Origin of the sequence: Sneathiella sp. (assembly GCF_002694385.1) — a bacterium.
Lineage (GTDB): Bacteria > Pseudomonadota > Alphaproteobacteria > Sneathiellales > Sneathiellaceae > Sneathiella.
This window is the reverse complement of sequence record NZ_NZMB01000012.1, coordinates 172,663-403,348: the sequence shown is the minus strand read 5'-3', so window position 1 is coordinate 403,348 and position 230,686 is coordinate 172,663. Positions and strand designations below refer to the sequence as shown.

The 230,686-nt window shown below is 55.6% G+C and carries 197 protein-coding genes, 4 tRNA genes and 8 pseudogenes (2 of these 209 running past the window's edge); 100 read left to right on the top strand and 109 right to left on the bottom strand.

Annotation, left to right across the window (positions count from 1 at the left end; translation table 11 throughout):
* From CMN55_RS08570 to CMN55_RS08505, 14 genes are all read left to right on the top strand, one after another.
* Positions 1–447, top strand: partial view of a sensor histidine kinase gene (locus CMN55_RS08570; protein ID WP_293949371.1) — the final stretch only. The gene continues 1,233 nt to the left of window position 1, outside the view; the window shows 447 of its 1,680 coding nt (coding positions 1,234–1,680); its start codon lies off the left edge, out of view; it ends in the stop codon at positions 445–447.
* 23 nt (positions 448–470) lie between these two features.
* A complete protein-coding gene (locus CMN55_RS08565) occupies positions 471–902 on the top strand; it encodes an HPr kinase/phosphorylase (protein WP_293949370.1) in 432 nt (143 codons plus the stop codon).
* 1 nt (position 903) lies between these two features.
* Positions 904–1,782: an RNase adapter RapZ gene (gene rapZ / locus CMN55_RS08560; RefSeq protein WP_293949369.1), complete on the top strand. Its 879-nt coding sequence runs from the start codon at positions 904–906 to the stop codon at positions 1,780–1,782.
* 49 nt (positions 1,783–1,831) lie between these two features.
* Complete coding sequence (locus CMN55_RS08555; RefSeq protein ID WP_293949368.1) at positions 1,832–2,236, top strand: PTS sugar transporter subunit IIA; 405 nt, start codon at positions 1,832–1,834, stop codon at positions 2,234–2,236.
* Positions 2,237–2,243: 7 nt separating this feature from the next.
* Positions 2,244–2,540, top strand: a complete 297-nt coding sequence (locus CMN55_RS08550; protein WP_293949367.1) for an HPr family phosphocarrier protein — start codon at positions 2,244–2,246, stop codon at positions 2,538–2,540.
* A 161-nt stretch (positions 2,541–2,701) separates the two neighbouring features.
* Complete coding sequence (ahcY, locus tag CMN55_RS08545; RefSeq protein WP_293949366.1) at positions 2,702–3,997, top strand: adenosylhomocysteinase; 1,296 nt, start codon at positions 2,702–2,704, stop codon at positions 3,995–3,997.
* A 179-nt stretch (positions 3,998–4,176) separates the two neighbouring features.
* The gene (locus tag CMN55_RS08540; protein WP_293949365.1) at positions 4,177–6,276 is read left to right on the top strand and encodes an ATP-binding protein; all 2,100 of its coding nucleotides are present in this window, start codon (positions 4,177–4,179) and stop codon (positions 6,274–6,276) included.
* Positions 6,277–6,284: 8 nt separating this feature from the next.
* Positions 6,285–6,770 (top strand): tRNA (adenosine(37)-N6)-threonylcarbamoyltransferase complex ATPase subunit type 1 TsaE, encoded by a 486-nt coding sequence (gene tsaE / locus CMN55_RS08535; RefSeq protein WP_293949364.1) that lies wholly within the window; start codon positions 6,285–6,287, stop codon positions 6,768–6,770.
* Complete coding sequence (locus tag CMN55_RS08530; RefSeq protein ID WP_293949363.1) at positions 6,763–7,725, top strand: aminoglycoside phosphotransferase family protein; 963 nt, start codon at positions 6,763–6,765, stop codon at positions 7,723–7,725. Before tsaE ends, CMN55_RS08530 begins: the two co-directional genes overlap by 8 nt.
* Positions 7,722–8,450, top strand: a complete 729-nt coding sequence (locus CMN55_RS08525; RefSeq protein ID WP_293949362.1) for a nucleotidyltransferase family protein — start codon at positions 7,722–7,724, stop codon at positions 8,448–8,450. Before CMN55_RS08530 ends, CMN55_RS08525 begins: the two co-directional genes overlap by 4 nt.
* Positions 8,450–11,440, top strand: coding sequence for a double-strand break repair protein AddB (addB, locus tag CMN55_RS08520; protein ID WP_293949361.1), 2,991 nt, complete (start codon positions 8,450–8,452; stop codon positions 11,438–11,440). The genes CMN55_RS08525 and addB overlap by 1 nt, the downstream gene beginning before the upstream one ends.
* On the top strand, positions 11,437–14,826 hold the full coding sequence (gene addA, locus CMN55_RS17170) for a double-strand break repair helicase AddA (protein ID WP_366931996.1): 3,390 nt from the start codon (positions 11,437–11,439) through the stop codon (positions 14,824–14,826). The genes addB and addA overlap by 4 nt, the downstream gene beginning before the upstream one ends.
* A gap of 103 nt (positions 14,827–14,929) precedes the next feature.
* Complete coding sequence (gene trxA / locus CMN55_RS08510; RefSeq protein ID WP_293949359.1) at positions 14,930–15,250, top strand: thioredoxin TrxA; 321 nt, start codon at positions 14,930–14,932, stop codon at positions 15,248–15,250.
* 74 nt (positions 15,251–15,324) lie between these two features.
* Positions 15,325–16,218, top strand: a complete 894-nt coding sequence (locus CMN55_RS08505) for an alpha/beta fold hydrolase (RefSeq protein WP_293949358.1) — start codon at positions 15,325–15,327, stop codon at positions 16,216–16,218.
* A gap of 11 nt (positions 16,219–16,229) precedes the next feature.
* Here the strand turns inward: CMN55_RS08505 and CMN55_RS17165 are convergent, their stop codons facing one another.
* Entirely contained in the window at positions 16,230–17,723 is a 1,494-nt protein-coding gene (locus CMN55_RS17165) for an AMP nucleosidase (protein ID WP_366931995.1), read from the bottom strand.
* Between the two features lie 112 nt (positions 17,724–17,835).
* Between CMN55_RS17165 and CMN55_RS08500 the strand changes: the two genes are divergently transcribed.
* Positions 17,836–18,810 (top strand): tRNA dihydrouridine synthase, encoded by a 975-nt coding sequence (locus tag CMN55_RS08500; RefSeq protein WP_293949357.1) that lies wholly within the window; start codon positions 17,836–17,838, stop codon positions 18,808–18,810.
* A 32-nt stretch (positions 18,811–18,842) separates the two neighbouring features.
* Here CMN55_RS08500 and CMN55_RS08495 read toward each other — a convergent pair whose 3' ends face one another.
* Entirely contained in the window at positions 18,843–19,238 is a 396-nt protein-coding gene (locus CMN55_RS08495; protein WP_293949356.1) for a VanZ family protein, read from the bottom strand.
* A 180-nt stretch (positions 19,239–19,418) separates the two neighbouring features.
* Between CMN55_RS08495 and CMN55_RS08490 the strand changes: the two genes are divergently transcribed.
* From CMN55_RS08490 to CMN55_RS08450, 9 genes are all read left to right on the top strand, one after another.
* Positions 19,419–20,891, top strand: coding sequence for an undecaprenyl-phosphate glucose phosphotransferase (locus tag CMN55_RS08490; protein ID WP_293949355.1), 1,473 nt, complete (start codon positions 19,419–19,421; stop codon positions 20,889–20,891).
* A 299-nt stretch (positions 20,892–21,190) separates the two neighbouring features.
* A complete protein-coding gene (locus CMN55_RS08485; protein WP_293949354.1) occupies positions 21,191–22,828 on the top strand; it encodes an XrtA system polysaccharide chain length determinant in 1,638 nt (545 codons plus the stop codon).
* Between the two features lie 11 nt (positions 22,829–22,839).
* Positions 22,840–23,655, top strand: coding sequence for a CpsD/CapB family tyrosine-protein kinase (locus tag CMN55_RS08480; protein ID WP_293949353.1), 816 nt, complete (start codon positions 22,840–22,842; stop codon positions 23,653–23,655).
* A gap of 70 nt (positions 23,656–23,725) precedes the next feature.
* Entirely contained in the window at positions 23,726–25,267 is a 1,542-nt protein-coding gene (gene xrtD / locus CMN55_RS08475; RefSeq protein WP_293949352.1) for a VPLPA-CTERM-specific exosortase XrtD, read from the top strand.
* Between the two features lie 31 nt (positions 25,268–25,298).
* Positions 25,299–26,615 carry a polysaccharide pyruvyl transferase family protein gene (locus tag CMN55_RS08470; RefSeq protein WP_366931994.1) on the top strand — a complete coding sequence of 439 codons (1,317 nt, stop codon included), beginning with the start codon at positions 25,299–25,301 and terminating at the stop codon, positions 26,613–26,615.
* Positions 26,616–26,637: 22 nt separating this feature from the next.
* The gene (locus CMN55_RS08465; protein ID WP_293949351.1) at positions 26,638–28,083 is read left to right on the top strand and encodes an oligosaccharide flippase family protein; all 1,446 of its coding nucleotides are present in this window, start codon (positions 26,638–26,640) and stop codon (positions 28,081–28,083) included.
* A gap of 314 nt (positions 28,084–28,397) precedes the next feature.
* On the top strand, positions 28,398–29,573 hold the full coding sequence (locus tag CMN55_RS08460) for a Coenzyme F420 hydrogenase/dehydrogenase, beta subunit C-terminal domain (RefSeq protein WP_293949350.1): 1,176 nt from the start codon (positions 28,398–28,400) through the stop codon (positions 29,571–29,573).
* Between the two features lie 98 nt (positions 29,574–29,671).
* On the top strand, positions 29,672–31,294 hold the full coding sequence (locus tag CMN55_RS08455; protein WP_293949349.1) for a hypothetical protein: 1,623 nt from the start codon (positions 29,672–29,674) through the stop codon (positions 31,292–31,294).
* A gap of 14 nt (positions 31,295–31,308) precedes the next feature.
* Positions 31,309–32,256, top strand: coding sequence for a glycosyltransferase family 2 protein (locus tag CMN55_RS08450; protein ID WP_293949348.1), 948 nt, complete (start codon positions 31,309–31,311; stop codon positions 32,254–32,256).
* A gap of 114 nt (positions 32,257–32,370) precedes the next feature.
* Here the strand turns inward: CMN55_RS08450 and CMN55_RS08445 are convergent, their stop codons facing one another.
* Positions 32,371–35,583 carry a VCBS domain-containing protein gene (locus CMN55_RS08445; RefSeq protein WP_293949347.1) on the bottom strand — a complete coding sequence of 1,071 codons (3,213 nt, stop codon included), beginning with the start codon at positions 35,581–35,583 and terminating at the stop codon, positions 32,371–32,373.
* A gap of 714 nt (positions 35,584–36,297) precedes the next feature.
* Positions 36,298–37,206 carry a glycosyltransferase family 2 protein gene (locus CMN55_RS08440; protein WP_293949346.1) on the bottom strand — a complete coding sequence of 303 codons (909 nt, stop codon included), beginning with the start codon at positions 37,204–37,206 and terminating at the stop codon, positions 36,298–36,300.
* Between the two features lie 2,509 nt (positions 37,207–39,715).
* Here CMN55_RS08440 and CMN55_RS08430 point away from each other — a divergent pair.
* From CMN55_RS08430 to CMN55_RS08420, 3 genes are all read left to right on the top strand, one after another.
* Positions 39,716–40,225, top strand: coding sequence for a glycosyltransferase (locus CMN55_RS08430; protein ID WP_293949344.1), 510 nt, complete (start codon positions 39,716–39,718; stop codon positions 40,223–40,225).
* 225 nt (positions 40,226–40,450) lie between these two features.
* Complete coding sequence (locus CMN55_RS08425; RefSeq protein ID WP_293949343.1) at positions 40,451–42,886, top strand: tetratricopeptide repeat protein; 2,436 nt, start codon at positions 40,451–40,453, stop codon at positions 42,884–42,886.
* Positions 42,887–42,949: 63 nt separating this feature from the next.
* The gene (locus tag CMN55_RS08420; RefSeq protein ID WP_293949342.1) at positions 42,950–43,906 is read left to right on the top strand and encodes an ExeA family protein; all 957 of its coding nucleotides are present in this window, start codon (positions 42,950–42,952) and stop codon (positions 43,904–43,906) included.
* A gap of 65 nt (positions 43,907–43,971) precedes the next feature.
* Here CMN55_RS08420 and CMN55_RS08415 read toward each other — a convergent pair whose 3' ends face one another.
* Positions 43,972–45,348, bottom strand: a complete 1,377-nt coding sequence (locus CMN55_RS08415) for a TIGR03016 family PEP-CTERM system-associated outer membrane protein (protein ID WP_293949341.1) — start codon at positions 45,346–45,348, stop codon at positions 43,972–43,974.
* Between the two features lie 153 nt (positions 45,349–45,501).
* Positions 45,502–46,134, bottom strand: a complete 633-nt coding sequence (locus tag CMN55_RS08410; protein ID WP_293949340.1) for an XrtA/PEP-CTERM system exopolysaccharide export protein — start codon at positions 46,132–46,134, stop codon at positions 45,502–45,504.
* A 340-nt stretch (positions 46,135–46,474) separates the two neighbouring features.
* Here CMN55_RS08410 and CMN55_RS08405 point away from each other — a divergent pair, with 340 nt between their 5' ends.
* The 11 genes from CMN55_RS08405 to CMN55_RS08355 all read left to right on the top strand — a co-directional run bounded on the left by CMN55_RS08405 (position 46,475) and on the right by CMN55_RS08355 (position 63,537).
* The gene (locus CMN55_RS08405; RefSeq protein WP_293949339.1) at positions 46,475–48,550 is read left to right on the top strand and encodes a type I secretion system permease/ATPase; all 2,076 of its coding nucleotides are present in this window, start codon (positions 46,475–46,477) and stop codon (positions 48,548–48,550) included.
* On the top strand, positions 48,547–49,830 hold the full coding sequence (locus CMN55_RS08400; RefSeq protein ID WP_293949338.1) for an HlyD family type I secretion periplasmic adaptor subunit: 1,284 nt from the start codon (positions 48,547–48,549) through the stop codon (positions 49,828–49,830). The genes CMN55_RS08405 and CMN55_RS08400 overlap by 4 nt, the downstream gene beginning before the upstream one ends.
* 381 nt (positions 49,831–50,211) lie before the next feature.
* Positions 50,212–51,324 carry a glycosyltransferase family 4 protein gene (locus CMN55_RS08395; protein ID WP_293949337.1) on the top strand — a complete coding sequence of 371 codons (1,113 nt, stop codon included), beginning with the start codon at positions 50,212–50,214 and terminating at the stop codon, positions 51,322–51,324.
* A gap of 32 nt (positions 51,325–51,356) precedes the next feature.
* Entirely contained in the window at positions 51,357–52,325 is a 969-nt protein-coding gene (locus CMN55_RS08390; RefSeq protein ID WP_293949335.1) for a glycosyltransferase family 2 protein, read from the top strand.
* A gap of 2 nt (positions 52,326–52,327) precedes the next feature.
* Positions 52,328–53,311 (top strand): glycosyltransferase family 2 protein, encoded by a 984-nt coding sequence (locus CMN55_RS08385; RefSeq protein WP_293949333.1) that lies wholly within the window; start codon positions 52,328–52,330, stop codon positions 53,309–53,311.
* Positions 53,312–53,665: 354 nt separating this feature from the next.
* Positions 53,666–53,995 (top strand): hypothetical protein, encoded by a 330-nt coding sequence (locus CMN55_RS08380; RefSeq protein WP_293949332.1) that lies wholly within the window; start codon positions 53,666–53,668, stop codon positions 53,993–53,995.
* Positions 53,996–54,293: 298 nt separating this feature from the next.
* Entirely contained in the window at positions 54,294–55,055 is a 762-nt protein-coding gene (locus CMN55_RS08375) for a metallophosphoesterase family protein (protein ID WP_293949330.1), read from the top strand.
* Positions 55,052–56,263, top strand: coding sequence for a hypothetical protein (locus CMN55_RS08370; protein ID WP_293949328.1), 1,212 nt, complete (start codon positions 55,052–55,054; stop codon positions 56,261–56,263). The genes CMN55_RS08375 and CMN55_RS08370 overlap by 4 nt, the downstream gene beginning before the upstream one ends.
* A 373-nt stretch (positions 56,264–56,636) precedes the next feature.
* Positions 56,637–61,472, top strand: a complete 4,836-nt coding sequence (locus CMN55_RS08365) for an NAD-glutamate dehydrogenase (RefSeq protein ID WP_293949326.1) — start codon at positions 56,637–56,639, stop codon at positions 61,470–61,472.
* 11 nt (positions 61,473–61,483) lie between these two features.
* Positions 61,484–62,092, top strand: a complete 609-nt coding sequence (locus CMN55_RS08360) for a DJ-1/PfpI family protein (protein WP_293949324.1) — start codon at positions 61,484–61,486, stop codon at positions 62,090–62,092.
* 83 nt (positions 62,093–62,175) lie between these two features.
* The gene (locus CMN55_RS08355) at positions 62,176–63,537 is read left to right on the top strand and encodes an MFS transporter (protein ID WP_293949322.1); all 1,362 of its coding nucleotides are present in this window, start codon (positions 62,176–62,178) and stop codon (positions 63,535–63,537) included.
* Positions 63,538–63,540: 3 nt separating this feature from the next.
* Here the strand turns inward: CMN55_RS08355 and CMN55_RS17160 are convergent.
* Both CMN55_RS17160 and purH read right to left on the bottom strand, forming a co-directional pair.
* A pseudogene (locus CMN55_RS17160) lies at positions 63,541–63,855 on the bottom strand (YbjQ family protein).
* A gap of 26 nt (positions 63,856–63,881) precedes the next feature.
* Positions 63,882–65,481 (bottom strand): annotated as a pseudogene (purH, locus tag CMN55_RS17155) (bifunctional phosphoribosylaminoimidazolecarboxamide formyltransferase/IMP cyclohydrolase).
* Between the two features lie 157 nt (positions 65,482–65,638).
* Between purH and CMN55_RS08340 the strand changes: the two are divergent.
* Positions 65,639–66,949, top strand: a complete 1,311-nt coding sequence (locus tag CMN55_RS08340) for a nucleotide sugar dehydrogenase (protein WP_293949319.1) — start codon at positions 65,639–65,641, stop codon at positions 66,947–66,949.
* Between the two features lie 19 nt (positions 66,950–66,968).
* On the opposite strand, the gene CMN55_RS08335 is transcribed toward CMN55_RS08340, so the two are convergent.
* The 3 genes from CMN55_RS08335 to rsmB form a co-directional block, all read right to left on the bottom strand.
* Entirely contained in the window at positions 66,969–68,621 is a 1,653-nt protein-coding gene (locus CMN55_RS08335; protein ID WP_293949317.1) for a heparinase II/III family protein, read from the bottom strand.
* A complete protein-coding gene (rpe, locus tag CMN55_RS08330; RefSeq protein ID WP_293949315.1) occupies positions 68,618–69,283 on the bottom strand; it encodes a ribulose-phosphate 3-epimerase in 666 nt (221 codons plus the stop codon). Before rpe ends, CMN55_RS08335 begins: the two co-directional genes overlap by 4 nt.
* A gap of 87 nt (positions 69,284–69,370) precedes the next feature.
* Positions 69,371–70,648, bottom strand: a complete 1,278-nt coding sequence (gene rsmB / locus CMN55_RS08325; protein ID WP_293949313.1) for a 16S rRNA (cytosine(967)-C(5))-methyltransferase RsmB — start codon at positions 70,646–70,648, stop codon at positions 69,371–69,373.
* A 106-nt stretch (positions 70,649–70,754) separates the two neighbouring features.
* On the opposite strand from rsmB, the gene CMN55_RS08320 reads away from it, so the two are divergent.
* Entirely contained in the window at positions 70,755–70,913 is a 159-nt protein-coding gene (locus CMN55_RS08320) for a DUF1674 domain-containing protein (protein WP_293949312.1), read from the top strand.
* Positions 70,914–70,923: 10 nt separating this feature from the next.
* Here the strand turns inward: CMN55_RS08320 and CMN55_RS08315 are convergent, their stop codons facing one another.
* The 7 genes from CMN55_RS08315 to tsaD form a co-directional block, all read right to left on the bottom strand.
* A complete protein-coding gene (locus CMN55_RS08315) occupies positions 70,924–71,841 on the bottom strand; it encodes a DMT family transporter (RefSeq protein ID WP_293949310.1) in 918 nt (305 codons plus the stop codon).
* A gap of 122 nt (positions 71,842–71,963) precedes the next feature.
* On the bottom strand, positions 71,964–72,377 hold the full coding sequence (locus CMN55_RS08310) for an EVE domain-containing protein (RefSeq protein ID WP_293949308.1): 414 nt from the start codon (positions 72,375–72,377) through the stop codon (positions 71,964–71,966).
* Entirely contained in the window at positions 72,377–73,549 is a 1,173-nt protein-coding gene (locus CMN55_RS08305) for an acyl-CoA dehydrogenase family protein (RefSeq protein ID WP_293949306.1), read from the bottom strand. Before CMN55_RS08305 ends, CMN55_RS08310 begins: the two co-directional genes overlap by 1 nt.
* A gap of 82 nt (positions 73,550–73,631) precedes the next feature.
* Positions 73,632–73,919 (bottom strand): YciI family protein, encoded by a 288-nt coding sequence (locus CMN55_RS08300; RefSeq protein ID WP_293949304.1) that lies wholly within the window; start codon positions 73,917–73,919, stop codon positions 73,632–73,634.
* 24 nt (positions 73,920–73,943) lie between these two features.
* Complete coding sequence (locus CMN55_RS08295) at positions 73,944–74,945, bottom strand: NAD(P)H-dependent glycerol-3-phosphate dehydrogenase (RefSeq protein ID WP_293949302.1); 1,002 nt, start codon at positions 74,943–74,945, stop codon at positions 73,944–73,946.
* A gap of 104 nt (positions 74,946–75,049) precedes the next feature.
* Positions 75,050–75,727 carry a ribose-5-phosphate isomerase RpiA gene (rpiA, locus tag CMN55_RS08290; protein ID WP_293949300.1) on the bottom strand — a complete coding sequence of 226 codons (678 nt, stop codon included), beginning with the start codon at positions 75,725–75,727 and terminating at the stop codon, positions 75,050–75,052.
* A gap of 17 nt (positions 75,728–75,744) precedes the next feature.
* Positions 75,745–76,815 (bottom strand): tRNA (adenosine(37)-N6)-threonylcarbamoyltransferase complex transferase subunit TsaD, encoded by a 1,071-nt coding sequence (gene tsaD / locus CMN55_RS08285; protein ID WP_293949298.1) that lies wholly within the window; start codon positions 76,813–76,815, stop codon positions 75,745–75,747.
* A 68-nt stretch (positions 76,816–76,883) separates the two neighbouring features.
* Between tsaD and hemC the strand changes: the two genes are divergently transcribed.
* From hemC to CMN55_RS08265, 4 genes are all read left to right on the top strand, one after another.
* The gene (gene hemC / locus CMN55_RS08280) at positions 76,884–77,825 is read left to right on the top strand and encodes a hydroxymethylbilane synthase (protein ID WP_293949296.1); all 942 of its coding nucleotides are present in this window, start codon (positions 76,884–76,886) and stop codon (positions 77,823–77,825) included.
* Positions 77,826–77,836: 11 nt separating this feature from the next.
* A complete protein-coding gene (locus CMN55_RS08275; protein ID WP_293949295.1) occupies positions 77,837–79,984 on the top strand; it encodes a uroporphyrinogen-III synthase in 2,148 nt (715 codons plus the stop codon).
* A gap of 10 nt (positions 79,985–79,994) precedes the next feature.
* Complete coding sequence (locus CMN55_RS08270; protein ID WP_293949293.1) at positions 79,995–81,350, top strand: heme biosynthesis protein HemY; 1,356 nt, start codon at positions 79,995–79,997, stop codon at positions 81,348–81,350.
* Between the two features lie 505 nt (positions 81,351–81,855).
* Positions 81,856–81,931, top strand: a tRNA-Thr gene (locus CMN55_RS08265).
* 67 nt (positions 81,932–81,998) lie between these two features.
* Here the strand turns inward: CMN55_RS08265 and atzF are convergent.
* From atzF to CMN55_RS08240, 5 genes are read right to left on the bottom strand one after another with little or no spacing between them, the layout of a single operon-like run.
* Entirely contained in the window at positions 81,999–83,774 is a 1,776-nt protein-coding gene (gene atzF, locus CMN55_RS08260; protein ID WP_293949291.1) for an allophanate hydrolase, read from the bottom strand.
* Between the two features lie 34 nt (positions 83,775–83,808).
* Positions 83,809–85,437 carry a dipeptide ABC transporter ATP-binding protein gene (locus CMN55_RS08255; RefSeq protein WP_293949289.1) on the bottom strand — a complete coding sequence of 543 codons (1,629 nt, stop codon included), beginning with the start codon at positions 85,435–85,437 and terminating at the stop codon, positions 83,809–83,811.
* A gap of 3 nt (positions 85,438–85,440) precedes the next feature.
* Entirely contained in the window at positions 85,441–86,328 is an 888-nt protein-coding gene (locus CMN55_RS08250) for an ABC transporter permease (RefSeq protein WP_293949287.1), read from the bottom strand.
* The gene (locus tag CMN55_RS08245; protein WP_293949286.1) at positions 86,325–87,350 is read right to left on the bottom strand and encodes an ABC transporter permease; all 1,026 of its coding nucleotides are present in this window, start codon (positions 87,348–87,350) and stop codon (positions 86,325–86,327) included. The genes CMN55_RS08250 and CMN55_RS08245 overlap by 4 nt, the downstream gene beginning before the upstream one ends.
* A 3-nt stretch (positions 87,351–87,353) precedes the next feature.
* Positions 87,354–88,955 (bottom strand): ABC transporter substrate-binding protein, encoded by a 1,602-nt coding sequence (locus CMN55_RS08240; protein ID WP_293949284.1) that lies wholly within the window; start codon positions 88,953–88,955, stop codon positions 87,354–87,356.
* A 131-nt stretch (positions 88,956–89,086) separates the two neighbouring features.
* Here CMN55_RS08240 and CMN55_RS08235 point away from each other — a divergent pair, with 131 nt between their 5' ends.
* Positions 89,087–89,992, top strand: a complete 906-nt coding sequence (locus CMN55_RS08235) for a LysR family transcriptional regulator (RefSeq protein ID WP_293949282.1) — start codon at positions 89,087–89,089, stop codon at positions 89,990–89,992.
* A 30-nt stretch (positions 89,993–90,022) separates the two neighbouring features.
* Here the strand turns inward: CMN55_RS08235 and CMN55_RS08230 are convergent, their stop codons facing one another.
* From CMN55_RS08230 to CMN55_RS08215, 4 genes are all read right to left on the bottom strand, one after another.
* Positions 90,023–90,868 carry a hypothetical protein gene (locus tag CMN55_RS08230; protein WP_293949280.1) on the bottom strand — a complete coding sequence of 282 codons (846 nt, stop codon included), beginning with the start codon at positions 90,866–90,868 and terminating at the stop codon, positions 90,023–90,025.
* A 96-nt stretch (positions 90,869–90,964) separates the two neighbouring features.
* Complete coding sequence (gene purU, locus CMN55_RS08225; protein ID WP_293949278.1) at positions 90,965–91,849, bottom strand: formyltetrahydrofolate deformylase; 885 nt, start codon at positions 91,847–91,849, stop codon at positions 90,965–90,967.
* A gap of 281 nt (positions 91,850–92,130) precedes the next feature.
* Complete coding sequence (locus tag CMN55_RS08220) at positions 92,131–93,858, bottom strand: N-acyl-D-amino-acid deacylase family protein (protein ID WP_293949276.1); 1,728 nt, start codon at positions 93,856–93,858, stop codon at positions 92,131–92,133.
* Positions 93,859–93,893: 35 nt separating this feature from the next.
* Entirely contained in the window at positions 93,894–95,069 is a 1,176-nt protein-coding gene (locus CMN55_RS08215) for a thiolase C-terminal domain-containing protein (protein ID WP_293949274.1), read from the bottom strand.
* Between the two features lie 209 nt (positions 95,070–95,278).
* Here CMN55_RS08215 and dctP point away from each other — a divergent pair, with 209 nt between their 5' ends.
* The 4 genes from dctP (at position 95,279) to CMN55_RS08195 (ending at position 98,729) form a co-directional block, all read left to right on the top strand.
* Positions 95,279–96,382, top strand: coding sequence for a TRAP transporter substrate-binding protein DctP (dctP, locus tag CMN55_RS08210; RefSeq protein WP_293949272.1), 1,104 nt, complete (start codon positions 95,279–95,281; stop codon positions 96,380–96,382).
* 74 nt (positions 96,383–96,456) lie between these two features.
* Positions 96,457–96,978 carry a TRAP transporter small permease subunit gene (locus CMN55_RS08205; RefSeq protein WP_293949270.1) on the top strand — a complete coding sequence of 174 codons (522 nt, stop codon included), beginning with the start codon at positions 96,457–96,459 and terminating at the stop codon, positions 96,976–96,978.
* Positions 96,979–98,283, top strand: coding sequence for a TRAP transporter large permease (locus CMN55_RS08200; protein WP_293949268.1), 1,305 nt, complete (start codon positions 96,979–96,981; stop codon positions 98,281–98,283).
* A 26-nt stretch (positions 98,284–98,309) separates the two neighbouring features.
* Positions 98,310–98,729 (top strand): Zn-ribbon domain-containing OB-fold protein, encoded by a 420-nt coding sequence (locus CMN55_RS08195; RefSeq protein WP_293949267.1) that lies wholly within the window; start codon positions 98,310–98,312, stop codon positions 98,727–98,729.
* A 27-nt stretch (positions 98,730–98,756) separates the two neighbouring features.
* On the opposite strand, the gene CMN55_RS08190 is transcribed toward CMN55_RS08195, so the two are convergent.
* A complete protein-coding gene (locus CMN55_RS08190) occupies positions 98,757–99,551 on the bottom strand; it encodes an IclR family transcriptional regulator domain-containing protein (RefSeq protein WP_293949265.1) in 795 nt (264 codons plus the stop codon).
* A gap of 378 nt (positions 99,552–99,929) precedes the next feature.
* Here CMN55_RS08190 and CMN55_RS08185 point away from each other — a divergent pair, with 378 nt between their 5' ends.
* The 6 genes from CMN55_RS08185 to CMN55_RS08160 are packed head-to-tail and all read left to right on the top strand — an operon-like array spanning position 99,930 to position 106,783.
* A complete protein-coding gene (locus CMN55_RS08185; RefSeq protein WP_293949263.1) occupies positions 99,930–101,099 on the top strand; it encodes a thiolase C-terminal domain-containing protein in 1,170 nt (389 codons plus the stop codon).
* Positions 101,099–101,518 carry a Zn-ribbon domain-containing OB-fold protein gene (locus tag CMN55_RS08180; protein ID WP_293949261.1) on the top strand — a complete coding sequence of 140 codons (420 nt, stop codon included), beginning with the start codon at positions 101,099–101,101 and terminating at the stop codon, positions 101,516–101,518. Before CMN55_RS08185 ends, CMN55_RS08180 begins: the two co-directional genes overlap by 1 nt.
* Positions 101,519–101,521: 3 nt before the next feature.
* Complete coding sequence (locus CMN55_RS08175; RefSeq protein ID WP_293949259.1) at positions 101,522–103,168, top strand: AMP-binding protein; 1,647 nt, start codon at positions 101,522–101,524, stop codon at positions 103,166–103,168.
* A 31-nt stretch (positions 103,169–103,199) separates the two neighbouring features.
* Complete coding sequence (locus CMN55_RS08170; protein ID WP_293949258.1) at positions 103,200–104,843, top strand: AMP-binding protein; 1,644 nt, start codon at positions 103,200–103,202, stop codon at positions 104,841–104,843.
* Positions 104,844–104,894: 51 nt separating this feature from the next.
* Complete coding sequence (locus CMN55_RS08165) at positions 104,895–105,644, top strand: enoyl-CoA hydratase/isomerase family protein (RefSeq protein WP_293949256.1); 750 nt, start codon at positions 104,895–104,897, stop codon at positions 105,642–105,644.
* Between the two features lie 35 nt (positions 105,645–105,679).
* Positions 105,680–106,783 (top strand): NAD-dependent epimerase/dehydratase family protein, encoded by a 1,104-nt coding sequence (locus CMN55_RS08160; protein WP_293949255.1) that lies wholly within the window; start codon positions 105,680–105,682, stop codon positions 106,781–106,783.
* Positions 106,784–106,830: 47 nt separating this feature from the next.
* Here the strand turns inward: CMN55_RS08160 and CMN55_RS08155 are convergent, their stop codons facing one another.
* Positions 106,831–107,004: a hypothetical protein gene (locus CMN55_RS08155; protein ID WP_293949253.1), complete on the bottom strand. Its 174-nt coding sequence runs from the start codon at positions 107,002–107,004 to the stop codon at positions 106,831–106,833.
* On the opposite strand from CMN55_RS08155, the gene CMN55_RS08150 reads away from it, so the two are divergent.
* Entirely contained in the window at positions 107,003–108,184 is a 1,182-nt protein-coding gene (locus CMN55_RS08150; protein ID WP_293949251.1) for an MFS transporter, read from the top strand. The genes CMN55_RS08155 and CMN55_RS08150 overlap by 2 nt on opposite strands.
* Before the next feature lie 41 nt (positions 108,185–108,225).
* Here the strand turns inward: CMN55_RS08150 and CMN55_RS08145 are convergent, their stop codons facing one another.
* Positions 108,226–108,969 (bottom strand): cation transporter, encoded by a 744-nt coding sequence (locus CMN55_RS08145; protein WP_293949249.1) that lies wholly within the window; start codon positions 108,967–108,969, stop codon positions 108,226–108,228.
* A 64-nt stretch (positions 108,970–109,033) separates the two neighbouring features.
* On the opposite strand from CMN55_RS08145, the gene CMN55_RS08140 reads away from it, so the two are divergent.
* From CMN55_RS08140 to CMN55_RS08120, 5 genes are all read left to right on the top strand, one after another.
* On the top strand, positions 109,034–109,453 hold the full coding sequence (locus tag CMN55_RS08140; RefSeq protein ID WP_293949247.1) for a MerR family transcriptional regulator: 420 nt from the start codon (positions 109,034–109,036) through the stop codon (positions 109,451–109,453).
* 240 nt (positions 109,454–109,693) lie between these two features.
* Entirely contained in the window at positions 109,694–111,055 is a 1,362-nt protein-coding gene (locus CMN55_RS08135) for a site-specific integrase (RefSeq protein WP_293949245.1), read from the top strand.
* A gap of 10 nt (positions 111,056–111,065) precedes the next feature.
* Positions 111,066–111,647 carry a hypothetical protein gene (locus CMN55_RS08130; RefSeq protein ID WP_293949243.1) on the top strand — a complete coding sequence of 194 codons (582 nt, stop codon included), beginning with the start codon at positions 111,066–111,068 and terminating at the stop codon, positions 111,645–111,647.
* 78 nt (positions 111,648–111,725) lie between these two features.
* Positions 111,726–111,944, top strand: a complete 219-nt coding sequence (locus CMN55_RS08125; protein ID WP_293949242.1) for a helix-turn-helix transcriptional regulator — start codon at positions 111,726–111,728, stop codon at positions 111,942–111,944.
* A gap of 3 nt (positions 111,945–111,947) precedes the next feature.
* Positions 111,948–112,127 (top strand): helix-turn-helix transcriptional regulator, encoded by a 180-nt coding sequence (locus CMN55_RS08120; RefSeq protein ID WP_293949240.1) that lies wholly within the window; start codon positions 111,948–111,950, stop codon positions 112,125–112,127.
* Positions 112,128–112,828: 701 nt separating this feature from the next.
* Here CMN55_RS08120 and CMN55_RS08115 read toward each other — a convergent pair.
* Genes CMN55_RS08115 through CMN55_RS08105 form a run of 3 tightly spaced genes read right to left on the bottom strand, consistent with a single transcriptional unit; the run spans position 112,829 to position 116,139 of the window.
* The gene (locus CMN55_RS08115; RefSeq protein WP_293949238.1) at positions 112,829–113,524 is read right to left on the bottom strand and encodes an HhH-GPD family protein; all 696 of its coding nucleotides are present in this window, start codon (positions 113,522–113,524) and stop codon (positions 112,829–112,831) included.
* A complete protein-coding gene (locus CMN55_RS08110) occupies positions 113,511–114,710 on the bottom strand; it encodes an MvaI/BcnI family restriction endonuclease (protein ID WP_293949236.1) in 1,200 nt (399 codons plus the stop codon). The genes CMN55_RS08115 and CMN55_RS08110 overlap by 14 nt, the downstream gene beginning before the upstream one ends.
* Position 114,711: 1 nt before the next feature.
* Positions 114,712–116,139 (bottom strand): DNA cytosine methyltransferase, encoded by a 1,428-nt coding sequence (locus tag CMN55_RS08105; protein ID WP_293949235.1) that lies wholly within the window; start codon positions 116,137–116,139, stop codon positions 114,712–114,714.
* A gap of 115 nt (positions 116,140–116,254) precedes the next feature.
* Here CMN55_RS08105 and CMN55_RS17150 point away from each other — a divergent pair.
* Positions 116,255–116,526 (top strand): annotated as a pseudogene (locus tag CMN55_RS17150) (antibiotic biosynthesis monooxygenase family protein); the annotation flags it as partial.
* A 217-nt stretch (positions 116,527–116,743) separates the two neighbouring features.
* Entirely contained in the window at positions 116,744–117,361 is a 618-nt protein-coding gene (locus CMN55_RS08100; RefSeq protein ID WP_293949233.1) for a hypothetical protein, read from the top strand.
* Positions 117,362–118,117: 756 nt separating this feature from the next.
* Here CMN55_RS08100 and CMN55_RS08095 read toward each other — a convergent pair.
* Positions 118,118–118,432: a hypothetical protein gene (locus CMN55_RS08095; RefSeq protein ID WP_293949231.1), complete on the bottom strand. Its 315-nt coding sequence runs from the start codon at positions 118,430–118,432 to the stop codon at positions 118,118–118,120.
* An 82-nt stretch (positions 118,433–118,514) separates the two neighbouring features.
* On the opposite strand from CMN55_RS08095, the gene CMN55_RS08090 reads away from it, so the two are divergent.
* Both CMN55_RS08090 and CMN55_RS08085 read left to right on the top strand, forming a co-directional pair.
* The gene (locus tag CMN55_RS08090; protein WP_293949230.1) at positions 118,515–119,681 is read left to right on the top strand and encodes a Y-family DNA polymerase; all 1,167 of its coding nucleotides are present in this window, start codon (positions 118,515–118,517) and stop codon (positions 119,679–119,681) included.
* A gap of 168 nt (positions 119,682–119,849) precedes the next feature.
* On the top strand, positions 119,850–120,467 hold the full coding sequence (locus CMN55_RS08085) for a hypothetical protein (protein ID WP_293949228.1): 618 nt from the start codon (positions 119,850–119,852) through the stop codon (positions 120,465–120,467).
* Positions 120,468–120,529: 62 nt separating this feature from the next.
* Here the strand turns inward: CMN55_RS08085 and CMN55_RS08080 are convergent, their stop codons facing one another.
* The 6 genes from CMN55_RS08080 to CMN55_RS08055 form a co-directional block, all read right to left on the bottom strand.
* A complete protein-coding gene (locus CMN55_RS08080; protein WP_293949226.1) occupies positions 120,530–122,146 on the bottom strand; it encodes a cysteine peptidase family C39 domain-containing protein in 1,617 nt (538 codons plus the stop codon).
* Positions 122,147–122,222: 76 nt separating this feature from the next.
* Complete coding sequence (locus CMN55_RS08075) at positions 122,223–122,411, bottom strand: hypothetical protein (RefSeq protein WP_293949224.1); 189 nt, start codon at positions 122,409–122,411, stop codon at positions 122,223–122,225.
* Positions 122,412–122,800: 389 nt separating this feature from the next.
* Positions 122,801–122,877, bottom strand: a tRNA-Arg gene (locus tag CMN55_RS08070).
* An 82-nt stretch (positions 122,878–122,959) separates the two neighbouring features.
* Positions 122,960–123,151, bottom strand: coding sequence for a hypothetical protein (locus tag CMN55_RS08065; protein ID WP_293949222.1), 192 nt, complete (start codon positions 123,149–123,151; stop codon positions 122,960–122,962).
* A gap of 106 nt (positions 123,152–123,257) precedes the next feature.
* Entirely contained in the window at positions 123,258–124,448 is a 1,191-nt protein-coding gene (locus CMN55_RS08060; protein WP_293949220.1) for a metal-dependent hydrolase family protein, read from the bottom strand.
* A 75-nt stretch (positions 124,449–124,523) separates the two neighbouring features.
* Positions 124,524–125,474: an ABC transporter ATP-binding protein gene (locus tag CMN55_RS08055; RefSeq protein ID WP_293949218.1), complete on the bottom strand. Its 951-nt coding sequence runs from the start codon at positions 125,472–125,474 to the stop codon at positions 124,524–124,526.
* Positions 125,475–125,831: 357 nt separating this feature from the next.
* Between CMN55_RS08055 and CMN55_RS08050 the strand changes: the two genes are divergently transcribed.
* The 3 genes from CMN55_RS08050 (at position 125,832) to CMN55_RS08040 (ending at position 129,624) form a co-directional block, all read left to right on the top strand.
* A complete protein-coding gene (locus CMN55_RS08050; protein WP_293949216.1) occupies positions 125,832–126,011 on the top strand; it encodes a zinc-finger domain-containing protein in 180 nt (59 codons plus the stop codon).
* A 37-nt stretch (positions 126,012–126,048) separates the two neighbouring features.
* Positions 126,049–128,907, top strand: a complete 2,859-nt coding sequence (gene polA / locus CMN55_RS08045) for a DNA polymerase I (protein ID WP_293949214.1) — start codon at positions 126,049–126,051, stop codon at positions 128,905–128,907.
* Positions 128,908–128,994: 87 nt separating this feature from the next.
* Complete coding sequence (locus tag CMN55_RS08040; protein ID WP_293949212.1) at positions 128,995–129,624, top strand: MarC family protein; 630 nt, start codon at positions 128,995–128,997, stop codon at positions 129,622–129,624.
* A gap of 1,003 nt (positions 129,625–130,627) precedes the next feature.
* Here CMN55_RS08040 and CMN55_RS17145 read toward each other — a convergent pair.
* Together CMN55_RS17145 and CMN55_RS08035 are read right to left on the bottom strand one after the other, a co-directional pair.
* Positions 130,628–131,260, bottom strand: a complete 633-nt coding sequence (locus CMN55_RS17145) for a trimeric intracellular cation channel family protein (RefSeq protein WP_366931992.1) — start codon at positions 131,258–131,260, stop codon at positions 130,628–130,630.
* Positions 131,261–131,325: 65 nt separating this feature from the next.
* A pseudogene (locus CMN55_RS08035) lies at positions 131,326–132,309 on the bottom strand (2-hydroxyacid dehydrogenase); the annotation flags it as partial.
* Positions 132,310–132,483: 174 nt separating this feature from the next.
* Between CMN55_RS08035 and CMN55_RS08030 the strand changes: the two are divergent.
* Positions 132,484–132,984: an SH3 domain-containing protein gene (locus CMN55_RS08030; protein ID WP_293949208.1), complete on the top strand. Its 501-nt coding sequence runs from the start codon at positions 132,484–132,486 to the stop codon at positions 132,982–132,984.
* 5 nt (positions 132,985–132,989) lie between these two features.
* Here CMN55_RS08030 and CMN55_RS17140 read toward each other — a convergent pair whose 3' ends face one another.
* The 27 genes and pseudogenes from CMN55_RS17140 to tsaB all read right to left on the bottom strand — a co-directional run bounded on the left by CMN55_RS17140 (position 132,990) and on the right by tsaB (position 158,493).
* Positions 132,990–133,592: a DUF3501 family protein gene (locus CMN55_RS17140; protein WP_366931991.1), complete on the bottom strand. Its 603-nt coding sequence runs from the start codon at positions 133,590–133,592 to the stop codon at positions 132,990–132,992.
* Between the two features lie 13 nt (positions 133,593–133,605).
* The gene (locus CMN55_RS17455; RefSeq protein ID WP_459253655.1) at positions 133,606–134,466 is read right to left on the bottom strand and encodes a heterodisulfide reductase-related iron-sulfur binding cluster; all 861 of its coding nucleotides are present in this window, start codon (positions 134,464–134,466) and stop codon (positions 133,606–133,608) included.
* Positions 134,467–135,026: 560 nt separating this feature from the next.
* Positions 135,027–135,446, bottom strand: coding sequence for a rubrerythrin family protein (locus CMN55_RS08020; RefSeq protein WP_293949205.1), 420 nt, complete (start codon positions 135,444–135,446; stop codon positions 135,027–135,029).
* 140 nt (positions 135,447–135,586) lie between these two features.
* A complete protein-coding gene (irrA, locus tag CMN55_RS08015; protein WP_293949203.1) occupies positions 135,587–136,027 on the bottom strand; it encodes an iron response transcriptional regulator IrrA in 441 nt (146 codons plus the stop codon).
* 89 nt (positions 136,028–136,116) lie between these two features.
* The gene (locus CMN55_RS08010; RefSeq protein ID WP_459253654.1) at positions 136,117–137,493 is read right to left on the bottom strand and encodes an NAD(P)H-dependent flavin oxidoreductase; all 1,377 of its coding nucleotides are present in this window, start codon (positions 137,491–137,493) and stop codon (positions 136,117–136,119) included.
* 172 nt (positions 137,494–137,665) lie between these two features.
* On the bottom strand, positions 137,666–139,771 hold the full coding sequence (gene pnp, locus CMN55_RS08005; protein ID WP_293949200.1) for a polyribonucleotide nucleotidyltransferase: 2,106 nt from the start codon (positions 139,769–139,771) through the stop codon (positions 137,666–137,668).
* 210 nt (positions 139,772–139,981) lie between these two features.
* The gene (gene rpsO / locus CMN55_RS08000) at positions 139,982–140,251 is read right to left on the bottom strand and encodes a 30S ribosomal protein S15 (protein WP_293949199.1); all 270 of its coding nucleotides are present in this window, start codon (positions 140,249–140,251) and stop codon (positions 139,982–139,984) included.
* Between the two features lie 14 nt (positions 140,252–140,265).
* The gene (truB, locus tag CMN55_RS07995; protein WP_293949197.1) at positions 140,266–141,162 is read right to left on the bottom strand and encodes a tRNA pseudouridine(55) synthase TruB; all 897 of its coding nucleotides are present in this window, start codon (positions 141,160–141,162) and stop codon (positions 140,266–140,268) included.
* Between the two features lie 6 nt (positions 141,163–141,168).
* Entirely contained in the window at positions 141,169–141,558 is a 390-nt protein-coding gene (rbfA, locus tag CMN55_RS07990) for a 30S ribosome-binding factor RbfA (RefSeq protein WP_293949195.1), read from the bottom strand.
* Positions 141,559–141,607: 49 nt separating this feature from the next.
* A pseudogene (infB, locus tag CMN55_RS07985) lies at positions 141,608–143,407 on the bottom strand (translation initiation factor IF-2); the annotation flags it as partial.
* A gap of 750 nt (positions 143,408–144,157) precedes the next feature.
* Positions 144,158–144,304, bottom strand: a pseudogene (locus CMN55_RS17450) (translation initiation factor IF-2 associated domain-containing protein); the annotation flags it as partial.
* Between the two features lie 2 nt (positions 144,305–144,306).
* A complete protein-coding gene (locus CMN55_RS07980; protein WP_293949191.1) occupies positions 144,307–144,975 on the bottom strand; it encodes an RNA-binding protein in 669 nt (222 codons plus the stop codon).
* Positions 144,923–146,488: a transcription termination factor NusA gene (gene nusA / locus CMN55_RS07975; RefSeq protein WP_293949189.1), complete on the bottom strand. Its 1,566-nt coding sequence runs from the start codon at positions 146,486–146,488 to the stop codon at positions 144,923–144,925. The genes CMN55_RS07980 and nusA overlap by 53 nt, the downstream gene beginning before the upstream one ends.
* Positions 146,489–146,525: 37 nt before the next feature.
* Positions 146,526–146,993, bottom strand: a complete 468-nt coding sequence (gene rimP, locus CMN55_RS07970; RefSeq protein ID WP_366932011.1) for a ribosome maturation factor RimP — start codon at positions 146,991–146,993, stop codon at positions 146,526–146,528.
* Positions 146,994–147,164: 171 nt separating this feature from the next.
* On the bottom strand, positions 147,165–147,866 hold the full coding sequence (gene trmB / locus CMN55_RS07965) for a tRNA (guanine(46)-N(7))-methyltransferase TrmB (protein ID WP_293949187.1): 702 nt from the start codon (positions 147,864–147,866) through the stop codon (positions 147,165–147,167).
* Between the two features lie 10 nt (positions 147,867–147,876).
* Positions 147,877–149,046, bottom strand: coding sequence for a methionine adenosyltransferase (metK, locus tag CMN55_RS07960; RefSeq protein WP_293949186.1), 1,170 nt, complete (start codon positions 149,044–149,046; stop codon positions 147,877–147,879).
* 141 nt (positions 149,047–149,187) lie between these two features.
* Positions 149,188–149,613, bottom strand: a complete 426-nt coding sequence (locus tag CMN55_RS07955) for a helix-turn-helix domain-containing protein (protein WP_293949184.1) — start codon at positions 149,611–149,613, stop codon at positions 149,188–149,190.
* A gap of 119 nt (positions 149,614–149,732) precedes the next feature.
* Entirely contained in the window at positions 149,733–151,310 is a 1,578-nt protein-coding gene (lnt, locus tag CMN55_RS07950) for an apolipoprotein N-acyltransferase (protein WP_293949182.1), read from the bottom strand.
* Positions 151,307–152,227 carry a hemolysin family protein gene (locus CMN55_RS07945; protein ID WP_293949181.1) on the bottom strand — a complete coding sequence of 307 codons (921 nt, stop codon included), beginning with the start codon at positions 152,225–152,227 and terminating at the stop codon, positions 151,307–151,309. The genes lnt and CMN55_RS07945 overlap by 4 nt, the downstream gene beginning before the upstream one ends.
* Positions 152,224–152,802 carry an rRNA maturation RNase YbeY gene (gene ybeY, locus CMN55_RS07940; protein WP_293949179.1) on the bottom strand — a complete coding sequence of 193 codons (579 nt, stop codon included), beginning with the start codon at positions 152,800–152,802 and terminating at the stop codon, positions 152,224–152,226. The genes CMN55_RS07945 and ybeY overlap by 4 nt, the downstream gene beginning before the upstream one ends.
* Positions 152,803–152,809: 7 nt before the next feature.
* Complete coding sequence (locus CMN55_RS07935) at positions 152,810–153,850, bottom strand: PhoH family protein (RefSeq protein ID WP_293949177.1); 1,041 nt, start codon at positions 153,848–153,850, stop codon at positions 152,810–152,812.
* 8 nt (positions 153,851–153,858) lie between these two features.
* Positions 153,859–155,220: a tRNA (N6-isopentenyl adenosine(37)-C2)-methylthiotransferase MiaB gene (gene miaB, locus CMN55_RS07930; protein ID WP_293949175.1), complete on the bottom strand. Its 1,362-nt coding sequence runs from the start codon at positions 155,218–155,220 to the stop codon at positions 153,859–153,861.
* A gap of 125 nt (positions 155,221–155,345) precedes the next feature.
* The gene (locus CMN55_RS07925; RefSeq protein ID WP_293949173.1) at positions 155,346–156,155 is read right to left on the bottom strand and encodes a lysophospholipid acyltransferase family protein; all 810 of its coding nucleotides are present in this window, start codon (positions 156,153–156,155) and stop codon (positions 155,346–155,348) included.
* Between the two features lie 23 nt (positions 156,156–156,178).
* Positions 156,179–156,664: a Fur family transcriptional regulator gene (locus tag CMN55_RS07920; protein ID WP_293949171.1), complete on the bottom strand. Its 486-nt coding sequence runs from the start codon at positions 156,662–156,664 to the stop codon at positions 156,179–156,181.
* 90 nt (positions 156,665–156,754) lie between these two features.
* Positions 156,755–157,171 (bottom strand): Ros/MucR family transcriptional regulator, encoded by a 417-nt coding sequence (locus CMN55_RS07915; protein WP_293949169.1) that lies wholly within the window; start codon positions 157,169–157,171, stop codon positions 156,755–156,757.
* 144 nt (positions 157,172–157,315) lie between these two features.
* Positions 157,316–157,777 (bottom strand): annotated as a pseudogene (locus tag CMN55_RS17135) (GNAT family N-acetyltransferase).
* 2 nt (positions 157,778–157,779) lie between these two features.
* A pseudogene (gene tsaB, locus CMN55_RS17130) lies at positions 157,780–158,493 on the bottom strand (tRNA (adenosine(37)-N6)-threonylcarbamoyltransferase complex dimerization subunit type 1 TsaB).
* Positions 158,494–158,600: 107 nt separating this feature from the next.
* Between tsaB and ddpX the strand changes: the two are divergent.
* From ddpX to CMN55_RS07900, 3 genes are read left to right on the top strand one after another with little or no spacing between them, the layout of a single operon-like run.
* Positions 158,601–159,164 (top strand): D-alanyl-D-alanine dipeptidase, encoded by a 564-nt coding sequence (gene ddpX / locus CMN55_RS07910; protein WP_366932010.1) that lies wholly within the window; start codon positions 158,601–158,603, stop codon positions 159,162–159,164.
* Positions 159,165–159,205: 41 nt separating this feature from the next.
* Positions 159,206–160,222 carry a polysaccharide deacetylase family protein gene (locus CMN55_RS07905; protein WP_293949165.1) on the top strand — a complete coding sequence of 339 codons (1,017 nt, stop codon included), beginning with the start codon at positions 159,206–159,208 and terminating at the stop codon, positions 160,220–160,222.
* A gap of 27 nt (positions 160,223–160,249) precedes the next feature.
* A complete protein-coding gene (locus tag CMN55_RS07900) occupies positions 160,250–161,020 on the top strand; it encodes an HpcH/HpaI aldolase family protein (RefSeq protein WP_293949164.1) in 771 nt (256 codons plus the stop codon).
* Between the two features lie 60 nt (positions 161,021–161,080).
* Here the strand turns inward: CMN55_RS07900 and CMN55_RS07895 are convergent, their stop codons facing one another.
* The 8 genes from CMN55_RS07895 to CMN55_RS07860 all read right to left on the bottom strand — a co-directional run bounded on the left by CMN55_RS07895 (position 161,081) and on the right by CMN55_RS07860 (position 171,395).
* Positions 161,081–162,124 (bottom strand): malate/lactate/ureidoglycolate dehydrogenase, encoded by a 1,044-nt coding sequence (locus tag CMN55_RS07895; protein WP_293949163.1) that lies wholly within the window; start codon positions 162,122–162,124, stop codon positions 161,081–161,083.
* 25 nt (positions 162,125–162,149) lie between these two features.
* Entirely contained in the window at positions 162,150–162,920 is a 771-nt protein-coding gene (locus CMN55_RS07890; RefSeq protein WP_293949161.1) for a glucose 1-dehydrogenase, read from the bottom strand.
* A 136-nt stretch (positions 162,921–163,056) separates the two neighbouring features.
* On the bottom strand, positions 163,057–163,983 hold the full coding sequence (locus CMN55_RS07885) for a glucosaminidase domain-containing protein (RefSeq protein WP_293949159.1): 927 nt from the start codon (positions 163,981–163,983) through the stop codon (positions 163,057–163,059).
* Between the two features lie 277 nt (positions 163,984–164,260).
* A complete protein-coding gene (locus CMN55_RS07880; RefSeq protein WP_293949157.1) occupies positions 164,261–164,746 on the bottom strand; it encodes a universal stress protein in 486 nt (161 codons plus the stop codon).
* 52 nt (positions 164,747–164,798) lie between these two features.
* The gene (locus CMN55_RS07875; RefSeq protein WP_293949155.1) at positions 164,799–165,788 is read right to left on the bottom strand and encodes a DUF2333 family protein; all 990 of its coding nucleotides are present in this window, start codon (positions 165,786–165,788) and stop codon (positions 164,799–164,801) included.
* Between the two features lie 88 nt (positions 165,789–165,876).
* A complete protein-coding gene (gene trpS / locus CMN55_RS07870; protein ID WP_293949153.1) occupies positions 165,877–166,875 on the bottom strand; it encodes a tryptophan--tRNA ligase in 999 nt (332 codons plus the stop codon).
* Between the two features lie 134 nt (positions 166,876–167,009).
* Positions 167,010–168,566, bottom strand: a complete 1,557-nt coding sequence (gene murJ / locus CMN55_RS07865) for a murein biosynthesis integral membrane protein MurJ (protein ID WP_293949151.1) — start codon at positions 168,564–168,566, stop codon at positions 167,010–167,012.
* Positions 168,567–168,602: 36 nt separating this feature from the next.
* Complete coding sequence (locus CMN55_RS07860) at positions 168,603–171,395, bottom strand: [protein-PII] uridylyltransferase (protein WP_293949149.1); 2,793 nt, start codon at positions 171,393–171,395, stop codon at positions 168,603–168,605.
* Positions 171,396–171,542: 147 nt separating this feature from the next.
* Between CMN55_RS07860 and CMN55_RS07855 the strand changes: the two genes are divergently transcribed.
* The gene (locus CMN55_RS07855) at positions 171,543–171,965 is read left to right on the top strand and encodes a DUF1801 domain-containing protein (protein WP_293949147.1); all 423 of its coding nucleotides are present in this window, start codon (positions 171,543–171,545) and stop codon (positions 171,963–171,965) included.
* A 15-nt stretch (positions 171,966–171,980) separates the two neighbouring features.
* Here the strand turns inward: CMN55_RS07855 and CMN55_RS07850 are convergent, their stop codons facing one another.
* Both CMN55_RS07850 and mutS read right to left on the bottom strand, forming a co-directional pair.
* Positions 171,981–172,751 (bottom strand): SDR family NAD(P)-dependent oxidoreductase, encoded by a 771-nt coding sequence (locus CMN55_RS07850; RefSeq protein ID WP_293949145.1) that lies wholly within the window; start codon positions 172,749–172,751, stop codon positions 171,981–171,983.
* A 78-nt stretch (positions 172,752–172,829) separates the two neighbouring features.
* The gene (gene mutS, locus CMN55_RS07845) at positions 172,830–175,457 is read right to left on the bottom strand and encodes a DNA mismatch repair protein MutS (protein WP_293949144.1); all 2,628 of its coding nucleotides are present in this window, start codon (positions 175,455–175,457) and stop codon (positions 172,830–172,832) included.
* A 149-nt stretch (positions 175,458–175,606) separates the two neighbouring features.
* Between mutS and CMN55_RS07840 the strand changes: the two genes are divergently transcribed.
* On the top strand, positions 175,607–177,874 hold the full coding sequence (locus CMN55_RS07840; protein WP_293949143.1) for an NADP-dependent malic enzyme: 2,268 nt from the start codon (positions 175,607–175,609) through the stop codon (positions 177,872–177,874).
* A 19-nt stretch (positions 177,875–177,893) separates the two neighbouring features.
* On the opposite strand, the gene CMN55_RS07835 is transcribed toward CMN55_RS07840, so the two are convergent.
* From CMN55_RS07835 to CMN55_RS07830, 3 genes are all read right to left on the bottom strand, one after another.
* Entirely contained in the window at positions 177,894–178,664 is a 771-nt protein-coding gene (locus CMN55_RS07835) for an ABC transporter permease (RefSeq protein WP_293949141.1), read from the bottom strand.
* Between the two features lie 10 nt (positions 178,665–178,674).
* Positions 178,675–179,577, bottom strand: coding sequence for an ABC transporter ATP-binding protein (locus CMN55_RS17125; protein WP_366931989.1), 903 nt, complete (start codon positions 179,575–179,577; stop codon positions 178,675–178,677).
* 1,197 nt (positions 179,578–180,774) lie between these two features.
* The gene (locus CMN55_RS07830; RefSeq protein ID WP_293949139.1) at positions 180,775–182,286 is read right to left on the bottom strand and encodes a 3-hydroxyacyl-CoA dehydrogenase; all 1,512 of its coding nucleotides are present in this window, start codon (positions 182,284–182,286) and stop codon (positions 180,775–180,777) included.
* 188 nt (positions 182,287–182,474) lie between these two features.
* Between CMN55_RS07830 and CMN55_RS07825 the strand changes: the two genes are divergently transcribed.
* The gene (locus CMN55_RS07825) at positions 182,475–182,933 is read left to right on the top strand and encodes an Hsp20 family protein (protein ID WP_293949137.1); all 459 of its coding nucleotides are present in this window, start codon (positions 182,475–182,477) and stop codon (positions 182,931–182,933) included.
* A gap of 101 nt (positions 182,934–183,034) precedes the next feature.
* On the top strand, positions 183,035–183,184 hold the full coding sequence (locus CMN55_RS07820) for a hypothetical protein (protein WP_293949135.1): 150 nt from the start codon (positions 183,035–183,037) through the stop codon (positions 183,182–183,184).
* A gap of 15 nt (positions 183,185–183,199) precedes the next feature.
* Here the strand turns inward: CMN55_RS07820 and ptsN are convergent, their stop codons facing one another.
* From ptsN to CMN55_RS07775, 9 genes are all read right to left on the bottom strand, one after another.
* Positions 183,200–183,676, bottom strand: coding sequence for a PTS IIA-like nitrogen regulatory protein PtsN (gene ptsN, locus CMN55_RS07815; RefSeq protein ID WP_293949133.1), 477 nt, complete (start codon positions 183,674–183,676; stop codon positions 183,200–183,202).
* Between the two features lie 45 nt (positions 183,677–183,721).
* Positions 183,722–184,324 carry a ribosome hibernation-promoting factor, HPF/YfiA family gene (gene hpf, locus CMN55_RS07810; protein WP_293949640.1) on the bottom strand — a complete coding sequence of 201 codons (603 nt, stop codon included), beginning with the start codon at positions 184,322–184,324 and terminating at the stop codon, positions 183,722–183,724.
* Positions 184,325–184,478: 154 nt separating this feature from the next.
* On the bottom strand, positions 184,479–186,023 hold the full coding sequence (gene rpoN, locus CMN55_RS07805) for an RNA polymerase factor sigma-54 (RefSeq protein ID WP_293949131.1): 1,545 nt from the start codon (positions 186,021–186,023) through the stop codon (positions 184,479–184,481).
* A 30-nt stretch (positions 186,024–186,053) separates the two neighbouring features.
* Positions 186,054–186,827: an LPS export ABC transporter ATP-binding protein gene (gene lptB / locus CMN55_RS07800; RefSeq protein WP_293949129.1), complete on the bottom strand. Its 774-nt coding sequence runs from the start codon at positions 186,825–186,827 to the stop codon at positions 186,054–186,056.
* A gap of 14 nt (positions 186,828–186,841) precedes the next feature.
* Positions 186,842–187,396, bottom strand: a complete 555-nt coding sequence (gene lptA / locus CMN55_RS07795) for a lipopolysaccharide transport periplasmic protein LptA (protein WP_293949127.1) — start codon at positions 187,394–187,396, stop codon at positions 186,842–186,844.
* Positions 187,397–187,417: 21 nt separating this feature from the next.
* Positions 187,418–188,095 carry an LPS export ABC transporter periplasmic protein LptC gene (gene lptC / locus CMN55_RS07790; protein WP_293949125.1) on the bottom strand — a complete coding sequence of 226 codons (678 nt, stop codon included), beginning with the start codon at positions 188,093–188,095 and terminating at the stop codon, positions 187,418–187,420.
* Positions 188,096–188,098: 3 nt separating this feature from the next.
* Entirely contained in the window at positions 188,099–189,100 is a 1,002-nt protein-coding gene (locus CMN55_RS07785) for a KpsF/GutQ family sugar-phosphate isomerase (RefSeq protein WP_293949123.1), read from the bottom strand.
* Positions 189,101–189,229: 129 nt separating this feature from the next.
* Positions 189,230–189,844: a ribonuclease D gene (locus tag CMN55_RS07780; RefSeq protein WP_293949122.1), complete on the bottom strand. Its 615-nt coding sequence runs from the start codon at positions 189,842–189,844 to the stop codon at positions 189,230–189,232.
* 67 nt (positions 189,845–189,911) lie between these two features.
* Positions 189,912–189,998, bottom strand: a tRNA-Leu gene (locus CMN55_RS07775).
* Positions 189,999–190,175: 177 nt separating this feature from the next.
* On the opposite strand from CMN55_RS07775, the gene CMN55_RS07770 reads away from it, so the two are divergent.
* From CMN55_RS07770 to CMN55_RS07740, 7 genes are all read left to right on the top strand, one after another.
* Positions 190,176–191,126, top strand: coding sequence for a complex I NDUFA9 subunit family protein (locus tag CMN55_RS07770; RefSeq protein WP_293949121.1), 951 nt, complete (start codon positions 190,176–190,178; stop codon positions 191,124–191,126).
* A 304-nt stretch (positions 191,127–191,430) separates the two neighbouring features.
* On the top strand, positions 191,431–192,873 hold the full coding sequence (locus CMN55_RS07765) for an NAD(P)-dependent oxidoreductase (RefSeq protein WP_293949119.1): 1,443 nt from the start codon (positions 191,431–191,433) through the stop codon (positions 192,871–192,873).
* An 18-nt stretch (positions 192,874–192,891) separates the two neighbouring features.
* Positions 192,892–197,454, top strand: coding sequence for a glutamate synthase large subunit (gene gltB / locus CMN55_RS07760; RefSeq protein WP_293949117.1), 4,563 nt, complete (start codon positions 192,892–192,894; stop codon positions 197,452–197,454).
* A gap of 196 nt (positions 197,455–197,650) precedes the next feature.
* Entirely contained in the window at positions 197,651–197,923 is a 273-nt protein-coding gene (locus tag CMN55_RS07755; protein WP_293949115.1) for a hypothetical protein, read from the top strand.
* A gap of 85 nt (positions 197,924–198,008) precedes the next feature.
* Positions 198,009–198,677 carry an FtsZ-binding protein FzlA gene (gene fzlA / locus CMN55_RS07750; RefSeq protein ID WP_293949113.1) on the top strand — a complete coding sequence of 223 codons (669 nt, stop codon included), beginning with the start codon at positions 198,009–198,011 and terminating at the stop codon, positions 198,675–198,677.
* Positions 198,658–199,815, top strand: a complete 1,158-nt coding sequence (queG, locus tag CMN55_RS07745) for a tRNA epoxyqueuosine(34) reductase QueG (protein WP_293949111.1) — start codon at positions 198,658–198,660, stop codon at positions 199,813–199,815. Before fzlA ends, queG begins: the two co-directional genes overlap by 20 nt.
* Positions 199,812–200,300, top strand: coding sequence for a class I SAM-dependent methyltransferase (locus CMN55_RS07740; RefSeq protein ID WP_293949109.1), 489 nt, complete (start codon positions 199,812–199,814; stop codon positions 200,298–200,300). Before queG ends, CMN55_RS07740 begins: the two co-directional genes overlap by 4 nt.
* A 5-nt stretch (positions 200,301–200,305) precedes the next feature.
* Here CMN55_RS07740 and CMN55_RS07735 read toward each other — a convergent pair whose 3' ends face one another.
* The 11 genes from CMN55_RS07735 to CMN55_RS07685 all read right to left on the bottom strand — a co-directional run bounded on the left by CMN55_RS07735 (position 200,306) and on the right by CMN55_RS07685 (position 212,525).
* Entirely contained in the window at positions 200,306–201,103 is a 798-nt protein-coding gene (locus CMN55_RS07735) for an SDR family NAD(P)-dependent oxidoreductase (protein ID WP_293949107.1), read from the bottom strand.
* A gap of 61 nt (positions 201,104–201,164) precedes the next feature.
* Entirely contained in the window at positions 201,165–202,367 is a 1,203-nt protein-coding gene (locus CMN55_RS07730) for an adenylate/guanylate cyclase domain-containing protein (protein WP_293949105.1), read from the bottom strand.
* A 52-nt stretch (positions 202,368–202,419) separates the two neighbouring features.
* Positions 202,420–203,223, bottom strand: coding sequence for an exodeoxyribonuclease III (xth, locus tag CMN55_RS07725; RefSeq protein ID WP_293949103.1), 804 nt, complete (start codon positions 203,221–203,223; stop codon positions 202,420–202,422).
* Positions 203,224–203,318: 95 nt separating this feature from the next.
* Positions 203,319–204,140, bottom strand: coding sequence for a phytanoyl-CoA dioxygenase family protein (locus CMN55_RS07720; RefSeq protein WP_293949101.1), 822 nt, complete (start codon positions 204,138–204,140; stop codon positions 203,319–203,321).
* A gap of 20 nt (positions 204,141–204,160) precedes the next feature.
* On the bottom strand, positions 204,161–204,754 hold the full coding sequence (locus CMN55_RS07715; RefSeq protein WP_293949099.1) for a hypothetical protein: 594 nt from the start codon (positions 204,752–204,754) through the stop codon (positions 204,161–204,163).
* 64 nt (positions 204,755–204,818) lie between these two features.
* Positions 204,819–205,427: a LolA family protein gene (locus CMN55_RS07710; RefSeq protein ID WP_293949097.1), complete on the bottom strand. Its 609-nt coding sequence runs from the start codon at positions 205,425–205,427 to the stop codon at positions 204,819–204,821.
* 87 nt (positions 205,428–205,514) lie between these two features.
* Positions 205,515–207,887 (bottom strand): DNA translocase FtsK, encoded by a 2,373-nt coding sequence (locus CMN55_RS07705; RefSeq protein ID WP_459253653.1) that lies wholly within the window; start codon positions 207,885–207,887, stop codon positions 205,515–205,517.
* A gap of 12 nt (positions 207,888–207,899) precedes the next feature.
* Complete coding sequence (locus CMN55_RS07700; protein ID WP_293949095.1) at positions 207,900–209,093, bottom strand: aminotransferase class I/II-fold pyridoxal phosphate-dependent enzyme; 1,194 nt, start codon at positions 209,091–209,093, stop codon at positions 207,900–207,902.
* Between the two features lie 189 nt (positions 209,094–209,282).
* Positions 209,283–210,608 (bottom strand): ammonium transporter family protein, encoded by a 1,326-nt coding sequence (locus tag CMN55_RS07695; RefSeq protein ID WP_293949093.1) that lies wholly within the window; start codon positions 210,606–210,608, stop codon positions 209,283–209,285.
* A 10-nt stretch (positions 210,609–210,618) separates the two neighbouring features.
* Entirely contained in the window at positions 210,619–210,957 is a 339-nt protein-coding gene (locus CMN55_RS07690; RefSeq protein WP_293949091.1) for a P-II family nitrogen regulator, read from the bottom strand.
* A 200-nt stretch (positions 210,958–211,157) separates the two neighbouring features.
* Complete coding sequence (locus CMN55_RS07685) at positions 211,158–212,525, bottom strand: amidase (protein ID WP_293949089.1); 1,368 nt, start codon at positions 212,523–212,525, stop codon at positions 211,158–211,160.
* A 71-nt stretch (positions 212,526–212,596) separates the two neighbouring features.
* On the opposite strand from CMN55_RS07685, the gene CMN55_RS07680 reads away from it, so the two are divergent.
* Positions 212,597–213,814, top strand: a complete 1,218-nt coding sequence (locus CMN55_RS07680) for a UbiH/UbiF/VisC/COQ6 family ubiquinone biosynthesis hydroxylase (protein ID WP_293949087.1) — start codon at positions 212,597–212,599, stop codon at positions 213,812–213,814.
* Positions 213,815–213,829: 15 nt separating this feature from the next.
* Here CMN55_RS07680 and CMN55_RS07675 read toward each other — a convergent pair whose 3' ends face one another.
* From CMN55_RS07675 to CMN55_RS07655, 5 genes are all read right to left on the bottom strand, one after another.
* Positions 213,830–214,213 carry a gamma-butyrobetaine hydroxylase family protein gene (locus tag CMN55_RS07675; protein ID WP_293949086.1) on the bottom strand — a complete coding sequence of 128 codons (384 nt, stop codon included), beginning with the start codon at positions 214,211–214,213 and terminating at the stop codon, positions 213,830–213,832.
* The gene (locus tag CMN55_RS07670) at positions 214,210–214,413 is read right to left on the bottom strand and encodes a Trm112 family protein (protein WP_293949084.1); all 204 of its coding nucleotides are present in this window, start codon (positions 214,411–214,413) and stop codon (positions 214,210–214,212) included. Before CMN55_RS07670 ends, CMN55_RS07675 begins: the two co-directional genes overlap by 4 nt.
* A gap of 22 nt (positions 214,414–214,435) precedes the next feature.
* Positions 214,436–215,095: an LON peptidase substrate-binding domain-containing protein gene (locus CMN55_RS07665; protein WP_293949082.1), complete on the bottom strand. Its 660-nt coding sequence runs from the start codon at positions 215,093–215,095 to the stop codon at positions 214,436–214,438.
* Positions 215,092–215,997 carry a thioredoxin gene (trxA, locus tag CMN55_RS07660; RefSeq protein WP_293949081.1) on the bottom strand — a complete coding sequence of 302 codons (906 nt, stop codon included), beginning with the start codon at positions 215,995–215,997 and terminating at the stop codon, positions 215,092–215,094. Before trxA (CMN55_RS07660) ends, CMN55_RS07665 begins: the two co-directional genes overlap by 4 nt.
* A gap of 155 nt (positions 215,998–216,152) precedes the next feature.
* Entirely contained in the window at positions 216,153–216,653 is a 501-nt protein-coding gene (locus CMN55_RS07655; RefSeq protein WP_293949080.1) for a prolyl-tRNA synthetase associated domain-containing protein, read from the bottom strand.
* A 159-nt stretch (positions 216,654–216,812) separates the two neighbouring features.
* Here CMN55_RS07655 and CMN55_RS07650 point away from each other — a divergent pair.
* Positions 216,813–216,887, top strand: a tRNA-Gly gene (locus CMN55_RS07650).
* A 44-nt stretch (positions 216,888–216,931) separates the two neighbouring features.
* Here CMN55_RS07650 and CMN55_RS07645 read toward each other — a convergent pair.
* Positions 216,932–217,354 carry a PaaI family thioesterase gene (locus CMN55_RS07645; protein WP_293949078.1) on the bottom strand — a complete coding sequence of 141 codons (423 nt, stop codon included), beginning with the start codon at positions 217,352–217,354 and terminating at the stop codon, positions 216,932–216,934.
* Positions 217,355–217,545: 191 nt separating this feature from the next.
* Between CMN55_RS07645 and CMN55_RS07640 the strand changes: the two genes are divergently transcribed.
* Both CMN55_RS07640 and arfB read left to right on the top strand, forming a co-directional pair.
* Positions 217,546–217,779 (top strand): YdcH family protein, encoded by a 234-nt coding sequence (locus CMN55_RS07640; RefSeq protein ID WP_293949076.1) that lies wholly within the window; start codon positions 217,546–217,548, stop codon positions 217,777–217,779.
* Positions 217,780–217,849: 70 nt separating this feature from the next.
* On the top strand, positions 217,850–218,269 hold the full coding sequence (gene arfB / locus CMN55_RS07635; protein WP_293949074.1) for an alternative ribosome rescue aminoacyl-tRNA hydrolase ArfB: 420 nt from the start codon (positions 217,850–217,852) through the stop codon (positions 218,267–218,269).
* A 30-nt stretch (positions 218,270–218,299) separates the two neighbouring features.
* Here the strand turns inward: arfB and CMN55_RS07630 are convergent, their stop codons facing one another.
* Positions 218,300–219,052 (bottom strand): hypothetical protein, encoded by a 753-nt coding sequence (locus CMN55_RS07630; RefSeq protein WP_293949072.1) that lies wholly within the window; start codon positions 219,050–219,052, stop codon positions 218,300–218,302.
* Between the two features lie 612 nt (positions 219,053–219,664).
* On the opposite strand from CMN55_RS07630, the gene urtA reads away from it, so the two are divergent.
* The 13 genes from urtA to CMN55_RS07565 form a co-directional block, all read left to right on the top strand.
* Complete coding sequence (urtA, locus tag CMN55_RS07625) at positions 219,665–220,906, top strand: urea ABC transporter substrate-binding protein (protein ID WP_293949070.1); 1,242 nt, start codon at positions 219,665–219,667, stop codon at positions 220,904–220,906.
* 78 nt (positions 220,907–220,984) lie between these two features.
* The gene (gene urtB / locus CMN55_RS07620; protein WP_293949068.1) at positions 220,985–222,622 is read left to right on the top strand and encodes an urea ABC transporter permease subunit UrtB; all 1,638 of its coding nucleotides are present in this window, start codon (positions 220,985–220,987) and stop codon (positions 222,620–222,622) included.
* Between the two features lie 51 nt (positions 222,623–222,673).
* Positions 222,674–223,804, top strand: coding sequence for an urea ABC transporter permease subunit UrtC (urtC, locus tag CMN55_RS07615; protein WP_366932008.1), 1,131 nt, complete (start codon positions 222,674–222,676; stop codon positions 223,802–223,804).
* 11 nt (positions 223,805–223,815) lie between these two features.
* Entirely contained in the window at positions 223,816–224,577 is a 762-nt protein-coding gene (gene urtD, locus CMN55_RS07610; RefSeq protein WP_459253652.1) for an urea ABC transporter ATP-binding protein UrtD, read from the top strand.
* A gap of 2 nt (positions 224,578–224,579) precedes the next feature.
* Complete coding sequence (urtE, locus tag CMN55_RS07605; RefSeq protein ID WP_293949062.1) at positions 224,580–225,275, top strand: urea ABC transporter ATP-binding subunit UrtE; 696 nt, start codon at positions 224,580–224,582, stop codon at positions 225,273–225,275.
* A complete protein-coding gene (locus CMN55_RS07600) occupies positions 225,247–226,149 on the top strand; it encodes an urease accessory protein UreD (RefSeq protein WP_293949060.1) in 903 nt (300 codons plus the stop codon). Before urtE ends, CMN55_RS07600 begins: the two co-directional genes overlap by 29 nt.
* Before the next feature lie 12 nt (positions 226,150–226,161).
* Entirely contained in the window at positions 226,162–226,464 is a 303-nt protein-coding gene (locus CMN55_RS07595; protein ID WP_293949639.1) for an urease subunit gamma, read from the top strand.
* A 10-nt stretch (positions 226,465–226,474) separates the two neighbouring features.
* Positions 226,475–226,792, top strand: a complete 318-nt coding sequence (locus CMN55_RS07590; protein WP_293949059.1) for an urease subunit beta — start codon at positions 226,475–226,477, stop codon at positions 226,790–226,792.
* A gap of 1 nt (position 226,793) precedes the next feature.
* Positions 226,794–228,506, top strand: a complete 1,713-nt coding sequence (ureC, locus tag CMN55_RS07585) for an urease subunit alpha (RefSeq protein ID WP_293949058.1) — start codon at positions 226,794–226,796, stop codon at positions 228,504–228,506.
* Between the two features lie 7 nt (positions 228,507–228,513).
* On the top strand, positions 228,514–229,041 hold the full coding sequence (gene ureE, locus CMN55_RS07580; RefSeq protein WP_293949057.1) for an urease accessory protein UreE: 528 nt from the start codon (positions 228,514–228,516) through the stop codon (positions 229,039–229,041).
* Positions 229,010–229,717: an urease accessory protein UreF gene (locus tag CMN55_RS07575; protein WP_293949055.1), complete on the top strand. Its 708-nt coding sequence runs from the start codon at positions 229,010–229,012 to the stop codon at positions 229,715–229,717. Before ureE ends, CMN55_RS07575 begins: the two co-directional genes overlap by 32 nt.
* Positions 229,714–230,355: an urease accessory protein UreG gene (gene ureG / locus CMN55_RS07570; RefSeq protein WP_293949053.1), complete on the top strand. Its 642-nt coding sequence runs from the start codon at positions 229,714–229,716 to the stop codon at positions 230,353–230,355. The genes CMN55_RS07575 and ureG overlap by 4 nt, the downstream gene beginning before the upstream one ends.
* A gap of 86 nt (positions 230,356–230,441) precedes the next feature.
* Positions 230,442–230,686, top strand: partial view of a type II toxin-antitoxin system MqsA family antitoxin gene (locus CMN55_RS07565; RefSeq protein ID WP_293949051.1) — the 5' portion only. The gene runs 151 nt beyond the window's last position; the window shows 245 of its 396 coding nt (coding positions 1–245); the start codon lies at positions 230,442–230,444; its stop codon lies beyond the right edge, outside the window.

Here is a 230,686-nt window from a genome sequence, read left to right as displayed (position 1 = left end):
CTGATTGAAGGGGTGCTGGACAGCTACCGGACGACGCAGATGTTCTCATCGCTGTCATTCGATTTTGACCGTCCGGCGGATCCGATTGTGATCAATGGGTTGCCGGGCCGCATCGGACAGGTGATGCGGAATCTGGTTGATAACGCCATTTCCTTCTCGCCGGAGAATGGACATGTCGTGATCCGCCTTGTTTCACGTGAAACAGGGGTGGAGCTGACGGTGGAGGATGACGGTCCGGGCATACCGGAGAACAAGCTCGACGCCATTTTCAGCCGGTTTTATACCGAACGTCCGAAATCGGAGGGATTCGGCCGTCATTCCGGCCTCGGTCTCAGCATTTCCCGGCTGATTATCGAGGCGCATGGCGGCAGCATTACCGCGCGCAACCGATGTGATGAAAAGGGCGTGATCAAGGGCGCCACCTTCCTAATAAAGTTGCCAAAATAGGGTGGCTGACGTACCTTCGGCGCATGATCAGATGTCATGCGAGTTCCGTTGAAATCGACGGCAGGGGTGTTCTGTTGCGGGGGCCGTCGGGAGCCGGAAAGTCCGACCTTGCCCTTCGTCTTGTGGACGGTGGCGGACGGCTGATCTCCGATGATTATACAGACATTCATGTCGCAGACGGCAAGGCGCTGCTGACAGCACCCGCCGAGATTTGCGGCCGAATCGAGGTGCGCGGTTTTGGTCTGATGTCTCTTGAGGCCATCTCCGACATTCCCCTGGCGCTGGTTGTTGATCTGATGTCTCATGACAGGATTGACCGGATGCCCGAGCCGGACACCGTGGCTTTTGAAGATGTCATGGTGCCGCGCCGGGCAATTGACCCGTTCATGGCATCGGCCCCGGCGATCATTCGTCTTGCCCTTCGGCAGGACCCGTTGCTGACAGGATATGAGTGACATGAATACGGCGCATCCGGTGCCAAATCAGGTGGTTATTGTCTCGGGGCTGTCAGGCGCCGGGAAAAGCACGGCCCTGCACCAGTTTGAAGATATGGGATGGGAAGTTGCGGACAATATTCCCTTGTTTCTGCTGACCAAGATGGTGGAGGAAGCGGGCCGGGGCGGCGGCGTCAATCTGGCCATCGGTGTCGATCTGCGGACACGGGGCTTTTCAACCGAGCAGGTGCTGGAGGTGATCGGGGAGCTGCGCGCCGCCGGGAACAGCCCCGTGCGGCTGCTGTTTCTTGATTGCGATGAGGCCGTTCTGCAGCGGCGCTTTACGGAAACGCGGCGCAAACATCCGCTGGCGTCCGACCGCCCTGTTGGCGACGGTATCCGCCAGGAAATTCAGCGGCTTGCCGGGCTCAAAAGCGCGGCCGATGTGCGTATCGACAGCACCAACCTGTCCTTACCGGAGTTGAAACGCATCCTGACCGGGTTTTTCAGCCTGCAACGCATGGCGCGCCTTAATGTTACGGTCATGTCCTTTTCGTTCGTAAACGGCATCCCAAGAGAGTCGGATCTGATGTTTGATGTTCGTTTCCTGCAAAACCCGCATTACATAGCCAATCTTCGCCCCCTGACGGGGCGGGATCGGGAGGTGGTGGCGTATGTTTCGGCCGATCCCGCCTATGATGAGTTCATGGCGCAGGTTGAAAGGTTGATCCTGTTTCTGCTGCCGCGCTATGTGGAAGAAGGGAAGTCCTATCTGACCATTGCCTTTGGCTGCACGGGCGGGCGGCATCGTTCTGTGTGCGTTGCAGAAAAAATCCATGACCAAGTTGCAAAATCCGGCTATTTTGCAAATCTTGCGCATCGGGATCTGCCCGAGGCATAAGACATAACGCGATATAACATAGACCATTTCAATAAATAACGGGGGCGATATGATCGGAATGGTGCTGGTGACCCACGGGCGGCTGGCGGAAGAGTTCGTCAATGCGACGGAACATGTGGTCGGACCACAAACCCAGGTGCGCGCCATATCCATCGGACCGGATGACGATATGGAGCAGCGCCGCCAGGATATCCTGAGCGCGGTTGCAGAGGTTGAAAGCGGCGCCGGTGTTATCATTCTGACCGACATGTTTGGCGGCACGCCGTCCAATCTGGCCATCTCGGTGATGGACAAGGCGAATGTCGAGGTGATTGCGGGCATCAACCTGCCGATGCTGATCAAGCTGGCCAGTGTGCGCGGGGATGACAATATGCCGAATGCTGTTGCCGCCGCTCAGGAATCAGGCCGCAAATATATCAATGTCGCGTCGCATTTGCTGGCCAGCAAATCCTGAAATGTCCATGCCCCATACCCCCATAAAAGGGCCTGTGACCGTGAAGCGTGAGCTTGTTATCTGTAATGCCCGCGGGCTACATGCCCGGGCGGCGGCGAAATTCGTCAAATGCGCCGAGCAGTTTGATGCGGATATTCTCGTGACCAGGGGAGAGAATGAAGTCTCCGGCATTTCCATCATGGGGCTGATGATGCTCGCGGCCGCCAATGGATCGACCATCTCCGTCTCCGCTTCCGGCCCTGACGCCGAAAAGGCGCTTAGCGCCATTTCCGGGCTCGTCTCTGACAAATTCGGGGAAGAGTGAGGCGCTCTCGACATCAGCACCGAGAAATTCTTATAATGATATAAGTATTTCTTTATATCGCTATTGATAATGTAAGGCGGGGTTGCTATACAGTCAGCCAATAGGCCAGCCCCGCGGGGCGGGCGCTCCGCTATGTTCAGAAAGAAGGCGAAAGATTTAACATGACGAAATTTGATGACTTCAAGGTTGCGGATATGTCGCTGGCCGACTGGGGGCGCAAGGAAATTGCCATTGCCGAGACTGAAATGCCCGGCCTGATGGCGCTGCGCGAGGAATTTGGAAACAGCAAGCCGCTGAAAGGCGCGCGCATTGCGGGCTGTCTGCATATGACGATCCAGACGGCGGTGCTGATCGAGACGCTGACGGCCCTCGGCGCGGAAGTGCGCTGGTCCTCCTGCAATATCTTTTCGACGCAGGATCAGGCCGCCGCGGCCATTGCCGCCGCGGAAATTCCGGTATTTGCCTGGAAGGGCATGACCGAAGAAGCCTTCAACTGGTGCATTGTTCAGACAATCGAAGGGCCGAACGGCTGGCGTCCCAATCTCATCCTCGATGACGGGGGTGACCTGACCCATATGATGCATGCGGATTACCCGGAACTGCTCGCCGATGTCCGCGGACTGTCGGAGGAAACCACCACCGGCGTGCACCGGCTTTATGAAATGGCGAAGGCCGGGACCCTGAAAGTTCCGGCAATCAATGTCAATGACTCCGTCACCAAGTCGAAATTCGACAATCTGTATGGCTGCCGCGAAAGCCTCGTCGATGGCATCAAGCGCGCAACGGATGTGATGATTGCGGGCAAGGTTGCCGTAGTCTGCGGCTATGGCGATGTGGGCAAGGGATCCGCCGCGTCACTGCGCAGCCAGGGCGCCCGGGTGCTGATCACCGAAATTGACCCGATTTGTGCGCTGCAGGCGGCAATGGAAGGCTATGAGGTGGTGCATCTTGATGATGTCACGAAACATGGCGACATTTTCGTCACCACCACCGGCAATATCGACGTGATCACCCTCGATCACATGCGGGATATGAAAGACCGGGCGATTGTCTGCAATATTGGTCATTTCGACAGCGAAATCCAGATCGGGGCGCTGCGCAACTACACCTGGCACAATGTCAAGCCGCAGGTGGATGAAGTCGAATTCCCCGATGGCAAGCGGCTGATCGTTCTGGCGGAAGGGCGTCTGGTCAACCTCGGTTGCGCGACCGGCCATCCGAGCTTTGTGATGAGCGCGTCTTTCACCAATCAGGTGCTGGCACAGATCGAACTGTGGGAACGGCACGAAAAATACAAGAATGAAGTCTATGTGCTGCCCAAGCATCTTGATGAGAAGGTCGCGCGTCTGCACCTTGGCAAACTTGGCGCAAAATTGACCGAACTCAGCGCGGCGCAGGCGAAATATATCAGCGTTCCGCAGGCCGGTCCGTTCAAGCCGGACCATTACCGTTACTAGGCCTCTGGCAGTCTGAAACGGCGACATTGAGAGAAATGGCTGGCGGGGCTATCCCTCCGGCCATTTTTTTTCTATTCTTTGACGCATCTACACACCAAGAGGGTGGCGGAGATATCACAATCGGCGCCATAATGGTGGGGATGCAAGGGGGATACAGATAAGGCCATGTACCGACAGGTATGATAGAAGAATTCACTACAACGCAGCTCATGCTTTTCTGGGTGCTGTCGCTGGCGGTTGTCGGCTTGTTGATGGCGGTCTATGTGATGCGGAAAAAGGCACTGTCGCTGCTTGCGCAGAGTGACGGCGATAGCGAGAAGCTGCGCGCGTCCGGGCGGACGATTGATGCCCTGAAAGCGGAACGTGAGCAGCTTGGCTCCGATATCATCTCGCTTAAATCCGCCCTTGCTACGGCCCGCGAGGAGCGGGACAGCTTTATCGAGCTGCTCGATGCGGCGCCGATTCCGATCTGGCGGCGAGACCAGAATTCGAAAATCATCTGGCAGAACCGCAAATATAAAGATGTTGTCGAGCTGGAAGAGGGCACGGAACAGGTTCCGGAGCTTGCCTCGAGCCGTGATCCGGATCAGGCGCGCAAACTGGCGACAAAGGCGCGGGTCACCGGACTGACACAGAGCGAGACACGCCGATATATCGTGGATGGAGACAGGGTGAGTTTCCGGATTGTTGAGACGCCGCTTGAATTTGATAACGAACTGGCGGGGTATGCCCTGGATACGACGGCAGAGGCGGAGCTGGCGGCGGAATTGAAACGGCATGTGGACGGCCATGCCGATGTTCTGGAAAATATAGGGACGGCCATTGCCATCTATGGGCCGGATCAGCATCTTGAGTTTTTCAATCAGGCCTATGCCAAGCTTTGGCGTCTGGGCAATGATTTCCTCTATGCCAAGCCGACATTCAGCGAAATTCTCGACAAGCAGCGCGAATTGCGCCGTCTTCCGGAACAGGCGGACTTTGCCTCCTACAAGGAAAAACGCCGGGCTCTTTTTACCAATGTGATCGAAACCCGTGAAGAGCTGGTGCAGCTTCCTGACGAGACAGTTCTCAGAACGATCATCACGCCGCATCCTTTTGGCGGGCTTTTGTTCCTGTTTGAGGATGTGACGGACAAGGTGGCGCTGGAGCGGGCGCGCAACACCCAGATTGCCGTGCAGCGGGCGACGCTTGATAATCTCTATGAAGGGGTGGCGGTGTTCGGTTCCGATGCGCGACTCAAGCTGTTTAATGCGGCCTACTGCGCCATCTGGGAACTGGATGATGAGTTCCTGCGCGGTGAGGTTCATATCTCGCAGCTTATCGATAGGCATATCGAGAAAACGGGAGAAAGCTGGCCTGCGGAGCTGCGCGAAAAATATATTGCAAATGTCACCCGGCGCGATGCGGCGAGCGGACGGCTGGAGCAGCCGGGCGGCACCATCATTGATTTCAACCGGGTGCCGTTGCCGGATGGCAATGTCCTCTTCACCTATGTCGATGTGACCCATGAACTCCGCGCGCAGCGGGCGCTTCGGGAGCGGAATGAGGCGCTGGAAGCGGCGGACAGGATGAAAACCGAATTCGTGGCAAGCGTCAGCCATGAACTCCGAACGCCGCTCAATACCATTATCGGCTTTGCCGAAATTCTGGTGAAGGAATTTTTCGGTCCTCTCAATGACAAGCAGGCGGAATATGGCAAGGGGATTCTCGACAGCTCCGGCCATCTTCTGTTGCTGATCAATGATATTCTCGACATGGCGAATATTCAGGCCGGGCGGATGGAACTCGAAAAAGCGCCCGTCGATCTGCAGACGGCGCTTCAGAATGTGGTTGCCATGGTGCAGGAGCGGGCGGCAAGGCGGCATCTGGAAATCCGCACCGAGATTGATCCCGATATCGGCCTTGTCGAGGTGGATGAACGGCGCATTAAGCAGGTGATTTTCAACCTGTTCAGCAATGCCATCAAATTTACGCCCTCCCGGGGGGAAATTATTCTTGCCGCGCACAAAACGGCGGACAGCTTTGTGATATCCGTGTGTGACAATGGCAAGGGGATTGCTGAAGATCAGGTCGCGCATATCTTTGAACGTTTCACAAAAGGCGATACGACCAAGCAAAACGCCGGTGCCGGCCTTGGCCTGTCGCTGGTCAAAAGTTTTGTCGAGCTGCATGGCGGATATGTGGAGCTGACCTCCCGCGAAAATGTCGGCACAACAGTTTTCTGCCATCTGCCGCTTTCCGTTGCCGTCGCTGAAAAGGCGCTGGCGAATAATTCCTGACGGTGGGCATGACAGACTCAGTTATCTTCCGCTTTCCCGCGGCCTCCCTATCGGAAACCTCCCGCCTGGCCACCGCTTTGGCCGGGGTCTTGCGGCCCGGAGATGTTATTGCTCTCGGCGGTACGCTGGGCGCAGGGAAGACGGCTTTTGTCCGGGCGTTGGTGCGGGCCCTCGCTGGGCAGGAAATTGACGTGCCAAGCCCGACATTCAACCTGCTGCTGACCTATGATTTTCCCGACTATTGCCTTTATCACTATGATCTTTATCGGCTTGAAAGTCCGGAAGAGGCGTTGGAGCTGGACATTGACGAAGCGTTCGATTACGGGGTTTCCCTGATTGAATGGCCGGACCGGCTCGGCCGGTATCTTCCCGCGGGTCATCTTCGGATCGACATTACGGTGATGGAAGACAGCGGGTCGCGCCTGTTCGAATTGACGGGGGATGAAAGCTGGCGTTCACGCTTTATGACACTCGAGGAGATTCTTGGTGCGTGACAACCTGATCGTCCCCTTCCTCAAATCGGCAGGATATGCGGGGGCGGAATTGAGACCGATTGCCGGGGATGCCTCCTCCCGCAGCTATGCCCGGTTCTGGACGGATGCGGGCAGCCTGATCCTGATGGATGCGCCACCGCCCGAAAATGTTGGTATATTTGCCGATATGGCGACCGCGCTGCGCCTGCGTGGCTATAGCGCCCCCGAAGTCATGGCCGAGGATCGGGAAAACGGCCTGTTGCTGCTGGAAGATCTGGGCGATGATATTATCGCCCGGCTGATTGAAAAGGGCGCTCCGGAGGAGGCGCTTTACCGCCTTGCCGTCGATTTTCTGGTTGATCTTGCCACCTTGCCGCCGCCCGAATTTCTGCCTGACTTTTCAGACGATTATGTCATGGCGCAAAATGAGATGTTCCTCGATTACTATGTTCCGGAAAAGCTTGGCACGCCCCTGTCCGCCACGGCGCGGGAGTTTTACAGCGATATCTGGCGCAATCTTCTTCCGCGCCTGCATGTCGGACCGAAAGTGATGCTGCTTCGGGATTTTCATTCGGAAAACCTGCTGTATCTGAAAGATCGCGAGGGCGTGAAAGCGCTTGGTCTGCTTGACTTTCAGGATGCCCTGAAAGGGCCGCCCGCCTACGATCTCGTCTCGTTGTTGCAGGATGCCCGCCGTGACGTGAATTACACACTGGCCGAGGAAATGATATATCGCTATCTCGACCGGACCGGGCTGGAGGCGGACGCCTTTCGTTTGTCTTATGCGGCTCTCGGGGCGCATCGGGCATTGCGCATCATGGGAATTTTCATCCGCCTTGCGAAAGAAAAGGGTAAGCCGCGATATCTGGAAATGATCCCCCGGATGCGCGGGTATCTTGCCGCCAATACCGCGCATCCGGGGTTGTCAGCCTTGCAAAACTGGCTGTTGCTGACGGTCGGGGAGGGGAGAGCATGAAGCCATTACCGGAAATTGACAATATGCGGGCCATGATATTGGCGGCGGGGCTAGGCACGCGGCTTCGTCCCATTACGGATGTCACCCCGAAACCGCTGGTCAGGGTGGCGGGCCGGGCGCTCATTGACTACTGCTTTGATCTTCTGCGAATGGCGGGCATCCGGCAGGTGGTGGTCAACAAACATCACCTCGGTGACCAGATTTCCGACTATCTCTCGCATGTGACCGGCTTTGATTTTGCAATCTCGGATGAAACAGAGGCCCTTCTTGAAACCGGTGGCGGTGTTAAAAAGGCGCTCCCCTTTCTGGGCGCGGATCCGTTTTTCGTGCTTAACTCGGACGTGATCGTTCGTGACCGGGCGGACAGTTCCCTCCAAGTGATGCATGATCGCTGGGACGACCGTGAAATGGACGCGCTTCTGTTGCTGCATCCGGTGGAAACGGCGGTTGGCTATGCGGGAAGCGGAGACTTTCACCTGGAGGAAAGCGGGCGGATCAGGCGGCGGCGCGAAGGGGAAACGGCGCCGTTTCTTTTCACCGGCGTGCAGCTTCTTGATCCGGGGCTGTTTGCCGGGACGACGATGGATGCCTTTTCCCTTAACGTGATCTATGACAGAGCGCTGGCGGCCGGACGGCTTTACGGGCTTGTCCATGACGGGGAATGGCTGCATGTGGGAACGCCCGATGCGGTGAGTGAGGCAAGCCGGAGGATTGGCGGGAACTAATGCCGGACAGGAAACGCAAGCCGCAGGTTTTCAACATTCCGCCGGAATACAGTTTTGTCGATGTGCTGGCGCGGGAACTGCTGCGGCGCCATGGCGCCAGGTCTGCGGATTTGAGCGATGTGACCATTCTTACCACAACGCGTCGCGCCGCCCGGGCCTTGCAGGAAGCGTTTCTGAGAGAGACGGCGGGAAAACCGCTGATCCTGCCGCGGATGCGCCCGATCGGCGATGTGGAGGAGGATGAGCTTCTGCTGGAAAGTGAGCTGGGCGTTGAAGGTGTGGGGGAAACCCTGCTCTCCCTGCCGCCGGCCATTGACCCGATGCGCCGCCAGCTTTTACTTGGCCGTCTGGTTCAGGCCCGGACGGACGGGGGGATGGGAATTGCCGAGGCAGCAGGCCTTGCGGCGGCGCTGGCCCGGCTTCTTGATCAGGTTCAGACGGAAGGGCTGGATTTGAAGGACCTTGAAAATCTGGTGCCATCGGAATATGCCGAGCACTGGCAGGTCACCCTTCGCTTTCTGGAAATACTGAGTGTCAACTGGCCTGCCATCCTGTCCGCAGAAGGCGCCATTGATCCGGCGCTTCGCCGGGATTTGCTGTTGCGGGCGCAGGTGCGCCATTGGCAGGAAAGGCCGCCAAAGGGCCCTGTCTATGCGGCTGGCTCCACCGGATCAATCCCGGCGACGGCACTGCTCCTGCAGACAGTGGCGGAGCTTGAAAACGGGGCAATCATCCTGCCGGGTCTTGATCGACATCTCGATGATAAAAGCTGGCAGGCGGTGCAACAGGATGCGACCCACGCCCAGCACGGCCTGTCTTTATTGCTCGAACGGATCGGTGTAACCCGGGATGATGTGATCGACCTTGGGGATGAAAACGCGCTTTCATCCTCACCCACGCGGATGCAGTTTCTGGCGGAAGCCCTGCGCCCTGCCGCCACCAGCGACCAGTGGCAGGCGGCAAGCAAACCGGACATGTCGGCGCTTGCAGGGGTACGCCTGCTGGATTGCGAGAATGCCCAGAGCGAGGCGCAATTCATCGCCCTGCTGATGCGCGAAGCCTTGGAAACGCCTGAGAAAACGGCGGTTCTCATCACGCCGGATCGCGATCTGTCTCGCCGTGTTGGGGCGGAGTTGCGTCGCTGGAATGTAGAGGTGGATGACAGCGCCGGGATCAGCCTTGCCCAGTCGCCACCGGGTGTGTTTCTGCGGCTTGCGGCGCGGATGATTGAAAGCGAGGCGGAGCCTGTTGCCCTGCTTTCCACCTTGAAGCATCCTCTCGCCACATTTGGCGGAACGCCTGACGTCTTCCGCCGTTATGTGCGTGATCTGGAGATGACCGTTTTGCGGGGACCCCGGCCCGCGCCGGGCTTTGATGGCATTGCCCGCGCTCTTGACCATAGTGAGGCGATTGAGGAAATGAAAGGCTGGTTTGGTGGCCTTTGTGATCTTGCGGCCCCGATCGAGCGATTGTCCCGCGAGAAAAGCGTTGATTTCAAAGAATTTCTGACCGTTTTTATCCGTTTTGCCGAACAGCTTTCCACAGTGGAAGAAGAGAAGAACTCTGCCCTCTGGCACGGCAGTTTCGGAGAGGCGGCGGCAAACTTTCTCTCCGAATTGCTCCGGGCGGCGGATGTGCTGGATGATTTTAGCCCGGCGGCCTGGCCGGAGCTTCTCGATAATCTCATGCTTGGGCGGATGGTCCGCCCGCAATATGGCCTGCATCCCCGGCTTCGCATCTGGGGCCCGATTGAAGGGCGGCTTGGCCGCGCCGGTCTTGTGATCCTTGGCGGCCTCAATGAAGGAAGCTGGCCGCCGGATGCGGGCAGTGATCCGTGGATGAGCCGCCCGATGCGCCAGAAATTCGGCCTGCCCCTCCCGGAACAGAAAATCGGCCTGTCCGCCCATGATTTCCAGCAGGCGTTTGGCGCGGCGGAGGTGGTGATGACCCGCGCCGCCAAGGTGGATGGCACACCGGCTGTCCCTTCGCGCTGGCTCTTGCGGCTGGAAACATTGCTCGCCAAGTTTGATCTCTCCCTTGATAAATCAGAGGCGTCGCGCATTCTGGGCTGGCAACGGCAGCTCGACCAGCCGCAGGACTACGCGCCCGTCCTCGCCCCGCGCCCGACGCCGCCGGTTGCCGCCCGCCCGCGCCGTTTGTCCGTGACTAGAATAGAGAAATGGATCAAGGATCCTTATTCAATCTTTGCCGAACAGATCCTGAAGCTCGCCCCACTCGACGATATCTCCATGGATCCGTCCGTTGCTGACCGGGGCACCTTCATTCATGCGGCGCTTGAGAATTTTATCAAAGCATATCCGGACCGGATGCCAACGGACGCACGCGAAAAACTGATCGACTTCGGCCGCGAGGCTTTTGGGGATGCGCTCAGCTATCCGGCGGTCTGGGCCTTCTGGTGGCCAAAATTTGAGCGGGTCGCCGACTGGTTCGTCCGCTTCGAGACGGAGCGGCGCAAAAAATATAAACCCTTCAGGACCGAAGCAAAGGGGGTTGTTGCACTAGCGGCGCCTGAGGCGGAGTTTATTCTAAGCGGCACGGCGGACCGGATTGACAGGACGCTCGCCGGAGATAGCTATTCGATCCTTGATTACAAGACCGGCGCGCCGCCGTCGGTGACGGAGGTGACAACCGGTGTCGCGCCGCAGCTTGCCCTTGAGGCCGCGATGCTTGCGCGTGGCGCATTTCCGGATATTCCACCGGCTCCGGTCACGGAACTTGCCTATGTGCAGTTGAATGGACTAGACCCGGCCGGAAAATTCACCAATGCGGGCGGCGCAAAATCCCCTCCGGCGGAGGAGCTGGCCGAGGCGGCCTATGAGGGCCTGCAACGGCTGATTGCGCAGTTTGACCGGCAGGCCACGCCTTACCTGAGCCTGCCGCGCCCGGATCTGCCCTATCGGTTCAATGAGTATGAGCATCTGGCCCGTGTCAAGGAATGGTCGAGCGGTGAAGAGGGGGATGGGGAATGAGCCATAATGCGCTTGTCGAAGACGGGATTGCGCGCCAGAAGCGGGCGGCCGACCCGGCCAGCTCCGTCTGGGTGTCCGCCTCCGCCGGATCGGGCAAAACGCGGGTGCTAGTGGAACGCTGCCTTCGTCTGATGCTCGCCGGGACGCCGCCTGAAAAAATTCTCTGCATCACTTTTACCAAGGCCGCGGCGGCGGAGATGTCGAACCGGCTGAACGGCATACTCGGCGGCTGGTCTGTTATGGATGAGGAGGCCCTGGATAAAAGTCTTGTCGATCTTCTGGGCCGCGTGCCAAAAGACCGGGAGCGGGTGTGGGCGCGCCGTCTGTTTGCGAGCGTCCTGGACGCGCCGGGCGGGCTCAAAATCCAGACCATCCATTCCTTCTGTGAATCCGTCCTTGGCCGGTTTCCGCTGGAAGCCCGGCTTACGCCCAATTTTGAAGTGATGGATGAGCGGACGGCCGATGAAATCATGCAGATTGCCCGCGATGATACTTTGTTTGCCTGCCAGCGCCCTGAGAATGTCGCGCTGGGGGAGGCGCTGGGCCTGATCAGCGAAAAGGTAAATGAACAGGATTTCGCAAAGCTGCTGAAGATCGTCAGCGGAAAGCGCAGCCGCTTTCTCGGCCTGCACCGGCGCTTTGGGGGCATGAATGCGGTGATCCTTGCGCTGGCAGACAAGATCGGCATTGATGCGGAGGAAACGGAAGCGCATCTCATCGNCCGCGNCNGTAACGAGACGNTNTTNAATGGNGCTGCGCTGCGCNGGGCTGTGGATTACCTGNTGATGGGAACGGANACNGACGTNAAAAGGGCGGAAAAGATGGCGTCCTGGCTCCGTCAGCCGGACCAGCGGGCGGAATTGATGGAGGATTATTTTTCGGCATTCCTCACTCANAAGGAAGAAATCCCAAANCGTCTGGCNACCAANANTGTCGCCGAAGCCTGGCCGCCGATCCTTGATGTGCTGCAGGAAGAGGCGGANCGGCTTGTTGTGCTTCTGGAACGNATTAAAAAGGCGCGGGTGCTGGCCTCNACATCGGCGCTGCTGCGGCTCGGCTTTGCCNTGATTGATCGGTATGAAGCGGAAAAGGCGCGGCGNGGGCGCCTTGACTATGANGATCTGATCCTGAAAACCCGCGATCTGCTGACCGGTGAGGATGTGACACCCTGGGTCATGTACAAGCTCGATGGCGGGATCGANCATATCCTTGTNGATGAGGCGCAGGATACAAGCCCGGAGCAATGGCAGGTGATCGCCGCCCTGGCGGAGGAGTTTTTCTCNGGNNTNGGCGCNGTGGANNTGGANCGCACGCTTTTTGTCGTGGGCGATGAAAANCAGTCCATCTANTCCTTTCAGGGGGCGGACCCGGCGACATTCGATGTGATGCGNAAACGATTTNANGAAAAGGCNGGTGCNGCCGCACGGGAATGGCGCAACGTCCCCCTCGACCTTTCTTTCNGNTCNACGGAGCGGGTGCTCGATCTNGTGGACCGGGTTTTTGAGCCGGTCGAGACCCGCCGAGGCCTCACCTCGGCGGGGGANGAGGTCCGGCATCTTGTCCGCCGTATGGGNGCCGCGGGGCTGGTCGAAATCTGGCCNACGGTCAAACCGCCGGAAGTAACTCATCCCGATCCNTGGGANATGCCNGCGGCGCAGTCTCCNGACGGCAANCCNGCGGCGGAACTCGCCCGTCTNATCGCGAGCCAGATCAGCCACTGGCTGAAGAGCGGTGAGNTNCTAAGCGCCACCGGNCGCGCCATCGCGCCGCGNGACATCATGATATTGGTGCAGAAACGCAACGCCTTTTTCTCGGCCATGGTGCGGGCACTGAAGCTNGCGGATATTCCGGTNGCGGGCACNGACCGGATGGTNCTGACGGATCAGCTTGCNGTGATGGATCTGATGGCGGTCGCAAAATTTGTCTTGCTGCCGGAGGATGATCTCAACCTGGCCGTTGTGCTGAAAAGNCCCTTTGTCGGATGTGATGATAACCAGCTTTTCGAGCTTGCCTATGGCCGNAANGGNAGCCTNTGGCGNGCCCTTNGGGAAAACAAAACCGGNNTTTCNCTGTTTGAGACCGCGCGGGGCTTTCTGTCCGATCTCCTNGCCCNTGCCGATTTTGTGCCCGTCTATGAATTTTTNGCNGATATTCTGGGGCGGCTCGGNGGGCGGCGNAAGCTGCTGCGTCGTCTGGGNCAGGAGGCGGCGGAACCGNTNGANGAATTTCTCTCCCTCGCNCTTGCCTATCANCGGACGGAAGCAAGCTCGCTNCAGGGGTTTTTGCACTGGATCGAGGCCGGNGCNGCCGAAATCAAGCGTGATATGGAGCAGGGACGGGANGAGGTCCGCGTCTTGACGGTTCATGGCTCAAAGGGNCTGCAGGCGCCGATTGTTTTCCTGCCCGATACCTGCCAGGGGTCACGCATGGATCAGGCGGTATTCTGGACGGAAGAGGAGACGGCNTTCCCCNTATGGCCCGTGAAGTCGATAAANGATGATCCGCTGACCGCCAGAATGCGGGAAANTGCAAAAGAACGCCAGCTTGATGAGAAGAAANGNNTGCTTTATGTGGCCCTCACCCGGGCGGAAGACCGGCTTTATATCTGNGGNTGGGAGGGNNNNAANAAGCGNCCCGCGGATTGCTGGTACGANCTGATTGATCCGGCCTTCGGNGANGGNGTTGAGGAGGTGGCGCTTCCCTGGGGANAGGTGGCGCGACGCTGGTCAAGCGGGGNAATTGGCGAGATNGTACCNGAAAAGACGGAAAATAANACCATAATGGTGCCNCTTCCAGCATGGNTCNCCGAGAAAGCNCCAGATGAGCCGGTCCCGCCCCGACCCTTGACCCCGTCGCGTGATGANGATGAAACGGCGAGCAGNTCTCCCCTNGGNGANGATGGGGGCGGGCGCTTTCATCGCGGCTTGCTGATCCANCGNCTNCTNGANATATTGCCCTCCATTGAGCCGGAAAAACGGGAGCANGCAGCGCGGCTATGGCTGGCGCGGCCGCTGCATGCGCTGGATGNGGCGCGGCAGACAGAAATTCTGAAAGAGACGCTGNCTGTNATNAANGATCCCGAATTTGCNGCCATATTCGGCCCGGGCAGCCTTGCCGAGGTGCCGGTCAGCGGNGTNTTNGATGGACGNGTCATGTCNGGCCAGATAGACAGGNTGCTGATTGGCGAGANGGAAATACTGATNATTGATTACAAGACAAACCGCCCGTCNCCGCGNGACATCAAGGAAGTTCCCGCCTTATATATAAGNCAGATGGCNCATTACCGGCGGGCGATGCAGGACATGCATCCCGGNAGAGATGTCAAATGCGCATTGCTGTGGACAGAGGGCCNGCATCTGATGGTCCTGCCGCCGGAATTTATGTGACCTTGTTCACTTGACGTTACGATATGTGATACGTACATTCTTGAGTAAGGAGTTTCCGTTGGGGAGCAGGAGGCTCAGAAATTTTGCCTGAAAGAGGATAATTATGAGCACTACAAAAGTCACCGACACTTCCTTCAAGGAAGATGTCCTGGAAAGTTCTGGCCTTGTTCTGGTCGATTTCTGGGCGGAATGGTGCGGTCCCTGCAAACAGATCGCCCCGGCGCTTGACCAGATTGCCGAGGAAATGAATGGCAGCCTGAAGGTTGCGAAAATCAATATTGATGAAAATCCGCAAACGCCGACGAAATATGGCGTCCGCGGTATTCCGACGCTGATGCTGTTCAAGGATGGACAGATTGCGGCGACGAAAGTCGGCGCCTCGCCGAAAAGCGCAATTGAGGAATGGATCAAATCCGCCGGTTGACGGGGGGATGATCTCCGGGAAAAATGAAAGCGGGCCTTCGGGCCCGCTTTTTTATTCGCTGAAGGACCTGATAGATGACGAAGCTGATCTGCAACGGTATTTCCCTTGAATATGAGATGTTTGGGGAGACCGGCAATCCGGCGGTTATCCTGATTGCGGGTCTCGGCTTTCAGCTGATCGACTGGCCCACCGCCTTTTGTAAGGCCATTGCGGAAAAAGGTTTCCGTGTTATCCGGTTTGATAACCGGGACATCGGCCTGTCCCAGAAAATGGAGCAGACGGGCCTNCCCGANATGNCGNGNATCCTGCAACAGTTGCAGATGACGCAGGCGCCNANNGTTCCCTATCATTTAAGCGACATGGCGGCGGATGTCGCNGGGCTGATGGANGCCTTGCATATTGAACGNGCGCATATCGCCGGNATGTCCATGGGNGGGATGATTGCGCAGCTTATGNCGATTTTTTATCCGGAAAAACTNTNNTCTCTCACCTCTATCATGTCATCCAGCGGCAANCGTCATCTGCCGCCGCCNACNCCNGCNGCNACATCNGTNCTGATGTCCGCCCCGGCCAGCCAGAATGAGGATGATGTGGTNGCCTTCGGCCTGCAGGTGAATGATGTGATCGGCAGCCCGGGNTTTCGCTGGGACCGGAAGGCGCTGGAGNCGCATATCCGCGCCTGTTTCCGGCGCAGCTATAGCCCGAGCGGTTATATGCGGCAATATGCGGCGGTGCTGGCCTCNAANCCGCGGGTNTCGGANCTTCCCCATGTCACNGCNCCGACGCTGGTTATNCATGGAAAGGATGATCCGCTGGTNCCTTNTGCGGCGGGGGAAGATACGGCGCGGCTTATCCCNGGCGCGCGGCTGGAGNTGGTGGACGGAATGGGACATGATCTGTCGCCTGCGCTGTGCGATCATCTTGCGGGCATTNTTATCCCNCATCTTGTNGCCAACCGGACCGGCTGATNGGATCGCNCCTANCGGAAGGCGGGNTCGTCAAAACTNCTNAGTTTGCGGGAATGCAGGCTTTCCACNCCCTGATGGCGGAGATGTTGCAGTGTATCAATGCCGATATGCAGATGCTTGGCCGTCCGGTCCTGATAGAATTTGTTGGCCATGCCGGGCANTTTNATTTCCCCATGGACCGGNTTGTCNGAAACGCAGAGAAGNGTGCCNTAGGGNACNCGGAAGCGGAAGCCGTTGGCGGCAATGGTCGCNCTTTCCATATCNACGGCGATGGCGCGGCTCTGGTTGAANCGGATGGCGAGTTCCCGGTGTCGTAACTCCCAATCCCGGTCNTCNGTCGTATAAACCGTNCCGGTGCGGAAATATTCCTTNATNNCNGCGCCTTTTGNCGGGNTNNCCTCCGNCCGNGCNACGGCTTCNGTCAATGCCACCTGGATTTCCGCAATGGCGGGCAGCGGNACAGAGGGGTGAATATCTTCATCCAAGACATGATCTTCACGCACATAGGCATGGGCAAGNACGAAATCACCAAGCCGCTGGCTGTGNCGNAGGCCNCCNCAATGNCCCACCATNAGCCAGCAATGCGGCCGGAGAACGGCGATATGGTCNGTGATTGTCTTGGCGTTGGACGGNCCGACNCCGATGTTGACCAGTGTGATGCCCATATGTTTGTCCGCCACCAGATGATAGGCCGGCATCTGCGGCAGATGGGCGGGNGCCTGGCCGGTGGGCGGGGNATCGGTGAGGCGGGGGTTGGGNGTCACGACATTGCCCGGCTCCACAAAGGCNCTGTATGCCGTTCCTTCCGTCACCTGCTTCTTGCCATAGTCGATGAATTCATCCACATAGCGCTGATAGTTGGTGAACAGNACAAACCGCTGNAAATGNTTCGGGATGGTGCCGGTGTAATGGAACAGCCTGGCAAGGGAATAATCCACTCTCTCNGCNGTGAAAAGCGCCAGCGGNCGNGGNAGNCCGTCAACGGGAACATAGGTGCCGTTGGCNATGCTGTCATTGATATTGCCCAGTTCCGGCATGGTGAAAATGGATTGCAGGGCGGGCATGTCATCGGCGGANACNCNGGCGGAGGCNGCTTCGATCACAAAAGGCAGCGGCATCGCNCGATCGCTNAANCCGACATAGACGGGACGTTGATGATTGCCGATNATCAGNCGAATCTGCTCCTTCAGATAGCTTTCAAACAGTTCCGGNTGCGTCANNGTNGTNCCGAANGTGCCCGCNGCATCAATNTTGCCATANGCGCGCTTGCCGGANCNACGGATATCNGTNTTTTCCACNGTCAGNCCGAGATAGGGATAGAAACCGGCCTCGGCGGGGCTTGTCTTGTCTCCGGCCTCAAATTCNGAGAAACGCCGTTTTACTTTTTTGGCGTTTTCCGCGTATAGAGTTCTGATGCGCTCATATGCCGCNGTTTCATCGGTGAATTCCTGAAGGTCCGTGACATTTCCATGAGGGCCGGTNAGGCCATTCAGCAAATCACTCATTTTCTGCTTTCCTTTGCGTTGAACTGCCCCTATGACAGCTCGTATCTTTCACTCTCTGGAGAGNCCTGATTCTAGCATTAAACGCAAGCAGGGAAAACAAGGGAAACAACCGGTGGCGACCCTGACGCTGGCCCCGATGGAAGGGGTTGTCGATGTCTATATGCGGGATATGCTGACACGGATCGGCGGATTCGACCTGTGCGTGAGCGAGTTTGTGCGGGTTAGTCAGCAGCGTTATCCGGCCTCCGTTTTTTATCATCTTTGTCCGGAACTCAAAAATGGCGGCAGGACGCCCGCAGGTGTGCCCGTGCATGTACAGATCATGGGCGGGGAAGCCGGGGTGATGGCGGACAATGCCGCTTTTGCTGCGGAACTCGGCGCTCCGGGCATTGATATCAATTTCGGCTGCCCGGCGAAAACGGTTAATCGGCATGACGCCGGGGCAACATTGTTGCAATGGCCGGATAGGCTCTATGAGATTGTCTCGAAGGTGCGCCGTGCCGTGCCGGAATGCGTCCCGGTCAGCGCCAAAATGCGGCTTGGTTTTGCGGATAAGTCGCTGGCTCTTGAAAATGCTCTTGCGGTGGAGGCGGCGGGTGCCGGAAAACTCACCATTCATGCCCGTACAAAAATGGAAGGATATCGCCCGCCCGCCCATTGGGAATATCTGCGCCCGATCCGGGAGCGGCTATGTATTCCGGTTGTCGCCAATGGAGAAATCTGGACAGTGGCCGATTATGAAAAATGCCGGGAGATAAGCGGCTGTGATGATGTGATGGTTGGGCGCGGGGTGATTGCCCGCCCCGGGCTAGGCGGCGAGATCATGGCATCCCGGAAGGGATCAATTCACAGTCCGGCCTTCGGGTGGCCGGAAATTGTCACCCTGATCGGGGAGTATCGACAATTAATTACCGGAATGGGGAATCCGCCGCGTGAGGCCGGGCGTCTCAAGCAATGGACTAAACTGCTGGGCCGGACCTATCCGGCGGCGACGGATCTGTTTATGGCAATCCGCCGTTTTGACGACCCCCGTGATATCATGGCTGTCGTCAAAAAAATGGAACAAAGGGCGATGGCGGCGGCATAATGGGCGAAAAATGGATTCTCTGCGGCTGAAACTCAGTTTCGCGGAGACAGTCGCCGCCGCAATCTGCGGCGCAGCAGAAATGTCATCATGCCCATACCGGCGAGGATTCCGGACATATTTGCCACAATATCCAAAACTTCAAAATCACGGCCCGTTAAAGGCTGGAGAAATTCAATGGTAATGCTTAACATGAGGCTGATCAGGCATAATATGAAACGTTCCGGCCAGTTTCGCCCGGCATGACATGCGATGAGGGCGAGAATGGCATAAGCCGTGAAGTGGCGTATTTTGTCATTAACAAGACCTGCAAGGGAAGGCTCATTCCCTGGGGGGAGCAAGGATAGTATTGTCAGGGCGATCATGCCGATGACCCATAAATAAAAGGCAATATGGGACGTGGTGCGAAGTTTATTTTTTATAACGAACATTTGAATTTACGATTACCGCGCAATTTTAGGAAAAATTAACGATAACATTGTACCTTACCAACAAGTCATTTTTGGTTTGTAGTATTTTTTTCAGGTACCAGTCCAGACCGGGTTTCGCCGATAAATTCCCGAGCGAGAATTGAGGTTCCATGACTGAATACCTGATTTTGGAGAATTTCGGTGAACAAGATATCTGAAAGCGGATTGAAAGATAAACATATCACCGTGAAAGAGATATCCCATCAAGGCAATGGATATCCGCTCTCGTCACGTGTTTTATCCCGTATTTTCAGTGTTCTTGATGTTTTCTGGCTGCTTGTTGCAGGGATTGTAACCCATTACATTGTCATCGGCAGCAACCTGTTCATGAATGAGAAATATCTGTATGCGGTCGTGCTTGCGGCAGTTTTTCTTCATTTCATCGGTCGTTATGCCCGGATCTATTCCTTTTCCACATTGCTGGCGCCGCTGACAAACCTGCCCAATCTGGCAATTGTCTGCCTGACGACCTTCATGCTTCTGCTGGCGGTCGGCTTTTCGCTCAAAGTTTCCGATGATTACTCACGCATCTGGATGTACAGCTTTGGTTTATCATGCTTCATGGTGATTGTGAGTTACCGGCTTGTCGCTTTCTTTATTATAAATTATCTGGCAGAGCGCGGTGTTTGCACCCGTAAAATCGTGGTTCTGGGGGGCGGCAAGCAGACGGAGCAGCTCCTCCGTCAACTTGATCGTGAGAAGCCATCCGTGAATAAGGTTGTCGGAATATTTGATGATCGTATCGGTCGTGTTGGACCAACGGTTGGCGGATATCCGCTGCTTGGCAATCTTGAAGCGCTGATTCGCTTTGTGCGGAAACATCATGTAGACGACATCATTGTCGCGCTTCCCTGGAATGCGGATGAACGACAGCTCGAAATTGTGAGCCGCCTTCGCGAACTGCCGGCGCATGTGCATCTTGTCTCCGATCTGGTGGGGTTTCGTTTCCCCCATCGGCCTTCGCCGAACCATTTCGGCGGCCTGCCGATGATCGAAGTCGTCAATTCGCCGCTTTCCGGCTTTAAGATTGTTATCAAAGCGTTGGAGGATCGTATCCTTGGCGGGCTTGCGTTGCTCTTATTTTCTCCAATCCTTATTCTGGTGGCACTTGCCATCAGGCTGGAAAGCAAGGGGCCAGTTTTATTCAAGCAGAAGCGCTACGGTTATAACAACCAGATTTTCGAAATCTATAAATTTCGCTCCATGTATCACAATGGAGAGATTTCGAAGAAAACCGTCCAGGCATCAAAACATGATCCGCGAATAACCCGCGTCGGCAAATTTATCCGCCGCACCAGCCTGGACGAACTGCCACAGCTTTTCAATGTGGTGAATGGCACCATGTCGCTGGTTGGTCCAAGACCTCATGCCATTGACCATAATGAAGAATATTCGGCTCTGATTGATGGGTATTTCGCCCGGCACAAGGTTAAGCCCGGAATTACAGGCTGGGCGCAGGTCAAAGGCTATCGCGGGGAAACAGATACCCTTGAAAAGATGGAAGCCCGCGTTAACTACGACACTTACTATGTTGAAAACTGGTCACTGTTTTTTGATCTTCAGATACTGGTAATGACTGTATTTGTTGGTTTTGTGAATAAAAACGCCTATTGATCCTAAAATGGTCCGATAGAAAGTTCTGGGCCTGTGATAAATGAGAGTTATTTTATAGATTTTTTCTTGTGTCTACCCGGTTTTGGGCGCCAATGGCGGATTGGAAAAATAAAATTTTAGGCAATGTTGCCAATTTATATCGGTTTCCAACCTTTCCTTAACCCTTTGGGCATAAGAAGGACATAATGATCTTTGTTAATCAATGTCGATGGATGTAAAATATTAACCATAATCATGCGCGATCGCGCGGGAAAATATTTTATGAATGCTGATTGATTTGAACGATTTGAGCGGTGAATATGAGTCAGGAATTTAGCTTAAACCAAGAAGAAGCCTCGCCGATTAATTTCGAGCGAATACTTTCCGCAGCCAAAAGGCGGTTTCTGTTTTTTCTGATTCCGTTTATTCTGGTCTTGGCGGGGAGTGTTGCGCTGGCAATGCTTCTTCCAGCGAAATATTCTTCTTGGGGTACGGTCCTTGTTGAAACCCAGCAGATTTCTCCGGATCTGGTTGAATCGACCATTACAACTGATCCGGATCAGCGCATCCGAATGATCCAGCAGCGGGTGATGACGCGCGAAAACCTGCTAAAAGTTATTGATAAATATAATGTCTATGGCGAAGATCGGAAAGTTCTGACGGTTTCGGATCTTGTCGGCAAAATGCAAGACGAGATCGGGATCGAAGTGATTACATCTTCTTTCAGCGGAAACCGCAGAGAAGAAACGACCATTGCTTTTACTGTTGGATTCAATCATCAAAACCCGCAAATCGCAACCGATGTGGCCAATGAGCTGGTTACGCTTTTCTTAAGCGAGAATGTTCGCACCCGCACTGAACGCGCCACTGAGGCAACCGCATTTCTTGCCGAGGAAGCCAACAAAGTTCGGCGTCAGCTGGCCCAGGTCGAAAATGAACTTGTTGTCTACAAACAGAAGTATGGGAATGCACTTCCGGAGCACCTCGGATTGCGTCAGGACATGCTGGATCGATCAGAAACTGAAATTCGGGATCTCCGCCGTGACCTTCGGACGCTTGAAGAAGAAAAGCGTTATCTGGAGATTGAGCTGACCTCCGCGCGATCCGGGCTGACCGCCAGCACAGGAGGACAGTCGGAGCTGGCTAGAAATCTATCCAGTCTTAAAGATCAGCTGCTGGAGGCCTCGACGCGGTTGACGGATAATCATCCGACGATAATTGCTCTTAAAAAACGGATTTCTGCTCTGGAACAGCAGGTCGAAGAGGAAACCCGGCAGGCCATGGCAAGTGCTGCGCAAGGGTCCTCGGCAGGTAATGCTTATAATCCTGTCGTTGAGAGATTGCAGATCCGTATTGCGGGAACGGATGACCGGATCCAGGCAATCCGTAATCAAATTGCCGCGACGTCCAAAAAAGTCGCAGAACTGGAAGCCATAATTATTGAGATTCCTCAGGTTGAGCGGGGGCTGGCGGGTCTAAACCGGACTTATGAAGACTTGCTGAATAAGTTGAATGATCTTGAATCCAGACAGGCTCAGGCTCAGCTATCCCAGAATCTTGAAGAAGGGAAAAAGGCAGAACGCTTCGTCTTGCTGGAGCCGCCAATCGTTCCGACAGATCCCTATTCACCAAATCGCAAAAAAATCCTTGGTGTGGGGGCAATGTTCGGAATTGCGCTGGGAATTGCCTGTGTATTTCTGATTGAACTTCTGGACCGCCGCATTCACAGCGCGTCTGAACTGGAGGCCGTGCTCAAACACCCGCCAATCGTTTCCATTCCATATATTCAGACAAAAATGGAAACCTCACGCCAGAGAATGAAAATTATTCTCTATCTATTGTCGGTTGTTGTCTTGTTTGCTGTACTGCTTGTTCTGGTTCATTTCTTCTATCGGCCCCTGGATGAGATTTTCTACCAGCTTTGGGTCTCCTTTGACAGACTCTTGTTGCAATTCTAAAGGGGGTAACCTTGGAACGTATTAAAGAAGCCATCGCGAAGGCACGGGAAAAACAGGACGGTGCTTTCTCCGGTCGTGAAAATACGACCAGAAAGGCCCTGAAAAGTGCCGAGGTGGTCGAGGGTCCGATCGTCTATAAGGAAACGCGTGTTGTCGATCTGGATCCGGCGCATCTCGAAGATCACCGGATTATTACAATGGATACGGAAGATCCGAATTCCATCAGCTTCGATATTTTGAGAACGCAAATTCTGGCGAAGATGGAGGCGAATGGCTGGAAAACACTGGCGATAACGTCGCCGACCCCGGCCTGTGGCAAGACAGTTGTTGCGATCAACCTGGCTCTCAGTATCGCCAAGCAGACGGATTATACGGCGCTTCTGGTTGATTTCGATTTACGCCGCCCGCAGGTGGCGTCCTATCTGGGATTGCCCAGAGAATACGATCTGGCCGACTATCTGGACGGTAAAATTGAACTGAATGATGCATTGGTCAATCCGGGTGTTCCGCGGTTTGTTGTGCTGCCAAACCGCCGTCCGGTAAAGAATTCCACAGAAATATTGACGTCCCGCAAGGTAAAGGCCCTGGTGGCGGAACTGCGCGACAGATATGAAAAGCGCATCTGCATTTTCGATCTGCCACCCCTCAAATCGACCGATGATGCCATTGCCTTCCTGCCTCAGGCGGATTGCGTATTGATGGTGGTTGCCAGCGGCGAAACCAAGCCGGGCGAGGTCAAGGATTGCCGCCGTCAGCTTCAATCGAGCAACCTTTTAGGGGTCGTTCTGAACAAGTCTACCGAAGTGGCAAAGACATATTATTATTGAGCCCCGGGGATGTGTGACCCGGTTGAGGTCCGCCTCGAAGGAGTGCAGGCAAGACGGGGTGAGAGGGCGAATGGAACTGGCTTTGCAACGGATTGAGCGGACGCGGCTTTTGCTGCCAGTTCTTCTCTGTCTGCTTTTCCTGCTGTATATCCCCGATGGCGCGCTTTTATGGGGCGCCTGGGTGAATGTCGAGGAATTCAGTCACGGTCCGCTGATGCTCGCGGTGGCGCTGTATCTTCTTTGGGCCCGGCGTTCATTGCTCGACTCTTTTGATACAAGGGGAAACTGGGTCGGGCTTGTCTTTTGCGGTATTGCTGGGGCGGTCTATGCCCTTGCTATCAAGGCGGGGATTGAAAATCTCAGGCACCTCAGCCTGTTCCTCATGATTCTCGGGCTTTTTGTTATATTTGGCGGCATAACCTATGGCCGTTATGTTTTGCCCTCCCTCGTTCTCCTGCCATTTGTTGTGCCTCCACCGGCGTTTCTGAATGCCAATCTGACCTATGGTTTGCAGCTTCTGTCGACAGATATGAGCGTCGGTATGCTGCGCTTTGCCGGTCTTTCGGTGTTTCAGGATGGAAATATCATCGACATGGGAAATATCAAGCTCGCCGTAGTCGAGGCCTGCGCCGGGCTTCGCTATCTTTATCCGATGATTGGTCTCGGTGTTCTGCTGGCGATGATTTTTGATATTCCGCTCTGGAAAAGGGCGCTGTTCGTTGTGTTGGCCGCCATTGTGTCCGTGATTATGAACAGTGTGCGGATTTTTTTGACCGGCGCCTTTGCCGAATGGACGGATACCGCCATTTCAGATGGTTTTTTTCATTTATTCGAAGGATGGGTTTTCTTTCTTTTCTCATTCATTGTAATGCTGGGGGTCTGCTATCTGACGCTGAACCGCAAAGAAAAGGCAACGATTGGCGGTGGGGTGTTGAAGGTTTCCGCCCCAAGGGAATTGCAACCGGAAAAGCCGACAAGATGGGCGCCGATCATTGGCGCCATGATATTTTTTGCACTTCTGGTGCCGGGGGTTCTGATGATCCGGAATATCGAGCCGGAGATTCCCGAGCGCCGCGCCTTCAACAGCTTTCCATTGAAAATTGATAATATGATTGCGGAAGAGGATGTCCTGCCCGGTGTTGAGCAGACAATCCTCAATATGAGTGATTATTTTCTTGGTCACTACCGCGAGGCAAATGCGGCCCCTGTCACCCTGTTTGTCGCGTATTATGATCAGCAGTCGGCGGGCAGTACACCGCATTCGCCGCGGGTCTGTATTCCATCGGGTGGCTGGGAAATAGAAGAGCTTTCCGAAATCACGCTGATGAATGGCCAGACAACAGTGCCAGCCAATCGTGTCATGGTCACGCATGGCGAAAACAGGCTGCTTGTTTATTACTGGTTCAAGCAGCGCGGAAAGTATATAGCCAACGAATATGCGGCAAAGTTCAACCTTTTGTGGGGGAGCCTGTCGTCGGAACGAACCGATGGGGCGTTGATCCGCCTTACGATGCCGGTGGATGCCTCGACATCAGCCGCGGCGGCGGATGCGAAGCTTACAGAGTTCGCTCGGGAATTGTTTACCGTGCTTCCGGCATATGTGCCGGACTAGAGTTGATTGGTTGAAGAGTGGATAACGTGTAATGTCGGATATGAAGTCTGTGATCAGAATCGGCCTGTTCGGAGCGGCTCCCGATACGTCGAATATGGGGGTTTCCGCATTATTTGCGTCAACCGTTGAGGGAATAACCCGCTTTCTTCCCAATGCGCGCTTTTCCGTTTTTGACAATGAGCTCGGAAAACGAACGAAGACTCATCATTTTTCAGAAGGTAACCATATCGAGGTTGAGCATATCGGTCTGCGGGGCGGGCATCGGTATTATCTGCAGGAAAATCTTACGACTATTTCCTTGTTCTCTCACTTCGGTGGATTGGGGGCGATGTTCAATTCGGTTATTCGGGACATTGATCATTTCGATGTGATGCTGGATATTTCCGGGGGGGACAGCTTCAGTGACATATATGGCGTAAAACGGTTTATGAGCGTTGTTCGCCCGAAACTGATTGCCCTGAAACGACAGGTCCCGCTCATTCTGCTGCCACAGACATATGGTCCCTATAACGATCCGAAACTCGGAGAATTGGCAAACCAGGCCGTGCGGGGGGCGGATATGGCCTGGGCCCGTGATCCGAACAGTTTTGAAATTCTGAAAACCATGCTGGGTGAGAATTTTGATCCCGAAAAACATAAAAGCGGTGTCGATTTCGCCTTTTCTCTTGGTGCAAGAAGTGCGGAAGATCTGATTGATGCGCCGCTTGCCCGGCTGATCTCCGAAAGGGATGCGAATACACCTGTTGTCGGCCTTAATGTCAGCGGCCTTATTTACAACGATCCGCAGGCGGCCACGTCGCAATATGGTTTCAAGGCGGACTACAAGGAAATCATTCATGGCTTCAGTAACTGGCTCTTGACCGAAACCGGAGCGAAACTGGTCCTGATCCCTCATGTCATGAGTCATCCCCTGTATACGGAATCCGACTTTGCCGCCTGCGAGAAGGTTGCGGCCAGCCTCCCGGATGAATATCAGGAGCGTGTATTTGTATCGCCCAATTCACTGGACCAGAATCAGGTCAAATGGCTGATCTCGAAAATGGACTGGTTCTGTGGCACAAGGATGCATTCCACCATCGCAGCGCTTTCCCGCGGCGTGCCAACAGCAGCCATTGCCTATAGCGACAAGACAAAGGGCGTGTTCGAAACATGCGGGCAGGGGAGCGAGGTCTACGATCCACGAGTATTGGAAACACAGGCGTTAGTAGAGGGGCTGATCGGTTCATTCTCACATCGCGGAAAAGTTGAAGCGGGTTTGACTGCAGCTCTTCCCAAAATTATTGGCCGTGCAGACGATCAACTGCACATGATTGCAGACAAGATCAAACTCCTTTCTTCTGAGCAATGACATTAAAATCGGAAGCATTTAAATGCAGCTAAACCAGTTCATCAAAGGCGGCATGTTGCTTTCGTTGGGAAGCGCTATTGGGGCGCTTTGTACATTTGGCCGCAATATTGTGATAACCCGCCTCATTAGCGTTGAAGATTATGGTATTGCAGCAACCTTTGGGATAACCATGGCATTGATTCAGATGTCAACGGGGCTGGGGGTTGACAGGCTGATTGTTCAAGCAACTGATGGAAACGAGCCCCGTCTCCAGGCAACGGCGCAAGCCTTTAATATATTGCGTGGTGTAATTCTGGCGCTGGTTCTTTATGCGGTTGCCAGCCCTGTGGCCCACCTGTTCAATCTGCCAGAGGTCGTTTGGGCTTTTCAGTGGCTTGCAGTTTTGCCACTGATAACGGGCTTTGTCCATATGGATTCAGCGCGGTTCCAGCGGACGATGCGCTTCGCCCCTCTTGTGGTCATTGAAAGCGTTCCGCAGGTCATTGCCCTTATCGTTTCTGTGCCTTTGGCTCTTTATTTTAAAGATTACCGGGTAATGCTCTGGATTATTACGATCCAAGCAGTGACGACGGTTATTCTCTCATTCGTTTTTGCCGAACGCCGCTTTTCGATAAGACTGAATAAAGTCTATTTGAATAGAATATTCTCGTTTGGATGGCCTTTAATGCTGAATGGGCTGCTCATGTTCGGCATTTTTCAGGCAGACCGCGGCATTGTTGGCATTGCCTATAGTATGGAGGACCTTGGTTGGTTTAGTGCGGCATTTACTCTCACTTTGTTTCCTACGATAATTTTTATGAGAACCGCACAGAATCTGATGACGCCGATGATTTCCAGACATCAGAACGATACGGCTCAACTTGAACTGAGTGCGGTTGCCTCGATCAAGGCATTTTTGATATTGGGAATGTTGATCTGTGTCGGCCTAGGCCTTGGAGGCCCTTCTCTTTCGGTCGTTCTCTTCGGTGAAAAGTATCTGGCAGGAGCCTATATCATTCCCTGGTTGGCGTTGATGCAGGGTATAAGAATGATTAAGGCAGGACCAACGACTGTGGCGATCGCTTGCGGAATGACCAAATTACCGCTTTATTCGAATATGGTTCGCAGCCTTGCTATCCCTCTTGCTTTGTTCTCGGTTTGGAAAGGGTGGGGTGTTTTCGGGATAGTCATGAGTGGTATAGCGGGGGAGGTTCTCTCTTTTATGTGTTTTATGTATTTGCTTCGCCGTATAACTAAAGTCGACTTTTCACGCCTCTATTTATTCTATTTTATCATTGCATTGCTTATAGCCGTCGCCCTGTTGGTCTCTATGGAATTTGTAACGGCCTTGAATCCGGTTCTGGAAATATTGGGAGCATGCCTTTTCTCTCTTTTCGCTCTGTTTCTATCCTTGGTTTTTGCGAGAGATCTTATCAACTGGGTAAGAACATCAGATCGAAACCATGACGCCGATTCTGCTACAAGCTAATCTTGTAAAATCTTCTCGCAAAATGTTGGGTTGGCCATTGTTTTGGCTATTTTATCTTTACTTTAACAAAGCTGTCGTAGCTTTAATCTTCTCGGACGAAGTGTATTGCTATGGCAATGGCGTTTATCGGGACGATGCGCAGGTATATATATTACCGATAAATATGGGTTGTCTTATAAAGACTGAAATGCTCGATGATGACATGCAGGGATTAAATTGTGAGTAAGCGTATAACCCAAATAACAGATGTGACCCAAAATCAGCTTTGTACAGGATGCGGTGTCTGCGCATATCTTGAACCAGACAGATTTCAGATGGGCGATGCCCTGGAACTGGGACGCCGACCCTTTGTCCGTGAACGGACTGTAGATGAAACAGGAAAGGCCTTAAATGCGTGCCCGGGCGCCAGCTTGATGCATGATTTTGATGTCGAGGATCCCGCCATAAACAAGGAACTGGTAGATGGCTGGGGGCCGGTCCTTGATGTCTGGGAAGGGTATTCGACAGACGGAGAAATCCGTAACGGCGGCTCGAGTGGCGGCGCGGCCACAACTCTCGCCTTGTTCGGATTGGAGCAGAAGGGCTATGCCGGAATTCTGCATATCGCGGCCCGTGAAGACCATGCTTATCTTAATGAAACAGTGATGAGTAAGAGCCGGGCTGAAGCAACAGCAAGAACAGGTTCACGCTACGCCCCGGCAAGTCCCTGTGACGGTCTTGATATGATTGTGCAGGAAGAGGCGCCGTCCGCGTTTATTGGGAAGCCTTGCGATGTGGCGGCAGTTCAAAAGGCCCGCAAAAGTGACCCTGAATTGGATAGTAAAATCGGGATTACCATAGCATTTTTCTGTGCTGGCGCTCCTTCTTTAAAAGGCAATCTTGAATTGCTTAAAAAGATGGGTGTCAAAGACCCGGAAAAGCTCAAATCCTTGCGGTACCGCGGTAATGGCTGGCCGGGAATGTGGACGGCAACCTATCTGGATGAGACAGGCCAGGAAAAGTCCGCTCAAATGACCTATGCGGAATCATGGGGGTTTTTGCAAAAATATCGTCAGTGGCGCTGTTATATCTGTCCTGATCACACAGGTGAGTTTGCAGATATTTCTGTAGGGGATCCATGGTACCGTCCGATTGAAGAAGGGGAGCCTGGGAAATCCCTGATTGTTGCCAGAACAGAAAAGGGGCGCCAATATATTCTGGAAGCGGCAGAGGCGGGTTATATATTACTTGAAAATCATGACGCGTCGCTGTTTCCAAGGTCGCAACCAAACCTTCTTGGCACGCGAGGAAGCGTCTGGGCACGTTTGCTTATGCTTCGTTTGTTTGGTGCGGCAATTCCAAAGTATACTGGCTTCAAGATGGCAAAATTCTGGTGGAGCTATCTTGGTTTGAATGAAAAGCGAAGCTCGATAACCGGAACAGTCCGCCGAATATTCAGAAAGCGCCTTAACAGGCGGATTAAAGTTGAGAGATGGACCCCGCCAATGTGAAATTAAGTAAATGCGGATGATAGAAACTATAACCTAATATGACGGGAAATTCCCCAACAGGAAAGGATGACATGGGTCGACCCCCGATAGCAGACAGCATGATAAAAAGAATGTGTTCTGGACGCTTCATCGGACTGATGATGTATATCATGGCGTGCAGCATATATTTGACTGCTGAAATCGCAAGGGCGGAGCCGACAGGTCGGGATGCGCAGGTAATTGCGCACTGGAATGTTGTGCCTTTTCAGGCAATTGATGCCCCCTTCAATGTTGGAGTTGTTGCATTTCATATTAATGGCATTGATCGGGTAGAGTTTCAGATCAATGGAGGAGAAATCCGTAATATAACGGAGATGTCTCATAATCCACGTACGGGAACCAATGAGTATTGGACGACTGTTGACCCAACGGATGTTGGCGAAATTGACCCTAAACAGCCATTGATCGAAATCCGTGCGACCGCTTTTCCAAAGAATGCGGGTATTGAGCGTGAACTCCCTCCTATGGCACTGAACGTGAAAGCCACTGACGGTCGCCAGGATGCGATAGTCTGGGTATCTGGAGATGGTGATGATGTTCGGGGCGATGGTTCGGAGAGCAAGCCTTTTCGTCAGCCGGCCCGTGCACTGCGGTTGTTGAAAGAGGTTGAAAATCGCCGCAATGATGCTGTCTTCGGGACGATTTATCTGAAAAAAGGTAACTATGTCTGGGGGTCTGCGGGGGAGCCCTCTCCAATGGCCGATACGCGATGGGTAAATATATCCGCAGCACCCGATGTTAAACCGGATGATGTGATGTTTATGAGCACCGAGGGAGGGCGCTTCCAGCCATTATTGCTTAAAATTACGGGCGCCAGTTTTGAATCAATCTCTATCACCCCATCGAAAAACAAAGTCAGCCAATTATGGCTCGATAAATCCAATATATATGGCTCTGGACCATGGGAGGGAGAGGCTTTTTACCATGGATCGAACTGGAATGGCCTCTATTTTACTAATGTTTTCATCTCCGATTTTGTCAACGGCGCGACTCACCTCACGCTTGCACGTAATGTCACCGTGTCCAATATTGGCTCGGACGCTTTCAGCGGCACCCGCCTGGTTGTTAACAGCGATGTAAACGGTATTGATCGCGGAGAAACGCAATTTCATCCGGACGTTTACCAGATTTACTGCGGGCGCAAGTCATTGGAGAACTTTATTGTCTATGGCCTTGTTGCGCGGGATGCAGAGGCACAGGGGATTTTCTCCGGGGGATGTTCTTCTCTCGACAATGTTGCCGTGGTCAATGCTCTTCTTATCCGGCCGCTTTTATCAAATCAGCCACTACTGTCACAATGGAATGTTAAATCGAACCATCTTATTTTTTCCGGTATCACGATGCCGAATTCGACCTTTCTCTGGCGTAATAACGATGTTCGCAATGTTTTGATTGAAGGATCTGTTTTCTACAGATTGAGTACGACTTTCAAAGGCTATGGTTTTGAAGAAGGCGCCATTAGTTTACGGCATAATCATATAATTGACACGCGAGGCACCGGAATGCGTGTTGATGGGATCGATATTACAACGGGAGATGCCGGGTTTGCTGACGATGACAGGGGGGATTTTCGGCCGGTGCCGGGATCGCCGTTACGTAACCGCAATAGTAATCCTTTCAGTAAAGTGGATGCGCTGGCCCAGCCGAGAAAAGTACCGTCATCCATTGGAGCTCTTGAGTAGCGAAAGAGAGAATAGTGACAAATCCAGAAGTTTCCATAATTATCATTAGCTATAATACACGAGATTTGACACTCGACTGTATAAGGTCGGTTTTCGAGCAGACACGGGCCGTTTCTTTTGAGCTGATTGTGCTTGATAATGCGTCCAATGACGGTTCCGCGGCTGCTATTGCCGACGAGTTCCCGGATATTCATCTTATCGCTTCCCAGGATAATGTCGGCTTTGCCAATGGTAATAATCTGGCAATCGAACAGGCGATGGGGGATTTTGTTCTATTGCTAAACCCTGACACGGTGGTACTCGATCATGCAATCGAGAGGATTGTAGAATTTGCAAAATCCAACCCGGATGCTGGTGTCTGGGGCGGCCGGACATTATTTGGAGACCGCAGTTTGAATCCGACCTCCTGCTGGCATCGGATGACGGTTTGGTCTCTCTTCTGTTATGTTACGGGGTTGAGCGGTATTTTCCCGTCCAGCGCCCTGTTCAACACCGAAGGGTACGGCGGCTGGCCGCGGAATACAGAACGTGAGGTAGATATTGTAACCGGTTGCTTTCTGCTAATTAAAAGAGACTTATGGAATGATCTCGGTGGTTTTGACCGCCGGTTTTTCATGTATGGGGAGGATGCAGATCTTTGTCTGCGGGCAAAAAATAAGGGAGCCCGGCCAATAATGACGCCGACGGCGACGATTGTTCACTACGGTGGACAGTCGGAAAAAGTCGTTGCAGATAAGATGATACGGCTTTTGACAGCGAAGGTAACCTTGATGCAGCAGCATTGGTCTCCTGTTGCAAAGATTTTTGGCTATATTCTGTTTTACAGTTTACCCTTGAGCAAGATCCTGACGCATTGGCTTTACTCAACTCTGCTACGTCGGAAAGACCGGAAAACCAATGCCGATACTTGGAAGGAAATTTGGTCTCGGCGAAAGATATGGCTGGCTGGTTTTGAGTCTTAGCGCCGACAGCATTATCTAATTACGCAACAAAAAGCCCCTTATGATTTTTCATAAGGGGCTTTTTTAGCATCCGTAATTAATCAAGCTCACCGAATGGGTGAGCTTGATTATCATTTAGACGAGGAAATCGCTATTATCCAGCTCGTTTACCCCTAGAAGCTGTACTTCCATATCAATCACAAAGTCGCCATCCAGATCTACAGATAGCACTTTAGAGTTATTGTCGAAAGAATAGTCGAAGTTATCGGTCGCCAGTCCTTCGAATGAGAGAATGTCGCCCTCAGCTGAATTAAAGTCAGTAATGACATCTCTGTTCCCGGCACCGATGCCCGAGTCATCTAGGTCAGAGAAGACAAACGTGTCAGCGGCTTTGCCACCCGTTAGCTTATCAGCTCCATTACCACCGACTAAAATGTCGTCGCCGTCAAATCCGAACAGCTCATCGTTACCGTCAAATCCGAAGATTGCATCTACTGCCGATGTTCCTTCGATATAGTCATTGCCGCCTGTAGCGATGTCCCAGAGGTCATCGATAGAGTTTGTCGACAGATCGGCAAATGCTGTTGAAAAAAGGTCTGTAATGCTATTTGCGGCAGAAAGCAGATTGATATCTACACCCACGTTAAAGCGGGAACCCGTCTCGAAATCATCAGCATCAACGGATCGGATCGTTAGATTGCTGTTAAACAGCTCACTGTATGAATAGGCGGGGTTGCTACCCACATTCCATGGCGGTGAATCAATGTAAGCAACAATATTGCCGTTGTCCGAGACGCTGCTATTCTCGATATAGTATGAGTTGGATATGTTGTTCTCGATAACACCGTTGGTTACGCCATTAACCTGAATCCAGACAATATATCCAGACGCGCTATCGGGTGGTGAAACGACAGTGTTTTCTGAGATTTCAAGGCCGTCAGTGATTCCAACCGTAATGCCATGCCAACCGGACTGATAAATAATGTTGTTGGTAATGGCAACATTCTCCATTGGCAGAGCGGCGGTGGATGTCATGAAGATGGCTTGTGCATCGTAGCCATTACCTTGAACCATAAGGTTGTTGCTGATGGTAATGTCCGTATTCGCCTGGAGCCCTGTTGTTGCATAGAACTGAACATAATCAGAATGGTCTCCCTCCACGTGATAGAAATCTTTAAAGGAGTTTCCATCGATCATGACATTTTGGACGCCGGTGAAGGTAGCACCATCCGTCCGCAGATCATGGAATTCATTACCGGTGACCGTCAATCCATTTGAATCACGGAAATGTGCGCCTGTGTGTAGGTTCTTGAACTCGTTATCTTCAACAGTGACGTCTTCCGATGCGGTTACCCTGATGCCGTAGAAACCGTTATACATTGCACCGTCAACATCGTTTCCAAATGTGTTGTTAGAAACAACAATGTCGGAACTGTTGTTGATTGAGAACATATTTTCTCCCCATGCGGCGGAGGCCGCATCGTAGGAGCTGATCTCAAGATTATCGAAAACCATATTCGAAGAATTGTTGACGGTGATCGATTCAAAATGTGCAGGGTTGTTCGGGTTAGCCGATGTAATGGTAACGGGTGACGAGAAGTTATAACCGTTCAGGTTGATCGTGTTGTACTCGCCCGGCGCGAGAACAATCGTGTAGCCTGCAACATCACCGGAAAGTGCCTGAAGAAGCTCTGCTGTTGTGCTGACCTGGATTTGCCCGGCCGACGGAGATCCGCCGCCATTGCCGCCGCCGTTATTGTTTGAGCCGCCCGTATTGCTTCCCGGTTCGTCCCGCCCGTTAACATTTACAACCACTTCTGCGGTCGTCCCGTCGATAGTTTTAACGGTAAAGGTCTCAGTTACCGTGTCGCCAGTGTCGAGCCAGTCCAGATCATCTGATTCGGTCAGCGTATAAGTCCAATTGCCCTTTTCATCAATGACAAACTCACCATAATCTCCATCCATGGTCGCTTCCTGGAAGCCGCCTTCCCCAGGATCCGGATCGGTTGCCGTCAGTTTGCCGCTGCTTGTCAGATCAACATCTTCAGTTACTTCACCAGTGTGGACCCCCGAAATGGTTGCTTCACTATTTCCGCCATCGGAGTTATCCGGATCAGTTGTATTTCCATTGTCCGGCTCTGGGTCGGTGGGAGTTTTGGAGCCTGTTTCATTACCCTGCTCCTGAACGGATTGCATGCGTTCGGCAATACTGTCATTGGAATCGATCGAAACGGCTTTGTCCAAGATGGTAACGTCAGCGATTTGTCCATCGAGAGCACTCCCCCAGGGCGTTCCGCCGGTCGTGACATCCCAGTACTTGGCATTTTCAATCATAATGCCTTCGCTGGAACCTGTATAAATCTCGTTCCCGTCGAAATAGACTTTCAACGTCCCATTGTCCGCATCGACAATGACCTGAACATCATGCCAGCCAGTCTCGGTAACGACATCCTTGAATGTTAGTTTCGAAAATTGGCCGCTTTCCGTATTGAGCTGGACGATCAGATCATCATTCTGCATATAAAGCGCATATTGCATATGATTGTTTACAAGATACTGACGTCCGCCAGACAAATCGTTCAAGCTGAACGTGACCCCGATGGTCATGTTCGTCATTGAAAAATATTCTGCGCTCCGACCGAGGTTTTGATAACTACTGCCGAATTGAGAGGCGGCAGACTCCAGAATTTCGACGTCAGGCTTATTCGTGTCTGTTGGAGGGGTGACATCCGGCTGATCGATATCTTCTTCTGGAGTTTCATCCGGTGTATCGGTTGAATCATCCGGAACCGACACATAAGCATCGTTCTTGATATTTTCCATGCGTTCAACAAGGCTGTCATCAGGATCAATCGTCACGGCATGATCCAGAACGGTGACATTTGCAATTTGACCGTTCAGCTCGCTCCCCCATGGCGTTCCTCCAGCGGTTACATCCCAATAAGAGGCGTTTCCAACCACATAATCGGCGCCGGAACCAGAATAGACTTCTTTGCCATCAAGCCATACTTCCAGGGTTTCTGCCTCATCGTCCAGGATAACCTGAACATCATGCCAGCCGGCGTCAGTGATGACATCCTTGAGAGTAATCTGCGGGAAAGAACCATTTTCTGTATTGAGCCGAACAACGAGATCGTCATTATGGACATAGAGAGCGGTTTGAAGGTGATTGTTATATATGTACTGTCGGCCGCCGGTAAGATCATTCAAACTGAATGTGGCGCTGAGAGTCATGCTCGTCATCGAAAAATATTTATCACCCCGACCGAGGTTCTGGGTGCCGGAACCGAACGCGCTTGCTTCAGTCTCCAAGTTTTCGAGGTCGGATTGTGTTAGTTCAATTGCCATTTTTTATGTGCTCCAAGCATCACATAGTGATATCGTTTAAATCATATAAACGGAAATAATTTAAGATCGGGTTACAAATTGCCGATAATTTTATTCTATTTTTTTTCGCTGGATATTTGCTGAAATTTTTTACCTCAGCAGCTATCAATCGAAAGACATATGTAAAAAAATTAATAGCCAATAGAAATAAAATGTTAACCTTAAATTTATTTTCCATATTTTCTGTTAAATAATGCATTTTCAAAAAGTATTTAGTTACCATTTTTCTAACAAAGAAAGTTTTATTTAAAAAAAATTAATGAAATTTTAATAAAAGCTTTCATGTGAGGCATCTGTATGTCGATTCCTCAACAGGCTGTCATACTCTTTTTCAAATTGGGCAACAATAAGGCCACAATTGATTGTTTTTTTGAAAAAATCAGTTTTTTTTTCGATTTGGTATAAATTTTGAAATTAGATTTTCCAATTTATATAAAAAGAACGACAAAAAACTGACAAATATATAGATAATGGTAAATATATAATTAAATTATACTACATATGGTTAAAAATTTGTAAACAAAAAATAAATAATATGGGATTATATCACTATATAGTTTTTTAATATTCGTAAATATGTAGAATATTTTATTATATATTGACTTATTTTCGGGTCGGAGATTGCTGTTGTCGAGCCGATTGTTGAAAGTGATTGCCTTATACTTTATTTTTTTATTAGCTATTTTTCCAATACTTGTTCGGATCAATATGGCTTTGGCCACTAAAATAGAAGCCCGCCATTATTCTTGCGCGGAACCACCGGCACCAGAACAAAATTGATATCGATTTCAGCTTATCAGAGAAATGTGATAGTTTGTCCGTTCGCAAGGCCTTGATGCTGTGCGGAATTGCAGACATTGCGGTTGCAAAGCAAAGAAGCGGCCATTTGACGGAAAAAAAGCCGCTCTTTTTTTGAGCATTGAATGTCATCGCGGATTGGCGTTTCCACTTTGCTTTCAGCTCTTCAAATGTCGAACGAGCAGGATGCTCGACAATGCAATTATCGCCAAAGCGGAATTCAGCCCCAATTGCATAGGCGCGTTGACACCAGTCCGTGTCCTCTGCCAAATCTGCAACGAATGGGCCCACTTCGTTAAAAAGAGTCCGGCTTGTCCAGAGATTGCCCGTTGCGGCATCCCCTTTCAACGCATGAGATTTTTGATCCATAGCGAAGACGATATCGAAAGCTTCGATACTGTTTGGGCGTTCATCTTTCGGGCGATAGACAATCTTCCCTGCGAGCACGCCTCGTTCACCCATATCCCGCATTTGGCTCAGCCCTTCTTCCACGAAATCAGGGTGGGTTTTGCAGTCGCTATCTGTGAAGGCGATAAATTGTCCGCGGGCGATGGCGACGCCTGCATTGCGTGCGGGTCCGGCGCCTCGCTTCTTTTCAACCACCAGCCGGAGGTTTAGGGCATATTGTTCCAAACCTTGAGGCGGTATGTCCGAGTTGTTATCGCAAATTATGACTTCAAACCTGCTTTTGTCATATGTCTGTCTTTCAAGCGACGCGAGGCAGGCGGCAAGACCCGATGGATCATTAAAGTGCGGTATAACAATGCTGAGTTCAAAGTCGTTCATTGAGGCTTTCCTGCGCAGTTCCTCAAATTAACGAAACTCGCATTCATAGGACTTGATGATCAGGGTCGCAAAAACTCATGAATTTTTCATAAACGCTTTGCTTGTCTTCACCTTTGGTTTCTTGGGTGAAGCGGCGGTTCCGAATTGAAGGCCGGTGCAGATTTCATTGCAGCAGGCTGGGCATTTTGAACCTCTTTCANGAGGCGGCTGCGGCGTGTTTGTATTGCGGTTACCGCAAGAGAGACGCAGGCGCCGAGAAACAGGAAATATGCNCCTTCGGTCTGNCCAAAATAGGACACNGCAAAAAATCCNGCGACGTTAATAAAGACNAATGTGCCCGATGCCCACAAGACAATAAGCTCTGCCTTTGAATTTGCATGGCGCATCGCTTTTCCAAGAATCCAGAATATTGAACCAAGTAANAGNACGTATAATATTAACCCCAGGATGCCACCTCTCACCCCTTCCAATACATACTGNTTGGTNACATCGAANAGGCCCCANCCCCAATGTGCCGTTGACTGGACNCCGACAAGCCACCATTCCCAGAAATTTGATATNGCNTTATCCATNAGNTGNTAACGATGCCANCCGGTTGACCCGCCAACGATATTCATNCGGGCGATCAAATGCCAGACCGGCGCATTCATCACCAAATGGAGTGANATGACAAGCGCGACNAGGCCCCAGCGAAANTAACTCATATAACGGCGGAAATAGAAGAAGCTAAGCCCAATGATTGTNAATATTATCGACATCACNGGGGTACTTGATGCCGTGTTGAAAATAATACCAAAGATACAAACCGTATAAAAAATGAGNTCCGCTCTCGAAACNCCGCGAGTNAACCACATGGCAGCCACCCANGGNAGTGTGTTCGCCCAAAATATTCCNGCCATGATNGGGTGGGAAAATGGCCCCTGNCAACGCAGTCGNCCNTGGCGTATTTTGGTAAACTCGGGAACNCCGCCAAACTGAGCAAACAGNTTGCGTCCNCTAANTCTCTCCATCATGAAGACNGCAAACATGGGAATGGATGCAATTCCNANNACAACCACCAAGCGGCGCAAATCAAACATATTAACAAGATAAATNCGGCCCAGAAAATAGCAGCCGACAGCTTCAAGCATATAGCCGGAACGGGTTACAAANCCTGAGAATCCATTTATGAGAATGGTATAGGAAATAATTCCCCAGATCATCCAAAGTAAAATTATCTTATCTGGNAGCTGNAACGTAAACCCAANATANTCTTTTCTGATCAGAACGCGTAAAAANCCNGCCAATACTGTCANNCGAATGAAATTGAAATCGAGACCGGCAAGCACAAATCTCTGGGCGCTTGGTATNGCCATCATCAAAATGACAAGTGGAATTATCGCCCATTTTCNTGGAAGAATNAAAGTCGCGATGATNCAGCANGCAAGAATTNCNATGCCTGCCGGNTGTGCTGTTGTTACGCCATACCAGCTATCCATNCTTATGCTCNNNCCNGGGCATATCGATGGCCAANACCGTCCATGCCAATATAATTTGTGGGTTCGTCAAANTTATTTCACCTGAATTTCGGATTGTTAATCAGNCCANATNGTCCTGATGGTTGCAATCGTCAATCACTGTAGNCCGNAACGTTAAAAAATATATTAACCTAAAATCANAATTCATTGCGTATTACATCAAACNATGCCACTTGAAAAGTTTTAAGCTNGAAATANGATCTTGTGCGNCATGTTGCATGNGNGTCTCCCATGANTATACGCCANNTNTTCTGCATATGCGGCNATGTTGGCTTTNCTNCATTTGNGNNATATGATCAGNGGTTCCNGANCATTGATATTTNCGGCTNCCAACAGGCTTNTTATATATAAAGTNTCAGANANTTTATTAAGTANATGGTAACACAACATTATTATTTTAATAAAATACAGACTGAAAATTATTNCCTAANATTCTAGGNATCCNAACCANTGTGTATCNTTGATACCGGGCNGGATCTTCTACGGAGCGACTAAGGCTAAGTAATGGCGAAAAATCCAAAANTTCTGGCAATTTCCTCGGCCGGGGGGCATTGGGTGCAGCTTCAGCGCTTGCGTGTGGCGTGGGATGGCTGTGATGNGGCCTATGTCACGACCAAGGAAGGNTANCGGGATGATCTGATTGCGGATGCNGCTCATCGCGGTCAANCCGCGCCGCGGTTTTACCGGGTGGTGGATGCCAACCGCTGGCAGAAGCTTCGCCTCTTGCGACAGCTTTTCGGCATCGTGATTATCCTGCTGCGNGAGCGGCCNGACGTGATTATCTCGACNGGTGCGGCGGCAGGTTTTTTTGCNCTNCGCCTCGGTAAGCTGATGGGGGCCCGNACCATCTGGGTGGACAGCATCGCCAATGCNGAAACGATGTCCCTTTCCGGGAAGAAAGCGGCNGGCTGCGCCGANCTCTGGTTGACGCAATGGGAGCATCTGGCCGGAAGCGAAGGGGATAAAGGCCCGCAGTATAGAGGATCGGTNGTATGATTTTTGTAACCGTCGGGCACGAACTCCGCTTTGATCGTTTGATGCGCGCCCTGGATGAGTGGGCGGGGACAACCGGATACAAGGATATTTTTGCCCAGGTTGCCGATTTGGGGGACGATGGCTATGCGCCGCAGAATTTCCAATGGCAACGCTTTCTCGATCCGGACGCCTTCAAGACGAATTTCGATCAGGCGGACCTGATTGTTGCCCATGCGGGCATGGGAACCATCATTACGGCGCTGACCATGAAGAAGCCGCTGCTGATCCTGCCGCGCAAGGAGCGGCTGATGGAAACCCGCAACGATCACCAGCTTGCCACCGCTGAACAGTTCGCCCGGCGGGAAGGCATTTATGTGGCCAGAGATGAAACGGAACTGGGGGCGGAGCTTGATAAGCTGATCAAAAACCCGCCCCCGGCCATGAGTACCGCGGCAAGTCCCTTTGCCGATCCAAAACTGGTTGAGGCCATTCGCGGATTTATTCTTGATGGTCGCCCCTCCCCCTGACGGATCTGTGAATTTGTCATACGGCAAATTAAGCATATTTTGAGAAATCGGCTCTAGACTGACAGCCACGGAATGCGGTCAATTGTATTCTGTGTTTTTTGCATGGGGCAGCGTTTGATGTTATGCCTGCAAGGGGTCGGATTTTGCAGGAAAGATGGCCGCGGTCGTTATATATATGTATGCGTTCGGCCCTGCTGACGTAATGGGCAACAGAAAGTTTGATCGATGAGCCTTGGAAATTTTAATGCGTTTGTGAAATCGGGTTTTGCGGGCGCCGTGGCGCTTGTGATCATCCTTCTGACGCTCTCTGCCTGTGATACACCAGAGGAAAAGGCTCAGGCTCATTTTGAGGCGGGGATGGCTTTTGTTGAAGAAGGAAACTTCGTCAAGGCGGGCATTGAATTTCGCAATGCGCTTCAGCTCAACGAAAATTTTGCGGATGGCTGGTATGGTCTGGCGCTTGTCGAGGAGCATGAGGGCAATTTCCGAAAATATGCCGGTGATATTCTGAAGGTGATTGAAATTAACCCCCGTCACCTGCCGGCGCAGGTCCGCTATGGTAAAATCATGCTGCTTTCCGGTGAATTGGAGAAAGCACTGGAAGTCAGCGATCTTGTCAGTGAACTGGCGCCTGGCAGCGCGGAGGCGCTGGCGCTTAAATCGGCAGTCATGTTCCGGCTTGGCGACAAGAGCGGAGCGGTGGCCGCGGCGAAAGCCGCGCTTGCGGCGGATCCGTCAAATATCGATGCCGTTCTTGTTCTGGCGGCTGAGGAAATTTCCACCGGAACGGCGGAAGCGGCAGTCAAGATTATTGATGAGGGGCTTGTCCATAACAAGGGCAATGCGCAGCTTCAGATCGTCAAGATCCGCGCCCTTGAGGAATTGGGGCGCAATGAGGATGTCGTCCGGGTTTTTCAGGAGCTTATCCAAAGCAACCCCGAAGATATCACCTATCGTAAGAGCCTTGTTCATTTCTATCTGCAGCATGGCAGAAAGGAAGAGGCGGAAAAAGAGATCCGGAATATTGCAAAGGAGAATCCAGCGGATGCCAATGCCAATCTGGATGTGATCCGCTTTGTCAGAACCGTAAAAGGGGATGAGGCGGCCGCTGCCGAACTTGAGAGTCTGATAGAAGAGCATCCGGATGTTTTGGATTATCGGTTTGCTCTGGCGACGCTCGCCGAACTGACAGGGGATGATGAACGGGCCATGGTTATCCTGGGCTCCATCATTGATAAAGAGATCCCTATTGAAGACATGATGGCAGCGTACAACAAGCTGGCGCAGCTATATTTTTCAAATGGTGATTTTGAGGAGGCGCGCTACCTCGCCTACGATGTTCTGGAAATGGATTCGTCCAATACCGATGCCCTTATCCTGATTGGCGCCATCGAGATTGATGAGGGCAAGATTGATTCTGCTATTTCCAATCTGCGCTCCTCCATGCGCCAGCAGCCGCAGTCCGTCCGCGCCTCGCTTCTTCTTGGCAAGGCGCATGAAATCAACGGCAGCCTGGAACTGGCGGAAGACCGTTATGCCGCCGCCTATCGGTTCAGCAAGGAAGAGCCGAAAGTAGGCATTATTTATGCCCAGTTTTTTCTTCGCCATGGAGAATTGCAACGGGCGGAACGAATCCTTGAAAAGCTCTCCGAGAGACATCCCGAGAATGCGGATGTTTTGAAGCTGCTGGCAGAAATTATGCTGAAGAAGAATGACTGGATTGCGGCAGATGACCTGGCCGGCAAACTGCGCGCTCTCGATGCAACGGATTCGGATGCCTATCAGATCAGCGGCGCCGCGCTGGCAGGTCTTCAAAATCCGGAGGATAGCCGTCTCGCCTATGAAAAGGCTTATGAAATCACGCCGGATGCCGGAACGGCCATAAAGGCGCTTGTCGAATCCTATCTTTTGAATGGCGAGATAGAAAAGGCGAGAAGTTTTCTGAGCAGTGTCATGGAGAAAAGCCCGAATAATTATCTGGCGAAAACGCTGCTGGCGCGGATTGAGTTTCAGAACAACCGGACAGAGGCGGGCGAAAAACTGATCCGTGAGGCAATTGCGGGCGCGCCTACAGAGCCGTCGGGCTATGCCATGCTTGCCCGTCATTATCTGGAAAAGGGGCAGGTGAACAAGGCGGAGGCGATCCTGAAAGAAGGCCTGGAGGTGACGCCGGACGGGTTTCTCCTCAATATCACACAGGCCGGACTTCTGGAGAGTGAAGGCAAGATACCCGAGGCCATCGCAATCTATGAGCGGCTGATTGAAGAGCGGCCAAACTCTGAAATTGTGGCAAATAATCTTGCCAGCCTGATTGCCGAGACGTCCAATAATGAAGAAGATCTGCGACGGGCCTACACTCTTGCAAAAAGATTCCGCAACTCCAAGGTTCCGAATTTCCTGGATACGCTCGGGTGGATTCATTACCGCCTTGGGGAATATGAAATGGCAACGCCACTCCTGCGGCGGGCCGTGGAGCGTGACCCGAATATGGCATTGCTGCGCTATCATTTTGGGATGTCCTTAAAGGCCGAAAACAACCAGGACCGGGCGATTAGGGAGCTTGAGCAAGCCCTCGCACTCGGAGCATCGCAGAAGTTCACCAGAACGGCCGAGGTGGAGAAAGCGCTTGAGGAGCTGAAAGCCGGACAAAAAACGAATTAGTTGAAATCATTATATTATTTATTATTTGAAAGTAATCCGGATTAACGGGCGAAGGCAGACATAATGTACAGAGAATTTTACGGACTTACCCAAAAGCCATTTTCGATTCTGCCGGATCCGCATTATCTCTACTGGGGACACAGCCATTCTCTCGCCTATTCCATGCTTGAATACGGGGTGATGAATCGTGCCGGATTTACGGTCGTCACCGGCGAGATCGGCTGCGGCAAGACGACACTTATTCGCCATCTGCTCGATCGGCTGGATGAAGATTTCACGGTTGGTCTTGTTTCCAATATTCAGGACGGTGACCTGCTGCAATGGGTTTTGATGGCTTTCGGTCAGCCTTATGAGGGAAAATCTCACGTCGCGCTGCATGATGAATTGCAGCAATTTCTGATTCGTGAATATGCAGACGGGCGTCGTACCATCCTGATCGTTGACGAGGCACAGAATCTCGGTCCGAAACTGCTGGAGCAACTTCGCCTTCTCTCCAATATCAATGCGGACAATGACCAGCTTCTTCAGCTTATCCTCGTCGGTCAGCCACAGCTTAAAGAACTGTTACAGGCGCCGGAGCTGGTTCAGTTCGCACAGCGTATCGCCTCCGACTTTCATCTCTCGCCGCTCTCGGTCGAAGATATTGATGCCTATATCAAGCACCGGCTTCATATCGCGGGACGAGATCTGCCGCTGTTCACAATGGATGCCTGCCAGAAACTCTATGAAGCCAGCCGCGGCATTCCCCGCATTATCAATATTCTTGCCGATACCTGTCTGGTCTATGGTTTTGCCCGGATGGCGCCAGAGATTGACGGGAAGATTGTCGGCGAAGTTATTCGCGACAAACAGACACATGGAATTTTCGGGGTATCAACTCCAAAAGGCGTTGAGGAAACCAGGGCCAGCCGTCTTCCGGTTCAGACAAAAGAAGAGGCCGGAGAAGAGAAATCCGAACTTGTCATTCATGACAAAGAACTGGCAAAGCGGATTTTCAAGAAGCTCCGCTCAAACGGGTAGTCAAGAAAACGCCCGGATTTCCGGGCCGATAAAAACCGGCTGAAATCAGGGCGTTGGATTGAGGTTCAGAATTCTTTTCTGACCGAAATCGAAACCGTGTTTTCCCGAAGGCTGTCGACGTTGTTCTCACTGTCGCGATTATAGTGGCCATAGGCAAGACTGCCGATAAAAGTCGGCGTGAATTGATAGCTGAGGCCGGTCTGGCCATAAAAGGCTTTTTCTTTCCCGCCAGCAGACTGCGCATCAATTATTTCCGAATATCCACCGCCGAGATCCCAGCCCAATCGACGGGAAAGCTGGCGGGTAAAACTGCCATCAAAGGAAGCGACCGACTCATCCGCACTGTACGAAAGGAATTTGCGCGTAATGTAACTCGCCGTAGCGGAATAGCTGTTCCGGCCTTTTTCTCCGCTTAATCCCATGGAAAAGGTTTTTGTCTTGGCAATAGAATCCGAGTAGCCGCCAGCAAAAGTGTTCGGGTTCACCAGATCACCATTCTGATCGAGGATACGCGCATTGGCAAAAGATGAGCCGGAACCCGCCACATCAACATGATACCCGGCAATGAATCGCGCTTCGCTGGAAATAAGATAGGTGAAGTCCGCATCAACAACGCCGCCGCCGAAACGGTGCCCGACCTGCAGGCTGAGATCGGTGCGCGGCCCGGGCGTCAGACGGACGCCGGCGCCATAGAACGCCCCGCTGATTTTGTCATTATTAATATTGTCGCCATCAAATTCATCCCAACCGCCAGAGGCCAGCAGCGCCACATACCGATTGATCGGCACCTGTCCGTCCGCTTTCATGGTGCTGCGTTTCAGATCGTCGCCGTTGTCGACCTGATTGTCGAAGGCAAATGCTTCCACCGCCCATTTGGTGCGAGAAAATTCACGGCCGCTCTGCAGGGTGAGATCAATCCGGTTGGTATCCGAATCATTCGGCTCCGAACCGGAGATGCGGGAATTTGTATTGGTAAAACTGACCATGCTGTGGGTGTAGCGGATAATACCCGTCGCATAGCCGCCAAAATCATGCTGGTAGTAAGGGCTGATGCGGGTATTTAGAACCCGCGTATTGTCGCCGGTGCCGGAACGGTCGGAATAGGCGGTTGTTCCGTCACTGGAGTAACGTTCTTCCGTCAGGGCGACGTCGGTTTCAAGAAACAGGTTGTCAGAAATGAGCTCCGCATTCCCCGATGCCAGCAGGTTATGGTCGAAACCGTTCAGTTCCGAAAACCGGGCATAGACATTATACCCGACATCATAAGCGGCCCTCAGTTGCAGGCGGCGACCGATCCCTTCAACTTCAAAGCCGGCACGGAGGGTTGTGATGGCGTCGTCTTGCTCGTCACTTGCCGTACCATAAGCGTTGTCCGTATAAGTTTCACTCATGCCGATATATGGATTGAAAATCCATTCTGCGGCCTGAAGATTTCCGGCCATGATCAGGACCCCGCTGGCGACGGCACATCCGAGCGCCAGCGAAGAGCATGAATTTTTTCCGAAAACTAGCTGGTTTGCATTTAACACAATGCGACTACCTTCTATCTGTTTCCACCCTCAATACATACGGCAATCGAGATTGCCGCCACGCTACTAGAACCAGCTTTGCGGAATAATCAGAATATCCCCCGGCAGGAGCGGTACATTGGCGCTTACATCGCCGCCGACGATCAGGTCATCAAGACGGACGTTATAGGACATCTGCTCTCCGCCTTCCTTGCGGACGATGACAGCCCGGTTGCCGGCTGCAAACTCCGTCATGCCGCCAACGGCAATGATCGCGTCCAGAACCGTCATATCGTTGCGATAGGGGATGGCTTTTGGCTCGGCGGCCTGTCCAACGATACGGATCTGCTGGTCATAGGGACCATTGAAAGTCTGAACCGTAACGGTGACGAGCGGATCCTTGACATATTTGGCCAGCTGCTTCTCGATATCGCGGGCGAGTTGCTGCGATGTTTTCGAAGCGGCCATCATGTCATCAACCAGCGGGGTCGAGATCCGGCCATCCGGGCGGACCGGGACAGTGACGGAAAGATCCGGGTTCTGCCAGACGAAGACATTGAGTTCGTCCTGCGGGCCAATCACATACTGGGGTGCCTCGGCAAGTGAGCTCGGAGCGACCGAGGATGCCTGGTTCTGGGCGGCACATGCAGAAACGAACAGCGCCAGTGAAATCAAGGCGGTCCGGGCGGCAACGGACTTTATCTTCAGAAGTGTAAACACGTTAAGTGCCTCCCCCTATTTCTCATAATATTCTGATATAGGTATCAGAAATGGTTAATTCCGACAATATGACTTTGTAACACAGCTATAACGGCTTATCTAAGGGTAACGCCATATTTTATTCCACTATTCCCCTAAAAATGGCCATAATGCAACAATAGTATATGGCCATGTTCGGGTGATAGCATCACATTTTCAATTGCCAGAACGTTTTATCACTAAAAATCTTAAAAAATTTTCAAAGTTTTTTTGTATCATTAGCGCCTATCGAGCATTGGCAAAGGCGCTGACAATCAATATGATCCGGCACATTGCTGGTTATGGTTAATTAGAGGGAAGCGTGAGCATACAAAAAAACCCGCTTCTGAAGGAAACTTTAGATAAATGTTCCCGGGTCTTCATCATTTTGGCAGTGTTCGGGCTTGCCATAAATCTGCTGATGCTGACGGCGCCGCTTTTCATGATGCAAGTGTTCGACCGGGTTATCACCAGCCGTAATACGGATACCCTTGTTCTTTTGATGCTGATCGCGGCGCTTGCGTTGCTCACCATGGCGTTACTGGAGGGGGTGCGAACCTTTATACTTGTCCGCATGAGCCGCTGGATGGATAGCCAGGTGGGTGGGTCGGCGCTGACGGCCAGCATTCTTTCCACCCTGACAACAGGCCGGGAAGCCAGCATTCAGGCGTTGCGCGATCTTGGGACATTTCGCTCCTTCCTGACCGGGCCGGGCATTTTTCCCATACTGGATGCGCCTTTTGCCCCCATTTTCCTGGGGGTGATGTTTCTACTGCATCCGATCCTTGGCTGGATCGCCCTGATCGGTGCGGCCATCCTGCTCGGCCTTGGTATTGTCAACGAGAAGGTAACCCGTAATCTGCTGTCGGAATCAAGCGGACAGCAGATGGTCGCGATGAAACAGGCGGAAACGGCGTCGCGTAATGCGGATGTGATCGAAGCCATGGGCATGATGCCGCAGCTTATCAAACGCTGGAATGCCCGGAATGCAGACTCGCTCGCCCTGCAGGCGCAGGCAAGTGATCGGGGCGGGATTATTTCGGCGGCCTCAAAATTCGTGCGGGTGATGTTGCAGATCGGCGTGACGGGCGCCGGTGCGTGGCTTGTCATCCAGGCCGAGATGAGTCCCGGCGCCATGATTGCGGGCTCGATTATCATGGGTCGGGCGCTGGCGCCGGTCGAACAGGCGATTGGTTCATGGAAAGGATTTCTTTCCGCGCGCGCGGCTTACAGCCGCCTGAAAGCACAGCTTGAAGCCAGCCCGCCTGTGGGAACGGATCTGATGCCGCTCCCCCGCCCCAAAGGCGCCGTCTCGGTCGAGGGGCTTAGCTATACCCATATAAATTCGAATGAACCAATCCTTCGCAATATCAATTTCCGTCTGGCGCCGGGCGAAATACTCGGCATTATCGGACCGACGGCCGCAGGCAAGACGACGCTTGTCCGGCTGCTGGTCGGTAATCTGAAGCCGCGCTTCGGTCATGCCCGGCTGGATGAGATGGATGTCGCCGAATGGAGTGCCGATGATCGCGGTCAGTATATCGGCTATCTCCCGCAGGATATCGAACTTTTCTCCGGCACGATCCGTGAAAATATTGCCCGTATGGGGGATGGCGATCCGGCAGAGGTGATCGCCGCCGCCAAAAAGGCGGGCATTCACGATATGGTCCTGCGCATGGAGAAGGGCTATGAGACCGAGATCGGGGAAGGCGGCGCCGCTCTCTCCGGGGGGCAGCGGCAGCGAATTGCACTCGCCCGTTCGCTTTATGGCAACCCGAGCCTGCTGGTTCTGGATGAGCCGAACGCCAATCTCGACAGTGTCGGGGAATCAGCACTAATGCATGCCATGGATAATCTTCGTGCGGAAGGCATGACGATTATTGTGATTGCGCACCGGCCTAATATCCTTCGTCATGTAGATAAGATTCTGGTGTTGAAAGACGGCATCATGCAGGAATTCGGGCCGCGTGATGAAGTGATGATGAAACTGCAGGGGGCGCAGAAGGCGCTGCCGGGGCCCAATCAGGCAATTCAGGTGCGAAAAGAAAATGGGGCAGCCACCCGGTCGCAAACAATAGTTCGGCCCATGGCATCGGATGACGTGACCAATATAAGGGACGTGTCACGCAAGGCGTCTTCTCCGGGCCCGGTGACAATCACTCCCGTTGCAACCAAAAAGGCCAATGGTCATCACGTAAACGGCGGCCTGAATGGAAACGGCAAGGTCAAAAGACGACCGGCCGTGCTCACCATGGGACCAAGCGAGAAAATCAAGGCGAAAATCCAATCTCTCACTCCCCAACCCTTGAGCGATGCGGATATTTCAAAAATCTACGCCCTTTTTGTACAGGGTGATCAGGCAGGTGCGCTCAAATATATTGAGGAAATGAAGAAATGATGAATGTACGCATACCCGTCATTTTTGGCCTTGTCGTCATTTTCCTGTTTTTTGGCGCCTTTGTTGGCTGGGCGGCATTTGCCCCGCTCGGCAGTGCAGCGATTGCGCAGGGCGTGGTCAGCGTTGAGGGCAATCGCAAGTCTGTCCAGCATCTGGAAGGCGGCATTGTTTCCGAGATCCGCGTAAAAGACGGCCAAACCGTCAAGCAGGGCGATGTGCTGATTGTGCTTGATGAAATACAGTCAAGGGCCTCGACGGAAATCGTCCGTAGCCGTTACGCCATTGCCCTTGCGCAACAAGCCCGGCTGCTTGCGGAACGGGACGGGCGCACCGAAATCGAATATCCGGAATGGCTTGTTGAGCGCAAAGACGATCCGAACGCAAAACAGGCCATGCTGGGACAGCAGAATATTTTTGATTCCCGCCAGACATCACGGGAAGGCCAGATCACGATATTGAAACAGAAGGCGGTTCAGCTTGGAGAAGAGATCAATGGTCTTGAAGGTCAGGTGGAATCGGGCAAGCGCCAGATAGCCCTGATCGGCGATGAAATCCGGGACGTCGCCTCGTTGGTGGATAAAAAGCTGGCGCCGGTGTCACGGCTGCGCGCTTTGCAGCGCAATCTTGCAGAGCTCAATGGAAACCAGAGTCAAAGTATCTCAAGAATAGCGCAGACCCGCCAGGCGATTGGCGAGGTTGAGCTGCAGATCGGCGAAATGTCGAACCAGCTTATGGACGAGGTGGTCTCCGAGCTGAAAGAGGTGCAATCACAGATATTTGATCTTGAAGAACAGATGCGCGCCTCCGAGGATGTATTGTCGCGTACGGAAATCCGCGCGCCGACCGATGGCTTTGTCGTCAATCTTCAGGTGCATACCACAGGGGGCGTGATCAAACCGGGAGAGACGGTAATGGATATCGTCCCGGATAATGTCCAGCTTATCGTCGAGGCGCAGGTCAACACCAAGGATATTGACTCTGTCTATATCGGGGCGCCGGCGCAAATCCGGTTCCCGGCGTTCAGCCAGCGGTTCTCCCTGCCAGCCAAGGGGGAAGTTTTGAGCGTCTCCGCAGACAGTCTGGAAGACGAGCGAACCGGAAATTTTTATTACCTTGCCCGTATTCAGATTGAAAATCTTGACGAGGCAAATATCGAGGTGACGCAGCTTCGGCCGGGTATGCAGGCGGATGTGATGATCTCGACGGGAGAGCGGACGGCGCTCGACTACTTTGTCAATCCGATCATTCTGAGTTTCAACCGGGCGCTCCGGGAAGATTAATTATCATATAGAGCGGTCTGGCTTCCTCGCCGACGGGCGGGGAAGCTGTGGGCGGGCTGATACTTGCCCTGTCATCGGGCTTTGCTATAAAATATCCGGAAAACAGAATTTGCGTCATATAGATTGATACAGACCATATGGCCATGCCAGCTTGTCAGATGGCTGAAGCGGCGTCATTGGCTTCTTGTAAAAATGTCCGATATCAGAATTGTATCCGCACAAACTGCACATATATCGCTTTTTACGTTTTTTAAACCAAACATCTGTAATTTCTGACTACACGGCCCCTGGAGTGGAAAGCGCATCTTAATGAAAATTGCGATAGTATCTCGTCATGACCCGACCAATGTTTCCGCATGGTCAGGAACGCCCTATTTCATTATGCGTGAAGTCAAGAAGCTGTCTGGCGATGTTGTCGCGGTGAGGGCGAAAAAGCTTACCTGGCTGTTGCTTCTGACACGGGCTCTGCAACGGGTTATCAGAATATTTGGGATTAGTGTCGACCTCTCCACGACACATGCTTACAGTCGGGCGGTCGGCCGGGTCATCCAGAGGGAGCTTGAGGCGATCAATCCCGATGTGATTGTCGGTATCGCGGCGTCCCCCGAGCTTGCGAATATCCACACGAAGGTGCCGATCCTGCATATTTCTGATGCGACCTACACGATCATGACGGACTATTACCCCGAGGTCAGCCGTGTTCCGCGCTGGCTCTGGGAGCAAGCAAATGCCATCGAGAAGCAGGTGATCGATAAGGCGCGCTATTCGATTTTCCCCTCGCAATGGGCGATGACGTCCGCCCGCGATGATTATGGCGCCGCCTCAGAAAAGCTGCGGCTCATCCGCTTGGGCGGGAATGTGGGCCTGCTGCCGACCCTGGATGAGGCTTATTTTGATAACAAATTCTCCGGGCGGTGCAATATTCTTTTCATGGGGAAAGACTGGTCTAGAAAAGGCGGCGAGATTATTCTTTCCGCCTTCCAGGACCTTCAGGGACGCGGGCTTGACGCCCATCTTTATATTGTCGGATGCGATCCGTTCAAGGGCAACCCGCCGTCCGGGGTGACGGTTTACACGCATATTCGCAAAAGCGATCCGGCTGAGTTCGATCTCTATAATCGCCTGTTTTCCGACGCCGCCCTTTTTGTGCTGCCGACGCGGGCGGAGGCTTACGGTCTCGTTTTTGCCGAGGCGGCGGCCTTTGCCACCCCTGTCATTGCGCCGGATACGGGGGGTATTCCGTCCGTCGTCGATGATGGCAGGACGGGCGTTCTGCTTCCCCATTCAGCCGGTGGCAGGGAATATGCCGATGCGATCGCCGCCCTCTGGGAGGATAAGGGCCGCCTTCGGGAGATGGCCGGTCATGGCCGTGAAAAATATGCGACGGATCTGAATTGGGATCGCTGGCGGAGTGATTTTGACGGGCTGCTTCAGTCTTTGCAGGACAACAAAATGACAGATCAGGCGGAACCCCGCGTGCGTAGCGCCAAGTGACATCTTCCGTTCCGGCATCCCTGGAGATGAATGTGACGCAAAATTCCGATAGTCGTCTTTCCGTTGTCATCCCAAGCTATAATTGCGAGGCGACGATATGCGTCACGCTGGATTCGCTCGCCGCTCAGCGCCGCCCTGCGGATGAGATCATCATTGTCGATGATCATAGCGACATTCCGGTCCGGGATATTGTGCAGGACCGCTATCCGGGCATCCGTATCCTCCGTCATGATGTCAATCGGGGCGTTCAGAATGCACGCAATACCGGCTTTCGCGAAGTGACAGGCGATTATGTCCTGTTTCTTGATGCGGATGATATTCTGTGCCCCGAATTTCTTGATACGGCCTATCTGGCGCTCACGGCGCATCCGGCAGCCGGCGCCTGCTTCGCCGGGTTTTATAAATGTTTTGATGGCGAGGCCGCCCCGATACTGGCGGCCCATATGGAAAAGACGGTTGATCCCAGAGTGCTGCCAAAGGGAGAGGGGTTGACCTTCTATCTCAACAATACCGGCGCTTTTATTCCGTCGTTCAGCATTCTGCGCAAAACCGCCCTTGATGATCTTGTCAGTCATGACGAGCTTTATTCAACGCATCTGGCGGCGAATGAGGATTTTCACCTGTTTTCCCGGATGCTCGCCAAAAATGAGGCGCTGCATATGGAAGCCCCCATGGGGGTTTATTTTCTGCGCCCCGACAGCCTGTCACGCAATCAGCTTAAAATGTGGCTGTCCCGTGAGGCGGCCGTTTCCTCCTTGTTGGGAATGGCGGATCAGCTCTCTCTATCAGCCTATCACCGGGCCTTTCTTGAAAAGATGCGCGCGTCGGCAGTCCGGCAGTATGCGCGGCTTCTCGATAATAACGGCGAACGCGGCCGGTCGGCAAAATGCCTGTGGGGGGAATTAAGACGGGCTCCCTCCGTGAAAACATTTGCGCTTCTTGCACTGACTTTATGTGGGTTGCAAAAGAAAAAGATAAAATATGGTGGTCTGGAATATTAGTCATGACAAAAGACAAAGAAACAATTTCAGTAATTATTCCGGCCTATAAGTCGGCAAATACGATCTGTGAAACAGTTGATTCCGTGCTGAACCAGACCCGTGTGCCAGACGAAATAATTGTCGTTGATGATTGCAGTCCCGATGATACGGTTGCGGCGCTTGGGCCGCGGATGGATCGCGTTATTTACATTCGGCATGAACGAAACCAGGGGGTTGGCTCTGCCCGCAACACCGGCTTTACCGCCTCGACAGGCAGTCTGGTGTCTTTTCTTGATGGGGACGATATCTTCTTTCCCGAATTTATGGAGCGGGCGAGCGGCATTCTGGCGGAAAAACAGGACGCCGCGCTTTGTTTCGCCAATTTTCACCGTGCGTTCGAAGAGCAGTTTGCCGAGATTGCGGATCGGTCCATCCCCGCGCCCCCGACTGTTCGCATTTATCAGCCGGAAGAAATCCTGAAGCCTTATCTTTATGATTCATCCACGCCGCTGATCAATTTCGGCCTGGTTCGTCGCAGCGCCATCGAGCATATCCTGAAAGACGGGCTGGCGTTTGATCCGCGGGTCAAGCTGACAGCGGACTTCAATTATATGTTGGAGCTTCTTCTCAATTTCAGCATGGCTTATATCGAGGACCGGTGCGGCATCTGGCGTCTGCGGGCGAACAGTATGTCGGGGGATCGCGTTGCGCTCTGGCAGAGCCGGGCGGAAAGTATTCAGTTTCTGCGCGAAGCTCCGGCGATGGCATCGGTCTCGGAAAAGAGCTGGAAAATGCTGATCGAGGCGGAGCATTCGGCCATCAGATACTGCGCGAAGATCCTGTCGACATCGGGTGAGCGGGGAGCGGCGATCAAGATGCTTATTCAGGAGTTTTTCTCCCACCCCAGCCTCAAAACGGCGGGCCTCCTCGGCGCGATAGGCCTCGGCCTGTCCTACCGGCAGGAGAAAAAATCAGACCGCGACTGGCGGGGCAGCACGATCAAGTAAGTTCATACTCTAAAGTAAAAGATGTATCGACCAAAGCTTTTGCATGATGGTGATATTTGAATGGTTTTACGGTTAGATAAACAGCTTTTTGAGTATGACGTAGCGGATTGGGCGACAAGATAACTTTTATAGAAGCCACCACCAGCGAAAAAGTCAGGCATAAGTTCCGGGCTATCCCGACGGCATTTTGGGCGTTGTTTCGTCAAATTTTAAAATAATGCAATTTTTTTTGACCTATCACTCATATGAGGGATGCGGGAAAGGGCGCATGGTCATATTTCTGTATTCAATCAGGAATATCTGGTTGTCGTGCTTGGCGATAGAAGCCGCAACCATTCGGGAGAAAGATACGGGATGTTTCGGAAATATGTCACGACAGCTCTGGCGGCTTATCTGGTCATCGGGTCCATTTCAGGGATCCCCCTTGCCGTTGGCGCGGAAACCCAAATCTCCCCGGTCACGGCCGAGGGGGTCGCGGATAGCGGCGTATCCGTGGCGCATCAGACATCCGGCTTTGTCCTGCTGAATGAAAAGAATACCGGCAATAGCATAACAGGCGGCGCGTCCGCCGGCTTGGCCGGGTTTGAGGCATTGTCACCGGCGCTTCTGCTGTTTGGCGGTGCAATCGGGGCCATATTCTGGCTTGGTCGTCAGCGTAATCCGGATAATTCAAACTGGGAATAAATGAATTTTGAGTGTCAGAAAATTTCATACAGTAATTTTTTAGTCGAAGCCATGCCCGTTCCGGCCAGCTTCAGAGTATCATTATAGTACCCATCTAGAAGTGGTGGTCATATGACCGCCACTTTTTTTATCTAATGAATGTTCACGGGCTTGTTGATAGAATATGAAGGTTGATGTCAGTAACATGCGTACGTTCCCGATTTTAACCGATAACGGATTACGACAACAACAGAACCGGAAGATATTCTCGATGCCCCTGGCTCGACTGAGCAGACTGATATCAAGGCGCGCGGCTGACGTGGGTGAAAAAGACGGTGAAACCACCGCCCGTCAGCAGATTTCCATGAACGGAGCCGCAATGCCGGACGGGCATCGCGCCTATGTCATTGGCGATATTCATGGCCGGAAAGATCTGCTGCTGCCCCTGCTGGATCGCATCGACGCGGACAGGGCGCGCCACAGGGATGCCAAAAATCATCTGATTTTCCTGGGTGACTATATTGATCGCGGGCCGATGAGCGCCGGGGTCATCGACAAGATGCTGGAGCTGATGGAGGCGGAAAACAGCATCATCACCCTCAAAGGCAATCATGAGGCGGCGATGATGACCTTTCTGCAGGATCCGGTTAAGGGGAAGCGCTGGCTGCATTACGGGGGGGACGCCACGCTCAAAAGCTATGGCGTCGATGTCGATCTGGCAAAGCTGGACGAAAAATCAATTCACAGGATTACCCGAAGCTTCAAGAAAAGCCTGCCGGATTCGCATCTGCAATTCATCGGGATGCTGAACAGCAGCCATACGCTTGGCGATTATTTCTTCGTTCATGCCGGCATTGATCCCACTAACCCTATCGACGGGCAGCGGGAGCATGATCTGCTCTGGATCAGGGATAGCTTTCTCTCGCACGAAGGGCTGTATGAAAAGGTGGTCGTGCATGGCCACAGCATTATTCCGGAGCCGGAATTCCGCGAAAACCGCATCGGAATTGATACGGGCGCCTTTTATTCCAATGTGCTGACATGCCTTGTGCTTGAGGGAGATCGCAAGGAAATCCTATGAGATTTCGGCTTTTTTTCCGCCTTGTTCCGGCTTTGTTATGCCTGTTCTTCTTTTTGCCTTCCATATCGGCTGCGACGCAACAGCGGTCAGCTTCACCGGCGGCGTTTCTGAGCAGGCCGGACGTCTTTCCGGTCGGTATCTGGTTACAGGACCCGGTAAACGCGGCCGCCTTCAAGTCGATTGGCGTCAATTTTTATGCGGGGCTGTGGAAAGGTCCGACGGAACGGCAGCTCCGGCAGCTTCAGAAGGCGGAAATGGCTGTCTTTTCTCCGCAGAATGAAGAAGGGCTCAAAGCAACCTATAACGACATCATCGCGGGCTGGATCATGCCCGATGAGCCGGATAATGCGCAAATGCAGGAAGGCGGCGGATTTGGTCCGCCCGTCCCCCCGGAGCAGGTCATCAGGCTGTATGAACAGATGAAGGCGCGCGACTCGTCGCGGCCCATCCTCCTTAATCTTGGTCAGGGAGTTGCGTGGGATGGCTGGTATGGCCGGGGAACGCGCAGTAATCACCCGGAAGATTATGAGACATATGTAAAGGCCGGAGATATTCTTTCCTTCGATATCTATCCGGTGACGCATCGGGACAGCGGGGTGCGCGGACGGCTTGATTATGTAGCGCGCGGTGTGGACCGCCTGTTGAAATGGTCGGGCGGAACGAAACCTGTCTGGAGCGTGATCGAGGCGAGCCGTGTCTCGAATGCCGAGCGGATGCCCGATGGCGAGGATGTCCGCCGCCTTGTCTGGCTCAGCATCATTCATGGTGCGCGCGGGATTATCTATTTCGTACATCAGTTCAGCCCGCGTTTTGTCGAGGCATCATTGCTGGAGAATGACCGCTTGCGCCAGGACATCACGCGGATTAACACCCGGTTGCAGTCCCTTGCCACGGTTTTGAACAGTGACGCCCTGCCGGAACTGGTGACGGTTGAACCGGACGCTATGACGCTCCCCGGCAGCATCGTCGCCATTTCCCGCCGGGATGAGTGTGATTTATATATCTTTGCCGGGTCCATCAGCCGGTTTCCAACCGCCGCCCGGTTCCGCCTGTCGGAGCCTGTGCCTGCGGATAGGGCCGACGTGCTGGACGAGGGGCGGGACGTGCGGTTGGAAAAAGGGCAGTTTAAAGATGAGTTTGGTCCCTACGCGGTGCATCTTTACAAAATTCCGCACGGCGGCGCGAATTGCCCGCAGACGGGCAAATAGCCGTGTGGAAAAACCCTCGCGCCCGATCCATGGCGTGCAAGTGATGATCCGGCGTTCCGGGGGTCACACAGAATATTAAGCAAACGTTTGTTATATTTGTAAAACAATTCTCTTATATAGACCCTGCGCGCCAATCCGGGACAGTCTGATAATCTGGTAAAATCGGACCGTAATTCTTTGGCGATGCCGCTTCACTTCTTTACATATTTCCCGGTCCTTTATATGCTTTCCGTGATGGTTAAGTAACACATTGAAAAATCATGGTTTTTATTTATTGTTTTATTTTGGGACAAGTCTCTAAGGAATGTCTTAATTTTACATGTCTATAGTGGTTTGAAGTTGATCAGCAATCTGAAGGGGTAGGATTCGGACGATGGCCGTAAAAGCACAGGATTTGAAATCGGAACAGATTGATAATGTTCTCTCTATAGTTGAAAGCAGGCTTGACAAGAAAACGGCGTCCGATGCCGGGAAATTTGTCCGTCAGTTTTACGAAAGACCATCCCCTGAAGATGTAACGAGCGTCTTGCCGGAATATCTTTATGGCGCCGCCCTGTCGCTTTACAAATTTGCCGCAACGCGCCTTCCGGGGACGACAAAACTGCGGGTTTTCACGCCGGATCTGGAAGAACACGGCTGGAAAACCACCCATTCGGTCATTGAAATCGTCAATGATGACATGCCGTTTCTGGTGGACAGCGTGACGGCGGCCCTCAACAGCCGGGGCCTCACCGTGCATCAGGTCATTCATCCGGTTGTCTATGTGGAACGGGATAAGGAGGGCAACCGTATCCGCACGCTGGATGCCGAACCGTCCGGAAAATCGTCTGCGCTTCGGGAAAGCATGATGCATGTGGAAATCGACGAGCAATCCGATCCGGCCATCCTGCTGGATATCGAAAAGAACCTGAACAGCGTGCTCGCGGATGTCCGCATCGCTGTTGCGGACTGGAAACCGATCCTGTCGAAGGTGGACGCGATCAGGGACGGGCTGAAGAAAAACCCGCCGCCGCTCGATCAGGGAGAAATTGACGAGGCGCAGGCCCTGCTTCAATGGATGTCGGACAATCATTTCACCTTTCTTGGCTATCGTGAATTTGAATTTGCCTCCGATGGCAAGGGAAAGTCTGATCGCTGGGGTCTGGTGGAAGGATCGGGTCTTGGAATTCTGCGTGACCCGTCCCGCCGGATTATGAGCGGCAGTATGGAAATGTCGCCGGAAGTGAAGGATTTTCTGCGGCGGCGTGAATTGGTTATCGTCACCAAGGCAAATGTCCGTTCAACGGTGCACCGGGCGGTGCATCTGGATTATGTCGGTGTGAAGAAATTCAACAAGAAGGGGGAGGTGATCGGCGAATGCCGCTTTACCGGCCTGTTCACCTCTGCCGCCTATAACCGTATTCCCCGTGATATCCCCTATCTCCGGCGCAAGGTCAGCCAGACGCTGGAAATGACGGGGTTTGCCAAACACAGTCACGACGAAAAAGCCTTCACCCATATCCTGGAAAGCTACCCCCGGGATGAGTTGTTTCAGATATCCGTTGAGGATCTTCTGATCAATGCGGGGAAAATCCTGTCGCTTCAGGAACGTCCCCGGATCGGTGTCCTGCTGCGCCGGGATCGGTTCGAACGGTTTGTCTCGGCCATTGTCTATATTCCGCGGGAGAAGTTCAACACGGACCTGCGCCGGAAGTTCGGCGATGTGCTGGCCGAGGCGCATAATGGCAGCCTGTCTTCCCATTACGCGCTGGTTGGCGATGATCTGCTGGCGCGCATCCATTACATCATTGCCCTCAAATCCAAGCACAAGCCCGTGGTGGATGAAACGGATCTGGAGCGGCGGCTGGTCGCGGCCTCCCGTAGCTGGGCGGATGATCTTGACGATGCGCTTCTGGAAAGATGGGGGGAGGAGAAGGGCCTGCGCCTGCGCGCCCGCTATGGTCACGCTTTTCCGGCCGCCTATCGCGAACGCTTCAATGCCGATCTTGCTCTCTATGACATTGAAAAGATCGAAGCGACCTTAAAAACCGGCGCCCTTACCCTCAATCTTTATCGCTGGGTGGAAGATGCCGACAGCACGGTCCGCTTCAAGGTCTACAGCCATAACACGCCACTCACCCTGTCCGATTGCCTGCCGATGCTTGAGAATATGGGGCTCAAGGTATTGGCGGAAAACCCTTATCTCATTACGTCGGAGGAATTGTCTGGCAAGGTCTGGATTCATGATTTCGAGCTGATCGAGCCGGGCGGCTATGCCCTCGACCTGCATGAATTAAAGGCGAATTTCGAAGAAACCTTCCGGCGCGTCTGGACCGGTGACATGGAGAATGACGGCTTCAACCGGCTGGTTCTCCGGGCCGGTCTGGACTGGGTGAATATCACGATCCTCAGGGCTTATGCAAAGTTCCTGCGTCAGGCCGGAATCACTTATAGCCAGACATATATGATGAATGCCCTGGCCGGAAACCCCGAGATTGTCCGGCGGCTTGTCGAGCTTTTCCACCTCCGCTTTGATCCGGCGGGGGAGACAGATCGTGATGAAAAGTCGGCAATTGTTGTGGAAGGAATTTGGCCCTTACTGGACGAGGTGAGCAGCCTTGATGAAGACCGGATCCTGCGCCGGTTCGTCAATCTTGTGCTCAATACGCTGCGCACCAACCTGTTCCAGAACCGCCTGGATGAGCAGGGCAAGCCGTATTTTTCCTTCAAGCTGGACAGTCAGAAGATTGAGGAATTGCCGCTGCCGCGTCCGTTTGTTGAAATTTTTGTCTACAGCCCGCGGGTCGAAGGTGTGCATTTACGCGGTGGCAAAGTGGCGCGCGGCGGTTTGCGCTGGTCCGACCGCCGGGAGGACTATCGCACCGAAGTGCTGGGTCTGATGAAGGCGCAGATGGTAAAAAATACCGTCATTGTGCCGGTCGGCTCCAAGGGAGGGTTTTACCCCAAGAATTTGCCAAATCCGGCAGACAGGGATGCGTTTCTCGCCGAAGGGGTGAATTGCTACAAGATTTTCATCTCCGGCCTTCTCGATATCACGGATAATTATGTCGGCAGCGATGTCGTGCCGCCCAAGGATGTGGTCCGGCATGACATGGATGATCCCTATCTCGTCGTGGCGGCGGACAAGGGAACGGCGACCTTCTCCGATATTGCCAATGCGGTGGCCATTTCCTATGGCTTCTGGCTTGGGGATGCTTTTGCCTCCGGTGGGGCGGCGGGATATGATCACAAGAAAATGGGCATTACCGCCCGCGGCGCCTGGGAATCGGTGAAGCGTCATTTCCGGGAAATCGGGGTTGACACCCAGACACAGGAATTCACGGTTGCCGGTATTGGCGATATGTCGGGGGATGTGTTCGGCAACGGGATGCTGCTTTCCGAAAAGATCCGCCTGGTGGCGGCTTTCGATCATCGCAATGTTTTTATTGATCCCACGCCTGACGTGGCGAAAAGTTACAAGGAACGCAAGCGGATGTTCGCATTGCCCCGTTCCTCATGGGAGGATTACGATCAGAAGCTGATCTCCAAGGGCGGCGGCGTTTTTGACCGCAAGGCGAAGTCCGTCCGCCTGTCCCCCGAGATCAAGGCGCTGCTGGATATATCGGCGGATCAGGTGACGCCGAACGAGTTGATCTCCGCCATTCTGAAGAGCCGGGTTGACCTGCTGTGGTTTGGCGGCATCGGCACCTATATCAAGGCAAGCCATCAGAGTAACGGCGATGTCGGGGACCGAGCAAATGATGGGATCCGTATCAACGGCAAAGAGGTCCGCGCAAAAGTCATTGGCGAAGGCGGTAACCTCGGCGTGACGCAGCTTGGCCGGATTGAATATGCGCTGGTTGGTGGACGGCTCAATACGGATGCCATCGATAATTCTGCCGGGGTAGACTGCTCTGACCATGAAGTGAATATCAAAATTCTGCTGCGGGCCGTTCTTGATGACGGGGAGATGACGGAAAAGCAGCGCGACCGGCTGCTTGAAGATATGACGGATGATGTGGCCGCCCATGTTCTGGTGGATAATTATCTGCAAACGCAGGCGCTCAGTACCGCGGAACGGCAGGGCATCGACAATTTTTCTGAAAATGTGCTGTTCATGCGCGCCCTGGAAAAACAGGGGCGGCTGGACCGGGCTGTTGAAAACCTCCCCGATGATGAGGAGATTATCCGCAGGCAGGCCGCCGGGCTTGGCTTTACGCGGCCGGAAATGTCGGTATTGATGGCCTATGCCAAAATGACGCTTTATCTCGATATTCTGGAAACCCGGCTGCCCGATGATCCCTATTATGATCTATGGCTGGCGGATTATTTCCCGCCGCAACTGCGCAAGAAATATGCGGCCTATATTGCCGGTCATCGGCTCCGGCGCGAAATTGTCACCACCATTATCGTCAATCAGCTTGTCAACAGGGCCGGCCCGACCTTTGTCATGGGGATGATGGAGGAACAGGGCTGCGGGCCCGAGGATGTTGCCCGCGCCTTTGCGCTTGTCACGGCGGTCTTCGATCTGGGACAGATTGCCGCCGGGATCGAGGCGCTGGATAATCAGGTGGACACCGACGTTCAGGGCAGAATGATCGACGTCACGCAACGCCTTGCGCGGCGGGCGACGCTCTGGTGCCTGCGCCATCTCAGCCGCTTTGGCGACATCAGCGGCGAGATAAAACTGCTGACTGCCGATGTTCGTAAATTTGAAGAAGGGCTGGACGGATTGNTAAGTGCGGAAGGCAAAAACCGNTANACCATGCGNGCGGATCTGCTTGTCGCGGAGGGCGTGCCGGAGACGCTGGCGCGNCGNGTGGCGGCGCTGGGTCCGCTGCGTTCCGCNCTTGATGTGGTGCAGGCCGGAAAAACATCCGGAAAGCCGATCACGGAGGTGGGNGAGGTNTACTTCATTGTCGGGGCGGACCTCAATCTCGACTGGCTGCGCACCGCCGCGGANGGGATTGAACCNGATAATGANTGGGATCGCCTTGCCGTNACNGCGCTGATTGATGACCTGTATGGNCAGCAGCGGGCNATNACAACNGCCGCCCTTGCCGCCGCGAACGGNCATACNGGACGNGCGGCATTTGATTTCTGGGCAAGCAACAATCACCGGATGATNGCNCGNCTNGNNGATCTTGTGAAGGANTTGAAATCTGNCGGATCGCTNGATATTCCAAAGCTGGTTTTCGCAAATCAGCAGTTCCGGTCACTCGTCGGCTGAAAGGGCATCTATTGAAAAAGATCGGNGCGCTCGNNTTTCCGGGNTTTGAGCTTCTGGANCTGTTTGGNCCGCTGGAAATGTTCGGTATGGCAAANGANTTTTTCCAGATCGACATCATTGCGGAAGCCCNTGGGCCGGTNGCCAGCAATGCCGGTCCTGTCGTTATGGCGGACNCCGGNTTTGACTCACCTGCCGGATATGATCTGCTGCTTGTNCCGGGTGGNATGGGNACNCGGGTTGAAATTGCTAACGACCGGTTGCTGGAGTGGCTGAAAAAATCNGAAGNCGCGGCGGATATCGTCATGAGTGTCTGTACGGGGAGTGCCTTGCTGGCAAAGGCGGGATTGCTGGCCGGACGNCGGGCGACCAGCAACAAGATGGCATTTGACTGGGTCTGTTCGGTNGGNCCCGGNGTTGACTGGGTGGCGGAAGCGCGCTGGGTCGANGATGGNAAGATCTTCACCTCATCCGGCGTCTCGGCGGGCATGGATATGTCACTTGCCGTGATTGCCCGNTTGCATGGNGTCGAGNTTGCCCGCAAAATTGCCATTGCCGCCGAATATGAGTGGCAGGAAGAAGCAGNTCGCGACCCGTTTGCCCGGCTGCACGGACTTGTCTGAAAAAANTCATGGAGNAGCTGATTGTCTATCCTCTCGCTTTGGCGTAGCGTGACATTCCGGCTNGTGATGTGCAGGGGGTGATNATGACGGNGGAGAACGGCCATCCGGCCACGGANGCAAGCAGGCTCGGNAAATTTTCCTGGGCGNTNTTTGACTGGGCGAACCAGCCCTATTTTACAGTCGTCACCACCTTTATCTTTGCCCCCTATTTCACCACTTTTGTNGCCGCCACCCCGGCGGAGGGGCAGGCCTACTGGGGCTATACCCAGGCNATTGCCGGNATATTGATTGCCATNCTCAGCCCGGTTCTGGGCTCCATCGCNGATGCGGGCGGNGCGCGGAAACCCTGGATNNTNTNNTTCACCCTGCTGTGCGCCNTTGGCGCNTTCTCNCTCTGGTGGGCNNTGCCCGGNCAGGAAAGCGGTATCCTCTGGATCCTCANCGGGATCATCATCGGCACGNTCGGCGTNGAATTTGCCATTGTNTTCAANAANGCCATGCTGCCAAGNCTTGTNCCGCAGGCCCGCATGGGGCGGCTCAGNGGTTTTGGCTGGGGNCTNGGCTATATCGGCGGCCTGATNGTNCTTTTTNTCGTGCTGCTCTGCTTTTCCCTGCCGGAGACGGCGATGTTCGGTCTGAATAAGGAAATGCATGAACAGGACCGCATTACNGGCCCCATTNCCGCCNTCTGGTTCCTTGTCTTCATCATTCCCATGATGCTGTTCACGCCGGACCGGGCNCGGACGGGNATTGCAAAAGGCGCNGCCGTNCGTCAGGGAATATCAACGCTGGTTGACACGTTGAAGTCGCTCAAGGATTACCGNAATATTGTCTATTTCCTGATTGCGCGCATGTTCTATAACGACGGCATTCTCGCGCTCATCGGGTTTTCNGGCATCTATGCGGCGGGGCTTTTCGGATGGGGTACGACAGAGCTCGGTATCTTCGGCATCCTGATCAATTTCTTTGCCATCGGCGGNTCCTTCGCGGGGGGATATCTCGATGACCGGCTGGGATCGAAACCCACCATTGTGATATCCGTGCTGGGGCTTGCCTTTGCCTCCGTCGGGGTNCTCTCCATCAGCAANGGTCAGGTGCTGTTNGGCCTGCCNGCNGCCATGCCNGTGGAGGGCGGCGCGCTGTTCGCCAGCCCGGCNGAGATTGTTTTCATGATCTTTGCCTTCNTCATGGGGCTTTTCTTCGGCCCCGCGCAGGCCGCNAGCCGGACNCTCATTGCCCGCATGTCCCCGCCGGAAAAAGCNGGNGAGTTNTTCGGGCTTTTCGCGCTGTCAGGCAAGGCAACGGCTTTTGTCGCGCCNNTGCTNATCGGGATCGTGACNTCCGCAACCGGGCAGCAGCGCCCGGCGATGATCGTGATTTTTGCGCTTCTGATGATCGGCGCGGCACTGATGAGCTTTGTGCGGGAGCCNGNGCGNTCCCGCTGAGGCTCAGGCGAGNTTGACGGCGGTGCCCGAAACAGTGACCATCAGCATGCTGTCGCCGANNACNTCGACATCCANNGCAATGCCGATCACNGCATCNGCGCCCANTTCNGCGGCCTCATCCTTCATATCCTGAAGGGCGTGGGCGCGGGCATTGCGGATTTCCTTCTGGTAGGAGCCGGAGCGTCCGCCCAACGTGTCCCGNACGCGGGCGAAGAANTCCCGCACNAAGTTNGANCCCATGACGGCNTCNCCGCCGACGATGCCGATNTAGGAGGCAANATNNCNGCCTTCAATNGACCCNGTTGTCGTGATAATCATGNCGGNNCATTCCCCCTNNNANAAGATCAATGACGGAAATGTCGCATACCGGTGAAGACCATGGCAAGCCCGGCGTCATCGGCGGCGGCGATGACTTCATTATCGCGCATGGAGCCNCCGGGCTGGATCACCGCNGTTGCCCCTGCTTCGGCGGCGGCNAGCAAGCCATCCGCGAAGGGGAANAANGCGTCGGAGGCAACAACGGAGCCTTTGGCCCAGGCGGTTGTCTCGCCGGCATTCTGCGCNGCCTCCAGCGATTTGGCGGCGGCAATTTTNGANGAATCNACGCGGCTCATCTGGCCNGCGCCGACGCCGACCGTNGCGCCGNCCCGGACATAGACAATGGCGTTCGATTTCACATGCTTGGCNACNGTAAAGGCGAAGCGGAGGTCTTTCATCTCCTGTTCGCTCGGTGCGCGTTTGGTGACCACCTGCAATTCCGGCTGGGCNGTCAGGGCATTGTCACGATCCTGGATGAGATANCCGCTCGCGAGGGACTTGATGACGCGNCCGGCGGCTTTGGGATCGGGCAGACCGCCNGTCAGCAGCANGCGCAGGTTCTTCTTGGCGGCAATGATTTCNCGCGCGGCCTCATCCGCCTCGGGGGCGATGATCACTTCGGTGAAAATNTTGACGATTTCCTCTGCCGTCGCCGCATCNAGNGTCTGGTTGAGGGCAATGATCCCGCCAAAGGCCGAAGTGGTATCGCAGGCAAAGGCGCGGCGNTAGGCNTCNGCCAGCGTCGGCGCCNTGGCAACGCCGCANGGGTTGGCNTGCTTGATAATGGCGCAGGCCGGGCCGCTCACNTTCGGGNGCAAATTCGGCAACCAGNTCAAANGCNGCGTCGGTGTCNTTGAAATTGTTATAGGAGAGTTCTTTCCCCTGAAGCTGGCGCGCGCTGGCNACGCCGATGCGTTTCTCATCATTGGCNTANAAAGCGGCCGTCTGATGCGGNTTTTCNCCATAGCGCAGGATCTGCTGGCGGGTGCCCGCCAGAACCAGCCGGTCCGGATAGGTTTCGCCGAGCTGTGCGGCATACCAGCTNGAAATGGCNGCNTCATAGGCNCCGGTGCGGGCATAGGCCTTGGCGGCCATTTTCTTGCGCAGCTCAAGGGATGTCTTGCCGCCGGTCTCCNNCANCTCGTCAATCACGCTCTGNTAATCGCTGCTGTCCACNANAACCGTGACGAAGCCGTAATTCTTGGCGGCGGAGCGGATCATCGCCGGGCCGCCGATGTCGATATTTTCGATGCAGCTATGGAAATCCGCGCCCTTGGCGACCGTCTCTTCAAAGGGGTAGAGATTGACGACGACAAGGTCGATCCCGCCGATTTGGTGATCCGCCATCGCCTTGGCATGATCGGGATTGTCCCTGAGCGCGAGGATGCCGCCATGGACCGTAGGATGCAGGGTCTTGACGCGCCCGTCCATCATCTCGGGAAAGCCCGTGTGATCGGCGACTTCGGTCACCTTGACGCCCGCCTCCATCAGCATTTTGGCGCTGCCGCCGGTGGACAGGATTTCAACATTGAGCGCGGCGAGTGCCTTGCCGAGCTCAACCAGGCCGGATTTGTCGGAAACGGAAATGAGGGCGCGGGAAACGGGTTGCAAATCGGTGCGGGACATCGACGGATTTCATCCTCTGTGAGGTGATTTAAGGGAGTATGCGCCCTATAGCACGCAGGGCGGATTTGCGGAACCTTTTAACGAAAAAAAAACTTGGACAAACTAATATCGCGGCGTTACCAAACTACGGACATATTTATACAGGACATTCTATCCTATGGTACATACAGCTCCCGCAGCACTTAAAGGCGGCAACAAGGTCAGCGTCAAGACGAAGATCTCCATTGTGGGGCTCGGCTATGTCGGGCTGCCTCTTGCCGTCGCCCTCGCGAGAAGTTTTGACGTCATCGGCTATGACGTAAACGCGAATCGCGTGAAGGAGCTGCGGCAGGGCCATGACCGCACCATGGAAATTGATACGCCTTCCTTGCGCGCCAGCAGTGTGCGCTTCACGACCGATATCAACGATACGCGCGATGCGGATATCCATATTGTCACCGTGCCGACACCGGTCGATGAGGATGACAAGCCGGATCTCAATCCGCTCAAAGGCGCATGTGAGGCGGTTGGCCCGGTTCTGAAGAAGGGCGCTATTGTTGTTGTGGAAAGCACGGTTTATCCGGGCGTTACCGAAGATGTCTGCGGCCCTATTCTTGAGGAAACATCGGGCATGACATCGGGCGCCGATTTCTACCTCGGCTACTCGCCGGAGCGGATCAATCCGGGCGACAAGGTGCATACGGTGGACAAGATCATCAAGGTGGTTTCCGGCCAGACGGAGGAAGTGACCGATATTCTGGCCGATGTCTATGGGGCGGCGACCACCGGGGGGACCTATCGCGCTCGCAATATCAAGACGGCCGAAGCGGCGAAAGTGATCGAAAACGCCCAGCGCGACATCAATATCGCCTTCGTCAATGAAGCGACGATGATTTTCCAGAAGCTTGGCATTTCGGCCTATGACGTTCTGGAGACGGCGGGCACCAAATGGAATTTTCTCAATTTCACGCCCGGCCTCGTGGGTGGGCACTGCATTGGCGTTGATCCTTTCTATCTCGCCCATCGGGCCAATGAAGTCGGCCATTTCGCCGATCTCATCCTCACGGGTCGGCGGATTAATGAGAATATGGGCCGGTTTATCGCCGAAAGTGTGCATTCCAACCTGTCGGGCAAGAGCAAGATCCTTGTCCTTGGCGTGACCTTTAAGGAAAACGTCCCGGACCTTCGCAATACCAAGGTGGTTGATATCATCCAGGTGCTGCGCGAACTCGGTCATGAGGTGGATGTGCATGATCCGCTGGCGGACAAGGATGAGGCGAGCCAGTTCCTCGATATTGACCTGATTGAAAACCTCTCCGACCTCAAAGGCTATGATGCGATTGTGGGTGCCGTGGCGCATTCCGTTTATCGCGATCTGTCTCCGGCAGCGCTGGAGGAAATGGTCGGCGGCAACGGGCTGCTTGCCGATGTCAAGGGGATCTGGCGCAATACAGAATTTTCCCCGGCCATCAAACGCTGGCAGCTTTAAGGCAGTCAGCCAAAAGCCGTCAATCCGACAGGCGGGTCAGCGCCCATTTGATGAGGATCGGCTCCTGGTCAATCAGCTGCCCGCCGATGACGATTTGCTGATTATGCCGCCGTTCGCCGGGCTCGCTGCAATAGACGCTTTCTTCCAGTGACAGCCGCGCCGCGCCGGTCAGGAATTTCCAGCCCATTCCGCTTGCCGTGCGGATCAGGATATTCTTGCCGCTGGCGCTGCGGGAAATGCTGAGATCCGGATGCAGGTGAAAGCGCAGGCTGAAATGCGAGCGTCCGTCCTCGGGCATGCGTTCGGGGATGATCTGATCCTCGCCCCGGAGGGCAAGGCCGGTGGCATCCAGATAGAGCCGCCGCCGGTGCAGAATGCCGACGCTTTCCCGATAGCCGTGGCTTTCAAGATCAAGCCAGATATTTCCTTCATCTTCGTTGCGGACGACATTGGCCCGCGTCTCATCGCCGGAATTGCGCGGGGCATAGGCCGCGTTGATATTATCGAAGCCGAGCGTTGAATGTGCGGCCGTTGCCGCCAGCGCCCGCGCCCAGGCGGAGGAGGGGTCGCGGACACCGCCGCAATTAACGATCAGCCGCTCCCGCCCATAGCTGAATTCAAAGCTCATCAGCCCGGCATGGCGTTGCTCGCCCTTGTTCCGTCCGCCTTCGCCGCTTTCAAGGATCAGCAGGGCGCGGCCCGCTTTCAGCCGTTCGAAGCCGCCTTGCGGAAACCGGTGCGGCGCACGGCCCGTCGCATCGGACAGGCTGAGGATATTGTCGCAATAGCCCTCCGGCAGCGCCAGCCCGCCATTGAACAGGGCCAGCCGACCGTCGCCATGCTGGAAAAAGCGAATAGCGGGCGCCAGCCGGTCAATGGCGTTATTGATGGCCACGGGTACCATCTCATTGGCCGCCATCAATGTATTGCGAATGCCGACAAGATCGCCGAGGAGGGTGAGGTGGCGTTCGGGGTTGCGGCTGATATGACATCCGTCCGCGAGCACGATACGGCCGAGCTCCGTCTCCATCTGGGAAAGGTGTTTGGACGCGCTTTTCGCCATATCGGGAAAGGCGAGAGATCCATAGAGCAGGGCCTGCCATGTGGCGATGCGATCCTCCCCCCGCGATTTTGCCCGCGCCAGCCGGCCAAGGTGGATATACTGGCGGCGCAGCGAGCGCAGGAAGGGATAATTGAAATCACCCTCGGTTTGCTCCAACAGGAAATTATTGTGGCAGAACCAGGCGATCAGGCGGCGGGCGAGAACCTCCTCGTCCCAGAAGTAGGGATGATAGGCGTCAAACTCTTCAATCCAGGCAAGGATGAGGGCGCGGGCGTGGCGTTTCGCCGCGTCGCTGCCATGAGTGGCGAAATCGCGCAGCCAGGCAAATTCGTGCAATTCCCTGTACCAGGCAAGCGGCATCCCCTCAATCCGCCAGGGATTCTGATCATCCTGTTCATGGATGGTTCCGGCAAATTCGAATTGTCCCTGAAAGATATGGTCGGCCCGCTCTGCATTGCCGGGAAAGATATCGGTTGGCGCCAGATTAAGACGCTTCGGCACCCGGCTTTTCAAAAGCGCCTGATAGGCCCGGCTCGCATAGATGACATCGGAAACAAGTCGCCGCGACGGGAAGCCTTCTTTCGCAGGCATGATCGCGGCTTTGTTCATTTCCGCCCCAGCACCGCGTTGATGTTGGCGGCATATTGCTCGGCACCGCCTTTGAAGACGGCGCTTCCCGCCACCAGCATGTCCGCGCCCGCCTCAATCACCAGCGGGGCCGTTTCCGCATTGATGCCGCCATCCACCTCAAGATCGATATCGCGGCCCGATGCGTCGATCATCTGACGCAGGGTGCGGATTTTCTCAATCTGCGAAGGGATGAATTTCTGCCCGCCGAAACCTGGATTGACGCTCATCACCAGCACAAGATCGACGATATCCATGACATGTTCAAGGGTCGCGGCCGGGGTGGAGGGGTTCAGCGAAACCCCCGCCTTCACACCATGAGATTTGATGAGCTGCAATGTGCGGTGCAGATGCGGCCCCGCTTCCTGATGCACGGTGATGATATCCGCGCCGCCCTCAACAAACTCGGCAATATAGGGATCGACGGGGGAGATCATCAGATGAACGTCAAACGGCAAGTCGGAATAGCCGCGAACAGACTTCATCACGGCGGGGCCGAAGCTGATATTGGGCACAAAATGGCCGTCCATCACGTCAATATGGATGAAATCGGCGCCGGCGCGGGTGACATCCCGGACTTCCTCGCCGAGTTTTGCAAAATCGGCCGCGAGAATGGAAGGGGATATTCTGACCGGTTTCTGCATGATGTTCCTTAAATCGAAAGATGACAGATGTAACGCTTCAGGTTAGGAAATTCTTTAGCATGACAGCCGGGGGCGCTCAAGCAACCCTTATGATATTTTCCGCAGACGCGCGGCGAAAAACCCATCCATTCCACCAAGATGAAAGGGCAGGCAGCGCAGATCCCCTTGAGGATTGATCAGCTCCGCCACATCGCCGACCTCCCCCGCCGTGACGGGCAACCGTTCGAAATCGCTATGCCGCGCGAGGAAGGCGCTGATCTGTTCTTCGCCTTCTGAGGCCTGGAGGGAGCAGACGCTATAGACCAGCATCCCGCCGGGTTTCAGCATATCCGCCGCATGATCCAGCAGCCGGGATTGCAGGGCGGCGAGCTTCGTCACATCCTCCGGTGATTTGAGATAGGCTACATCCGGGTGACGGCGCAGGGTACCGGTGCTGGAACAGGGGGCATCGAGAAGAATGCCGTCGGGCGCCGTTGCCGGGGTGTATTTTTCCGCCTCCGCGACGATGACCTCCACCTCCAGTTTCAGCCGGTCCATATTCTGCTGCAAACGCTTGAGCCGCCCTTTGGAGCGATCGAGCGCAATCACATGGGCGCCGCCGCTTGCGAGCTGTGCCGTCTTGCCGCCGGGCGCGGCGCAGATATCGAGGATATTTTTGCCCCGGACATCGCCAAACAGGCGGGCGGGCAGGGCGGCGGCGGCATCCTGTATCCACCATTCTCCTTCCTCAAAACCGGGAAGCTGCGGAATATCGCCGCCGCTTTTACGGCGCAGGGTGCCGGTTGGCAGAATATCGGCCGCCAGCAAGGGCGCCCATTTTTCCGGATTATCCCGGACGCTGATGTCCAGCGTGGCTTCCATCTGATGCGCGGTGGCAATCCGGCGCGTGACATCTTCGCCATAATGGTCCTGCCACGCCTGCCACAGCCAGTCCGGCGTGTTGAGTTTTTCGGCATCCAGAGTGGACAGCAGCTTGGCGCCCTGCCNGTCCGTGCGCCGCAGCAGGGCATTGACCAGCCCCTTGTATTTGCTGCGTTCGGGGATGAGCGCCACGGTGTCATGAACGGCGGCGTGGGGCGGGATGTCCAGAAACAGGATCTGCGCAATACCGATCCGCAAGGCATGGCGGATATCGACAATCTTTTCGGGCAGCGGCCGTTCCAGCATCCGGTCGATCAGCGCATCAATCACGCCGAGGTGCCGGAGCGTTGTCGAAACGATGGCGCGGGCCAGCGCCCTGTCGCGGCCGTCCAGGCCTTTCAGGGTCTCATCCAGCACATCTTCGAGCGCCTGATGCTTTTGCAGCACCCGGGAAAGGATCTGAATGGCGGCGGCGCGGGAGCTGTTGACGGATTTGGATTGCATGATCGGCTTCTAGCGGAATTTTGCCTTGCGGTCCAGATAGGCATCGGAAATACTGTCGACGGCAGCCGAAGCTGCCTTTTCCCGTCCAGTCAGGAAATATGATGTGATGACCGATAAGAAAGCCGAAAAGAACGCAACACAGGACGACGCGCAGAAAAAAACGCCGGAGAAGAAAACGACCCTAAAGGAAATCGGCGGTCCCAGCGGGCTTGAACCAACACGATATGGCGATTGGGAACGCAAGGGCATTGTCAGCGATTTCTGATCCGTCCGCCTCAGCTTGCCGGTTTTCCGCGCTCTGACAGCCAGATGCCGAACAGGACAAGGGCCAGCGCGACGCCGTGGAACATCTCGAACGGCTCCCCGAGATAGGCAACGGCGAAGATGGAGGCGAAAATCGGCACCAGGTTGACGAAGACACCGGCCCGGCCCGGCCCGATCAGGCTGACCCCCGTCATGAAGGCGATTTGCGAGATGATGGAGGCGAAAAGCGCCGCCAGCAGGGCAACGATCCAGCCCGTGACCGTCGGCATGATAAAATTCCCCATGCTGATCTCAATCGCGACAAACGGCACCGATGTGATCATCGCCGCAATGGACATGACCGTAAAGAAGGAGAAGGCCGAAATGTTGGGGCGAAAGCGCAGGGCAACCGTATAACCGGCATACAGCGCACAAGCGAGCAGCATCATTGCATCCCCTTCATTGATCTGGAAACTGGCCAGCCGTTCGAACGATCCGGCGGCGGCGACGATAATGACGCCAATGATCGTGGTGGCGACACCGACATATTGCAGCAGCGTGACCCTTGTTTTGAAAACCAGAAAGGCGCCGATCAGGACGAACACCGGAATGGCGCCCTGAAGAATGCCGATGTTGATTGCCGTTGTTGAATGCGCCGCAACGTAAAACACGATATTGAATGTCGTGAAGCCAAACCCGCCCATGATCAGGATATAGAGGAAATGCTTTTTCAGGACGTGCCGGTCCCGCCACAAATAGCGGTGCGCAAACCCACTCAGGATTAAAACGACCAGCATCCAGCGCAGGAACACCAATGTCATCGGTGAAATTTCCCCCACCGCGACACGGCCCAGAATCGCATTCATTCCCCAGCATGCAGTTGTCAGGGTGAGAAGCAGATAGGCCCGGAGATTGCTTGCCTGATTGGGCGTGGGATTGGATGAAGACATGGCACTTTTTCAAATCGTCGCGGATTGGACGGAAACCTTATGCCATAAGTCCGCAATCGCCAACCGCTTTGATAACGGGGCTGGCCTGAGTGACACACATAGCTCGCCCGTGAAGGGGAGGGTCAGAGACCGCCCATCTTGTTGATCAGCGCCCACGCCTTGTCATCCACCGGAACCACTGACAGGCGGCTCTGGCGGACAAGGCCGAAATCCTCAAGCCGCGGATCGGCTTTTATGTCCGCCAGTGTCACCGGGCTCGGCAATGCCTTGACCGCCTTGACATCCACCATGCCAAAGCGGCCCTTTGCATCGCTCGGGTCGGGATAATATTCCTTGATGACCTCCACAATACCGACAATCTGCTTTTCGGAAACCGAGTGATAGAAAAAGCAAAGATCGCCGATCTTCATCTCTTTCAGATTGTTCGATGCCTGATAGTTGCGCACCCCGTCCCAATGGGTGCCCTTCTCTCCGGCATCAAGCTGATCCTGCCAGGACCAGGTGCCCGGTTCCGATTTCACAAGCCAGTATTTCATCAGGTCTCCTGTTTTTTCCGTTTTCCGGGGAAAATACCCATCTGCTTGGCAATGATTTCCAGCATGATCTCATTGGCGCCGCCGCCGACCGATGACAGGCGAAGATCGCGATAGCCGCGGGAAATCCAGGTTTCGTTCATGAAACCCTGCCCGCCCCAATATTGCAGGCACTCGTTCGGGATCTTGTTGCACAAGGTGCCGATAAAGTACTTCGCCATGGAGGCCAGCTTGGTCACGTCATTGCCGTTCTTATACTCTTCCGCCGCATGGTAGAGCAGGGCGCGCCCGGCTTCAACAAGGCTCTGCAACTCGGCCAGCTTGTGATAGACGACCTGCTTGTCGCGCAGGGTTTCGCCGAACACCTTGCGCATGCCGGTATATTCAATGGTATCCTCAACCGCCACCTCGCAGCCGCGCAGCGCCCGGGCGGAGATATACAGCCGTTCTTCCTGGAACTGGCGCATCTGATAGATGAAGCCCATATTTTCCTCGCCGATCAGATTGCGGGCGGGAACCCGCACATCGTCGAAGAAAAGCTGCGCCGTGTCGGAGCATTTGAGCGCCATCTTGTCCAGCTTGCGGGCAACCGAGACGCCCTTCGTCTTCAGCGGCACAATAATCAGCGATTTGTTGCGATGCGGCCCTGCGTCCTGCGATGTGTTGCAGAGAAGGCAGATCCAGTCGCCCTGCACGCCGTTGGTGATCCACATTTTCTGGCCGTTGATGACATAGTCATCGCCGTCGCGCCGGGCATAGGTCTTGGTGCTCGCCACGTCCGAACCGGCGCTTTCCTCGCTCACCCCGATGCAGCCCACCAGATCACCGGCAATGGTCGGGACCAGAAATTCCTGTTTCAGCTCTTCGCTGCCGTAATTCGCCAGCGCCGGGGTGCACATGGATGTCTGCACGCCGATCGAGGTGGAAACGCCGTTCGCCCGGCAGCCGCCGAGAGTTTCCGCCAGCACCATCTCATAGGTGAAGTCGAGATCGAGGCCGCCATATTTTTCCGGCTTCGAGATGCCTAGAAGTCCGGCATCTCCCATGATTTTCATAATCTTGTGCGCGGGGAATATCTCCGCCTCTTCCCATTCGTTGACATAGGGATTGATATGCTCATCCATAATCTTTTGAACGGTATTCTTGAGCGCCAGATGTTCTTCTGTGAACAGCATGTTGGTATCCTCTTTTTTTATTATTATTTGAACGCCGTTAATACATCATAATCCGGGGGCAAAGGCAACATATGCCCGGACCTTAAAGCCCCTTGCCGACGGCATGTCGCCAGGGGCGGACAACCACCTTTTCGAACAGCCCCGCGCTCGCATAGGGGTCCTGTGCAACCCATGCTTTCGCGGCCTCAAGGTCCGTCTCTTCAAAGATCAGCAGGCTGCCGTTCGGCGTTTCGCTGTCATCGCCGAGTGTCGGCCCGCCAACTTTGAGCGCGTCTCCCTTCTCGGCAAGAAAGGCGAGATGCGCCGGTCGCGTCTCCAGACGGACGTGCAGATGATCGGGCTTGTCCGTGCAGCAGGCAATGAACAACATGGTTTTCTCCTTGTTTTTTAGGGATTAAAATCCGGCGAGCCGTTCATCGCGGAAGGGCCGCGCGAGCAGGTCTTCGACGGCGCTGGAAACCGCGACACCGCCGTTCAGGATTTCATTAACGGCAAAGCAGATGGGCATTTCGATATTGAACTTTTCCGCCAGCCGACAGATGGCGGAGGCCGTATAGACCCCTTCGGTGACGGCGCGGCGCTGCTGCAAAATCTCGCCCAGGATGTCGCCCTGACCGAGGGCCGCGCCGAGGGAGAAATTGCGCGAGGCCGGGGAGGAACAGGTCAGGACCAGATCGCCAAGGCCGGACAATCCCATCAGGGTTTCCGCCCGCGCGCCCAGCCGGTCGCCCAGCCGCAGAATCTCTGCCATGCCGCGAGTGATCAGCGCGGCGCGGGCGTTCTCGCCAAGCTTGCCGCCCGACACAACCCCGCAGGCAATGGCGAGAACATTTTTGACGGCGCCGCCGATCTGCGCCCCGATCACGTCATCCGTGAGATAGGGCCGAAAGGCGGGCAGGCCAATCGCTCTCACTAGGGCGGTTCCCATATCGCGATCCGCCACGGCGAGGGTGGCGGCGGCAGGCAGGCCCATGGCGATTTCGCGCGCAAAATTGGGGCCGGAGAGGATGGCCGCCGGGTTTTCCGGCGTGACCTCCTCCATTACTTCGCTCATCAATCGGCCGCTGTCCTGCTCGATCCCCTTGGCGCACATGACAAGGACGGTCTCGGGGGTAAGGAAAGGCTTCAGCGCGCCCAGCGTCTCGCGCACATGCTGCGCCGGGGCAACCAGCAGGAGGATATCGGCATCGGCGGCGCGGGCAAGATCGCTGCTGGCGACAATCCCGGAGGGAAGCGTAATGCCCGGAAGATATTTCGCATTGCTGCGCTCCCTATTGAGGGCATCGGCATGGTCGGCCTGCCGTGTCCAGAGCAGGACGTCATTGCCGCCCTTGCGCGCGACAATCGCGAGAGCCGTCCCCCAGGCGCCTGCGCCGATAACATGAACCTTCGTCATCCGTATTGCCCTGATCCGTCCCTGTGTCCGTCAGGTGTGATTAACATGTTCCGGCGACAATCAGAAGAGTTGAATGCTTTCCGCCGCCGGAACGGATTGGACTGTCAGACCTCAATGACTTCAACGCCGTCATTCGTTCCGATCAGGATAAGGTCGGCAAAGCCGATGAAAAGCCCGTGTTCCACCACGCCCGGCATGGTGCTGAGGGTGAGGGCAAGCCCCTCCGGATCGTCGATTTTGCCAAAGGCGCAGTCATAGATGTAGTTGCCCTCGTCGGTGACGAAGGGCGCCCCGTCCTTGCCCAGCCGCAGCGTCGGGGCGCCGCCAAGCGCGTCCAGCTTCGGTTTGAGGGCGGGCGCGGCGAAGCGGATCACCTCGACCGGCAGCTTGAACGCGCCAAGCTGGGGGACTTTCTTTTTCGCCTCGGCAATGACGATCATCCGGTCCGAGAGGGAGGCGACGATTTTTTCCCGCAGATGCGCGCCGCCGCCGCCCTTGATCAGGCGGCCTTCGGGGTCCACCTCATCGGTGCCGTCGATGGTGAGGTCAATGACACTGACTTCGTCCAGCCCGACAATGGGAATGCCGAGGGCGCGGGCCTGGGCGGCCGTTGCCTCCGACGTCGGAACGCCGGTAACATATAGTCCATGCGCGACCTTTTTCCCAAGCAGGTCAACCATCTTGGCGGCGCAGGAGCCTGTCCCAAGGCCGAGCACCATGCCATCTTCGATATAGTCAACCGCCTTCGCGGCGGCGGCCTGTTTCTGTTCGTCTTCGGTCATCTGGTTCTTCCTATAATTCAGGCTTTATATCCGGCGAAGGGCGCCGGTTCTGCATCGGGGTCAAGTGGCCAGCGCGCCTTCGCGGCCAAATCCAGCGGATCGCTATATCCCGCATTCAGCCGTTCCACCCCGGCCCAGGCGATCATCGCGCCGTTATCCGTACAAAGACGCGGCGGCGGCACGACAAGGCGGACGCCCCTTGCCTCCGAAAGGGCGGTGAGGGAGGTTTTCAGATACTGGTTCGCGGCAACGCCCCCGGCGACGACAAGGGCGCCTCCGGCTCCATGGCGTTCAGTGAAGATTTCCATCGCATGGGCCACCCGGTCCATCAGGCTGTCGACGGCGGCGGCCTGAAATCCGGCGGCAAGATCGGCGATATCCTGATCCGTCGCCATGTCCCCGAGCTTCTCCCGTGCCTGCCGCACCGCGGTCTTGAGACCGGAGAAGGAAAAATTGCATCCCTCCCGCCCTTTCATCGGCCGGGGGAAGGCAAATCGGGCCGCATCGCCCGCCTTTGCCGCCCGCTCCACGGCGGGGCCGCCCGGAAAGCCGAGGCCGAGCATCTTCGCGGTCTTATCGAAGGCCTCCCCAACGGCATCGTCAATGGTGGTGCCCAGGCGGCGGTAGCGCCCGACCCCCTCCACGATCAGCAATTGCGAATGCCCGCCGGAGACCAGTAGCAGCAGATAGGGAAAGTCGACATCATCGGTGAGGCGGGCGGTCAGGGCATGCCCTTCCAGATGATTGACGCCGATCAGCGGCACGCCCGCGACCGAGGCAATCGCCTTCGCCGTCATCAGCCCGACCAGCACCCCGCCGATCAGGCCCGGCCCGGCCGTTGCCGCGACGCCAGAAAGCTCGCCGTAGGACACCCCGGCCTCCGTCATGGCCTGATCAATCAGCCGGTCCATTTCCGTGACATGGGCACGCGCGGCAATCTCCGGCACCACGCCGCCGAAAGGGGCATGGGCGTCATTCTGCGAGCGCACGACATTGGCGAGAATCCGCTTGTCCCCCGTCACCACGGCGGCGGCGGTCTCATCGCAGCTACTCTCCAGCCCGAGGACTATCACTTGTCTGTTTGGCATTTGTTTTCTATGTACAGGGCAATACAGAATGTACAAGGCTCTCTCACTCTGACGGAATATCGCGCATCATGACCTTTGTCAAAACATACAAGATCGGCACGCGGGGCAGCCCGCTCGCCCGGGCGCAGGCCGAAGAAACCCGGATGCGGCTTCTGGCGGCGCATGGGGAGGCGCTGGATCCGGCGCAGCTTGAGGTCGTGGTGATCAAGACCACCGGCGATCGCATCCAGGACCGCGCGCTGAGCGAGGCGGGCGGCAAGGGGCTGTTCGTCAAGGAGATTGAGGAAGCCCTGATGGCGGGCAAGATTGATTTTGCCGTGCATTCCATGAAAGACATGGAAACGGCGCTGCCGCCGGGGCTGGTCATTGACTGCATCCTGCCCCGTGAAGATGCGCGCGACGCCTTTATCTCGGCGAGTGGCAAACGCCTTGCCGAGCTGCCCGCCGGGGCGCTGGTCGGCACGGCCAGCCTGCGGCGTCAGGCGCAGATTCTCAACCGGCGGCCCGATCTGCGGGTCGATATTTTCCGCGGCAGCGTGGAAACACGCTTGCGCAAGCTGGCGGAAGGGCAGGCGGATGCGACGCTGCTGGCCCTCGCCGGGCTGAAACGCCTTGGCAAGGAAGGGGTGATTTCGGAACTGCTCGGCGTTGACGATATGCTGCCCGCCGTGGCGCAAGGGGCCATCGGCATTGAACGGCGCGAAGGCGATGAGGAGGTTGCCGCGCTGCTCAGCCCCATCAATGATTCGGTCAGCCACGCCCGCATCTCCTGCGAACGCGCCATGCTCGCCGTGCTCGACGGCTCCTGCCGGACGCCCATCGCGGGCTATGCGGAGCTGGTGGAGGGCAGCAGCCTCTATTTCCGGGCCAGCCTGCTCGCCGAAGACGGCTCGATCCGCTTCGATGCCAACGGGCGCGCGGACATTGCGGAGGCCGTCAGGCTGGGCGAGGAAATCGGCGCGGAATTAAAGATGCGCGCCAGGGGTGCCAATCTGACATTTGGGCTGTAAACTGCCTGATCATGAAAATACTGATCACCAGACCCGAGCCTGACGCCAGCGCCCTTGCCGATATTCTCTCCGGCAGGGGGCATGAGCCGCGCCTCGCCCCGATGATGTTTATCGAAAACCTGCCGAACCGGACATTGGACACGGCGGGGGCGCAGGCGCTGCTGATCACCAGCGCCAATGGCGCGCGGGCGCTCGGCCGCCTCGCCGGTGATAAGAATATCCGCTGCTTTGCCGTCGGCCGCGCAACGGCGGAGGCGCTGCGCGCCGAAGGCTATGCGCATGTGACGGCCGCGGGCGGCGATGTGAATTCCCTTCGGGATGTGATCATTGATGCCGCAACGCCGGACGGGGGCCGCCTGATCCATGTCTCCGGGTCCGAGGTGGCGGGCGATCTGGTCGGCATGCTCACCGAGCAGGGCTTTGACTGCGAGCGGCTGGTCCTTTATGAGGCGCTGCCCGTCACGTCGCTCGATGCCAAAATCACCCGCGAGATCAAGGCGGGCAGCATTCCGGCCGTCCTGTTTTATTCGCCGCGCACGGCGGCCATTTTCACCGGCATCGTCACCGCGGCGGGCCTCGCGCCCTTCATGGAATCCATGACAGCCTATTGCCTGAGCGCGGCCATCGCCGACAAGATTTCCTCCCTGCGGTGGCAGGAGGTGAAAATCGCGACGGAACCCGATCAGGAAAAGCTGCTTGCCTTGCTGCCGCCAGTCGGCCAAGCTGGCAGGCAGGATGACAACCCCGACAGGTCAAGGGAGCAAGAGATGTCCGACAAGAAATCTGGCACCACTGAGGAAAGCGGCAAGACGGCCGTCCCCGCTGCCGGTACGGATAAGCAGGAAAAGGCGAAAACCACTGCACCGGGGGCCGCGACTGCCCCGGATCCCGCACCCAAATCCGATCCCGATCCCAAACCTAAACCCAAACCGGCAGAGGCACCGCAGGGGGAGACAAAATCCCGCGCCGGACTGATTGCGGCAGCGCTGATTGTGCTGTTCTTCATTGGCCTCGCGGCCTGGCCGCTCCTCTATCCGGTTGTCGAACCCTATCTTCCGCAGCGGACCGCAGAGATTATTTCCGGCCGCTTGGGTCAGGCCCCGGCCGCTGATGCGACGGGCATGACGGACGCGACCGCAGCCATTGAGGCGGTGCGGGAAAATCTAAAGGCCGACTATGCGGCGCTGACGGACCGACTGGCCGCATTGGAAGATCAGGTGAAATCCCAGCAGAGCGCAAGTGGCGCTCCGGATGGCAACGGCGCCAATGCCGCCGATACGGAGGCGTTGAAAGGCGAGATTGCCTCCCTTTCCGCCCGCCTGGAAGAGCAGCAGCAGGCCCTTGCCGCGGCGACAGAGCAGGTCAAAGCCCAGCAGGACAGCATCGTCAAGCTGGAAACGGCGGAGCCGGTCGCCCCGGGGCCGAGCCCGGAAGTGGCGGGCGAGATTGTCGATCTCAAGACGAGCCTTCTCGATCTGAAATCGGAACTGGGCAATCTTAAAACAGAGCTGACCGCAGAACGCGACACGGTGAAATCGCAGGCCGGGCAGATTGCGGCGCTGGAAGGGGCGCTGAAATCCGAAATTGACTCCAAGGCGAGCCGGGCCGAGGAAAGTCGCCGTACGTTGATGCTGCTGGCCGTCGGGCAATTGCAGCGGGAGACGCGCAGCAGCAATCCTTTCGATGGCAGCATGAAGCAGGTATCGGCGGTGGCGGATGGCAAGTTCGCCGATCTGATCGGCACGCTGCAACCCATTGCGGCCGATGGCGCGCCGACGGTGGCGACGCTGCGTCAGGAATTTGGCAGTATCGCAAGCGATATCACGCAGACCGCGCGCCTGCCGTCTGACGAGACCTGGTATGGCAAGGCGCTGCACCGCATCGCCTCCGCCATCCGTTTCCGCCGGGTGGATGACAATGACAGTGCCGATGTGGATGCGGTTGTCGCGCGGGCCGAGCGAAACCTGGCCGATAGCAATCTGGCGGGCGCGGTGGCCGAGGTGGAAAGCCTGCAGGGCGCGGCGGCCGAAGTGGCGGCGCCCTGGCTTGAAAAAGCGAAGCGCCGCCTTGCCGTTGAAGGCGCGATTACCGGGTTGTTGCAGGCCGTAACGGCCAGCGCGGCGACGGCTCCGGCGGCAACGCCCCCGGCGGCAAACTAGAGAGGGTGTCATGATCCGCATTCTTTTCATATTTGCCCTGGTTGTCCTGATTGCGCTTGGCGCGGTCTGGCTGTCCGATCATCCGGGGGATGTCCGCCTTACATGGGGCGGATATATCGTTGAAACCTCGGTCATTGTGGTGGGTCTGCTGGCGCTGGTCTTTGCGGCGCTCGTCGCGCTTCTTTATCGTTTCTGGATCTGGCTGAAGCACAGTCCGGGGCGGATCGGCGATGTCTTTTCCGAACGCCGCCGCAACAAGGGGCTGGAAGCCATTTCCAGCGGCATGGTCGCCATTGCCGCAGGTGATGCGGATGAGGCGCGCCGACAGGCCGTGGCGGCGGAAAAGCATCTTTCCGGGGAGCCGATGACGCTGTTGCTCGCCGCGCAGGCGGCGGAGCTGAACGCCGATGAACGGGCGGCCAATATCTATTATGACCGCATGATGCAGCGGCGGGATACGGAATTTCTCGGGCTGCGCGGGCTGATCAACCGCGCCATTCGCGACGGTGATCTTGAAAAGGCGCGGAGCCTCGCAAAGCGGGCGGAGGAATTGCGCCCCGGCACCGAATGGGTCCAGAAAGACCTGTATGAACTGGCGCTCAAGATGCGCGACTGGGACGAGGCGGACCGGCTGCTCGCCAAAATGGCGCGCGGCAAGGCGGCGAAAAGCGACGCGGTGCGCCGGGCGAAGGCCGTGATTACCTATGAACGGGCGCTGGCGACGCAAAAGCTGAAAGGCGATGCGGAAGCCCTTCCGCTGGCCGAGCAGGCGCATGCGCTGGACCCGAGCTTTGTTCCGGCGGCCGTGCTCGATATGAAGCTGGCGGCGGAGGTGCAGGGAAATTCACGCAAGTTGCGCAAGCTTGTGGCGGAAACCTGGAAACATGCGCCGCATCAGGACCTTGCCGAAGCCATCCGGCACAGCGTCGCGGGCGAGCAGCCGGCGGATTGGCTGCGGCGGGCCACGGAAACCGTCGCCCCCGGCAACCCCGATCATAAGGAAACCCATCTAATGCTGGGCCGGGCGGCCCTGGCCTCACGCGATTGGGGTCTGGCGCGGGAGCATTTGCTGAAGGCGGGCGGGGACAATCCCACCGCCGGAATTCTCCGCCTGCTGGCGGAGCTGGAGGAAAAGGCCAACGCCGATGCCTTCGCGGCGCGGGAATGGATTGTGAAAAGCAGCGTCGCCCCGCAGGACCCCCTCTGGATCTGTAATTCCTGCGGCCGTCAGGAGGAGGATTGGCACGCCCACTGCCCGGCCTGTGACAGCTTCGACAGCTTCGAATGGCGGACGGTGGATCGCGGGACGCACTCTCCGGATGTGATCGAGGCGGAAATCGTCCGGGAAATTTCAGCGAGCACCTAAGGCACGGCGATCCGCGGGTTATCCCCGTCGCCGCGGCTCCCGTCATCGCCGCGCCCGCGCCGGCGAATGCGTATTTTTCTGGACTTATGATCGTATATGGCGTATAATATACGCGTCGGACAGAGGGCTGAACGCCCCGCCGTTTCAACATTCCATAACAACAGCATCAAGGATAGCAGGCGACTTTGGTTGCCGCGGTATTAAGGTCCGCTCTTTTCGCGCCAACGGAAAGGGAGAGAGCGTTTTCAGCCAGAAGACGGACCGGCAGCATGTCTGCCCCCGCCTGTCAAGGAACAGGCAACGCGGCATTTTATCCATTCCAGCGGTCAGGAGGGAAGCGACCCGGACATAAACTTTTCACATCTCCGGCCATGCGGGCCTTCGTTGCGACGCAGGATCGGCGCCACCGTTCCGCATGCTCTGCCGCGTGTAAAATGCAAGGGAAGCGAGGAAACGCTTGCTTCTCTTTTGCGGGCGGATTATATGTTGCCGCGAAACGCGATAAGCCGCTGTAGCTCAGTTGGTAGAGCACCGCATTCGTAATGCGTAGGTCGCCTGTTCGAGTCAGGCCAGCGGCACCATTCCCCTGTTTTTGACCGATCGGTAATCAGGCCGCCGCAACATGCAGGCCGGTTTCTGATCCCCTGTTCATGCGCCGCGGGACATATGTTGGCTGAGATAGCTGCGCCAGTCGCCGAGGGGACTGATATCCTCCGCGCCGTCGAGGCCGCCCGCCTCGCAGATGAAACCTTTGACCGTGCCGCCATCGTCGAGATGGATCGTCCCGATGCCGAGAGGGGCGGGAATGCCGTCGATGAAGTCTCCGAAATATGCGCGCGGCAGGGCCCATATCTCAACGCTGATGGCGGCGCCACCGTCTTTTTCCAGCACGAGGCCGGGCCGTTTGGGCGGGCCGCCGGCAAGGGCATGAAAACTGTAACGCGGCGCGGTCCGGCAGCGGCGCAGGAAGCGGGCATTGCGGCTGGTCAGTTCCCCATTCAGCGGCAGGCCCGACATATGCGCCCCGCAGACGGCAAGGGCGATTTCATCCTCCTGCACATCGGTCACGGGCTGGCTTCCTGAACTTTGGCCGAAATTCCCTTCGATCCGACCGGCGAGGGCGGCGCAGAGGGCATCGCGGCCTTTCCCGGCAATCAGTGTCACGCTGCCCGGGCGGTGGTCGGCGCGCGGAGGCGTGGGCACGGTGATCGCGCATAGATCGAGAAGATTGACGAAATTCGTATAGGTGCCAAGCTTCGAATTGGCGGCGATGGGCTCGGCCTCGACCTCCTTGACGGTTACAAATGTCGGAATGCTGGGCACGCACAGCAGGTCGATATCGGCCATGAGATCGCGGCAGCGCCGTTCCAGCGCGCGCAATTGATAGATATCGCGGAAGGCATCGGCCGCTGTGAGTTTCAGGCCGGGTTCCAGAACGGCGCGCAAGGCGGGATGCAGGGTGTCGGGGGCGGTTGTGAGACGGTCGCCAATGGCGGCGATGCGCCCCGCCACCCACGCCCCGTTATAGAGGAGCCGCGCAACCTCATAGAAAGGCGAGAAATCCATCTCGGAAATGATGGCGCCGTTCACCTTCAGCATGGCCAGCGTCTTGCGGAAGCTGTCCTTCTGGATCGTGTCGCCGAAGGTTTCCAGGCTCGCCGCGTCCGGAACGCCGATGCGCAGCACCGGCGGCACGCCGCACAGGCGCGGGGCGGGCAGTGGCCGGGAATAGGCATCCTCCGGATCGAAGGCCGCCGCCGCATCGAAGACGGCCCAGGCATCGGCGACCGAATGGGCGAAAACCGACACGGTATCGAGCGACCGGCAGGCCGGAACCACGCCGCTGGTCGAAAGGGCGCCAAGGGTCGGTTTGAGGCCGACAATATTGTTAAGCGCCGCGGGCACCCGGCCCGAACCGGCGGTATCTGTACCGAGGGCGAATGCGACGATCCCTTGCGCCACCGCAACGGCGGAGCCGGAGGAGGAGCCCCCCGGCACGATGTCCGGATCAACGGCGTTTCGGGGCGCGGGATAGGGCGTGCGCACCCCCACCAGACCGGTGGCGAACTGGTCAAGATTGGTCTTGCCGATACAGATGGCCCCGGCGGCTTTCAGGCGCGCGACGGCGAAGGCATCCTGATCGGGGGTATAGGCAAAATCGGGACAGGCGGCGGTGGTCGGCATGCCCGCAACGTCGATATTGTCCTTCACGGCAAAGGGAATACCCCACAGGGGCCGCCCGTCATAATCGCCGAGGGCTTTCGCCGCCTTGAGCGCCGCCTCCCGGTCGGTATGGATGAAAATGCCGGGGTCATCCACGGCCTCAAGCCGCCGGAAGACGTCGGCAATAACGGTTTCGGGCCGCAATCCGGTGCGGTAGGCCTGGCGCAGCTTGTCGATCTGGTCGGGTATATTGGCAATCATAGTCATGGGTCTTCGTCTTTACACTTGGGGATATTCAGGCAATCGAGCGTTGTGGCGCCTGTGGCGCGGCCGATAACAGCTCGCGGGTATAGGGATCGGACGGGGCGTCCATCACGTCGCTGACCGAACCCGCCTCCACAATCGCGCCGCCCTTCATGACAACCACCTTGTCGCACAGCAGGCGGACAACGTTGAGATCATGGCTGACGAACAGGTAACTCATGCCGAGCCGGGCCCGCAAATCGCAGAGCAGGTTGAGGACGAGCGCCTGGATGGACACATCAAGCGCGGCCGTCGGCTCATCGAGGATCAGCAGATCCGGATCGGGGGCGATGGCGCGGGCAATGCCGACGCGCGCCTTCTGCCCGCCGGAAAGCTGATGCGGAAAGCGATCCAGCAGATGCGTGGGCAGCCCGGTAAGCGTGGCGAGTTCCTCAACGCGGGCGCGGAGTTTGTCGCCGCGCAGTTTCGACATGCGCAGCAGCGGTTCCGCAATGGATTGCCGGGCCGTATGGCGCGGGTTGAGGCTGTCCGTCGCATCCTGAAACACCATCTGGATTTTCGACCGCAGGGGGTGATGGGCAAACTGCAACGCCGGAAGGGTCGCCAGATCCTCCCCCCGGTAGAGAATCTGGCCGGAGCTGGCCTCAAGCAGCCGCACGATCATGGCGGAGGTGGTCGATTTGCCGCAGCCCGATTCGCCGACCAGCCCGACACTTTCCCCCTCGCGGATGGTGAAGCTGATGCCTTTGACGGCATGCACCGGGCCGGATTTGCCCATATAGGTTTTCTTGAGGTTGATCACGTCGAGCAATGGGTCATTGCCGATTGTGCGGGGCGGTTCGGGGGTTCGCTGGTCTTCAGGCAGCAGCGAGCGGATGCGGACGCCCCGGCGCGGCGTCGCCTCCACCAGGCGGTTGGTATAGGGATGCTGCGGATTGGTGAAGAGGGCGACGGGATCGCCTTCTTCCACGATCAGCCCGTCCTTCATCACGACGATGCGGTCGCAATATTGGGACGCCAGCCCGAGATCATGGGTGATCAGGATCGACGACATGCCGCGCGCCCGGACCAGATCATCGACCAGATCCATCACCGTTTTCTGCGTCGTGATGTCAAGGCCGGTGGTCGGTTCGTCGGCGATCAGCAGTTTCGGATTGCAGGCGAGCGCGATGGCGATGACGATGCGCTGGCACATGCCGCCGGAGAGTTCAAAGGGATAGGCCTCATAGCGGGCGGCGGCGTCATTGATGCGAACGGCCTCCAGCGCCGCAATGGCTTTTTCCTTCGCATTGGCGGCGGTCGCCTGAGCGTGCTGCCGCAACACATCCTCGATCTGATGGCCGACCTTGCGGATGGGGTTGAGGGCGGCGCGCGGGTTCTGGAAAATCATCGAGATTTCCCGTCCGCGAATGTCCTTCATGGCGGATTCGCTGGCGCGGCGGAGGTCGATCCCGCTGTAGACGGCTTCGCCTGCGGCAATCCGCCCCCCGGCATCGAGAATGCGCATCAGCGCGTAGGAGGTGACGGACTTGCCTGATCCGCTTTCCCCGACAATGCCGAGCCGCTCCCCCTTGGCGAGATCGAAGCTGATCCCCTTGACGGCGTTGACATCGCCCCGGCGGGTGCGGAAGGAGACATTGAGGTCATGGATCGAGAGCATGGTTCAGGTCCTCCGGCGGGGATCAACGATGTCGCGCAGGCCGTCGCCCATCAGGTTGAAGGTAAAAACGGCGAGCAGCAGCCACAGGCCGGGAAACAGCGCCATCCACCATTCGCCCGAGATGATGTAGTTGGCGCCTTCCGCCACCATGATGCCCCATTCCGGCGTCGGCGGCTTGACGCCAAGACCGATGAAGCTGAGCCCCGCCGCATTGAGAATGGCCCAGCCGAGATTGAGCGACACCTGCACCATCATGGGCGGCAGGGAGTTGGGGAAAATATGCAGGGCGAGGACGCGCAAGTCGGAATTGCCGGCCAGCTTGGCGGCGAGGGTGAAGCCCGCCTCGCGGCGGATGCTGACCTCGGCCCGGACCAGCCGCGCATAGAAGGGGATGTTGATGATGGCCGTTGCGATAATGATATTGGTGACGGAATTGCCCATCGCGGCGACAATTCCCATGGCCAGCACGAACAGCGGAAAGGCCATGATGGTGTCAAGGACGCGGTTCAGAACACTATCGATCCAGCCGCCCCGATAGCCGGATATGGCGCCGAGGATAGAGCCGATGACGAAGGAAATCGCCACCGCCAGGACCGAGATGATCAGATCGAGCCGGGTGGCGACAATCACCCGGCTGAAGACATCGCGGCCAAGGTTGTCAGTGCCGAAAGGATGCGCGAGGCTCGGCGCTTGCAAAGCAATGGCGGAGTTGGTGGCGAGCGGATCATACGGCACCACATAGGGGCCGATCAGCGCCGACAGGATGAAAAAGGCGAACATCACGAAAGAGGCCGCCGTCACCGGATTTTCCCGGCACACATACAGCATATGCGCCGCCATGGCGTGGCGGGCGGCGGGCGTGGCGGGCGCTGTCGATGTCTGGTCTGTCATTTGGCGTCGGCTCCAAATCGGGGGTCGATGATCGAATAGGCGAGGTCAATCACCAGGTTGAGAACAACGAACAGCAGCGCCATGGCGAGGACGAAGCCCTGCACGGCGGCATAGTCGGACACCACCAGCGCCTCCACCGCGTAAGAGCCGATGCCGGGCCAGGCGAAGACTTTCTCCACCAGCACATTGGCGCCGAGCACGAAGGAAAACACCATGCCGAGCGTGGTCACGACCGGCAGCAGGGCATTGCGAAAGGCATAGCCATAGAGGATCTTGCCGCGATTAAGCCCCGCCGCGCGGGCGGTGCGGATATAATCGGCGCCGAGCGCCGACAGCATGGCGGTGCGGGTCATGCGGGCAATGGGCGCGAGGGTGAAGAGCGCCAGCGTGGCCGCCGGCAGGATCAGCTGGCGCAGCGCGCCCATGAAGGTTGCCGGATCACCGTCAAGCAGGGAATCGATCAGGAAGAAGCCCGTGACATGGGGCGGATCGAGATAGATGAAGTCCAGCCGCCCGAGGGGGGAGGGTGCAATGCCGAGCAGATAATAGAAGACATAGATCAGCACAAGGCCGGTGAAAAAGGTCGGCAGCGAGACGCCCGCCGTCACCAGCAGGCGGCAGAGCTGATCCACCCAGCTTCCCGGCCGGGTCGCGGCGAGGATGCCAAGGGGGATGGCAATGGCGCAGGACAGGATCAGCGCCACCAGCGTGAGTTCGAGCGAGGCGGGCAGGCGGGCGGCCAGCTCCTGGATAACCGGCCTGCCTGTCGAGACCGACTGGCCGAGATCGCCTTGCAGCAATTGCCCCACATAGATGATGAACTGTTCGGGCAGCGGTTTGTCGAGCCCGAGGGACTGGCGAACCTGTTCAATGGATTCGGGCGTGGCGGCGGCCCCGGCGAACTGCACGGCCGGATCCCCCGGCAGGGCGCGCGTCAGCAGAAAACTGATGACGATCACCCCGATGACGACAGGGATGGCCTGCGCAATACGCAAGGATATGGCCGCGCCGCGCCCGTTCATGGCTCAGGCCTCCGTCGCGCCGAGGCTACGCAGATCGAGCTGGCGATGGAACCAGAACTCATACCCGCCCGAGCCGTTGACCGCGACATTGAGCGCGGGCTGATAGAGCGGAATACGCGGTAGATCCTCGAACGCGATCTCGAACATGCGCTTGATCTTGGGGAGATACTGCGGATCATCCTGCGCCATGGGCAGGGTTTCCTCCGTCAGCTTCGCCACCTCGTCATTATGATAGTTGGAGGAGTTGAAGAGATTCCCCTTCAGATAGGCCCAGAAGTAATAATAGTCGGGCGTATCCAGCCAGCCGCCGAAATTCTCCAGATGGAAGGGCAGCTTCTTCTCGACGAGGACCGCCGTCCGCCAGTTGGCGCCGGGGATCTTCTCGATCTCCGTCTTGATGCCGATCTTGCCGACGGCTTCCTGGATGAGCAGCGCCGTCGGCTCCATCCAGGTGGCGAGGTCCGTACTGATGGAGAGCGGCACCTCAAAGCCGTTCGCGAAGCCTGAGGCGGCCATCAGTTCTCTCGCCTTGTCGAGATCGGTGAAATAGGGGGATTTGCGCGGCCAGACGGTATCTTCAATCGGCTCCGTCGCGCCCCACAGCGGCGCGCCGCGGCCATAGGCGGCGGATTTGAAAATCTCTTCATAGGGAATGGCGTAGGCGATGGCCTTGCGCACATTGGCGTCCTGAAACGGCTCGAAGTTGAAATTCAGCCCGACAACATGGATCGTGTTGGCGATCGGCGTGGAGTGAACGGTCATCTTGCTGGCCAGTTCCGCCGCGTCCTTATCCGGAATATCGAAAGAAATCTGAACGTCGCCCCGCTCAATCAGCGCGCGGCGGGTGGCCGGGCTCGGCACTTCGCGCTGGATGATCCGCTTGACCTTGGGGAGCGGCCCGCCTACCCAGCCATCGAACCGTTCGAACACGATCTGCTGACCGGAATCCCAGCGCGCGACCTTGTAGGCGCCGGAGCCTGCGGGCGTGGTGTGCAGATATTCGGTTGCCCATGGATCCTCCGCCGTGGCATTTGCCTTGGCGACTTCGGAATTGATGACGAAGGGAACGGGAACCGCAAGATCGGGCAGCGACAGCTTGGACGGCTTATCGAGCTTCACAAGGAAGGTTTCCGCGTCAATCGCTTCGAACTGGTCGGGGCGGCTGAACCCGCCCGCCCGCATCTGCGTGGTGGGGAAACCGCCGACGGTAACGGCGCGATCGAAGGACCATTTGACATCGGCCGCGGTGACTTTGCGCCCGTCCCAGAAAACGGCATCGGGTTTCAGCTTGAAGGTGATGGCAAGGCCATCGTCGGAGATGGTCCAGCTTTCCGCCAGCTCCGGCTCGATCTTCGAATAATCGAAGGAGACATCGCCATTCTCCAGCGTCTTGGTGCCGAAGGTGACCAGCCGGTCATAGCAGTTGATGGCGATCTGATAGCTCGGCCGGTTGGTACCGGTGCGGTGCAGATCGAGGCTGTTGATGGTCTGCCCCGTGGCGACGACGATCTGATCGGCAGGTGCCGCGATGGCCGCAAAGCTGCGGGCAAATGGGACCGCGCTGAGGACAGCCGTTCCGGCCTGGAGAAATTGACGCCTGTTCATAGTCATGTTGTGCCCTTTCGCAACGTGAATTCAATTGCAGGCCAGCATAGGATGTTTTACGGTACATAAAACTGCTAAGATTTCAGCAATCCGGTTCAAAAAATGCACCGCGCAACAAGAAGTCGATATTTATGAGACACTTACTGACCTTTCAGCTTATCGAAGCGGTGGCGCGGGCGGGCTCTATACGGCGCGCGGCGGAGGATATGAACCTCACGGCCTCGGCACTCACCCGGCGGATTATCCGCTTTGAGGAGGATTTCGGCGCGGCGATCTTCGAACGCGTCCCGGGCGGGGTGCGGCTCAACCCGGCGGGGGAGTTGCTGCTGCATCATTACCGGGTGATGCAGTCGGATCTGTCGCGGGTGCAGGGGCAGGTGGCGGATCTTTCCGGTGTGCGGCGCGGGCATGTGTCGATTGCCTGTTCGCAGGCGCTGCTGCCCTATTTCCTGCCGCAGCAGATTGCCGAATACCGGGCCGAGCATCCGGGGGTCAGCTTTGCGGTCAATGTCCGCGACCGGACCGAGGCGGAACAGGAGCTCGCCAGCTATTCCAGTGATCTGGCGCTGGTGTTCGAGCCGCTCTATCTCGTTGATTTCGAGGTTATCCAGATTGTGCCGCAGCCCGTCTGCGCCATACTGCAGGCGGGGCATCCGCTGGCGCAGAAAAAGGAAATCCGCCTGCGCGACTGCCTTGAATGGCCGCATATCGCCCCCACGGCGGAATATGGCGTGCGCTATCTGCTGGATAATGCGGCCCGGCGCAATTTGCGGAAATTGACGCCGGTGGTCGAAACGGAGAGCTTCGAGCTGATCCGCCACTATGTGCGGCATGAAAATGTGATCGGCTTTCAGATTCCCATCGGCCTTCGGGATCAGGCGGGGGATGGCCTGGTATTTCGGAAAATATCGGATAAGGATCTTCAGCCGGGGAATCTGATTCTCGGGCAAAAACGCGGACGCACCCTGCCCGTGGCCTCAGCGCGTTTCGCCGTGCAGATTGCCACGGCGCTGGAGGGCTTCGCCTATCCGGAATAACCGGCCGGGCGCCGGATCAGGGCTTTGCTGTCAGTCGGTTTTGCCGGTCACCTGGACAATATCATCGAGCAGGCGGCGGGCGCAGTCTTCGGTCAGGCCGCCGGCAAGGGGAAGGGCGTCCATCCCGTCTTCCCGGTGGGCGCGGATCATGAAATTGCGCGCCGCCATCCGCCCCGTGAGCCCGTGGTCTGACACAACCGCGTCGGCGATCCCCTCTTCGCGTCCTCGAATCGGTTCGGATGTTTCCTCAATCCCGGTGATGCAGATCATGTCAAAACCGGAAATATCCTCGAAAGACAGGCGCATATCCTCGGTCTCGACCGCATGGGGCGTAATGGCAATGACGGCGGGTTTGCGATATCGCGCGCCCGGAAGGATACAGCAGAGCGTGACGACAATCGCGATCAGCAGGATGGTAAAACCCACCAGAGAATAAAGCGAGGCCCAATTGGAGCCCGCTTCCTGACCAAGGGCGAGAAAGGAAATCAGCAAGTAGCAGCTCGCGCCCGTGACCAGCGGGAACAGCAGCGTCACCAGCGATATCCGGGTCGGGGTGGTATGATAAATCTGCAGGCGGCCTTCCGTCTCTTCGCGGCGATAGCTGGCCTTCCCCCGGTGCTTGATGGTCTTGACAATATTGATGCCGCCAAAGGCGTAAAAAATAACCGCCGCCACGAGGAGCGTGAACAGCAGCAGCGGCAGGGCCTTGCCGCCGCCCCGCGCCACCTGCCCGAGCGTGCCATCGGGAAAAAACAGGGCGAAGATGAGAATGGCGAGCAGGATCAGGGACGCCGCCATCAGGGCGAGATTGAGCCAGATCGGCCGGAGCTTCCTAAGGGTTGTGTTCTTGCCTGCCACGGCTTCGGAACCGGTCACAGTTTCTTCCCGCAAATTGATGGTTATTCGCCCCATACCTACGAAGAATTGGCGGTTACGTCAAAGAAAGAGTGCCTGGCAGGGGGCCGTCTGGGCTCAGCCCATCCGTTCGGAGGCATAGCTGCCCGGACTTGCCGGGAAAACGACGGTCTTGTTGCCATTGATAAACACCCGCCGGTGAATATGCGCATGGATGGCGCGGGACAGGACCTGGCTTTCCACATCGCGGCCGAGGCTGACGTAATCGGCCGGGCTTTGCGCATGGCTGACGCGGATGATGTCCTGTTCGATGATCGGCCCTTCGTCAAGGTCTCCGGTCACGTAATGGGAGGTGGCGCCGATCAGCTTGACGCCCCGCTCAAACGCCTGCTTGTAAGGGTTCGCGCCCTTGAAGCTCGGCAGGAAGGAATGATGGATATTGATGATGCGGCCCGGCATTTTGCGGCACATGTCATCGGACAGGATCTGCATGTAACGGGCGAGCACGATGAGTTCCGCGCCGGTTTCCTCAACCACCGCCATCTGCGCGGCTTCGGCTTCCGCCTTGTTCTCCTTCGTGACCCGGATGAGATGGAAGGGGATATCATGATTGACCACCAGCTTCTGGTAATCGAGATGGTTGGAGATGACCGCCACGATATCAATGGGCAGCGCGCCGATACGCCAGCGGTACAGCAGGTCGTTCAGGCAATGGCCGAAGCGCGATACCATGATGACGACCTTCATTTTCTCCGCCTCGTCATGGAAATCATATTCCATTTTGAAGCTGTCGCCGATGACGGAAAAGCCGTCCTGCAACGCGGCGAGGCTCGCGCCCGTCTCGCTCTGGAAGCTGATACGCATGAAGAAATTGCCGGTTTCCTGATCGTCGAACTGGGCGCTGTCGGTGATGTTGCATCCATTGTCCGCAAGAAAGCCGGAAATGGCCGCAACGATGCCGCGCGTCGTCCGGCATTTGACGGTAAGGGCAAAGGTCTGCATTTCCGTTGGACTTTCCTCATGCCGGTTTCATGCAATTCGACCGGTCTTGTTTCATGACAGGGGCCGGGGTGACGGGCATCCCGGCGGGCAGCGCCGAATCTCCTACCCTATTCATGGCAAAGGATCAAGCCGCACCGATCAGGACAACAGATAACAGCAATGGGTTAAGAATACCCAAAGATCGGGGCCTGACCGGAATAGCGGATAAAAAAGGCCGCCGCAAATGCAAACGGCATAAGAGCAGATGTTCTCACGCCGTGGTGTCTGCGACGGGTGTTCCGTCAGGCGGAGAGAGCGGGCGCGTCCTGCGCGCCGCGGACCAGGCGGCCGGGCAGCCGACCCGTGGGCTCCCCGTTCCGATAAGTGATTTCACCGGCAACGAGAGTGGCCGCATAGCCATCGGCCCGCTGCACAAGGCGGCCGCTGCCAAGCGGCAGGTCGTAACACATCTCTGGCCGATGAAGCTTCAGGGCGTCGAGATCAATGACATTGATATCGGCGCGGTAGCCTGTCGCGATGACGCCGCGATCATGTAAATGCATCGCCCGGGCATTATCATGGGACAGGCTCTTGATGATCTGGCCGATGGGAATATGCCCCTCCGTCTTTTCGTTGGCCCAGTGTTGCAGCATGAAAGTCTGGCCGCTGGCATCGCAGATGATGCCCACATGCGCGCCGCCATCGCCAAGGCCGAACAGCGTGTTCGGATGCTTCAGCATTGCTTCGACGGCCTTCAGATTCTTGTCGGCGAAATTAAGGGCCGGGGCGTAGAAGACATTCTCCCCGCCCTTCTCGATCAGCAGGTCATAGGCCAGCTCCGCCAGCGGCATACCCTTCTGCGCGGCAAGGGACGCGAGGCTGTCCTTCGGCTTTGGCGAATAATCGAAGCCATCTTTCATCAGATAGATATTCGCGAGGTCAACCAGCGAGCGGTTGATGACGGAATCGGCGGCATCGGCCGGGAATTCACTGATAATCTTGCGGCGGATCGCCGGATCGTGCATTTTTTCAAGTCGCTCGTCTGCCGGAAGGTCCTTGATCGCCACATAGCTTGGCGAGAAGGAGAAGAAATTATAATGCAGCTTGTGACCCAGCAGCAGGCCGATGGGACGGCAATAGACTTGCGGCATGATCTCGACGCCCGCTTCATTGGCCTCTGCGGTAAGTTCGAGGATTTTCTGCCATAAGGTCGGGGTGGCGCTGCGTTGCGAGAGCGAGAAAGTCATGGGCACGCCCGACTTTTCCGTCACCCGGCGCAGCATGGCGAAATCGGTCTCGGCCTCCGTGAATTCGGTGATGAACTGCAGCAGCCCCTTTTTTGAATTGCGGATACCGCCCGCGATGGCCATAAGCTCGCTTTCGGAAGCGGAAATGCCGGGCATCAGATTCTGGTCGCTGGAGCGGTGGTTGAGACTGCGGGAGGTGGAGAAACCCATCGCGCCCGCTTCCATCGCCTCCGAGACAATGTTGGACATTTTCGCAAGATCATCGGCGTTGGCCGGTTCCCGATTGAGGCCGCGCTGCCCCATGGTATAGACACGCAGCGGCGCGTGGGGGATATAGGCGCCGATGTCCATGTCATATTGTCGCGCGCCCAGGAAATCGAGAAATTCGGGGAAGGATTCCCATTTCCACGGGATCCCCTCCGCCATCACCACGCCGGGGATATCCTCCACCCCTTCCATCAGACGGATGAGATTGTCATGGTCGTCCGGGCGGCAGGGCGCGAAACCGACCCCGCAGTTGCCCATGACCGCCGTCGTCACGCCATGGGCGGAGGAGGGGGTCAGCCGTTCCGCCCAGGTAGCCTGCGCGTCATAATGCGTATGGATGTCGACGAAACCGGGCGTGACCAGCTTGCCGCTGGCATCAATGATCTCATCGGCGGTTCCGTCAACCGTGCCGACGGACGCAATTTTCCCGTCCAGAATGGCGACATCGGCCTGAAAGGGTTCTCCGCCGCGCCCATCCGCGACAGATCCGTTTCGGATGATGATATCATAATGCATGTGACAATCTCCTTTATATGCCCGGCTGACTTCTTCTAGTTTGGTTCGCTGCCGAGAATGGTTGCGCTGGACGGTGTGACCGGCGCGGCCGTGACAAGGCACACTTTGGCGTCCTTGACCTGCGACGTCGAGATACCGCGAACCTGTTTCACGCCCTCGACCAGCAGGTTGAGGCCATGGACATAGGCCTCCGACAACAGGCCGCCCGATGTGTTGATGGGCAGAGACCCGCCCGCATCAATGTTGCCGTCATCTATATAGGCGCCAGCCTCACCCTCCCCGCAGAAGCCGAACGCTTCCAGCGTCGTGAAGACGCTGCCGCTGAAGGCATCATAAATCTGGGCGACATCCACATCATCGCGGTTCACCCCGGCCTTGGCGAACAGCTCATTGGCGAGGCCGCGCTGCGGCCCGAGGGAGAAGATATCGTCGGGCATATTGTAATTGCCGAAGTTGCCGGTGCCCCAGCGGCCATCGCCGCCCTGCCCGACGGAGAGGACATGCGCCGGTTTGCCCTTGAGATCAGCGGCCCGTTCCCGGGTGGTGACGATCAGGGCGCAGGCGCCATCCGTTTCCAGGCAGCAGTCATAAACGCGATACGGTTCGGCGATCATGCGGCCGTTGAGATAGGTTTCCAGGTCAAGCGGCTTGTTATACATCACGGCATTGGGATTCCGGTTTGCATTGGCCCGGCAGGCGAGAGGGACCCGCGCGAGCTGCTCTTCTTCAAGCTGATACAGGTGCACATATCGGCGAAAAGTCATGGCCGCCTGACCTGGCGGAGAAAAAAGCCCGTAAGGGGAGGAAAACTTCTGATGCGCGCTCCATTCGTGGAACTGTCCGTAGCGGAATTGCTGCCCCTGACACAGCGCCCGCAGGACGACGACATAATTGGCAGAGCCGTTTTCGACGGCGGCCACCGCATTGGAAAGAGAGGCGCAGGCGCCGCCGCCGCCGCCGCCCCAGACCATGGAGGCAAGACGAAGCTGCTTGATGCCGAGCGTCACCTCAAGCCGGGCGGGATCGTTCCGGTCATCGGAATGGGCCGCGAATCCGTCAATTTCACTGAGCGGCAGACCGGCGTCCTCCGCCGCCGCCATGATGGCTTTGCAGGCAAGGCTGAACTCGCTTTCCTCCGTCACGGTTCCCCAGCGCCGATAAGGGGTTTCCCCGATGCCGACGATACATGCGCGATTGTTATTATTGACCATTAAGCTTCCTCGCTACTGCCCTGTTTCCGGAATTCCGGTACATCAGGATTTTATCATTTGTGTTCATTTGTTGAACAGTTATTTCATCTGTTGACTATACGCGCAATGATATGGAATAATCAACATGTTTGGTAGCAAAATTACCATTCGGAATAATTCTGACGGCAGCCGATAGGGTCCGCCCACAAAAAATAAAGGGAGAAACACACATGAAAATGTCGAAGCTCATTGTCGGCGCGTTGGGGCTTGTCGCCGTCATCGCGACCGGCGCCCCGGCCACAAGCCAGGCAAAGGAGACGCTTGTTTACGCAAACTACGTCTCGGAAATCTACACGACCTCCCAGGGGGACATCTGGTTCATGGATGAGGTCGAGAAACGCAGCAATGGCGAAATCGTTTTCGAACGCTATTTCAGCAGCTCGCTGCTGAACGGTCCGGACCTGTATCCGGGTCTGTCACGCGGCGCGGCGGATGTTGTCGCAGGGGTGCCGAGTGCCTATAACCGCAATGATTACCCCCTGTCGAATGTGACCCTGCCGTTCATCACAAATGACAGCGATGCCGTCACCGGCGCCTTCACGGAGCTTTTCTATACCAATGACGCGTTGCGTAAAGAATATGAAAGCCGCAATGCACGGGTGCTCTATGCGCGGGGCTATTCTGTCAACACGATCTATTCCCGTCTGCCGATTACCAAGGCGGAAGACTATAACGGCCTGAAAATTCGCGCTGTTCTCTCCATCGCCGATACGGTGAAGGCGCTGGGGGCAACGCCGGTCTCGGTGCCCTATCCGGAAGCCCTCGAAGGCATGGCGCGCGGTGTTGTTGACGCCATGACGGCCTCCCCCTTTGATTCGTCCGTCAAGGGCGGCCTTGCGGAAGCGTCTAAATACGGTTCTGACGGCGGGCGCATGGGTGTTTACGCCATCAATATCGTTGCCATCAACCTGGATCGCTGGAACAAGCTCAGCCCGGAACATCAGAAAATTCTGACGGACGTCGCCGAGGAAATGATTGTTCACTACAACAAGATGCGCCAGGACGAGGTGCGCCAGAATGCGCTTCAGCTGTGTGAAATCGCCGCCAAGGAAGGCGCTGTGAAGATCCACCTCTTTGATGACGCCGAAGCCGCGAAAGTGCGTGATCTTGCCTATGACAAGATTAAAGATGGCTGGATTGAGTGGGCCTCCAAGACCGCCAATGTCGATGCCAGCAAGGTACTGGATGACTACATCGCGCTCATCCGCAAGCATGAAGCCACCTCAACCTATAAAAACGGTTGGGAAATTTATCAGGAAGAGTGCGGCTCCTGACGCATCCGGATAACATAAATCGCGAAAGAGGCATTCTGTCTCTTTCGCATTTTGGCATCTAACAGGGGCTGAACATGCTGATACGAATAGTGGAGTTCATCGAACGCTTCCTTCTTCGGCTGGGCGTGGCGAGTGGTTTTCTGACGCTGCTGACCATGCTGATCATTGTGGCGGATGTTGTGGGCCGTGGCTTTTTCAACAAGCCGATCCCCGGAGGGAACGAACTTGCCGTGCTGATCATGGTCGGCCTCATTTTTCTCGGAATGGCCGCGGCGCAGCAGAAGAAGCATAATTTTTCCATTGATCTGGTGACGGGATTCCTCCCGCCCGGGCCGCTGCGCGTGGCCAATTTCATTGCAACCGCGGTGTCAACGGCTGTCTGCGGCCTGCTGGCCTGGCTGACCATCGATATCGCGCACGCCATGACCTTGAGCGGTGAATCCAGCTATGGCGTTATCGCTTTCCCGATCTGGCCGTCGCGTATCATTCTGGCGATCGGTCTCGTCTGCCTGACTTTACAGTTTTTCTTCGATTTTCTTCGTGCGGCCGGAGTTCTGCCGGAAAAGCCGGACGAAGAAGAGAAAGCGAGTATCTAGATGGATCCTGTGCTTATTGGTACCCTGCTGGTCAGCATGATGTTGATCCTGCTGTTGTCGGGTATTTCGATTGCCATTGCTCTTGGAACGACGGGGCTTGTCGGCATCCTTGCAATGCGTCCCTGGGGCGCCGCAGAATATCTGATCGCCAATTTCCCCTATTCCTTCACGGCGCATTTCTCTTTCACTGTCCTGCCGTTGTTCCTGTTCATGGGATATATGGCCTTTTCAGCCAATCTCTCGCAACGGGCGTTTGAGGCGGGCCAGCGCTGGCTCGGCCATATCCCCGGCGGCCTCGCCATGGCGACGATTTTCGGCTGCGCCGCCTTTTCGGCGGTGTGCGGCTCCAGCGTCGCGACGGCCTCGACAATGGCGCGGGTGGCGTTGCCTGAAATGATAAAGCGGGGATATCAATATTCCCTGGCTGGCGGGTCCATCGCGGCAGGCGGGACGCTCGGCGTTCTGATCCCGCCAAGTGGCATTCTGGTGATCTATTCCTTCATCACCGAAGTATCGCTGGTCAAGCTGTTTGTTGCCGCCATTGTGCCCGGCATCATGACGGCGATCATCTATATGATTGGCATCTATATCTGGGTCAAGATGAAGCCCGAGCTGGCCGGAATGGACAGGGACAGGGTGCAGGCCGCCGCCTGGAAAGAACGGTTTGTCGCCCTCGGCCGGTCATGGGAAGTCATGGTGCTGTTCGCAGTTGTCATGGGGTCCATTTACCTTGGCATCGCCACAGCGACGGAAGCGGCGGCACTTGGCGCCTTTCTCAGCCTGATCATGGTGGCGGCGCGCAAGAATGCGTGGCGGAACATTAAGGAAGGCCTCTGGGAGACCGGGACCGCCACTTCGGCGATATTCCTGCTGATTATCGGTGCCGGACTGTTCAGCCTTGCCCTCAATATGTCCCAGTTGCCGACTGTGGTTGCCGATTACATCGTGCATATGGATTTGCCGACCTATGCGGTTTTTGGCCTGATCATTCTGATTTATCTGGTGCTGGGTGCGCTGGTTGACGGCATTTCCATGATCCTGATCACCATGCCGATCGTCTTTCCGATCATTCTCCAGCTTGGCTATGATCCCATCTGGTTCGGCATCATCGTGGTGAAAGCCGTTGAGCTTGGCTGTATCACGCCGCCGGTTGGGATCAATGTTTTCGTGGTCAAGGGCAGTGTGCCGCAGGCGCCGCTCGGGGAAATCTTCAAGGGCTGCCTTCCGTTTGTTCTGATGGAGCTGCTGATCATCGTGCTGCTGATCACATTCCCTGAAATCGCCATGTTCCTGGTTGGGAATTAAATTGAAAAGATAAGGATAAAAATAACATGCAGTATATGCCAGATGCCGTACCGGGGCCGGAGCCGTCATTCGACGATGCGACCTACTGGGCCAATTGCACGGAGAAAAAACTGACATTCCAGCAGTGCGGAAGCTGTAAAGCATTCCGGCATCCGCCGGGCCCCTTCTGCCCCAAATGCCAGTCGGACAAGATTGACTGGGTGGCGGCGCCGGAGGAAGCCAAGCTGTTCAGCTTTACATTTATCTATCATCCGGCGCATGAGGCGGTCCGCGGGCGAATTCCTTATAATGTCGCGGTTGTCAGCTTTCCGACGCTTGGCGGGGTGCGGCTGATCACCAACATCGTCGATGCGGACCCGGGGGATCTTGAAATCGGCATGACGGTCCGTCTTGTCTGGGGCAAATCCGGCAATGGCCAGACCATTCCCCTGTTCAAAAAGGGATAAGACGCGAGAGGATACGCTGGGCGCGCATCAGCCGTAGTTTTTGCTGATCAGCTCGCTAAGCGTATCCGCCGTTTCCTTGAGAGCGGGGAGCAGCGTTTCAACGCCCTTTTCCAGGGACATGGCGCTGATCAGGAAAGAGGTGCTGAGGCTGGCGAAAACCTCCCCGCCGCAGAAGACGGGTACGCTGAAACCGGTGATCAGCCCCGATCCCGAAGAGCTGGAGCTGTTAAAGTCCGGGTCGGGAATGGCGTATCCCTTTTGCCGGACGTCTTCCAGCATTTTCTGAACACCGGCCGGATCGTTGCGGGCGGCGGCATTGACCGACCGGCTGGAGGCGGCCAGGGTGGCGAGAAGCTTTTCCTGCTTTGCCGGTGTGCAGAAAGCGAGATAGGCGCGCCCCAATGAGGTGAGCAGCAGGGGCGCGCGGACGCCCGCCTGATGGTTGATCGCCATGATATTATATTCACGGCTTGTCTCCACAATCATCATCTCATGCCCATCGAGAATGGCAAGGTCAGAGGGCCAGCCAATCCGTTCGCGAAACGCCAGCATGGTCGGGGAGGCAAGCTGTGAAAGCTGGCGCTTTTCATCAAATCCCCGGCTTAACAAAAGTGTTTTGCCGGTCGGCCTGTACATCCCGCTTTGCTCATCGCGCGTGACATATCCTTCATGCATCAATGTCTCCAGCATACGGAGCACGGTGGAGCGATGAAGTTTCGAGAGCTTGTGAATCTGCTTGATGGACGCAAAATCGAGGTCATTTACGATCCGCAGCACCGTCAGGGCCCTGACAACTGAAGTTACCGGTTCAAATGAGGCCATGATCTCTCCATCCAGTCATACTGCGCAGGGTCCACTCTCGGCGGGCGGGCCCACACGATGTCTCCCTCTCACAAGAATGCCCGCGACGGCATGAAATTCCGACCGGCGGGCGGGTTACGGGGGACAGCCTGACAGAACCTCTATAGCGGGTACGACATCAAGGCTGTTTCACCGAAAGCATTATCACATATCGCATTGCGGCATAAATATCCACAAAAAGTAACGACCGGCAGTTTAGCACAAAGTGTTCATTACATGAATATATTTTTCATATATTGACATAAATAATGGCCTGTGAAATGATCCGGGACAGCTTGAATGACAATCAAAAAGAGTGCGGGAGGCGCGGTGCCTTACTGTGCTGAAAGATGAGGAATTGTGGGTGATACAGTTAATGCCAAATCCCACGCCTGTATCGTCGGTATCGGGGAGACGGAGTATACGCGGCGCGGCGGTATCCAGGGCAAAAGCGAACTGGCGCTGGCCTGTGAGGCCGTTATCAAGGCGGCGCAGGATGCCGGAATCTCCCTTGAAGAAATCGACGGCCTCGCTTCCTATGCGAATGATGAGAGCGTTCCCTGGCTGATGCAGGAGGCGCTGGGCCTGCCCGATCTGCGGTCCGCTACCATGGCCTGGGGTGGCGGCGGTGGCGGGTGTTATGCCTCTATCGCGCAGGCAGCGGCGGCCGTCGAGTCCGGGGCGGCTGATTATGTCGCGGTTTTCCGCTCCCTTTGCCAGGGACAGCGGAAACGCTTCGGGCAGGGCTATGCGGTGCCGCACAGTCCGGGGTTCCTCGACCCGTTCGGCATGTTCGCCCCGCCCTTCATGCTGGCCCCACTCGCCCAGCGCTACAAGCATGATTTCGGTATCCGGGAAGAGCAGGTGGCGGAAATTGCCCTCAATGCGCGGGAGAATGCGGCGCGCAATCCGCGCGCCGTTTTCAAGGATCGCCCGCTCGATCTTGAAACCTATCTTAATTCGCGCATGGTGGCCGATCCGTTCCGCCTTTATGACTGTTGTCAGGAAAATGACGGGGCCTGCGCCCTGATCATTACGACCCGTGAACGGGCCCGTGATCTGGACGGCCCGGTGATCCGCATTCTCGCCTCCGGTCAGGGATCGGAACCCGGATGGGGTTCCGGCGGGCTCGGCTCGCACAACATGCCGCTGGAGGATTACCGCGCCGGGGGCGGCAGCAGCCTGTCAAAGCGTCTTTACGCGAAGGCCGGTATTACGCCCGATGATGTGGATACGGCGCAGTTTTATGACCATTTTTCCTATTTCGTGCTGATGAATCTGGAAAGCTACGGCTTTTGCGGGCGCGGCGAGGCGGGGGATTTCGTTGCCGAAGGAAACATCCGCTGGAAGGGCGGAAAACTGCCGATCAACACATCCGGCGGCCATATGTCGGAGGCCTATATCCATGGCCTCAATCTGGCGGTGGAAGGGGTGCGGCAGCTGCGCGGCACCTCAACATCGCAGGTGACGGACGCGGGCCTTTGCCTTCTGGCCAACACAGCATCGGCCGCCATCCTGGGGAGAGAATAATGAGCAGATATCTGCCGACGCCGCCACCCAACCCGCCGATGGAGGCCGTGCCCTTCTGGGACTGGTGCCGCAAGCGGGAACTGCGGTTCCAGCAATGCAGCAACTGCGGACGGTGCCGCCATCATCCGGCGCCCTATTGCCGGTTTTGCACGTCCGATCAATGCCAGTGGGTGCCCGCGCCGGAGGAGGCGGAACTGTTCAGCTATACCGTTATTCATAATGCGGTCAGTGAAGCGTTGAAAGCTTACGTCCCTTACAACATTGCCGTTGTCGCCTTTCCGAGCCTCGGGGTCCGGCTGATCAGTAACGTGATTGACCTGGAACCGTCCGAGCTGCGTATTGGCATGCCGCTGCGCCTGACATGGCAGGAGTGCGACGACGGGACGCCCTTGCCCCTGTTTCTTGGAAAGAATGGTTAAATCATGAAGCGACAGAGAATTCTGGACGTTCCGAAAGACGCCCGCACGCTGGGGAATATCGTCCGTCATAAAGCGCAGAAAAATGGCGATAAAACCTACCTTCGCTTTGGTGAGCGGGAAATTTCCTATCGCGAATTTCATGAAATCACCAACCGCCTGGCGCATGGATTGCAAAATATCGGCATTAAGGCCGGGCAGCATATTGCCTTCATGATGGATAACAAGCCGGAGCAGCTTCTGCTTTATTTTGCCATTGGCAAGATGGGCGGGGTCAGCATTCCGGTGAACAGCGCGGCCAAGGGCGAGCTGTTTGTCTATTATCTGAACCAGTCGGATTCCGTTGTCCTGATTTCCGATGCCGGGCTGATTGATCGCTTTCAGGCGATTGAGGCGCAATGTCCGAATATCACGAAGGTCATTCTTCTGAATGAAGCCGGGGGCGCGGCGGATCTGTCGGTCGGCGCGGCGCTGCAGGCGGAGGTATATGACTACCAGTCCCTGCTCGACGCCCCGGCGGAGGATTTACCGGATGATATCGCCCGCATCAGCGATTTTGCCATCATGATGTATACGTCCGGCACGACCGGCCCGTCGAAGGGCAATATGGTGCCGCACGGGCGGCTGATCTGCGGCGCGATCGACCATGTGGAGATTTTCGGCTATCAGCCGGAGGATGTGCTCTATACCTGCCTGCCGCTGTTTCATGGCAATGCGCTCAACACCTCGGCCATTCCGGCGCTGGTGGCGGATGCCACCCTCGTCATCTCGCCGCGCTTTTCCGCGAGCCGTTTCTGGGATGAGATCCGGGAGTATGGCGTGACCGCCTTCAGCCTGCTGGGCGCCATGGTCAATTTCCTCTGGGCGCAGCCGGAAAGCCCGCGCGACAAGGACAACAAGGTGCGTCTTTGCATGATGGTGCCGGTGCCCGACTTCGCCCGCGCGTTCGAGAAGCGCTATGATCTCAAGGTTACATCGGTCTATGCGCTGTCGGATTACGGTTTTATCACCCTTCTCAGCCCGGAACATCCGCCCGCAAAATGGAAATCTGCGGGCCTCGCGGCGACCGGCATGGTGATCTCCATCCGCGATGACGATGACAATGCGCTGCCCGCCAATACGCCTGGCGAAATCTGCGCCCGCTGCGATGTGCCGTGGATTACGTCGCTTGGCTATTACAAGATGCCGGAGGCGACGGTCGCGGCAAACCGCAACCAGTGGTTCCATACCGGAGATCGCGGCTATCTCGATGAAGACGGCTATATCTATTTCGTCGATCGCAAGAAGGATGCGATCCGGCGGCGGGGCGAGAATATCTCCTCCTATGAGGTGGAGCAGATCGTTCTTGGGCACGCGGCGGTGGAAGACGTCGCGGCCTACGCCGTCCGTTCGGAAATGAGCGAGGATGAAGTGATGGTCAGCGTCACCTGCAAGGAAGGCATGACGCTCGACCCCGCCGATCTGATCCGGCATTGCGCGGCGAACATGGCCTATTTCATGGTGCCGCGTTACGTCGAAATTCTGCCGGAGCTGCCGCGAACGATGACGGAAAAGGTCGAAAAATACAAACTCAAGCAAAGTGCGCAGGAACGGCTTGATGATATCTGGGATCGGGAAGCGGCGGGCATCATCGTTAATCGTCACACAAACTAGTCTGAAGCAGGAACAGGGGAGGCCGCGCGCCATGAAAAGATTACGCGATGCAAATATTCCAGCAGATGCCCGAACATTGGGCGGCGTCCTGCGTCACAAGGCGGAGAAGAATGGCGACAAAACCTTTCTGAAATTCCTGGATCGGGAATATTCCTATCGGGAAATTCAGGAGATCAGCAACCGCCTTGCCCGGTCGTTACAGGAAGGCGGCCTTGAAAAGGGCCAGCATGTGGCCTTCATGATTGATAACAAGCCGGAGTTGCTGTTTCTCTATTTTGCCGTGGCCAAGGTTGGCGGGGTTTGCGTTCCTGTAAATACGGCGGCAAAGGGCGAGCTGTTCACCTATTATCTGACGCAATCGGATTCGACCGTTCTGATTTCCGATAGTGGCCTCGTGGATCGGTTTCTCACCGTCCAGGATCAATGCCCGGATATTGGCAAGCTGATTATTGTCGATGACGGGCGTCCGGCAAGCGACGCGATCCGCGCCGCCCTGCGCCCGGAAATTGCCGAGTATGAAGATCTGCTGAAAGCGTCGGCCGAAGATTTGCCCGGCGATATCGTGCGGAGCCGGGATCTTGCCTTTCTGCTCTATACCTCCGGCACGACAGGCCCGTCGAAGGGCAATATGGAACCCCATGAAATGATGGTGTCCGGGTCACTCGATCACGTGGAATATTTCGGCTATCAGCCGGAGGATGTGCTCTATACCTGTCTGCCGCTCTTCCATGGCAACGCCCTCAATACCTGCGCCCTGCCGGCCCTGATTGCCGATGCGACGCTGGTTGTCTCCCCCCGCTTTTCCGCCAGCAGTTTCTGGCAGGAAGTGCGCGATAATGGCGTCACCCAGTTCAATCTTCTGGGAGCAATGGCGAATATTATCTGGGCGCAGCCGGAAAGCCCGGAGGACAAGGACAACAAGGCCCGCATGTGCATGATGGTGCCGGTGCCCGATTTCGCGCGCGAGTTCGAGAAGCGGTATGGCCTCAAGGTCACCTCGGTCTATGCGCTGACGGATTTTGGCGGCGTGACCTTCCTAAGTCCCGAACATCCGCCCGCTAAATGGAAATCCGCCGGTCAGGTGCGCGATAATATGACGATTGCCATCCTCGATGATGATGATTACCCGCAGGCTCCCGGCGTGCCCGGAGAAATATGCGTGCGCTGCGATGTGCCCTGGGTGACGGCGCAGGGCTACTACAAAAAGCCGGAAGCGACCGCGGAGGCGCGGCGGAATCTCTGGTTTCATACGGGGGATCGTGGCTATCTCGACGAAGATGGTTTTCTCTATTTCGTTGACCGCAAAAAGGATGCCATCCGGCGGCGAGGGGAGAATATCTCCTCTTATGAGGTAGAGCAGATTATCCTCGGCCACCCGGCGGTGGAGGATGTGGCCGCCTATGCCGTCAGTTCCGAGATGAGCGAAGATGAAGTCATGGTCAGTGTTGAATGCAAGAAGGGTCATGACCTCAGTCATGAAGAGCTGATCCGCCATTGCGCGGCCAACATGGCTTACTTTATGGTGCCCCGTTATGTGGAGTTTGTCCCCGCCCTGCCAAGAACAATGACGGAAAAGGTCGAGAAGTATAAGCTCAAGCAAAGTGCGCAAGGAAGGCTCGACCAGATCTGGGACCGGGAGGAGGCCGGGATCGTGGTCAATCGCCATACCAACTGATCCGGATGGACTTTGGCGCCGCATTGCGGGTAGGGAACAAGGTGAAGAACGATGATTGAAAAGCAGGTTGAAAATGGGCAAATGCTCATCATCATTAATCAGCCGGAAAAGCATAATGCAATCAATCGGGCGATGTGGCAGCAGCTTTTTGATTGCCTCCTCGAAGCGCAGGCGCGGGATGATGTCAAGCTGGTGATCTTGCGCGGCGCGGGCGGGCGGGCCTTTTGCTCCGGCGGCGATATCACTGAATATGAAGGGTTTTTCGAAGATGTTACGGACGCAGAAGACGCCGTTGTAGGGATTCATGATGTGTCCGCCCTGCTGCGGGCGCTTCCCATTCCGACGATCGCCGCCATATCGGGGCACTGCGTCGGAGCGGGCGTTGTGATAGCGGCGGCCTGTGATTTTCGCCTGTGCACGAAATCCTCCCATTTCGCGGTAACGGCGATAAAACGCGGGCTGCCCTATCCGGCACCGGCGGCGGGAGATCTGATCGCCCTCGTCGGGCTTTCGATGACGCGCGCCATTCTGCTGCGGGGCAAGGATTTGAGCGCGGTAACGGCACAGGCCATCGGCCTTGTGGATGAGCTGGTCGAGGATGACGGATTTGACGCGGGCCTTGCCAGGTTTGCGGCGGAGATCATGTCGCAAAGCAATGCGGCCTATTCCTTCGTGAAAAAATCCATCGCCCACGCCCTGCAATTGGTTGAGGAAAATAAAGAAATGCAGGCGCTTAACCTCAAAGCCCTTGCGAGCGACGGCTTCCGGGCCTCAACGCGGAGTTTTCTCGGCAAGGGTTGAGGATCGCCGCAGACTAGACAATGGAGAAGGAAAGCATGAAAGCCTTGTTGATAGGGGGGACCGGCCCGACGGGTCGGTTTCTCATTAAGGGACTTCTAGACCGCGGTTATGAGGTCGCCATGCTCAACCGCGGCGGCCGGGATGACAGCCATATCCCGGCGGAGGTTGAACGGATCAAGGCGGACCCGCATTTTGCGGAATCGCTCGCCCCGGCGCTGGAAGGGCGGCGCTTCGATGTTGTTATCGGCGCCTATGGCCGGATAAAAATTGTCGCTGACGTTGTGACGCCGTTGACGGATCGTCTGATCACCATCGGCGGGATGGCGATTTTCCGGGGCTTTGCTCATCCCGCATCCGTCTTTCCGACCGGTGCGACCATCCCGCTCAGTGAGACAACGCCGCTCCTCCGATCGCCTGAAGATCATCCCTTCGGCTATAAGATGCTTGAGGCCGAGCGGCATGTCATGTCGCATCATGGCAAGGACTGCAATGTCAGCCATTTCCGCTATCCGCTGATTTACGGGGAGGGGCAGGTTCTGCCCATTCGTTTCTGGTGGTTTCTCCAGCGCGCCCTCGACAAGCGCCGCCGCGTGGCGTTGCCGGACGGCGGGCTGACGATTATCAGCAACGGATTTGCGGAGAATATGGCGCATGCCGTCCTGCTCGGCGTTGATAAGCCGGAGGCGTCGGCGGGCAAGTTCTATAACTGCGCCGATCAGCGCCAGTTCACCCTCGCGCAGATCGGCGAGGTGCTGTTTGATGCCGTGGGCGAGAAGATGGAGATCGTCTCCGTGCCCGATGCCGTCGCGTCCCACGCCCGGGTCTTGCAGGTCTTTAATGACGAGGATTACCACCGCATGTTCGATACCTTCCCGTTGCAGCACGATCTTGGCTATCGCGATAATGTCGATCCGCTGGAAGGGCTGCGCCGCACGGTCGAGTGGTATATGAAAAATCCGCCGGCCGAAAGCGTCGCGGCGGAAGTGCGCGCGCAATATGCCATCGAGGATGCCCTGATCGCCCTGCAGGATGAAGCGTTTGAAAAAATGAAGCAGCTCGATCATCACGAGCCCGAATATGTTCACGGCTATGCACATCCTAAGAAAATGGGCGAGACGCGCGATCATCGCGGGCGCTAAGTCGAGTTTTCCAGAGTGACTAGCTGCCGCCGCGTCAGTTCTGCCGTTCAGGCTGGCGCTGAAGTTGTTGGCCTGCCGGCCCGCAAGGCGATGACAGGCGGGCAAACTCCCTTATAGTGGATATTGCGGCCCGATAGGCTGTCTGCGATAATGTTGCGGATAAAGGCCTGAAAAGCGGTGTCAGCATTGATCTTTTCTGAAAAATGGAAGGCCGTCACCATGATTTCACTCTGTGAGGTTATGGCGCTGGCTGTCTGGTTTGCCGCGGCGGCGGCGATCCCGGGCATTCGTGCGGCCTATCCGGTGGATGATCTGCAGATTTCCCTGCTGACAAGTTCCGTCCAGGCGGGATTTGTCGTGGGAAGTCTTGCCAGTGCCATTTTCGCGGTCCCCGAACGGCTGGAGTCGCGCCGGTTGTTCAGCATATGCGCGCTGGCAGCGGCACTCTTGACCGGCATGATGCCGGTGGTTGATCCGACAACTCTACCGGCTGTCCTGCTACGCTTCCTGACCGGGGCCTGCATGGCGGGTATCTATCCGGTCGGGATGAAAATGGTGGCAACCTGGGCGGAGCGGGATATCGGCCTGCTGGTTGGTATTCTGGTGGGCGCCTTGACGCTTGGCTCGGCGGCGCCGCATCTCTTCCCGTTTATCGGCGAGTTTGACTGGCATGTTGTCTTCGCTGTGGCCTCCGCCATGGCGTTGCTCGCGGGGCTGATCATCCCCTTCGTCCCGCTCGGCCCGGCGTATGGCTCGTCCCCGCGCTTCAATATGAGCTATGCATTTGATGGCTGGCGCCGACGCTCCCTGCGCCTCGTCAATATCGGCTACCTCGGCCATATGTGGGAGCTTTATGCCATGTGGGCCTGGATTGGCGCGTTTTTCCACGCAAGCTACAGCCTATGGTTCGGGGGCGGAGCGGGGATTGGGAGCCTTGCGAATGCCTCTACCTTCCTGACAGTAGCCGCCGGGGCCATCGGCTGTCTGGCGGGGGGATATCTGGCGGACCGCATCGGCCGCACGGCGCTTACCATCACCGCGATGCTGATCAGCGGAAGCTGCGCCATCAGTGTCGGTTTCCTGTTTGGTGGCCCGCCAATAATCCTGCTCGCCGTCTGTCTGATATGGGGGATTACGATTGTGGCGGATTCCGCCCAGTTTTCGGCCAGCATGGCGGAGTTGTCGGATCCGGACCGTGTCGGGACAATGCTGACCATGCAGACCAGCATGGGTTTCCTGCTGACGCTTGCCAGTATTCATCTGATTCCATATCTGGTCGATATGCTGACATGGAAATATGCTTTTGCGATATTGGCCGCGGGGCCCTTTCTGGGCGCATGGAGCATGTATATCCTGCGCCGCTTGCCCGAGGCGCAAAAGCTGGCCTATGGCAAACGCTAGACAAGGTGATGCGCTGTTTTCACAGCATCATTTTAATCCTGTCATTTTATATATTCTGCGGTCGGCTGAGGATCCGTCTGCCGGTATTCTTTCCAGGCCTGGCGTAAAATCTGCCGGGAAGAAAACAGAAAAAGGCTGGCGATGATCGCCGCAACCAGCAAATCCGGCCAGGCCGTCGTGGTGCCCCAGACGCCAAATGCGGCCAGCATTACAGCCACATTGCCGATGGCGTCATTGCGTGAGCATAACCAGACCGAGCGGACATTGGCATCGCCGTCTTTATAGGGCAGCAAAAGCAGAACGGACCCGAGGTTGGCGGCGAGGGCCAGAAAGCCGATGGCGCCCATCATTTCCGCGCGTGGAATGTCCAGGACAAGCGTCTGGTAAAGTGTCGCGGCAAAAACCCATATTCCCATCAGGCTGAGGGATAGTCCCTTCAGCAACGCCGCTGTCGCCCTTGTCCGTAAGGAGGCTCCGATCACCGCAAGGCTGAGGCCGTAAGTGACGGTATCACCAAGAAAATCGAGCGCGTCGGCTTTCAGGGCCTGTGAGCCGGCAAGTGTTCCCATGATCATTTCTGTCAGAAACATCAGACCGTTGATGGCGATCACAGACCAGAGGATGCGTTTATAGCGTCGGCTCATTCCATCGAACACAGGCAGCTTGTCCGAACAGCAGGAGATGGAGATATTCAGGCCGTCCCGGTTGCTGTCGCATGTTGAAGGCGATGGCTCCGGCTGCGCGGTGCGGGTGTCGGGCTGGTTCGGGCAACAGTCTTTGGACATTTATCTCTCCTTTGCAAAACCCACCCTAACCCCTATAGTGACTAGAGGTTCAAGAGGATTTGTTATGGATTTTTCAATTGGAGAGCTGGCGCGGCAAACCGGGGTTAAGGTGCCGACAATCCGCTATTATGAGCAGATAAAGCTGCTTCCCCTGCCGCTGCGCACGGCCGGGCAGCAACGGCGTTATGATGCCGGATATGTTTCCCGACTTAATTTTATCCGCCATGCCCGGGAACTCGGGTTTACCGTTGAAGCCATTCGGGAGTTGCTCGCCATGAGTGCCCGGCCGGAATATCCGTGCAAAGAGGTGGATGAAATTGCCCAGCGGCATATCGCCGATATTGACCGGCGGATTGAACATCTTGAAATATTGCGCTCAGAGCTGCAGCGAGCCGTCACGGCATGCCGTCAGGAAAATATTTCCGATTGCCAGGTGCTCGGCACTTTGAGTGTGCCCGGCCATGACCACGGAAAGTTCCCCTGATACGCGCGTATCCTCACCCTTTTTAATTGCAGCATTGAAAATATTGGCGCACCCGACACGATTCGAACGTGTGACCTCTGCCTTCGGAGGGCGGTGGTATACGCTTTCTGATATATTCTGATATTTTATTACTTCATATAAATCAATAAATTAGTTTCCCCACATTTCCGCTTGTTTCCTGTGTTGTGATTGCTGGTGATTGCTATATGATTGCTGGAGCCGAAAATCGGGAGAGCGAGCATGCAGGCAAAGATCATCAAGCGAAACGTCGACGCAGCACGTCCGCAGAAACGGGACTGGTTTATGTGGGATACGGAACTTAAGGGATTCGGCCTTAAAGTCACCCGTTCCGGAAACCGTGTTTACATTGTTCAGTACCGGATGAGCGGACGCGGCATGCCAACACGGCGTCTCACAATCGGAAAGCATGGATCGCCCTGGACGCCTGAAAAAGCGCGTGCAGAGGCGAAGCGCGTCTTGGGAGAGGTGGCGGACGGGCAAGATCCGCAGCAGGTCAAAATGACAGAGAAAGCCGCGATGACGATGTCGGAGCTCTGTGACCGTTACCTAGAAGAAGGCTGTGCAACCAAAAAGGCGTCCACGATTGCGACTGATAAAGGGCGGATAGAACGGCATATCAAGCCTTTGTTGGGAAGGCGACGGATCAAGGATCTTACCGTAAATGACATAAAACGCTTCATGATGGATATCGCAAAGGGTAAAACGGCCATTGATGAGAAAACCGGGCCGCGTGGACGCGCGCGCGTCGTTGGCGGGCAAGGGACAGCATCACGGACAACCGGACTTTTAGGCGGTATTCTCTCCTTTGCCGTTGCCGAGGGAATTCGAAGCGATAATCCGGCTCATGGCGTTAAGCGATTTCCTGACCGGAAGAATGAACGCTTTCTCAATTCTCAAGAACTGGCGAAACTTGGTGAAACCTTGCGCATTGCCGAAGCCGCCGAAAAAGAACGCAACGAACTGGAGCGTATTTTAGGCCATACAAAATCTGAAACGGAACGGGCTGCGCTTCGTAGCAAGATAAACGCCTTGGCAAAGGAAGGGGAAAATGAGATGGCGATTGCCGCCATTCGCCTATTGATCCTGACAGGATGCCGCAAGACGGAAATCCTCTCTTTGAAATGGCATGAAGTCGATTTTGAATTTGGTTGCCTGCGTCTGGATGATTCCAAGACCGGGCAGAAAATTGTCATGCTGGGTGCCCCAGCTTTGCAATTACTGGCCGGATTATCACGCGATGAGCAGTCACCTTTCGTTTTTCCGGCATTAAGAGGGGAAGGGCATTATGTTGGATTGCCGAAGGCTTGGAATAGAATTCGAAAACGCGCAGGTTTGTTGGATGTGCGCATTCACGATTTACGGCATACTTTTGCGAGTGCTGGTGCGGGAAGCGGTGTCGGGCTGCAGGTGCTTGGAAAGCTGTTAGGGCATTCAGACCCGAAAACAACAGGACGGTATGCGCATATTGCGAACGATCCGATAAAGGCGGCAGCGGATCGAACAGCAGGGCGGCTTGCGGATGCGATGAATGAACACGACTCTAGCAGAGTGGAAGTAATCGGTTTAATCAAAAACAAATGACAGGTTTGCCATGGAGAAGAACAATCCTTACTTCGATATCTATGATGAGATTTTCTTCTTTCTATGGGATTTCACGACCGGAACAGCCAGATCAAAAAGAGAGGCATACAAGGGAGCGAGGTTGTATGGAGAGTTCCTTCTAAGCGAAATTAGCCGATATGAGCAGGTAAAAAAGGAGGGAGAGCATGCTATCGAGCGCCGTGGGTTGGTGGCGCCAATGTCGATCATGAAAGCGTGGACCTTCAATGTTCTCGAAGATTGCTTCAAATATCGAATTACGCCCCCACTTGAGCTATGTCATGCAATCTATCTTTTGATGGGCTGTAAGCATCTCAATTCGAAGAGAGGAAAAAATAAAGAAAGAGAAGCGTTTTCCAGACTTTCAGGAAATGTCGGAATAAGAGAAGCTTCGCGCAAGCTTGGGGTTAATCCGACAACGATATTAAGGTGGAAAAACGAACCCCGTCAAAGTTTTTACCCTGAGTTTCCCGGTGGTCCGGATGAGCGGCTGAAAGAGTATCAACGAATAAGAAAACTGACCAATGTCGAAGATTTTCATCCGATGAAGTATCGGGTGTTGCGGACGAAATAATTAGCGCAACACGGGCAGGATGTTCCATAGTTTTCCGCAGGCCATACAGGCTTTCGTTAACTACCAGAGGAACAGAATTTGAAGAAAACAGTATCTTACTCCCGCCGCCTAAGAACCCGTGATGCCGCATGTTATTGCGGTTCTACCAAATCAACTTTTGAAAAATTGAGATTAGTCGGCGACGGCCCGACCTATGCCAAGATTGGCCGGGTTGTTGTCTATGATGTTGAAGATCTTGACGCATGGCTAGACAGCAAGAAGCATCGCTCAACCTCTGAGTATTCATCATCGCTTTGATCCGTGGAAGTATCGCGGCTGATATCAACTTATGAAGCCGCGAGAAGACTCGGAATCTCAGTCAGAACATTAGAGCGTCATCGCCAGAACAAGACCGGCCCGGTCTTTCTCCGGCTGGGCAGGCGGGTGCTCTATAGCGTTGCGGAGCTCAATCGATGGTGTGAAGAAAACAAAACCGTTTGAAGGTTGAGGTCATTTGGAAACCACTCTTTATATTTCCGGATGTTTCCGCCATAGGCCGCCATTACTGAAGATATTCTTCATTTTATCGATTGTAAAAAATATAGGAAATTCAATTGATTAATAAGATGGTCGACGGCCCATTACTTTATATAGTTGTCTGATGATCGTAAGCATGAAATGAAGGTGTCTCACTACATACATTATCCGGAAGCCTGCCGGTTTTTGGTCGCCGTGGAGCAAAGCCAATTGGCGGGCAGGCCGGTCAATACGCTCACGACCGTAAATCTGGAACAGCTTGGTATTCCACCCGTTGAGTGTTCTCACTATCTTAGATATTCACTGCAGAAGCTTCGAAAGTTATTCGAGAGGCAAGGGTGCCCCTGGTGCGTCGCGTGGGTGTTGGAGAATAGCAAAAGGAACGGCGTTCATGCGCATATCCTGATCCACCGTAACCCGCCCCTGATAAGCGACTGGCGAGCGTTTCGGGTGCTGGTTCTGAAAGCTTTCAATCAACTTAAGCCGCCGCCCCGCGCTATCCGATCTTGTAAATTCAGGACATGGTTCCAAAGCTATGAACAGAGTCGCGGCAATCTTGAGAACTACCTCCTAAAAGGCATCCGCCCGGAGGTTGCAGGCCTACTCGACATTAACGCGACGCCACAAGGTGTAATCTATGGGAAAAGAGTTGGAACAAGCAATATTTAGATTGGCTCTTCCAAAATTGTTCTTTTTCTATAACTGCAAGATTTATTCAGAATACAGATACAGCAACGCGGTTTTTTTGAACGACATATTGAATTTGCAAAGTCTAAAACTGCCCAATTCACATTGATAGCTTTTTTGTCGCTGACCAACCAAAGAGTAGCTGCCTGAAGCCAGGGATCATAGCGTATATCAGCAAGTTTTCGCGGTCTGAGGTAACGTTCGATAACGCGTGCCATATTGACATCGATGAGTGGTCTTGCTTTGCCGTGTTGAAAAAGAAGAATAGCATTGCAAACATATTGTCCGACAGCAGTTACCTTGAGCAATTCTTCTTTTGTGGCAGGAAAAACTCCGCGATGTTCATGTGCATATGTCGCCAGCATTTTGATAGATTGCGCTCTTCTTTTCCAAAGACCCAAGGGTTTAAGTGTTTCCTCTAGTTCTGCAATTGATGCGTTTGCAATCTGTGACCAAGAATTGTATTTTTTGAAGAACTTAGGGTATGCGGCAGCGACAGTTTCAGCTTTGGTGCGTTGAAGGAGTACTTCTACGCAAATCTTTTCGAATGTTCCAGCTTCTTCGCGACGCCACGGAAAATCCCTTCCATTTTCGTCATACCAACCAAGCAGTTTCCGCCTAAGACGAGTAATTTTGGCTTTCTCACTCTTTGAGAGAGGATTACACGAAGACATGGATATCTGAGGGCGGGAATAGCGCATCAAAATCATCGGGCTTTATTTTGAATAGATAACCATGATCTCGAACGGTCTGCCGTTCCGGTTGCTTTTGTGACATTAAGTAGTCGACAGAGATTAGGCCGCCTTCGAGAAGAGCATCAAAGTTACGTACTTTTGGCTCCCTAGTATGTTCCACCTGTATGTAGTGAAACTCTTCTGTTTCACGTTTTCCACGACACTTTGCACCTACCCAAAAAGTTTGCGGGTGTTTTTCAGCCAGTCGATTCCGTAGTGTTTCCATTTCCCAAGTAGTTACATGTTTCTTCGCAGCAGTGTCTGGATCAATGTGATTTTGCTTTAACCAGTCGCGGGCCGCATCCACTTCCAGCATGAAGCCGATTGAATTTGGAGCTATCGCATCGGTTTGATGATTCAGGCGTAGCTTGTTATTTCTCGTATATCCATACGTTGACAATAAGTTCCAAGCCGATCCAATTGGACTTATATCCCAATTTGGCACTTGAGAAAAAAGGGTCACGCGATTTCCGCGACCCTTGCGGAGTCGTTTAGCCTTAATTTCAATACCCTTATAATCTGGGGCTTTGTTCGAATTCGCTGAAATACCTAAAAGTGTTTCCAATGTCATTCCGATGCCAGTGTCTCCAGGGCGCAATGTCGGAATAAAACCTCTTCTAGAAATATCTTGAATGAGATTGAGAAGTTCAGAAACTGCTGGATCGAGATCTTTCTTGTCTACCGCAGCGAATGAACCGAGTGGTGTTGCGGGATCCTGAAGCGATGCCAAGATATTGGGAACACTGCAATTTATGACGTAGATATCATTGTCACGTACAATTAGAGCAAGCAAATTACATGGTTCTGCATATTGTTTCAATTTTCCAAACCAAATACGAGGATCGCCACTTTTAGTATTGGGCCGGTAAAGTGATACGGTTGTTTCTTCTAACCTGTCCGGAAAAACATAGTATGCACGGCGCAATATCTTGTTATCGGTGCCCTGCCCTTGTTTATCATAGTCATGAAATGAGACGTCTTTAAGATAATCTCTCACAGAGGCTGTTGCATCCATGATTGATTTTTGTATGCCAGTTTCTGTAGGAACTAGCAGGGCGACTTCAAGATCATAAGTGTTAAATCGCTTAAGTGTTTGACTAATGCTGACATCGCTTTTTTCAAGCATCTTATTTTAGCGCTTCGTCTAGGATATGCTTGAAGTGGTTTCCTACTGCTTCTGCAAGACCTACGGGTACCGCGTTACCGATCTGCGTATACTTGGGTACCTCGCGGTCGAATATACCTTCAAGCGGATTACCAGCTCGACGGATACCGCCAGTTGTTCGTTTTCCGGCAAATCGATACCAATCTGGAAAAAGTTGCAATCGCGCCCATTCTCGTACCGTGAGAATTCTCGGTTGAGTAAAATGCACATAATCGTCGGGCAAGGAAGTAGCGGTTATATTGGGCTCTTGATTTCCCCATCGTGATTTTAGGAGTCGTTGAGAAAATTTTTTCGTTCTAAAATGTTCCGGTATCTCGCCGTTATTCGCAATCATGTAGTCGAATTTTTCGACCACTGATTTCTTGTGCTTGCTATACTGCTGCTCTGTCAAATTTATCTGGTCGCTATCGTACCAATAAGGTGGATTTCGCAACTTTTTTTGTATCTGGGTCTTTGCTGTGCTGGGATAGCTTTTAGTTTCCATTGATCCTACTGGGAATTCACCAGCCCGTAACATGTTTGCTATTCTATCATCGATCAAGTCGCTTAGGAGGTCTGTTAGATCAGGGAATTTACCCGGATCACCTGCTGGCAGGAAACCACATTTAACGGCGTCTTCTGGGTCTTCATTTGGTTGCAAGAAATCACAAGATTCAAGTATATCTTTGCGAATACCAACGAGCAGCACTCTGGGCCTATTCTGCGGAACCCCATAATCTTTAGCATATACCAAAGACCAGCGTACTTCATATCCTTCTATCCGGCGAAATTCAGATTTCACGTCAGGAAAAATTAAATCTCCCTTTTCTTTTGTCCAACGAGCGTTGAGCAAGCCGCGAACGTTCTCAAAAAGGAAAATGCGTGGCCTTAGGTGACGAATGATTTCTGCCATTCGACCATAAAGGCGATTTGATGGAATTTCGCTTCGATCGACAGCATAGGAACGTCTAATTCCTATTCCCGAATAGCCTTGGCAGGGAGGGCCTCCAGCCAGAACGTCAAGTGTGCTTCCTGCACCACTTATTTTGGAGGCAGTAGAGTCAAAACGAAAGTCAATTTCGCTAACACTTTTTAGATCCGCTATCAGCTTTTCTAGTCTTTGTCCCTTTAAATCATGAGCATCATTACAATGAAGGTCGGAATTCTTAGAAAACAGTTCTCCTCCAAGGCTGTGGTGACGATTCAATAAGTAAGTTGACATGGCGTCTTCGTTTAGCTCATTAGCAAAGACAGGTGTAAAAGAGGCATTTTCGAAACCGAGCGATAGTCCGCCGCACCCGGCAAAAAGATCTACCATTGAATAGATTCGCCCATTTTTTTGCTTCAATGGTGCTCCACTGGTAGTAACTTGTGAGTTATTTTGGGAAGGAGAATCGGCGATATTCAGCATGCAGCAAACCTCTCTTTTTTTATTAACTAACACACTCAAATTCAGAAGTCCAGGTGATAATGCGCATTCCCTTATTTTCATTATTTTCATTTTTTAATGCAATGTAGCAAACAGCCCGACCCTTGATGAAATAGACGGATTTCTATCGGTCGAGCGATTTCATAGCCTGACTGACGAGAATAAAATCCTCTCCATATCCTTCTTTCGTGATGAGACGGCGGTTGAACAGTGGCGCAACATATCGGCCCACAGGAATGCCCAGGCCAAGGGCCGCGCCTCCGTCTTTAGGGATTACCGCATACGTGTCTCGCCAGCGTCATCCGCGACTATGGCATGTATGAGCGTGACCAGACCCCCGATGACAGCAAAGCGAGGCATTCTAAATAGTCCGGCATACCATATAACGTACTTCTCAAGCCTCGTGTGATAACTTGTAAGCGATTGATATAAATTGATATTTATGAATTCATAAAAGCTGTTCACAGGCTTACTTAGCAGCGATGTTGTGGGTAACTTAAAGATTAGATAATATATAAATAAAACGATGTTAACGGGTGAGTCTTGGTCTTGGAAGCCACCGGTAAACTTAGTTGTGGGGGTAGTTATGAATAAATTTTCAGCGGTGCTTATTGCTTCTCTAGGTTATTTTCTCGTGTTGGAAAATGCTAAGGCTGAATATTTGTCTGAAACATATGCTTGGGGAGCAGATGTAGAGTGGTTGATGATCAGCTCAGACAATTTATTTAATGTTATAATTGATGACGGTGTTAAAGACGGATGCTGGACAAATTCAGATGCGGTCAAAACTGCGGTTGAGTTGGAGTTAAAGAGGAGTGGTTATAACATAGCTAATATTGAGGAGGAGCGTTTTAGGGCTAGGAATGTTTTTATCTCGGGAATTGGTTACTCCTTGAAAGTGGGTGATGTTGAGACGGGATGTGTTGTAAGCTATGAGCTTTACGTGTCTGGTTATAAGCAAGAAATGTTTTTCTCAGATGGGCACCTTGCAAAAGGCGGCGGTATAGGAGCACTTTGGAGTCAGAGCGGATTAATTTCCGGGAATAAGGCGTCTTTTGATGCGAGATTAAAAGAAGAATTTGTCAACTTAATCCAGAAATTTTTGATAGCAATTGATGTAAGGAGAAAAGAAGCTCTAGAAGCTATTCGAAATGAAGCAGAGGGAGAGGCAAAGAAGTTTTGGGACAACTATAAACTAGATTGAATTGATTTGTATGGGGTTAGGTTTTGTGAACCTAGTACTCCATGAAAAGTCGAATTTCATCGACAATAAAATCATAGATCGGTCGCAGGATAACGTAGGAAAGCCCTAGCACTGTCCATAGCGTCAACAGGTACATCAGCGTATAGGAAGGCGACTCCATGACAGCGACAAGCGTCACAGTGGGCAGAATGACGATATAGTTTAGGAACCACATAACAGTTATATGGTGACAATGCCGCTCGATTGAAAGAAAGTCCCGCTCTATTCCACTAAAGTAGTATAAAATAGATAGTCTTATGGCGAGAATTGCGCCCCTGAATCGCGAGCGAATTGCATCAGAAATCCAGCCTTTAAGAAGATATTTCCTGTTGATTTAGACAAAACTTTCCGGCTGATATCAGGGGCGCAAAATTCTCACTATTGAGAAACTGCTTAGTAATTTGGGCGGAAATATCGGGCAACCGTCCGCTTCAACCGGAGACGGCGGCATCCACAGAAATAAGAAGTTGCCCGAAAATCCAGCCCCCGATATATGCCGTCCGTCGAGGATGGAACCACATTCGTTTATTGGAATAGGAAGAAGAAATCAATGCGCAAAGCATTGTGGCAAACGGTCCATGATTGACATTGCGGCAATTTCACCTATCTTGCAAGCTATGTGGCGGAAACGTCATCAGCCCCTTGAAGCGGTAGTATAATCATCGTGGAGCGGGGCTTTTTCTTTGTCTGGCATGACGCGGCATTATGCAAGCCTGCCTAGCCTCCCAGCCCCCCAACTGACCTTCTGATAATCCGCGCCACTCTGCCCGCTTCCATATACCTCAAGCTGGGGTTGGGTTCTGCAAGCGACCTCATAAACCGCCGTGTCAGTTGCGGACCTTTCTCGATGGTCCGGCTTATCTCTTCCAGCGCCTTCTCTAGCTGGCGGCTGCGGACATCCCGACGGGCACAATCCCGCACTGCCCGCTCGATAACCGACAGCGTTCTTTGAAGCTGGTCTTTATCGACCAGCTCTTCCGACCAGTTGCCGCCAAAGGCGACATTTCCGAGTTGCTTTTTCTTTTCCGTCATGGGAACAAAGAGAGAACATTTGCTTTCATTTTGCAAGACGGATTTTTATGCCATGACGCCCATGCGGTCTCTGTATGTTGATATGAATAGCTTTTTTGCGAGCATCGAACAGCAGATTGACCCGGCGCTTAGGGGCAAGCCGGTTGCGATAACGGCAATTGATAATGAATCAGGGGCATGTGTTGCGGCAAGCTATGAGGCCAAGGCATATGGCATCAAAACCGGTACCCGTATCTATGCGGCAAAGGAGCTTTGCCCCGGTATTATCTTCCGCCCCTCCCGTCATCGGCTGTATGTGCGGGTTAATCAGAAAATCGCCCGCGTCATTGATGAGATAGCGGAATTGGAGTTTGTCCGGTCCATTGATGAATTCCAGGTAGCGCTGGGAGGCGATAGCGCCAAGCTGGAGCGGGCGCTGGATCTTGCCCGCGAGATCAAGGCCGCGATACGGGAGAAGGTCGGTTCGGAGCTTCGCAGTTCCATTGGCATCGGTCCAAATCATCTACTGGCGAAGATAGCGGGCAAGCTGGAGAAGCCGGACGGTCTTAAATGGCTTGCCCCCGAGAATATGCCGGAGGCTATCAAGCATCTAACCCTTGATGACCTGCCGGGCATTTCGAAAGGTATCAAAGACAGGCTGCTAGGTGCGCGGATTTATAATGTCACGGCGCTTTACAATCTCGATCCGCGTCACGCCAGAATGATTTGGCATTCTGTGGAGGGAGAGAGATTTGTCAGAGCTTTGCAGGGGATGGATATCCCGCTGATGCCGACCAAGCGGAATGGCTATGGCAATAGCAAGGTGCTGGCCCCGGTTCACCGTCCGCCGCACAAGGCGAAGCTGGTCGGGCGCTGGCTGGTTGAGAAGGCATCGGAGCGCATGCGGCGGGACGGTTATTGCACCCGTCATTTTCATTTATCTCTCCGCTTGACCGACGGCCCACGACAGGCAGGAAAGAAGATCGAGGCAACGCGGGATACGCGGTTCTTACTCTCGCTCTATGAGGGGCTTTGGAGAGACATCAGCCGCCGCAGCAACGGGGATGTTTTGTCGATTACCGTTCACCTTGGGAATTTGATCCTGCTAGCAGAGCGTAATGGCGACCTGTTCGCGCCTCTCTCGCCCGGAATGCCAAACAAGCCTGAAAAGCTCGCCACCGTTATTGACCATATCAACCGCCGCTTTGGGGAGCGCATGGTGAAGTATGGAGAGCACCAGGACCACCCGGGATTCTTCGAGAAAGGGTAAGGGAGAATAAAAGCAAGCAGAGCCTTGCAAAGCGCTTGTCTAAAGTAGAGAAAATAGACTTTCGATTGGTACGAGAAAACTCCCTGATGTAGGTATCGTAAGATGCAGAAATCTGCCGTTTGTGTTATAATTTCCTATTGATTTCGACAAAAAAGAATTGGGTTGAGTATGGGTGGTATTGGTTCCGGTACTTGGTATCGGTGGGACAAGAAGTCGGTTGTTGAGGATGGCTTGACGTTGAATATTTTCAAGCTGGTTCGGGAAAAGGCAATCATTCCCGGCAAACAGGTTTCAGGCTCCCTCACCTGGCGAAGCGTGAGAACAGGAGAAAAGACCGCTAGCATTGGCTATGAAGCAAACATGCTCACTCAGAATGCGGCCTGGATGCGGCTGCATTATACCCACAATGGCAAGCCAATGGATTACAAGGTTCGTTTGACAACCACCCGGCCCCATTACGGTGGGCTGCGATGGTGGTTTATTTGCCCGGCCAATGGCTCCAGGGTGGCAAAACTGCACTCTCCCCCAGGTGGAGACCTTTTCGCCAGTAGAACGGCTTACAGGCTCGGATATGAGAGCCAGCAGGAAAGCCCGATGTTTCGCTATCTATCGCAAGCGCAAGCTATCCGGCACCGGCTTGGCGGGAGTACTTGCATTGATGATTGGTTCCCGGAAAAGCCTAAAGGCATGCACTGGAAGACGTACGAGAAATTAAGGGCAAAGGGCCTGCGATATGAGCAGCGTTGCAATACAATGGCGGCGCGGAGGTTTGGGATTGGGTTTTGATAAAATCGCACGAGCGGGTTGTCTAAATGAGCGTTTGGCGGCTTGATTGACAATAAAATTACCTAGATCGTATAGCTTTCGAAGTTGTCTTCACTTCGCAATTTTGGGAAGTAACCTCTGTCGTCTGTTATTGGAGTGAAGGCCATTTGGTATCCTCCAAAAATATCTGCATCGTTGGGGATAAATCTATAACCAGCTCCAGGAGCATGAAACATACATGCACTTCCCCAGTGCTTCGACCCAGTAGCGTCGATTACAGCATGGCCGAAAACACGCCTTTGTTTAAAATTTAAATGGTTTAAAGAAGGTAACGTTCCAAACTCTGTAACCCATACAAATCTTGGAAATTCTTGATATAGCAGAATCTTTTTAAAATCGCTTCCAATACAATTTTTTAACATACGAGCTTTGTACTTCCAGCCATAAGTCAAGTATGTTCGTGACAAAACAGTGTTTTGATCAATATGTTTGACAAAGTCATCGCCGCACGCTGCGGACGTGCCTAGAGTGTCAGTATAGGCCTTCTTAAAATCTTCCCATTTTGACCGATAATAATTTAGAAGGCTCCATGCCATTTTTTCCGCGTGCTCAGCTGGGGTGAACACTTTATTAGGTAATGGTACAATGATGTACTCTATGTCTTTTAGAACAGAATATTCTGTTTCGCCATATTTGCTTGACCCTTCGATTGGCATCAGAAGGTTGCCACCTCTTTGGTCGTCATTGACTAAAAATGCTTCGCATAATTCCGCTCTAGTCGGCTCTTTTGGTAATTTAACTTTTTCATCGACCTTTTTTATAACGTGTCCTGTTACGACAACCGCATGGCCAATAGTTCCGCTGTTTCGCAGACCTAAAATGACGGGAATCCCGGAATCTACATAACGATTAATTACATCGTATGGTCTAAGCGGCCCCCAATTCCCCTTTTTATCAAGCGCTGCATAGGTAAGAGGTTCTTGATCCAAAGCACGCAGGGCCTGTACCATATTATTAACGCCGAGAAATTCGCTGCCCGCTGGCAAGGCTCGTGACAGGCCAAACTCACCTAATTGAGTTGCAGCCTTAGTTATATCTACTGTAGAGAACCATTTGCCACGATGCCGCGTGTGAAAATGTCGGCCTGCCATCCAAATGGATGCTTGGGCACATGAACCTACTCGTGAATCCTGTTGCGTAAGTGGTATTCCATCAACACTCAACGTGGCACCTAGCAAGTGGACTTCATACCTTGCTTTGACTAAAAGATGAGCCACCAAATTTGCGTGCAAATGCGAGAATTTAATGACAGCACTTCCGATTGGGGCATGAGCGATAGGCCGAACAACTACGAATCCCAAGTATTCTCCGTTATCGGCGGCAGTTTGGATTGATCGGCTGATTATTTCAGGTGAATCATGTTGCGCAAAAATTTTCCCCAAGTCTGATTTAAAAAAATGCATTCTACGGCAAAACTTGTTGTGTCTCTTGAAAACAGTCGAATAAAATTCCGAGAATGATGCGCTAAAATCTCTATCAATATACTCGTTTTCTATCAATACATAAGTCGCGGATAACGCTTTCAACTGTTCAATTAGAGTTGAAACGATGCGCAATCGCTTTGAAATATCAATAGAATTTTTTAATGCTTCCCAATCCTTATTATCGGCAAGCGGGTGAATGTTTGTGCTAAATTTCATATGCGCAACAACTTTGAACGAAAAAGGGCAGTCGTTGAAGACTGCCCTTACTTTTTCTAGTATTTGTAATGAAACGTCAACCCATCAGAAACATTCCGCTTTTTTGTTCAGCAGCACGGATGTTGGCGTCTATCTCATCAATTTCCTTTAATGTCTCTTCGCTAACTTCCCAGCCAGAGAGTAAGACGGTCTGATTATCTTCGCTAATGAAAATCTCCTTATCGGAGATTTTGGGAGCTGCTTCACCGAATCGGCTATTTTGCATGGTTTCCCCTATTCATCTCAAGTTTCGCAATCCTCATAAGCCCTTGTTTTGAATCGCGAAATTCTGCTTGCCACTTGAAATCCTTTGAATCTCAGATACTTAACAAGAGAAATACTAACATTTCTTATAAAAAATGCACGTAAAATCTTTTACTTAATCACGCTCTAGTTTCTACCATAAGTATGAAATTTCCGTTGACATATGTCGTCGTCATATAAACTTTCTGTGCAAATTTTCAATTTTTATATTCACGCATAACTGTTTCTTGGCTTGTTTCTTCTTAAAGCAAAAACCTGCCAAAATAGACATTTACCGACATCTTGTGATTGCTATTTGATTGCTAGGCAAAAGACCAGCATATTGAAACTATGCTAACTCATTGAAAAGATTGGCGCACCCGACACGATTCGAACGTGTGACCTCTGCCTTCGGAGGGCAGCGCTCTATCCAGCTGAGCTACGGGTGCTGAGATGAGGTCCCTGCTATAGCTCAAGCGGTCCGCGGTTGCAATGATTTTAGAACGCTTGCCCGTCAATTCGCCCGCCGGGTCAGCGGTGACGTTTCATCCGGTCAATTTTCTCCTGTTGCGCCGCCCGGTTCCGGTTGAACGTAACGGTCGCCGACAGGTCATCACCATGCGGTTCGGAGAGGTTTTTTCTCAGATTACTCTCCCCTTCTTCCCGGTGGCGGCGGCGCAGGTTCTGTTTCTGAAGGCGTTCATTATCGGATTTCATGGACATGAAACACTCCTTTCCAGCATTTGTATGCGTTGCATATATCAATGTAGGAAGTCGCGCGCGGAAGGCCAATCACTTCTGTGAATGGCCTTCCCGGCGGCGCAATGGTTTATGGAAATGCCACCTGTTTGCCATTCTTGACGACCAGGCGGTGATTTTCCTTCGCCGCGGCCATCAGGATGTTGTCGACCGGATTGCCGTTCACGATAACCATGTCGGCCTTGAACCCGGCTTTGACCTGGCCGCGGTCCGCATATTGCATCAGGCTGTGGGCAACGGAAGTGGCGCTGGAAAGTGCATCGGCCGTGGTCATGCCGCAATCGACCATATAGGCCAGCTCCATGGCATTCTCGCCATGCAGGTTGAAGGGGGTGCCGGCATCGGTTCCCATGGCAATCCTGCCGCCTGCTTTATAATACATGGTAAAGCTTTCCCGGTGCCGTTCATAAACGCGGCGGGATTTTTCAACCACGTAATCGGCAATGCCCTTGTCCGCATTGTTGAGGATATTCATGACTGCCGACAGGGTGGGGACGAGATAGGTGCCCCGCTCCATCATGGCGTCAAGGCATTGCTGGTCCATGAAGATGCCATGCTCGATAGAGGTGATCCCGGCGAGAACGGCATTCATGATGCCTTCGGCCCCTTGCGCATGGCTGGCGGATGTTTTGTGAAAACGGCGGGCTTCCGCGACGCCGACGCGCATTTCATCGGCGGAATAATGCGCATCCTCCGGATTGACGCCGGGCGTCATGACGCCGCCGGTGGCCATGATCTTGATCAGGTCGCTGCCCGCATGGATCTGCTCGCGGACCGCCTTCACAACCTCGTCGCAGCCATCGGCAACGCGGCCGTTCTTGTTGCCATGACCGCCCGTCATGCAGATCATCTTGCCGGATGCCATGATGTTGGGGCCGAAAAACCGCCCGCTGTTGCAGGCGTCGCGCACGGGAAATTCCAGATATTCCCGTCCGCCGCAGTCGCGAACGGCCGTAATGCCGGATTTGAGGGAGGTCTGTGCGTTTTCAAGGACGCGCAGGGTGATTTCGCCGGGGTTGACGCCCTCGATACTGCCGCGCGGGTCGGCCTCCCCCTTATAGACGAGATGCACATGACAGTCGGCCATGCCAGGGATGACGGTCCCGCCACTCGTATCAACGCGATTTCCCTGATAATCCGTGAATTTTTCTGCCGGGGCGACATCGGCTATGCTGTCGCCTTCCACCAGAACCGCGTGATTTTCAAGAAGGGTGCCCGTGCCGTCAAACACATGGCCGCCGCTGTAAAGGGTCGTTGTCATTTGTAGTTCCCCACCATTGTTTGAATTCAAACCATTCGGGGGACGATACCGCAATTCAGCGGGTAAATCGAGAGTTTATTCCCGCGTCGCGGTCATCTGCAGGAAAGCATCTTCCAGGTCGGGCTCGCGGGTTGTGAGATCAATGATATCGAGATCATCGTCCGCCGCGGCTTTCAGGATTCTGGACATTTCCGTCTCACTCGGCCGATAGGCGATATTGATCCGCCGTCCGTGGGAGAGGGTTGCACCAAACTGTTTCAGATTGTCCGGAATCTCTTCGATATCCCGGCCGAGCAGCAGCGATACATTCTTCATATCAAGCCGCCCAAGCAGGGTTTCGGTTGCTTCGCAGGCGACGACTTCACCGTGATTGATGATGGCGATGGTATCGCAGAGCTCTTCCGCTTCTTCCAGATAATGGGTGGTGAGGATGATCGTGGTGCCATTTTCATTCAGCATTTTCACATAGGACCAGAGCTGCTGCCGGAGCTCGATATCCACGCCGGCGGTCGGTTCGTCCAGAATGAGAACTTTCGGGCTGTGGACCATGGCCTTTGCCACCAGAAGTCGCCGCCGCATACCGCCCGAGAGGGTGCGCGCATATCCGTCGGCCTTGTCCAACAAGCCCATGGCTTTGAGAATCTCATCGGTCCGGCGTTTTGATTTCGGAACGCCATAAAGCCCGGCCTGAAATTCCATCACTTCGCGCGGGGTGAAGAAAGCATCGAGGTTGAGTTCCTGCGGAACGACGCCAACGGCGCTGCGGGCGGCGCGCATGTCCTTATCGATATCATAACCGCAGACTTTCACCTCGCCGCTCGTCCGGTTGACCAGCCCGGCAATGATATTGATGAGGGTCGATTTCCCGGCGCCATTCGGCCCCAGCAGACCGAAGAAAGACCCGCGCGGGACATCCAGATCAATGCCTTTCAGGGCCAGCTTGTCCGGGGCGGATCCTTTGCCGCGATAATTTTTGACCAGATTGCGGACTTGCAGGGCGGGGGCGTCGGGGATGGGTTCAGTCATTCTTATTGCTCGATCATATATAAGGCAGACCGGGTGTCCGCCATCTCTCCGGTTAGGTGGAATATCGCCAAACCGGTACATGCTGCCCGGCCTCCCCAAGGGTGGCTCATTGCCACGCGCCCTGATAATCAGGAATGCCGGCCGATGACAGTATCCGGGGCTGTCGGACAGGTTTCTGTTCATATAGACATGGCCGGGCGGCTTGACAAGCACAAGGGCGGGCATTTTCGACGGCGCCAGAGGCATTAATCGGTTGCGTCTCCGGCCGCAATGGATATCATCCATGCGGTGCCGGAGACCCCGCAAATAAGGACAGTCTGCGGGACAGATGATCATCCAAGGAAGTGAGACGGCTTTATGCAAGCGTTTGAGACAATTGAAGTGGACAGTCTGAAGGTTGCCTGCGATGGCGGCAGGGGCCCGCTCGGCCATCCGCGTGTGTTTCTCAATATGGGAGACAAGCATCAGGTCGAATGCCCCTATTGCAGCCGGTTATATGTCCTGAAGGCGGGCGCAAAGGTTTCCGGCGGTCACTGAGCCCGCAGCGGATGGAACAAGCAGCAAGCGAGGCGGAATGACCGAACCGGACGTCACGGGCGATCCAGATCAAAAGCACAGGATCTATCTGGTCGACGGATCGGGATATATTTTCCGTGCCTATTTTGCGATGATTCGCGGGCGACGGCCGATGTCGCGTTCCGACGGCACGCCGACGGGGGCGGTTCTCGGCTTTTCCAATATGCTGTTCAAGCTGATACAGGACACGCAGCAGGATGGGCGGGTCAGCCATCTGGCCGTCATCTTCGATACCAGCCGCAAAACCTTCCGCTCCGACATCTATCCCGAGTACAAGGCCAACCGGGATGCGCCACCGGAAGATTTGATCCCGCAGTTTCCGCTGGTGCGGGAGGCGACGCGCGCCTTCAATATTCCGGCCATCGAAAAGGAAGGCTTTGAAGCCGACGATATCATCGCGACCTATGCCGCGCAGGCCCGCGCGCGGGGCATGGAATGCGTCATCGTCTCCTCCGACAAGGATCTGATGCAGCTTGTCGGCGGCGATGTGACCATGCTTGACCCGATGAAAAATCAGGAAATCGGTGTCGATCAGGTATTGGAAAAATTCGGCGTCCCGCCTGAAAAGGTGATTGATGTGCAGTCGCTGGCCGGCGACAGCGTCGATAATGTTCCGGGCGTTCCGGGCATTGGCATTAAAACCGCCGCAATGCTGATAAACGAATTTGGCGATCTCGACAGCCTGCTGTCACGGGCGGAGGAAATCCCGCAAAAGGGGCGCCGGGAAAAGCTGATCGAACATGCCGAAATGGCCCGCATCAGCCGTGATCTGGTGACGCTGAAAAATGATGTCGAACTGGATTCCGATATCATGGAGCTCAATGTCCGCCTGCCCGACGCGGCGGAGTTGATGGCCTTTCTTCGGGAAAATGAGTTCAAGCAGCTTACCGGCCGGGTCATGGAATTTTTCGGTGAAGGGTTCCGCGCCGATGTCGCCGCCCTGCCGGAGGAGGAGGAGTTACTGGACTCAGTCCAGAAGAAAGTTGACAAAGTCAACTATTCCACGGTTTCCGACATGGATGCGCTCAATGCCTGGATCGCGGAGGCAGTGCGGATCGGCCATGTGGCTGTTGATACCGAAACCACCAGCCTGAACGCCATGCAGGCGTCACTGGTCGGAATTTCCCTGTCCATCCATCCGGGATCGGCCTGTTATATTCCGGTTGGCCATGTCACGCCGACATCGCAGGATGGCTTTGATTTTGAGGGCGCGGACAAGGGCGATGCCGGAGAGACACTGCCGCAACTTCCGAAAGAGGCGGTTATCCGCGCGCTCAAAGCGCTGCTGGAGGATCCTGGGGTTCTCAAGATCGGACAGAATATCAAATATGACCAGCTTGTCTTCGCCGGGGAGGGGATCACCCTCGGTCCCATCGATGACACGATGCTGCTGTCCTATTGTCAGGAAGCGGGGCTGCATGGCCATGGCATGGACGAACTGTCAGAACTCCATCTCGGCATTACGCCGATCCCCTTCAAGGAAGTGGCGGGCAGCGGCAAGTCGCAGGTGACATTCGCCGAGGTGCCGATTGACAAGGCGACCGCTTACGCTGCGGAAGACGCCGATATCACCCTGCGGCTTCACCAGATATTGAAGCGCCAGCTTGTGAGGCGCAAGGCCGTGACGCTTTATGAGACGATCGAGCGGCCGCTTGTGCCGGTGATCGTTGAAATGGAACGCGCCGGTATCAAGATCGATGCCAAGCTGCTCAGCACCCTTTCCATTGATTTCGGCAAGCGCATGGAAGCGCTGGTCAAGGAAGTTCATACCCTTGCCGGGGAAGAGTTCAATGTTGGATCACCGAAGCAGCTGGGCGAAATCCTGTTCGACAAGATGCAGCTTTCCGGTGGCAAGAAAGGCAAGAACGGCGCCTATACAACGGATGTCAATGTGCTGGAAGGGCTGGCCGCCGAAGGGGTGGAGCTGGCGCAGAAAGTTCTCGACTGGCGTCAGCTTGCCAAGCTGAAAAGCACCTATACGGATGCATTGCAGGGCCAGATCAACCCCGATACGGGACGGATCCATACCTCCTTCTCGCTCGCCGCCGCGTCAACGGGTCGTCTGGCCTCCAGCGAGCCGAATGTCCAGAATATTCCCATCCGGACGGATGAGGGGCGCAAACTGCGCGAGGCCTTCATCGCCGAACCCGATCATAAGCTGATCAGCGCCGACTATTCCCAGATTGAATTACGCATTCTCGCCCATATTGCCGATATTGCCTCCCTGAAGGAGGCGTTTGCCGAAGGGCTCGACATTCACGCCAAGACGGCCTCGCAGGTGTTCGGCATCCCGATCCAGGGCATGGACCCGATGATGCGCCGCCGGGCGAAGGCCATCAACTTCGGGATCATCTACGGGATCAGCGCTTTTGGCCTGGCGCGGCAGCTTGGCATCTCCCGGACCGAAGCACAGGGTTATATCGACCAGTATTTCGTCCAGTATCCCGGCATCCGCGATTATATGGACCGGACGAAAAAATTCTGCCATGAGAATGGCTATGTGGAAACGCTGTTCGGTCGGCGGGTGCATCTGCCGGGGATCAACGACAAGAACGGCGCCCGTCGCAGCTTTTCCGAACGCGCCGCCATCAATGCGCCCATTCAGGGATCGGCCGCCGATATTATCAAGCGGGCAATGATCCGCATTCCGGGCGCGCTGCGCGACGCGGGGCTGACGGCGCGGATGCTGTTGCAGGTTCATGACGAGTTGATTTTCGAAGCGCCGGAAAAAGAGGTGGAGAAAACCGCCGCCCTTGTCAGAAGTGTTATGGAAAAGGCGCCGCTGCCTGCGTTGGAGCTTTCCGTGCCGTTGACCGTGGATGCGGGCGCTGGTGATAACTGGAACGAGGCGCATTGAGGCAACGGCCGGGCAGGAATGAGCCTTGCCCCCTGATCGCCCGCTGGTTAGGATGCGGGAGCTGCGTCTGACCGTGATCGGAAATTCATGCTGGAAACCGCGCTTGTCGCCTTCACGACTTTTTTTGCGACCATCGGCCCGCTCGATGTGGCGGCCCTGTTTGCGGCCCTGACCGTTCAGGCGACGCCAAAGGAACGGCGGCAGATGGCGCTCAAAGGCGCGCTCATTGCCTGTGTCATCCTGCTGTTTTTTGCCCTGTTTGGAAAATCTGTGCTTGCCAGCTTTGGCATCACGCTGTCCGCCTTGCAGGCGTCTGGCGGGGTTCTCCTGCTGCTGATTGCCATTGATATGGTATTTGCCCGCAATTCCGGCAGCAGCACCACCACCGATGAAGAGAGGGCGGAGGCGAAGGGCAAGAAGGATGTGTCCGTCTTTCCGCTGGCGACGCCATTGATTGCCGGTCCGGGCGCGATCGGGGCGGCGGTCCTGCTGGTGGCCGAGGCGGGAGACGATGCGGTGCATGCGNCGATTGTGATTGCGGTNATGCTCGGAACTGTCCTNNTGACNTTCGTTCTCATGCTGCTGGCGACACAGGTTCAGAAACTGCTCGGCGTGACCGGGCTGCATGTGATCTCCCGCATTGTTGGTGTTTTNCTTGCCGCTCTGGCGGTGCAGTTCATCTTCAATGGGATCAGGGACAGCGGNNTGCTTGGCTAGCCGNTGAATCAGTCCGAATATTAACCATANCGGTTAATAAATTAACCATTTCAACAACATACATAANTAACNCANCAGAACNGCNAAGNCNGGGAGTTCTGCNGGTTTTCTTGNAATTNNATAAAATTTTAGGAGAATGTCGGGCAAATTATGTTGACAATTGGGCNGCAAATCGTCAACTTCATGNCATATATCGAATGTTTCCTTCTCAATTTTCGGGCAGGGAGCTGGATTTATTAAAATACAGATGNTTTTTTCTGCCGNGAGGCACATTAATTTAAGACTTTCGTCACCAGNTGCGGCGTAAAGTCCAGTAAATGGGAGTATTNATTATGATCAAACTNGTTAAAACCTTTATTGTGGCGGCCGGGCTCGGGCTTGCGTTCGCNGCACCGGCCAGTTCGGCAACCATCAACTGGACGACGGATNCNCCGGCCGCAGACAGCGGCGTTATCGCTGCGACGACTAAAGTTGGCTCNGTTCTTGAAAATCAGACATCNTCGGTTGTGAATGANTATCGNTCCCCNTGGCAGGGAACGGCGCTTGACGGNGTCGGNACNTANACCGCCGTTCAGGAGGATTCCTACGCTTCCTATGTCTTCGATCANACCTACAGCTCGGTCGATTTNCTTTGGNGCTCCGTNGATGAGTATAATGGCCTTGAATTNTATTATCAGGGAAGCTGGGTGGACGCGCTTTATGGGGACGANGCGCAGNTGGATAGCGTGACCAAGGGCGTCGGCTTTATTGTCGCNTCCGTCATGGCNTCCGGCCTGTTTGATGAAATCCGNTTTACGTCGGGCACCAACGCCTTTGAATATGCCAATATGACGGTTTCGGCCGTCCCGCTNCCGGCGGCNCTGCCNCTCTATGGNGCCGGNCTTGCGGCNCTCGGCTTTATCGGCTGGCGCAAACGTCGCAAGGCGGCAGCNGCGGCNTGAGCCGGTAACGCATACCCTANTCCTATAGAGAACGGCGGCTTTTGAGGCCGCCGTTTTTCTTTTTATTTGTANGTGCGGCCNGGTCGCTGGCGATAGCGGGGCAGGGACCAGCCGTAATGGATCGCCCCGGCGCGAAGGCCAAATCCGATAATGATCGCCCCGCAGGCGGCAATGAGNCGGGAAATNCCGACGNCATCGACGGNGATNANATAGGCCGTGGCGCTGGCCAGNGCGGCGGTNGCNTAGACTTCCTGTTTNAGCAGCAGCGGCGTTTCCCCGGCCACCANATCCCGCGCNAGNCCNCCAAATGTTGCCGTCATCAATCCGAGGACAATGGCGATAAGAGGNTTNACNTCTGCCNCCCGNGCGATTTCCGTTCCCATCACNGCGAAGGCGGCAAGACCCACGGCATCGGCCCATAGNAGNGCGACGTAGCGCCGNTGCACCCGGGAGGCGAAGAAAAACAGCANCAGCGCAATCNCGAGGCAGACNAGCAGATAGCGCGGNTCACTAACCCAGAAAACGGGNCGGTCCAGNATGACATCCCGCAGCGTGCCGCCGCCAATGCCNGTNAANGTNGCCATCATGCCGAAGCCGATCAGGTCGAGCTCCTTGCGGCTGGCGACCAGCNCCCCNGTNGCGGCGAAAACGGCAACGCCGATCAGATCGAGTATGACAATNAAATCCGCAAACATGATGTCTCCCTCCAGTTCGGGGGATCATCCGTCAGTTTCGGGAAAAGCGCAAGAATGCCGTNNTACAGCATCGCCTGGATCACCCGGTCCGGGGGTGTATGCCCGTCNATGAAGGTCTTGATATTGATCAGCACCTTTTCGCCCATATCGACCCGCCCTTCGATTGTTGCCGACCCCATATGCGGCAGCAGAATGACATTNTCCAGCTCCAGCAGGCGGGGGTTGACGGCGGGCTCATGTTCGAACACATCCAGGCCNGCGCCNGCAATCTTGCCGTTGCGGAGCAGGCGGGTCAGGGCATTTTCATCCACCACTTCGCCGCGCGATGTATTGACGACGTANCAGTTTTTNTGCAGCAGGGCGAGGCGNCGGGCNTTCAGCAGATGGAANGTTGCCGGGGTATGCGGGCAGTTGANCGANACGATATCCATCCGCGCCAGCATCTGGTCGAGGCTTTCCCAATAGGTCGCCTCCANCTCATTNTCCACATAATCNGGAAGGCGGTTGCGNTTGTGATAGTGAATGGAAATNCCNAAGGCGCGGGCGCGGCGGGCAACGGCCTGTCCGATACGTCCCATGCCGATNATGCCGAGNCGCTTGCCCCAGATGCGNTTGCCNAGCATGCTGGTGGGCGACCATCCGGTCCATTTGCCNGAGCGCATCANCCGCTCCCCTTCCGTCAGGCGGCGCGGCACGGCCATGATCAGGGCCATGGTCATATCGGCGGTGTCTTCGGTCAGNACGCCCGGCGTATTGGTGACGGTAATGCCGCGCTGGCGNGCNGTGGCAAGATCAATATGATCAACNCCGGTCCCGAANCTCGCGATCAGTTTNAGATTGGGATTGGCCTGGCTGAGGACNCCAAGNTCGATTTTATCGGTNACNGTCGGCACCAGAACATCGGCCGTTTTGACGGCTTCAATAAGCCGGGCCTGNGTCATCGGCGNGTCGTCATGGTTCAGCCTGGTATCGAAAAGCTCCATCATGCGGGTTTCGATAACATCCGGCAGTCTTCTGGTAACAACGACAACGGGTTTTTTCTGCGGCATCTGATGACTCTCTTGTTCCTGATTTTCCGGCAAGACCAACAGACTTTATCTAGCAGATCGCGCGGGCGGTTACAATTGCGACCTTAGGTTAATAGGGCGGCTTTTGAAGCCTTGACCCGAAGGCCACCGGCGCGGCATAAGAGATAGGCTTCTGTTTTCAATGGAAGGGACCTCATGGTGAAACGCCGTATCCTTATTGTTATTTTTCTTTGCCTGACCCTTCTGCCGCTGCAATCCATGGCGAACCGCACAGGCGCCGAGACGGGGCTGCCGCTGCCCCGCTTCGTCTCTCTTTCTGCGGATGAAGTGAACATCCGGACCGGTCCCGGCACGCGTTATCCGATCCAGTGGGTTTTTCTCCGNCGCGGCTGGCCGGTCGAGGTNATCGAGGAATATGAACTCTGGCGNNAGATCCGCGATATCGATGGCGATACCGGCTGGGTGCANCGNAATCTGATCAGCAGTCGCCGGACACTGGTTATTACCGGTGACGTACGCCCCGTTTATGAAGACCCTGACGAGAACAGCCCNGTTGTGCTNCTGGCNGAGCCNGGCGTCCTCGGCANNCTGGAAGAGTGTGACGGACGGTGGTGTGAAATCGAAATTGCCGGNCTGACNGGNTGGCTGCTCGCCAGCNATTTTTANGGTGTCTATGAGAATGANAAGATCCGCTGACGGGNTCAGGCNCCGTCCANATCCTCTGCGAGNGCGGNCCGNACNTCTCCTTTNACAANGGCAATATGGCCATATTTNTCATGCTCGATCCCGAGCTGNACATCCTTTGACGGATCGNGAAAGGCGNNGATCTGTCCGGCGGANAGCGGAAAATGCAGGAAATGGATCGAGGATGTCTTGCCATCGCNCGTCGTGCGTTCAACTTCCTCNTCCGGNACGGCGTANATTTTTTCGCCGCCAATGGANAGATAAATTGTTTTTTCAATGTGACCAAGNTGGCGNAGCGTGAAATCGCGNCGNACCGGATCGTCAATTTCGATCATGAAGGTCGCGACCAGCTCNGATCCATTGGGAATGAGAGGGTTGTANGCCGCGAGNTCATCCTGCAACTGCTCATCNCCGCCCTGCTCGATATANAGCATCTCCTGAATTTGCGACCACATGGTGTCGTAATTCTCAAAATAGAAGGTGGCGTANGGGCCNATTTCTATCCGGCGGTTTTTCTTGATCGGGATCAGCTTCTGCTTATGTTCCCGGCGNATTTTNCTGTATTCCTCAACGGGGAGGATATCTTCAGGNGNAATGACGCGTTTCCGGGAGGCGGACATAACATTCTTCCTTTCAGAGGCCGTATGCTTTGGCCAGCAGTTCTATCGGGTGAAGGGCCTGTTTTTCAGGNGCGGCTTCGGGNTCCAGGNTTTCGAACTCCTGNANCAGATGTTCNGCNGCGAGCGGGCATTCGGAAGCGATGAACCTGGCNTTGGATTTAAGGGCAGCCCGGGCGGCNGGCTTGCCGACTTTGAGCGCNGTTTCNAAATTGNCCTTCATGATNCCCCATGACCCGCCATGGCCGGAGCAGCGNTCNACNACCGTNACTTTTGCNTCNGGNATGAGGCGCAGCACTTCCGCNCCTTTGGCGCCCATATTCTGNGCCCGGGCATGGCAGGCGAGGTGAACGGCCATATCTTCNCCGATGGGCTGCATGCCNTCNGCCATNCCNTTNTTCTTNGCAAACTCCATGACATATTCGGANACATCGAAAGTTGATTTTGACAGCTTTTCGANGGTTTCATCGCCNGGNACNAGCANNGGCCANTCGAATTTCAGCATCAGCGCGCAGGAGGAGACGAGCGCGATCACGTCATAGCCCTTGTCGATCCATGTGGTGAGNTCGGCAGAGACCTTTTTCGCATTTTCGGCNACGGCGGCGACATCGCCCTGCTCCATCAGGGGCATNCCGCAGCATCCGGGATAGACNACTTCNGTNTCNATGCCGTTTTTGGCGAGAACCTTGCGGGTNGCCTCGCCGGTGGCCGGATTNTTGTAATTGCCAAANCANGTGGCGTAGATCACCGCCTTGCGGCCATAGGCCGGGGCAGCCGTNTTGATCTCAAGNGGAGTTTCCGCCGCGCGNTTCACCAGCGTTTTGGACTGGTATTTTGGNAGCGCGGCATTTTTATCAATACCGAGGGTCGATTGCATGATGCCGCGGGTGAAGCCGTTGGATGTATCACTCGCCCANTTGGCGAGCCCGGCAACGGAAGAGGCCAGCTTGCCGTTNCGNTCNGTTTTTGCCAGTTCCCGACTGACGAATTTGTCCTTGCCCTTGCGCTTTTCGACGGCGCGATAGCGCAACATCAGATGCGGGAAATCAAGGTTGAATTCGTGGGGCGGCACATAGGGGCATTTGGTCATGAAGCACATGTCGCACAATGTGCAGGCATCGACGACCGGTTTGAAATCTTCGGAAGCGACGGAATCCAGCTCTTCTGTTTCGGATTCGTCAATCAGATCAAACAGACGCGGGAATGAATCGCACAGATTGAAGCAGCGGCGACAGCCATGGCAGATGTCAAAGACGCGGCGCAACTCCTCGTCCAGCTTCTGCTCGTCATAGAAATCGGGATTGGTCCAGTCAATGATGTGCCGTACCGGCGCATCGAGGCTGCCTTCACGCATAGCTTTCCCCCTGAATGTAACTGATTTGCAGGGGGTAGCGATCTCACAAGCCGCTACCCCGGGAAGGTCAATTTATAACGGGGTCAGCCGTCGAGGTTGTCGAGCGCTTTCTGGAAGCGGCCGGCATGGCTCTTTTCGGCCTTGGCCAGCGTTTCGAACCAGTCGGCAATCTCGTCATGGCCTTCCTCGCGGGCGGTTTTGGCCATGCCCGGATACATATCCGTATATTCATGGGTTTCACCGGCAATGGCGGCCTTGAGATTTGCTTCGGTTCCGCCAATCGGCAGCCCGGTTGCCGGATCGCCGACGGCTTCCAGATATTCCAGATGGCCATGGGCATGGCCGGTTTCGCCTTCGGCAGTCGAACGGAAAACGGTGGCGACATCGTTGTAGCCTTCTACATCGGCTTTCTGCGCGAAATAAAGATAGCGGCGGTTTGCCTGAGATTCACCCGAAAATGCCTCTTTCAAATTCTGTTCGGTTTTACTTCCCGCTAGTGACATGATGTCCTCCTGGATGGGTTATGGAATTGGTACTGTTCACGCATGAACAGGATTACCCCATAAATATATGGCGCGGGAAATGGACTGTCAATAAATTGGAATTATTCTAAATAAAATAATTCAGAGAATGAAAATCATTCTCAATTGCGGCGAGAGTTAACCCGAACAATGACATCGACGCTGCTGATTTCCGTTCCCTCTGGCAGGGCAGGGATGTTGGCAACGGTCAGGTCGCTCTTGTCGATATCTTCAAGGCTGCCGGTTTCTTCATGGAAGAAGTGATGATGCGGTTCGACATTGGTATCGAAATAGGAACGGCTGGAATCAACCACGACTTCGCGCAGGAGACCGGCCGTGGTGAATTGATGCAGATTGTTGTAGATGGTCGCAAGGGAGATCGCGACCCCGGCTTCCATGGCTTCGCTATGCAGACGCTCCGCCGTTATGTGGCGATTGCCCCGGGAGTACAGGAGCTCTGCCAAAGCCAGACGCTGCTTCGTCGGGCGCAGTTGAGCATCCCTGAGTTTCATTTCCAGATCGCTGATCTCTGACGGCATCATTGCACACACTCTATCATTCATGCTCCTCACGACGAGAAGCCTCTCCCGGAATATATAGGATGTTTTTTAATAATTCAAATGCGCACTAACGGTTTTTGCCGTTTTTTTCGCTATTTCCCCGTCATGATACGCTCGACCAGCTGTTTTACCGACGGAATGAAGCCATTTGCATAAAAAGGATCCGTGGCAAAGCGATAGGCGCCATGTCCGGCGAACATGAGATTATTCTCGACATTCGATTCGGAATGGATGACATCCTGCAATGTCTTCTGGATACAGAAGCTGCGCGGGTCCGCCTTGCGGCCGGTCGTGCCTTTTTCCCCTTCCGACCAGTTGGAGAAGGAGCATTGGGAAAGACAGCCCATGCAGTCAATCTGGTCCTTGCGGATTTCGGCCATCTTTTCCGGGGAAACGAAGATAAGGGTTGAATCCGGTGTTTTCATCGTTTCCGTAAAACCAGCGGCAACCCAGCTTTCCGCCCGCGCCTTGTCTTCGGCGGTGAGATACACCTCCCGCTTGCGGGCGCCGACGCCGAAGGCGGTATCATGGGCGCCGACCGGGTCATTGGAATAGGCGACCTGACGTTCGGACCTGGCTTTCAGCTCATCCAGAAAGTCGTTGCGTACGGCGGAGGACCAGAAACCGGTGGGGCTGAATTTATTGAGAAAGACATCGCCCTTCTTGAGGGTGCTGAGTTTTCTCTTCCAGGCATCCGAAATCGGGCTTTCTTTTGTCAAAAGCGGCCGGGTGCCGAACTGAAAGGCAATCGGGCCGATTTCCGGATTGTCGAGCCAGTGTTCCCATTCTTCAATATGCCAGACGCCGCCGGCCATGATAATCGGGACTTTGTTAAGACCGATCTCATTCATCAACTTGCGCAGATCGGCGACACGGGGATAGGGATCCTCCGGCGTCATCGGATCTTCACTGTTGCTGAGGCCGTTATGGCCCCCGGCGAGCCAGGGGTCTTCATAGACGACACCGCCCAGCCAGTCGGAAAATTTATGGTAGGCCCGCTTCCAGAGCGCGCGGAAAGCGCGCGCCGACGAAATGATGGGGTAATAGTGGACCTTGTAATCGGCGGCAATCTGCGCCACCCGATAGGGCATTCCGGCGCCACAGGTGATCCCGTGAATAAGGCCTTTGGTGCCCTCCAGAACGCCGTGGAGAATGCGCTCGGCGCCGCCCATTTCCCACAGGACATTCATATGGATACGCCCTTCGCCGCCCGCGAGTTCATGGGCGATCTGCGCCTGTGTAATGCCGCCCCGGATGCCATAGGCGACAAGTTCTTCATGCCGGTCGCGGCGTGTCCGGCCATGATAGACCTGCGGTATTATATTGCCGTTCTCATCAAAACTGTCTGCGTTTACGCCCGAGAAGGTCGCAATGCCGCCGGCGGCTGCCCAGGCCCCGGAACTTTGTCCCGAAGACACAGCAATTCCCTTGCCTCCCTCAATGAGAGGCAGAACTTCCTTGCCGGACATGATGATCGAATTTAACGACTTCACGAATAGATTCCCATGGCTACATACCTAAGCACTAATCTAACACTTAGAGCATGGCAGCCCAAGCATCAAGAGACATATAAAAATCGAGGGCGGTCGGATTGTTAAATCCGGCTCCGCCCCCGAAATGATACGTTGCGGAAGGTGGCGTTTAGTCCTGCGCCGCCGCCGCTTTTTCCTCGTCCGCCTGAACGGCTTTCATGGACAGACGAACCTTGCCCCGGCCATCAATTTCCAGAACCTTGACACGCACCTCATCGCCTTCATTGACAATGTCGGTCACCTTGGCGACGCGCTGCGGCGCCAGCTCGGAAATATGCACAAGGCCGTCCCGGTTCCCGAAGAAGTTTACAAAGGCGCCAAAATCGACAACCTTGACGACCTTACCGGTATAGGTTTCGCCGACTTCCGGATCATCAACGATGGATTTGATCCATTTGATGGCGGCATCTGCGCTTTCGGCCGTTGTTGCGGCCACCTTGACCGTGCCGTCATCTTCGATATCGATCTTTGCGCCGGTCACTTCACAGATTTCGCGAATGACCTTGCCGCCGGTGCCGATGATGTCACGGATCTTGTCCTTGTGGACCTGCAGCTGCGTGATCCGCGGGGCGCCTTCACGCACACCGTCACGGGCGCTGTCGATGGCCTTGCCCATTTCCTTCAGGATATGCAGGCGGCCTTCGCCTGCCTGAGCAAGGGCGATGCGCATGATTTCCTCGGTAATCCCGGCAATCTTGATATCCATCTGCAGTGAGGTAATGCCCTCGCCCGTACCGGCAACCTTGAAATCCATGTCCCCGAGATGATCTTCATCGCCGAGGATATCGGAAAGAACGGCAAACTTGCCGTCATCTTCAAGGATCAGGCCCATGGCGATCCCCGCCACCGGACGTGTCAGCGGCACACCGGCGTCCATCAGGGCGAGCGATGTACCACATACCGTTGCCATGGAGGAGGAGCCGTTGGATTCCGTGACCTCGGAGACAACCCGGAGGGTGTAGGGGAACTTGTCCTTGGTCGGCAACAGCGGATGGATGGCGCGCCATGCAAGCTTGCCATGGCCGACTTCGCGGCGGCCGGTGAAGCCGATGCGGCCCACTTCCCCGACCGAATAGGGCGGGAAATTGTAGTGCAGCATGAAGTTTTCACGATATTCGCCTTCCAGCGCATCGACGATCTGTTCATCCTGGCCGGTGCCGAGTGTGGCGACAACCAACGCCTGCGTTTCACCGCGGGTGAAGAGGGCGGAACCGTGGCTGCGGGGCAGAATGCCGATTTCCGCCAGGATCGGACGCACCGTCTTGGTGTCGCGCCCGTCAATCCGCTCGCCCGTTGCAATGATGTTGCCGCGAACGATTTTCTTCTCGATCTTTTTGAGGATGCCGGAGGCCGCTTCCTTTTCGCCGTCTTCCAGCCCGGCAATGGCGGCTTCCTTGGCCGCGGCTACCTTGTCACTGCGGGTCTGCTTGACCTGTTCCTTATACGCCTCGGTCAGGGCCGCTTCCGCTGCCGCCTTCACTTTGGCTTCAAGGCTCGCATCGACTTCATCAGCTGCGAAATCCCAGGGTTCCTTTGCACAGGCTTCGGCAAGTTCAATGATCGCATTGACGACCGTCTTCATTTCCCGATGGCCGTACATGACGGCGCCCAGCATTTCTTCCTCGCTGAGCTCATGCGCTTCGGATTCGATCATCAGAACAGCTTCTGACGTGCCGGCAATAACCAGATCAAGACGGGTATCCGCCATCTGGGAGGCAACCGGGTTCAGCACATATTCGCCGTTGATGAAGCCGACGCGGGCAGCGCCAACCGGACCAAGGAACGGAATGCCGGAAATGGTCAGCGCGGCGGAGGCGCCGATCAGGGCGACAACGTCCGGATCATTTTCCAGATCATGCGCGAGAACCGTACAGATAACCTGGGTTTCATTCTTGAAACCGCGCACAAAAGAGGGCCGCAGCGGCCGGTCGATCAGCCGTGAGGTGAGCGTTTCCTTCTCGCTCGGGCGGCCTTCGCGTTTAAAAAAGCCGCCCGGAATCTTACCGGCGGCAAAGGCTTTTTCCTGATAGTTGACCGTCAGCGGGAAAAAGTCCAATCCCGGCTTCTGGGTCTTTTCGGCAACGGCTGTGCATAGGACCTGCGTGCCGCCGTAGGTGATCATAACGGCGCCATCGGCCTGACGGGCGACCTTACCGGTTTCCATAATGAGCGGACGTCCGCCCCACATCACTTCCTTGCGATGTACTTCAAACATTTTTTTTCCTTCCAACGCAGGCCCGGCCCCATGCCGTCCTGCCCATATCCAGAGCCCTATGCCCCGGTCTTTGTTCCATTTTTACTGTTGCACTTACGAAAGCCTGGCTCCCTAAATGCGGCAAACGCCGATGTGCATTGGGCAGACCCAAGACAGCCACCGGCGTTTACGGATTATGCGGTCCGGATGACGGACCTCGACAGATTGATGTTACTTACGAATGCCAAGGCGTTTGATCGTATCCTGGTAACGTGATTCCTCAACCTTCCGAAGATAGTCAAGCAGGCGACGGCGGCGGCTGACCATTTTCAACAGCCCGCGGCGCGAATGAATATCGCCTTTATGGTCCTTGAAATGCTCTGTCAGATTGCCGATCCGTTCGGTCAGAATGGCAATCTGTACTTCCGGAGAACCTGTATCCCCGTCCTTGGTCGCATATTCCTTGATCAATTCTGCTTTACGTTCTGCAGTAATCGACATCGGTTTCTCCTGATTTAAAAATTAAAAATCCGGACAGGATACAACCGTTCGGCCTCTATTCTTGCAAGACCAACCGGCGTATTTCCGTCCATGGCGCAGACCATGCCGTCTGCCTGATCCGGGACTGCCACGTCATTGCCGTGCCGAAGGCGTTGTGCCTGCGGTTCCGTCACGGCCAGGGCCGGGATGTCGTCCAGCGCGGTCGTGATGGGAAGCAAGTCCTCAAATTCTGCGGGACACTGCCACAGCTTCGCCAACTTATCCAGCGAAATCGCATCTGCCTCGGAAAAAGGGCCGACACGGATACGCCGGAGGGCTGACAAATGGGCAACAGTTCCGAGTTTCAGCGCCATATCGCGGCCGAGTGCGCGGATATAGGTCCCCTTGCCGCAGGTCACTTCGAGTATGGCATGGTCGATATCCGGGATATCAACCAGTTTCAAGGCATATATATGGACTTCCCGTTCCGGCATATCAAGGTGTTCGCCCTCCCGCGCCAGCTTGTAGGCGCGTTTGCCATTGATCAGAATGGCGCTGTAAATGGGCGGGCGTTGCTGGATCGTGCCCGTAAAATGCGGCAGAATGTTCAGAATATCCTCGCGTGTGGGGCGACTATCAGAGGTTTCGGTCACTTCCCCTTCGATATCATCGGTATTGCGCGCCTCTCCCCAGCGGACGGTGAAGCGGTATTCCTTTGTGTCATCGACAATATAACCGGCAGTTTTCGTGGCTTCTCCGAGGGCGACGGGGAGAATGCCGGTCGCGAAGGGATCCAGCGTCCCGGCATGTCCGGCTTTCTGCGCATTGGTCAGGCGTTTCACGCGGGCGACAACATGGGCGGAGCTTAGCCCCGCGTCCTTGTCGATATTCAGCCATCCGTGAATGGGAATTCCTCGCCGTTTACGCGCCATCCGTGACTAGTTCGGCTCTTCCGGGCGCCGGGATTTGCGGATTAGCTCGTCGATATGGCTGCCATAATCGAAAGAATCATCGCGCTTGAAGATAAGCTTCGGCGTGAATTTCATGGTCAAATGACGCCCCATCTCCGCCTGAATAACGCCTGCCGCGCGGTTCAGTCCGGCAATGGCGGCGTCTTCATTGATACCGCCGAGGGTGGTGACGAAAACCGTGGCGTTCCGCATATCCGGGCTTGCCTTTACTTCTGAAATCGTCACAGATGCGCCCGCGACATCCGGGTTGTGAATGATGTCGCGGCTCAGAATTTCGGAGAGGATATGGCGCAATTCCTCTCCCACACGCAATTGCCGTTTGCTGGCAGGTTTGGCGCCGCGTTTCGTCTGTGCCATGGGGGTCTCTCCCGCGATTGAACGTCATCAGCCAGTCAGGTCAGGGCGCTTAAAGCGCGCGCGCCACTTCCTCGACTTCAAAACATTCGATGAAATCGCCGACCTGAATGTCATGATAATTTTCGAACGCCATACCACATTCCATGCCGGCCCGGACCTCTTTCACTTCATCCTTGAAGCGTTTCAAGGTGGAAAGCGTGCCTTCATGAATGACCACATCATCCCGTAGCAGGCGCACTTTCGCGCCGCGTTTGACATTGCCTTCCGTCACCATACAGCCCGCGATCTTGCCGACTTTCGAGATATTGAAGACTTCGCGAATTTCCGCATAGCCGAGGAAATTCTCGCGCAGTGTCGGCGCCAGCATCCCGGACAGCATCGCCCGCATGTCATCGATAACATTATAGATCACCGAGTAATACTGGATATCGACGCCCTGATTTTCGGCTTCATCCCGGGCCTGCTTGTTGGCGCGGGTATTGAAGGCAATGATAATGGCGCGCGATGCCGCGGCGAGGGAGACATCGGATTCGGTAATGCCGCCAACACCGGAGAAGAGGATCTTGACCGCGACTTCACTGGTGCCAAGATTTTCAAGGGCGCTGGAAATCGCTTCGGCAGAGCCCTGAACGTCCGCCTTGATGACAACGGGCAATTCATCAACAGTGCCTTCNCGGATGGCNCTGAACATCTGTTCGATCGTGCCGCGCGCCGTCGCCGTAACCTTTTTCTCCTTGTCGAGCTGTTGACGGTAGGACGCAATTTCCTTGGCNTTGCTTTCCGTTTCCGTCACCACGAAATCATCGCCNGCNGTCGGCGTGCCNTGGATGCCNAGAATTTCGACCGGAACGGACGGACCTGCCTCCTCGACATTCTGGCCACGATAATCGAGCAGGGCGCGNACCTTGCCCATGGCNGGTCCCATGACGAAGAAATCGCCAACNCGCAGCGTGCCGCGGCTGACCAGAACGGTGCCGACCATACCCCGGCCNGTTTCAAGCTTGGCNTCGATAACCGTCCCTTGNGCNGANCGGTNCGGNTTCGCCCGCAGTTCCAGCACTTCCGCCTGAAGCAGAATGGCNTCCTGCAGCTTGTCGAGACCAGCGCCGGTTTTNGCGGAAACNTCCACATCCAGNACGTCACCGCCCATNTCTTCGACNAAGATTTCATGTTGCAGCAATTCCTGNCGGACTTTCTGCGGATTTGCGGCCGGTTTNTCGCATTTGTTGATCGCGACAATGATCGGAACNTTTGCGGCTTTGGCGTGCTTGATCGCCTCTATNGTCTGNGGCATCACGCTNTCATCGGCGGCAACCACCAGAATGACGATATCCGTCACCTGNGCNCCCCGCATCCGCATGGCGGTAAAGGCTTCATGGCCGGGCGTATCCAGGAAGGTGATAACCTCNCCGCTGGCCAGCTTGACCTGATAGGCNCCNATATGCTGGGTAATNCCGCCCGCTTCACCGGAAACGACNTCGGATTTGCGCANCGCATCGAGAAGGGACGTCTTGCCATGATCGACATGGCCCATNACGGCGACNACAGGCGCNCGGGGCAANAGNTCTTCCNCCATATCCTGATCTTCNCCACCGAGACCNATTTCCACATCNGAGGCGGCGACACGNCGCGCCTTGTGGCCGAGNTCATCNACNACCAGCTCCGCTGTATCCGCATCTATTGTCTGGTTTGCCGTNGTCATGATGCCNAGCTTCATCAGCACCTTGATCACGTCAACNGCCCGTTCNGACATGCGGTTNGCCAGTTCCTGAACGGAAATGGCTTCCGGGATTGTCACNTCGCGGAAAATTTTCTGCGGCGGCTCGCTNANCTGCTGCTGCTTCTTGCGNGCNCGNCGGATAGAGGTCAGNGANCGCTGCTTCGGTCCGCGGTCATCAAGGGCNTCACCGATCGTCAGGCGGCCGGAACGGCGNCGNTGATCNCTGGGCTTGCGNACCGGNGCATAGCGTTCTTCAGCNGGGCTGCGTACATGNTTCCCNCTCTTGCGNCCACNAGCNAGANCGCCGCCACGAGTGTCCTCCTCATCNGGGCTNNCGAACTGGCGAGNTGGCNGGGTTCTNGCTTCACGCCGCAACTCTTCCTCGCGTTCNGTCGATTTGACTTTTTCGCGATGNACNGCAACCTGGGCATTNTTGGTCGCNGCTGCTTCTTCCCGCAGGCGGCGCGCCTCTTCCTCTTCCGCAAGGCGNCGTTCTTCCGGGGANCGGCGNTTCGCTTTGACAGGGGNTTCNTCAACNTNTTCCGCCGNTTCGGNAGACGCNNCCGCANTCGCCGGTTCGGCGNGTTCGNCAGAAGNCTTTTCNTGCGCTTCCCGNTCACGCGCCTGTTCGCGGGTCTTNCGCTCCATCTCTTCNCGGATCATGCGCTCGCGCGCNTCGGCAAGNGCGGCAGCACGGGCCGCCTTTTCNTCATTGGTCAGATAATCCGGAGATTCTTTGGAATCCGCCGCGCGCTTTTCCGNCGGTTTTGGTTTGGCCGCCNCGGGTTTGGGNGCGGGNGGNNTCTTCGNGCNGGGNGCNGNCGTGGGCGCNGCCGNTGCCGCNGGCTTCTGTCCGCCAAGGGCAAGCGTGCTGCGNTTTTTGCGCACCTCGACCTGCACGGTCTTNGAACGACCATGGGTAAAACTCTGACGGACCTGACTGTTCCCGCCAGCGGATTTTTTCGCTTCCAACGGTTTGTTCAGGCTAAGCGACTTACGCCCATCCTTGTCATTTGTCTCAGTCATTTTTACTCCGGCACTTCGGTATTCGTTTCGCTCCGGCCCCTGAATTGTGCCAATCGGGAGGCCGCAGTCATAATTTTCGTTGCCATTGCGCCCTTTGCAAGGCAAGCGTGAACAACATTCTCCCGGCCCAGCGCCTGGCTTAATTCGGCGTTGCTGAACAGGTTAATCTGCGGCAGCGACCCGGCCATNCGCCGAAGTTTCTGCCGCCCGTCTTCCGAGCCGTCAAAGGCNGCCACCAGCAGNNCCGCCTTGCCAGATTGCAACGCCTTTTCAACCTTGGCAAAGCCNGTTGTGANCATTCCGCCCTTCCGGGCAAGACCNAACAGCGCAAGGCATTGNCGCAACANGGCCCGATCNATCGAACTGACCAATNCCTCCGGTACNGTCACCGNCTGCTTNGCCGATCTGGCAAACAGCCGNTTCTTNACTGCCAANTCCACCGCAGNGGCATCGCAGNTTACCCAGATGCCNCGACCCGGCAGGTTCCGGTCAATATCATGGACCAGNAATCCGTCGGGCGATANAACAAACCGGAGAAGCAGGTCCTTTTCCAGTATCTGTCCAGTGGCTATACACCGCCGTTGCGGATCACTCAAGTCTACTTCTCCGCNTNCNGCNTCAGCCTGCCGGAATTTCTTCGTCGTTTTCGGTNGTCGCNGCCGGTTCNTCATCTTCGAACCANTGNGCGCGCGCNGCCATAACAACCTGATTTGCCTCGTCNGCCGTNAGACCGAAATCCTTCAAAATGCCGTCNTCGCTGCTGATNAGCTCATCTCCGGAGAGATCGGCAAGGTCGTCCAATTCTTTTACGCCAGCCTCACCAAGGGCAACAATCATAGCCGGGGTCAGAAGCTGGAGATTGACNATATCGTCGCTGACGCCCATTTCCTGACGNTTTTCTTCAAGCTCGGAATTGGTCTGCTCGACATATTCCTGCGCCCGNCGGATCAGTTCACCGGCGATGTCTTCGTCAAACCCTTCAATATCGGCAACTTCGGCCGGGTCGACATACAGAATATCTTCAACAGAGGTGAANCCTTCGGAAGCCAATAGCTGGGCAATCGTTTCATCAACGTCAAGGGCNGCCATGAAATTCTGCGTCCGTTCNGAGAATTCAGCCTGCCGCCGGTTGCTTTCNTCTTCTTCGGTCAGGATATCNATATCCCAGCCGGAAAGCTGCGANGCAAGACGNACATTCTGCCCGCGGCGGCCGATAGCGAGAGAGAGCTGATCATCCGGGACAACCACTTCGATACGGTTGGCATCTTCATCNAGGACAACCTTGGCAACCTCTGCCGGAGCCAGGGCGTTGACGATGAANCTGGCCTGATCGGGGGACCACTGGATGATATCAATTTTCTCGCCCTGNAGTTCATTGACCACGGCCTGAACGCGNGANCCGCGCATNCCGACACAGGCCCCGACGGGATCAATGCTCGGATCATTGGANATCACNGCAATTTTCGCCCGGCTGCCGGGATCGCGCGCGACCGCTTTTACCTCAATAATNCCATCATAGATTTCCGGCACTTCCTGNCCGAACAGCTTGGCCATGAACTGGGGATGNCTGCGGGAGAGNAAAATCTGCGGNCCNCGCGGNTCCTGCCGGACATCATAGATATAGGCGCGGATCCGGTCCCCCTGACGGAAGGTCTCGCGCGGNAGCATCTCATCCCGCCGCACGACGGCATCGGCCTTNCCAAGGTCAACAGTGACATTGCCATATTCGACCCGTTTGACAATTCCGTTGACGATCTCGCCAACCCGGTCCTTNTATTCCTGATACTGCCGTTCGCGTTCCGCTTCGCGNACTTTCTGGACAATGACCTGCTTTGCCGTCTGGGCGGCGATGCGGCCGAAATCNATCGGNGGCAGCGGATCAATCAGAAAATCNCCAAGGACGGCATCGGATTTTTCGCGCTTTGCCTGATCNAGCGTGANNTGNGTNACCTCATTNTCGACATCCTCAACCACTTCCCGCACNCGNGCGAGNCGAATTTCGCCGGTGCCGCGGTCGATATTGGCGCGGATATCATTCTCATGCCCGTATTTGGCCCGCGCGGCCTTCTGGATCGCTTCTTCCATCGCCGAGAGCACGATGTCGCGGTCGATGACCTTTTCTCTCGCGACCGCATCGGCGACCTGCAAGAGTTCCAGTCGGTTCAAACTAGCTGCGTTTTCCATGACCAAATATCCGTCCTAAAAAACCTGTCTGTGAACGTCAGGTGCGGCGCATGCTCGCAGCGATCAGTTCATCTGTCAAAATCAATTTCGCCTTTCTCACATCGGAGAAAGGCAGTTCCACATGGCTGCCGTCATCGGCCTGCATCCGGACTATGCCGTCCTTCAACCCCAACAGCTTGCCACGATACCGGCGCTGGCCGTCAACAGCCTGCTCCAATTCCACCTTCGCCTCAAACCCGGCCCAGCGTTCAAAATCCTTTTCCCGCGTGAGCGGCCGGTCAATTCCGGGCGAAGATACCTCCAGATCATAGGCTCCGCTGATCGGATCCTCGACATCCAGAAGGGCAGATACTATTTCACTCACTTCCGCACAGCCGTCGATTGTCATCGTGCCATCGGCCTTTTCGGCCATGATCTGAAGCACTTTTTTCTCACTGCCCGTCAGCCGCACGCGCACCAACTCATACCCCATATCGTGGAGGGGCGGCATGATCAGCTGCTCAATTTTCTCGATCGCGTTCAGTGTACTTCTCGTCTAACCGACAAACCATAAAAAAACAGCGGGCCAGAGACCCACCGTTCCAAAGCTCATCCGGATGGTGAGCGAACAGTATTTACCTTGTATATAATAGACGAGATGCCGGGAATTCCAAGCTTTTTCTTGAGACAAAGGGCTTTACGCGCGATTTTTGCGCAAGAATCGATAATAGACCGGGCGCAGCCCCTTTCCGACGGCTTTCATTTCATAGCGTGTCGGCGGCCAGTCGGCGGGCCTGCTGCGCCAGTCATCCGGGCTTTCCGCTTGCCAGAGGAAGTGATCGGAGCGCAGCATATGCCAGAGAATCCAGGCGCCATAGTCGGTATGGTCCGTTGCAATACGCAGTTCGCCTCCGGATTTCATGATCCGGGCGAGGGCGTTGATGTTTTCCCCGGATACGAATCGCCGTTTATGATGGCTGCTTTTGGGCCAGGGATCGGGGAACAGGATAAAGGCGCGATCAATGGATTCCGAAGGGATCCGCTCAATCAGCCGTTCAGCGGCATCGGTATGCAGCCGGACATTCTGGGCGCCGTTTTCCTCAAGCTTGGCCAGCAGCATGGCGACACCGTTGACGAAGGGTTCGCAGCCGATTATTCCGACATCCGGGTTGGCATTTGCCTGCCACGCCAGATGTTCGCCGCCGCCAAAGCCGATTTCCAGCCAGTATGCCCGCGCCTCACCGCCGAACAGGGAGGGGAGATCTATTTCCTCTTCCTCGATGGTAATCTGGAGCCGCGGCAGATCATGTTCGATCAGCCGCTGCTGTCCTTTGCGAAGCGGTTTTCCCCGGCGCCGCCCATACAGGATGCGCCGGTCCTTCGCCTGTGGTCTGCTCATAATTCGCCGGTCAGGAAAAAGCGGATTTCAGGCTGTCCACAAGATCGGTCTTTTCCCAGGAAAATCCACCATCGGCGTCGGCTGTCCGTCCAAAGTGGCCATATGCAGACGTCCGGGCATAGATCGGCTTGTTCAATTGCAGATGCTCGCGGATACCCCGCGGGCTCAGGTCCATCACGTCCCGCAGTACCTTCGCGAGCTTGTCTTCGGAAACCTGCCCGGTGCCATAGAGATCGACATAGAGGGACAGCGGCTTGGAGACGCCAATGGCGTAGGACACCTGTATGCAGCAGCGTTCGGCAAGGCCGGCAGCCACCACATTCTTGGCAAGATAACGCGACGCATAGGCGGCGGAACGGTCAACCTTCGTCGGATCCTTGCCCGAAAAAGCGCCGCCGCCATGGGGCGCCGCGCCGCCATAAGTATCCACAATGATCTTGCGGCCCGTCAACCCGGCATCCCCGTCCGGGCCGCCGATAACAAATTTGCCGGTCGGGTTGACGTAAAATTCATCCTCCGGGCACATCCAGCCCTCCGGCAATGTTTCCATCACATATTTACGGACAATTTCGCGCACATCATCGGTGGACAGGTCTGCATTATGCTGGGTGGACACAACAATGGATGTCGCCCGCACGGGTTTGCCATTTTCATAGGCCAGGGTGACCTGACTTTTGGAATCCGGCCCCAGGCCTTTTTCCCGGCCGCTATGGCGCGCATCCGCCAGCGCCTTGAGGATGTTGTGGGAATAATAAATCGGTGCGGGCATCAGAACATCGGTTTCATTAACCGCATAGCCGAACATGATTCCCTGATCGCCCGCGCCTTCATCCTTGTTGCCGGCGGCATCAACGCCTTGCGCAATGTCGGAGGACTGAGCATGCAGGTAGACATCGACCGCCGCGTTTTTCCAATGAAAACCGTCCTGCTCATAGCCGATTTCCTTGACAGCGGCGCGGGCGGTTTCCTCAATCAGGGCCTTGGTAATGCTTTCGGGTCCGCGAACCTCCCCGGCAAGGACAATGCGGTTCGTCGTCGTCAGGGTTTCGCAGGCGACGCGTGAATAAGGATCCTGCGACAGATACAGATCGACGATGCTGTCAGAGATCCGGTCACATACCTTATCCGGATGTCCTTCTGAGACTGATTCACTGGTGAAAAGAAAGTTTTTAGCTGGCACGCGGACATCCTCTTTATCTAATGGCGGCACCCATAGACGGCATTCGATCAGGAAAAGCATATACGGGTAGAATAAACCTGCCGCACTCTAGCAAAAACAGTCAGAGGGTCAAGAAAATCCGGGACGCCGGCGAGGATATGGTCAATCGGCTCCGCCATCCGGATCCCGCGCCTCACCCTCTTCGGCGGCGAGCGCCTTGATCACGTCGAAAAGGCGTTTGCGGATCTCCAGATTATCAATCTTGTAATAGGCGCGCACCAACTCCAGAGTTTCACGCTTGCCAAGGAAATCATGCTCGAATTCATCCGGCGGCTCTCCCAGCCCGGCGACGGCGTTTGTCCCGGCCTCCGGCATTTCTTCAAAGAAATAGGCGGGCTTTACATCCAGTATCCGGCTTAACTCGAACAGGCGACTCGCGCCAATGCGATTGGCGCCGCGCTCATATTTCTGGATTTGTTGAAAGGTGAGGCTGAGTCGCTCCCCCAGTTTCTGCTGACTGAGGCCAAGCAACGTGCGACGCATCCGAAGTCGGCTTCCGACATGCACGTCCACCGGATGATTTGCCATCTAAATTCCTTTTATCAAGATTTGCCTGATGAAACAGAGGGACCCCAATACTCTTACAAATACTTTGGAAAATTATCTTAAAAGTTGATTTATCCAGTATGTTCAAAAGAGATAAGTAGTCAAGACGACTTGCGGATGTTTTTCGGATTTCGTCGACTGAGCAGAAGGCCCGACAAGAGGAATAGTCCGGTCAGGATGAGCGGGATCATCTCCCCGAAACGGGCATAAACCGTCCGTTCCGTGATCGGCATGGGCAGGCTGCCATCCAGCACCCCGGTCTGGTTGAGGGAGAGTTTCTCCTCGATGCGGCCATAGGGATCTATGATGGCCGAAATACCCGTATTGGCGGCGCGGATGACGGCCACGCCCTGTTCAATGGCGCGGGTGCGCGCAATGGCCAGATGCTGATACGGTCCGGATGTATTGCCGAACCAGCCATCATTGGTGACATTCAATATCCACGAGAAGGGTCTATCCGGCGCAATTTCCCAGGGGAAGGCAATTTCATAGCAAATAAGGGCCCGGGCGGGCGGCATGCCGGGGACGGAGATCACTTTTTTTGCCCTTTTGTCAGGCGTCGCAAAATCCGACATATTATCCAGCGCAGGAATGAGTTTCGTCAGCCCGGTTGCCTCCATCAATGGACGAAGCGGCATATATTCGCCATAGGGAACCAGATGCTGCTTGTCATAGATATCAAGAATTTCGCCGTTTGCCCCCAGAACATTCAGACTGTTCCAGTATTTCTGTTGCACAGGGTCCCGCCGCGGTGCGCCTGTAAAAATTGCGCCACCCGGGGAAAGGATCTGCGCCAGTTCCCTTTGCAGCGGGCGCGCCGTCGTCAGATAATAAGGCACCGCCGTTTCCGGCCAGATATAAAAACGGGGCTTTTCCCCTTCTTCGATCAGGCTGAGGGAAACAATCTTCTGCAAATGTTCGAGCAGCCGGTCCATCTTCCATTTGTCGGTCTGCTGTATATTGGGCTGGACGATCCGCAGGCTGGTATTGTCAAAGCTGGCAACCGGCCCGGCGGGGATGCGGACATAGCCGGCGCCCGCAAGGATGACAAACAGGGCAATCATTCCCCCGACCGCTGCCATCGCGGTTTTTCGTGGTGTTTCCGTTTCTCCGAAAAGGGCAGGCAGACTGGCGAGGAAGACAGTGAGCAGCGTCAGGCCATATATCCCGACATAGGCGGTTGATTGCAGGATAACGTCAACAACGCTCCAGCTATATCCGACAAGGTTCCAGGGAAAACCGGTGAAAATGACACCGCGCACATATTCAAAGGCCACCCAGAATCCGGTAAACAGAAGGATACGGGACAGTCCGCGGGCGCCGGTCATGTGGGTGGCCAGCGTGGCAAGACCGGAGAAGATCGCCAGAAATGCCGGCAGGACAATGACGGGCAAGGGCATCAGAAAGGCATGGGTGTCTGCGTCGATGGTAAAGGCAACGCCGATCCAGTAAAGCCCGGCGATAAACTGTCCCCAGGCAAACCACCACCCCGCGAGGAAGGCCTGTTTCTTTGTCGATGCGGCGGAGAGTATCCAGACAAGTACTGTAAAGCTGAGCGGCAGCAGGAAAGCCAGATTGACCGGCGGCAGCGCCGCCGCAACCATTGCTCCCAGAAGAAAGGCACACAGGTATCTTTTGACAGGCGACAGCCCGGATATCCAGCGATTAAGTGCGATCATTCCGCAGCGTCAGTCTCAGGCGGGCGGCGGTGGATTCGCACCCGTTTCACTTTACGGGGATCCGCATCAATGATTTCAAAATCAAGACCGTCCGGATGAGAGATGATTTCCCCCCGCGCCGGTATCTGTCCGGCAAGCTGGAACACCAGCCCGCCAACGGTATCGACATCCTCATCTTCCTCCTCGGGCAGCAGATCAGTCTCGACGAGAGCTTCGAGTTCCTCTATCGAGGCGCGGGCATCGGCTTCGATGGTGCCGTTGGAGGCGACGATGATTAGCGGGCCTTCCTGCTCGTCATGCTCATCCTCGATATCGCCGACGATTTCTTCGACCAGATCTTCAATGGTGACCAGGCCGTCAATGCCGCCATATTCATCGACCACCGCCGCCATATGAATATGCGTAGCCCGCATTTTCAGCAGCAGGTCAGGCACCGACATGGAGGGCGGAACGAACAGGATTTCGCGGCGAAAGTTCTGCCAGCGGCCGGGATTCTTTTTACCCCAGAAATTGATTAAATCCTTGATGTGAAACATGCCGGTAACATTATCCAGCGTTTCTTCATAAACAGGCATGCGGGAATGGTTGGTTGCCTTGAAGCGTTCAGCCACCTGTTCAAGGGTCAGGCTGGCGTCAATCGCCTCGATATCGGCGCGGGGAACCATCACATCGCTGATGCTGAGTTCGCTGAAACTGAGAATATTGGTCAGCATCAGCTTTTCGGAAGGGTTTATGGATTGTTCGGGATCGTCATGTTCCTCGATCAGCTCTTCCAGTGTCGAACGGACGCTTCTTTCTGTCTGCTGTCCGATCCCCAGAACACGCTTCAGCATATGCAGTACGGCGTTCGATTGTTTTTGCGTTGTCGGGCTGTCCGGGTTTTCGGACAGGCTCGTACTCGACACGTTATCGGTCATTTTTTGTCGGGGGTCTCCTGTGGCGACGGATCATATATTTCATAAGGATTGGCTATATGTAGGTGTCGCAAGATTATGATTTCAAGATTTTCCATCTCTTCGGCTTCATTTTCGTCGATATGATCGAAACCGGCAAGATGTAAAACGCCATGGACAAGCAGATGCGCCATATGGTCGGTGAGGGGTTTTCTCTGTTCTTCCGCCTCGCGCAGAAGGGTTTCCCGGGCCATGACAATATCCCCAAGGAGGAGCGGTTCGCCTGTCCGGGCGGCCTGTACCAGTTCGCCGGCCTCAATCGGGTTGCCGGGAAAGGACAAAACGTTGGTGGGGCTGTCCTTGCTGCGATAATCGCGGTTGAGCTCCCGGATGGCAGCGTCGTTGGTGAAAAGCAGGCTGATTTCCACTGCCGGAACCGCATTGCCGGGCGCTGATTTCAAACCAAATTCACGGCAGAGCGCGGCAAGAGCCGTCCGTGTGACAAGATTTGCCCTTTCATTCAGATCGGGCAGAAGATCCTGCCAGACCGGGTCCTCAATGCTGATCGCCAGATCGAATGAGAAGGGAAGGGATGTCATGGGGCAATCAGGATTTTCGGGATTTGAGGGCCAGCTGCTTTTCGCGGTCATGTTCCCCATATGCCTTGACGATACGGGTCACCAGCGGATGGCGCACTACGTCGGCTTCTCCAAAGTGGATGAAGTCGATGCCTTTCACGCCTTTCAGAATATCGACAGCTTCGTGCAGGCCGGAGCGCACCCCGAGCGGCAGGTCGATCTGGCTGAGATCGCCGGTTACCGCCATGCGGGAGTTTTCCCCCATCCGGGTCAGCAGCATTTTCATTTGTACCGGCGTTGTATTCTGCGCCTCATCCAGAATAATGGCAGCATTGGAAAGGGTTCGACCACGCATGAAAGCAAGGGCAGCCACCTCGATTTCGCCATTTTCAAGGCGCTTCACCACCTCTTCCGCGGGTAGCATATCATAGAGCGCATCATAGAGCGGGCGCAGATAGGGATCGATCTTGTCACGCATGTCGCCAGGCAGAAAGCCGAGCTTTTCACCGGCTTCTACTGCGGGGCGGGCCAGGATAAGCCGGTCCACCTTGTTCTCGATCAGCATGGCAACGGCATTGGCGACCGCCAGATAGGTCTTGCCCGTCCCGGCGGGGCCGAGGCCGAAGACCAGCTCATGGGTGCGCAGCGATTTGACATAGACCGCCTGATTGGTGGAGCGTGGTGTGATCCGCCGCCGTTTGGTGACGATCATTTCGCTGTTGCCGGAGACAGAACCGCGGCTGCCATCCTCCGCCGGGGCGCTGCCCGCCATGCGAATGGCGCCATCCACTTCCCCCTCCGTCACATCGAGGCCTTTTTTAAGCCGTGCATAAAGATCGAGAAGGGCGGACTTTGCGGCGGATTGCGCGTCTTTGCTGCCGGTGATGGCCATTTTATTCCCGCGGGAGGCAACGGATACGTCAAGCCCCTGTTCTATGCGGGCCAGATACCTGTCATGCTCGCCGACAAGCTGGGCAAGCAGATGGTTGTCATCAAATTCGAGAATGATCGCGTTATTCTGATCGGGTGCGGGTTTGGGAGATTTACTGCTCGATGGATGTTTTGCCACGTCTGTTCCTATGCCGCATCCGCGACACTTCCAGGTTTCAATTCGCCTCGCAGGGAATTAGCGTTTCCTTCCCGAACGATGACGGTTGCGATGCGTCCGATCCGGTGCGCCGGGGAGGGCACGAAAACGGACTGCATATAGGGGCTGCGGCCAACGAGCTGGCCTTCGCGTTTGCCTTCTCTTTCCAGAAGGACGTCAACTTCCCGACCAACGAACCCCTGGTTATAGGCAAGCTGCTGCTCATTCAGCAGCGTCTGAAGGCGGGCCAGTCGCTCCGATTTCACGGTTTCATCGATCATCTGATCGGCAAGGACCGCGGCTGGTGTCCCCGGTCGCGGGCTGTATTTGAAGCTGTAGGCCTGGGCATAGCCGACGTCGCGAACAAGCTGTAGCGTATCTTCAAACTCCTGATCCGTCTCACCGGGAAAGCCGACAATGAAATCGCCGGAAAGGGCCAGATCGGGCCGGAAGTGGCGCAGCCTGTCAATAATTCGGCGATACTCATCCGCCGTATGGCGGCGGTTCATGGCCGCAAGGATGCGATCAGACCCCGCCTGAACCGGCAAATGCAGATAGGGCATCAGAATATCCACATCGCGATGGGCGCGGCACAGATCTTCCGTCATTTCCAGCGGATGTGACGTGGTATAGCGGAGCCGGTCCAGCCCCTCCAGCTCCGCCAGCATATGGATGAGGGTTGCCAGGCTCACCGGCTTGCCGTCCGGCCCGTCACCATGATAGGCGTTCACATTCTGGCCCAGCAGGGTGATTTCCCGCGTCCCGGCCGCGATCATGCGTTTCGCCTCATCAATGATGGCGGCGGCGGGGCGCGAAAATTCCGCGCCGCGCGTATAGGGAACCACGCAGAAGGCGCAGAATTTGTCGCAGCCTTCCTGCACCGTGAGAAAGGCGGACAGGTTTTTGTCGATTGCCTCCTCCGGCAAATGGTCAAATTTCGGCTCCGGCGGGAAATCCGTTTCCAGAATATGTCCGACGCCACGTGTCGCCTGCGCCACCATCTGGGGAAGCTGATGATAGGATTGCGGGCCGAAAACCATATCCACATAGGGCGCCCGCTTCATAATCTCCGCCCCTTCGGCCTGGGCCACGCAGCCTGCGACGGCAATGATCATGCCGCCTTCATCACGCGCCTCTTTGTCGCGGCGCATGTTGCGCAAGCGGCCGAGCTCGGAAAAGGTCTTCTCAGACGCCTTTTCCCTGATATGGCAGGTGTTCAGAATTGCCATATCCGCGTCAGCCGGTTGATTTGTCAGGGAATATCCCAAAGGGGCCATCAGGTCTGCCATGCGGGCTGAATCATATACATTCATCTGGCAGCCATATGTCGAAATATAGAGTTTTTTGCTCACGCTTCCTTGCCAACCTCGTCGGATTTACTCGTCTCAAATGCTGATTTGAAGGCCGTTTCTTACCATGAATAAACTAGCAGTAATATGACAAATAGAGAAGCAGGGGATGCATTTTGCCGGAAAAATCACCTGACGGTCCGTGATTCGGGTCTTTCGGGCTCGTCCCGGCCGGTCAGCGCCCGGCTCAGGCTCTTGGCAATGGTCATTTGGCAATCGCTTGCCATGGTTTTTCGAGAATCATAATCATCGATCGTGACCGGGGGATGAAACCGCAGTTCGGCGGTGATTTTGCCGCGCTTGAGATATTCCCAAACGTGGCTGAGCAGTTCCTCGTCTCCGACCCAGGCGACAATCCCCATGGTGCCGCGAGTGAGGGGAATGCCGTTCATGCGGCTGTAGGCCAGCGTCACGGGCTGAACCGGCAAATGCCGGTCACCTATTTTCCGTTCTGCCAATCCAAAATAGGCGCTTTTGAAACTCTGGATGATAATGCCGTTTGAGGATGTTCCCTCAGGAAACAGAAACAGATTATCGCCCTTTTCAAGATGTTCCTGCATTTCGCCTTTATGCCCCTTGATGGCGGGTCGGCTGCGTTCGATAAAAATTGTCTGCTGCAATTTTGATATCGGACCAATCAGGGGATAGCTTTCGACCTCTCTTTTGGCGACAAAACTCCCGTGCAGGGCGCTGCCGATGACAGGAATATCCAGCCATGAAATATGATTGAGGACAAAAAGCGTCGGTCGGGATTTCTCGATTGTTCCCGAGGTAACCACCTTGACCCGGAGAAGACGACAGAGTCCCTTGTGAAATATCCGGGGAATGCAATAACGGTGCTGCTTGAAAAACAGCAGGATAATCATCTGGACAGGCGCCAGAAGGCCGGCCCAGATGAAGATGGCCAGAATGGTGAGAGTGGCTTTGATTTTGTTCATTTCCAGAGGCGCGGGATTAGCTCTCAATCGGCCTTGCGGCCATGAAAGGACTGTCGGATGTTAACAACGGATTCTTCCGGCGGAACCTCCTTCACCGCAGAATTTGATAGCGGCTTGCCATAGAGTTCGAGACGATGGTCGATCAGCTCGAATCCCAGCTCCTCCGCAATCTTNTTTTGCAGCTCTTCAATCTGATCGCTGGTGAATTCGATCACCTGCCCGGTTTGNACNTTGATCAGATGGTCATGATGTTCGTCCGANNCNTCCTCATAACGGGCGCGGCCGTCTCCGAAATCATGACGNTCCAGAATGCCNTTTTCTTCGAACATGCGNACGGTGCGGTAAACCGTTGAGATGCTGANCGTATCATCTATTTCCGATGCCCGTTTATAAACGAGCTCCACGTCCGGATGGTCTTGTGANTCTGACAGCACCCGCGCGATAACACGGCGCTGTTCCGTCATACGCAAGCCTTTGTCGAGGCAAAGTTGTTCCAGGCGAGTTGGCATGTGAACCTCTGANTGCAAATTNTCTGCCGAATCTTCTNCGGCAGGTCTGATTTTATACAAATTATTNTTTNGGGCCAGCGAAAGTAGGGATTACTTGCTTNTCGCTTTCTTNCGGCGAGTGCCCAGCCCGATTTTCTTGGCCAGATTGCGGCGCTGTTCCGCATANTTCGGNGCCACCATCGGATAGTCTGCCGGCAGGCCCCAGCGTTCCCTGTATTCTTCCGGNGTCATGTCNTAGGATGTTTTCAAATGCCGTTTCAGCATTTTCAGCTTTTTGCCGTCTTCAAGACAGATGATATAGTCCGGATGGACAGATTTCCGGATNGACACGACCGGTTCCGGCTTGTCATCTTCCTCGGNTGCTTCGCCGACGGTTGACAGCGTNTTGAAAACGTCGTTGATAAGCGTCGAAATNTCANTGGCGCTTACCGGATTGCGTGACAGATGAGANGTTACAATATCCGTTGTCAGCGCGAGAAGTTCTAGCTTTTCTATTTTCTCAGACATTGTAATNGAACCTCCATTACCCAAAAACGNCTTGCAGTGTATAGACAATATATATTTTAAAATCGAATATAAAATAAAATAAAGCAAAAANTTAATCGGCAGAACTTATTGATACGTATTAACGTTTATTTCCTGCTTTATAGGTTAATGCAAATTTTTAAGCATCAAAATGGCNTCTTCCNGGGTCTCGCCATGCAAGTANTATCCCGGTCTCTGGCCGATTTCTTTAAATCCGCTTGATAAATANAGCCTCCGGGCGGACAGGTTCTGCGCCCCCACNTCAAGCAGCAGCCGTTCGGCTTTTAACTCCCGCAGGTATGCCACNCCCAGTTCGAGCAGTTGCCCCGCATANCCNCGCCCGCGNTAATCGGGNCAGGTTCCGAGCGTCAGGATTTCACATTCATCCAGCACCTGNCGATACANCGCGAAAGCGACGGGTGTNTCTNCANGGCTCAGNATTTGCAGGNTCGTGCCGGGAACATTGAGGGCTGATCGGAAGGACGCTTCATTCCATGGCGNGCTGAAACATTCNGCATGTAAGGCGGCGGCCAGGGCCGCGGCAGATGCNTCGCTGAAAAANACTGTCGAAAGCGGNTCAGNTGCCATACTCAGCCCTGATCATTCATTGCCGGATCAATGCCGCCCGGCAGNTTGGCATCNGGCGCCCGNAGATANAGCGGCGCGGGGGGAGGGGTGNCCGNTGCCGGAAGCCCCCGCGCTTTGGCGAGCCGNGCAATGTGCAATGCATCGGGGTCGTGATCAAGGGCGGGAAGGTGATATTGGCTGGAATGAAACTCGGGCAGNTGTGCAAGNAGGGNNNCNCCNGATCCCAGCAGGACAGCCGGATCGGNGCCGATAATCGGCAGGGCNTCCTCTGGCCGGATGGCCATGGGGTCTGTTTTCGGGANNATCAGNGCGGGTGTCGCAAGGCGCTCAAAAACCTGAAGNTATANTTCACCCCGCCGTGCGTCCGNCGCGACGATGACGGGTTGATNGCCGNCGANNTCNNAAGGCACNGCGGCNGCCAATGCNTCCAGCGTNGTAATGCCNACAACGGGCTTGCGGGCGGCAAGGGCCATGCCGCGGGCGGCGGCCAAACCGATCCTGAGACCGGTGAAGGTNCCGGGGCCGATTGAAACGGCAATCAGATCCAGCATTTCATATCGGATGTCGGCTTCACGCATCAGCGATTCGATTAGCGGCATCAGCGTTTCCGCATGGCCGCGGCGGCGCTTTTCATGCACATGGCCAAGCACCACCGCCCCGTCCGTGATGGCGACGGAACAGGCATTCATGGCCGTGTCAAACGCCAGTATCTTCATTCTGTTGCCTTCCGTATTCGGGCCATGTAGGGTCGTGATGCGCCCCGAGTGTTACGCTCTCTGCGGCATGATTTCAAGTCAGCAGGTTCAAGATGCCCCTGAATGAGATGTTAACGGAAATCACCCCTGACCGCTTCGATGTGGAGCTGGATATCCGTTATGCAGGTTCGAATAATTTCACAGGCGCGCCCATCTATTATCGTGGAGCCTGTTACCTCAATTTGGAGGCAGCGGAAAAGCTGCGCCGTGCGGTTGAGCTGGCGGCGGCGCTTGGGCTTCGATTCAAGATATTTGATGCCTTCCGGCCGACCGAAGCGGTGCAGGCGCTCTGGGATCACACCCCAAATCCGGACTTTCTCTCTCATCCCGCCAACGGTTCGCCTCACTCCAGAGGCGCGGCCATTGATCTTACGCTTATCGACAGGTCAGGTCAGGAGCTGGACATGGGAACCGGTTTTGATGCCATGACGGTTGCCTCCTACCATGGATCTCTCGATGTTTCAGCCGAAGCGCAGCGTAATCGCGCGTTACTTCTTGGGATCATGACGGCGGCCGATTGGGATTTTTACCGGAATGAGTGGTGGCATTACCAATTGTTTAAGCCTCGTCGTTACCCTACGCTCTCTGACAAGGCAGCCGGAAGCCGGATGATGACCGGGGGCGGCGATTAACAACGGGTGATGAACCGATGAGAAGAGCAAGAAAAAGGTTTATGGCAGCTTGCGGGGCGCTTTCCCTGTGTCTGGCGATGGTGCAGGGCGCATCGGCGGTCATGGCGGCCGACTGGGCAAGCGTGATCATGTATCACCGCTTTGGTGAAGATCAGTATCCGTCCACCAACATCCGGATCGAGCAGTTCAGGGAACATATCGCAGAATTGAAAAATGGTCCCTATACCGTTCTGCCCCTCAACGAAATCGTTGATCGGCTTGAAAGCGGCGAAGCGCTGCCTGACCGGACGGTCGCGCTGACAATGGATGATGCCTATCTTTCGGTTTATGAGATTGCCTGGCCTTTACTGAAAGAAGCGAACCTCCCGTTTACGGTTTTTGTTGCCGTTGAAGGGGTCGACAGACAGCTTCCGGGCATCATGAACTGGGATCAACTGCGGGAGCTTCGCGATGCGGGCGTGCATATCGGGCATCACACCTATTCCCATTCGCATTTGCCGACCATGAATGCGGAGGAAATCGAAGCGGATATCAATCGCGCCAGCGAGCGCTATCAGGCCGAACTCGGGTTCGTGCCGGCAATCTTCGCCTATCCTTATGGCGAATATGGCAATGACGTTAAATCCGTCATCCGCCAACTTGGATTCAAGGCGGCGTTCGGTCAGCAGTCCGGCGTTGCCTTTTCCGGCCATGACCGGCTTGAATTGCCGCGCTTCACCATGAGCGAGAATTATGGCGGTATCGGCCGGTTTCGTCTGGCGGCGAATGCATTACCGCTACGGGTGACGGATGTAACCCCTTCGGAAAACGTACTAACGCGTAATCCGCCGAATTTCGGCTTCACCCTTGTGGAGGATTACGGAAATCTGAGCGGGCTGTCCTGCTTCTCGTCCAACCAGACGGGTGGGGCGGTGCCGATTGAGAAAATAGGCGACTCCCGTATCGAGATCAGGCTTTCCTCGGCTTTCAAGCCGGGACGTGGGCGGATCAACTGCACACTTCTCGGGCCGGAGCGGCGCTGGCGCTGGTTCGGCTCACTGTTCTATATACCGGGCTAAACAATCATAATAACAGGGGAGGGGAACATGAGTTTTGCCAGAAAACTTAAGGAAAAACTGAAGGCCGGGGAAAAAACCACCGGATGCTGGCTCTTTTCCAACTCTCCGGACATGGCGGAGATCATTGCCTCAACGGGCTTTGATGCGCTGATGATTGATCATGAGCATGGCTCGGGCAGCCTGGAGATGGCGATCCATCAGTATCGCGCCGTTCGCACAGTCAGTGACGCACCGGTCCTGATGCGGGTGCCGTGGAATGATACGGTGCTGATCAAGCGGGCGCTGGATACCGGTATGGACGGCATCATGGTGCCGTCGGTCAGCACGGCGGAGGAGGCAGAGGCCGTTGTCGCGGCCTGCCGGTATCCGCCGCATGGTATTCGCAGTGCCGGTGTTGGTGCGGCCCGGGCGGGGACATATGGGCGCTACGCGCGCGCATATCTTGAAAATATGAATCAGGATATGATGATCATCTGTCAGATCGAGACGAAAGAAGGGGTCGAGAATATCGACCGCATCGCCGCCGTTGACGGCATTGACATGCTGTTTATCGGACCGAATGACCTGTCGGGCAGCATCAAGAAGCTTGGCCAATTCGATGACCCGGAAGTCAAGGCCCTGCTGGAGGAGGCGCGGGATCGTATCAAGGCCAGCCCCGCCTATCTCGGCTGTATCTCAAAGGGCGCGCAGCAGACCAATGAGCTGTTCGCCGAGGGTTATGACTTTCTCCTTTGCGCGGGTGATACCAATCTGGTGGCGACGGCCGCAAAAGATCTCCTCAGTAATCTGAAAAGGTGAATATTTTCATATGGATACATCTTATATATAAGATGTATCCATAGTCTGTTCTTTTGCCGCTCACGCAGAGATATTGAATTTCGCGCCCGCCTCGACGATCTGACGCCAGCTTTCCGGATCAATTTCTATGCCGTCTGCGCGGCGTATGTCACGCTGTTCCCGTTCCGGATCGCCGGGGACGAGAACCTTGCCAAAGCCCTCACGCGGCGGGGAGGCACGGACATAATCGCACATGGCTTTCATTTCACTGGCGATATAATCCGTATCTGTCAGGCGGCCCGGATCGATCACGATGGACAGCATATTGTTGATGATACGGGTATCACGCACATTTTCGGGCTGAATGGTGCCGCCGCCGCCAATGGCGCCGGTCAGCAACTCGCACATCAGCGCCAGCCCATAACCCTTATGATCCGCCATTGTCAGCAAGGCGCCCGACTGTTCGGCAAACATGACGGAGGGGTCGGTAGACGCATTCCCATCCTTGTCGATGATCAGCCCTTCTTCAACTTTCTTGCCGCTGTTGTTGGCGACCCGGATCTTGCCGAGGGCGACCTTGCTGGTGGCGAAGTCGAGAACAATGCGGGGCTCGTTTGCCGTGTCCGGCAGGGTGATGCAGATGGGGTTGGTGCCAAAGCGGGCATCAGATCCATGGTGCGGGGCGACAATACCTTTATGCCCGACGACATTAACGAAATGAATGGACACAAGACCTGCATCGGCGCATTGCTCCCCATAGGTGCCGACGCGGCCGATATGGTGGGCGTTACGCAGGGCCGAAAGGGCCAGGCCGGTTTCCTGTGCCGTGGCGATCGTTTCCGCTACCGCCTCGCGGGCGACGACCTGTCCAAAACCGGACCGCCCATCGAACACCAGAATAGAGCCGTCCTTTTTTATCAGCTCCGCATGTTCGTTCAGATGAAGATAGCCGTTCTGGATGTTTTCGACATAGCGGGGCACCATGCCGACGCCGTGGCTGTCATGACCTGACAAATTGGCGAGCACCAGATGGTTGGCGACAATGGCAGCTTCCTCAGGGGTGCTTCCGGCGGCTGTGAAAATCGCCTCGACAAAGCGGGTCAGTTTATCATGATTGATACGCATTTTTTATTCCCTTGTTGTGCAGCGTTCAGATTGCCGTGGCCCCGCCATCGATGACGATTTTGGCGCCGGTGATATGGCGGGCCTCGTCCGAGGCGAGAAACACAATAGCATTGGCGATATCGATAGGCTCGCTCGGAACTTTGAGGGGGACGAAACTTCCGATGCTATCCCATCCTTTGGCCACGTCCCCGCCATACATGCCCATCAATTCATCTCCCATCTCCGTGCGAACGGGATCGGGATGAACAGAATTGCAGCGAATCCTGTAGCCTTTCTGGGCGCAGTGAAGGGCAACCGTCTTCGTCAATTGACGCACCGCCGCTTTCGATGCGCCATAGGCGGCAAGCGTTGGCGTTGCAATCAGCGCGGCAATAGACGACACATTGACGATCGCGCCGCCCCGCTCCTTCATGGCGCCGATAGCTACCTGACAACCGAGAAAAACGCCCTCCACATTCACCTTCTGGATGGCGCGCCAGTGATTGAGATCCGTATCCTCGATCGTTTGATGATCGCTGATCGCCAGAATACCGGCGTTATTGATCAGTATATCAATCGCGCCCGCCGTCTCTTTTGCCGTTGCGGTGACTTTTTGCCAGTCCTCCTCACGCGTCACATCATGGGGGATGAATTTTGCGCGCTCGCCAAACTCCCGAACCGCTGCTTCGCCCGCAGTCCGGTTGATATCTGTCATGATGACGAAAGCGCCTTCCTCGACAAAGCGGCGGGTTGTCGCCAGTCCGATGCCGGCCGCCGCCCCTGTGATTATGGCAGTCTTGTTTTTGAGCCGATCCATGCCCTCCCCCTTTTTATGTATGACGGCCGATAGACAGAACTGATACAGGCTCTGCTGTCTCCGTAATCATAGTTTCACATCAACAGCAATTTTGCGAGATGGAATGTATGCGGTAGGGGGGCCGTAATACGGTCTGTCAGGGGGCAAGTTCCGCCGTCTCAAAATCCTGGAGGCGATTGGTTTTGATAAGATTGCGAAGGTTATTTACATATTCAAGGCCTTTTTCCGAATAAGCCTGAAGCGTTGCAGCGAGCCCGAGACTGTCGGTGCTCATGTCCGGACCATCCTGCAACGCGGCGCGCGCTTTGCGGAAGTCCTCATAGGCAGGATGGGTATTAAGGTTATGGACATAGGCCGAGATTGATTCGGCGACGCTGTCAAAGCTTTTGACTTCATGGGTATCGCTGCGCTCCCGCTCTTCCGGCACAATCCCGTCTCCGCTGGCCCAGGTGCGCTGCCCGAAAAGAGCGTTGCCTTCACGGACAAAGCGTGACGCGCCCCAGCCTGATTCCTCGACCGCCTGCGCAAGCGCAATGGAAACCGGCACAGTATCAACCCTGTCCAGCAACTTGAAAGGATCGCTCGCGTCCGTGCGATAACCGGCGGCAAGTTCTTCCAGCCATTGGCGGTCAGTCTCGGCAAGGGATTTGCCAACTGCTTTTACCTGTAGAAGGCCATTCAGCCGCTGTCGTTGCTCGGCGATTTGCTCATTGACGTTGAGGATCAGGGGCAGGACAAGCTTGATGAAAGTATTTTTGCGTTCATCGACATCCGGGATGCTGTCGATATCGACGGGTATTTGCTCGACATAAAGGCGGGGTACAGGCTCCCCGCGGCGGATATCATCCAGCCGGTAATCAACGCGGGAGAGGATGTCATCAAGCTTCGCAAGATCGAAAGCGTCTTGACGTGACGATTGAACGACGACCCCGGCCGATGTGGATTGAGTATGCGATTCCCTGGCGCCGTCAATAAATTCGGGCACGACATAGAGAACGGCAAGTGAAAGACCCGCAAATGTTGCGATCTTGCCCGATCTGAAACCGGATTTCAGTAGCTGCATTACCTAAATTGTGCTCGGCGCTGTTGTCGGATGAACCACTCCGCAGGCAACAGGCCCGAACCCTCATCACATCAAATGAAACAGGACTTTAACGGTCTCTCACGACTGTCAGGAACCGGAATATGTGAACAGTCACCTGCAAATTCAAGTGTTTAATCAATGGGACGGTTTTGCCAGTTAATTCAGTCGCTTGTAAATGAACTGCAGGGAAGGGGGTGTCGAACGGATGTGCTTTCCGCCTGCTTTGGCGAATCGCGATAGGGCATATTGCCAAAACTCAGGTGACGGCATCAAGCTGCCGGGTGGTCAGGTTGCCGGGGACAACCGTAATGGGGATGGCGAATGTGCCGGACATTTCACCGACAAGACTTTTGATCAGCGGGCCGGGCCCGCCGGAATCGGGGGACGCGGCAAGCACCAGCACACGAATATCCGAATCTTCCTCAATCAGCGCCAGAACCTCTTCCTTTTTAAAGCCGTCCCGGATGACAAATTCCGGCACGATTGTTGTTTCGCGCTGAATTTCCTCTGCCAGATTTTGCAGGATTTCTTCTGCGGCCTGGCGGGCTTCTTCCCGCATGGCCTGTTCCACGCCCATCCAATGCTGGAATTCCGGGGGCTCTATGACATACAGCAAAATCACTCCACCGCCCACATGCCAGGCGCGACGGCTCGCGAAGCGGATCGCGGATTTGCATTCCGGCGTCTCGTCAACGACGACCAGGAATTTGTTGCGTACGCCAGTCGTAGCTTCGTCTGACATAAAGGCTCCGTCAATTGTTCTCGATGACGTTATCCTGCCATTATCGGCGCAGTTATTTCAAGAGAATGTTGCTGATCTCCTGAAGCTGCGCACGGGCGCGCAGAACATAGAAACCCTGTGCAGTCAGATGGTTAGGCAAAAGTTGGGAGTCCGGCGCCGCATTGACAACAATGAAGGGATCAAGGGCAATTACCGATTTGAAGCTGGCAAGCATCTGATTCCAGGCATTTATCAGGCCCCGTTCCTTGATCAGGCCTTCATAATCCTGATAGAGGGATTTCAGTAGCATATAATAGCCATAAGCCTGCCCTTTGACGCCATAAAAGATATCGTCAGCATGGAAGTCGATAATCTGGCCGGAATTTTCATCAATATGCTTGTCGATTGTCGCGGTTGACGAGCCGATATCAAGAGCGATGCGATCAAGTGTGGCGAGCAGATTGTCCGCCCGCCGTTCAAAGACAGCATTTCCCGCGGCAAGTCGCTTGTTATAGCTAATAAGGGAGGCACGGGCTTTTTCGTATTGCTCTTCCGAGGCGGCAGTCGGCAAGAGGGAAACAGTCGGGTCCCATGCCCATTTCGTCCCGGAATATTGCAACAGCCCGGCCGCCTCTTGCAAATCGCGGTCCGTCTGGCTGGACCCGCGGGTCCGGCCGATCTGGTCGGTCAGTTCAAAGCTGAAACGCGCCAGCGCGGAAATGATGCCCTGCTGATAGTTGGGCATATTATCGAGGGCGGAGGAGGGCATGAAGAAGGGATCATTCGCCGTCCAGCGGTTGACATTGATTTCCCGGTCGATAAGCCCGGCCATCATATTCACGGCATGGCTGCCACCCGCAACAACATTGGCGCCGGACGGGACAAATTCCGTATCGTCTTCGACATTATGGACCATCATCATACCGATGGGATAATATAACAGCAGAAGCAGGACAAAGATCAGCAGGACGGGTTTCCAGCTGCGCTTCACCCCCTGCTTGACGGCCTGGGTACTTCTGCCAAGGCGTTTTGTTTCCGTCCCGTTACTGCCGATCTCGCTCATCTCTGCGTCCCATTGCCAGGTAAAGATATTTTGTCAGGCCATGATGCAAGATGTATGTCGTCTGATGTTGAGTTACAAGCAGCCGGGGTTATGGCTGCAAAAATCCAACGACATCCTTCACTTCCCGAAGAACCGGTGCTGCAAGGGCGGCAGCCCGTTCGGCCCCCTTCTTCATGATGGCATCCACATGGCCGGGATCAGCTGTGAGACGCTTCATTTCCTCACCGATCGGCCCGAATTTATCCACAGCGAGATCAGTCAGCGCCGGTTTGAAGATGGAGAAGTTCGCCCCGGAGAATTCATCCAGAACCTGCTGCTTGCTGAGATCCGCAAGCGCCGCATAAATGCCGACCAGATTGGCCGCCTCGGGGCGGTCTTTCAGGCCTTCTTCACTTTCGGGGATTGGTTCCGCATCAGTACGCGCCTTGCGCAGCTTCAGGGCGATGCTGTCCCGATCATCCATAAAGGTGATGCGGGAATAATCGCTCGGGTCCGACTTTGACATTTTCTTCGATCCGTCACGCAGGGACATGACCCGTGTTGCCGCCCCGAAAATAAGCGGCTCCACCATCGGAAAAGTTTCTGTCCCGAAATCATTGTTGAATTTCTGGGCGATATCGCGGGTCAGTTCCAGATGCTGTTTCTGATCTTCGCCAACCGGGACATGTGTCGCCTTGTAGACAAGGATATCCGCCGCCATCAGGTTGGGATAAGCGTAGAGACCGACAGACGCATTTTCACGATTCTTGCCGGCCTTTTCCTTGAACTGGGTCATGCGGTTCAGCCAGCCGAGACGGGCGACGCAGTTGAAAATCCAGGCAAGTTCCGCATGGGCGGGCACAGTGCTCTGGGCGAAAATGATCGACCGTTCCGGATCGACGCCCGCCGCGATATAGGCGGCGGCGACCTCTCGGGTGTTCTTGCGGAGCTCGGCCGGGTCCTGCCAGACGGTGATGGCATGCATATCGACGGCGCAATAGATGCACTCATACTCCTGTTGCAGGCGCACGAAATTGCGGATCGCGCCGAGATAGTTGCCAAGATGCAGATTACCGCTCGGCTGGACGCCGGAGAAAATACGAGACATTTCCGAAAAGCTCCTCACGCTTTGGACACGCGCCCCTTTTGACAGGCTGACCATCAGGCTGCCGGGGCTGGGATCGGGCTGGGCCCGGTTGTTGCCTCGGCCTTATTGCAGGCCGCTGTCTTTGCGTCAACTCCTTACTTCGATGGGCGGCGTTTCAGCATGTTTTTCACTTCCTTCGGTTTTGCGCCACCGAAGGCAAGGATGGCAAGGGCATAAAGCACCATCCCCCCGCCGACAAGCAGGGCGAGCAGGGTGATCCGTGCTGCAAGATCATCCGCAAGCAGGCCGTCCAGATAACGGCGGGCGACATACAGTCCGGCGGCCATAACGAGGGAGGCAAGGAAAATGCCGACCAGCCGTCGCAGCAGGCGAGCATCGGCCGCATAATGGCCCCGGCGCCGCAGAATGATAAACAGGGCCATCACATTGAACCAGGAGGAAAGGGACGTCGCGAGGGCGATACCGACGTGACCAAATGACTGGATAAGAAGCAGACTGAGGCTAACATTCAGGATCATGGCGATTACCCCGACAATCACCGGGGTTGTTGTGTCTTCCCGAGCGAAAAAACCGGGCGCGAAAATTTTCACCAGAACGTAAGCCGGAAGCCCGCTGGCAAAGGCAAAAAGCGCCATGGCGGTGGCTTCGCTGGCGGCGGCGGTGAATTCACCATGCCGGAACAGGGCGGAGATGATTTCCTCGGGGATGACCATCAGGGCCGCGGTGGCGGGCAGGGTCAGCAGTAGTGCAAGCTCCAGCGCGCGGTTCATGCTGTAAAGGGCGGTGGTTTCCTCCCCGCTGCGTAGCTGCCGCGACAGCATGGGCAACAGGGCGGTGCCGACCGCAATGCCGATCACGCCAAGAGGAAGCTGATAGACCCTGTCGGCATAATAAAGATAGGAAATGGCGCCGGTTGCGAGATAGGAAGCAATGATGGTCCCGACCAGGATATTGATCTGCATCACCCCCGCGCCAAGGATGCCGGGCAGCATCAGACGGAACAACCGGCGGATATCCGCATTGAAAACGGGACGGCGTAACGGGACGCGGGCCCCCGTCCGTTTGCAGGCAATGACCAGAAACACCACCTGCGCCAGACCGGCCAGGGCGACACCGACGGACAGCAGCAGCCCGACATCACTTTCCGTCTTGCCGATACCGAACAGCAGGAAGGCAATCAGAACAATATTGAGAAGGATTGGTGCGGCGGCCATGGCTGCGAATTTATAGAAAGCATTCAGCACGCCGCCCAGAAGGGCGACAATTGCCATGGCCAGCAGATAGGGGAAGGTAATGCGGGTGAAATCGACGGCGAGTTCGAACCGCAATCCTTCCGTTCCGAAGCCGGGCGCAAGAAACTGCATCATGAAGGGCATGAAAATCATGAATAGCGCCGAGAATATCAACAGAAACCCGACCAGAATGGAGAGGGCATGGCTGGCAAATTCAAGCGCCATATCCTTGCCTTCCTGTTCCAGCTTGCGGGCGAACAGCGGAATGAAGGCGGCGGAAAAAGCGCCTTCTGCCACAAGCCTGCGGAACATGTTAGGGATGCGGAAGGCGACAAGGAAAGCATCCGCCACAGGCCCGGCGCCAAGGATGGCCGCCATCAGAATATCACGCAGGAAACCAAGCACGCGGCTGATCATGGTGTAGCCGCCAACGGTGGCAACGGATTTAAGCAAACTCATCTTGATCCCATATCACCACCGGATTTGAAATGCCCATCAGCTTCCGACGCTGGCGGTCTTTTTGGCCGCCGCCGTTTTTTTCTGCCTTTCCTGCTCGTCCGACAGGGCGGCGAGGAGTTTCTTTTCGATATTTGCGAGTTTTACCTTATTGGTGATTTTGAGACCGAAGCTGTCCTTGACATAAAAGACGTCAACTGCCCGCTCGCCATAAGTGGCGATATGCGCCGAGGATATGGACAGGGACAGGCTGAACAGAGTGCGGGTCAGATGCGCCAGCAGGCCGGGCCGGTCCCGGCCGCGCACTTCGATCACCGTATGGGTATTGGACGCCATATTGTCGAGAATGACGGTCGGCTGGACGGTAAACACCTCGGTCCGGCTCGGCAGGCTGGAGTCGCGCCGGTCGATCAGTTCAAGATGCGGTTTGCGGGTGCCTTTCAGGGTATCTTCAATCGCCTGGCGCAGCTTTTTCATACGCCCGCGCTGGTCGTAGACCTGTCCTTGCGCATCCTGAATGAAGAAGGTATCCAGCGCCATCCCGTCGGTGGTGGTATGAATCTTTGCATCGACGATGTTGGCGCCGCTGATAGACATTGCGCCGGCAATACGCGAGAACAGGCCCGGATGGTCGGCTGTATAGATGATCACCTCAGTGATGGAGCGGAAAGGGTCGCTTTTTGAAGTGACGGTGAAGAGCGCACCCTCCTTGTCCGCCTTGCGCATCAGCTCGGCATGGGAGACGCGATCATCGCTACTGGTCGCAATCCAGTAAGACTGGTAGAAACGGTCGATATGGGCATTGATGTCCTGTTCCTGCCAGTTCGTCAGACGGCTGCGGAGTTCTTCCTGATAATGCTTGGCCCGTTCACCCCGGCCTTCCGATATATGCCCGCCGGTCAGCGCATTTTCACTGGCGTAATAAAGCTCGCGCAGGAGCTGACCTTTCCAGCCATTCCAGACATTGGGACCAACGGCGCGGATGTCGGCCACGGTCAGCACCAGAAGCAGGCGGAGCCGTTCCGGACTCTGGATGATCTTGACGAAATCCTCGACCGTTTTCGGATCGGAAATGTCGCGCTTGAATGCAAAGCTGCTGAAGACAAGATGATGCCGCACGAGCCAGGCAACCGTTTCTGTTTCCGAGGGGGATAGGCCGAGCCGCGGGCAGAGTTTCATCGCGACTTCGGCGCCGAGAATGGAATGATCCCCGCCGCGTCCCTTGGCAATATCATGGATCAGCACAGCACAATAAAGGATGTTGCGCGAGGTTATTTTCGGCATGATATTGTGAGACAGCGGATGGTCTTCCTTCAACATGCCCCGCTCGATCTGCGAGATGATGCCGATGGCGCGGATCGTATGTTCATCCACCGTGTAGACATGATACATATCATGCTGCATCTGGGCGACGACACGCCCGAAATCAGGAATAAACTTGCCAAAGACACCGGCCTCGTTGAGCCGCCGCAGAGTGGTTTCCGGGTCCTTGTGACTGGTCATCATGTCAAGGAACAGCCGGTTGGCCGTGGGATTATTCCGGACGCCGCGGTTGATCAGCCGCAGATCCTGACGGATCAGGCGCAACGCGTTCGGATGGACGTCAAGTTCCCGTTCCTGCGCCAGATGGAACATTTCCAGCATCTTGACGGGATCATTTTTGAAGTCATCCTCTTCGGCAACATTGATCCGCCCCCCCTCGACAATATAGCCTTTCAGCTTGCGCCTTGCGAGACCGAGGCGCGGAATGGCGAGGCGGCTTTTCTTCTGCTGCTCCGCTTCCAGCTTGGCGCAAAAGATGCGGGTCAAATCGCCGACATCCTTGGCGACGAGATAATAATGCTTCATGAACCGTTCGACGCCGCGCGAACCCGCATGATCCTTGTAATGCAGCCGGTTGGCAAGTTCAGTCTGGACATCGAAAGTGATGCGTTCTTCCGGGCGGCATGTCAGATAATGCAGATGACAGCGGATAGAGCGCAGGAAGTTTGACGCCTTGGTCAGCTTGCGCCGTTCTTTCTCCGTAAAAACGCCGAGACCAACCATTTTGGAGATATCGGTCGTACCATGAACAAACTTTGCAATCCAGAAAAGCGTTTGCAGATCCCGGAGGCCACCCTTGCCTTCCTTGATGTTTGGTTCAACAAGATAACGGGAATTGCCAAAGCGCTCATGACGCTCTTTCCGCTCCTGCAATTTGGCTTCGATGAATTCCCGGCTGTGGCCGACGACGACTTCCTTCATGTATTTGCGGTACATTTCCCGGAACATTTCCTGGTCGCCCCAGACATAGCGCGCCTCCAGTAGGGCGGTCTGGATGGTGGTGTCCTTTTTGGCGAGGCGGATACATTCATTCACATTGCGGGTGGAATGACCGACTTTAAGGCCAAGGTCCCACAGCATATAGAGGACAAATTCGATGACCTGCTCGCTCCAGGGGGTCCGTTTGTAGGGATAGAGAAACAGCAGGTCCACATCGGAGTAAGGGGCGAGTTCTCCGCGCCCGTATCCGCCGACAGCCACCAGAGACAGCTTTTCCTCAGGTGTCGGGTTGCTCAGCCGATAGACATACTGGGTGGCCACATCGAAGATGGTGCGGATCAGCTGGTCGACCAGAAAGCACTGGGCATACATCATCGCCCGGCCTTTGCTGGACTGCATGAAGCGCGTCTCTATCACCTTATTGCCGTCGTCGAGCGTCTTTTTTAGCAGGCCGAGGAGGTCACGGCGAAATTCAAACCCGGCGGGAGATTGCGTCTCCGCAATTGCGGCAATTGCCTGCACCAGGGCGCGACGGTCGATGATTTCCTTACGATTCGGAATTTTTTCCATATAACATCCAGATAACCGGCTGTTCTTGCCTTGCGGCATACAGCCTCATAAACTCCGTTGACAGCTTTTAGCAAAAAATGACGATGAATGCCCGAAAATATGTTGCTGTCCGACATACAGGGCTTACTGGCCGCCAAAGGAGCAACCATGGACCCCACAGAAATTCAGGATTTGTCCGTTGCTGCTGTTTTCAAGTCCTATCCTCAGGCTGTCAGGCTAAAACTGCTGCGTTTGCGCTGGCTGATCCTGGAGACAGCGAGAGGCATGGACGGCCTTGAAATAACCGAAACCCTCAAATGGGGTGAGCCTAGTTATAGCGCAAGCGGTAAAATCGGAACACCCTTGCGGATCGCCCCGGCGAAGACCGATGGCCATTACGGCCTTTACGTTCATTGCGGGACAACATTGATTAACGAGTTCAGAGAAAGTTATCCCGATGCGTTTCATTACAGCGGAACCCGGGCGCTGCTGTTTGGCCCCGATGACGAGGCGCCGAGGGAACTGCTGGAAGATTTCATCCGTTCCGCGCTGACCTATCACCGCCGCAAACGTCAGAAATCTTCCCGCTGAACGTGGCCTGAAGGTTCAGGCGATCGTCTGTCCACCGTCAATGACAAGGGTTTGCCCGGTGAGGAACGTTCCCGCCTTGGATGCCATCATGATGGCGGCGCCGGCAATCTCGTCCGGCTGGCCGATACGTTTCAACGGTGCGCGGGACGTGGCGCGTCCGAGAATTTCTTCATCCTCCCACAGGGCGCGGGCGAAGTTGGTCTGGATCAGGCCGGGCGCGATGGCATTGACGCGGATATTGTCCGCCCCATGCTCAACGGCGAGGTTGCGCACAAGCTGCATATCCGCCGCCTTGGAAATGCTGTAGGCGCCAAGAACCGGATTGCCGCGCACACCGCCAATGGAGGAAATAATGATGATTGCCCCGTCTTTGCGCGCCTTCATTTCCGGCAGCACCATATTGCAAAGCCAGTGGTTGGATTTGATATTGGCGCTCATGATCTTGTCGAAGGCATCATCGGGAATATCCATGGAGGAGCCGAAGAAGGGGTTCAGCGCCGCGTTGCAGACAAGGACGTGGATATCACCCAGCTGCTTGTGAGCCTCATCCACCAGATGCTGCAATGATTCCTTCGAGTTGATATTGCAGGGAATGGAGAATGCCTTGCCCGCACATCCTTGAGGCAGGCTGTCATTTATCTCCTTGGCCACTTGCTGGCAGAGATCTTCCTTGCGGCTGGAAATGGTGACTTGGGCGCCTGCCTCTGCCATGCGATGCGCAATCGCCTTGCCAATTCCCTTGCTGGATCCGGTGATGATGACATTCTTGCCTGTCATATCGAACATTCATATTCTCCCTTTTCTTTTTTTGCCCGATTGAGCGCTGTGTATGATGAAAGCTACCTGTCCGGGCGTTTCTTGTCATCAAGAAGATTTTCGTTTGTTTGCCAAATCTTTCAACTCATAGAGAAGGGCAAGCGCCTCGCGGGGGGAGCAATCATCAATATTCATTTCTGTGAGGCGTGTTTCAACGGCGGATGGCAATGCTTCCTGCTCCTCAAAGGCGGCCTTTTTGACGATGGCGGAAAAGAGCGGGAGATCATTGGCGAGGCGCGTTGCGGCGGAGCCCTGATCCTTTTCTTCGAGTGCCTTCAGAACGCTTTCCGCGCGACTGATCACGGTTTTGGGCAGTCCGGCCAGTTTTGCCACCTGGATGCCGTAGGAACGGTCGGCCGAGCCCTCTGCGACTTCATGCAGGAAAATCACATCACCTTTCCATTCACGCACGCGCATACTGTGATTACGAAGCGCCGGAAGCTGTGCGGCAAGTATGGTCAGTTCATGATAGTGGGTTGCGAAAAGCGCGCGGCAGCAGTTGACTTCATGCAGATTTTCAACCGTTGCCCAGGCGATGGAAAGCCCGTCGAATGTGGCCGTGCCCCGGCCTATCTCGTCAAGAATGACCAGGGAGCGCGGCCCGGCCTGATTGAGGATGGAGGCGGTTTCCACCATTTCCACCATAAAGGTCGAGCGGCCACGGGCCAGGTCATCCGCCGCCCCGACGCGGCTGAACAATCGGTCGACAATGCCGATATGGGCGGAGGATGCGGGCACAAAAGCTCCCATTTGCGCCAGTATGGTAATCAGGGCGTTCTGGCGCAAAAAGGTACTTTTACCGGCCATATTCGGCCCGGTCAGCAGCCACAGGCGTTGCTCCTCGTCAAGGCAGCAGTCGTTGGCAACGAAATCCGCCTCGGCGCCGGTTTTCAATGCGGCTTCGACCACTGGATGCCGTCCGCCCGTTATCCGGAAGCTGAGGCTGTCATCAATGACAGGGCGGCAATAGGACTGCTCGCTCGCCAACTCCGCATGGCTGGCGGCGACATCGATGCGGGCGATGGCTTCGGCGGCCTCAAGAATGGCAGGGCCTGCTTCGCTCACCTTGGCGACCAGCTCGGAAAAAAGTTCGAGTTCCAGCGCGAGAGCGCGATCCGCCGCACGGGAGATTTTATCTTCCAGCTCTCCAAGCTCGACTGTCGAATAGCGCACGGCATTGGCCATGGTCTGGCGGTGGATGAAATTCTCTGTCATCCGGTCGACAAAGCGGGGCGTAATCTCGATAAAATAGCCAAGCACATTATTGTGCCGAATCTTAAGGGAGGGGATATCCACCTCTTTCACATAGGTGGCTTGCAGATTGGCGATATGACGGCGGCTTTCATCGCGCAGCAGCCGCAACTCATCCAGATCGGGACGGTAGCCCTTGGCGATAAATCCGCCGTCGCGGGCCAGCAGCGGGACATCCGGCGCGAGCGCCGCGCTCAGGACTTCCACAAGTTCGGAATGATACCCAAGCTGTTCACTTGCCTGCTGCAATCCCTCCGGAAGGGCATCGAGATCGCCGCTGGCGATGGCGGCACGGATATTGGCGGTTTCCCCAAGTCCGTCGCGGATGATGGCAAGATCACGCGGCCCGCCGCGGCCGAGCGTGAGGCGGGAAAGGGCCCGCTCGGTGTCCGGACAGCGACGCAGGATGTCACGGAGTCGTTCACGTTTTGTCGTGTTGTCCGTGAAATAGCTGACCATATCAAGGCGGCGATTGATTTGTGATGGGGCTGTCAGCGGGCTGGAAATATCCGCCGCAAGGCGGCGTCCCCCGCCGCCTGTCACGGTTCGGTCGATGGTCGCGAGAAGGCTGCCGCCGCGTTCCCCGTTCATGGTCCGGGTCAATTCCAGGTTACGGCGGGTCGCGGCGTCAATCGACATGACATCCTCGGCGGCCATCTGCACTGGCGCCTTGATCAGGGGAAATTTGCCCTTTTGTGTCAGCTCTACGTAATCGACAAGCGCACCGGCGGCGCCCAGTTCCGCCCGCTCAAACGCCCCGAAGGCATCGAGTGTTGCCACATTGAACAGAGCTTTCAGGCGCTTTTCCCCGTTCTGACTGTCGAAGCGGACGGAGGGGAGCGGCGTCAGCCTTTTCCCCCATTCATCAAACAGCTCGGCAAAAGCCTCTTCCTCCAGCCATTTGTCAGAGATGAGGATTTCACCCGGTTGCAGGCGGGCGATCTGCGCAGGCAGGTCTTCCAGCCTTATGGGGCCTGCGAAAAACTCCCCGGTCGAGATATCGAGCCAGGCCATGGCATGGTCTTTACCGGCACGCGCGAGGGAGAGCAGGAAGTTATGGCTCCGGGCATCCAGCAGGCTGTCCTCAGTAATGGTGCCGGGGGTGACCAGCCGGATTACCTCCCGTGCGACAACGGATTTATAACCGCGCTTTTTTGCTTCTGCCGGGCTCTCTGTCTGTTCCGCGACGGCGACCCTGAATCCCTTGCGGATGAGCTTTTGCAAATAGCCGTCCGCGGCATGGACCGGTACGCCGCACATGGGGATATCTTCCCCGGCATGTTTCCCCCGCTTTGTCAGCGCAATATCGAGCGCCTTTGATGCCGCCTCTGCGTCATCAAAAAAAAGTTCGTAAAAATCGCCCATCCTGTAAAATAGAAGGCTTTCGGGATGCGCCTCCTTGATGGCAAGATATTGGGCCATCATAGGGGTCACCGATTTATTCGGTTGCGACTTGGTTTTGTCTAGGGTAGGCATGGGGGAAAACTACCATAGCAGGCCATTTTGCCAACTGCTTAATCTTAAATTTTTAACTTGAAATCTGAATAGCTAGAGAAATATGGGGACAGGGGTCGATGAGTGACAAACCGGATTTGAGCCAGTATGAAGAAGCGCTGCGCTATCACGCAACAGGCAAGCCGGGAAAGCTTGAAATTGTCGCGACCAAGGCCGTCGCCACGCAAGCGGATCTGTCGCTGGCCTATTCACCGGGCGTGGCCGGTCCCTGCCTTGCAATCGAAGCCGACCCTGACGCCGTTTATGACTATACATCCAAGGGAAACCGTGTCGCCGTAATCTCGAACGGAACCGCGGTTCTGGGTCTTGGTAATCTTGGTGCGCTGGCCTCCATGCCGGTGATGGAGGGGAAGGCGGTTCTGTTCAAACGCTTCGCCGATATCGACTGTTTCGATCTGGAAATCGACAGTGAGAATGTGGATGAAATCATCAACTGCATCCGGTTGCTGGGGCCAAGTTTTGGCGGTATCAATCTTGAAGATATCAAGGCGCCGGAATGTTTCATCATTGAACAGCGCCTCCGCGAGCTTATGGATATCCCGGTATTCCATGATGATCAGCATGGCACGGCGATCATCTGCGCGGCGGGGATTATCAATGCGCTGGATCTGACGGGCCGGACTTTGCAGGACTGTAAAGTGGTGGTGAACGGGGCCGGTGCCGCAGCGATTGCCTGCCTTGAACTGATCAAGGCCATGGGCCTGCCTCATGACAATGCCATCCTCTGCGATACCAAGGGTGTGATTTATCAGGGCCGTGAAGACGGCATGAACCAGTGGAAATCCGCGCATGCCGTCAAGACGGACGCGCGCACTTTGGAAGAAGCGATGGTGGGCGCGGATATATTCCTCGGTCTCTCCGTAAAAGATGCGGTCAACCGGGAAATGGTCCGCTCCATGGCGGACAAGCCGATCATCTTCGCCATGGCCAATCCGGACCCGGAAATCACGCCGGAGGAAATCGCCGCGGTGCGTCGTGACGCCATCGTTGCGACGGGGCGGTCCGATTATCCCAACCAGGTCAATAATGTTCTCGGCTTTCCCTATATCTTCCGCGGCGCCCTTGATGTGCGGGCGACGACGATTAATGAGGAAATGAAGATCGCGGCGGCGGAAGCGATTGCCGAGCTGGCGCGGGAGGATGTTCCCGATGAAGTCGCGGCGGCCTATAAAGGAAACCGGCCGATTTATGGCCCGGACTATATTATCCCCGTGCCGTTCGATCCGCGTCTGATCAGCCATGTGCCGACAGCGGTGGCAAAAGCGGCGATGGATACGGGCGTTGCCCGGCGCCCCATCATTGACGAGCAGGCCTACCGGAATGTCCTGAGGGCGCGCCTTGATCCGACGGCCGGGTCATTGCAGCTTATCCTGGATGAGGCGCGGACCTCACCGCGCCGTGTCGTCTTTGCCGAAGGCGAAGAAGAAAAAGTCATCCGCGCGGCGATTGAATTCCAGAAAGCCGGATATGGCATACCGATCCTGATCGGGCGCGAAAGCGAAGTGCGCAATACAATGGCCGAGATTGGCGTCGATGGCCTTGACAGTGTTGAGATCTATAATGCCCGGGAGATGGAAAACCGCGAGAAATATTATCAGTTTCTCTATGAGCGGCTGCAGCGGAAGGGATATCTGCTGCGCGATTGCGCCCGCCTTGTCAATCAGGACCGGAATACCTTTGCCGCCTGTATGGTTGCCATGGGCGATGCAGATGCGCTGGTGACCGGGATCACTCGCCGTTTCAACATTGCCTTCAAGGAAGTACAGAAGGTGATTGATCCGAAGCCGGGCGCGCTGGTCATTGGTGTGTCCGTCATTGTCGGCCGGGACCGCACCGTTTTCATGGCCGATACGACGGTGACGACGCTGCCGACCGCCGAAGAACTTGTCCAGATTTCCAAGGAAACGGCGGAAGTTGCCCGCCGCCTTGGGCACGAACCCCGTGTTGCGCTGCTGTCCTATTCCAATTTTGGCAATCCAAAGCATTACACTGCGGACAGTGTACGTGAAGCAATCGCGCTGATGGACGAGGAAGAACTGGATTTCGAATATGAAGGGGACATTTCCGCGGATGTNGCGCTNAACCCNGAGCTGATGCAGAGNTTCTATCCCTTCTGCCGCCTGTCGGGCCCGGCCAACGTTNTNGTGATGCCGGGGCTGCATTCGGCCAATATCGCCTCCAAGCTGATGCCGGTNNTGGGGGAAAGCAAGGTGATNGGGCCGTTGCTGGTCGGGNTNTCGAAGCCGGTGCAGATNGTNCCNATCGGGGCAACGGTNTCCGATCTTGTNAATATGGCGGCGCTTGCCGCCCATGAGGCCGGTCAGTAAACCGGCCTCTGGCTGACGATCAGTCGTAAAGTCGCTGTTTCAGCCTGCGGTGGGCAANCCAGAACGCCGCAACGCTGAACAGGATGACATACCCGACATGCAGCAGGATCACTGCNGCATCAATGCCNATATTCGCGGTCAGTGGCCGCAGNGCGGCAACGAGATGTGTCATTGGGAATATCCAGGCGATATACTGAATAAACTCAGGAAACCGCGAAATTTCAAAGAAGACGCCGCAAAAGACGAACATNGGCGTCACCCAGAATGTGAAGAANTANGCGAAGAATTCATATCCCTTCGCATAGGCGGTNGCGACAAGCCCGGCGCAGGCAAAACAGATGGCACCNATAAAGACGATCGGCAGNGTCAAGAGCGGCAGGAAACTATGCGGNACNCCGCCCCAGATCCAGCCGACGATCAACACGCAGATGGCGGAAAAAAGNGCCTTGGCGGAGGCCCAGAACACTTCGCCAAGCANTAATTCNGTCAGCGTTACCGGAGTTGAGAGAATGGCATCCCAGTTCTTTTGCAGGAAATACCGGGTGAAAGCACCGATAGAGGTTTCNAAGCTGGCCGTAAAGGCCGCCGAATACCCGATCATGCCGGCCACGACAAATGTCAGGTAGCTCATNCCGGACATGGTGTCGATAAANGCGCCCATNCCGAAGCCNAAGGCNAANAGGAACAGGATCGGGTTCGCCACNTTGGAGACGAGCGANGAGCCGANCAGTTTTCTGAANACGCGGTACTGACGNTCNCAGACCGCCAGNACATANNCAAATTCCGGCATTCTCATCGGTTTAATTCTCTCTCAATATCCGCCCGGTCAGGCGCAGGAATACATCTTCAAGNTTNGCGGGGCGATGCAGATAGACCGCATTCTCCGGCAGATCGGCAATAAACTCGGCTGTCTCGTCCACGAAATANAGGACGGAATCNCCGATATCTTCCTGATCCCAGCGGCTGTCAGGCGATTGCGCCAGCGCCGGTTTCTGCACTTCGAAGACGAANCCNTTCACATGTCGGGCGATCAGCTCNTCCGGCGTNCCCTGATCGAGGACGGTGCCNTTATCGACNATGACAATCTGATCGCACAGNCGTTGCGCNTCATCCATATAGTGGGTGGTGAGNAGCAGTGTCCGCCCCTGTTTTTTAAGCTCGCCAAGCTGTTTCCAGATCAGCACNCGGGCCTGCGGNTCAAGGCCCGTCGTCGGTTCGTCAAGAATAACCAGCTCCGGATTGCCNATGAGGGCNCGGGCNATGGTCAGCCGCCGCTTCATGCCGCCGGANAGNGCATGCACNGGCGCATGCCGTTTGTCGCCGAGNTGCATAAAATCGAGNAGNCGTTCNCTGCGTTCCGCGANAACAGCAGGGGACAGGGCNAAGTATCGACCGAACGCCTGAAGATTTTCGAGNACGGTGATGTCNGGATCGAGATTGCTGTCCTGCGGGACCAGGCCNATNTTTGCTTTNACCTCNCGTGTCATATGNGAGGCGGACGCACCAAANACGGTCAANTCGCCGGAGGTNATNTCGGCAAGGCCCATGATCATTCGCATGGTGGTGGATTTACCGGCGCCATTGGGTCCGAGAAGGCCGAAGCACTGTCCTNTGGGAACGGTAAAATCTATCCCCTTGACCACTTCNAGGGGGCCGTATCGTTTGACAAGATTACGGGCGGCAATGACGGCGGTGTTGTCCATGGGACCCTCTTANACCTCAACGGGGAAAGAGGGAGGCTCCCTCTTGAAAAACAGGCAGGGGAGGGTATGAGGATATCCGNCCTTTCGCAAGCCTTCAGAGACTGAAAATGTGATGATCCTCACTTTTTCAGGNCGNGTATCCTGANNGGATANGGGCCTATTGAATGCCCAGCCCCAGAACGGTCCGGTTGACATATGAAAAATAGGCAACGGCCTGNTTGATTTCGAGAATCTCNCCATCTTCCAGTCCGGCGTGNCGAAGCTCNTCAATCATGCGCAGNGAAATCCGGTCGGGCCGCGTTGTCAGCAGGTTGGCATAGAGCATNATGGCGAGATCNACCCCAGCGAAAGCCTGNTCCGGCTGATCGGCNTTNANGGCGGNATGGANTCTTTCCAGATCTGTATNNGCATCCATCAGCGGCTGNAGCTGCCGGGAATAGCTATCCGCACAATANTCACATCCGTTCAGATANCTGACATAAACTCCGACAATGAGCAGCTTCCANCGGGCCAGAGCATTGGCATTGTTNTTCAGGATATTTCCGGCGAGGCTGAGATGGCTTTCCAGCATATGGGGGCGCAGGGAATGCGCCTTNATGATGTCNTCNATCTCTCCATCGGGTCCNGTTGCTCGNTCATAAAGATGTTTGAGGGTGNTTCCGGCNTTNTCNGGCGGGATAGTCTTGATCCAGGTCATAGTTCCCCTTTGCTGGCGNNCAGCATCTGCTANTTNTNGTCATAATTGACGATANGGGATTAACGAATTGTTAATGAANCGGNTNATTGNGGCATTCTGCCGGGTCCTGCGCCGCCNTTGTCGGAATAAGTTTGCGCTTCNCGCNTCCAGACTTTATGTGTCAGGGCAATGATCATCACAATAAATGGAAAGCCCGTGTCTGACGAATTTGCATCTTCACTGCCCGACANNGATACCCGCAGCAAGCTGGAGAAGGCGGCNGAAATAATCACCACTCATCTCGACAAGGCNTTGCAGGATTGNCTNGCNGCAGGCGTGGAGCGTGAGCATTTTACNGCCGCCGTTATTGCCACCATGATGCAGGCGGTGGAAACCAGTCTTGGCGGAAATGCCGCCGGGGCGCTCGAAGAAATGGCNCAGATGGCCAANCAGAAAGAAANCGAAACGCCCGTCCAGTAGACGGGCGCTCCNTCATNCGANATNCCAATATCCGNCGTCAATCAGTCCGGCGTGTGGATCGGCAGATCCAGCAGGGCGCGNCGGCGCAGCCACTGGCTCGGGCGGTAGCGCTCCTCGCCGGTGANCTTCTGGATGGTTTCGAGGATTTTCAGGCAATTGCGAGTGCCGAGATGTTCCGCGAGCTCGACCGAGCCTAAGGGATAGTTGAGACCAAGCTTCATCCCCTTGTCGATATCTTCCGGAGTGGCAACGCCGATCTGCGCCATTTCACAGCCGAGATTGGCGATCATGGCGCGAATACGCTGCGCGACAAACCCGGGATTGTCCTTGATCCGGGTCACCCCGCCGGAGACGGCCTTCAGCATGGCCATGACCGATTGCACGATGTCCTCATTGACACCGGGTGCAGCCATGATGGTTGCCCGGGAAAAAACACCTGTATGCGTATCAATGGCGACAAGCCGCTTGGCATCAATGCCAAGACGAACGGCGAGCGCGGTGCAATCTTCGCCGATGGGATCGGCAAGGATCGGGGCCTTGCCGTCATCTTCTGCCAGAATGGTCACGCCAAGGTCGCGCAGCAGCGTTTCAAGTGCGGTGGAGCGTTCTGCGAGAACAACGCGGCGGGCCGGTTCTGCGGTGATCTTCTCATCAACTTCGGGGCGGAGGATCGTGCCATCCTCCTCATATTTGTAAAAGCCGGCTTTGGTCTTGCGGCCCAGACGGCCTGCTTCCATCATGCTTTCATGCAGCGGATAGGTGGAAAGGCGCTTGTCCTGGAAATAGCCGTTGTAGATGATCTGGCTGACCGGGAAATTGACATCGATACCGGTGAGGTCGATCAGCTCGAACGGGCCCATACGAAAGCCGCAGGCCTCCCGCATGATGGCGTCCACCTGAAACGGCGTTGCCACCCCTTCGGAGACAATCCGCAAGGCTTCGGTTGTGTAGGACCGTCCGCCGAGATTGACAAGAAAGCCAGGGGCATCCTTGACGACAACCGGAACACGGCCCATGCGCTTGCCGATGACTTCAAGGGCGCTGGTCACCTCCTCGCTCGTATCCGTACCGTTGATGACCTCAACAAGTTTCATCAGCGGCACAGGGTTGAAGAAATGCAGTCCGGCAATGCGTTCGCGGTGTGTGCAGGCGGAGGCGATGGAAGAAATGCGGATGCTGGAGGTATTGGAGGCGATGATTGTATCCGGGCGGACAATTTCCTCAAGCTGCCGGAATACTTTCTGCTTGATGTCGAGATTCTCAACAATGGCTTCCACTACCACGTCGCAATCGGAAAGGCCTTCCATGTTTTCCGCCACATTGAGACGGGAGACAGCACTTGCTCCCTCGGCCTTGTCCATGCGGCCCTTTTCGACGGACCGTTCGATCATTGAGGCGATGAAATCCCGCGCCGCTGCGGCGGCGCCATCGGCTGCATCAAAGATATAGACAGACATGCCGCCTGCCGCGGATACCTGGGCGATGCCGCGCCCCATGGCTCCGGCGCCGACAACACCTATTTTCAAGTCCTGCTTTTGCGGGTCGATGCTCATTACGTCCTATCCTGTTCTTGTCGAAAATGTGAGGCTGTTATACCCCGCGTATTAAAATTGTAAAAGCCCGCCTTGATGCCCCGCTGCACAATCCTTACATAACTAAGCGATAACGCCTTATTGGGCTATTCACCGCTGCTGCCGGTGACCGGTCGGCAGACATCTCGCTCATAAGGAGGAGGAATCAGATGCCGCGTCCCCTGTCGTTCAATCATCCGCTGATGCTGGGCTTTGACCGCTTTGAGCAGATGCTTGACCAGCTTTCAAAAACATCGGGCGACGGATATCCCCCCTATAATATTGAACAGATGGGTGATAACCGCCTGCGTATTACCCTTGCTGTTGCCGGGTTTACGGAAAATGACTTGCAAATAACGCTGGAACAAAGCCAGCTGATCATACATGGTAAGCAACGGGATGAAACAGACCGCGTATTTCTGCATCGGGGTATTGCGGCCCGCCAGTTCCAGCGTAAATTTGTTCTTGCAGAAGGGCTGGAGGTTGCAGGCGCCGAAATAGAAAATGGCTTGCTCCATATTGATCTGGAGCTGCCGACGCCGAAAGTCGAAAGCCGTCAGATAGCGATTAATCGGAAAAATTCAAAAAAAGAAATGAAGACGGTCAATCCGTCGGAATTTATTGACTAATATTCATGGGGTCGCGTTAAGGAGTTCTGGAAATGTTATATCAGGAAGCCACACTTCGCCATTTGAGTCCTGCGGCATTCGGAATGCTGGGATCAATGGATATGGCCTATATTCGCCCGGTAACGGAGAATGGCTCGATTGTTTTCCGCATATTTGCGGCCAATGGTCAGCGGCTTGGTGAGGAAAAGACAGCGGCGGCGGCGCTCGTCGTTGCACGTCAGAATGATTTCGAGGCGTTTCTTATCAATTAAATAGCAAGCGGCGGATCAGGACTTGGCCTGGGCGTCTGGCTGTGGCGCTTCTTCTGTCAGGATGGCATAAAGAGCGTCGGCGTCATGGCTGCCGCGCAGCTTTTCGCATCGCCCCTTGTCGCGCAGGGTGCGGGACACCCGGGCGAGTGCCTTCAGGTGGTCGGCACCGGCACTCTCCGGTGCCAGCAAAAGAAACAGCAGATCGACCGGCATATTGTCCATGGCGTCATAATCCACGCCGTGGCTAAGCTTGGCGAAGATGCCATGCACTTTGTCAATTCCTGATATTTTTCCATGCGGGATGGCAATTCCCTTGCCGATCCCGGTGGTGCCGAGGCGTTCACGCTCGATTAAGACATCAAGGATATCGCGCTCCGGGCAGCCGGTAATCGTTGCCGCTCGCCGCGCCAGCTCCTGCAATGCCTGTTTCTTGCTTGTAGCTTTCACGTCCGCAAAGACCGTATGCGGCTGAATAAGATCGCTAATTTCCATGGTAGCTGAACCAGTAGGTCATTATAACGGCAAAAAGCACGGGAGTCAGACCGACTTGCCCGGTTTTTCGATTCGCGGATCGATCCAGCCAATGTTGCCGTCAGGACGCCGGTAGACAACGTTCAATTCCTTCGTTTTGGAATTCTGGAACATCATGGCAGGCAGGTTTGCGAGGTCCATCCGCATCACGGCCTCCCCTACGGAGCAATCCGGGATATCGGCGCTGCTTTCGGCAATGATCATGGGCTGCCAGTCATCCTGCGTTTCCTCTTCCGGCCGTTCGTCTTCCGGTTCGGGGGCGAGAACATAGCTCTGGGCGGCGAAGGCCAGCTTAGCCTGATAGCGCTCTTTGCCATGATGGCTTTTCAGACGCCGCTTGTAACGTCGAAGCTGTTTCTCGACGCGTTCAAGGGTCGAATCAAAGCTGGCGTAAGGGTCCGCATGGTCGGCCGATGCCGTGACATCAATGCCGGAACCGATATGGACGCTGCATTCGGTGTGGAAATTATGATTTTTCCGGCTCAGAGTGACCTGGGCGTCAATGGCATTGTCGAAATATTTTGAAACGCCATTTTCCAGGCTCGCTTCAATATGCTCTCGCAGGGCATCGCCGACATCAATCTGCTTACCTTTAACAATCACATGCATCACAAAGATCCATTCCTGAAGTGAGACCAAAATCCGCCACACAGGCATTCAAAGCCATATGAGGGCGGGACCATAGTTTTTGTGTATTGCAATGTCAATACACGCGAAATGAAATGGGGATTTGGCGTGGTGATTGCATTTTCTGCATCCCTCCCTAGGAAGCAATCAACTGCTTTTTCAGTCTTCGGCGTTCTACGGAAGACGGTATATTCATAGCATCACGATACTTCGCAACGGTACGCCGTGCAATATCAATCCCCTGAAGTTTCATCAATTCAACGATTTTGTCATCGGACAATATGCGGTTTGGCGCCTCATCATCCACAAGCTGTTTCAGCCGGTGGCGGACGGACGCCGCAGAATGGGAATCGCCGCCCGAGGTGGAGCCGATGGCCGAGGTGAAGAAATACTTCATCTCAAACACCCCGCGCGATGACGCCAGATATTTGTTGGATGTCACCCGGCTGACCGTGCTTTCATGCATGGAAATCGCTTCGGCAATGGTTTTGAGATTAAGCGGGCGGAGAAACTCGATCCCCTGTGTGAAGAACATCTCCTGCTCTTCCACCAGGGCGGTTGCCACTTTCAGGATGGTTTGTGCCCGTTGATCCAGTGATTTTACCAACCAGTTTGCCGAATTAAGGCATTCAGATAGAAATTCCTTCTCTTCCCGGCCGCCTGATTTTTTGCTGATAATCGAATGATAGCGGTTGTTGACAAGGACCTTGGGCAGGGTTTCGCTGTTCAGTTCCACATGCCAGCCCCCATCCGGACGGCGATGGACGAACACATCGGGAACCACCGTTTGGGCAACCTCGCCGCCATATTTCAGGCCGGGTTTCGGGTCCAGCGCCTTGATTTCCGAGATCATTTCGGCGAGGTCTTCCTGATCAACGCCGCAAATATCGAGCAACCCCCTGAGATTGCCATTTGCCAACATTTCGAGATGATCAAGCAGGGTCGCCATGGCGGGATCATAGCGGTTCTTTTCTTTCAGCTGCAGGGCGAGGCAATCGGCGAGATTGGCGGCAAAGACGCCAGTGGGTTCAAGTCCGCGCAGCTTCTCCAGCACCTCAAAGACACGCTGGTGCGGACATCCCAGGTTGTCGGCAATCTCATGAAGGTCGCCGAGAAAATAGCCCGCTTCGCTGACCAGGTCGATCAGATAGGCGGCGATTATCTTGTCGGTCGGCGATAGGGAAAGCAGGGCCATTTGCTGCGACAGATGATCCTGGAGAGAGAGATCGTCGCTCAAGGTATTTTCAAGGCTGAGGTCGGTGCCGGAATAGGAGGCGCTTCCCGTACTGGCGGCGAGATACCCCGTATTGGCGGCATCCGCGGCGATGCTGTCACCCGGCGCATCATTGGCAGCGTCATTGGTATAGATATTATCGTAATCAGTATCGATTGCGGTGTTTTCGGCCGCGGAAAGAGGGATGTCGTCAGAGACGCGCCACTCTTCCAGAGGAGGCGCTTCCGCGTCATTATCAAAATCGGTTCCCTCATCATATGACAGATAGTCATCGTCCCCCGACAGGCTATCAGCCCGTTCGAGGAGGGGGTTTTTTTCCAGCTCCTGCTCGACATATGCCGCGAGATCCAGATTAGAGAGCTGCAACAGCTTGATGGCCTGTTGCAGCTGCGGCGTCATGACAAGCTGCTGGCTCTGTCTTAGATCAAGTCTGGGCGTTAGCGCCATTTTTCTCCCGATCCCGTCAGTCTCTGTAGCCTAGAGATTGAAGCGATCCCCCAAATAAACGCGTCTTACTCCTTCGTCGGACACGATTTCCGACGGATTGCCTTCTTTTATGACACGTCCTTCGTTAAGAATATATGCACGGTCAATGATATCAAGCGTTTCGCGTACGTTATGCTCGGTGATCAGAACGCCAATTCCGCGATCCTTGAGATGGGAAACAAGATCGCGAATATCGCCGACGGCGATCGGGTCAATCCCGGCCAGCGGCTCGTCGAGCATGATATAGTTGGGTTTGCCGGCAAGCGCCCGGGCAATTTCAACACGTCGCCGTTCACCGCCTGAAAGCGCAATGGCGGGTGTGCGGCGAAGATGCGAGATGGAAAATTCCGCCAGCAACCCTTCCAGCATGGCCTCGCGTTTTTCGCGGTCGGTTTCGATCAGTTCCAGAACGGCGCGGATATTCTGCTCCACATTCATGCCGCGAAAGATGGAGGCTTCCTGCGGCAGATATCCGATGCCAAGACGCGCCCGGCGATACATCGGCAGTTCGGTCACATCGCGGCCATCAAGATATATCGTGCCATAATCGGGGCGTAGCAGGCCGGAAATGATATAAAAGCTGGTCGTCTTGCCCGCGCCATTCGGCCCCAGAAGGCCGACCGCCTCGCCCCGGTTGACGGTGATATCCACCCCGCGGAGTATAGGGCGTTTCTTGAAGGCTTTGCCAATATTCTGTGCCCGCAGCCCCGTATTCTCGGCGACCAGCCGGGGACGATTATCGGGAGGTTGTATACCTGTCGTCATCCGTGTTTCATACTTTACTCGCCGGCTTTTTCTTCAGGAACGAATATCCCCTTCACGCGGCCCTGGTTTCCATTCGTGCCCGTTCCGCCTTCCACTCGGCTCTGGCCGGTGGCCAGATTGAGGGTGAGACTGTCGCCGCGCAACACATTCTTACCTTGGGTTAATACCACATTTCCCGTTAAATCAATTTGTTTATTTGTCACCCGGTAAACGCCTTTGTCACCTTGAGCCGTTTCACGCGGGTTGGAGATAAAAACATCACCGATGGCGTCAATCTGGCGGATATTGGCGGGCTCCCCCTGATTTTGCTGTTTTTGGTCCGAATAATGAACGATCAGCCGCGCCGCGCGCATGCGGATTTCGCCCTGGATGACCTGTACATTGCCCTCAAATATAGCGATCTGCTCGGCCTGCTGAACTTCCAGTGAGTCGGCTGTGATTTCAATGGGCTGATTGCTGTCAAAACCGCCGCCGGGTTGGGATTGCGCCATGGCTGCCGGAAGGCCGATCACCAGTGACAGCGCAATGGCAGGAAGCAGCGATTTCAATCCATGGGTCAGCTTCTTCATAAGGGGGTCTTTCGTGGCCGTTCAGGGGTTGATGGTGAGCTTGACATTGCCGTCGAAGCGTATGTTACCAGTTATCTGGTCTGCGGCAAGGCTGTCGGCCTCAATCGTGCCGAGCGGACCATGCCCTTTGAGCGGGTTCTGGCTCACAACAGTTTGCTGTTTCAGATCGACCCGGGCCGAGTTGGCGGCAAGCTGGTTGCCGCTATCACTGAATATGTCGATTTTACCATAAAGATCGAGAATGCCGGTCTCCGTATTGAGTTCTCCCTCGGGGGCGGTGATGGAAATCCAGTCCCCGCTGGTCAGGGTGATATCGGCCTGGAGGTTTTTCAAGGCAACCAGGGTCGCTGTCGGCGACTTTTGTGTTGCCGTATCGGCTGTCACCACATATTGCTGTTCGTTGATATCGCTGGCCACATACTGCGGGTTTTTCATGGTCAGCCCGTCATCGGAAACCGTCACATCAGCGTAATCAAGGGTGAAGCCCTCCGGCTGATCGAGATTTGGCAGGATAAAAGCAAGGCCAATCAACAGGATTGCAAGCCCAAGAAGAATGAATTTTATAATGGATACAAAATGGCTGTAGCGGGCGTTGAATTTCGCTTCGACAAGCGATGGCGTTCCAAGGAAATCCTTCGCGCCCGACAGGGTTTTGTTCGAGATTTTTTCTTCCGGTGGTATGGCATCCGCGGGCTTCATCTTCTATACAACCCCGCTTCTCAGGCAGTCATGGACGCTGATCACGCCGATTGGTATGCCGTTCTCCACAACAAAAAGACAGGTGATGCCGTTAAACCCCGTAGAATTCATTTGGGCGAGCGCCTCCCCCGCCAGCGCAGTTGGCCGGATGGTTTGCGGGTTTCTGGTCATGACCTCGCTGACGGATTTTTCCAGAAGATCAGCACCCATGTGACGGCGTAGGTCGCCGTCCGTGATAATGCCGATTAGCGCCTGTTCCGAACTCAAGATCCCGACACAGCCGAAACTTTTCGCCGATATTTCGATCAGCGCCTCGCTCATCGGGGTGCCCTCCGGGACGAGCGGCATGGCATCGCCCGTATGCATGAGGTCTTCGACCTTGACTAGCGATCCGCCAAGCTTGCCGCCCGGATGAAAAACCCGGTACTTCTCTGCATTGAAACCGCGACGGGCAAGAAGCGCAACGGCCAGCGCATCGCCTAACGCTAACGTGACGGTTGTCGAGGTCGTCGGCGCAAGGCCCATGGGACAGGCCTCCGGTACATCAGGAAGGAGCAGGAGAGCATCCGCGCGTCGGCCAAGCGTGCTGTCGGCCTTTCCCACGATCGCAATCAGCGGGATATTGAACCGGCGGGTGTAGGCAATGATATCGCTCAGCTCTTTCGTGCCGCCTGAATTTGAAAGACAGAGGACGACATCATTGTTGGTGATCATGCCCAGGTCGCCATGGCTGGCCTCGGCGGGATGCACAAATTGAGCGGGAGTGCCGGTGGAGGCGAGGGTGGCAGCGATCTTGTTCCCGATATGACCGCTCTTCCCCATGCCGCTGACGATAACCCGGCCTTTTGCGGCAAATATGTAATCAAGCGCCTTGACGAATTCTGCATCGAGGTCATCCTGAAGTTGCAGGAGCGCCTCCGCCTCCGTTTTCAGGACTTTCCGGGCGGCAACGATATCCGGGTTTTCATCAACCCTGGCTGTCACCGCTTCCTTCGAAATTGTCATTAATCGATCCGTCGTCTGGTTACATTTCCCGATGTGCTTATGGCCGGGCTGACACTCCATCGCTGAAGTCTCTCAATATATAAGAAAATTGCGTCTTCTTCACAAGGTTAATAGCGGGCCTGTCTCTATTCAGCTATGGGCGAAAATATCGGTTTCCGGCCAGCCTTCCAGATCCAGCCGGGCGCGGGTCGGCAGAAAATCGAAACAACGCCGGGCCAACTCGTGCCGCCCCTCGCGCTTGAGCATCGCATCAAGCTGTTCCCGGATACGATGCAGATAGAGTACATCCGACGCCGCATATTCCTTCTGCGCATCAGATAATTCTGCGGCGCCCCAGTCGGAGGATTGCTGTTGTTTGGAAATGTCGATACCGAGGAGATCCTGACACAGATTCTTGAGGCCGTGGCGGTCCGTATAGGTCCGCACCAGCCGCGAGGCGATCTTGGTGCAGTAAACGGGCGTGCAGGTCACGCCGAGGTAATGTTCGATAACGGCGATATCGAAACGGCCGAAATGAAAGATTTTAAGCCGCTCGGGGTCAGCCAGTTGACGGGACAGATTCGGCGCCGCATAGCTTTTCCCGTCGAACTTTACGAGATGGGCATTGCCATCGCCGGCGGAAAGCTGGACCAGGCAGAGCCGATCGCGTTGCGGCAGCAGGCCCATGGTTTCGCTGTCGATTGCAATCTCGGGGCCGAGATCGACGTCATCGGGCAGGTCGCCCTGATGCACATATATCGCCATAGTCATCCTCCGGTACGGCCAGCGCAGTCTGAAGGATAGGAGCATAACCGTAAATATATGCTGAAATTGGTGCCCAGGAGAAGACTCGAACTTCCACTTCCATACAGAAACTAGCACCTGAAGCTAGCGCGTCTACCAATTCCGCCACCTGGGCATCTCGTCGTTGCTTCTGATATAAAGCAGTTGGACGGATGTCAACTAACTTCGTCGAAACTTTCAAAGAATTTTGTGGTTTGCTCTTGGCGAGCCTATTTTATGCGGGTAGATAATGGCATAAAACAGGACAAATTGGACATCGCCTGTCCGCTGCCTTTGACGAGAGGAAAAAACAATGTCGGGTCAATTGATAACCATTTTCGGAGGATCCGGTTTTATCGGCCGTCATCTGGTGGGGCGTCTTGCGGCCAAAGGGTATCAGGTCCGCATTGCGGTGCGCGATACCGAAAGCGCGGCGCCCTTGATGACCCAGGGGAATGTCGGTCAGATTGTCGGCTTTAAAACCAATGTCCGGAATCAGGCGTCAGTTGAACGCGCGGTTGCCGGGGCCGACGTTGTGATCAACCTTGTCGGCATCCTTTTCGAGAAGGGGGCGCAGAACTTTGGCCGTCTGCATGTTGATGCGGCGGAGCGTATCGCCGCCGCCTCCCGCAAGGCCGGGGTTGCTCAACTCATACATATGTCAGCTCTCGGGGTCTCAAAGGATCATGAAGCGGCTTACGCCCGCAGCAAGGCCGTCGGTGAGGAGCTGGCAAAGGCCGAGTTTCCGGAGGCAACCATTCTTCGCCCGTCTGTGGTGTTTGGAAATGATGATGACTTCTTCAACCGCTTCGCCGGCATTCTGTCCCTGGCGCCGGCTTTTCCTCTCGCCGGGGGCGGGGAATCGAAGATGCAGCCGATTTGGGTCGAAGATTTGACCGACGCCATTGTCCGGATCATTGAAACGCCCGCGGCGCGGGGCAAGACTTACGAGCTGACCGGGCCGGATGTCTACAGTTTCCGGGAACTGATGGAAAAGGTTCTGGAATTTACGGGACGGAAATGCCTGCTGTTGCCGGTGCCGTTCGGCGTCATGCGCGCGATGGGGGCTGTCATGTCCCTATTGCCGGGACGGCCGCCGCTGACCGCTGATCAGGTCGCGCTGCTGAAATATGATAATGTGGCGAAGGGCGATTTTCCCAATCTGGATACGCTGGGAATCACGGCGGCGTCAATCGATGCCGTTGTCCCCGAATATCTGAGGCGATACCGGCGAGGGGGCGGTCTGACGCATGTCTCATATTAATAAGTCCGATTCGGACCTATTAATATGAGCGCCATGACATTGTTGATAAAAAATGAAGGCAAAATGATAATGAAGTAAAAAAATATGTCAGCTACTTTGACATAAATATCATTTTTCGCTGGTCATCCCCTAAATTTTGCGTTATCCAATACGTCGGTCTTTAGAATGATTCCGAATGCCTCTTCGTCTGTGCCGTGCTGTCGTGAGGGGCGGAATAAATATAACCTGACTGATTGGTAAGTGCGCCTGACGTTCATGATTCATTGTTGAACGCGGCTCTGTGCGCTCGAAATGGGAATGCCCGATGACAGAAAAAATGCTGAAATTTGTATCGCTCGAAAAAAAGATGCCGCCCAAGCGGGCGGCTGACAACCGTCGGCAGGATTTCAATGAAATCTATGACGAGTTTGATCAGGATCGGGCGAAAGAACAGGCAAGCCGCTGTTCACAATGCGGCATTCCCTTCTGCCAGGTTCATTGTCCTGTCCAGAATAACATTCCCGACTGGTTGATGATGACGGCGGCCGGGCGGCTGGAAGAAGCATATGAAGTCAGCCAGGCAACCAATAATTTCCCGGAGATTTGCGGCCGTATCTGCCCGCAGGACCGCCTGTGCGAAGGGTCCTGCGTGATTGAAAAGGGCTTCAATTCCGTCACCATCGGTGCGGTGGAAAAATATATTACCGATACGGCCTGGGAAAATGGCTGGGTGAAGCCGACCAAGCCTGTCGTTGAACGCGAGCAGTCGGTCGGGGTGATCGGCGCGGGGCCGGGCGGGCTTGCGGCGGCGGATCAATTGCGCAAGAAGGGCTATCAGGTGCATGTCTATGACCGCTATGACCGGGCAGGCGGATTGATGATTTATGGAATCCCGGGCTTCAAGCTGGAAAAGGAAGTTGTCGAACGCCGCTCCCGCCTGCTGCAGGACAGCGGCATCACCTTTCATCTGAATTTCGAAGTAGGCCGCGATGCAACCCTTGCTGAGCTGCGAGAGCGCCATGACGCCATTGTCATCGCCACGGGCGTGTACAAGTCGCGGGATATCGCGGTGCCGGGCAGCGGCCTTGGCGGTATTGTCCCGGCGTTGGAATATCTGACGGCATCGAATCGCAAGGGTCTTGGCGATGATGTGCCTGCATTCGAGGATGGCACGCTGAATGCGACGGGCAAAAATGTTGTGGTCATTGGCGGCGGTGATACGGCAATGGACTGTGTCCGGACAGCCGTGCGTCAGGGCGCAAAGTCCGTCAAATGCCTTTACCGGCGGGATCGCAAGAATATGCCCGGATCATTGCGGGAAGTGGTCAATGCGGAAGAGGAGGGTGTCGAATTTGTCTGGCTCTCCGCGCCGAAGGCGTTTCTCGGCGACACATCGGTGACCAGCGTCCGGGCGATTGACATGCATTTAGGTATTCCCGATTCAACGGGCCGTCAGGTGCCGGTGGAAATCGACGGTTCGGAGCATGATATTCCCTGCGATCTTGCCATCAAGGCGCTGGGTTTCGATGCGGAGGATATTCCGACCCTGTTCAATGAACCGAAGCTGGACGTGTCGCGCTGGGGCACAATTTCGGTGAATTTCAAAACGGCGATGACCAATCTCGACGGCGTGTTTGCCGTTGGCGATATTGTCCGCGGGGCGTCCCTCGTGGTCTGGGCCATTCGCGATGGCCGGGATGCAGCGGCTTCCGTGCATCAATATCTGGAAAAGAGAGCGGCAAGTGAAAAGCGGGCGCTGGCGTCCTGATAAAAAGGTGGTGACGATATGACGAAAAACATCAAGAATCTGTCGGCGGGTCTCTCGCAAGGCGAAGCATTCGTCAAATCCTGGACGGATAACGCTGCCTTTCTGGCCGAAAACGGCATGTATGACCCGGCGGAGGAAAGGGACAATTGTGGCGTTGGCCTGGTGGCGGCGATTGACGGCAGACCCTCGCGCGCTGTGGTCGAAGCGGGCATTGACGCCTTGAAGGCGGTCTGGCACCGTGGTGCTGTCGATGCGGATGGCAAGACGGGCGACGGCTGCGGCATCCATGTCCAGATCCCGCATGATTTCTTCAAGGAACATATCATGCGCACCGGGCATGAACCGATTGACGGCAAGCTGGCCGTTGGCATGGTGTTCCTGCCGAAAACCAACTTCGAAGCGCAGGAGACCTGCCGCACGATTGTTGAAAGCGAGATTCTCGCTTTCGGGTATTATATCTATGGCTGGCGGCAGGTTCCCGTTGATGCAACGATCATCGGCGAAAAGGCCAATGCGACTCGTCCGGAGATCGAGCAGATCATGATTGCCAACACGCGCGGTGTTGACGATGATGAATTTGAACGGGATCTTTATATCATCCGGCGGCGGATCGAGAAGAACGTGCTGGCCGCGCATATCAGCGGATTTTATATCTGCACGCTGTCCTGCCGGTCGATCATCTATAAGGGCATGTTCCTGGCGGAACAGCTTTCCAGCTTCTATCCCGATCTACTGGATGAGCGGTTTGTTTCCAGCTTTGCCATCTATCATCAGCGCTATTCGACCAATACATTCCCCACTTGGAATCTGGCGCAGCCGTTCCGTATGCTCGCGCATAACGGCGAGATCAATACCATCCGCGGCAATATCAACTGGATGAAAAGCCATGAAATCCGCATGGTTTCCAACACGTTCGGAGACCGCTCCGACGATGTGAAGCCGATTATTCAGGCGGGCGGGTCCGACAGCGCCGCGCTGGATGCGGTGTTCGAGGTATTGGTCCGCGCCGGTCGCAGCGCGCCGATGGCGAAAACCCTGTTGATCCCGGAAAGCTGGGGCAACAAGGAAAATATGCCGGTCAAGCACAAGGCGCTTTACGCCTATTGCAACTCGGTCATGGAACCGTGGGATGGACCCGCCGCCATCTGCGCGACGGATGGCCGCTGGGTTATTGCCGGGCTTGACCGTAATGGTCTCCGGCCGCTTCGCTATACCCTGACGCAGGACAACATGCTGATTGTCGGCTCGGAAACCGGCATGGTGCCGGTTGATGAAATGAAGATTGTGCGCAAGGGGCGGGTGGGCCCCGGCCAGATGATCGGTGTCGATCTGAAGAAGGGCCGGTTTTATTTCGACCGCGAACTGAAAGACCGGTTGGCGAATTCCCAGCCCTTCGACAAGTGGATCGAAAATACTGTCGATCTGGGCAGTAAGATTGCCGGCGCCAAAGAGGTCCGCCGCTTTGACCGTCAGGAACTGCGTAAGCGGCAGCTTTCGGCCGGCTGGTCGTTGGAAGACCTGGAGCTGATCATCCAGCCGATGGCGGAGGATGGCAAGGAAGCCGTCGGCTCCATGGGCGATGACACCCCGCTGGCCGTTCTGTCCAAGCAGTATCGCGGTTTGCATCATTATTTCCGCCAGCGTTTCAGCCAGGTGACCAATCCGCCGATTGACAGCCTGCGTGAACGCAGCGTCATGACCTTGAAAACACGTCTTGGCAACCTCAACAACATCCTTGACGAGGACAAGAGCCAGGCGGAAATTCTGGCGCTCGAATCCCCGGTCCTGACCAATGGTGAATTTGAAGCCATGCAGGTCTACATGGGGAACACGGCGCAGGAGATTGATTGCACCTTTGATATCGCCGACGGGCCGGAAGCTCTCTCGACTGCGTTGCGTCGTATCCGCAAGGATGCTGAAAACGCAGTCCGGGGCGGCTGTGCGCATCTCATTCTGAATGATATGAATATCGGCCTGAACCGGGCGCCAATCCCGTCTATTCTGGCGGCGGCGGGTGTGCATACGCATCTGGTGAATGAGGGGCTGCGCACTTTTACATCGATCAATGTTCGCTCCGGTGAATGTCTGGATGTGCAGTATTTTGCGGTGCTGATCGGCGTTGGCGCGACAACGGTGAATGCCTATCTGCTTCAGGAATCAATCGTTGACCGGCATGACCGTGGCTTGTTTCCGGGGCTTGATGTTTCAGCCTGCCTTGCCCGCGCAAAGGAGGCAATCAATCAGGGCCTGCTCAAGGTTATGTCGAAAATGGGCATTTCGGTCATCAGCTCCTATCGCGGCGGTTATAATTTTGAAGCTGTCGGCCTGTCGCGGGCGCTGGTTGCCGAGTTTTTCCCGGGCATGCCGTCGCGCATTTCCGGCATCGGCCTGCCGGGCATCCAGCACAAGATTCTGGAGCAGCAGGAAAAGGCGTTCCGCAGCGATGTCATCAGTCTGCCAGTTGGCGGAATCTACCGCTATCGCGCCTCCGGTGAAGTACATTCCTTTGACGGAGAGCTGATTCATATTCTGCAAACTGCCGTCGAAAAGGACAGCTATTCGCTTTACAAAAAGTATAGCGAAGGGCTGCGCAAGATGGCGCCTGTCAATCTGCGGGATCTGCTGGACTTTAAGTCACCGCGCAAACCCATCCCGATTGACGAGGTGGAGAGTATTACGGAAATCCGCAAGCGGTTCGTGACCGGCGCCATGAGCCTCGGGGCACTCAGCCCGGAGGCCCATGAAACCCTCGCTATTGCCATGAACCGGATCGGCGGCAAGTCGGACAGCGGTGAAGGCGGCGAAGATGTCGCGCGCTTCAAGCCAAAGCCGAATGGCGATAACGCCAACTCGGCAATCAAGCAGATCGCATCAGGCCGCTTTGGCGTGACGGCGGAATATCTGAATAACTGCGAAGAGATCGAAATCAAGATCGCGCAAGGGGCGAAACCCGGTGAAGGCGGACAGCTTCCCGGCTTCAAGGTATCGGAAATGATTGCCCGCCTGCGGAATTCGACGCCGGGTGTGACACTCATCTCCCCGCCGCCGCATCATGATATCTACTCGATCGAGGATCTGGCGCAGCTTATCTATGATCTCAAGCAGATCAATCCGGATGCGCGTGTCTGCGTGAAGCTGGTGGCGGAAGTGGGCATCGGCACTGTGGCGGCAGGCGTCGCCAAGGCCAAAGCCGACGTGATCATGATTTCCGGCAATTCCGGCGGAACGGGTGCAAGCCCGCAGACATCGGTCAAATATGCCGGTGTGCCATGGGAAATGGGCTTGCCGGAAGTCAATCAGGTGCTGACCCTCAACAAGCTACGCCACGGCGTTCTGCTGCGCGTCGACGGGGGCATGAAGACCGGCCGCGACATCGTCATCAGTGCGATGATGGGCGGTGAGGAATACGGGCTTGGTACGGGCGCGTTGGTGGCGCTGGGCTGTATTCTGGTGCGGCAGTGTCATTCCAACACCTGTCCGGTCGGCATCTGTACGCAGGATGAGGAACTGCGCAAGAAGTATGAGGGGAACGCCGACAAGCTCGTCAACCTTTTCAGCTTCCTTGCGGAAGAGGTGCGTGAAATTCTGGCGCAGCTCGGCTTCCGGTCATTGCAGGAAATCATCGGTCGCAGCAGCCTGCTCTCACAGGTCAGCCGTGGATCTGCGCATCTGGATGATCTCGACCTCAATCCGCTTCTTGCCGAGGCGGATGCAGGCAACAATCCACGCTATTGCGTCAATCAGGGGCCGATCCCGGTTCCGGAAACGCTGGACGCGCAGATGATTCTGGATGCGGCCAGTGTTTTCACCAAGGGCGGGGAAAAGAAACAGCTTGCCTATAGCATTCGCAATACGCATCGCGCCATCGGGACGAAGCTCTCCTCGCGGATCGTCCGCACTTTCGGTATGCGCGGGCTGGAGCCTGGTCATATCACGGTGCGTCTGCGGGGCTCCGCCGGTCAGTCGCTTGGCGCGTTCGCTGTGCAGGGGCTGAAACTGGAAGTTCTGGGCGATGCCAATGACTATTGCGGCAAGGGCTTGTCCGGCGGTTCTATTGTTGTCCGGCCGCTCACCTCCAGCCCGCTGAAATGGAATGAAAACGCCATTATCGGCAACACGGTTCTGTATGGTGCGACATCCGGCTATCTTTACGCGGCGGGACAGGCCGGGGAACGCTATGCCGTGCGCAATTCCGGTGCAATCTCCGTCGTGGAAGGCTGCGGCACCAATGGCTGTGAATATATGACCGGTGGCATGGTGACCATTCTGGGATCGGTGGGCGATAATTTCGCCGCCGGTATGACCGGGGGAATGGCATTTATTTATGATGCGGATAATCTGCTGCCGGTGCATATCAATGACGAATCGGTTGTTTATCAGCGGCTTGCCTCCCGTCACTGGGAAGAGGTGCTGAAAGGCATGATCGCGGATCACGTGGAACATACCCAGTCGCCGTTTGCCGAATCCCTGCTGGCCAACTGGAGCTGGGAGCGGGAGCATTTCTATCAGGTCTGCCCGAAGGAAATGATCAACAAGCTGGCGCAACCGCTGTCAGATGAGATGGCGCAGCAATCCGCCTGACGATCAACCTGTCGCCCATTACAAGCCGGGGAAGAAATTCTCCGGCTTTTTATCAGGAAATTTCTGCCCACCAGCAGAGAATTCCGGGCGTCTGCGTATAAAGAACTGCGGAAAACCGGTATTATCTGATATCCGATAGTGGCACGCGGTTTGCTTCTCTTCATGCAAATATTTGCAGTCGTCAGGAGAAGCAGACATGGATTCGTCAACAATTTCCACCTCACCGGCGCCGGAGGGCCTGTCCGCATCCTGTGCTGATCCCATCATCAACCCCGAAGATGTCAAATGGGCGGCCCGGCGCTATATCCTGATCTATGGCGAAGAGGCGCCGGATGTGGCGCAAAGTCAGGTCACGCACCTTGACCAGCAGGGCAAAATCCGTGTGGCCGAGATGTTTGATCGCATCCGCCACGAATGCGCCCGGCTTCTGAAGCAGAGTGAAAAGCTGCTGATTCATCCCATCAACTGACTGAACGGGGCGGGTTGCAAGATTTTTAGCAAAATCCTGCAAACAGCCTATTCTCCATTTATCTCTCATGGGGTAATGTCGCCCCATGCGAACACTCTATCATTTCTGGATTTCTCCCGCCTGCCGTAAAGTCCGGCTGGCCATGGCGGAGAAGGGCCTCAAATTCGACCTTAAAATTGAAAAGCCGTGGGAGCGACGACCGGCATTCCTGGCCCGTAATCCGGCCTGTGAAGTACCGGTGCTGGTCGATGAGAACGATATTGTCTTCTCCGACAGCCAGTCGATCTGTGAGTATCTGGAAGAAACATACAAGGAAGTCCCGCTACTTCCGAAAGATCGGGTGGAGCGGGCCGAGGCGCGCCGTCTGATCGGCTGGTTTGACCGCAAATTCTATTTCGAAGTGACGGATAATCTGGTCGAAGAAAAGATCATGAAGCGGCTGACCCGCACGGGCACGCCAAACACGGCGGCGATCCGCGCGGGCCATCATAATATCCATTACCACCTGGAATATATCACCTATCTGGTGGAGCGACGCTCCTGGTTGGCGGGGGATGATTTTACTCTCGCCGATATCGCCGCCGCCGCGCAGCTTTCCAGCGTTGATTATCTGGGTGATGTGCCGTGGGAACAGCATCCAACCGCCAAAATCTGGTACGCCCGCGCAAAATCCCGACCGAGTTTCCGCGCCATTCTGGCGGATAACCTGCCCGGAATGCCCGCCCCGTCCCATTATGCCGACCTCGACTTCTGATCCGGAAAAAAAGGGTCTGACTGCGGGTCTGCTCCGCCGTCTGGCGAGGGAAGAGGGGTTTGATACCGTCGGTTTTGCCGCCGCCGACTTCGGCGATCTGCCGGGCCGCCGCCTTGATGAATTCATTGCGCTGGACCGGCAGGGGGATATGGACTGGATCGCCGAGAAGGCGGACCGTCGACGCCATCCACAGGCATTGTGGCCGGAGGTGCGCTCTGTCATCATGCTGGGTCTCAACTATGGCCCGGAAATGAGCCCGCTGGAACTGGCGGCGCACGCGGACCGGGGTATCATTTCCGTTTACGCGCAGGGCCGCGATTATCACGATATTCTCAAAAAGAAGCTGAAAAGCATGGCGCGCCGTCTTGTCCGTGAGTATGGCGGCGATGTAAAAGTCTTCGTGGATACTGCGCCGGTTATGGAAAAGCCGCTGGCGGCGGCGGCCGGGCTCGGCTGGCAGGGCAAGCATACCAATCTCGTTAGTCGCGAGTTTGGCTCCTGGCTGTTTCTTGGGAGTATCTTCACAACTCATGAAATCATGCCCGATCCGCCGGGACATGGTGGTTGTGGCTCCTGCTCTGCTTGTCTCGATGTCTGCCCGACAAAAGCTTTCCCGGCGCCCTATCAACTGGATGCCCGGCGCTGCATTTCCTATCTGACAATCGAGACAAGAGCGCATATTGATCGCGAAATGCGCCCTCTGATCGGCAACCGGATTTATGGATGCGATGATTGTCTGGCTGTTTGCCCCTGGAACAAATATGCGAAAAAAGCCTCCGAACTTGGGTTTGAACCACGGCCGGAATTGACGGCCCCGATGCTGGCGGAACTGGCGGTCCTGGATGATCCGGCCTTTCGGGCGCTCTTTTCCAAATCGCCGGTCAAACGGCTCGGACGCAATCGGTTTGTCCGCAATGTCCTGATTGCCATCGGCAATAGTGAAGACGGGGAATATCTGCCTCTCATTGAAAATTTGCTGGAAGATCCCTCACCGATTGTCCGGCTTGCGGCGGTCTGGGCGCTTGGCCGGATTGCGGAGGGTTCTCAATTTTGGCAGTTACGTGATAGGCTATACGATAATGAGTCGGACCACGATGTCCGCGAGGAGTGGAGATTAAGTAGCGGGGGTAAAGAATGAGTAGGCTTGACAGTTTTATCCGGCGGATGAATGCCCAACGGGATTGCCTAAATTTTGCGGCGGCAATTATCAAAGACACATCCGGCAGCGTGATAGAGCTGGGCCTTGGCAATGGCCGTACCTATGATCATCTCCGCAGCCTGTTGCCGGATCGCGATATCTATGTGTTTGACCGTCATGTGAAGGCCCATCCCGATTGTATCCCGGATACGGAGCATATGATTGTCGGCGACTTTCTGGAGACGGTGCCGAAGGCCCTTCAACATATGAAATCGAAAGCCGTGCTCGCCCATTGTGACATTGGCTCCGGTGACAAGGAAGCGAGCGTGGCGCTTGCCCGGATGCTCGCACATAGTTTGCCAAAGCTGCTGGCACCCGGCGCGGTGATCGTCAGCGATCAGCCTTTTGATGTGGCTAACTGGCAGCCCTGGCCGCTGCCCGACGGCGTGGCGGCGGGGCGCTATCACCTCTACCGCCAGCTCTAGTCAGATCACCTTGCGAGATATCCACCGTCGATAACAAATTCCGCGCCCGTGACAAAGGCCGCTTCATCCGACGCCAGATACAGGATCATATCGGCAATCTCGGTTGCTTTGCCGAGCCGCCCCAAGGGGTGGGACTGTTTCAGGCGGGTTTCCTCCGCCTCCCGGTCATTGGTGGCGATCTTGTCGAAGCGTCGCATCACCATGGGCGTTTCGATATAGCCGGGATGTACGGAGTTTACCCGCACTTTATATCCCTTCTCGGCGCATTCGATGGCGGCGGCCTTGCTAAAGAGGCGCACGGCCCCCTTGCTGGCGCAATAGGCTGTCAGGTTCGTCATGCCGGAGATTCCAAGAACCGATGAAATATTGATGATGGATCCGCCGTCTCCGTCTTTCATGCGGTCCACCGCCGCCTGTGTGCCAAGGAAGGTGCCGTCCATATTGATGCGCATTGTGTTCTGCCAGAAATCGTAGGTCATATCAAGAAGACCCTTGGCCCGGCCTATCCCGGCGGAATTGACCAGAATATCCAGCTTCCCCCAGCGATGGCTTACGGCATCGACAACCTGCTGCCATTCTTGAGGATTTGTCACATCGAGGTCCTGATAAAAAGCATCATGTCCAGCGGCCGTCATTTCTGCGACGAGCGCGGCGCCCTTTTCGGGTTCAATATCACTGAGGGCGACTTTTGCCCCTTCTTCGGCAAACCGGAGAGCCGTCGCCTTGCCAATGCCCGATGCCGCCCCCGTCAAAAGGGCGACCTTTCCCTGAAGTCGCCCTGTGTTTTGCTGTGCCCCTGCCATGTTTGTCTCCCATGTTATAGTTGAGGGAAACTCTGCCGTATGCGACGACAGGGAGCAAGTCTTAAGCGTCGGTAATTTCACCCAGTAATCGGTATGTCTTTACGGGTGTGTGGCCGCGAAGCGCCATTTCCCCTTGTAATTCAATAGAAAAATGATCGTCTAAAAAGCCTGCTGTCTTGTCAGAGAGGAGGATATCGCCTGTTTGTGCGGCCTGCTGAAGCCTGGCGGCGACATTCACCGCATCACCCCAGATATCATAGGAATATTTGCTTTGCCCGATCACGCCCGCCACAACCGGGCCCGTATTGAGGCCGACCCTGAGACCGAGCTCGTTATGCTCCTCCCCTGCGAGGGTGTTGACATAGGCCATGGCGTCGAGCGCAAACGCGGCGGCCTCGCGGGCACCTGCTGCCGCATCATTGGTGAGGCCACCGCACAGCATATAGGCATCCCCGATCGTTTTGATTTTTTCAAGGCCGCGCGCAGTGGACATCTCATCAAATCTTGAAAAAACCTTGTCGAGGAAACTGACAACGGTTTCGGGCTTGCGGTGCATGGCATAGCTGGTAAAGCCGGAGATATCCGCAAACAGGATCGTTACATTGTCGAGCCGGTCCGCGATAGGGTGCTGCTTGTGTTTCAGCCGTTCGCCGATGGCTTCCGGCAGCATATTGCGTAGCAGCCCGTCACTGCGGCGTCTTTCGGCGGATAACAGGGTGAGCGTTCGGTCTTTCTGACCAAGAAAATAGGTGAGAAGAATAAAGGCAACGAGGGAGACGCCGGTCAAATTCATGACAAAGAGCAGGGTGATCAGATGATCAGGCAGGCGGAAATTGTCATGATATGGCTGAAGGTCGATGAGGGCGCCAAGTCCGATCAGAAGGAGAAAGGCAAGAAACCAATAGCCCGCCTGCTTCCGTCCCGAGAAGATGAGGGCTCCCATCGGGCTGGTCAGTGACCAGATGACAACCGCTGATGAATTGATAAAGCCGCCCAGCTCCCACATCAGCAGAAACGGCATGAGGAGAGAAAGCAGGAGCTGGCTTGTCCTCAGGAGTGGATAGCCTTTTTCATGACGGCAAAAGACGAGCATGACAAAGGAAATGGCGGCAAAAGCCCAGGGGATGGCGGCGGCCGCATATTCCCCGAACCAGGCGAATATAGCGCCCCACAAAAGGGCGGCAACGGTCATCATCAGGGAGGCCAGAACCAGCAGCCGATGAGATAATTCCGTATCGCTTTGCGATGTCTCGACAGTCGTCATTTGCGGATTATTCCGGCCTTCCCCGCAAAGGGCAAGCAATAAGCAAGCCGGATTATTTCAAATCCGCAAACTCGAAATCGACAATTACTGGCGCATGGTCGGAGGGCTTTTCCCAATCCCGCGCCTCTGTGGAAATCTGCATGGCCTTGAGATGCGGTTTGAGCGCGGGCGTGATCCAGACATGATCCAGCCGCCGTCCGCGATTGGAGGCGCGCCAGTCTTTCGCCCGGTAGCTCCACCATGAATAAAGCGGCTCGGGCTCCGGCACAAAATGGCGCATGGCATCGATCCAGTCATGAGATGCATAAATACGCGCCATATGCTCCACCTCGATCGGGGTATGGCTGACGACTTTCAGAAGCTGCTTGTGATTCCAGACATCTGTCTCAAAGGGCGCGACATTGAGATCCCCGACAAGAATTATCCGGTTGTTATCCGACCGACGGGCGGCGAACCAGTCGCTCATTTCCGTCATGAAATCCAGTTTGTGAGCAAATTTGTCATTGAGGGTGATATCCGGGATATCGCCTCCGGCCGGGACATAGAAATTATGCAGCTCCACCCCGTTTTCCAGCGTTATTGCAATATGCCGTTTGTCATCCCGGCCGCACCACAGTCTGGTTTCGGCGGGCGCGAACGGCAGTTTGGAGAAGATGGCGACGCCGTTATAGCTTTTTTGTCCCGCAATCAGGGAATGCTCATAGCCCAGCTTCGTAAAAGCCTTGAGGGGAAAGTCATGGTCGGTCACCTTGGTTTCCTGCAGGCAGAGAATATCCGGCTGGTGGTGGGTGACGAACTGCTCCACATGGTCAAGGCGGGCGCGGACGGAGTTGATGTTCCAGGTGGCTAGTCTCACTTGTAATCCTCTATCGGTTGGCGGGCGTATCGGCGGTTATGCCCTTGTCTCATTCATACGGCCGGGATGAACGCCCGACGGCATTAGTCATGTGATTATTTTCCGCTGCGGGCGGCCAAATAGTCTTCGATTGAGCCCGGTTCCTGATAGACGAAGCCGAGCATTTCCCGTTCCGCATCAGTCAGGCTGGCGGCATCCATAGCACGCGGGAGATTGATCTGCTGCTTGAAATAGGGAATGTTGAAAAGATGGTTGACGGCGCGGCGTTCCTTTTGGGTGCTATTAAAGCCGCCGCCATGGAAAGTCATGCAGTCGAGCAGGATATATTGCCCGGCTTTTGCCTCTATCTGTAGGGCATGATCGCGGATATAGCTGTCGGAGGGGAAGCTTTCGCTTTTATGGGAGGCGGGCAGCACGAAAGTGGAGCCATTTTCGCGGGTGAAATCATCGACACAGAACAGCGCATTGATGGCGAGCGGTCTGCTGGATGTAAAATGCTGATACGGCAGGTCACGGTGCCAGATGGCCTGATTGTATGTTTCCCCGGGCGGATTAACGATTCCGTTCTGCTGGTTGAGGAAATATTTCCCTTCGATCAACTGGCCAAGAACTGCATGCAAATTTGCATTCATGATGAGTTTTAAAAAGGCGGGCCCGCCATGCGTCACAGCCGCTCGGATCGTGTGAAATTCGTTTGCCTGTTTTAATTTTTCCACATTCCATTTCTCGACATACCGCGCGCGGGTGGTATTGAAATCATCGGAAATGGCGGCAAGCTCGTCCTTTGTAAAGCCGGAATCAAGGAGAGCATATCCCAGGCGGCGGATTTGCTCGGCAATTTCCGCGTGGCGGGAGGCGGGATTATCCTGGCGGAGGACGCCATAAAATTGAGCGGGCGGGGTGTCTGTTGCTGTCATATCTCTGTTTCGCCTGTCTTTCAGAAAATATGGAAACTGCCGCCGGTCAGCGCAATCGGCCAGTGGCCCTGCTCATACAGCCGGTATTTGAGTGCGAAGGGATGGTCATCCTCTTCCCCTGCCGCGAGGACGAGGGCAGCCTGATGGCAGGCCTGGACGGCCGAACCAATGGCGGCGCGGACAAGCTCCTGATCATCAATCCCCGCATCATCAGTGACGGCTTCAAAGGCGTCTGTGATGACTTTGGAGGCGGTGGCGGAAACATGGGTGAGGGCAAGGGTGAGGTCTTCCTCGCTCATGAGTTCGAGGGCCGCATCGGTGAGCGCCATGCGAAGCTGTTCCTCCGCTTCCCACCAGTCGCTGTTAAACTCGGGATTGGCGGCGGCATAGGCCGCATCTTCCCAATCCGCCACTTCCGCAACATATGCGGCGGGAAAGCCGAGAGTGTCCATATAGGCGCGCGCAATCGGAAATACAGATCGTGCGAGCGGCTCGCCAATGGCGGAAAACCAAGCAACGGCCGGGATCAGCTTGTTGAAGCGGACGACCGACCGCAGGGTCGGGTAATCCTCGATATCGGGGAGGTCGTCATCAAACTCGGCGTCATAATCCATATCGGGCTCGTCTATCCTTGCAGCTTACAGGATATCTAACATGGATTTGATGGTCCGTTCATGTTTATTCGTAATCGCTGTCGAAGAAGGTGAAGAGTTCCGGTTTCAACTGGACGTTCTTTTCGATCTTGCCGAGGCTGATGCTGGTGACCTGTCCTTGCGCATCGGTGACGAGCCACTGGCGTAGCTCGAAGGGTTTGTCGCTGAAGATCAACACGATGTTACCTTCGTCCGGGTTTTCCGTATCGACAATGCTTATCCGCAGCGTTCCGGCGTCATGCTGGACATCCGTTACCGTCACATCCCCGCTTAGTGAGACATTCTCTTTCAGCAGGATATTGACCGGCGTTGCGACTAGCGGCAGACGGGTCGTTTCTTTCAGCTCCTTGTCGTGAAAGACAAGCCAGAGCCCGTCCGCAACCACCAGAATTTGCGCAGGCGGTTTATATTCAAACCGCATGCGGCCGGGTTTGCGCATATAGACATCACCCTCCGCGATGCCACCGGAGGAGTCGATCTGCAGGAAGTCGGCCTTGAAGGTCTTGAGCGTATCGAGATAGGCTTCGGCACGGGCAATCTGCGCCTTGTCGTCATCACTCAGGGCTGCATGGGCAGGCGTCATCCCGACCACCATGATCATCAACGCAAAAAACGCATAAAGGGGCTTGGGCATGTACTGCATGTTCTCACTTCGGATTTCAGGGTCTGCTTTTCCTGATATGGGCGATGCCCAGAGGAATTGCCAGTATTTTACGCGCCGTCAGTATTCCCGGTCATCGATATCCCGGGCGAGGACCTCCCGTTTGCCCACATGGTTGGCGGAGCTGATCACCCCTTCTTTTTCCATCTGGTCGATGATCCGCGCGGCGCGGTTATAACCGATCTGAAGGTGACGCTGGACAAAGCTGGTGGAGGCCTTGCGCTCCCGGCAGACCAGCTCGACGGCCCGGTCATAAAGCTCGTCGCCGGAGCCACCGCCTGCACCGCCGCCCATCATCCCGTCAAACTCGCCCTGATCCTCTTCCGTGACTTCCTGCTTGTAATCGGGTTCGCCCTGTGATTTCAGGAAGCTGACCACCTGTTCCACCTCTTCGTCGGAAACGAAGGGGCCATGCACACGCTGCACACGCCCTGCGCCCGGCATGTACAGCATGTCACCTTGCCCGAGAAGCTGTTCGGCGCCCTGTTCACCCAGTACCGTCCGGCTGTCGATCTTGGACGTTACCTGAAAGCTGATACGGGTCGGGAAGTTGGCCTTGATGGTACCGGTGATCACGTCAACGGATGGACGCTGCGTCGCCATGACCACATGCAGGCCGGCGGCACGCGCCATCTGGGCGAGGCGCTGGACAGCGACCTCGATATCCTTGCCCGCAACCATCATCAGATCGGCCATTTCATCGACGATAATGACGATCATGGGCAGGGGCTCCGTATCAAGCGCCCGTTCTTCGAACACAGGTTCGCCCGACGCTGAATCAAATCCGGTCTGCACGGTCCGTTTGAGCACTTCGCCCTTTTTCTGTGCTTCGCGGATACGCTGGTTATAGCCATCAACATTGCGCACGCCAAGCTCGGCCATCTTGCGATAGCGGTCTTCCATTTCCTTGACCGCCCATTTAAGCGCCACCACGGCCTTGCCGGGTTCGGTCACGACCGGGGCCAGCAGATGCGGGATACCGTCATAGACGGACAGCTCCAGCATTTTCGGATCAATCATGATGAAGCGGCATTCTTCGGGCGATAGGCGGTAAAGCAGGGACAGGATCATGGTATTGACGGCGACCGATTTACCGGAGCCGGTCGTCCCCGCAATCAGCAGATGCGGCATCCGGGCAAGGTCGGCCACCACCAGATCGCCGCCGATATCCTTGCCAAGGGCCAGCGTCAGCTTTGAATTGGTGCTCTCATAGGCGGCGGCGGACAGCAGTTCACGCAAGAATACGGTTTCGCGCCGCTGGTTTGGAAGCTCGATTCCGATGGCGTTGCGGCCGGGGATAACGGCAATACGGGTTGAAATCGCACTCATGGAGCGGGCGATATCATCGGCAAGACCAATAACGCGGGAACTTTTCAGGCCCGGCGCGGGCTCCAGTTCATACAGGGTCACAACCGGGCCGGGCCGGACACGGCTGATCTCCCCCTTGATCCCGTAATCATCCAGTACCGATTCCAGCAGCCGCGCATTCTTGGAAAGCGCCTCTTCGCTCACCGGTTTGGAGACAAGCTTTGCATCGGGCAGGGCGAGAAGATCGAGGGGAGGAAGCTGGTATTCCCCGGCGGGACCAAGGTCGAGCGCGGGCTGCTTTTCGGCGGCGACCCGTTTGCCGACGGCCGTTGCCGTCTTGCGTTGTTCAATCTGCGGTTCCGGCGTTTTGCGGACTTCAGGTTTTTTCTCTTTCTTGAGCAAGGATTTCTTCTTGCGCGGCGCTGGTTCCGGCCTGTCGTCGTTACTGAACTCCCTGGTCTCCCGGCGACGCTCGCCGAGCTGGCGAAGATAGGCGGGAACGGCCAGAAATGTGCGGAATATGCGGGCGATGGTGCCGCCGATGGTTCGCCATTCCCGGGGGGAAACGCCAAAGGAGACCAGCAGGAGGCCCACTGTCAGCAGCAGCAGGATCGGCCCCAGTATGGCCGGATGGAGGGTAACGCCGATTTTCTGCCCAGTAACAATAATGGAGTTGAAAATCACGTCGCCGACAATGCCGCCATAACCGGCATTGAGCGGCCAAGCGTCAGAGACAGGAAGAGCGGCAAGTGTGGCGGAAGTCAGGCACAGGCCGAAAGGCAGCACCGCAAGATGTATCCAGCCCCAGCGCAAGCCCCGATGAGATATGACCCGCCAGGACCAGGCGATAAGCCCGAGAATGAGCGCGATAGATCCAAAGCCAAGGGTCTGCAACAGCAGATCGGCGAGATGCGCCCCGGCGCTGCCCAACAGATTGCTCGGCGGAGTGGAGGTGGCGTGATTGAAGTTCGGATCGCCAGCGGAGTAGGTGACCAGCGCAAGGGTGCAGACCAGCGCCAGCAGCAGCAGGACAAATCCGCCCAGTTCAACAAGCCGTCGGTGTAAAAAATCCACACTTCCGCTGGGTAATATAGATACTGATTTGGAGCTTTTGGATTTAGACATCATACGGATATTCTATAAGCTATCGGCCAGCCTAGTTAAAGCCTCTTTGCTGCTTTCGGGCGTTGCGACAAGTGCAACACGGATGTAGGGGTCTCCCGGATTGATGCCGTCGGCTCCGGCTACGCTTAAATAACGGCCGGGCAGGACGCGGATGGCGGCCTTGGTCCACAGGCGTTTTGCCGCCTCGACCCCGTCGCCGACATTGAGCCACAGGAAGAACCCGCCTTCAGGCCGGTAAAATCCGAAGCGGGAGCCAAAGATTTCCTCCGCCATATCGAATTTCTGGTGATAGAGCGCGCGGTTTTCCGCAACATGTGTATCGTCATTCCAGAGGGCGGCCGCGGCCGCACAGACCGGAAGCGGGGAGGCGGCGCCGGCAAAGCTGCGCAGATGTAAAAAAGTCTTGATCAGGGATGCTTCGCCAACGCAGAACCCGGAGCGCAAGCCCGCGGCGCTGGACCGTTTGGAGAGCGAATGAAACGCCATGACATGGTCAAGCGTTCCGCCTTCCTCGCGGCAGATTTCAAGAATACCGGTGGGGGGCGTTGTGTCGTAAATTTCCGAATAGCACTCATCAACGATCAGCATGAAATTATGCTTGCGGGCAAGGGAGAGGGCTTTCCTGAGATACTCGGCACTGGCGACAGTTCCTTGCGGGTTTGACGGGTTGCACAAATAAAAGGCAGAGGTTCGATTGAGCAGCGCCGGGTCCAGTGCGTCAAGGTCCGGAAAGAAATGGGTCTCCGCACCGGCCGGAAGGAATACCGGTTCTGCCCCGGCCATGATCGCGGCGGCATGATAGACATGGTAATAAGGCGTCGGCAACAGGATTGCGGGCTTGGTCGCGCCGGTCGCGGCCCGCTCGGTAATCACGGAGGCGATCATATAGAGCGCTTCCTTGGTGCCATTGACGGGAGCGATATTCCGGTCCGGATCGACCATATCTTCCGGCAGGGCATAGCGGCGGCGCAGCCAGCCCGCTATCGCCGCGCGTAAGTCGGCGGTGCCTTCAATGGGCGGATATTTGCCGTACAGATGCTCATTGGCCCGGAGTGCGTCGATCATCAGTTGCGGCGGTTTGTGCTGCGGCTCTCCGATGGTCAGCAGAACCGGCTCCAGTCCGGGCGCAGGGGGAAGCGGGTCAAGCAGACTGCGCAGGGCGCCAAATGGTGAGCCGCGCAAATGGGACAGTTCGGAATTGATCATATGCCCTGAATACCGGTAGCAAAGGGATAATTGGCCCCCGAATTTAGGGGAAGAGCCAAAGGGATACAAGCGGCTTGGCAGGGGGATAAGAAAAAGCCCGAATTCCGGTGATCCTGAGATCGGAAATTCGGGCTTTGCTGTCGGGTTGCCTGCGCGGACGGTGATCCCCGCAGGCCGTTTCAGATCGGGTTACATGCTCTTGGAGCCCTGACCGAATTCCGGATAGGCTTCAAGGCCGAGTTCTGCCTTGTCGAGGCCGTTGACCTCATCCTCTTCGCTCGCCCGGATGCCGATCGTGTACTTCAGAAGCAGCCAGAAGATCGAGCTGAGGACGATAACGAAGATACCAACAGCGATGATACCGGTCAGCTGGGTGACCAGCGTCGCGTCCGCATCGGAGAAGGTGACCGCAATCGTGCCCCAGATGCCGCACAGAAGATGGGCGGGAATGGCGCCGACAACATCGTCGATTTTCAGCTTGTCGAGCAGCGGAACGGCAAGAACGACGATCACACCGCCAGCAGCACCGATCAGGATCGCCATGCCGATCGTCGGATCAGCCGGTTCTGCGGTGATGGAGACAAGACCGCCGATGGCGCCGTTGAGGGCCAGCGTCAGATCGACCTTTTTGTATAGGATCTGCGTGACGATCATCGCGGCAACGACACCGCCTGCGGCCGCCATATTGGTATTGGCGAAAACATTGGCCATTTCGATGGCTGCCGCCGCCGAGCCAAGAGCCAGCACGGAGCCGCCATTGAAGCCGAACCAGCCGAGCCACAGAACGAATGTGCCAAGCGTGGCGAGAGGGAGATTGGCGCCCGGGATCGGGTTGACCCGGCCATCCGCGGTATATTTGCCCTTACGCGCGCCGAGGATGATAGCGCCGGTCAGAGCCGCCCAGCCGCCGACGGAATGCACAATTGTGGAACCGGCATAGTCGGAGAAGCCCATTTCAGAGAGCCAGCCGCCGCCCCATGTCCAGGAACCCTGGATCGGATAGATGATCAGCGTCAGCAGGACGACAAAGGCCAGGAAAGACCACAGCTTCGTCCGTTCGGCCAGCGTTCCGGAAACGATGGAGGCTGCCGTCGCCACGAACACCATCTGGAAGAACCAGTCGGAGGAAGCGGAGTAGCCGTCGCTGGCGAAGGTGCCTGCAAGTGCTTCGGCGTCATCCGGGCTCCAGAAGGGGCTGAAAGAGCCGATGAAGCCGCTGACATCCATATACATGAGGTTATAACCGACCAGATAGAAGGTAATACCGGCAATGGCGTAAAGGGCGATATTCTTGAGGCAGATCGTCGCCGTATTCTTGGAGCGGACCAGCCCGCTTTCCAACATGGCGAAGCCGGCCGCCATCCACATGACGAGCGCGCCATTGATAAGGAAGGAGAAGGTATTCAGAACATAGGCTGTTTCTGTTTCAACCTCCGCAAAGGCCGGAGCGGCACCGATCAGTGCAAAGATCGCTGCGGTTGTTGCGGTTGTTTTCATTAATGTTGATTTACGCATCGATAATCTCCTAGAGCGCGTCTGCGTCGGTTTCGCCCGTACGGATACGGACCACATTTTTCAGATCGAAAACAAAGATTTTCCCGTCGCCGATTTGACCGGTCTTGGCGGCGCCTGTGATGGCTTCGACCACCCGTTCCGCCAACTCGTCCTTGACGGCAACCTCGATTTTTATTTTGGGGAGAAAGGAGATGGCATATTCCGCGCCGCGGTATATCTCCGTATGTCCTTTCTGACGGCCATAGCCCTTTACTTCTGTTGCCGTCAGCCCGTCGACACCGATGGATGTCAGGGCGTCGCGCACTTCATCCAGTTTGAAGGGCTTTATTACAGCCATAACCAGCTTCATGATGCTCACCTCTTCGACTTATTTTGACCGGGACGAAATACCCGATTTCAGATCTTGTTCTTCAAGACCCGTGCCAGAAGAGGGCTGGAGATATTTTTCTTTTATTATCAGAAGGTTAAAATTTTAGGGAGCTTGCGCACTGTGCAGATGCAATATTTAATTGCACAAATTTTAATCAAAATGGCAAAGATGCATAAATTTTAGACATTCAGGGGAGTGAGGGCCATTTCAGCAGCAGCGGAAAGGCGCAGAAGCTTACCTTCGGCATTGCCGGGCGCCATGAGCATCAGGCCAACGGGCAGCCCCTGATCCTTACCGCAGGGCAGGGTGATGGCGCAAAGCCGCAGCAGGTTGGCAAGCCGGGTTAGGCTGATCGACATCAGCGAGGCGCGCAGGAAAGCATCAATATCTTCAAGGAGCGGGGCAATCGCGGGGGGATGCTCCGGCTGTGTCGGGCCGACGACCAGATCAAATCCCGCCGTTTGCGTGAGATACTCTTGCGTCAGCCGCTCCATGCCACGATAAAGCGCGGCGGCGTCGATGGCGGAAAATTTTTCGGCGGCCAGAATACGTTCGGCAATCGGGCCGTACATGTCTCCCGGTTTTGCGCGGATCAGGTCGCGATACATCATGCAGGCTTCAATGGCCGCCGGTGTGCCGTGCCGCGAAGACAGGGCAATAACGTCGTCAAAAGCCGGGATTGCGCCGTCCGTCACCTCTGCGCCCGCCGCTTCAAGCAGCGCAAGAGCATCGCCGATCCGGGCCGTGATGGCGGGATCGGCAAGGTCATCGAACTGGCTGGTGGCGCGCAGGATTTTGACGCCTTGCAGGGACGCGCCGCTCAGATCCGCAGCGGGCGTGCCGGAGAGAATGCTGTAAAGCAGGCTGGCATCCGCAACATCGCGCGTGAGGGGGCCGATGCTGTCCTGCGTATAGGAAAGCGGGACGGCACCGTCCAGCGAGATGCGCCCGAAGGTGGGCTTAAACCCCGTCAGGCCGCACCAGGCGGAGGGTATTCTGACGGACCCGGCCGTATCCGAGCCGATCGCGGCGGGCGCAAGGCCAAGGGCAACTGACAGTGCGGCCCCTGCCGACGAGCCACCCGTTACTCTTTCCGTCTTGCGGTCGTAAGGGTTGGGCGCAATGCCAGTCCAGGGATTGAGGCCAAGGCCGGAAAAGGCAACGTCCGGCATGCTGGTTTTACCAAGGCAGACTAGCCCGGCGCGGGTGGCCCGCGTCAGGCAGGCGGCATCCGTATCGGGCGTGCGTCCCTGAAGCAGCTTCGTACCCGCTTCCGTCGCCACGCCCGCCGTATCGAACAGATCTTTCCATGAAAGGGGCACACCATCCAGCGGGCTCAGCCGCTCTTTACGCCGGGCGCGAAGTGCGGCGGCTTTCGCCTCACCCATCGCCCGTTCTTCCGTCAGGCGTACAAAGATTTTCGCATCCGGGTCGGTGGTTTTGATCCGGTCCAGAAAATATTGCGCAAGATCAGTTGGATCAATCGATCCATCCTCTATAAGATGGCCCAGATCAAGGGCCGTCATCTCATGCCAGGGCTTTGTCATGACATGAGATTAGGACTATATCCACTTTGTGGCAAGACGGACCTGGAAGAATTCATCTGGTGGTGGAGAGAATGGCAAAGCAACATATTGATGCGGATATCCTGGTTGTTGGCGGCGGGCTGAACGGCCTTCCCTTCGCCATCGCGGTTGCGGCAGCGGGTTTGAAAGTGGTGGTTCTGGAGCGCGAAGAACCGTCGCATCTTCTCGACGCAGAATTTGACGGGCGTGTTTCCGCCATTGCTCATGCCTCGCGTAACCTGCTGCGGGCCGCCGGTGTCTGGGACTATGTACGCAAAAAAGAGCCCATGCTCGATATCCGCATCACGGATGGCCCGTCAAAATGCTTTCTGCATTATGACCATCGGCAGCTTGGGGATGAGCCGTTCGGCCATATGGTCGAAAACCGGCATTTGCGGGAGGCGCTGTACAGGCGGGCGGGCGAAATTCCGACGCTGACAGTCATGGCGCCTGCGGAATACGAAGAGGTGATCCGCGGTTCTTCCGGCGTGACGGCGCGGCTTGTGGGCGGCGGGACAGTGCGGGCGCGGCTGCTTGTGGCGGCAGATGGGCGGAATTCACCGCTGCGCCAGTCGGCGGGGATCAAAACAGTCGGCTGGTCCTATGATCAGATGGGGATTGTCTGCACCGTGGCCCATGAAATTCCCCATCACGGGGTTGCACAGGAACGGTTCCTGAAACCGGGTCCTTTTGCCATTCTGCCGATGACGGGTAATCGTTCCTCCCTCGTCTGGACAGAACCAACGGAGCGGGCGAAAGTGATCATGGCGCTGCCGGAGGCTGAATTCCAGCGGGAGATGGCCAAGCGCTTTGGCGACTATCTCGGCGCGCTGAAAGTAGTCGGCCCGCGCTGGAGCTATCCGCTCACCCTGCATCAGTCGGAAAGCTATGTGGCGGAGCGGCTGGCGCTGATCGGCGATGCGGCCCATGGCATGCATCCGATTGCGGGACAGGGACTTAACCTTGGCCTGCGTGATGTGGCGGCACTGGCGGAGGTGGTGATCGACGCCGCGCGGCTCGGTCAGGATATCGGCGGCGCGATGCCGCTGGAGGATTACCAGCGTTGGCGGCGCTTTGACAGCATCACCCTGCTGGCCATTACGGACGGGCTCAACCGGCTTTTCACCAATGACGTCGCTCCGGTTCGCCTGGCGCGGGACATTGGCCTTGCCGCCGTCAATAAAATGCCGCGGCTGAAAGGCTTTTTCATGGAACATGCGCGCGGCACGGTTGGCAAGATGCCGCGCCTGCTGCGGGGAGAGGCGCTCTAACGCGTGCGCGGCCCGTTACGGATCGCGGCTGAGGCCCGCCTTTTCAAGGTTGTCGAGATACCCCTGCCAGAGGCTGTCCTGTTTCAGGCCAAGTTCATAAAGATAGGCCCATGAGAACAGGCCGGTGTCATGCAGATCGTCGAATTTCAGGCGGATGGCGTAATTGCCGACCGGCTCCAGCCCCATGATGCCGACATGCCGCCGTCCGGCGACTATCTGCTTCTGACTGGCGCCGTGCCCCTGCACCTCGGCGGACGGGCTTTCAACCCTGAGCAATTCGGCGGGAAGATGAAAGCTGTTGCCATCTTCAAAAGTGATGATCAGCGTTTTCTCCTGCTGTTTCAGACGGACTTCCGTTGGTTTGGGCCGCCCGGCCCGGTCGTAGATTTCACCGCTCATTTTTCGCTCAATGGATCCAGTTCGCGCGCTTCATCTACCAGCATGATGGGAATGCCATTGCGAATGGGATAGGCGAGCCCCGCGGTTTTGCTGATCAATTCATTGTTCTCGCGGTCAAAGACAAGCGGCCCTTTGCTCAGCGGGCAGACGAGAATTTCGAGAAGTTTCGGATCAACGGCCGGTGCTTTGGTGTCGGTCATGGAGGTTTCTTTCAAACGGGGATTACTGCAACGTTCGGTGGGTTTCCACCTGCTGTATCATCATATGCAGAAGGCTGATCAGCAATTCGGCCCTGATGCAGACATCCTGGGCTTCAAGCAGCGCCTGCTTTTCCACCGGCGAGAAAGGACAAATCATGCAGAGGGAATTGATCAGGCTGTCATCTTCGAGACTGTCAAGCGTCTGCCAGTCGCTGGCGCCGTCCTCGAATTCAAGAAAATGTTGCAGGGCATCATGCAGCGCCTGACGGTTGACATGGTTGCCCTGAAGGGGTTCCATATCGTGACGGAATTTTTCGTATGCGGCATTGACCTGTCGATAGGGCGTTGTGACATCAAGCTCTTCAATCACTTCAAAGCGGCATAACCCTTCCAGGGTAATGCGCAGCATGCCGTTCGGAAGCTGGCCGTATTCGCAGATTTTTCCCGCGCAGCCGATGCGGAATATCTCCGGTTCCATCAGCCGGGAGTTTGGATCACGCGGCTGGACCATGCCAATCAGGCGGTGCGTCGCCATGGCGTCCTGCACCATGGCGAGGTAGCGGGGTTCGAAAATATTGAGAGGCAGGTGGGCGTTACTGAGCAGGAGCGCGCCGGTCAGCGGGAAGATCGGCAAAACCGGAGGGAGCTCTTCAAGCCCCGTATTCGCGCCCGTATCGGTCATGAGAACAAAAGCGATGAAAGCCGTCGGCGGAGACTTTTGGTCAGCGGGTTCGCGGGACCGATCAGGTCCAGCAGCTTGAGCAACTCCTGCCGTCCCGCCGCCTCGTTCCAGTCACGGTCGCGGCGAATGATGTCAAGAAACTCTTCGCCGCCCGCCTCATAATTGCCATGCCCGACGAGGGCGCGGCCATATTGCAGACGCGCATCGAGGTCATTGGGGTTTTCTTCGACCCGCTGGCGGAGCGGTTCCAGCTCACCGGCATTTGCAGCATTTTCCGCCATGGAAATGGCGGCGAGAGCCGCGCTCACGGCAGGTGCGAATTTCTGGTTATCGGCAATGGTCTCCATCAGACTTTTTGCTGCGTCGATTTCACCGAGTTTGACATAAACCCGTGCAAGCTGGGCTTTTGCCTCGACATTATCCGGCTCCAGCTCAAGAATTTTCGCAAAAGCGGTCAGCGCCACATCCGTCTCGCCCGCCTCAAGCGCGGCGCTTCCGGCAGCAAAAGCCTGCTCAACAGGAGACGGGCCAATGGGGCCCGCATGCCGTTCGACAAATTCTTTCACCTTGCTTTCCGGCAGAGCGCCCATGAAGCCGTCAACGGGCCGTCCATCCTTGAAGGCGAAAACGGCCGGAATGGACTGGACCTGCAAACTTTGGGCAATCTGCGGATGCTGATCAATGTCGATCTTGACCAGCGAGGCAGCGCCTTTGGCGCCCTTCACCACTTTTTCGATAATCGGACCAAGCTGTTTGCAGGGGCCGCACCAGGGGGCCCAGAGATCCACAAGAACAAGCCGTTCCTTGCTGGCTTCCACCACATCCTGCATGAAGGTCTGTGTCGAGCCGTCCTTGATCAAATTGTCGCCCGTACCGGCGCTCTCGCTAATCAGAGTTTCCATCAGTCCTGTTTACCAAATCCGTTCTTATTGCAATAGGAGCGCGCCCTCAGGCAAGCCGATGCCGCATCATGGGATAGCACCATCCGGCGGTTTTGTTAAGTGGTCCTGTGGATGATTTAGGCCGGGGGGAGTAACAGTCAAGATGCACCGGAAAATCAGTCTCTCTCCGGAAGCGCAAGGACCCTTGGTTGATGTCCGCAGGCCCGGATGAACGCATCGAGATCGGCAGGGGTGATCCGGGTCGTCATGCTGTTGATCAGGGGATGATAATTGAGATGCTCACAGGCCATCATTTTCTCCTCAAGCACCACCTTCACAGCCTGTCCGGTGTCATTGATCAGCGCAAACGGCGTGACGGAGCCCGGCTCGACACCAAGGGTGTCATAGAGCAGCTCGGGCTTGCCAAAGCTGAGGTTCTTCGCCCCGACCAGCGGTCGGAAAGCTTTCAAATCGACGGCGGTTTCCTGCAGGCAGACGACGAGATAGAGATCGCCATTCCTGTCCTTCAGAAACAGGTTCTTGCAATGGCCGCCGGGGATATGTCCGGTATGCTCCTGCGCTTCCTCGACGGTGAAGACCGGCACATGGTGATATGTTTCATGGATGATTCCAAGTGCGTCCAGTCTGGCGAGCAGATCTTCGGGTGTTGCAGGCATTTTTCCGTTCCTTATGTATTTCCATGCATGCGGGAAATTAACGGCTCTTCAAGGAGGTTAAAATAAAGAAATGGCAAAAGCGGGAATTTTCGAAAAACACGCTTGCAATCGGGGACTAATTACGTATTATCCCGCCTCGCAACTGATGTTGCCGCTCGAGCGGGCGTAGCTCAGGGGTAGAGCATAACCTTGCCAAGGTTAGGGTCGGGCGTTCGAATCGCCTCGCCCGCTCCATTATTTCAAAAGGCCCTGCCAGAGATGGCGGGGCTTTTTTGATTTTACCGTTTCTCCAGAAATCGGAAAACGCCGGTGGCGTTGAAGATGATCTTCTCGCCGACCCAGGCCTCCGCCTCGACGAAGGCGAAGCCGTCGGCAGCGCTGGTCTGGCGCGCCGTGCCTTCCAGCCAGTCACCGATGTCGGCCGCCGCGCAGATATTGCAGTTGAGGTTGACGGTGACAGCCATTGCCGTATTGGCCCGCGCGACGGCGGTCGCCAGTAGACCATCGGCAAAGGCGGTCATCATGCCGCCATGCAGGCGTCCGCGTGAATTGCTGTGTCGTTCCGTAATAAACAGGCCATGCCAGAAACGGTCTCCATCGATCTTGTGAAAGACAGGGCCGTTATGCAGGGAGAAGGGGCCGCGGTGCAGGCTGCGGACAAAGCCGTCGGGCGGCGGGCGCGTATCGGTTTCGAGGGTCATCGCGAGGGGCAGCCTTCCTTCTGTGATGTCTGTCCATATCGGGGAAGGATCATCTTATAATGAAAGAGCCGGGATCGTAAGCCTCTCTGTCCGGGATTTGCGTTTAATCAATGCTGCGCCGCTTGTTTCCGGCTTGAATATGCATAGGTGTAAAAAATAGACGAATGTTATGGATCAATGAGGATATTGCCATGTCACATGTCCCCCATGAACTAGCCGAGGAATTTCCCGACGCGAAAGATCGGATTAGTTCCTTGACGCAATCTGATGCGCATTTTGCAAAGCTGACGGAGGAGTATCATTCGGTAAATCGCGAGATTCACCGCATCGAAACCAAGGTTGACCCCGCCGATGAGGGATATGAAAAGCAGCTCCGCCGTCAACGGCTCGCCTTGAAGGATGAGATCAGCAGCTATCTCGACTAACAGGTGGGGCTGCGCAGTAATGGACGGCTTGGGGCTTGCTTTCGCCCTTTCTTTCGGTTAACCGGAACGCATGATCAGGATCAACGGACATATTACCCTGGATGACAGCGAAATCACGGAAAGCTTTATCCGTGCGTCCGGTCCGGGCGGGCAGAATGTCAACAAGGTTGAAACGGCCGTGCAACTCCGTTTCGATGCCGGGCGGAGTCCCAATCTGACCCCCGCGATATTTGCCCGGCTGAAGAAGCTGGCCGGGCAACGCATGACAAAGGAGGGCGTGCTTGTCCTGACGGCGGACGAGTTCCGCTCTCAGGATCGCAATCGCAAGGCCGCACTGGAACGGCTTGTCCTGCTGATCCGGCAGGCGGCCATCGCCCCCAAATTCCGCAGGCCGACCAAGCCGACATATTCATCTAAACTCCGGCGCTTGCAGACAAAACAGCGGCGCGGTGTGATCAAGAAAGCCCGCGGCAAGGTGGCGCTTGACTGACTGACGGGCGGATCATCGCTGGAATGGTCTTCAGCTTGGGGATGCTTTCCCACTGGACGGGCGGTTGATGATGTATAATCCCCGCCATTTCGTTTCAATATAGGCAAGCAGCGTATAAATAAAGGTCAGGACCCCGAGCATTTCCATGGATTCTTCGGTGCCGGAAATCAGAAAATATTTGCCGTTGAACCGGGAAAAATCATATGTGGCACTTTCCCGGAAATATGATTGATCCACATAAAGCGCGCCGAGAACCTCCATTCCCAAAGCGCCGCCGACATAAAGCGCAGCGGCGATAAAAATCAGGAGACAGGTTTTTCTTGGCTGGGAAAGAACGAAGCGCAAATAGACGGCGGCGATAACGAGGGCGAAGCCGCCATAGGCAATCACCCAGATGTAATTATCCGCCTTTGAATTCTCATGCTGCCCGAAAAGCGCCCAATAGACATCGATCACCTTCTCATGCACCTTTGAGCTTTCATCTATGGCGAGAAACAGAAACAGCAACGCGAGAGCCAGCCAGTATTTATACTCTCCATTTTTGTCCTGCCGGTGAAAGGCAAAAATAACGAACAGCAGAATTGAGGAGAAGAGCAGCATGGACGCCGAGAAAAAGGTCGACAGATTCTCTTCATCATCCAGATTTATATAATCGAAGATGACATCATTATGATAGCCGAAGCGGAAAGCCATAATAACTGAGAAGAAATGGCCGAAAACCAATAAAGCGAGAATGCCGAAGAGAAAAGCCGTGGTTACTTTTGCATCAATACGAATGTTCATTTTGTACTTTCGATATGTCGCAGGCGGCCCGGCTCCTTCCAGGGCGTGCTGCCAATCGCGTAAAATCTGTAATTCAACTTAAACCGGGATATATTGCAAATTGTTTAATGAATGACGGCGGGGCATTTTCTCTATCACGCAGAGGTTTTATTGTCACGCAAGATATGCTCTTTCTTTCTCCCCGGTGTTTCATTGCGACGGATCTGACCGGGCGAAGGATTCCCCGATTACGGCCCTTGTTTGCCCCTTAGATGCCCGATAAAGCGCCACAAATGTTTCACGTGAAGCATTGGCGTGTCGTTGAGCAGGGAGAAGAAAACCGAAAATGCACATAAAATAGACAAAATATACTGCATTTGATGGAGTTTGCGGATAAATGATTAAAAATAAGGCATTTCAGAGTGCTGACAACCTCCAAAAATTTCGCAGAATTTTATCTTGGCTCTGAAAAAATCATTTAAATCATAGCCTTAAAATAGATCGTCGCGTGGACACCGACTTCTGGCATGGCCTTTGCTCTTGTTGATGCACTGCAAAATAACAATGGGCTTATGGAGGCAACATCAAATGTTAGGACTACGCAAAGTCGCAGGTGTGTTTACGGGCGCTGCCATGTTGGCAACAAGCGCTCTCGGTCTGGGCACGGCTCAGGCGGCCGATGACGTGATCAAGGTCGGGGTCTTGCATTCCCTGACCGGCACGATGGCAATTTCGGAAACCACGTTGAAGGACGCCGTCCTCATGATGGTTGACGATCTGAACAAGAATGGCGGGCTGTTGGGCAAGAAGGTAGAGGCGGTTGTCGTTGATCCGGCGTCCAACTGGCCGCTGTTTGCGGAAAAGGCGCGTGAACTCATCGAAGTTAGTGATGTTGACGTGGTTTTCGGATGCTGGACATCCGTATCGCGTAAATCCGTTCTGCCGGTTTTTGAGGAGTTGAACAGTCTGCTCTTCTATCCGGTGCAGTATGAAGGCGAGGAAAGCTCCCGCAATGTGTTCTACACGGGCGCCGCGCCGAACCAGCAGGCAATCCCGGCGGTTGAGTATCTGATGAGTGAAGAGGGCGGCAGCGTTGAGCGATGGGTGCTCGCCGGTACCGATTATGTCTATCCGCGCACTACGAACAAGATCCTGGAAGCCTTCCTGAAATCTAAGGGTGTTGCCGAAGAGGATATCATGATCAGCTATACGCCCTTCGGACATTCCGATTGGCAGACGATTGTTTCCGATATCAAGAAGTTCGGCTCTGAAGGCAAGAAAACCGCCGTGGTTTCCACCATCAACGGTGACGCCAACGTGCCTTTCTACAAGGAACTCGGGAACCAGGGCATCGATGCCGCCGACATACCGGTTGTTGCCTTCTCCGTTGGTGAAGAAGAGCTGGCCGGTCTTGATACCACCCCCCTCGTTGGTCATCTTGCCGCCTGGAACTACTTCATGAGCATTGAAAGCGAAGAAAACGACGCCTTCATCAAGCAATGGAAAGCCTTCATCGGCGATGACAAGCGGGTTACCAACGATCCGATGGAAGCCACCTATCTTGGTTTCAAGATGTGGACGCAGGCTGTCAAGCAGGCAGGCACTACCGATGTGGATGCGGTGCGTCAGGCCATGTATGGCCAGAAGGTCAAGAACCTGACCGGCGGCACGGCTGTCATGAATACCAACCATCACCTGTCGAAGCCGGTTCTGATTGGTGAAATTCAGGATAACGGCCAGATCGAAACGGTCTGGCGGACGGACGATGTTGTCGTGGGCGACGCCTGGAGCGATTACATCCCCGAAAGCGCGAAGCTGATTGCCGACTGGACCTATCCCTATGTCTGCGGCGGCTGCGAAAAACCGATGTACTGATCGAGAGCGAATAAGCGGGAGAGGCGGTTCCTGACCGCCCTCCTTCACCTTTCACCTATACAAGCATCCGGTACCCCCATGCGGATTATACTCAAAACCATCATTGCGGCCTTTTTCTGTCTTTTGGCAGGTCAGGCAACCGCGCAGGCGGATCTGGCGGATGCCGCAAAGGGTCTGCTGTCAAAAAGCTACAGTGATAAAATTCAGGCGACGGAAGCGATTGCCGCCTCTGGCGATAAAAGGTCGGTGCGCCTGCTCGAAATACTCTTGAGTGGCGATCTTTATGCTCTCGAAGCAGATGACCGGCTGGTTTTCCTAGTCAAAGATGGAGACCGGCAAATAGCAAGTGATGCGGTAACGGGCGAGGAGATTGGCCCGATTGAACGCACCGAAATATCAAAAATTCGAATTAATAACCGGATGCGCGGTTTGATCAAGGATCTGCTGGGGCGGTTGACGCTTTTGAATGAGGATCCCGCGCTCCGCATAAATGCCGCCAATGCGATCTTCAAAAGCAGGCCGGCCGAGATGGTCGCGCCGCTCACGGAGGCGCTTGCGATGGAAACGGACGAGAAAGTGGCGGCCGTCATGCGCCGGGCGCTCGCGGCTCTCAACTTTGCCCATGGGGAAACGCCGGATGTTCAGGCCGACGCTCTCGTCATTCTTGGCGAGCAGCCCGATCCCGAAGTCAGATCCATGCTCAGTGCCGAGTTGAACAGGCTGGCGGCAGCTGAAAACCCGTCCTCCGAAAATCAGGCGCTTGCTGCCAAAGTACGTCAGGCTCTCGACAAGGTGGAAGAACGTCTCGCCATGCTGGGCCTTGTCGAAAATGTTTTCCAGGGTATCTCTCTCGGCTCGGTCCTGCTGCTCGCGGCGATCGGGCTTGCCATCACTTTCGGTGTTATGGGTGTGATTAACATGGCGCATGGCGAAATGGTCATGATTGGTGCCTATACCACATATATGGTGCAGGAGCTGTGCCGCAATTTCGCACCGGACATGTTGACTTACTCGCTGATTGCGGCGGTGCCGCTTGCCTTCATCGTTGCCGGTCTTGCCGGGATGGCGATTGAACGCAGCGTGATCCGTTTTCTTTATGGGCGGCCGCTTGAAACCCTGCTCGCCACCTGGGGCATAAGCCTGATCCTGCAACAGTTCGTACGGACAGTTTTTGGCCCGACCAACAAGGAGGTCTCGTCTCCTGACTGGTTAAGCGGGGCTTGGGAAATCACGGGCGGCCTGGCCCTTACCTACAATCGCATTGCCATTATCCTGTTCGCGGCGGCCGTTTTGCTGATGCTGATGCTGGTCCTGCGCAAGACGGCTTTTGGACTGGAGATGCGGGCTGTGACGCAGAACCGGAAAATGGCCTCCTCGATGGGGATCCGCACTGGCTGGGTCGATGCCATGACCTTCGGGCTTGGCTCCGGTGTTGCCGGCATGGCAGGCGTGGCCCTCAGCCAGATCGACAATGTGAGCCCCAACCTTGGCCAATCCTATATCGTCGACAGTTTCATGGTCGTGGTCTTTGGCGGCGTGGGGAACCTGTGGGGCACGCTCGTCGGTGCGCTCAGCCTCGGGATCACCAACAAGTTTCTCGAACCCTATACGGGGGCGGTGCTGGCCAAGATATGCATCCTTATCTTTATCATTCTGTTTATTCAAAAGCGTCCGCGGGGCCTGTTCGCCCTCAAAGGCCGCGCTGTGGAGAACTGAGCCATGGCGGATGTAATAGGCAGATCACAACAAGGCCCGTTTGTTTCCCTCATGACGGGCCTTCCGGGCGGCGGCAAGACGTTTTTGGGGATTCTTCTTGTTGCCGCCCTCTTCGTTCCCTTGAGCAATACCTTCCTTCCCCCGGACTCGCCCTTTCATGTGCCGACGTATATGGTCAGCCTGCTGGGTAAGTATCTGTGCTATGCGCTGCTGGCGCTCAGCGTCGATCTCATCTGGGGCTATGCGGGTATTCTCAGCCTTGGTCACGGCGCCTTCTTCGCGCTCGGCGGATATGCCATGGGCATGTATCTGATGCGCCAGATTGGCGACAGAGGGGTCTATGGCAATCCGCTCCTGCCCGATTTCATGGTGTTCCTCAACTGGACGGAGCTTCCCTGGTACTGGCACGGATTTGACATGTTCCCCTTTGCCATGCTGATGGTCATTGTCGTACCGGGGTTGCTGGCTTTTGTGTTTGGATGGTTCGCGTTCCGATCGCGGGTGACGGGGGTGTACCTCTCCATCATCACGCAGGCGATGACCTATGCGCTGCTGCTCGCCTTTTTCCGCAACGATATGGGGTTTGGCGGTAATAACGGCCTGACGGACTTCAAGGACCTGCTGGGTTTTGATTTACAGGCAACGAGTACGCGGCTTGGCCTGTTCGTGGCGTCGATCGTTGCGCTGGCTTTCGGCTATCTTGTCTGTTGCTTCATTACGCAGTCCCGGCTCGGCCGTGTCCTGATCGCCATTCGAGATGCGGAGAGCCGGACGCGTTTTTCCGGCTACCGGGTGGAATATTACAAGCTGTTTGTTTTTGTGGTCTCGGCCGTTCTCGCCGGGATCGCCGGGGCGCTCTATGTGCCGCAGGTGGGGATTATCAACCCCTCCGAATTCTCCCCCGCCAATTCCATCGAGGTGGTGATCTGGGTGGCCGTCGGCGGCCGCGGCACATTATGGGGGGCGGTTCTGGGCGCCTTCATTGTCAATTGGGGCAAGAGCTATTTTACCGGCACCTTTCCCGAGGCCTGGCTCTATATGCTGGGCGGATTATTCGTTTTCACGACGCTGTTCCTGCCGAAGGGCATCGTTGGAACTGCCGGAATATGGATGGATAAATTCAGGGCGGTGCGACAGAGCAAAATGGATATCGGATCGCCCGCATCGGTAAGAGAAGAATGATGGCAGCACAAATGAATGAGCGTAAAATTCAGGAAGTCAGCTCAATCCTGTATCTCGATGGCGTCAGCGTCAGCTTTGATGGCTTCAAGGCCCTCAACAACCTCAGCTTTGTCATCGAGCCCGGCGAAATGCGGGCCATTATCGGGCCCAATGGCGCAGGCAAGACAACGATGATGGATGTGATCACAGGCAAAACCAAGCCGGATACGGGGGAGGTCTTTTTCAAAGGCGATATTGATCTCACAAAACATGACGAGGCGTTTATCGCCAATCTCGGCATTGGCCGGAAATTCCAGAAGCCGACGGTTTTTGAAAGCCAGACGGTCTTTCACAATCTTGAACTTTCTTTGAAAGGCGACAAGGGTGTGAGGCGCACCCTGTTCGCGGCGCTCACCGATGCGGAGGTCGCGCGAATTATGGAGGTTCTCAAGATTATCCGTCTCACGGACAAGGTTAATAATCTGGCGGGCAGCCTGTCCCATGGCCAGAAGCAGTGGCTGGAAATCGGTATGCTGCTGATGCAGGACCCTGATTTGCTGCTGGTCGATGAACCGGTTGCGGGGATGACCGATGCGGAAACGGAGCAGACGGCCATCCTGCTGCGCGAGATTTCAGCGAATCATTCGGTTGTCGTGGTTGAGCATGACATGGAGTTCGTCCGCGCCCTCAACTCGCGGGTGACGGTGCTGCACGAAGGGTCGGTTCTTGCCGAAGGCAGCCTTGAAGCCGTGCAGAACAACTCACGGGTTATCGAAGTTTATCTGGGGCGTTAAGAATGCTGGAAGTTGAAAATATTGATCTGCATTACGGGGCCAGCCAGGCTCTGCGTCATGTGTCCCTCACCGTCAAGCGCGGAGAGGTCACGTCGCTGCTCGGTCGCAATGGTGTTGGCAAGACCAGCACACTCCGCGCCATTGTCGGTCAGCATCCGGTCACGGGCGGTAAAATCATTTGGGATGGCAAGGATATCACCAGTATGACTTCCCATCAGCGGGCGCGGGAAGGCATTGCCGTTATCCCGCAGGGGAGGGAAATCTTTCCGCTGCTCACGGTTCATGAGAATCTCAAAACCGGGTTTTCCGCTCTTCCCCGCGCGGAAAGATTCATTCCGTCGGAAATATTCGATTTGTTTCCGATCCTCAAAGACATGCTGAAACGGAGGGGGGGCGACCTGTCCGGTGGGCAGCAACAGCAGCTGGCCATCGGCCGGGCGCTGGTCATGCGTCCGAAGCTGCTTGTTCTCGATGAACCGACGGAAGGAATTCAGCCCTCGATCATTAAAGATATCGGCAAGGTCATAGAATTGCTGCGCGATCGTGGAGATATGGCTATTCTGCTGGTGGAACAATATTTCGAGTTCGCCCGTGACCTGGCCGACAGCTTTGCCGTCATGGATCGCGGTGAAGTCATGCTGGCGGGCGCGAAGAGGGATATGCTGGAAAGTGACGTTCGAAAATACCTTACGGTCTGATACAGATCCGTCCGACAGGCCGGGCGCGTCGATATTAGCCGCCCCTGCTGCGCTGGCCCGATCGGAAGGCCGGGTAGAGGTGAGGTTCAGGGAACGCAATTCGGTTTCTTCGCTTGCTCATCTTTATCAGCGTGGCTGCGGACGGGTCCGCTTCCCGGCCGTCGAAAATCCGGATTATCCCGAAGCCGTCCTGATCAACACGGCAGGGGGTTTGACAGGCGGCGATCATATGGCGTTTGATATTTCGCTGGAGGCGGGGGCACGGTTGACCGTTTCCGGCCAGGCGGCGGAGCGAATATATCGTTCCATTGGCACCACGGCGATCATCGAGGCGGAGATGACGGTTGCCGACGGCGCGACGCTGGAATGGCTGCCGCAGGAGACCATCCTGTTCGATCAAAGCCGCTTTAAACGGATCAATACTGTCTATCTGGAAAAAGGCAGCCGCTTTCTGGCGCTGGAAGCAACCCTCTTCGGACGGACGGCGCATGGGGAGACGATCTGTTCGGCCAGCATCCGGGATGGCTGGCGTATCCATCATGACGGTGCATTGATCTGGTATGATAATTTCATGCTGGAGGGTGACATCCAGGCGAAGACGCGGCATCCGGCCCTGCTCGATGGGGCGAGGGGGATGGCGACAGTGCTTCTCGTCGATGATATGGCGGAGCTGTATCTGGAAACGGCACGGGCGGCAGCCCGCAACTGTGGTGTCCGGGCGGCGGTGACATGCCGTGGGTGCCTGCTTATTATGCGCCTGATCGCCACTAATGGATATGATTTGCGAAAGGCGCTGGTCGGAATACTCATTGAACTGCGGCGGGCCTTGCCCGGACATCCGGCAATGCTGCCGAAAGTATGGGAAAACATGTGACAGGGGTGGATGATGCAATTGACACCAAGGGAAAAGGATAAATTGATGGTTTCGCTGGCGGCAATGGTCGCGCGCGAGAGGCTGGCGCGTGGGGTCAGGCTGAATTATCCAGAAGCCATTGCCTTGATTACCGACTTTGTGGTCGAGGGCGCGCGGGATGGCAAATCAGTTGCCACCTTGATGAGTGAGGGGGGCACTGTGGTGACCCGCGATCAGGTGATGGACGGGATTGCCGACATGATCCATGACGTACAGGTCGAAGCCACTTTTCCCGATGGCACCAAACTGGTGACCGTCCACGCCCCCATTCGATAGGATGCGCAGCATGAAGCCAGGAGAGATTATTCCCGCCAAGGGTGACATTGAACTCAACGCCGGACGTCAGTCCATGACACTGACAGTTGCCAATACGGGCGATCGGCCGATACAGGTCGGCAGCCATTTTCATTTCGCCGAAGTCAACAATGCGCTTGACTTCGACCGTTCGGCAGCACGGGGATTTCGCCTCGACATTCCATCTGGAACGGCCATTCGTTTTGAACCGGGGCAAACACGGGATGTGAAACTGGTCGCGCTGTCCGGCTCGCGGACAATCTATGGGTTTAATCAGGCCGTGATGGGCCCGTTGGACAAGGGGGAATAAGATGGCGGTAACCTTTTCACGCGGCGCCTATGCGGGCATGTTCGGGCCGACCGTTGGCGACAAGGTGCGCCTTGCCGATACGGAGCTGTTTATCGAGGTCGAAAAGGATTTCACGACCTATGGCGAGGAAGTAAAATTTGGCGGCGGAAAGGTGATCCGTGACGGCATGGGCCAGTCCCAGGTCACGCGGGCCGGGGGCGCTGTCGATACGGTCATAACCAATGCGCTGATTATTGATCACTGGGGGATTATCAAGGCGGATGTCGGCCTGCGTGATGGGCGGATTGCGGCCATCGGCAAGGCGGGTAATCCGGACATTCAGCCCGATGTGACAATCATCATCGGCCCGTCCACCGAAGTGATCGCGGGAGAAGGGAAGATCCTTACGGCAGGGGCGCTGGATGTCCATATCCATTTCATTTGCCCGCAACAGATTGAAGAGGCGCTCTACAGCGGCGTCACCACTATGATGGGCGGTGGTACGGGGCCGGCAACCGGCACGAATGCAACGACCTGTACGCCGGGGGCCTTTCATCTCGGCCGGATGATGCAGGCGGCGGAAGCCTTCCCGATGAACCTCGGCTTTTTTGGCAAGGGAAATGCCAGCCTGCCCGACGGATTGGTAGAGCAGATTCAAGCTGGTGCCTGTGGTCTCAAGCTCCATGAGGACTGGGGCACGACACCGGCGGCCATTGACTGCTGTCTTTCCGTTGCCGACGATATGGATATCCAAGTGCTGATCCATACGGATACGCTGAATGAATCCGGTTTTGTCGAGGATACAGTACGCGCTTTTGACAAGCGGACAATACATGCCTTTCACACGGAAGGGGCGGGCGGTGGCCATGCGCCTGACATCATCAAGGTGGCGGGGGAGCCGAACGTCATCCCCTCCTCCACCAATCCGACGCGCCCATTTACCGTCAACACGATTGATGAGCATCTCGATATGCTGATGGTCTGTCATCATCTGGACCCGAATATTCCCGAAGATGTGGCCTTTGCCGAAAGCCGCATCCGCAAGGAGACGATTGCGGCCGAAGATATCCTGCATGACATGGGCGCATTTTCGATCATTTCTTCGGACAGCCAGGCGATGGGCCGGGTGGGTGAGGTACTTATCCGCACCTGGCAGACAGCCGACAAGATGAAAAAGCAGCGGGGTCGCCTTGCCCAGGAAACCGGTGAGAATGATAATTTCCGGGTCAAGCGCTACATTGCCAAATACACGATCAACCCGGCCATTGCGCAAGGGGTGGCGGGGTATGTCGGCTCGGTCGAGGCGGGCAAACTCGCTGATCTTGTGCTCTGGTCGCCGGCCTTCTTCGGGGTCAAGCCGGATCTGGTTCTGAAATGCGGCACCATTGTTGCGGCGCCCATGGGGGATCCCAACGCGTCCATCCCCACCCCGCAGCCGGTGCATTATCGGCCGATGTTCGGTGCCTTTGGCAAAAGCGTGACGGCAAATGCGGTCACCTTTGTTAGCGAGGCGTCCCTGCAATATGACCTGAAAGGCGCTCTTGGTCTCGACCGGGAATTGCTGCCCGTGAAAAATACCCGCTCGGGTATCGGCAAGGCATCCATGATTCATAATAGCGCGACACCAAAGATTGACGTTGATCCGGAAACTTATCTGGTGCATGCGGATGGGGAATTGTTGACATGCGAACCGGCGACTGTCCTTCCTATGGCGCAACGCTATTTTATGTATTGAGAAGATTATGAAACATGCAATACACATAAGCCCGTCGGATGCCGATTTTGACGGTGAGGTTGTGGATACGGTCACACTTGATTTCGACCATCGCCGCCGTCGTCGGCTGAAGCTGGAAACGGATGGCGGGGAGAGGTTTCTTCTGGATTTGCCGGAACTGAAAACCATGCGGGACGGCGATATCCTCATTCTTGAAGATGGGCGCGGCATTCAGGTTCGGGCGAAGGATGAGGCGGTCGTTGACATCACCTGTCAGGATGTCGGGCATCTGGTGCGGGTTGCGTGGCATCTTGGTAATCGCCATCTGCCAACGCAGTTGATGGGAGATCGCCTGCGGATACGTCAGGATCATGTGATTGAAGAGATGGCGACAGTGCTGGGGGCGGTGGTCACGCGGCTTCAGGCTCCCTTCAATCCCGAAGGTGGCGCGTACGGCCATGGGGAGACGGAAGGGCACAGCCACGAGCATTCCCATTCTCACTCTCACTCTCATACACACGATCATGAGCATCGCCATTCGCATGACCATGAATAATAACGCGCTGTTTCATCTGCTGTCCTGGATGTCGCCTTCATTCCCTGTGGGCGCCTATACCTACAGCCATGGCATTGAATATGCGGTGGAGGCGGGGCTGATCACGCGGCGGGACGATCTGGTTCCGTGGATTGCCGATATTCTGGAATTTGGCGGCGGTCGCTCGGATGCGATCCTGCTTGCCGCGGCATATCGCGCGACAAAGAAAATGGATATGGCCGCGCTGAAAGATATTGCCGAAATCGGGCATGCCAATGCCCCGACAAAGGAAATTGCCCTTGAAACGACGCAACAGGGCCGGGCGTTCATCAGTGTCATGATGGATATCAGCGAAGAGGCCCGGTCACTTGAAAAGCTGAAAGCATATTGGTCGGGGCCAGTTATACATCCTGTAGCTGTCGGGATTGCCGCGGCGGACCATGATATCCCGCTCAGCCAGACGATTGCCGCCTATCTCCACGGCTTTGTCTCCAATCTGGTGTCTGCGGCGGTGCGGCTTGTCCCTCTCGGCCAGACGGACGGGCAGCGGGCCATTGCGGCACTGGCCGGAGAGGTGGCCCGTCTGACAAATGAGGCGGAGAATTCAACAGTTGAGGGTTTGGGCTCTGCGACACTGATGGTTGACTGGTGTTCGGCCCTGCATGAAACACAATATACGAGGTTATTCAGATCATGACATCAGCATATAACGGAGCATTGAGGGTTGGCATCGGCGGGCCTGTCGGATCAGGCAAGACGGCGCTGACCGATGCGCTGTGCAAGTTCCTGCGCGATCATTACAATATTGCTGTCATCACCAATGATATCTACACCCGCGAGGATGCGGAATTTCTGACCCGATCAGGCGCCTTGGCGCCGGAACGGATCATCGGGGTGGAAACAGGGGGATGTCCGCATACGGCGATCCGCGAGGATGCCTCCATCAATCTGGCGGCCGTTGCCGATATTTCTGAAAAATTCAAGGGGCTGGAACTGATCCTGATTGAATCCGGCGGCGATAATCTGGCGGCGACCTTCAGTCCGGAACTGGCCGATATCACGATTTATGTGATTGACGTGTCGGCCGGCGACAAGATTCCCCGCAAGGGCGGCCCGGGGATTACACGATCCGACCTGCTCGTGATCAACAAGATTGATCTGGCGCCTCATGTGGGAGCGTCTCTTGATGTGATGGACAGGGATTCACGAAAAATGCGGGGCGAGCGGCCGTTTGTTTTCACCAATATCAAGGCGGGCAACGGGGTTGCGGCCGTCGCGAATTTCATTATCGACAAGGGCGGTCTCCGGCCTATGGAGAGTGAAAAACAAAATTAAGAATTTGACGCCATAATGGTGCCATAGTCTGTTGATACCAACCGCACTCATTTTTAAACGGTAAATTATTTTGGTTGAGGAAGAGTATGGCTTGTCCATTATGCGGCGGCGACGTCGAACGTCAAATTCGCACATATGCAATTAATTACAAACATTTACAAAGTTATGTCGATCTTCCCGGCTTATATTGCACCAACGCCGAATGCGGCGAAGGGATGGTTGAGGAAAGCGCCTGGGACGATGTCGAACGTGTCAAGGCAGAGCTGAAAGCGGAATATCTCGGTGTCATGACGCCGGAAAAAATTCGCGAAGTGAGAACTCATCTTAATCT

What these genes read in the sequence shown, in the direction of transcription:
- CMN55_RS07765 (WP_293949119.1), top strand. Translation starts at nt 191,431, where the DNA reads ATGACAGAAAAAATGCTGAAATTTGTATCGCTCGAAAAAAAGATGCCG.
- CMN55_RS07825 (WP_293949137.1), top strand. Translation starts at nt 182,475, where the DNA reads ATGCCGCGTCCCCTGTCGTTCAATCATCCGCTGATGCTGGGCTTTGAC.
- CMN55_RS08065 (WP_293949222.1), bottom strand. Translation starts at nt 123,151, where the DNA reads ATGTCCATGAAATCCGATAATGAACGCCTTCAGAAACAGAACCTGCGC.
- CMN55_RS07700 (WP_293949095.1), bottom strand. Translation starts at nt 209,093, where the DNA reads ATGATCAATTCCGAACTGTCCCATTTGCGCGGCTCACCATTTGGCGCC.
- ureE (WP_293949057.1), top strand. Translation starts at nt 228,514, where the DNA reads ATGAAACATGCAATACACATAAGCCCGTCGGATGCCGATTTTGACGGT.
- hemC (WP_293949296.1), top strand. Translation starts at nt 76,884, where the DNA reads ATGACCTTTGTCAAAACATACAAGATCGGCACGCGGGGCAGCCCGCTC.
- CMN55_RS08150 (WP_293949251.1), top strand. Translation starts at nt 107,003, where the DNA reads ATGATTTCACTCTGTGAGGTTATGGCGCTGGCTGTCTGGTTTGCCGCG.
- CMN55_RS08320 (WP_293949312.1), top strand. Translation starts at nt 70,755, where the DNA reads ATGACCGATAAGAAAGCCGAAAAGAACGCAACACAGGACGACGCGCAG.
- CMN55_RS08060 (WP_293949220.1), bottom strand. Translation starts at nt 124,448, where the DNA reads ATGACAACGACCCTTTACAGCGGCGGCCATGTGTTTGACGGCACGGGC.
- CMN55_RS08315 (WP_293949310.1), bottom strand. Translation starts at nt 71,841, where the DNA reads ATGTCTTCATCCAATCCCACGCCCAATCAGGCAAGCAATCTCCGGGCC.
- CMN55_RS07640 (WP_293949076.1), top strand. Translation starts at nt 217,546, where the DNA reads ATGTCACATGTCCCCCATGAACTAGCCGAGGAATTTCCCGACGCGAAA.
- CMN55_RS07890 (WP_293949161.1), bottom strand. Translation starts at nt 162,920, where the DNA reads ATGGATCGGCTCAAAAACAAGACTGCCATAATCACAGGGGCGGCGGCC.
- CMN55_RS08110 (WP_293949236.1), bottom strand. Translation starts at nt 114,710, where the DNA reads ATGCTTGAAAAAAGCGATGTCAGCATTAGTCAAACACTTAAGCGATTT.
- CMN55_RS08050 (WP_293949216.1), top strand. Translation starts at nt 125,832, where the DNA reads ATGCAAGCGTTTGAGACAATTGAAGTGGACAGTCTGAAGGTTGCCTGC.
- urtC (WP_366932008.1), top strand. Translation starts at nt 222,674, where the DNA reads ATGACGGGCCTTCCGGGCGGCGGCAAGACGTTTTTGGGGATTCTTCTT.
- CMN55_RS08195 (WP_293949267.1), top strand. Translation starts at nt 98,310, where the DNA reads ATGCAGTATATGCCAGATGCCGTACCGGGGCCGGAGCCGTCATTCGAC.
- CMN55_RS07755 (WP_293949115.1), top strand. Translation starts at nt 197,651, where the DNA reads ATGGATTCGTCAACAATTTCCACCTCACCGGCGCCGGAGGGCCTGTCC.
- CMN55_RS08085 (WP_293949228.1), top strand. Translation starts at nt 119,850, where the DNA reads ATGGGTGGTATTGGTTCCGGTACTTGGTATCGGTGGGACAAGAAGTCG.
- CMN55_RS08095 (WP_293949231.1), bottom strand. Translation starts at nt 118,432, where the DNA reads ATGACGGAAAAGAAAAAGCAACTCGGAAATGTCGCCTTTGGCGGCAAC.
- CMN55_RS08335 (WP_293949317.1), bottom strand. Translation starts at nt 68,621, where the DNA reads ATGAACAAAGCCGCGATCATGCCTGCGAAAGAAGGCTTCCCGTCGCGG.
- CMN55_RS08090 (WP_293949230.1), top strand. Translation starts at nt 118,515, where the DNA reads ATGAATAGCTTTTTTGCGAGCATCGAACAGCAGATTGACCCGGCGCTT.
- CMN55_RS08130 (WP_293949243.1), top strand. Translation starts at nt 111,066, where the DNA reads ATGGAGAAGAACAATCCTTACTTCGATATCTATGATGAGATTTTCTTC.
- CMN55_RS07705 (WP_459253653.1), bottom strand. Translation starts at nt 207,887, where the DNA reads ATGTCTAAATCCAAAAGCTCCAAATCAGTATCTATATTACCCAGCGGA.
- CMN55_RS07850 (WP_293949145.1), bottom strand. Translation starts at nt 172,751, where the DNA reads ATGTTCGATATGACAGGCAAGAATGTCATCATCACCGGATCCAGCAAG.
- CMN55_RS08115 (WP_293949238.1), bottom strand. Translation starts at nt 113,524, where the DNA reads ATGTCTTCGTGTAATCCTCTCTCAAAGAGTGAGAAAGCCAAAATTACT.
- queG (WP_293949111.1), top strand. Translation starts at nt 198,658, where the DNA reads ATGCCGACCTCGACTTCTGATCCGGAAAAAAAGGGTCTGACTGCGGGT.
- CMN55_RS08310 (WP_293949308.1), bottom strand. Translation starts at nt 72,377, where the DNA reads ATGAAATACTGGCTTGTGAAATCGGAACCGGGCACCTGGTCCTGGCAG.
- CMN55_RS08020 (WP_293949205.1), bottom strand. Translation starts at nt 135,446, where the DNA reads ATGTCACTAGCGGGAAGTAAAACCGAACAGAATTTGAAAGAGGCATTT.
- irrA (WP_293949203.1), bottom strand. Translation starts at nt 136,027, where the DNA reads ATGAATGATAGAGTGTGTGCAATGATGCCGTCAGAGATCAGCGATCTG.
- addB (WP_293949361.1), top strand. Translation starts at nt 8,450, where the DNA reads ATGCCGGACAGGAAACGCAAGCCGCAGGTTTTCAACATTCCGCCGGAA.
- urtA (WP_293949070.1), top strand. Translation starts at nt 219,665, where the DNA reads ATGTTGGCAACAAGCGCTCTCGGTCTGGGCACGGCTCAGGCGGCCGAT.
- CMN55_RS08145 (WP_293949249.1), bottom strand. Translation starts at nt 108,969, where the DNA reads ATGTCCAAAGACTGTTGCCCGAACCAGCCCGACACCCGCACCGCGCAG.
- CMN55_RS08175 (WP_293949259.1), top strand. Translation starts at nt 101,522, where the DNA reads ATGAAGCGACAGAGAATTCTGGACGTTCCGAAAGACGCCCGCACGCTG.
- CMN55_RS07715 (WP_293949099.1), bottom strand. Translation starts at nt 204,754, where the DNA reads ATGGATTATGACGCCGAGTTTGATGACGACCTCCCCGATATCGAGGAT.
- CMN55_RS08430 (WP_293949344.1), top strand. Translation starts at nt 39,716, where the DNA reads ATGATTTTTGTAACCGTCGGGCACGAACTCCGCTTTGATCGTTTGATG.
- CMN55_RS08565 (WP_293949370.1), top strand. Translation starts at nt 471, where the DNA reads ATGATCAGATGTCATGCGAGTTCCGTTGAAATCGACGGCAGGGGTGTT.
- CMN55_RS08370 (WP_293949328.1), top strand. Translation starts at nt 55,052, where the DNA reads ATGAGATTTCGGCTTTTTTTCCGCCTTGTTCCGGCTTTGTTATGCCTG.
- CMN55_RS07820 (WP_293949135.1), top strand. Translation starts at nt 183,035, where the DNA reads ATGGCCTATATTCGCCCGGTAACGGAGAATGGCTCGATTGTTTTCCGC.
- hpf (WP_293949640.1), bottom strand. Translation starts at nt 184,324, where the DNA reads ATGCATGTGATTGTTAAAGGTAAGCAGATTGATGTCGGCGATGCCCTG.
- ddpX (WP_366932010.1), top strand. Translation starts at nt 158,601, where the DNA reads ATGTTAACGGAAATCACCCCTGACCGCTTCGATGTGGAGCTGGATATC.
- CMN55_RS08075 (WP_293949224.1), bottom strand. Translation starts at nt 122,411, where the DNA reads ATGCAAAATAGCCGATTCGGTGAAGCAGCTCCCAAAATCTCCGATAAG.
- CMN55_RS07895 (WP_293949163.1), bottom strand. Translation starts at nt 162,124, where the DNA reads ATGCGTATCAATCATGATAAACTGACCCGCTTTGTCGAGGCGATTTTC.
- fzlA (WP_293949113.1), top strand. Translation starts at nt 198,009, where the DNA reads ATGCGAACACTCTATCATTTCTGGATTTCTCCCGCCTGCCGTAAAGTC.
- murJ (WP_293949151.1), bottom strand. Translation starts at nt 168,566, where the DNA reads ATGAGTTTGCTTAAATCCGTTGCCACCGTTGGCGGCTACACCATGATC.
- CMN55_RS08245 (WP_293949286.1), bottom strand. Translation starts at nt 87,350, where the DNA reads ATGAACGGGCGCGGCGCGGCCATATCCTTGCGTATTGCGCAGGCCATC.
- CMN55_RS08525 (WP_293949362.1), top strand. Translation starts at nt 7,722, where the DNA reads ATGAAGCCATTACCGGAAATTGACAATATGCGGGCCATGATATTGGCG.
- CMN55_RS07630 (WP_293949072.1), bottom strand. Translation starts at nt 219,052, where the DNA reads ATGAACATTCGTATTGATGCAAAAGTAACCACGGCTTTTCTCTTCGGC.
- arfB (WP_293949074.1), top strand. Translation starts at nt 217,850, where the DNA reads ATGATCAGGATCAACGGACATATTACCCTGGATGACAGCGAAATCACG.
- tsaD (WP_293949298.1), bottom strand. Translation starts at nt 76,815, where the DNA reads ATGCCAAACAGACAAGTGATAGTCCTCGGGCTGGAGAGTAGCTGCGAT.
- CMN55_RS08540 (WP_293949365.1), top strand. Translation starts at nt 4,177, where the DNA reads ATGATAGAAGAATTCACTACAACGCAGCTCATGCTTTTCTGGGTGCTG.
- CMN55_RS08215 (WP_293949274.1), bottom strand. Translation starts at nt 95,069, where the DNA reads ATGGTCAATAATAACAATCGCGCATGTATCGTCGGCATCGGGGAAACC.
- CMN55_RS08220 (WP_293949276.1), bottom strand. Translation starts at nt 93,858, where the DNA reads ATGCATTATGATATCATCATCCGAAACGGATCTGTCGCGGATGGGCGC.
- CMN55_RS07925 (WP_293949173.1), bottom strand. Translation starts at nt 156,155, where the DNA reads ATGAACAAAATCAAAGCCACTCTCACCATTCTGGCCATCTTCATCTGG.
- CMN55_RS08155 (WP_293949253.1), bottom strand. Translation starts at nt 107,004, where the DNA reads ATGGTGACGGCCTTCCATTTTTCAGAAAAGATCAATGCTGACACCGCT.
- CMN55_RS08135 (WP_293949245.1), top strand. Translation starts at nt 109,694, where the DNA reads ATGCAGGCAAAGATCATCAAGCGAAACGTCGACGCAGCACGTCCGCAG.
- ureG (WP_293949053.1), top strand. Translation starts at nt 229,714, where the DNA reads ATGACATCAGCATATAACGGAGCATTGAGGGTTGGCATCGGCGGGCCT.
- CMN55_RS08080 (WP_293949226.1), bottom strand. Translation starts at nt 122,146, where the DNA reads ATGAAATTTAGCACAAACATTCACCCGCTTGCCGATAATAAGGATTGG.
- CMN55_RS08415 (WP_293949341.1), bottom strand. Translation starts at nt 45,348, where the DNA reads ATGGCCGGAAATCTTCAGGCCGCAGAATGGATTTTCAATCCATATATC.
- rbfA (WP_293949195.1), bottom strand. Translation starts at nt 141,558, where the DNA reads ATGGCACAGACGAAACGCGGCGCCAAACCTGCCAGCAAACGGCAATTG.
- CMN55_RS07680 (WP_293949087.1), top strand. Translation starts at nt 212,597, where the DNA reads ATGGCAAAGCAACATATTGATGCGGATATCCTGGTTGTTGGCGGCGGG.
- CMN55_RS08170 (WP_293949258.1), top strand. Translation starts at nt 103,200, where the DNA reads ATGAAAAGATTACGCGATGCAAATATTCCAGCAGATGCCCGAACATTG.
- lptB (WP_293949129.1), bottom strand. Translation starts at nt 186,827, where the DNA reads ATGACGACAGGTATACAACCTCCCGATAATCGTCCCCGGCTGGTCGCC.
- lnt (WP_293949182.1), bottom strand. Translation starts at nt 151,310, where the DNA reads ATGATCGCACTTAATCGCTGGATATCCGGGCTGTCGCCTGTCAAAAGA.
- CMN55_RS08165 (WP_293949256.1), top strand. Translation starts at nt 104,895, where the DNA reads ATGATTGAAAAGCAGGTTGAAAATGGGCAAATGCTCATCATCATTAAT.
- rpsO (WP_293949199.1), bottom strand. Translation starts at nt 140,251, where the DNA reads ATGTCGATTACTGCAGAACGTAAAGCAGAATTGATCAAGGAATATGCG.
- ahcY (WP_293949366.1), top strand. Translation starts at nt 2,702, where the DNA reads ATGACGAAATTTGATGACTTCAAGGTTGCGGATATGTCGCTGGCCGAC.
- CMN55_RS07880 (WP_293949157.1), bottom strand. Translation starts at nt 164,746, where the DNA reads ATGTCAGACGAAGCTACGACTGGCGTACGCAACAAATTCCTGGTCGTC.
- CMN55_RS08455 (WP_293949349.1), top strand. Translation starts at nt 29,672, where the DNA reads ATGATAAAAAGAATGTGTTCTGGACGCTTCATCGGACTGATGATGTAT.
- CMN55_RS08055 (WP_293949218.1), bottom strand. Translation starts at nt 125,474, where the DNA reads ATGACTGAACCCATCCCCGACGCCCCCGCCCTGCAAGTCCGCAATCTG.
- CMN55_RS08340 (WP_293949319.1), top strand. Translation starts at nt 65,639, where the DNA reads ATGGTACATACAGCTCCCGCAGCACTTAAAGGCGGCAACAAGGTCAGC.
- CMN55_RS07695 (WP_293949093.1), bottom strand. Translation starts at nt 210,608, where the DNA reads ATGCGTAAATCAACATTAATGAAAACAACCGCAACAACCGCAGCGATC.
- CMN55_RS08380 (WP_293949332.1), top strand. Translation starts at nt 53,666, where the DNA reads ATGTTTCGGAAATATGTCACGACAGCTCTGGCGGCTTATCTGGTCATC.
- CMN55_RS08105 (WP_293949235.1), bottom strand. Translation starts at nt 116,139, where the DNA reads ATGCTGAATATCGCCGATTCTCCTTCCCAAAATAACTCACAAGTTACT.
- CMN55_RS08275 (WP_293949295.1), top strand. Translation starts at nt 77,837, where the DNA reads ATGAAAATACTGATCACCAGACCCGAGCCTGACGCCAGCGCCCTTGCC.
- CMN55_RS08250 (WP_293949287.1), bottom strand. Translation starts at nt 86,328, where the DNA reads ATGACAGACCAGACATCGACAGCGCCCGCCACGCCCGCCGCCCGCCAC.
- xrtD (WP_293949352.1), top strand. Translation starts at nt 23,726, where the DNA reads ATGGAACTGGCTTTGCAACGGATTGAGCGGACGCGGCTTTTGCTGCCA.
- CMN55_RS08100 (WP_293949233.1), top strand. Translation starts at nt 116,744, where the DNA reads ATGAATAAATTTTCAGCGGTGCTTATTGCTTCTCTAGGTTATTTTCTC.
- trxA (WP_293949359.1), top strand. Translation starts at nt 14,930, where the DNA reads ATGAGCACTACAAAAGTCACCGACACTTCCTTCAAGGAAGATGTCCTG.
- CMN55_RS08465 (WP_293949351.1), top strand. Translation starts at nt 26,638, where the DNA reads ATGCAGCTAAACCAGTTCATCAAAGGCGGCATGTTGCTTTCGTTGGGA.
- CMN55_RS08270 (WP_293949293.1), top strand. Translation starts at nt 79,995, where the DNA reads ATGATCCGCATTCTTTTCATATTTGCCCTGGTTGTCCTGATTGCGCTT.
- CMN55_RS07575 (WP_293949055.1), top strand. Translation starts at nt 229,010, where the DNA reads ATGAGCATCGCCATTCGCATGACCATGAATAATAACGCGCTGTTTCAT.
- CMN55_RS07770 (WP_293949121.1), top strand. Translation starts at nt 190,176, where the DNA reads ATGTCGGGTCAATTGATAACCATTTTCGGAGGATCCGGTTTTATCGGC.
- CMN55_RS07655 (WP_293949080.1), bottom strand. Translation starts at nt 216,653, where the DNA reads ATGCCTGCAACACCCGAAGATCTGCTCGCCAGACTGGACGCACTTGGA.
- lptC (WP_293949125.1), bottom strand. Translation starts at nt 188,095, where the DNA reads ATGAAGCCCGCGGATGCCATACCACCGGAAGAAAAAATCTCGAACAAA.
- pnp (WP_293949200.1), bottom strand. Translation starts at nt 139,771, where the DNA reads ATGTTTGAAGTACATCGCAAGGAAGTGATGTGGGGCGGACGTCCGCTC.
- CMN55_RS07855 (WP_293949147.1), top strand. Translation starts at nt 171,543, where the DNA reads ATGGACCCCACAGAAATTCAGGATTTGTCCGTTGCTGCTGTTTTCAAG.
- CMN55_RS08550 (WP_293949367.1), top strand. Translation starts at nt 2,244, where the DNA reads ATGCCCCATACCCCCATAAAAGGGCCTGTGACCGTGAAGCGTGAGCTT.
- purU (WP_293949278.1), bottom strand. Translation starts at nt 91,849, where the DNA reads ATGCAGACCTTTGCCCTTACCGTCAAATGCCGGACGACGCGCGGCATC.
- CMN55_RS07670 (WP_293949084.1), bottom strand. Translation starts at nt 214,413, where the DNA reads ATGACCGACACCAAAGCACCGGCCGTTGATCCGAAACTTCTCGAAATT.
- rpoN (WP_293949131.1), bottom strand. Translation starts at nt 186,023, where the DNA reads ATGGCGCTAACGCCCAGACTTGATCTAAGACAGAGCCAGCAGCTTGTC.
- CMN55_RS08440 (WP_293949346.1), bottom strand. Translation starts at nt 37,206, where the DNA reads ATGAACGACTTTGAACTCAGCATTGTTATACCGCACTTTAATGATCCA.
- CMN55_RS08140 (WP_293949247.1), top strand. Translation starts at nt 109,034, where the DNA reads ATGGATTTTTCAATTGGAGAGCTGGCGCGGCAAACCGGGGTTAAGGTG.
- CMN55_RS08555 (WP_293949368.1), top strand. Translation starts at nt 1,832, where the DNA reads ATGATCGGAATGGTGCTGGTGACCCACGGGCGGCTGGCGGAAGAGTTC.
- CMN55_RS08425 (WP_293949343.1), top strand. Translation starts at nt 40,451, where the DNA reads ATGAGCCTTGGAAATTTTAATGCGTTTGTGAAATCGGGTTTTGCGGGC.
- CMN55_RS07595 (WP_293949639.1), top strand. Translation starts at nt 226,162, where the DNA reads ATGCAATTGACACCAAGGGAAAAGGATAAATTGATGGTTTCGCTGGCG.
- rpiA (WP_293949300.1), bottom strand. Translation starts at nt 75,727, where the DNA reads ATGACCGAAGACGAACAGAAACAGGCCGCCGCCGCGAAGGCGGTTGAC.
- CMN55_RS07590 (WP_293949059.1), top strand. Translation starts at nt 226,475, where the DNA reads ATGAAGCCAGGAGAGATTATTCCCGCCAAGGGTGACATTGAACTCAAC.
- CMN55_RS07885 (WP_293949159.1), bottom strand. Translation starts at nt 163,983, where the DNA reads ATGCAGCTACTGAAATCCGGTTTCAGATCGGGCAAGATCGCAACATTT.
- CMN55_RS07730 (WP_293949105.1), bottom strand. Translation starts at nt 202,367, where the DNA reads ATGACGACTGTCGAGACATCGCAAAGCGATACGGAATTATCTCATCGG.
- rapZ (WP_293949369.1), top strand. Translation starts at nt 904, where the DNA reads ATGAATACGGCGCATCCGGTGCCAAATCAGGTGGTTATTGTCTCGGGG.
- truB (WP_293949197.1), bottom strand. Translation starts at nt 141,162, where the DNA reads ATGGCGCGTAAACGGCGAGGAATTCCCATTCACGGATGGCTGAATATC.
- CMN55_RS07875 (WP_293949155.1), bottom strand. Translation starts at nt 165,788, where the DNA reads ATGAGCGAGATCGGCAGTAACGGGACGGAAACAAAACGCCTTGGCAGA.
- CMN55_RS07710 (WP_293949097.1), bottom strand. Translation starts at nt 205,427, where the DNA reads ATGCCCAAGCCCCTTTATGCGTTTTTTGCGTTGATGATCATGGTGGTC.
- CMN55_RS07955 (WP_293949184.1), bottom strand. Translation starts at nt 149,613, where the DNA reads ATGGCAAATCATCCGGTGGACGTGCATGTCGGAAGCCGACTTCGGATG.
- CMN55_RS08470 (WP_366931994.1), top strand. Translation starts at nt 25,299, where the DNA reads ATGTCGGATATGAAGTCTGTGATCAGAATCGGCCTGTTCGGAGCGGCT.
- CMN55_RS08205 (WP_293949270.1), top strand. Translation starts at nt 96,457, where the DNA reads ATGCTGATACGAATAGTGGAGTTCATCGAACGCTTCCTTCTTCGGCTG.
- CMN55_RS08385 (WP_293949333.1), top strand. Translation starts at nt 52,328, where the DNA reads ATGACAAAAGACAAAGAAACAATTTCAGTAATTATTCCGGCCTATAAG.
- atzF (WP_293949291.1), bottom strand. Translation starts at nt 83,774, where the DNA reads ATGATTGCCAATATACCCGACCAGATCGACAAGCTGCGCCAGGCCTAC.
- tsaE (WP_293949364.1), top strand. Translation starts at nt 6,285, where the DNA reads ATGACAGACTCAGTTATCTTCCGCTTTCCCGCGGCCTCCCTATCGGAA.
- CMN55_RS07785 (WP_293949123.1), bottom strand. Translation starts at nt 189,100, where the DNA reads ATGACAATTTCGAAGGAAGCGGTGACAGCCAGGGTTGATGAAAACCCG.
- dctP (WP_293949272.1), top strand. Translation starts at nt 95,279, where the DNA reads ATGAAAATGTCGAAGCTCATTGTCGGCGCGTTGGGGCTTGTCGCCGTC.
- CMN55_RS07735 (WP_293949107.1), bottom strand. Translation starts at nt 201,103, where the DNA reads ATGGCAGGGGCACAGCAAAACACAGGGCGACTTCAGGGAAAGGTCGCC.
- CMN55_RS08200 (WP_293949268.1), top strand. Translation starts at nt 96,979, where the DNA reads ATGGATCCTGTGCTTATTGGTACCCTGCTGGTCAGCATGATGTTGATC.
- CMN55_RS07665 (WP_293949082.1), bottom strand. Translation starts at nt 215,095, where the DNA reads ATGACCGATACGGGCGCGAATACGGGGCTTGAAGAGCTCCCTCCGGTT.
- rpe (WP_293949315.1), bottom strand. Translation starts at nt 69,283, where the DNA reads ATGCAGAAACCGGTCAGAATATCCCCTTCCATTCTCGCGGCCGATTTT.
- gltB (WP_293949117.1), top strand. Translation starts at nt 192,892, where the DNA reads ATGACGAAAAACATCAAGAATCTGTCGGCGGGTCTCTCGCAAGGCGAA.
- CMN55_RS07740 (WP_293949109.1), top strand. Translation starts at nt 199,812, where the DNA reads ATGAGTAGGCTTGACAGTTTTATCCGGCGGATGAATGCCCAACGGGAT.
- lptA (WP_293949127.1), bottom strand. Translation starts at nt 187,396, where the DNA reads ATGAAGAAGCTGACCCATGGATTGAAATCGCTGCTTCCTGCCATTGCG.
- CMN55_RS08420 (WP_293949342.1), top strand. Translation starts at nt 42,950, where the DNA reads ATGTACAGAGAATTTTACGGACTTACCCAAAAGCCATTTTCGATTCTG.
- trpS (WP_293949153.1), bottom strand. Translation starts at nt 166,875, where the DNA reads ATGTCTCGTATTTTCTCCGGCGTCCAGCCGAGCGGTAATCTGCATCTT.
- trxA (WP_293949081.1), bottom strand. Translation starts at nt 215,997, where the DNA reads ATGGAAACTCTGATTAGCGAGAGCGCCGGTACGGGCGACAATTTGATC.
- CMN55_RS07780 (WP_293949122.1), bottom strand. Translation starts at nt 189,844, where the DNA reads ATGGCGATATATGTGCATCAGGGCGACCTGCCCGATGACGTCGATCTC.
- urtB (WP_293949068.1), top strand. Translation starts at nt 220,985, where the DNA reads ATGCGGATTATACTCAAAACCATCATTGCGGCCTTTTTCTGTCTTTTG.
- CMN55_RS08395 (WP_293949337.1), top strand. Translation starts at nt 50,212, where the DNA reads ATGCGTGAAGTCAAGAAGCTGTCTGGCGATGTTGTCGCGGTGAGGGCG.
- CMN55_RS07675 (WP_293949086.1), bottom strand. Translation starts at nt 214,213, where the DNA reads ATGAGCGGTGAAATCTACGACCGGGCCGGGCGGCCCAAACCAACGGAA.
- CMN55_RS08445 (WP_293949347.1), bottom strand. Translation starts at nt 35,583, where the DNA reads ATGGCAATTGAACTAACACAATCCGACCTCGAAAACTTGGAGACTGAA.
- CMN55_RS07690 (WP_293949091.1), bottom strand. Translation starts at nt 210,957, where the DNA reads ATGAAGCTGGTTATGGCTGTAATAAAGCCCTTCAAACTGGATGAAGTG.
- mutS (WP_293949144.1), bottom strand. Translation starts at nt 175,457, where the DNA reads ATGATGGCCCAATATCTTGCCATCAAGGAGGCGCATCCCGAAAGCCTT.
- trmB (WP_293949187.1), bottom strand. Translation starts at nt 147,866, where the DNA reads ATGAGCAGACCACAGGCGAAGGACCGGCGCATCCTGTATGGGCGGCGC.
- CMN55_RS08235 (WP_293949282.1), top strand. Translation starts at nt 89,087, where the DNA reads ATGAGACACTTACTGACCTTTCAGCTTATCGAAGCGGTGGCGCGGGCG.
- ybeY (WP_293949179.1), bottom strand. Translation starts at nt 152,802, where the DNA reads ATGACATCCCTTCCCTTCTCATTCGATCTGGCGATCAGCATTGAGGAC.
- CMN55_RS08180 (WP_293949261.1), top strand. Translation starts at nt 101,099, where the DNA reads ATGAGCAGATATCTGCCGACGCCGCCACCCAACCCGCCGATGGAGGCC.
- CMN55_RS08010 (WP_459253654.1), bottom strand. Translation starts at nt 137,493, where the DNA reads ATGTCCGGCAAGGAAGTTCTGCCTCTCATTGAGGGAGGCAAGGGAATT.
- CMN55_RS08190 (WP_293949265.1), bottom strand. Translation starts at nt 99,551, where the DNA reads ATGGCCTCATTTGAACCGGTAACTTCAGTTGTCAGGGCCCTGACGGTG.
- ptsN (WP_293949133.1), bottom strand. Translation starts at nt 183,676, where the DNA reads ATGGAAATTAGCGATCTTATTCAGCCGCATACGGTCTTTGCGGACGTG.
- CMN55_RS08305 (WP_293949306.1), bottom strand. Translation starts at nt 73,549, where the DNA reads ATGCTGTTCACAGAAGAACATCTGGCGCTCAAGAATACCGTTCAAAAG.
- CMN55_RS07685 (WP_293949089.1), bottom strand. Translation starts at nt 212,525, where the DNA reads ATGACAAAGCCCTGGCATGAGATGACGGCCCTTGATCTGGGCCATCTT.
- CMN55_RS08485 (WP_293949354.1), top strand. Translation starts at nt 21,191, where the DNA reads ATGAGTCAGGAATTTAGCTTAAACCAAGAAGAAGCCTCGCCGATTAAT.
- CMN55_RS08160 (WP_293949255.1), top strand. Translation starts at nt 105,680, where the DNA reads ATGAAAGCCTTGTTGATAGGGGGGACCGGCCCGACGGGTCGGTTTCTC.
- polA (WP_293949214.1), top strand. Translation starts at nt 126,049, where the DNA reads ATGACCGAACCGGACGTCACGGGCGATCCAGATCAAAAGCACAGGATC.
- CMN55_RS08400 (WP_293949338.1), top strand. Translation starts at nt 48,547, where the DNA reads ATGATGAATGTACGCATACCCGTCATTTTTGGCCTTGTCGTCATTTTC.
- CMN55_RS07905 (WP_293949165.1), top strand. Translation starts at nt 159,206, where the DNA reads ATGGCAGCTTGCGGGGCGCTTTCCCTGTGTCTGGCGATGGTGCAGGGC.
- CMN55_RS08255 (WP_293949289.1), bottom strand. Translation starts at nt 85,437, where the DNA reads ATGCTCTCGATCCATGACCTCAATGTCTCCTTCCGCACCCGCCGGGGC.
- CMN55_RS08460 (WP_293949350.1), top strand. Translation starts at nt 28,398, where the DNA reads ATGGGCGATGCCCTGGAACTGGGACGCCGACCCTTTGTCCGTGAACGG.
- CMN55_RS08300 (WP_293949304.1), bottom strand. Translation starts at nt 73,919, where the DNA reads ATGTTGTTCATTGCCTGCTGCACGGACAAGCCCGATCATCTGCACGTC.
- ureC (WP_293949058.1), top strand. Translation starts at nt 226,794, where the DNA reads ATGGCGGTAACCTTTTCACGCGGCGCCTATGCGGGCATGTTCGGGCCG.
- CMN55_RS08240 (WP_293949284.1), bottom strand. Translation starts at nt 88,955, where the DNA reads ATGAACAGGCGTCAATTTCTCCAGGCCGGAACGGCTGTCCTCAGCGCG.
- CMN55_RS07860 (WP_293949149.1), bottom strand. Translation starts at nt 171,395, where the DNA reads ATGGAAAAAATTCCGAATCGTAAGGAAATCATCGACCGTCGCGCCCTG.
- CMN55_RS07645 (WP_293949078.1), bottom strand. Translation starts at nt 217,354, where the DNA reads ATGACCCTCGAAACCGATACGCGCCCGCCGCCCGACGGCTTTGTCCGC.
- CMN55_RS08295 (WP_293949302.1), bottom strand. Translation starts at nt 74,945, where the DNA reads ATGACGAAGGTTCATGTTATCGGCGCAGGCGCCTGGGGGACGGCTCTC.
- CMN55_RS07900 (WP_293949164.1), top strand. Translation starts at nt 160,250, where the DNA reads ATGAGTTTTGCCAGAAAACTTAAGGAAAAACTGAAGGCCGGGGAAAAA.
- CMN55_RS08495 (WP_293949356.1), bottom strand. Translation starts at nt 19,238, where the DNA reads ATGTTCGTTATAAAAAATAAACTTCGCACCACGTCCCATATTGCCTTT.
- CMN55_RS07945 (WP_293949181.1), bottom strand. Translation starts at nt 152,227, where the DNA reads ATGACCGATAACGTGTCGAGTACGAGCCTGTCCGAAAACCCGGACAGC.
- urtD (WP_459253652.1), top strand. Translation starts at nt 223,816, where the DNA reads ATGAATGAGCGTAAAATTCAGGAAGTCAGCTCAATCCTGTATCTCGAT.
- CMN55_RS07720 (WP_293949101.1), bottom strand. Translation starts at nt 204,140, where the DNA reads ATGACAGCAACAGACACCCCGCCCGCTCAATTTTATGGCGTCCTCCGC.
- urtE (WP_293949062.1), top strand. Translation starts at nt 224,580, where the DNA reads ATGCTGGAAGTTGAAAATATTGATCTGCATTACGGGGCCAGCCAGGCT.